Consider the following 223692-nt stretch of genomic DNA (forward strand, 5'->3'; position numbering starts at 1 on the left):
ACGCTTACACCAAGAAGCTCATGCGGGCGACGCCACGCCCGGGCATCACCTTGAAGGACCTGCTGCCGGAGGGGGAGGCGGATGAGACGGCCGGCGCGACAGCGCCGCAGGCGGCGCCCCCCTCGCCGGCGGCGGAACCCCTCACCCCCGGCCCCTCTCCCGCAAGGGGAGAGGGGAGCAAGGTCGCGCCGGCGACACAGGGCAGCGCCCTTGCCGGCGAACCCCTCCTCAAGGTGGAGAACTTGCTCAAGGAATATCCCCGCCAGGGCGCGCCGATCGCGTTCCTCGCCGGCCTCACCGGCAAGAAGGCCCCGGCCGAGGACACCATCTTCAAGGCGGTGGACGGCATCTCGTTCGAGATCCGGCGCGGCGAGAGCGTCGGCCTCGTGGGCGAATCGGGCTGCGGCAAGTCCACCACCTCGTCCATGGTGATGCGCCTGCTCGATCCCACGGCGGGCAGGATCACTTTCGACGGGCAGGAAATTTCCGCTATCCCCGCCAAGGACTTCGCCGGCCACCCGCTGCGCCGGCGCATCCAGATGGTGTTCCAGGACCCGACCGAGAGCCTCAACCCGCGCTACACCGCCGCCCGCGCCATCGCCGACCCGCTGATCCGCATGGGCAAAGTGGGCGGCGGCGCACAGCTGCGCGCCGAGGTGGAGCAGCTTGCTTGCATGGCCGGCCTGCCGCTGAACCTGCTGGATCGCTTCCCGCACCAGCTCTCGGGCGGGCAGAAGGCGCGCGTCGGCATCGCCCGCGCCATCGCGCTGAAGCCCGACCTCGTGATCCTCGACGAGCCCACCGCGGCGCTCGACGTGTCGGTGCAGGCGGTGGTGCTGAACCTGCTCGACGAGCTCAAGCACACGCTCGGCATGAGCTATCTCTTCGTCTCCCACGATCTGCACGTGGTGGGGCTCCTGTGCGACCGCGTCATCGTCATGCGCCAGGGCCGGATCGTCGAGGAGGGCGGCGCGCAGGCGATACTCGAACGCCCGAAGGACGCCTATACACGGGAGCTGATCGCCGCCATTCCCCATCCGCCCGTGTGAGCCGCCCATGACCATCGATCTGTCCGAGGACATGCCCTTGCCCAAGGCGCCCGACGCGGCGCTGGCGCAGATGCTCGACGGCGCGCTCGCTGCCCACGGCATCCGCCCCGAGCCCCACTGGCGCGCCGAGGCGCTGATGCACCTGCGCGCCATCGCCGATGCGGCGCACCTCGTCTATTCCCTCGACCTCGGCGACGCCGCCGAGCCGGCGCCGGTCTACCGGCCATGAGCACCGTCGGGGACGTGCCCTTCGACCTCGCCACCGCCGATGCCGCGTCGATCGCCGCGGCGGTGCAGTCCGGCACGGCGAGCGCCCGCGCGGTGACCGAGGCCTGCCTCGCCCGCATCGCCGCGCTCGACGGCGCCGTGAACGCCTTCACCGACGTGACCGCCGCCCGCGCCCGCGCCACCGCCGATGGGCTCGACGCCCGCCGGGCGAAGGGCGAGGCGCTCGGCCCGCTCGCGGGCGTGCCGTTCGCGGTCAAGAACCTGTTCGACATCGAAGGCCTGCCGACCCGCGCCGGCTCGAAGATCAACCGCGACCGGCCCGCCGCCGTGGCGGACGCCACGCTCATCCGCCTCTTGGAGGGGCAGGGCGCGGTGCTCGTCGGCGGGCTCAACATGGGCGAATACGCCTATGACTTCACCGGCGAGAACCTCCATGACGGCGCCTCGCGCAACCCGCACGCGCTCGACCACATGTCGGGCGGCTCCTCCGGCGGCTCGGGCGCGGCGGTGGCGGCGGGCTTCGTGCCGCTGGCGCTCGGCTCCGACACCAACGGCTCGATCCGCGTGCCCTCGGCGCTGTGCGGCACCTTCGGGCTGAAGCCCACTTTTGGCCGGCTCTCGCGCGCCGGCAGCTTTCCCTTCGTGTCGAGCTTCGACCATCTGGGTCCGTTCGCCCGCACGGTGGAGGATCTGGCGCTGGCCTATGACGCCATGCAGACGCCGGACCCGGCGGACCCCATGCAGGCGCCGCGCCCGTTCGAGCCCACGCTCGAGGCGCTCGGGGCCGGCGCCGGGGATTTGAGGATCGCGGTGGCGGACGGCTATTTCCGCGCCCGCGGCCTGCCCGAGGCGTTCGCCGCCGTGGACAAGGCGGCGGCGGCGCTGGGCGTCACCCGGCGGATCGAGGTGCCCGACGCCGCCCGCGCCCGCGCCGCGGCCTATGTGACCACCGCCGCGGAGGGGGCGAGCCTTCACCTGCGCCGGCTCGCCGCGCGCCCCGCGGATTTCGACCCGGCGGTGCGCGACCGGCTGCTCGCCGGGCTCGCCATTCCCGCCGCCTGGGTGGATGCCGCCCAGCGATTCCGGCGCCGGTTCCGCGAGGAGATGCTGGCGCTGTTTGCCACCTGCGACGTGATCCTCGCCCCGGCAACCCCGTGCCGGGCGCCGAAGATCGGCCAGAAGACGTTCGTGCTCGATGGCGAGACGCTGCTGGTGCGCCCGAACCTCGGGCTCTACACCCAGCCCCTCTCGTTCATCGGCCTGCCGGTGGCGGCGGTGCCGGTCTGGCTCGACGGGGGCCTGCCCTTGGGGGTGCAGGTGATCGCCCCGCCGTGGCGGGAGGACCTCGCCTTGCGGGTCGCCAAGGCGCTTCAGGATACCGGCGCCGCCGCGGCCAGGGTGGCGGCGCTGTGAGGCAGAAGAACGTGGCGGAGGAAAACGTGGCGGAAACGATCGCGGCGGCGAATGACGGGGGCGGGGCCGGAGCGGCGCAGGCCGGCATGGAGATCGACCTTCCCGAAGTGAAGGCGGAGGTGGCGGCGGCCTTCGCCGGCTACGAGGCGGCTTTGATCGCCAACGACCTGGAAGCCCTCGACGGATTCTTCCGGGCCGACGGGCGCACCATCCGCTTCGGCGCCGGGGAGAATCTCTACGGCATCGAGGAGATCCGCGCGTTCCGGCTGGGGCGCAGTCCCGTGGGCCTCGCACGCACGCTCTCGCACACCGTCATCACCACCTTCGGGCGCGACTTCGCGGTCGCCTCCACCTTGTTCAAGCGCGTGGGCGACGGCGGACGCGTCGGCCGCCAGCAGCAGACCTGGGTGCGCTTTCCCGAGGGCTGGCGCGTGGTGGCCGCACACGTCTCGGTGCTGTCGGCGGGTATGCCCTGAGGGTGATTGCGGACTTTCGCGATGTCACAGAATCCCGGTAACCTTTTGATCCATGAGCCTCGCATCGACCACCGCCCCGCATGAGGGCGCCTCGGCCCCGCGCCGCAGGCGCGGCGCCCGGCGCGCGGTGACGCGCACCGAGGAACTGCGCCTGCAGATCGCCGACGACATCGTGCGCGGACGCCTGGCCCCCGGCACGGCGCTCGAAGAGGTGGACATCGCCAAGCGCTACGGCGTCTCCCGCACCCCGGTGCGCGAGGCGATCCGCGACCTTGCCGCCTCGGGCCTGGTGGAGGCGCGGCCCCATCGCAGCGCGCTGGTCGCCCAGCCCTCGCTCGACCGGCTGCGCGGCATGTTCGACGTGATGGCGGAGCTGGAGGCGCTGTGCGCCGGCCTGTGCGCGGTCCACATGACGCCGACCGAGCGCGCCCATTTGCAGGCGATCCATGCCGAGCTCGCCGACCTCACCCGGCGCGGCGACCAGGCCGGCTACACGGTGCTGAACGAGCGCTTCCACACCACGCTCTATGCCGGCGCCCACAACGACTATCTCACCGAGCTGACGCTGGCCACGCGGGCGCGCCTGCAGCCGTTCCGGCGCGCCCAGTTCCGCAATCTCGGCCGCCTGGCGCTCTCCTACACCGAGCACGACCGGGTGGTGAGCGCCATCCTGCGCGGCGACAAGGCCGAGGCCGCGGCCGCCATGCGCGCCCACATCAACACCGTGGAAGTGGCCTACGAGCGCTACGCCGAGACCGTGTGAGCGGCCCCGGCCCGGCTCACACCAGCGTCGCGCCGCCGTCGACGAAGATGGTCTGTCCGGTGCCGTAGGTCTGGCGCATGGCATAGAGATAGGCCTGCGCGACCTCCTCCGCCTCGCCCACATGGCCCGCAGGCAAGGCGGCGGCGGTGGTGCTGTAGAGCGCCGCCCGATCGGCGTCGGGCATCGCGTCCCACAATGCCGTGCGCACCACGCCGGGCGAGACGATGTTGACGCGCACCGGCGCGAGCTCCACCGCCAGCGCGCGCGTCAGCGCCTCCATGGCCGAGCAGATGCTGGCCGCCACCGACCATCCGGCCCGCGGCCGCACGCCGGCAATGCCGGAGGTGAAGACGATGGACCCGCCAGCGGCGATGCGCGGCGCCGCGTGCTTGGCCGCCGCATAGGCGCCGAAATAGCGCAGCGCGAAGAAGCCGCGCGCCGCGTCGAGACCGGTCTCGCCGATCGGGCCGAGCTTGAGGCTCTCGCCGGCGGTGTAGACCAGATGGTCGAGCGGGCCGAGCGCGGCGAAGAAGGCCGCGACCGCCGCCTCGTCGGTGAGGTCCAGGGCCGCGCCCGCGCAGCCCGCCGGCAGTTCCTTCCGCGCGGCGTCGACGCGGGCGCGCCGGCTCGATGCGATGGTGACGCGCGCGCCCTGGGCGGCCGCCGCCTTGGCCGTGGCGAGGCCGATGCCCGAGCTGCCGCCGAGAACGACCACATGCTTGTTCCGAAGGTCCATGACACTGCTCCCTGATGGCTGGTGAAGGCAGTGTCCCTTGCCCGTCGGCATGCATTCAACGCATCTTTGTCCGATCTAAAATGATGGAAAATCATCATGGATAGGCGTCTGCTCAGCGGGATCGGCGTCCTCGTGGCGGTGGTGGAAGCCGGCAATTTCGTCCGCGCCGGCGCGGCCTTGGGGCTCACCGCCTCGGGCGTGAGCCGGGCGGTGGCGCGGCTGGAGGCGCGGCTCGGCGTGCGCCTGTTCGAGCGCACGCCCCGCGCCGTGGCGCTGACCGACGAGGGCCGGCGCTTCCATGCCCAGGTCGCGCCGCTGCTCGCGGCCATGGACGAGGCTGCGAGCGAGGCCGGCGCGGCGCGGGGCACCGTGCGCGGCCGTCTGCGGGTGAATCTGGACCCCTGGTTCTCACGCCTCGTCCTCGCGCCCCGCCTTCCCGCCTTCCTGGCCGCCCATCCGGCGCTGGAGATCGAGCTGATGGTGCGCGACCGGCTCGGCGACCTGGTGGGGGAGGGGGTCGACGTGGCGGTGCGATTCGGCGAGCCGGAGGAATCCGGCCTGATCGTGCGCAAGGTGCTGGAGACCCGGATCGTCACCTGCGCCGCGCCGGCCTATCTCGACCGACGGGGCCGGCCGCGTCATCCGCGCGAGCTCGCGGGCCACGAGTGCCTGATGTTCCGCGATTCGGCCACGGGCCGGCCGTTCCCCTGGGAGTTTCACCGCGCCGGCGAGGTGTTCGTCGCCAAGGCGTCCGGGCGGCTCCAGGTGAACGACGCGGCGAGCGCGGTTGCCGCCGCCATCGCCGGCCAGGGCCTGTTCCAGCCCATGGTGATCGGGATGGAGGAGATTTTCGCCGCTGGCGCGCTCGAGCAGGTGCTCGCCGATTGGGCGGAGGAGCGGTTCCCGCTCTATGCCTATTATCCCTCGCGGCACCAGCCGCCGGCCAAGGTGCGCGCCTTCCTGGACTTCCTGGTGGCGAGCATCGCCGAGGGCGGGCACGGTGTGTCGTGAAGGCCGGGCCGCCCCCGCGCCGGTCCCAGCCTGTGGATGATGGTGAAGATCTGGGGTCGTCGCCCGGGCCGTGATCAGCCCGTCACAAGGCCGCGAACGGGTGCAAAGCCAACGCCGTTAGGGGTTTGTTAAAGACCCGGGGTGCACCATATGTAGTGGGTAACGGGTCAAGCGCCCCCCAGATCAAGGCGAAACAGTGTTTGACGGAAGACCGAGACTCGCACTAGCGTTCTCCCCCTGAGCGACGGGCATTCCCGTGCGGCCGAAGGCCGGATGTGGGCGCCTCGTTCTTCCGAACACTGCGGTCCTTGTCCCGGGACGGCGCGCTGCGCCGTACCCGTAGCCTCGTCACGGCTGCCACATTCACTTGCTAGATTGTTCGGCCCGCCGAGGCCGACCCAAGGAGCACCGGTCATGCGCGTCGAACGCCGCTACACGCAAGAGGGTCGTTCCCCCTATGCGGACATTCCGTTCCGCGACACCGTGAGCGAGATCCGCAACCCCGACGGCTCGGTGGTCTTCCGCCAGGAGGGTATCGAGGTGCCCGCGCAATTCTCGCAGGTGGCCTCCGACATCCTCGCCCAGAAGTATTTCCGCAAGGCCGGCGTGCCGGCGCGCCTCAAGAAGGTGGAGGAGAATTCCGTTCCCTCCTTCCTCTGGCGCTCGGTGCCGGACGAGGCGGCGCTCGCCGCGCTGCCCGAGAAGGAGCGCGTGGTCGGCGAGACCTCGGCCAAGCAGGTGTTCGACCGGCTCGCCGGCACCTGGACCTATTGGGGCTGGAAGGGCGGCTATTTCGACACCGAGGCCGACGCCCAGGCGTTCTTCGACGAGCACCGCTACATGCTCGCCATGCAGATGGCCGCGCCCAACTCGCCGCAATGGTTCAACACCGGCCTCCACTGGGCCTACGGCATCGACGGGCCGGGCCAGGGCCATTTCTACGTGGACTACCAGACCGGCGAATTGACCGCCTCGACCTCGGCCTACGAGCACCCGCAGCCGCACGCCTGCTTCATCCAGTCGGTCAGCGACGACCTCGTGAACGAGGGCGGCATCATGGACCTGTGGGTGCGCGAGGCGCGCCTGTTCAAGTACGGCTCGGGCACCGGCTCGAACTTCTCCGCGCTGCGCGGCGAGGGCGAGAAGCTGTCCGGCGGCGGCCGCTCAAGCGGCCTCATGAGCTTCCTGAAGATCGGCGACCGCGCGGCGGGCGCCATCAAGTCGGGCGGCACCACGCGCCGCGCCGCCAAGATGGTGGTGGTGGACGCCGACCATCCCGACATCGAGACCTATGTGGACTGGAAGGTGATCGAGGAGCAGAAGGTCTCCGCCCTCGTCACCGGCTCCAGGCTCAACGCCAAGCACCTCAAGGCCATCATGAAGGCCTGCGTGAACTGCGAGGGCGAGGGCGATGCCTGCTTCGATCCCGAGAAGAACCCGGCGCTGAAGCGCGAGATCAAGGCGGCGCGCAAGTTCGCCATCGCCGATGCCGCCATCCGCCGCGTGATCCAATATGCCCGCCAGGGCTACAAGGACATCGACGTCGCCATCTACGACACCGACTGGGACGGCGAGGCCTACATCACGGTCGCGGGCCAGAACTCCAACAATTCCGTGCGCGTCACCGACGATTTTTTGCGCGCGGTGGAAGCGGATGCGGACTGGAGCCTCATCCGCCGCACCGACGGCAAGGTGGCGAAGACCATCAAGGCGCGCGAGCTGTGGGAGAAGATCGGCGCCGCCGCCTGGCACTGCGCCGACCCCGGCATCCAGTTCCACACCACGGTGAACGACTGGCACACCTGCCCGGCGGGCGGCGAGATCCGCGCCTCCAATCCGTGCTCGGAATACATGTTCCTGGACGACACGGCGTGCAACCTCGCCTCGCTGAACCTGCTCCAGTTCAGGGACGCCGACCGTCAATTCGACGTCGCCAGCTACGAGCACGCGGTGCGGCTTTGGACCGTGGTGCTGGAAGTCTCGGTGCTGATGGCGCAGTTCCCCTCGCGCCGCATCGCCGAACTGTCCTACGAGTACCGCACGCTCGGCCTCGGCTACGCCAATATCGGCGGGCTGCTGATGTCGTCCGGCATCCCCTATGACTCGCCGCAGGGCCGCGCCATCTGCGGCGCGCTCTCGGCCATCATGACCGGCGTGTGCTACGCTACCTCCGCCGAGATGGCCAAGGAGCTGGGGCCTTTCCCGGCCCACGGCGCCAATGCCGAGACCATGCTCAAGGTGATCCGCAACCACCGCCGCGCCGCCCACGGCCATGCGGACGGCTACGAGGCGCTCTCGGTCGCCCCGGTGCCGCTCGACCATGCCTCCTGCCCGGACGCCCGCCTGGTTTCCGCCGCCACCGCGGCGTGGGACAAGGCGCTGGCGCTCGGCGAGCGGCACGGCTTCCGCAACGCCCAGGTCTCGGTGATCGCCCCCACCGGCACCATCGGCCTCGTCATGGACTGCGACACCACCGGCATCGAGCCCGACTTCGCGCTGGTGAAGTTCAAGAAGCTGGCCGGCGGCGGCTACTTCAAGATCATCAACCGGGCGGTGCCCGAGGCGCTGCGCGCGCTCGGCTACGGGGAAGCCGAGATCGCCGAGATCGAGGCCTATGCGGTGGGCCACGGCTCGCTCGCCCAGGCCCCCGGCATCAACCACACCACCCTGCGTGCCCGCGGCTTCGACGATCAGGCGATCGCCAAGGCCGAGACGGCGGTGAAGAGCGCCTTCGACATCAAGTTCGCGTTCAACCGCTGGACCTTCGGCGAGGAGTTCCTGGCCTCGGCGCTCAAGGTGCCGGCCGAGGAACTGGCGAACCCGAAGTTCGACCTGCTCACCTTCCTCGGCTTCTCGAAGGCGGAGATCGACGCCGCCAACGTCCACATCTGCGGCGCCATGACCCTCGAGGGCGCGCCCCACCTGAAGCGTGAGCACCTGCCGGTGTTCGACTGCGCCTCGCCCTGCGGGCGCATCGGCAAGCGCTACCTCTCGGTGGAGAGCCACATCCACATGATGGCGGCGGCGCAGCCCTTCATCTCGGGCGCCATCTCCAAGACCATCAACATGCCCAACGAGGCGAGCGTCGACGACTGCAAGCAGGCCTATCTGCTGTCCTGGCGCCTGGCGCTGAAGGCCAATGCGCTCTATCGCGACGGCTCCAAGCTCTCCCAGCCGCTCAACGCCCAATTGGTGGCGGACGACGAGGACGAGGACGACCAAATCGAGGCGCTGGTGGCCCAGCCCAATGCGGCGCGCGCCGCCACCGTCACCGAGAAGATCGTCGAGCGGGTGGTGGAGCGCATCATCGAGCACCGGGTGCGCGAGCGCGAGAAGTTGCCCGACCGCCGCAAGGGCTACACCCAGAAGGCGGTGGTGGGCGGCCACAAGGTGTATCTGCGCACCGGCGAGTACGATGACGGCCGCCTCGGCGAGATCTTCATCGACATGCACAAGGAAGGCGCGGCGCTCCGCTCGCTGCTCAACAACTTCGCCATCGCCATCTCGCTGGGCCTCCAGTACGGCGTGCCGCTGGAGGAGTATGTGGACGCCTTCACCTTCACCCGCTTCGAGCCGGCGGGCCCGGTGCAGGGCAACGACACCATCAAGTACGCCACCTCCATGCTGGACTATGTGTTCCGCGAGCTGGCGGTGAGCTATCTCGGCCGCAGCGACCTCGGCCATGTGGACCTGGCCGAGACCGGCTTCGACGCCCTCGGCAAGGGCGTGGACGAGGGCAAGGCGCCCGCCAGCCAGGCCTCGCGTGTGGTCTCCAAGGGCCTGGTGCGCGGCAAGAGCGTGAGCCTGCTGGCGGCCCAGCCGGCGCCCGGCGAGCCGCGCGCCGCGGGTGACAACGTGACCCTGCTGCGCGCCTTGCGCACCGACGGGGCGACGGCGCTGAAGGCGGAGAGCGCCCACCTCCTCGACCCCGTCCCCGAGCCGGAGGAGATCGAGGCCGCGGTGGAGAGCCTGATGGAGAAGCAGCTCCCCTGGTCCGCCTCCGCCCGCAAGGACGAGGCGCGCGCCGAGGCCCGCGCCAAGGGCTATGAGGGCGAGGCGTGCCCGGAATGCATGAACTTCACCCTCGTGCGCAACGGCACCTGCCTGAAATGCGATACCTGCGGCGGCACCACCGGCTGCAGCTGAGCACATGCCGCCCCGAGCTTTGCTCGGGGCGGCAATAACCCTTGGAGAACAAAACGAGATACAACTACAGAAAGAAAAAAGCGCTGGAGCAATTGCTCCAGCGCTTCTACCCACGAAGTTGTGCCGTGGCACTTGTGGGGGCGAACGTAAGCCGAGGCATTACGTCTTCCTAGCACTTAGACCGTATTGATTCTGGCTTAGAGCGTCCAGCGGAAACCATGGTCCTTGCTCGAAAGTTATAAGCTATGGCAAAGAACGAAACTACGTCAAAGTCCGTTGCCTCAAAGGCGTCGCAAATTCTCCGCGACCCGAAGTCGACGAAGGCAGAAAAGTCAGTAGCTGCCTCCGCGCTGACGCAGACGCCCAACAAGAAGGGAAAATGACAGACAAAATGTCTGTTGTTAATGTCTCTGCCGCAAAACGCGGATGCCCAGGGGCGACCCTGGGCATCTGCTTTTAGATGCTGTCGCAATTGATCAGCCGTTCGTCGTGCTGGTAAGTATGTTCTAATGAAGGTACTCCGCGAGGAAAGCCGTCATGGTCGCTTTGAAGCTCGCCAAGGTGGGAGACTCGGTCGGGGCCATCATCCCGAAAGAGGTGCTCCAGCGTCTGAACGTGGGCGAGGGCGACACGCTCTATCTCACCGAGACGCCGGACGGCTATCGGCTTACGACCTGCGATCCCGAGTTCGAGGAGCAGATGGTGGCCGCCCGCCGCGTCATGGCGCGCCGCCGTCGCGCGCTTCAGGTGCTGGCGCAGTCGTAGCGCGCTTGCGCTTTCTCTCCCGGCCCGGCCATCCTCCGCTCGACCGCTCCGAGCCAAGGCGCCCCGTGCTCACCCTCTATTCCTACCCCTCCTTGTTCGGCGTCGCCGACAACAACGGCTACGGACTGAAGGTCTATGCCTTCCTGAAGCTCGCCGGCGTGCCGTTCCGCCACGAGCATCTGTTCGACGCCGCGCAGGCGCCGCGCGCGCAGCTGCCTTATGCCACCGACGACGGCGAGACGATCGGCGACAGCGAGGCCATCATCGCTCATGCCACGCGCGCATATGGCGTGACGCTGGACGACGCCCGCACGCCGGCCCAGCGCGACATGGCGCTCATGATCTTGCGGCTGCTCGACGACCTCTATTGGGTCATGTCCTATTCGCGCTGGAAGGACGAGGCCTTCTGGCCTCTGTTCGCCGCCGCGCTGAAGCGCGAGCACCCGCGCCTGACCGACGCGGACCTCCTCGCCGCCAAGGAGTTCAACGCCAAGCGCTACCATTTCCAGGGCATCGGCCGCTACGATCCGCCGGACGCCTATGCCCGCGGGCTGAAGGATCTCGGCGTGCTGGCGAACCTCGTGCCGGCCGAGGGCTTCGTGTTCGGCCCGACGCCCACCAGCACCGACGCCGCCATCTACGGCTTCATCGCCAACATCTTCTTCTACGCCATCGAGACGCCGCTGAAGGCGTTCGTGGACGCGAACGGGAACCTGGTGCGCCACGTCACCGACATCCACGCCCGCGTCCAAGGCGGCTGAGCGCGCGCGCGGCGAACGGCGGGCGCCGCGCCCGCCCCGTCCCGCTCAGGCGGCCTTGAGCGCCATCCCGTCGGCGAACGACATCTCCTTGTAGTCGGATGGCGAATCGTACTTCAGCCCGATCTCGGCCAGCGCGTCGAGCTTGGCGGCGGTGTCGAACTTCTTCAGCTTCATCTTGTCCACGTAGAAGGTGTCGATCAGCTCGTTATAGACCGAGGTGTCGTCGAGGAAGATCACGTGCACCTTCACTTCGCCGAAGCGCACGATCATCCGGTTGCCGCGCGGCAGATCGGACACGTAGATGAAATAGTTGCCGGCCCCGTCGAGCGCCGCCCCGAAGGTCTCCACCAGCTTGGGCAGGGTCTCGAGCCGGGCGATGGAGCCGGCCAGGAAGCCGATCGCCGGCTTGCCGCTCTCGCAGACCGAGAACACCTCCTTCAGCACGGTCTCGGCATCGTCATAGGCGATCTCGCCGCGAAACCCGAAGCGGCCGGGCACGTGGGTGTCGGCATTGAGGGCGGGCTTCAGCAGCCGGCCCTCCGCGTCGAGCTTGGCGAACGGCGTGTCTGCGACAACGGTCATGGATCATGTCCTTGTTTGAATGGGGCGTGTCGGCCGGGAAATGGCCGTGCCTGCCCGGCGCGCGCCGGCGCCGGGACGTCGCGTCGGCGTGCCTTTTCTGTCTGAAGGGGAAAGCGGTGCAGCGCCGGGCGTCTCAATCGCCGGTGATCATCACCTCGGGCACCGCGTTCGGGTCCTCGATGTCCATGCCGTCCTCGTCGGCGAGGTCGACGCCGGAAAGGCAGATGTCGCCGTCGTCGATGATCAGCGGGATCGCCGTCAGCGCCTTGCCCTGGCAGGGGCCGATGAAGCAGTGGCCGGTGTCGAGGTCGAACTGGGCGTGGTGCCTGCCGCAGGTCAGGAAGTTGCCTTCCTCGTCCAGGAATTCGCCGGGCACGGTGTCCAGGCGCTCGCCTTCGTGCGGGCAGGCATTCTCGAAGCCGTAGAAATGGTTGCCCTTGCGGGTGACGATGATGGGCCAGCGCACGATGGCGCCGGCCGCGTCCCGCCTCGCGAGCACGAAGCCGCGCGCGCCGCCGTCATCCACCTCGTAGGTGGCGCAGATGGCGAAGATGTCGGTCATGGCCTGTGCCTTTCGAGACATGCGGGCGGCTCCCGGCGCGGGGCGGCGGCGCTCCGCATCGAAGCTTCGGAACACCAAGCAAGTCCCGCGCCACGCCGATTGTCGGGTTTGCGCCACCGGCTCGCCGCCGGTGCCGGCCCACGCCCGTCGCGCGCGCCCGATCGCGCGCCGATGCCGCCCATCCTCCGGTATGGAGCCTACCCCTCCGGGTATAGTCGGCGCGTCCTTTGGATGAATACGGGGCGTGCAAACGGGAAATACTTGCCGGGTCGCGCCGCCATGCTGCCGGAACCAGGACGGCGCGCGCCCGGCGCGTGCCCCGCAGAAGGAGACGCACCATGGACCAGCTTTCCCGCCGCTCGCTGCTGGCGCTCGGCGCCGCCGGCAGCGTGCTCGCCGCCGCGCAGGCGCAGGCCGCCTCCTTCGGCAATCCGGACGCGCCGCCCCAGGGCGCGATCAATTCCACCCCCGGCGCGCTCTCCGAGCCCGGACCGCGCAGCCCGGCGCTCCAGGACCAGCTGCCCTCGTTCCAGAATCCCCCGGCGACCGATGTGGGCAACTCGCCCCTGCTCTGGTCGTCCTTCAACATCATGCCGAAGCGGGTGCAGGGCGGCGGCTGGGCGCGCCAGATGACGGCGGCGGAATTCCCCGCCTCGCGCGCGGTCTCGGGAGTGAACATGCGCCTCGGCCCGGGTGGCATCCGCGAGCTGCACTGGCACCTCGCCGGCGAATGGGCGCTGATGACCAACGGGCGCTGCCGCATCACCATGCTCGATGCCGAGGGGCGGGCCTATGTGGAGGACGTGGGCGCGGGCGACCTGTGGTTCATCCCGCCCGGCTTTCCCCATTCGCTCCAGGGGCTCGGCCCGGACGGCTGCGAGTTCCTGATCGTGTTCGACGACGCCTTCCAGTCGGAGTTCAACACCTTGCTCGTCACCGACTGGCTCGCCCACACGCCGCCGCAGGTGCTGGGCCAGAATTTCGGCGTGCCGCCGGAGGCGTTCGCGCGCATCCCCCTGCAGGACCTCTGGATCTTCCAGGGCAAGGAGCCCGGCCCGCTCGCGGCCGACCGGGCGGCGGTGGCCTCGGGCGGCACCGTGCCTGAGCCCTTCACCTTCCCGCTGACCGCGACCAAGCCGGTGAAGGAGACCGCCGCCGGCCGCATCCAGCTCGCCGACAGCCGCACCTTCAAGGTGTCGACCACCATCGCCGCCGCCATCGAAACCATCAAGCCGGGCGGCCTCAGGCAGATGCACTGGCACCCCAATGCGGACGAATGGCAGTACTGGATCAAGGGCCGGGGTCGCATGACCGTGTTCGATGCCGGCCCGCGCGCCGAGACCATCGATTTCCAGGCCGGCGACGTCGCGGTGGTGCCGCGCAGCCAGGGTCATTACATCCAGAATACCGGAAGCGAGGAGGTGCAGGTTCTCGCCATCTTCAAGACCGCCCAATACCAGGAGGTCGACCTGTCCGACTGGCTCACCCACGCGCCGCCGGAACTGGTGGCCCAGCACTTCAACATCGATCCGGCGCTGATCGCGCGCTTCCCCGACACGCCGCTCGGCATCCAGCCGGGCTGAGCGGCTGCGCGCGCGCCTCAGGCGCCCTTGAAGGCGGGCGCGCGCTTTTCGAAGAACGCCTTCTGGCCCTCGGCGAAGTCGTCCGAGGTGAACAGCAGGCCCTGGCCGTCGGCTTCGGCGCGCAGGAAGGCGTCGAGCGAGGCGGGATGGCGCGCCAGCATGGATTTGGCGAGGCCGAAGGCGCGCGTCGGCCCGCTTGCGATCTCCGCGGCGCGCGCCAGCGCCACCTCGAGCGCCGTGCCCGCCGGGCAGGCGATGTCGGCAAGCCCCGCCGCGGCCGCCTGGACGCCCGAGAAGGTCTCGCCCAGGAACACCAGCCGGCGCGTCGGGGCCGGCCCCATGCGCCAGGGCAGGGTCCACAGCGCGCCCATGTCGGGCATCAGGCCGATGCGGCCAAAGGCGCTGAGGAATTGCGCGGTCTCGGCGGCGACGACGATGTCGCAGGCCGCCGCCAAACCGAGGCCGGCGCCGGCCGCGTGGCCCTCCACCGCCGCCACCACCACCTTCGGTCCGCCCACCAGCAGGCGGGTGATGCGCTGGAGCCGCTCCACCCGGTCGCGGCTGGCGATTCCGGCGCCCGGCTGCATGATCGCGATGTCGCCGCCGGCGCAGAAGGTGCCGCCGGCACCGGCGAGCACAATCGCGCGCACCGCGCCATCCTCCATGCCCGCGGCGAGGCCGTCGTGCAGCGCCTCGCGCAGGCCGAGCGAGAGCGCGTTGCGCCGCTTGGGATCGTTGAGGGTGAGGAGCAGGACGGCGCCGCGCCGCTCGGCGCGCACCAGGTCTTCGGTCGTCGTCATAGGCGCACCACGGCCTTTCCGAGCTGCTGGCGGGCGGCGATGCGGCCGAGCACGCCGGGCACCGCCTGAAGGCCCTCCACGATGGTGAGCGGCCCGTCGAGGGCGCCTGCGGCGATCGCCGACAGCACCCGATCCGCCGATCTAGCAAGCACTTGCGGCTTCTGCCAGCGATAATAGCCGAGCACCATGCCGAGCACCGCCCGGTTCTTCACCAGCAGCCGGTTGGCGGCGAAGCTCGGCACCGCGCCGCCGGCAAAGCCGATCACCACGTAGCGCCCGTCCCAGTCGAGCAGGTTTGCGGCCGCCTCGGCGAAGGCGCCGCCCACCGGGTCGACGATCACGTTCGCGTCGCGCTCGCCGTTGAGGGCGCGGAAGCGCTCGCGGAACCCCTCGCCATAGGTCAGCGCCGCATCCGCGCCGGCCGCCAGCGCCACCGCGTTGCGCTCCTCTGCGCTGGTGGCGGCGATCACGCGGGCGCCCATGCGGCGGGCGAGCTGGACCGCGCAGATGCCGACCCCGCCGGCCGCCCCGCTTACCAGCACGCTTTCGCCGGCTTCCAGGTGGGCGCGCTCGGCGAGCGCGAGGTCGGCGGTGAGCGCGACCGAGAGCAGGCCCGCGGTGCGCACCGGATCGCAGCCCTCCGGCAGAACGAAGGTCTCGCTCACGCTCGCGGCGACGAAGGGGGCATGGCCGCCGTCATAGACCAAGGCCGCGACGCTCTGGCCGACGGCGAAGCCGGTCACGCCCGGCCCGAGGGCGGCGATGCGGCCCGCCACCTCCATGCCGGGCGAGAACGGGGTCTCGTGCTTGTTCTGATGGGCGTTGCGCACCATCAGCACGTCCACATAGGAGATGCCCGCGGCCTCCACCGCGATCAGCACCTGGCCGGCCTTGGGGGCGGGCACCGGGGCGGGCGCGAGCGCGAGGCCGGAGGGCTCGCCGTGGGCGGCGCAGACCAGCGCCTCCATGGTTTCGAGCGTGCTCATGGGGCGGCCTTTCCAGCGGCGGGGACGATGACGGCGTCGAGCGCCACCGCGCCCCGGCCTTCGGGGAAGACGAGGAACGGGTTGACGTCGATGCTCTCGATCCGGTCCGCGTTGGCGGCGGCGAAGCGCGCGAGCGCGACCAGCGCCGTGGCGAGCGCCTCCTTGTCGGCGGGCGGGGCGCCGCGCACGCCGTCGAGCAAAGCGGCGCCGCGGATCTCGCCGATCATGGCGCGCGCCTCCTTGAGGTCGAACGGCGCGCGGCGCAGCGCCACGTCGCCCATCACCTCCACCAGCACGCCGCCGAGGCCGAACATCACCATCGGCCCGAACACCGGGTCCACGGTGGCGCCGAGGATGGTCTCGACGCCGCCCTTCGGCATCATGGGGGCGACCAGGAGGCCGTCGATGCGCGCCTCCGGCGCCGCGGCGCGGGCGCGCTCCAGCACCGCCGCGCCCGCCACCTGCACCGCCTCGGCGGTGGCAAGGTTGAGGGCGACGCCGCCAATGTCCGACTTGTGGAGGATGTCGGGCGACAGGATCTTCACCACCACGGGAAAGCCGATCGCGGCGGCGACGCGGGCGGCCTCCTCGGGCGTCTTCGCGACGCGGGTGCCCGGCCCCGGCAGGCCGGCGGCCTCGAGCAGGCCGAGCGCCTGGTGCTCGTTGAGGGCGCGCGCCGGGATGTCGGCGGGCGCGCCAGGCGGGCCGGCCGGGGCGGGGGCGTCGGCGAGGCGGGCGGTGATCCGCGCCATGCGGGCGGCGGTGGCGACCGCCGTGTCGGGCGCGGTGAAGACCAGGCATCCCGCCGCCTCGTAGGCGTGCTGCACCGCCGGCGGGGTCGCGCCCGAAATGGCGATGTAGGCGTCGGGATGATGCGCCCGCACGCTCTCCCACACCTTCTGAATGCGGAACCCGCTCTCCTCGCGGTGCCCGGCGCCGGCATTGAAGCCGACGATGGAGCCGAAATCGTGCTCGGCCAGCACCACCTCCACCATCTTCTCGAAGCCGGCGAGGTCGCCCAGCATCTGCCCGGTGACGTCCACCGGGTTGCGGGCGCCGGCGAACGGCACGATCTGACGGATGCGCGCCTGCGCCGCCGCGCTCAGGGGCACCGGATCGAGCCCGCCCGAGGCCGCCTCGTCTGCCATCATCACGCCGACGCCGCCGGAGACGGTGACCAGGGCGACGGCATTGTTGCGGGGCGGGCGGCCGACGGCATAAGCGTAGCCGAGGTCGAACCATTCGGCGATGCTCGAGGCGCGGTAGGCGCCGCATTGGGCGATCACCGCGTCATAGACCGCGTCGGCCCCCGCGAGCGAGGCGGTGTGCGAGGCAGCGGCCTCGGCGCCGACGGCGGTGCGGCCCACCTTGAGGACGATGACCGGCTTGCCGGCGGCGCGCGCCATTTCCAGCGCCTGGACCAGGCGCGCGCCGTTCCGCGCGCCCTCCATATAGACCAGGATGACGCGGGTCGCCGCGTCCTGGGCCAGATAGGCGATGCCGTCCGCCACCTCCACGTCGGCCTCGTTGCCGGTGGTGATCCACTTGCTGAAGGACAGGCCGCGGTCCTGGGCGAGGTTCGCCACATAGCCGCCGAACGCGCCCGACTGGCTGACGAGGCCGACCGCGCCGCCGGGCGCGAAGCGCGGCTTGAAGAACGGGCAGAAGCTCGCCACCAGGCCGGCATCGATGTTGGCGACGCCGAGCGCATTGGGGCCGAGGATGCGCAGGCCGCGGGCGCGGGCGAGCGCGGCGAGCGCCTGCTGCGCGGCGCGGCCCTCCTCGCTCACCTCGGCAAAGCCGGAGGAGAACACCACGGCCGCCCGCGCGCCCTTGTCGGCGCAGCGGGCGAGCGCGTCGAGCACGCCCGCCGCCGGGATCGCCACCACGGCGAGGTCGATGGAGCCGGGGATCGCGTCGATGTCGGGCACCGCCTGGTAGCCGAACACGTCGTCGGCCTTGGGGTTGACCGGGTACACCGTGCCCGGGAAGGCGTATTCGCGCAGCATCGCCACCGGCACCGCGCCGATCTTGCCGGGCACGGTGGAGGCGCCGACGATGGCCACCGAGCGCGGCTCCAGGAGCGGCTTCAGCGAGGAGGTGTCGATGGACGGGGCGGCGGGCCGGACGGGGAGGGGCTCGGCCGACGCGGCGGCTCGCGGAAGGGACATGCCTCGACCTCGGGCGTTGGGGATTTGGCGTTTGGGTTCTTCGGGCGGGCGCCCGATCATTCGTGTTTGGGCGCCGGCGGGCAAGCTGTCGCAGGGGCCTGGTCGCATTTAATACATATGAATTAAATTGGCCTGTCAAGGCGCGGCGCGGCGCGACAGGGCGCGGCTGCATTTCCCTCGTCGGGCAGGGTGAAGGGCGGGCGCGCGCGTTCTCGGGCGGGTCGCCTCAATTGCCCGGGCGGGTTCGTCCGTCGACGCCGCGGGGGCCGGCGGCCGTGCGCTTGGCGCTGTCCAAGGTGCCGTCGGGCGCCAGCGCCTCGATGATGCGCAAGGTGGCCTCGCCGGTGCGCGAGAGCTTGGCGATGATCGCCCGCAGGCTCTTGAATTCCTTGGCCGTGAGCGGCTCGAACAGGGTGTCGTTGGCGGGGCACTGCACCAGGATCAGCTCGGCCAGCAGCCGCTCCGCTTCCGGGGTCGCCGCCAGCACCACGCGGCGCCGGTCGTCGGGATTGGTGGTCTTCTCCACCAAGCCTGCCGCCACCAGCTTGTTCACCTCGATGGTCACGAACGCGCCGGACAGATGCAGGTGCTCGGCCAGCTGGTTGACACCCAGCTCCGGGGCCTCGCGGCTCAGCCGGGTGATGGAGCTGAGGATGGTGTACTGGGTGCCCGACAGGCCGATCAGCCCGCCGAGGCGGTTGCGCACCTCGACGATGGCCGAGGCGAACGCCAGCATGTCGTGCACCAGGCCGCGGAACTCGGTGTCGGAGCCATCCGCCAGCAGCGAGGGGCGGGAGGCGGTGAGCGGCAGGCCCGGCGGCTGCGGCGGCGCGGGCGCCGCCGGCGGCCGGGGCGGGCGGGCGTCGGTGGGCAGCGGCATGGGCGGCAGCGCCGCCGAGGCCAGGGTGCGCGGCCGCGCGGGCGCCGTGCCGGGGGGCGCCGTGCTCTCGGGCTCTGTCCCCTGCGGCTCCGGCCCGTCGGCCGGCACGGAGTTGGGCAATTTGGGCGGCATGAACTCGGCTCCGTCCGCGGCGTGGTGATTCGGAGGTCCGACTGGCGCGCCCGCCTCGGACCGGGGGCCGAAGGGTCGCGCGGACCCCTGATCCCCGCTCCAAGTCGCAGGCCGAAGAACGCGTCCTCCGATCCGCTCCGCATCCGCGAGCCGATCGGCGCGTGCTCCGGCGCGCCGGAAACGGCCACCGCCCCGTCCTGTCATAAGGAAAGGTCCGGCTTGACGTCCATTGAATTCCGAAATATCTTTGTCACAAAGCTAATTTCGAATGCCTACCATGAAACGCCAAATCGCCGACGAAATCGATCCTTCCTTCGACCCATTGGCATTGCGCCGGGTGCTCGGCCGGTTCGCCACTGGAGTCGCCGTGGTGACCGCCGAGGGCGGGCCGGCCGGGCAAGAGGCCATGGTCGGCATGACCATGAGCTCCTTCAACTCGGTGTCGCTCGACCCGCCGCTGGTGCTGTTCTCGGTGGCGCGCTCGGCCCTGTCGCTGCCCGCCCTGCGCGCCGCGCCGGGCTACGGCATCTCGATCCTGGGCCGCCACCAGGAACATCTGTCCAACCGCTTCGCCCGTCCGCTCGCGGACAAGTGGGCCGGGGTGGAGGTGCGGCGCGGCGAGAGCCGGGTGCCGCTCATCGAGGGGGCGCTCGCCCACCTCGAATGCGCCCCCTACGCCTGTCACGAGGGGGGCGACCACGAGGTGTTCATCGCCCGCGTGCTGCGTTTTTACGCCGCCGAAGGCGGCGACCCGCTCATCTTCTTCGGCGGCCGCTACCACGCCCTCGCTTCCGGCGAGGCCGAGCGCGGCCGGCCGTCCCACGCTTGCTAGGGACAACGCCCATGATCAAGACCGGTGCCGAGCACATCGCCAGCCTCAAGGACGGGCGCCAGATCTTCCTCGACGGGGAGATCGTCAAGGACGCCACCGCCCACCCCGCCTTCCGCCGCTCCGTGGCCTCGGTGGGGCAGATGTTCGACTTCCACAGCGCCCCGGAGAACCGGGAGCTGATGACGTTCGAGACCGACACCGGCACCCGGGCGAACCGGATCTGGCAGCTGCCCACCTCGTATGAGGAGCTGGTGACGCGCCGGAAGGGCCTGGAGGCCTGGACCGAGCTGCATGCCGGCTTCCTCGGCCGCGCCCCGGATCACGTCGCCTCCTGCATTGCCGGCATGTATATGGGCCTGCCGGCCTTCGAGGCCTATGATCCGGCCCGCGCCAAGGCGCTCGCGGACTATTACCGCTACGCCCGCGACAACGACCTTTACCTCACCTACGTCATCATCAACCCGCAGGCGGACCGCTCCAAGAGCGCGGCGCAGCAGAAGGACCCGTTCCTCTCCGCCGCCATCGTCGACCGCGACGCGGAAGGCATCACGGTGCGCGGCGCCAAGATGCTGGCCACCGGCGGCATCATGGCGAACGAGGTGTTCGTCACCTGCATCCAGCCGCTGCAGCCCGGCGACGAGGCGCATGCGCTCTCCTTCGCCATCCCCATGAACACCAAGGGTCTGAAGATCCTCTCGCGCAAGTCCTACGAGGCGGGCGCGCCGTCGGTGTTCGACAATCCGCTGTCGAGCCGCTTCGACGAGAACGACGCGGTGCTCTATTTCGACGACGTGAAGGTGCCGTGGGACCGGGTGTTCATCGTCGACAGCATCGACATGACCGCCAAGCAGTTCCACGCCACCCCGGCGCACGTCTACCAGAACTACCAGGCGCAGATCCGCCTCAAGGTGAAGATCAAGTTCCTGCTCGCCATCGCGCGGCGCACCTGCGAGATCAACGGCACCACCAACTTCCCCCAGGTGCGCGAGACCTTGGGCCAGCTCGCCGCCGAGGCGGCCATGGTGGACGCCTTTGTCGCCGCCATGGAGGCGAAGGGGTCCATGGTCGGGCCCTATTTCATCCCCGACCGGCACACCCTGTACGCCGCGCAGACGCTGGCCCAGCAGCTCTATCCGCGCTTCATCACGGCGCTGCGGGACCTTGCCGGCGGCGGCATGATCATGCTGCCGTCCTCGGTGCACGACTATGAGAACGCCGAGCTCGCCGGCCTGATCGAGAAGACCCAGCAGTCGCCCGCGGCGAACGCCGAGGAGAAGGTGAAGTTCTACAAGCTCGCCTGGGACGCGGTGGGCTCCGAGTTCGCCTCGCGCCACGCCCAGTACGAGATGTTCTATGCCGGCGCGAGCTTCGTGGTGAAGGGCCATTCCTTCCGCACCTATGATTGGGACGGCGCAGGGGCGCTGCTCGACCGCATGCTCGGCTCCTACGCGCTCGCCGACGAGATCGGCGTGTCGCAAAGCCCGGCGCGCGCCGCCGAGTAAGAGACGATGGCACACCGGCGATGGGATGAAGCCGGCCGCCAAATGTGAAACCGCCGTCATCCCCCGGCTTGTCCGGGGGATCCACGTCAGGCCGGGATGGCGCTCGACTTCGCCGGCCGCCGGGCGAATGGAGGGGTGGATGCCCCGGACGAGCCGGGGCATGACGGGCGAAGGACGGAGCCAGGCTGCTCCGTAGAGTTCAGGACAATTCTAAGACTGCCCTCAGAGAGGACCACGACCAGATGGCCATCAACAAGCTGCACGACGAGTTCCGCGCGGTCGACTTCAGCACCGGATGGGAGGTTCCCCCCGGCTATCCCGAGGGCATCAAGCAGAAGATCCTCTCCGGCGCCCTCGACGAGGTGAACAAGACCGGCTCGCGCACCCGCATCCTCAAGTTCGATCCCGGCGTGTGGACCACCAAGCCGTTCGTGCACGAATATTGGGAAGAGGTGTTCCTGTTCTCCGGCGACCTCACGGTCGGCAACGACGAGAACGGCAATGGCGGCGAGGCGTTCAAGCCCTACACTTATGCGGTGCGCCCGCCGGGCGTCTATCACGGCCCGTTTAAGTCCGAGACCGGCGCCATGATGATCGAGATCCACTATTTCGATCCGGCCTGACCGCTCGCCTGCCGCCGCTTCTCCTCCTTCAGCCCGTCCGGACCTCCGGGCGGGCGCAGCCGTTCCGGGTCCCATGGCGCCCTCATCCTCCCCTCTGCCGCCCCGTCCCACTTTGGCTGAGCTCGCCGCCGCCCTCGCGGCGGGGCGCGTGAGCGCGCGTGCGCTCACCGAGGCCTGCCTCGCGCGCATCGACGACCCGCAGGGGGAGGGGGCGCGCGCCTTTGCCTTGGTGGATCGGGAAGGAGCCCTGAAGGCGGCGGACGCGCAGGACGCTCTGCGCCAAGCGGGCGCCGCGCCCTCGGCCTTCGCCGGCATACCCATCGGCGTGAAGGACCTGTTCGATATCAGGGGCCAGGTGACGACCGCCGGCTCCAGGGTGCTCGCCGGCAATGCGCTGGCGGAGGCGGACGCGATCGCGGTGGCGCGGCTGCGCCGGGCCGGGTTTGTCGTCATCGGCCGCAACACCATGACCGAGTTCGCCTATTCCGGCCTCGGCATGAACCCGCACACGGGCGACCCGCGGGCGCCGTTCGAGCGCGCGGTCGGCCGGGTCTCCGGCGGCTCCACCTCCGGCGGGGCGGTGGCGGTGGCGGACGGGATGGCCCACGCGGCGCTCGGCACCGACACCGGCGGCTCGTGCCGCATCCCGGCGGCCTTCTGCGGCCTCACCGGCTACAAGCCCACGGCCGACCGCATCCCGAAGGACGGCGCCTTCCCGCTCTCCGGCACGCTCGATTCCATCGGCTCCATCGCCCGCTCGGTCGGCTGCTGCGCGGCGCTCGACGCCATCCTCGCCGGCGCGGAGCCGGACGCCCTCGCGCCGCGCCCGGTGGCGGGGCTGCGGCTTCTGGTGCCCCAGACCGTGGCCTTCGACGAGATCGAGGATGCCGTTGCCGAAGCCTTCGAGGAAGCCTTGGCGCGCCTCGCCGCGGCCGGCGCGCACGTCGTCCGGGCGCCGTTCCCCGAATTCGGCGAGATCGCCGGCCTGAACGCCAAAGGCGGCTTCACGGCGGCGGAGAGCTTCGCGGTGCACCGCGCGCTACTGGCGGAGAAGGAAGCCGAATACGACCCGCGCGTGTCGGTGCGCATCAAGCGCGGCGCCGGGCAGAGCGCGGCGGACTATCTCGACCTCGTCGCCGGCCGGCGCGACCTCGTTGCGCGGGCGCGGGCGCGGCTTGCGCCCTTCGACGCTCTGGCCCTGCCGACCACGCCGATCCTGCCGCCCAGGATCGCCGACCTCGCCACCGACGAAGCCGCCTATGGCCGTGTGAACCTGCTGGCGCTGCGCAACCCGACCCTCATCAACATGATCGACGGCTGCGCCATCTCCCTGCCGCTGGCGGGCCAAGGCGGCGCCCCGGTGGGGCTGATGCTGGCCGGTGCGCCGGGCGCGGACGCGGCGCTGCTCGCGCGCGCCGCCGGCGTCGAGGCTTTGCTGGCGGGCTGAGCCTCACACCGGGAACAGGTTCCGCCGCACGCCCGTCATGTGGCGCAGCATCGCCTCCCGGGCGGCCGCCTGGTCGTGGTCGCGGAGCGCCTCGAACACATCGCGGTGCTCCACCAAAACGTCCGCCTTGCGGCCCGGCGCGTCGAGATTGCGGCGCAGCTTCAGCGCGCGCCATTCGCCGCTGGCCCTGAGCCCGCAGATGAGATCATAGGCGGCGATCAGCAGGCCGTTGTGGGTGGCCGCGGCGATGGCCGCGTGAAAGCCGTGGTCGGCGGCCTCGAAGGCGTCCACGTCGCCCGCCGCGGCGCACTTGCCCAGCCAGCCCTCGATCTGCTGCAGGTCGGCCGGCGTCGCATTGGCCACCGCCACCGCGGCCAGTTGCGGCTCCATGACGATGCGCGCCTCCAACAGCTGATGCAGGCTGACGCCGGTGAGCAGCGCCGCGGCGCCGACGCGCTCCGCCACATAGGTGCCGGAGCCCACCTTGCGCGTGACGTGGCCCTCCACCTCCAGCGCCGCCAATTCCTTGCGCACGGCGGCGCGGGACAGGCCGAGCCGTGCCGCGAGCGCGCGCTCGGTGGGCAGCTTCGCGCCCTTGGGCAGCGTGCCGTCGGAGATCGCGGCGAGGACGAGGTCCCGGATCGGGGTCGATCCGCGGGAGCGATGGAGGGCGTCGAGCATTTGGGCGACCATTTTCCGCCGAGTGCCGCAACCTATCCAGGAGAAAGATATGGCGCAAGCGGCTTGACAATTGGTCCGGCAGGAGGGTTCGATTGGGCGATCAAAATGGCATTTTGTCCAAAAATGGTCGCCCAATAGCCCGAGGAGATGTTCATGAGGCTCGCCACCTTCCGCCCGCCCGGCGCAGACGGGGCACCTGCGGAAGTCAGCTGGGGCATCGTCCTCGGCGAGGCCGTGGTGGACGTGCCGCGCGCCACCGCCGGCGGGCCGGATGTGGACCGGTTCGCCCCCACGCTGAAGGGGCAGATCGCCCGCTTCGGCACCGACACGTCCGCGCTTGCCGATCTTGCCGCGGCGCTCCTGCGTGATCCGGGTCTCGCGCCCGAGGCGCGGCATCGGCTCGATGCGGTCGCCGTGCTGCCGCCGCTGCCCGATCCCGGCAAGGTCATCTGCGTCGGCAAGAACAATCGCACCCACTTGGAAGAGTTGAAGCGCAACCAGCTCATCACCGAGATGCCGGACGAGCCCACCGGCTTCGTGAAGCTCAATGCCTGCCTCACCGGCCAGGACGCCGAGGTGGAGCGCCCCGAGGGCATCGTCGAGTTCGACTACGAGCCGGAACTCGCCTTCGTCATCGCCCGCCGCGCTTACAAGGTGAGCCGGGAGGAGGCGATGGGCTACGTGTTCGCCGTCAGCCTCCTCAACGACCTCACCGCGCGCGAGGTCCAGCGGCGCGAGGTGCGCTCCGGCACCCGCTTCTGGACCGCCAAGAACATGCCCGGCTTCGGGCCGTTCGGCCCCTTCCTGGTGACGCTCGACGAGAGCGGCGATCCGGCCGACATGTGGATCAGCTGCGCGGTCAACGGGCGCGAGCGGCTGCGCTTCCACACCGGCGACCAGATCTTCCAGATCCCCGACATCATCGCCCACTTCTCGCGCCACGTGGTGCTGGAGCCGGGCGACGTCTTCACCACCGGCTCGCCGCACGGCGTCGCGGTCGGCCAGCCCAATGCCAGCGCGCTGTACCTGCGCCCCGGCGACCGCGTGGAGGTCGCCGCCGAAGGGCTCATGACGCTGCGCACGTCCATCGTGTGAGCCCGCGCCCCGATTTTTTAAGAATTCGAGCATCGAGGAGAAGAAGATGGCCAGCAAGATCACCCGCGGAAACCCGAAGAACCTCGCCAATGTGCGGTCCACCATCTACCACCATTATATTCGCATCGACAATCCGCAGTCCCTCATCTTCCTGTCGGGCCAGCTGTCGCGCGACGCCGAGGGCAAGCTGGTGGGGCCGGGGGACATGGCGGAGCAGACCCGCCAGGCGATCCGCAACATGGACCTCATCATGCGCGAGGCCGGCGGCACGCTCGAGGATATCGTCTCCCTCGTGGTCTACACGACCGACATCCGCCAGTTCAAAGAAATCGTCGCCGCGCGGATGGAATTCTTTAAGGACAAGCTGCCGACGAGCACCATCGTCGAGGTCAATCATTTGGCCGATCCCGGTCTCCTGATCGAGTTTCAGGCCACCGCCGTGCTGTGAGTGCTTCCAAAAAGAAGGGGAACGATAAGATGATACCGAACCGACGATCCGCATTGGCCCTGGCCTGCGCCGGGGCTCTGCTCGCGCCGCTCGCGGCGCCCGCCGGCGCGGCGGACTATCCGACCCAGACGGTGACCGTGGTGGTGCCGTTCGCGCCCGGCGGCGGCACCGACCTGCTCGGCCGGCTGATCGCCCAGGACCTGCAGAAGCGCCTCGGCCAGACCTTCGTGGTGGAGAACCGGCCCGGCGCCGCCGGCACCACGGGCGCCGCCGCCGTCAGCCGCTCGGCGCCCGACGGCTACCGCCTGCTGATGGCGGCCACCGGGGCGCTGGCGCCGTCCCCCACGGCCGCCTCCGCCTCCTACGACGTGAAGGCGCAATTCTCGCCCATCGCGCTGGCCGCGGCGCCGCCGTACCTGCTGGTGGTGAACGCCGATTTCCCGGCGAATTCGGTGAAGGAGCTGATCGCGCTCGCCAAAGGCAAGCCGGAGAGCGTCGCCTTCGCCTCCTCCGGCGCCGGGGCGGCGTCCCATCTCGCCGCGCTGCTGTTCGAGGCCAAGACCGGCACCAAGCTGCTGCATGTGCCCTATAAGGGCGTGGGGCCGGCCATCACCGACGTGGTGAGCGGGCAGGTGGCGGCCATGTTCGCGCCGCCGCCGGCCGCGCTGCCGCACGTCAAGGCGGGCCGCCTCAAGGTGCTCGGCGTCACCTCCGCCGCGCGCTCGGAGCTGTTCCCGGATTATCCCACCGTGGCCGAGGCGGGGGTGCCGGACTATGAGGCGGTCGGCTGGTTCGGCCTGTTCGGCCCGGCCGGCATGGATCCGGCCATCGTCGGCCGCCTCAACAAAGAGGTGATCGCTTTGCTCGGCACGCCGGAGATGAAGACCCAGCTCGCCAATATGGGGGCGGTGCCCAACACCATGTCGCCGGCGGCGTTCGCCAGCTTCATCGACCAGGACACCACCAAGTGGACGCAGCTGATGCGCGCCGCCGGCATCGAGCAGAAATAGCTCTCGCTCCCCGGCCGAGCGACGGCGAAGCCGGAGCGCCGAGCCGGGGTCCGGCGCAAGGCTCCCGCGCAGCGGGCAAGACCCGAGGGCGGTTGGTTTTACAAGCGCCTTCGGCGATCTCTTGCGCTGGGCCCCGGCTCTCCTTCCACGGCGCTGCGCGCCGTTGCAGTCGGCCGGGGCGCGAGGGCTGTTCCCCGGCCAAGCGATAGCGAAGCCGGAGCGCCGATCCGGGGTCCGGCGCAGGACTCCCGCGCCGCGGGCCGCTCGCCCTCTGCGCCGCAGACGCACCCCGCCACCACCACATCCGGTGCCGTTGACTCCCATCCGGAAAGCGCTTTTCATAAGAACAAAAGAGGAACATGAAATGACAGCGCAGCCCGAAGGGGCGTTCGCGCCGCGGCGGAGCCTTGCCGCGGCGACGGGCGTCGCCGTCCTTGCGTCACCACCGGAGCCGGCCGGCCGCGCGCCTGTCCGGATGCGGCCGGAAGGCGCGCGGGCGGAGGGGGCGTCTTCCCCCGCCGCCGCTTTGCCCGCGCCGGCAGCGGCGGGGGGTGGTGCCCCGCACCGCCGGGAGGACCCCGCGCCCGCCGCCCTCGCGGCCCTGCGCGGCCTGTGCGGCAGCCCGGCGGCGGCGCCGGCGCGGCGCCACCTGCTCGGCGCGCCCTTGGATGCGGCGCTGGGCGGCGGCCTGCCGCGCGGCGCGCTGCACGAGATGTTCTGCGGCGCGCCCGGCGCCCACGGCGCCATGCTCGGCTTTGCCGCCGCCCTCGCCGCCGGCCTGGGCGGGCCGGTGGTGTGGGTGCGCCAGGACATGAGCGTGCGCGAAGGCGGGCGCCTTTATGCGCCGGGCTGCGCCGAGCTCGGGCTCGACCCGGCTTTTCTGGTGCTGGTGGAGGCGGCGGACGCGGCAAGCGTGCTGCGCGCCGCCGAGGACGCGCTGCGCCATGCCGGTCCGGCGCTGGTGATCGCCGAGCCCTGGGGCACGGCGCGCGTCCTCGACCTCACCGCCACCCGCCGGCTGGCGCTGCGCGCCGGCGAGCGCGGGGCGCTCGCTCTGCTGCTGCGGCCGGGGGCGGAGCCCGAGCCCTCGGCGGCGGTGACACGCTGGCAGGTGGCGCCGGCCGGCGCGCTCTGTCCGCTGCCGTTCGGCCTCGGCCCGCCGGCCTTCGCCTTGGAACTGGTGCGCAGCCGCCTCGGACCTACCGGACGCTGGATTGTGGAGTGGAACGCTCATGCCCGACGCTTCAACCCCGCGGCGCCCGGCGCGGCGGCTTTTGGCCGTGTTCCTGCCGCGCCTTTCCACCGACCGGCTGGCGATGGCGGCACGCCGGCGCGGCGCGCGGCTTCCTGACGCGCCGGTGGTGGTGGTGCGCCAGATCGCCAACGCGCCGCGCCTCGTGGCCATGGACGCGGCGGCCGAGCGGCTCGGTCTGACGCTCGGCCTGCCGCTCGCCGACGCCCGCGCCCGCGTGCCCCGGCTCGCGGTGGCGCAGGAGGACCCGGCGGCGGACGCGGCGCTGCTCGCGGCGCTCGCCTCCTGGTGCGAGCGCTGGACCCCCTTCGCCGCCCTCTCGGGCGAGGGCGGCCTGATGCTGGACATCACCGGCTGCGCCCATCTGTTCGGCGGCGAGGCGGCGATGCGGGAGGACGTCACCGGCCGCCTCGGCGCCCTGGGCCTCGCCGCCGCCGGCGCCGTGGCGGCGACGCCGCGCGCCGCGCGCACGCTCGCCCGCTGGCGCCCCGGCGCGGCGCCGGCGGCGGGGGAGGCGCAGGCGCTGACCGACCCGCTTCCGGTCGCTGCCCTCGAATTGCCGGAGGCGGCGACGCGCGCCCTCATGGGCCTCGGCCTCGCGACGCTGGGCGCGGTGCGGGCCCAGCCGCGCGCCGCGCTCGCCGCCCGCTTCGGGGCGGAAGTGACGGACCGGCTCGACGAGCTGGCGGAGCGCCTCGATCCCCCCATCTCACCGCTCCGGCCGGTGCCGCTCACCTTGGCGGAGCGGCGCTTCCCCGAGCCCATGGCCGACAGGGAGACCGCCCTCAAGGTGCTCGGCGACCTTTCGCGCGAGCTGTGCGCGCTGCTGGAGAAGCAGGGCCGCGGCGCGCGCCGCCTGGAGGCCGCCTTCTTCCGCAGCGACGGCGCGGTGCGCCGCATTCCCGCCGCCACCGCCCGGCCGGTGCGCGATCCCGCCCGCTTGGCCGGCCTGTTCCGCGAGAAGCTCGCCGCGCTCGCCGATCCGCTCGACCCCGGCTTCGGCTTCGACGTGCTGCGCCTCTCGCTGCTCGCCAGCGACCCGCTCGAGGCGCGGCAGCAGGCCTTCGCCGGCGCGGCGGCGGGGGAAGGGGACGCGCAACGGGACGCGGAAATGGAGGCGGAGGTGGACGCGCTGGTGGACCTGCTCTCCGCCCGCCTCGGGGCGCACCGGGTGATGCGCTTTGGCGCCCACGACACCCACATTCCCGAGGCCGCCGCCCGCCCCCGACCGGCGCTCGCCGAACCGGCCGCAGGCGGGATGGCGGCGCCGGACTGGCCCGCGCCCTTGCCGCCGCTGCTGCCGGCGCGCCGCCCGCTCGCTTTGTTCGAGCGGCCCGAGCCGGTGGAGGCGCTGGCCGAGGTGCCGGACGGCCCGCCTTTGCGCTTCCGCTGGCGCCGCGCGCTGCACGAGGTGGCGCGCGCCGAGGGGCCGGAGCGCATCGCCCCCGAATGGTGGCAGGCGGAGGCGGGGCTGACGCGCGACTATTTCCGCGTCGAGGACCAGGAGGGCCGGCGCTTCTGGCTCTATCGCGAGGGCACCTACGGACGCGAGACCGCGCGCCCGCGCTGGTTCCTGCACGGTCTGTTCGCATGAGCACGGCGCGCGCCGGCGCCGGGGCGGGGCCGCTTTATGCGGAGCTTGCCGCCGCCTCGCATTTCTCCTTCCTGCGCGGCGCCTCGGCCCCCGCCGATCTGGTGGCGACGGCGCTGGCGCTCGGCCATTGCGGCCTCGGCATCGCCGACCGCAATTCGGTGGCCGGCGTGGTGCGCGCCTTCGCGGCGCTGCGCGCCTTGCGCGAGGGCACGGTGCCGGTGCGCCCGGTGCGCCACGGCTCCGCGCCCGGCGAGATGGAGGCCGAGCCGGCACTGCCCGAAGGCCCGTCCCACGCCGAGCTGTGCCGGCGGGCGCAGGGCTTCAAGCTCGCCGTGGGCGCCCGCCTCGTCTTTGCCGACGGCACGCCGGACATCCTCGCTTATCCCAAGCATCGCGAAGGCTGGGGGGCGCTGTGCCGGCTGCTCACCACGGGCAACCGGCGGGCGGAGAAGGGCGAATGCCGCCTCTATCTGGAGGACCTCCTCGCCGCCGCGCCGGGCCTGCTGCTGGCGGTGCTGCCGGAGCGCGACCTTTCCCCTTTGGCCGACCTCCTGCCGCGCCTCGCCGAGGCGGCGCCCGGCGCGCTCTGGCTCGGCGCCGCCTTGCACCTTCAGGGCGACGACCGGCGCCGCCTCGCGGCGCTGCAGGCGGCCGCCGACGCCGCCCGCGTGCCGCTGCTGGCGCTCAACGACGTGCTCTACGCGACGCCTGAGGAGCGCGATTTGCAGGACGTGGTCACCTGCGTGCGCGAAGGTGCGCCCATCGCCGCCGCCGGCCGGCGGCTCGCGGCCAATGCCGAGCGCCATCTGAAGTCCGCCGCCGAGATGGCGCGCCTGTTCCGCGACGCGCCGCAGGCGCTCGGGGAGAGCGGACGGCTGCTGGCGCGGGTGGACTTCTGCCTCAGCGAGCTGAAATACGATTATCCCGACGAGCCGGTGCCTGCGGGCTGGGCGCCCCAGGATTGGCTCGCCGAGGAGGCGCGGCGCGGCGCGCGGCGGCGCTATCCGAAAGGCGTGCCGGACAAGGTCGCGCGGCTCATCGCGGCCGAGCTGGCGCTCATCGCCAAGCTCGATTATGCCCGCTATTTCCTCACCATCCTCGACATCGTGCGGTTCGCGCAGGACGCCGGCATCCTGTGCCAGGGGCGGGGATCGGCGGCCAATTCCGCGGTCTGCTTCGTGCTCGGCATCACCGCCGTGGACCCGGCGGAGAACGACGTCTTGTTCGCCCGCTTCATCTCCGAGGAGCGGCGCGAGCCGCCCGACATCGACGTCGACTTCGAGCATGAGCGGCGCGAGGAGGTGATCCAGTACATCTACGGCAAATACGGCCGCCACCGCGCCGGCATCGCCGCCACTGTGATCAGCTATCGTCCGCGCAGCGCCATCCGCGACGTGGGCAAGGCGCTCGGCCTCACCGAGGACATCACGGCGCGCATCGCCTCCACCCAATGGGGCAGCTATGGCGAGGCTATCCCCGACGCCCACATCGTCCAGGCCGGGCTCGATCCTTCCAACCCCATGATCCGCCGGGCGGTCGCCTTCGCCACGCGGCTGCTCGGCGCGCCGCGCCACCTCTCCCAGCACGTGGGCGGCTTCATCCTCACCCACGGCCGGCTCGACGAACTGGTGCCGATCGGCAATGCCGCCATGGCGGACCGCACCTTCATCGAGTGGGACAAGGATGACATCGACACCCTCGGTCTGCTCAAGGTGGACGTGCTGGCGCTCGGCATGCTCACCTGCATCCGCAAGGCGTTCGACCTGCTGAAGGAGCATGAGGGCCGCGCCGTCGGCCTCGCCGATCTGCCCCGGGAGGACCGGCAGGTCTACGACATGCTGTGCCGGGGCGATTCCATCGGCGTGTTCCAGGTGGAGAGCCGGGCGCAGATGAACATGCTGCCGCGCCTGAAGCCGCGCACCTTCTACGACCTCGTGATCCAGGTGGCGATCGTGCGGCCCGGGCCGATCCAGGGCGACATGGTGCATCCCTATCTGCGGCGCCGCTCGGGCAAGGAGAAGGTGGAGTTTCCCTCGCCCGCCCCGGAGCACGGGCCCAAGGACGAGCTCCATCAGGTGCTGCACAAGACGCTGGGCGTGCCGCTGTTCCAGGAGCAGGCCATGCGGCTTGCCATGGTGGCGGCGCGCTTTTCCGACGTGGAGGCGAACGCGCTCCGGCGCGCCATGGCCACCTTCCGCAACCTCGGCACCATCCACGCCTTCGAGGGCCTGATGGTGGGGCGCATGGTGGCGCGCGGCTACACCGAGGACTTCGCGCGGCGCTGCTTCGAGCAGATCAAGGGCTTCGGCAGCTACGGCTTTCCGGAGAGCCACGCCGCCTCGTTCGCCAAGCTGGTCTACGTCTCCGCCTTCATCAAGTGCCACCACCCGGCGGTGTTCGCCTGCGCGCTGCTCAACAGCCAGCCCATGGGCTTCTACGCCCCGGCGCAGATCGTGCGCGACGCGCGCGAGCATGGGGTCGCGGTGCGGCCCATCGACGTGTCCCACAGCCAATGGGACAACACGCTGGAGCGTGGGCCGGACGGCGCGCTCGCGCTGCGCCTCGGCCTGCGCCAGATCGACGGCTTCCAGGCGGCATGGGCTGAGCGCATCGTCGCCGCGCGGGCGGCGGGGGAGGGGATCTGCCTTCCCTCGGGCGTTTCCCCGCCCCGCGAGGACGAAGGGCTTGGCGCGACGCCGGGGAATTCCCCTCCCCCTTGTGGGGAAGGGCAGGGGTGGGGGTGTCGCGACGTTCGCGAACCGCGCCGCGCTGCGCCCCGGTTGGCGCGCGGCCCCCACCCTTTGCGCGACCCCCACCCCCTCGCCCCTCCCCACAGGGGGGAGGGGAGCCGCACTGCGCCCGAGCGTGGTGCCTCTGGGGCGGCGGAGGCGGGACCCGTGGAGCATCAGGCGGCGCCCCGCGACGGACCCGCGCGCCTGGAGCGGCTCGCCCGCCGCGCGGCGCTGCCGGCCCGCGCGCTGGCCCTGCTCGCCGAGGCGGACGCCTTCCGCGCGCTGGGCCTCGACCGGCGTGCCGCTTCCTGGGTGGTGCGCGGCCTGCCGGACGACGATCCGCTGCCGCTGTTCGCGGCCGCGGACGCGCGCGAGACCGGCGCGGAGGCGCAGGCCACGCTGCCCGAAATGTCGCTGGGCGAGCACGTGGTGGAGGATTATCGCAGCGCCCGCCTGTCGCTGAAGGCCCATCCCATGGCGCTGCTGCGCGCGGTCTATGATCGGGAGAAGCTGCTCACCTGCGCCGCGGTGGCGGCGCGGCGCGACGGCGCGCTCGCGCGCACGGCCGGCGTGGTGCTGGTGCGCCAGCGGCCGGGCAATGGCAAGGCGATCTTCATCACCCTCGAGGACGAGACGGGGATCGCCAACGTGGTGCTGTGGGCGCGCACCTTCGAGCGTTTCCGCCGCGAGGTGATGGGCGCGCGGCTGCTGCTGGTGGAAGGCCTGGTGCAGAAGAGCGAGGAAGGGGTGGTGCACCTCATGGCGCGCCGTCTCACGGACCGCAGCGCCGACCTCGCCGGTCTCGGCGCGGCGCCCCCGCCGGCGATCGAGACCGCCCGGGCGGACGAGGCGCGCCGCCCCCAGCTCCCCCGCGCCCGCCACCCGCGCGCGGCGCGCATCCTGCCGAAATCGCGCGATTTTCATTAGAGCGCGATCGGGCCGCAGGGAACCGCGCCGCGGTCCCCATGGTCGGGCGGACCGCCTCCACCTGGTTGAACAGAGACGGGTTCGCTCCTGACACCGGATCGCCCAAGCGATTCGGTATCGGGCGATCCGTCTTTCGGGAGGGCAATGCGGCGCTGCCGGTGGGCAGGATCCCGCCACTGGCCTTCGGGCGTACGACGGATGAGCCTTCCGGGCAAGCCGGAGGCGGCGGCAGGAAGGGGGCGCCGCCGCCAGGCTCAGGCGGCGCTGTCGGTGCGGGTGCCGGGCAGGCGCTTGTCGAGATAGGTGCCCACCACCTCCATGAGCTCGTCGGTCTTGCCGTCGAAGAAGTGGTTGGCGCCCGGCACGACCTGCTGCTCGATGACGATGCCCTTCTGGGTCTTCAGCTTCTCCACCAGGGTCGCAACCGCCGAGGTGGGCACCACCGCGTCCTTGTCGCCGTGCACGAACAGGCCGGAGGACGGGCAGGGGGCGAGGAAGGAGAAGTCATAGAGGTTCGCCGGCGCGGCCACCGAGATGAAGCCCTCCACCTCCGGCCGGCGCATGAGCAGCTGCATGCCGATCCAGGCGCCGAAGGAGAAGCCGGCGATCCAGCAGGCGCGGGCGTCCGGGTTCACCGACTGCGCCCAGTCGAGGGCGGCGGCGGCGTCCGAGAGCTCGCCTTGGCCGTGGTCGAACGAGCCCTGCGAGCGGCCCACCCCCCGGAAGTTGAAGCGCAGCACCGAGAAGCCGCGGTTCACGAACTGGTAATAGAGGTTGTAGACCACCGGATTGTTCATGGTGCCGCCGAACTGCGGGTGCGGATGCAGCACCACGGCGATCGGCGCATTGCGGCTCTTGGCGGGCTGATAGCGGCCTTCGAGCCGCCCCTTCTCACCGGGGAAGATCACTTCAGGCATGGGTCTGGGCAACCTCTTGATGGCGGCGCGCGCATGCGGGTTGGGAAGCAGGGCGGCCCGGCGCCGGGGCGCCCATCGGCGGAGATCGCCGAACTTGCCCCAAGGGCAAGCGGGCACAAGCGTCATGGGGCACGGATCGCTCTCCCCGCGATGAACCAAGTGGGCGCGCCCGCCGAAAGTCACGTCCGACGCCGTTCCGAGGCTTGACGGCATGGCGGTAATGACTTGACTTAGGGAACGACGCGCCTTAACAATTTAGAATAATTCTAATCTATTCCCGCCGGCTGCGCAAACCGAAGGGCGCTGCAATGCGGGAACGGGTGGAGTTTGACCTATGACCGAGATCGCCGGCAATTGCAACCCTCGGCGCCGCCCCGCGCTTGGGGCGCGACGGTTGCCGCGATGAGCGCGGACCTCGCCGGCGCGGCGCGCGCCTATCTCGATCACAATGCCTCGAGCCCGCTGCGGCCGGAGGCCCGCGCGGCCATCGTCGCGGCGCTGGACGCGGGCGGCAATGCTTCGTCCGTGCATGCGGACGGGCGCGGCGCGCGGGCGCGGGTCGAGACCGCGCGCGGTCAGGTGGCGGCGCTGGTGGGCGCGCTGGGGCGGCAGGTGACCTTCACTTCCGGCGCCACGGAGGCGCTCGCCGGCGTGCTGCATCCGAAGGTGGAAGTGGCGGGCCGCGCGATGGTCTGCGACGTGCTGCTGGCGAGCGCGGTCGAGCACCCGGCGGTGCTGCGCGGCCATCGCTTCCCCGCCGGCGCGCTGGAGATGATTGCGGTGGACCAAGACGGGCGCATCGATCTGTCCGCGCTCGATGCGGCGCTGGCGCGCCATGCGGGCGCCGGGCGCCGCGCCATGGTGGCGCTCATGGCGGCCAACAACGAGACCGGCGTTCTGCAGCCGGTGGCCGAGGCGGCGCGCGCCGTCCACGCTCATGACGGCGTCCTGGTGTGCGACGCGGTGCAGGTGGCCGGCCGCATCGCGTTTCCCATAAATGCCCTGGCGGTGGATTTCCTGTGCCTGTCGGCGCACAAGCTGGGCGGACCCCAGGGCATCGGCGCGCTGGTCGCCGGCCATCCGGACAGCCGCATCACCCCGCTCATGACCGGCGGCGGGCAGGAGCGCGGCCAGCGCGGCGGCACCGAGGCGGTCGGCCTCATCGCCGGCTTCGGCGCGGCGGCGGCGGCGGCGCGCCACGGCTATGAGAACGCCGCCGAGCGCGAGCGCCTCGCCGGCCTGCGTGACCGGTTGGAGGCCGAGATCCGCGCCCGCATCCCCGGCGCGGTGGTGATCGGCTCCGGCGCGGCGCGGATTCCGAACACGAGCCTTATTGCTTTTTCCGGCGTGAGGGCCGAAACCCTGGTGATCGCCCTCGACCTTTCCTACGTAAGCGTCAGTGCCGGATCGGCCTGCGCCTCGGGGAAGGTGGGCGCATCCCACGTTTTGACCGCCATGGGCGTCGACGGGGACCTGGCGTCCGGAACTGTGCGCCTGTCCCTCGGCTGGTCGTCCACGGCAGCGGACGTGGCGCGCGCCGTGGCGGCCCTTGAGAAGGCCGTGTCGCAAGCGCGCGGTCGCCCGGTGCGGGCCGCGTGAAGCGAGACCGCCGGCATTGGGGCCGGGAGGACGAGAATCTCCGCCTTTCAGGGGCGGACGGAAATCGCCGCCCCTCAGGGCGGATCGGGACTTGACCCGCGGGCCTTGACCCCGCGCGGGAGAGGAGAAGAGACGATGCCTGCCGTTCAGGAGACCGTCGAGCGCGTGCGCGCGATCGACGTGGACCAGTACAAGTACGGGTTCACCACCGACATCGAGTCCGACATGGCCCCCAAGGGCCTCGACGAGGACACGGTCCGCTTCATCTCGGCCAAGAAGAACGAGCCGGAATGGATGCTGGAATGGCGCCTCGACGCCTTCCGGCGCTGGCTTACCATGCGCGAGCCCACGTGGGCGCGGGTGAGCTATCCGAAGATCGACTTCCAGGACCTCTATTACTACGCCGCGCCCAAGGCCAAGGCGGGGCCGAAGTCGATCGACGACATCGACCCGGAGATCCTGAAGACCTACGAGAAGCTCGGCATCCCGCTGCGCGAGCGCGACGCGCTGCTCGGCATCGAGAGCTCCGGCGGCTCCAGGGTGGCGGTGGACGCGGTGTTCGATTCGGTGTCGGTCGCCACCACCTTCAAGGCCGAGCTCGCCAAGGCGGGGGTGATCTTCTGCGCCATCTCGGAGGCGATCCGCGAGCATCCCGAGCTGGTGAAGCAGTATCTCGGCTCGGTGGTGCCGGTGTCCGACAATTTCTACGCCACGCTGAACAGCGCGGTGTTCTCGGACGGCTCGTTCGTCTACATCCCCAAGGGCGTGCGCTGCCCGATGGAGCTGTCCACCTATTTCCGCATCAACGAGCGCAACACCGGCCAGTTCGAGCGCACCCTCATCATCGCCGAAGAAGGCGCCTATGTGAGCTATCTCGAAGGCTGCACCGCGCCCCAGCGCGACGAGAACCAGCTGCATGCCGCGGTGGTGGAGCTGGTCGCGCTCAAGGATGCCGAGATCAAGTATTCCACGGTCCAGAACTGGTATCCCGGCGACGCCCAGGGCAAGGGCGGCATCTACAATTTCGTCACCAAGCGTGGCGACTGCCGGGGCGACAATTCCAAGATCTCCTGGACCCAAGTCGAGACCGGCTCGGCCATCACCTGGAAGTATCCGAGCTGCATCCTGCGCGGCGACAATTCCCAGGGCGAGTTCTATTCCATCGCCATCTCGAACGGCCACCAGCAGGTGGATTCCGGCACCAAGATGATCCATCTCGGCAAGAACACGTCGAGCCGCATCATCTCCAAGGGCATCGCCGCCGGCCATTCGGAGAACACCTATCGCGGCCTCGTCTCCGCCCACCGCCGGGCGACCAATGCGCGCAACTTCACCAACTGCGATTCGCTGCTGATCGGCGACACGTGCGGCGCGCACACGGTGCCCTACATCGAGGCCAACAATTCCTCGGCCAAGTTCGAGCACGAGGCCACCACCTCGAAGATCTCCGACGACCAGAAGTTCTACTGCCTCCAGCGCGGCCTGTCCGAGGAGGAGGCGGTGGCGCTGATCGTCAACGGCTTCGTCAAGGACGTGCTCCAGCAACTGCCCATGGAGTTCGCCGTGGAGGCGCAGAAGCTCATCGCCGTGAGCCTGGAGGGGAGCGTCGGCTGACGCGCGCCCGCTCCTGCCGCGCTCCTCGTTCCGCGACCGCGCAGCGCCCTGAGGGCGCGCCCGCACGACTTCCGAAGGACAACAGTCTCATGCTCGACATTCGCAACCTGCACGCCTCGATCGACGACCGCGAGATCCTCAAGGGCCTCGACCTCACTTTGAACGCGGGCGAGGTGCACGCCATCATGGGGCCGAACGGCTCCGGCAAGTCCACGCTCTCTTATGTGCTCGCCGGCAAGGACGATTACGAGGTCACCGCGGGCACCGCGACTCTCGACGGCGCGGACCTGCTCGCCATGGCCCCCGACGCACGGGCGGCCGCTGGCCTGTTCCTCGCCTTCCAGTATCCGATCGAGATCCCCGGCGTCGCCAACATGACGTTCCTGCGCACGGCGCTGAACGCCCAGCGCAAGGCGCGCGGCGAGGCCGAGATCTCCACCCCCGATTTCCTGCGCCTCGTGAAGGCGAAGGCCTCCGACCTCGGGATCTCCCAGGAGATGCTCCGGCGCGGCGTGAACGTGGGGTTCTCCGGCGGCGAGAAGAAGCGCAACGAGATCCTCCAGATGTCGGTGCTGGAGCCCAAGCTGTGCATCCTGGACGAGACCGATTCCGGGCTCGACATCGACGCGCTCAAGATCGTCGCCCAGGGCGTGAACGCGCTGCGCAGCCCGCACCGCGCCATGCTGGTCATCACCCACTACCAGCGCCTGCTGGACCACATCGTTCCGGACGTGGTGCACGTGATGCACCAGGGCCGCATCGTGCGCTCGGGCGGCAAGGAGCTGGCGCTGGAATTGGAAGCCTCGGGCTACGCCGCCTACGGCGACGCGGCGTGAGGGCGGGCGAGATGAGCATCGATTTTCGCAATCCGCGCACCGCGGGCGAGGAGGCTCTCGCCAAGGCGGTTGAGGCGCGCCTTGCCGCCGAGCCCATTTCGGGCCGCGTGGGTGAGCTGCGCCGCGCCGCCGCCGCTGCCTTCGCCGAACACGGCCTTCCCACCCGCCGGGTGGAGGAGTGGAAATATACCGATTTGCGCGCCGCGGTGCGCGAGGCGGCGCCGCTTGCCGGCGCGGTCACCGCGTCGGCCGAGGCCGAGGCCGGCCTGCGCGCCATCGCCTTCCCTGGCGCCGAGCGCGTGCTGTTCGTGAACGGCGCCTACGGGCGCGGCGCCTCCCCTCTCGGCAAGCTGCCGGCCGGGGTCTCCGCCGTGCCGCTCGCGGCCGCGCTCGCCTCCGGCAGCCCGCTGCTGGAGCGCATCGGCGCGCTCGCGCCGCAACGCTACGACGCGGCGCTGGCGCTCAACACCGCCATGCTGCGCGAGGGGCTGGTGATCCACGTCGCCGCCGGCGCCAAGGTGGAGACGCCGATCCACATCGCCCACGTCTTCACGGCGGACGCGCCGCTCGCCACCTTCACCCGCACCCTGGTGGTGGTGGAGGAGGGGGCGCAGGTGGCGATCATCGAGAGCCACCAGGGCCCCGCCGGCGTCGCCTATCAGGCCAATGCGGCGAGCGAGTTCTACATCGGCGACGGCGCCCATGTGGACCTCGTCCGGGTGCAGGCGGAGGGCGACGGGGCGCTCCATCTCGGCACGCTGGTGGTGGACATGGGCCGGGAGGTGGCCTTCCACGCCTTTCAGCTCGCCACCGGCGCCGCCACCGCCCGCCTCAGCCTCCATGGCCGCTTCTCCGGCGCCGGCAGCCATGCGGGCATCCGCGGCGTGAACCTGCTCACCGGCCGCCAGCACGGCGACGTGACCATGGTGATGGACCACGCGGTGCCCCATTGCGAGAGCCGCGAACTGTTCAAGACCGTGCTCAAGGACGAGAGCCACGGCGTGTTCCAGGGCAAGATCATCGTCCGCCCGGACGCCCAGAAGACCGACGGGCGCATGATGAGCCAGGCGCTGCTGCTGGGCGAATTCGCCCAGATGGACAACAAGCCGGAGCTGGAGATTTTCGCCGACGACGTGCAGTGCGGCCACGGCGCCACAGCCGGCGCGCTCGACGACGATCTCCTGTTCTACCTGCTCGCCCGCGGCATCCCGCCCGCGGAGGCGCAGGCGCTGCTGGTGCAGGCCTTCGTCGGCGAGGCGGTGGAATATGTGGAGCAGGAGGACCTGCGCGAGGCGCTCATGGCGCAGATCGTCGCGCGGCTCGGCGGGGCGCCCTGAGGCGCTCCCGGTGCTTAGCCCCTCTCCCTGGTGGGGAGAGGGCCAGGGTGAGGGGCCGGAGCGCGCTTCGCGCCTCACCCTCACCCTCTCGCGGGCGGAGAGGGAGCCCGGCCGGCTCCCGGCCGCTCGGGCGCCGCTCCCGCAGGCGGGAGACGGCAGTGACGACGCCATGGGCTGAACGAGGAACATCCGATGACCGCCACCCGCCTTGCCTCTCTTCCCGCCGCCGGCGGATACGACGTCGCGGCGGTGCGCGCGGACTTCCCCGCCCTCGCGATGCAGGTGAACGGCCATCCGCTCACCTATCTCGACAACGCCGCCTCGGCGCAGAAGCCGCGCCAGGTGCTCGAGCGCATGACCCGCGCCTATGAGAGCGAATATTCCAACGTCCATCGCGGCCTGCACTATCTCGCCAACGCCGCGACCGAGGCCTTCGAGCACGCGCGCGAGACCGCGCGCGCCTTTCTCAATGCCGGGTCGGTGGACGAGATCATCTTCACCCGCTCGGGCACCGGCTCGATCAATCTGGTGGCCAACTCGCTCGGCCAGTCGATCGAGGCGGGCGACGAGATCGTGCTCTCCATCATGGAGCACCATTCCAACATCGTGCCCTGGCATTTCCTGCGCGAGCGCAAGGGCGCGGTCATCAAGTGGGTGCCGCTGAAGGAGGACGACAGCTTCGACCTCGACGCCTTCAAGGCGCTGCTGAGCGAGCGCACCAAGATCGTCGCCGTCACCCACATGTCCAACGTGCTGGGCACGGTGACGCCGGTGAAGGAGATCGTTGAGGCGGCCCACGCGGTCGGCGCCAAGGTGCTGGTGGACGGCTGCCAGGCCATCGTCCACATGCCGGTGGACGTGCGCGAGCTCAACGTCGACTTCTACGCCGTCACCGGCCACAAGCTCTACGGCCCCACCGGCATCGGCCTGCTCTACGGCAAGCACCATCTGCTGGCGCAGATGCCGCCTTATGAGGGCGGCGGCGAGATGATCCGCGAGGTGACCGAGGATTTCGTCACCTACGGCGTCCCGCCACACAGATTTGAGGCTGGAACCCCTCCAATCGTCCAGGCCATCGGCCTCGGCGCGGCCATGGACTATGTCAGCGCCATCGGCCGCGCGGCGATCGCCGCGCACGAGCACGACCTTGCGCTCTATGCCCAGGAACGGCTGGGGGCGCTCAATTCCGTGCGCATCATCGGGCGCGCGCCCGGCAAGGGCGCCATCGTCTCGTTCGAGATGAAGGGCGCGCATCCGCACGACGTCGCCACGGTCCTCGACCGCTGGGGCGTCGCCGTGCGCGCGGGAACCCATTGCGCTCAGCCGCTTTTGGCACGATATGGTGCCACGGCCACCTGCCGCGCGTCGTTTGCCCTCTACAACACGCGCGCCGAGGTGGACCGGCTTGCCGACGCCCTCGTGAAGGCGCAGGATTTGTTTGCATGAGCGATACCACAACCGATACGGCGCATATGCCGCTGATCTCCGGCGCCCTGCCGGACGCGGAGATCTCCCGCCTGACCGACGAGATCGTCGGCGCGCTGAAGAGCGTCTACGATCCCGAGATCCCGGTGGACATTTACGAGCTCGGCCTGATCTACAAGGTCGACATCGCCGACGACCGCACGGTCGCGGTGGAGATGACCCTCACCACCCCCAACTGCCCCGCCGCCGCCGAGCTTCCCGGCATGGTGGAGAGCGCGGTGGCGGCGGTGCCCGGCGTCGCCGATGTGAAGGTGGACATCACCTTCGATCCCCCCTGGGACCAGGGCCGCATGTCGGAAGAGGCGCGCGCCACCCTCAATCTGTGGTGACGGGCGCGTGGTGAGGGAGGGTTCGCCGCCCGGCTCCGCAGCCCCGCCGCTCGGCGGGGTGCTGGAGACCGGCCTTTATGTGGCGGATCTGGCCCGCGCCGCCGCCTTCTACGAGGGCGTCCTCGGCCTTGCGCCCATGCTGGCGGATGAACGCTTCATCGCCTATCCCGTCGGCGCCACGGTGCTGCTGCTGTTCAAGCGCGGCAGCACCGCCGAGACCATAAAGATGCCGTTCGGCACCATCCCGCCCCATGACGGCGCGGGGCGGCTGCACTTCGCCTTCGCCGCGGCGGAAGCCGACCTGCCGCGATGGCGCGCCCATCTGGCGGCGCACGACGTCGCCATCGAGGGCGAGGCGCGCTGGCCCAAGGGCGGCTCGAGCCTTTATTTCCGCGACCCGGACGGCAACCTCGCCGAGATCGCCAGCCCCGGCCTCTGGGCCAATTACTGATCGGCCGCGGGACCCTTGCGCGACGCGGCCCGACCCTTGCGCGGCCCTGCCGGGCCGGAGCGGGATCTGTCCGGCGCGGGCTTTGCCGGCGCGGGCTTTGCCGGGGTGGGCTTGGCGGGGGCGGGCTGCGGCTCCAGTTCCTCGCGCACCTGACCGTGGGCGCGCAGCGCGAACAGCGCCGCGCCGCCGATCACGTTGCCGATCAGCAGCGGCAGCAGGAGCCGCACGGCGCCGTCCAGGATGCCCAGCTCGCCGCGCAATTGGAGGTAGAACACCTCCACCGAGCCGGAAATCACGTGCGACAGATCGAGCGCCGCGATCATGGCGGTGAGCAGCGCGATGATCCAGATGCGCGCCGCCTCGGCCGAGGGCAGGAGCCAGACCACGGTCGCCACCAGCCAGCCGGCGACGATGCCGCGCACGCAGGCATCGGTTGCGGTGAACGCCGCCACATGATGCGCCACCGCGGCGATGCCCGCCATCTGCGCCGGCGGCAGCACCCCGTGGCTGGCGAGCGCGAGGGCGAACAGGAAGGTGCCGACGAGATTGGCCGCGAGCACGGTGGCCCACAGCCGCATCAGCGCCGCGAGCGCCTGGCGCGAGGGCTCCGCCAGCACCGGAAGCACGGCGGTGAGCGTGATCTCGGTGAACAGCTGGTAGCGGCCGAGGATCACGATCAGGAAGCCCACCGCATAGCCGAGGCTGGCGAGCAGGCCGCGCCAGGGCGCCTCGGGCAGGGCGGCGTGGAGGGTGCCCTGGGCGACCACCGAAAAGCCGATGGAGAGCCCGGCGGTGAGCCCCGACCACCACAGGCTGGGGATCGGCCGGGCCAGTTCCTCCACCCCCTCGCGGCGGATCACCTCATGGACCGCGAGCGGGCGCAGCGGCGCATGCTCCTCCACCGCCAGCTTCTCCTCGGCGGAGAGGTCCTCCGGCGCCGCCTCGGCGAGGCCGAGTTCCGCTTTCTGCTGCCGCGCCATGGGGGCCTCCGGTGCCGGGCCGCTCCGGCCCCTCAGGCTTGAACGCTGCAAGGCGGGGACGGGTTGCATCCGGGGGCGGGTCGACGTCAGGCCGCCTCGTCCACGGCGACGCAGGCGAGGCAAATCGCATCCACGTGCCGGTGATCGGTGCCGCAGCATCCGCCGAGGATGGTGATCTGCGGCAGGCGCCGGCGCAGGGTGCGGTAGAGCTGGCCGAGCTCGGCCGGATCCCCCGCGTCGAGGTCGGCGGCCGCGTCGAGCTCCGCGTGGCTGCGGCGCGAGGCATTGGCGCGCAGGCCCCGCAGCCGTGCCGTCCACGAGGCGCCCTCCTCCAGCACGTGGGCGAAATGGGTGGGGTGGGCACAATTGACGAGGTAATAGGCCGGCGCTCCGCCGGTCTCGGCATCGGTCTGAAGGATCGCCTCCTTCAGCCTCTGGCCGGAGGGCAGGCGGCCGTCCGTCTCCAGGGTGAATGAGATGGCGCAGGGCAGGCCCTCATCCTTCGCCGCGCCGGCAATGCCGATGGCTTCCTCCACGTGGGTCAGGGTGTAGGCGGACACCATGTCGGCGCCGGCTTCGGCGTGGATGGCGATCTGCCAGGCGTGGTAGGCGCGCGCCTGCGCCGCGCTCATGCGCGGACGAGCTGAACGAGGACCCGCTCCATGGCCTGCTGGTGGCGCTCAAGCTGTTCGCGGAAATGACGGCGAGCCTGCCCGAGGTGCATCCCGGCTGTCTCGCCGCCTCCTTCTGCTACCAGGATCAGCTGTTCAGCCGCGAGATCCGCGAGCTGAACGCCGAATCCATGCTGGAGTGGCGCCGCCGGTTCCAGGCGCGGTTCGAGGCCATCGCCAGGCTCTATCCGCCGCGCGAGGAGGTGGACCTCGCCGCGCTCGCCGACGCCATGGCGACCGTGGTGGAAGGTGGCCTCATCCTCGGCCGCGCGCTGCGCGACGGCTCGATCCTGCCGCGCCAGGTGCTCCAGTTCCGCACCCTGGTGCGCCTCGCCTTCGCGCCGGGCCGAGCGGCGGCCCGATCAGGGGGGCGCGGGAGCGGCGGCTGGGTCCGCGGCGGCGGACAGCCTGCGCGCGAGCCTCGCGAAGTCGTCGGGCGGCACCGGTCGGCTCCACAGATAGCCCTGGCCGAGCGCGCAGCCATTTTCCCGCAGAAAGTCGCGCTGCGCTTCGTTCTCCACGCCTTCGGCGAGGATGGTGAGGTTGAGCGCCCGGCCAATGGCGATCACCGCCCGCACGATCTCCCCGTCCACCGCCGAATGCGGAAGGTCGCGCACGAAGCTCTTGTCGACCTTCAGCTTTCCGATCGGGAATCGCTTGAGATAGGAGAGCGAGGAATATCCGGTGCCGAAATCGTCCACCGCCACCTTCACGCCCATGGCGGAGAGTGCGTTGAGCTTCGATTCAGCTTCTGCCGCCCGGTCGATGAGCAGGCTCTCGGTGATCTCGACCTCCAGCCGCTCCGGCGCGAGGCCGCTCTCGCGCAAGATCTCGGCGTAGCGTGCGCAAAGGTCCGGCTGGTTGAACTGGCGCGGCGAGAGGTTCACCGAGATCATCGCGCAGGTGATGCCCTCGGCATCCCACTCAACCACTTGCCGGCAGGCGCGCTGGGCGACGTACTCGCCGAGCGCCACGATCAGCCCGGTCTCCTCGGCCAGGGGAATGAACTGGTCCGGCATGACGAGTCCGCGGGGGCTGTTCCAGCGCACCAGCGCCTCGGCGCCGCTCAGGCGGCCGGTGGACAGCTCCATGATGGGCTGGAAATAGACCGTCAGCTCCTCGCGGGCGAGGGCACGCCGCAGCTCGCCGACCATGCCGACCCGGGCCTTGGCCGTCGCCGTCATGGCGCCGGTATAGAAGGCATAGGTGCCGCGGCCGTTGGCCTTGGCCTGGAACAGGGCCGACCCGGCGTGCTGGAGCAGCAGGCGGCCGCTCGGGTCGTCGTCGGGATAGAGCGCGATGCCCACGCTGGCGCCCAGATAGAGTTCGTCGCCGCCCGGCTCGACGAACGGATCCGCGAAGGCGTCGATGATGCGCATGGCTTCGGCGGCGGCGTCCTCCGAGCCCTTGACGTTCTCCAGCAGGACCACGAACTCGTCGCCGCCGTAGCGGCCGATCGTGGCCTCCGCCGAGAGGCGCGAGCGCAGCCGCTGCCCCACCGCCTGGAGCATGGCGTCGCCGGCGACCAGGCCGAGGCTCTCGTTGACCGTCTTGAAGTTGTCGAGGTCGATGAACAGCACGGCGCAGCGCGCCTTGGAGCGGCTCACCGCATGCTCGATAAGCGAGAACAGCAGCGAGCGGTTGGGGAGCCCGGTGAGCACGTCATAGTGGGTGAGGCGGTCGAGCTCGGACTGGGAGCGCCGCGCCTGAGTGATGTCGTGGAACACGCCCACGTAGCTCGGCGCCTCCTCGCCGGTGCCCGGGACCGTGCTGACGATGAGGTGCTGGAGAAACGCCTCGCCGTCCTTGCGGCGGTTCCATATCTCGCCGCGCCAGGAGCCGGAGGCGCGCAGCTCCTCCCACATCTGGCGGAAGAAGTTGCGGTCGTGGCGGCCCGACTGGAGCACCCTCATGCTCTTGCCGACCACGTCCGCCTCGTCATAGCCGGTGATCTCCGTGAAGGCGGGGTTGGCGGCCGTGATGTGGCCGTCGGCATCGGTGACGACGATGCCCTCGTCGGTGCCGGAGAACACGGCCGCCGCGAGGCGGATGCGGCGCTCGGTCTGCCGCCGGTCGGTGACGTCCTCGGTCAGCCCGACCATGCGCACCGCCTCGCCGGACGGCGTCCGGATGGCAAATCCGCGCGCGACGAAGTCGTGATAGGAGCCGTCCTCGTGCCGCATGCGGTATTCGGTGTCGAAGATCGGGCGGTTCCCGGCGAGCACCTCCAGCCAGGCCGCGGCCACGCGGCGCGCGTCGTCCGGGTGCACCCGGTCGCGCCAGAGGGCGCGGATGTCCACCGGCGTGTCCGGGGCGAGGCCCAGCATGTCTCTCCAGCGTTGCGAGACGTAGGTGCGGCCGGTGACGAGGTCGAGGTCCCACACGCCTTGGCTGGTGGCGCGAACCGCGAGCTCGAAGCGTTCCTCGCTGACCTCCAGCGCCTGCCGGGCGGCGCGGCGTTCGGAGGCGTCCTGCGTCACGACGATGAGGTAGCTCGGCGCGCCCGTCTCGTCGCGCGCCAGCGAGGTGGTGCAGTCGAGCCAGATCTCCGAGCCGTCCTTGCGACGGAACCGCTTCTCGCTCTGCTTTATGTCCGAGCGGCGCCCTGCGCCCAGGTCCGCGATCAGCGCCCTGTCGGCGGCGGCATCCTCGGGCTGGGTGACGATGGCGAAGGCCTGGCCCACGATCTCGTCGGTGGTATAGCCCACGAAGGCCCGGGCGGTCTGGTTCGCGCGCACGATCACGCCGTCGAGGTTGAGATGGACCATGCCGACCGCCGCCTGCTCGAAGGTGGCGCGGAAGCGCTCCTCGGCGGAGGCGAGGGCGCGCGCCTGGTCCACCTCCCGAAGCGCCGCCTTGAGCTTCTGCCGCTCCGCGAACAGCAGGCCGATGGCGACCGCCACCACCATGATCGCCGCCGTTGTCAGGCTCGCGGACAGCATCAGGCCGCGCGCGCCCCCGAGCACGTCCTGCTGCCGCATGGTGGCGATGAAGACGCTGTGCCAATTGGGGATCAACTGCGTCACCGCGAGCACCTTCTCCCCCGAGGCGCCGGTCACGGTGGCGACGCTCGGAGTGGCGCCGGCGGACTGCGCCAGCGCGGCGAGGTCGGGCGGCAGGGGCGATGTCAGCAGCGGCGCCCAGTTGGTGCCGACGGGTGAGCCGAAGTACCAGACCCCGTTGGCCTCCTTGCGCGCCAGGAACGATTCCGACGCCGCGCCCACCGCCACGGGGCGCGTCAGATAGGGGTAGAGGAACCTGCCGGGGTTCATCTCCAGGTAAAGGAACGCCCGCTTTTGGCCGGCGCCGGCCCCGCGCGCCCGCACCGGGACCAGATAGCCGTAACGGTCCCGATCGCGGTCACGGACGACGACCATGATCTCGTCGCTGCCGCTGTCGCGCGCGATGAGTTCCCTGACCCGCTCCCGCGGCGGCCAGTCGTCGCCCTCGCGCAGCAGGCGTTGGGCGTCGGTGCTCCACAGCTCGACCGCGCTGAAGCCGAGCGCGAGCGCGGAATCCCTCAGCGCGGAGCGCCGATCCGCCTGCTCCGGCCCGTCGCCGTGCTCCAGCATGCTGGCGACGATGTCGCGCACGAAGGCGCTGTCCACCAGCACCTGCGCGGAGGCAAGGCTTTCCTTCCGATGTCGGCTGATCGCCTCGATCTGCAGGTCCATGATGGCTTGGAGGTCCGCCTCGCGCTCCCGCACCAGGGCGCGCGAGGCGGAATTGAATACCAGCGCGCCGACGATCAGCGTCGGCGCGACGACCGCGAGGATGATCGCGGTCGTGGGCAAGAGCCGGAACGAGGCGGCGCGCGGCACCTCGGCGCGGGCCATGGCGGCAACGCGCGCCAGCGCCATGGCGAGCAGCGCCGTGGTGATGGCGACGAAACCGATGCCCTTGAAGGTGGAGAAGGCGGCGAGCTCGTCGCGCCCGCCGAACCTTTCGATCAGCCAGTCGGACAGGTATACCCAGGCGAGCGCGCCCGTCGCGTAGGCAACCGTCACGCGGATGATGAAGGCCTGGGGCGTCACGGGGCGCCCGTCAGTTGGACGGTGTCGATGGCATGGTGTGTCGCGGCCCGTTCCAACGGGAGTCGCGTCCTTTCGAATCAGGGTCCGGCGGACAGTTGGCACCGATTAAGGTAAACGCGAACTTGATCGCGTCGGTCCTGTTCGCGGCGGTGGGATCGGGCAGCCGCCGGATCAGCGCCATCGGACGCCTTGTGGAAGGGCGTCGCCTCATCCATTTAAAGGATGATATGGTTTTCCGGCTTTGATCGGAACCGTTGGAGGTTTGCCGAATGAGCTCTGCTCCGAGCGTGCGCACTGCGCGGGCACGTCCGCCGGTGATGCGCATCACCGACGCCGCGGCTGCGCGCATCCGCCAGATCATGGACCGCGCCCGCGAGCCCGTCGCCGCGGTGCGGGTGGGCGTGAAGAATGGCGGCTGCGCCGGGATGTCCTACACCCTCGACTATGCCGGCGAGATCGCCCCGGGCGACGAAGTGGTGGAGGACAAGGGGGTGAAGGTCATCGTCGATCCCAAGGCTGTGCTGTTCCTGCTCGGCACCGAGATGGACTTCAAGGCCGACAAGATGGCGGCCCAGTTCGTGTTCAACAACCCGAACCAGACCTCGGCGTGCGGCTGCGGAGAATCGGTCGCCATCACGCCGGCCGCCTCGCGCGACATGGATGCGGCCGCCTCCTGACGCACTCTGCCGCAGCGCGGCATCACCAGGTTTTGAACCACCGGCTCTGCCGGCGAGGCCGAGATGTGCCCGCCGGGATACGGTTGTCCCGCACCGGATCCGGACCGGATGCGGCGGGGCTTGCGGGAAGCGTGCGCCGCGGGCGCCGCGCCGTGGTTGCACTGCACGGTAAATTATTACTCTGTCGCATTGATCGGTCCGGTGCCTCCGCTATGGTTCAGCGGATTCGCGCCGCCATGCCTCGGCGTGGCGGCCGGGTCGGCGGACGTGGCGAAACCGGTAGACGCACGAGACTTAAAATCTTGCGCCGCAAGGCATGCGGGTTCGACTCCCGCCGTCCGCACCAATACAAAAACTGTTTAATATCAAATAAATACAGTGGGTATAGAAGTCATTCGGGGAAGGATTTGGGGAACAGTTCGGGGACGAATCCCGAAGGCATCGTTGATGCCAAGACCCTGGTGCTGCTCTCTTTTAATAACAACACGTTATTGTTGTAAAATTAATTGAAATCGGTGGTGATCTGGTTCAAGGGGTAGCCGTGCCATTGAATTCACTTCGCAAGTGAATTTCTATCAAGGGCTATTACATTCAAGGCCTGTTCATCCATTCCTGCCAATGTTTGATCTGAATTTACAAATGAATGGTCGCAGGCATTTGATAAATTGTTCAATTTTTCAAGTAAAAATCGATGTTTATCAACAATTTCAATTGACAAATTTCTGGAATTATCTAGTGCAGCTCCAATGCAATACGGCAAATCCGCCTCGTATCGAAGTCCCGCGCGACTATGCTGCCGGCGAATAGCTGGGGTCCACATCGCTCGCTCCAAGATGGCCTGAACAACCCCTTGGAATCGCAAGTGCCCCAGCTGCTCAACCCTTTCGGAACGAGCTCTTAGACAAAGGTAAAGTGGTCTGCGGTCAGGACCTGAGCATCCACCCCGAGCAAAATAATTTGCGAACCATCCTCATAAGTAATCTTAGCTCCAAGCCAGCCGTTGGACACGGCGCCGGAGTTCGTGAGGTCCCCGTAGCTCGCAAAGGCGCGCGCATCCAGCGCGATCTTGTCGGACGCTCCGGGCAACACGTCGAATCCAAAGACGAAATCGCGCCCGTCGCCCGGAAGGAATACGATCGTATCGCTTCCTTTTCCGCCGAAGACAAGATCGTTGCCCGCATTCCCGGCCAGGTGATCATTGCCGCGTCCGCCGAAGATCCTGTCCCGCCCCGCTCCACCGCGGATGTCGTCCGCTTCGGCGGTGCCCCGCAGGAAGTCAGTCAACCCGGTTCCCTCGATGAGGTTGGGGGCTGGAGGCGCGACGATGATTGTCGCGGTCGCAGAACCGCTGTCCGCCACGCCGTCATTGGCCTTGTAAATGAAGCCGTCGCTGCCGGAATAGCCGGCCTCGGGCGTGTAGGTGAAGGAGCCGTCGGAATTGAGCACCAGCGAGCCGTGCGCCGGGCCGGAGACGAGCTCGGCGGTGAGCGCGTCGCCATCGGCGTCCGTGTCGTTGGCGAGGAGGCCGGGGGCGGTGATGGTGAGCGCAGCGCCCTGGTTGGTGGCGTAGGCGTCATTGCTGGAGACGGGCGCGGCGTTGGGCAGCGGGGTGACGGTCAGCGCGACGGGGGTGGAGGGGCTGAGCGCCGTTCCGTCATTGGCCTTGTAGGCGAAGCTGTCGGCGCCCGAGAAGCCGGCCTCGGGCGTGTAGGTGAAGGAGCCGTCGGAATTGAGCACCAGCGTGCCGTGCGCCGGGCCGGAGACGAGCTCGGCGGTGAGCGCGTCGCCGTCGGCGTCCGTGTCGTTGGCGAGGAGGCCGGGGGCGGTGATGGTGAGCGCAGCGCCCTGGTTGGTGGCGTAGGCGTCATTGCTGGAGACGGGCGCGGCATTGGGCAGCGGGGTAACGGTCAGCGCGACGGGGGTGGAGGGGCTGAGCGCCGTTCCGTCATTGGCCTTGTAGGCGAAGCTGTCGGCGCCCGAGAAGCCGGCCTCGGGCGTGTAGGTGAAGGAGCCGTCGGAATTGAGCACCAGCGTGCCGTGCGCCGGGCCGGAGACGAGCTCGGCGGTGAGCGCGTCGCCATCGGCGTCCGTGTCGTTGGCGAGGAGGCCGGGGGCGGTGATGGTCAGCGCAGCGCCCTGGTTGGTGGCGTAGGCGTCATTGCTGGAGACGGGCGCGGCATTGGGCAGCGGGGTAACGGTCAGCGCGACGGGGGTGGAGGGGCTGAGCGCCGTTCCGTCATTGGCCTTGTAGGCGAAGCTGTCGGCGCCCGAGAAGCCGGCCTCGGGCGTGTAGGTGAAGGAGCCGTCGGAATTGAGCACCAGCGTGCCGTGCGCCGGGCCGGAGACGAGCTCGGCGGTGAGCGCGTCGCCATCGGCGTCCGTGTCGTTGGCGAGGAGGCCGGGGGCGGTGATGGTGAGCGCAGCGCCCTGGTTGGTGGCGTAGCTGTCGTCCGCGGCGACGGGGGCGGCATTGGGCGGCGGGGCGTCCGCGCTCCAGGTCTTGCCATAGATGTCCGCATCGCTGTCCAGGAATGTCCCCGACTGCCACACCACCACGTAGCCGGCGCCGAACGCCGCCGCCGCCTGTGTGGTCTGAGAACCGTCGGTCGTGGAATTGACGAGAGTCTCGCCGCCGTCGCGCGTGCCGTCGGCATGATAACGCTGGGCGAAGATGCCGGACGCGCTGCCGTCGTTACCGCTGTCGTCGGTCCAGGTGACCACATAGCCGCCATCGGCGAGGGCGGTCACCTGCGAGACGGCCTGATAGCCATGCGACGTGGTGTTCACCCGGCTCGCATCACCGACCGGAGCGCCGTCGGCGCCATAGCGTTGCGCATAGACATCGAGGTAGGGGTCGCGCTCGAAATCGCCGCTCGTCCAGGTGACGACATAGCCACCGTCAGCAAGCCCCGCGACCGAAGGCGCAAACTGGAAGCCCGTGGTGACGGTGTTGACCGGCGTCTCGCCGCCGACGGGGCTGCCATCGGCGGCGTAGCGCTGGGCGTAGACGTCCCGCGCATTGTCGGTGGCGTCGCTTTCCCAGGCCACCACATAGCCGCCGTCGGCGAGCCCGGTCACGGAGGAGTTCTGCTGCGAGCCGGACGTGGTGGAATTCACCAGCGTCTCGCCGCCGACGGGCGTGCCGTCGGCCGCGTAGCGCTGGGACCAGACCGCCGAGCCGTAGCCGCCCCCCTCAGTGTCCTCGTCGTTGGACGTCCAGGTGACCATGTAGCCGCCATCGGCTAGTGCCGCGATCGCCGGGTCCTGCTGTATGCCGTCCACGGAGGTGTTGACGAATGCCCTTTCGCCCATGGGCGTGCCGTCGGCCGCGTAGCGCCGGATCCAGATGTCTTCTAGGAAGCCTGAATCACCTTGGTGGGCCCGGCGCTCCCACACGACGGCGTAGCCGCCATCGGCTAGACCGGCGACCCTGGGTGCTCCAAGCTCGTCAACGGCGTCGACCGCAATCTCGTCGCCCGCCGGCGTGCCGTCGGGGGCGTAGCGCTGGAGATAGATGGACTGGTCGCCAGCGACGCCAGAGGTCGGGTAATTGCGCCATGCGACCACATATCCGCCATCGGCAAGGGACGCGACGGAGGCCTCCATCTGATGGACCGTCGTCGTCGTGTTGACCCGGAACTCGGTGCCTTCCAAATAGTCAGTCACGGTCGATCCTCCAGCCCACGGCCAAGCCTTGGTCTTCAGCCCCGGAGTTCTTCACTCCGGCGAGATTTGCGATACGTGCCGGTACGAAAGTGCGGTATTGCCGCCCAGGAGGCGGAGGCAGAGGCAGAGGCGGCGCATGCGCAAGCTTCAGGCACGACACCTTCCCACCTCTGCCTTGGTCCTTGCTCCGCTATGCCTGTCTTCAGGGTTTCAAGATTAACGGATACGCTTGGTCATGTCCTCCACCATTTGGTGGATGCCGGCGATCTCGGCGCGCCCTATCATAGATTTCTAAGGTGCTGGGACGGGTTGGGTGGCTCGCCTCGCCGGCTGCCGCGAAGGGGCACGGCTCCCGCCCGCACCTGGTCCGTCACATTGCGGGCAGGGCTCCTATGGGTTGGAACGATCCGGGCGGTCGACGGGAGGCTTCAGCGGCCTGGGGCCCTGCGGCGCCGATCTCCCGTCTCGTCCCGGCCGCGCGCCTCGCCAGCCTTGCTCCCCTCATCGTCGGCATCGGCGGCTTCACCGTCCTCATCAACCTTTTGGCGCTCACCGGTGCGATCTACATGCTTCAGGTCTATGACCGGGTGCTGCCGTCCCACTCCCTCCCCACGCTCGTGGTCCTCTCCGCCCTCGTGGCGTTCCTGTTCGCCGTGCAGGGGCTCCTCGACGCCACGCGCGCCCGGCTTCTGGTGCGCCTGGGAACATCGGTGGAGGAGCGCCTCGCTCCCCCCTTGTTCACCTCCGAGCTGGCGCACGGCGTCCGCGTCGGCGAGCCCGGCGCCCTGCCGTCATCCTTGCGCGACCTTGCCGAGGTCCGCGCCTTCCTTTCGAGCCTGGCGCCGACCGTTCTGTTCGATGCGCCCTTCGTGCCGCTTTATGTGGGCCTGTGCTTCCTGCTCCATCCTCTGCTCGGCGCCACGGCGCTCGGAGGCGCGATGCTGACCGTCGTCCTCGCCCGGATCGGAGAGGTCCGCTCCAGGGCCCGCGTCAAGGCCCTCGGGGCCGATGCGCACATGCGCGCCCGGTTCCTCGAAAGCGCCGCACGCATGGCGGAGGCGGCGCGGGCGCTCGGCATGACCTCGGCTCTGGCTGCTCGCCTTGCGGCAATCGATGAAAGGTGCCGGCACGGCCATGAGGGCCTCGGGGTCTCCACCGCTAACCTCGCCGCCCTGTCGCGGACGTTCCGGCTGCTGCTGCAATCGGCCATGCTCGGCGTCGGCGCCTGGCTGGTGATCGAGGGCGCGGTGACCGGCGGCGTGATGATTGCCGGCTCCGTGCTCATGGCCCGCGCGCTCGCCCCGGTGGAACTGGCCGCCGTCCATTGGAAGGGCTTCCTGAGCGTGCGCGAGGCGTGGCGGCGCCTTGCCGCCCGCCGGAGGGCAGCAGAGGCGGCGCACAGCGTTGCCCTTTCGCTTCCGGAGCCATGCGAGAGCCTCGCGGTCAATCATGTGTCGGTGGTCGCGCCTGGTGGCCGCCGGGTGATCCTGCGCGATGTCTGCCTCGCCCTCTCCGCCGGCGACGCCGTGGCTCTGATGGGCCCCTCGGGCTCCGGCAAGACCTCCCTCATCCGTGCCCTTGCGGGGATCTGGCCCGCGGCGGGCGGGGAAGTGAGCCTCGACGGCGCGCGGCTCGATCAATGGGAGCCGGACCGGCTCGGCCGTTTCATCGGCTATCTGCCCCAGGAGGTGCAGCTCCTCGACGGTACGGTCGCGGACAATATCGCGCGCTTCGATCCGCACCAAACGGCCGAAGCGGTGATCGCCGCGGCGAAAGCAGCGGACGCGCACGAGCTCATCCTGCGCCTTCCCGCAGGCTATGACACCGCCATCGGTGAAGGCGGGCACCTGCTCTCAGCCGGGCAGCGTCAACGCGTGGCCCTGGCGAGGGCGCTCTACGGGGCGCCATTCCTCATCATCCTAGACGAGCCCAACGCGCACCTCGATGCGGAAGGCGAGGCCGCGCTGCTGCGCGCCATCGAGGGGGCCCGCGCGCGCCGGGCGATCGTCGCCGTGGCGGCCCACCGGCCTGGTGTTCTCCGGGCCGTGAGCCATGTGGCCATCCTGCGCGAAGGACGGCTTGAGGCCTTCGGGCCCTGTGCGGTTGCGGCGCCGCCTCTCCGTGGCGACCATGACGACGGGCACCCTGCCAACCTCGTCCCCATGGCCGGGCTGCAGGCATGAGGGACCGCGCCCGTCCGCCCCCATCCCGCACGCTGCGGCGCGCGTGGCGCGATCTCGCCTTCGGCGGCGCCATCGCGGCGCTGCTCGTCCTGGGCGGCGGCGCCTGGGCGGCCCTCACCCCGCTCGCCGGGGCCGTCATCGCGCCGGGACGCCTGACCTTGCAGGGCAGCGTGAAAAGCATCCAGCCGCCGCTGGGGGGCGTGGTGGCCGAGATCGCGGTGCGCGAGGGCGAGAAGGTGGAGGCGGGCGCGCTGCTCTTGCGCCTCGACGACACGATCGCACGCGCCAACCTCGCCATCGTCGCCCAGGAGATCGACGAACTGGAGGCGCGCGCGGCAAGGCTCAAGGTGGAGAGCGGGCTTTCCGAGACGCTGCACATGCCGTCCGCCGTGGCCACGCGCGCCGTCCGTGAGCCCGCACTGGAGGACATCTGGTCCGGCGAGCGCCGCCTGCACATGGCCCGGACCGAAGCCCGCGACGGGCAGAAGGCCCAGCTCGCCGAGCAGACGGCGCAGTTGCGTGAGCAGATCAAGGGGCTGGATCTCCAGGCCACCGCCAAGGCCCAGGAGATCGACCTCATCCGTATTGAGCAGGACGGGATGGAGCAGCTGGCGGCGAAGAACCTCGTCTCGCTTAGCCGCGCCACAGCAGTCCGGCGGGAGGTGGCGCGCATTTCCGGCGAACTGGGTCAGCTGAGCGCGAACATCGCCGCCGCCCGCGGCAAGATCGCCGAAATTGCCATCCAGATCCTGTCCGTGGACCAGGAGGCGCGCAGCGATGCCGCCAAGGAGCTGCGCGAGGTGGAGGCCAAGCTTGCGGAGCTGCGCGAACGCAAGGTCGCCGCGCTCGACCAGCTCCGGCGCGTGGAGATCAAGGCGCCGGTCTCCGGCGTGATCCATGAGCTGGCGGTGCACACCTTGAACGGATACGTGGCGGCGGGCGACACGGTCCTGAAGATCGTGCCGCAGGACGACGTGCTGGTGGTCGCGGCCCAGGTGGATCCCACCGACGTGGACCAGATCCGCCGCGGGCAGGCGGCGCGGCTCAGATTCAGCGCCTTCCAGCAGGAAACGACGCCGGAGATCTCGGGGACGGTGTCCCGCGTCTCGGCGGATGTCACGACGGATCAACGTCGCGGCATCGCCTATTACGACGTGGAAATCGTTCCCGACCCGGACGGCCTGAAGGCGCTTGGAGATGCGGCGCTCGTCGCCGGAATGCCGGTGGAGGCCTATCTCGCCACCGGCGAGCGCACGCCTTTATCCTATTTGCTGAAGCCGCTCGACGACCAGCTCCGGCGGGCGTTCCGGGGAGGATGAGCGCGGCCGGTTCCGGGTTTCGGGCTCGGTGCCAGATCGGGCGTCAGCTCGGACGCCGTCCGACGGCCGATTGGCCGGTCACGAGGCGCGGGGGGGTCGCCGCGACCAAGGCCGAGGAACGCGCCGGCCCCATTCCGGCGCGGCCGAACGAGGGAGCTGACCGAAGATGGATTCGCAGATTTCCGCCGCGCGGCTCTCGGGGTTGATCGGCATGATCTATGACTGCGTCATCGCCCCGGAAAAATGGAGCGCCGTCGTCGGCTCGGTCTGCCGCGAGTTCGGTTTCGCCGACGCGATCTTCAGCGTCGTGCCCCTACCCAGGGGAGAAGGCGCGTTGCAGTGCGTGGTCGGCATCGACCCGGACACGGTGGCGCGGATGATGAGCGCCGAGAAGCTGGAGCACGTCCTCGCTTTGTGGGGCGGCCCGGAGCGCATGCCTCACTACCCCATCGGCGAGCCGGTCATGCTGTCGCAGGCGACGGACCCAACCCAGTGGGACAGCAACCTCTATTATCTCGAATTCGGCAAGCCCAAGGCCCTGATCGATTCCGTCGTGATCCCCCTCGTGCGCGATCCGACCATGGTGGGAACCCTCGGCCTCAGCCGGTGCGCGGCCGCCGGCCCCATCGGCGAAAGCGAGATGGCGGGGTTGCGGCTCCTTGCCCCGCACATCCGCCGCGCGGTCAAAATCAGCAACCTGTTCCGGATGAAGGCGGTGGAGGTATCGACCTTCGCATCCACCATCGACGCCTTCTCGGTGGGCGTGGTGCTCGTGGGCGCGGATCTTTCGATCATACACGCCAATGCCAAGGCGGCGGCGATGCTCGCGGCCGAGGATCCGATCCTGTCGCGGGAGGGGCGGATCGCCATGCGCCATGAGGTGGCGAGCGGGGCGCTGAAGGCCGATCTCCGGCAGGCGGTCCAGGACGAGGCGCGGCTCGGGCAGAAAGGGATCGCCATTCCTGCGCGGCTTGGCAACGGAGCGCCTTGCGCGCTCCACGTGCTCCCGCTCCGGCGGGGAACGGTGCGCCCCGGCCTCGTGCGGCAAGGCGCGGCCGCGATCTTCATCGCCCCGGCCGCATCACCACCCCAGCTGCCCACCGATGCCCTGGCGCTGCTTTATGACCTCACGCCCGCGGAGGCGCGCATCTTCGAGCTCGTCTGCCAAGGATCCGCCCCGGCGGAGATCGCCCAACGGCTGGGTATCGCGACGAGTACCGCGAAGACCCACCTCCTCAAGGTTTTCGAGAAGACCGGATGCCGGCGGCAGATGGAACTCGTGAAGCTCGCGGCCTCGCTCACCTTGCCGGTGTGAGCCCCCGGCCTCGGGGGCCGTGTCGGCAGCGGCGCGGGACCCTTCGCCAGAAGATCGTTTTTTACACAGAAGTTTACACACGACGCATTTCTTTGAACATAAAATATATAATATATCAATATCTTAGATGAATTTCGAAAGGACTTAAAATCTTGCGCCGCAAGGCGTGCGGGTTCGACTCCCGCCGTCCAGAACGCCTCGGGAGGCGCGCTCCCGATTGCGACCGCGGATCCGTGTGTCACCGCTGATCGGCGGCGAGGTAGCTCGTGAGGATGTCCACCACGATCGCCTTGCGCTTCGCCAGCCAGTCGGGGGCGGAGAAGTCGCGCTGGAACATGGTGCCGAGGGTGTGGCGGTTGGACACGTGGATGAAGCTGAGGCCGAGGATCGAGACATAGACGTTCTCGGCGTCGACATCCTTGTGGAACACCTTGGCCGCCTGGCCGCGCTTCAGGATGGTGCGCAGCGAGGAGAGCAGCGGCTGGGTCAGATGCGGGATGCTCTGCGAGCGGCGCGCGGTGCGCCCCATCATCAGGTTCTCATTCATGATCAGCCGCACGAAATGCGGGTCGCCGGCGAGGAAGTCGAACGTCAGCTCGATCAGCCGCTGCATGGCCGTCATGGGGTCGAGATCGTTCACGTCCAGCGTCTGCTCGCGCTCGCGGATGACCTTGTAGGAGGCCTCCAGCGCGGCGAGGTAGAGATCGTCCTTGTTGCCGAAATAGTGATAGATCATGCCCACGTTCACGTCCGCCGTGGCGCAGATGCGGTCGATGCGGCTGCCGCTGAAGCCGTGCGCGGAGAATTCCGCCATGGCCACCTCGAGGATGCGCTGGCGGGTCGCCACCGCGTTGCGCCGGCCGGGCGTGCGCGGCGCCGGCGCGGCGGCGGCCGGAGCCTCTCCCAAAGGCGGGGCGGCAGCCGGGCGATCGGCCGGCTTGCGCGGCGCCACCGATCGGGTCTTGGCGGCCGGCATGGTTGGGGCCGCCGGCTCGGCCTTGGCGGTGGGCTTGGCCGGGGCCTTCGCCGCAGCCTTCGCCGCGGCGTTGGCGCCCGCTTTGGCTCCGCGCTCGGGCTTGGTGGCGGTCATTTGCGCTCCGGTGGCGCCGGCACGCCGAAGCCGGCCCGCGCCGCAACATCCATGAGATCCATATCCTTGCCCCGCCGTGCCAGGATCGACAATCCCACCGGCGCGCCGTCCACCGTCCCGACCGGCAAGGTCAGCTGCGGCAGGCGGCCGAGGCCGGCCGCGCACAAGAGCCCCATGGCGCGGCGCCGGTAGTCGGTCTCCACCTCGCTCGACGCGGTGGTGCGCAGCGGCGCCGGGCCGGGCGTGGTGGGCATCACCACGAGGTCGCCCACGCCGATGCGCGCGGCAAGCTCGTCGGCGATCGCCTCGCCGCGCGCGCGGGCGGCCTCGGCCTCCCCCGCGCCGACCTGCGCGGCGGCAGCGAAGCGCTGGCCCACGCCCGCCCCGAACACCGGCTTCTCGGCCGCGATCCAGGCGCCGAGCGAGGTCCAGATCTCGTGCGCCTGGATCACGCGGAAGGTCTCGAGCCAGGCGTCGAGGCCGTCCAGGCCGTCCGGGCCGAGATCGGCGGAGGCGCGCGCCGCGAACCCCGAAGCGAGCCGCGCGACGGCGCCTTCCAGCACCGTGCGGGTGGCTTCGTCGCAGCGCGCGAAGGCGTCCTCGGCGATCACCAGGCGGGTGAAGCCGCCGCCGCGGGTCTCGCCCAGAAGCGCCGCGCCGACCCGCCGCAGCACCTCCGGATCGCGCGCGAACCAGCCCACGGTGTCGAAGCGCGGCGCGAAGCGCGCGACGCCGTGGAGCGGGATGCGCCCGTGGGTCGGGCGGATTCCGTAGAGCCCGCAATAGCTCGCCGGCACCCGCACGGAGCCGCCGCAATCGGTGCCGATGGCGAAGTCCACCACTCCGCCGGCCACCGCCACCGCCGAGCCGGACGAGGAGCCGCCGGGAATGCGGTCCTTCGCCCGCGGGTTGGTCGGGGTGCCGTAGTGGAGGTTCTCGCCGGCGATGGAGTAGCAGAGCTCGTCGGAGACGGTGCGCCCGACGAGGTCGGCGCCGGCCGCGAGCAGCCGGCTCACCGCCTGCGCCGTCTCGGCAGCGGGAGCGTGGGTGGCAAGCCACCGGGGATGGCCGAAGCCGGTGCCGCTGCCGGCCACGTCGAACACGTCCTTGATGGCGAAGGAAAGCCCGGAGAGCGGACCGCGCGCGGTCGCGGCAACGGCCACATGATTCTCCTGGCAGAATGCCCCGTAGGGATCGGCCGGAGGGCGGAAGTAGGTAAGGGAGCTCTCAGTCATCCTTGGCGCTCAGTGGGCCGGGCGGTGCAGGCTTGCCGCCGGGCGGGTCACGGTGCGGCGCCCGCGCTTGTAGGCGAACAGGACCGGCGCGAGCTCGGCCACCGCGGCCTCCGGCGTCTGGCAGTCCAGCACCACGAAGTCGGCGGCCTTGCCCACCTCCAGGCCGTAGTCGCGGGCATTGAGGAGGCGCGCCGAACGCTCGGTGATCATGCTGAAGCACTCGCGGATGTCGGCGGTGGCGCCGATATGGCAGATGTTGGCGTTGAGGTTCGCCATGCGGATCAGCGAGCAGTCGCCGAACGGGGTGAACGGGTTCAGCACATTGTTGGTGGAGAGCGAGCAGTTCACCCCGTGGTGCAGCAGCTTGTGGGTGTGGGTGACGCCGCGCGGCTGGTTCGCCGCGCTCTCCCGGCCCATCAGGAACAGGTCGGTGGAGGGCAGGACGGTGAGCGCAACGCCGGCGTCGCACATACACTGGGCGGCGGCCTTGAAACGCTCCGGGGTCGCCGCGGCGAGCTTGGTGACGTGGCCGATGGCGGTGCGTCCGCCCCAGCGGTACGTGTTCGCGAGTTCGCACACATAATCGAGGTCGAGTGTCTCGGCGGTCGGGCCGAAGTCGAGATGCATGTCGATGTCGGCGTCGAATTCGCGCGCCATCTCGAACACGCGGTCGATCTGGCCGTGCGGATCGGTGTCGGTGTAGGGGGCCGCGCCCACCACGCGGGCGCCGCGCTTCAGCGCCTCCACCATCAATTCGTCGGTGCCGGGATTGTTGAGCAGGCCCTCCTGCGGGAACACGCAGATCTCGATGTCGATGGCCCACTTGTATTCGTCGATCAGCGGCAGCACGCCTTCGAGGCCGCGCAGGCCGATGCCGGGGTCGACCTCCAATTGGGTGCGCATGCGGGTGGTGCCGTTGAGGATGCACTTTTCCAGCGTGCGCTTGCCGCGTTCATAGACGTCCTGCGGCGTGAACTTGGCCTTGGCCTTCGCCACCTCGCCGATCGCCTCGGCGAGATCGCCGCGCTGGGCGTGGCAGCGATCCAGGATGCAGGACTTGTCGAGGTGGATGTGGGTCTCGACGAAGCCGGGGGCGACGAGGCGGCCGCCCGCGTCCAGCACCTCGGCGTCGGCCATAAGGCTCGGCTCGATGGCGACGAAGCGCCCGCCCGCGATGCCGATGTCCACCTGCCGGCTTGGATCGTGGGGCAGGCGCGCGTGCTTGACGATCAGATCCATGGATCGGCGCTCCTCGCGGTGGCGAACGGCCGGCGCGCGGCCGAAGGGAGGGGAAGGGGGGTCCGGGTCACGGGTCGGGGCATGTCAGATGTCCAGCGGCATGCCGGGGACGGCGAGCACCGCCTGGCTCGCCGTCTCGATGGCGGCGACCTCGCCGGGACCGAAGGCGCGCGGCCCGCCGGCGAAATGGGCGGAGACCCAACCGAGCAGATAGTCGTCGGTGCCGATCAGCGGCGCCACCATCTGCGCCGTGGTGCCGAACTGGCGCACCAATGCCGAAGGCGGGGCGAGCGCCGGGTCGGCGAACACGTCGCCCTGGATCAGCGTGCGCCGGTTCGCCTCCACCCAGCGCACGGTGCGGGCGCGGCGGTGGTCCACCGAGCGGCTCTCCATCATGGAGGCGGCGCCGAGCGCGAGCACCTCGGCGCAGGGCACGTTGACGCTGAGCCCCAGCGCGGGAAAGTCCATGCGCACGGTGCAGCGCATGGCGCCGGTGCGATCCATGAGCGTGCCGAGAATGGGCTCGAACGCCGCCGCAAGGCTCCTCGCCGTCATGCCGTCTCTCCTTCCAGGGCGATCCGGCCCTGGGCGAGGCCGACGCAGAAATGCTTCACGAACGGCTCCAGCGCCGCCAGCGCCTCCCGCCGCGGACCGTTGGCGGCGAAGATCTCGCGTGCCCGGGCGTTGAGCCGGTCGCGCAAGGCGGGGTAGTCGATGGTGGTGAGGACGCCGTCCTCCACCACGACGCGCCCGCCGACCATCACCCGGCGCACGCTGCGGCCCTCCTCGGCGAACACCAGCTGGTAGAGCGGATCGTTCAGCGGCGTGAAGTTCACCGAGCCGAGGTCGAGGAAGATGAGGTCGGCCCCGAGGCCGACGCGGATGTCGCCGATCACCTCGGCCATCCCCAGCGCCTTGGCGCTGCCCCGGGTGGCCATGGCGAAGACGTCCGCCGGGGTGAGCCAGGCATCCGGATCGAACGAGGCGGTGCGCGAGAGGTAGCAGGCGAGCCGCATGGCCTCGAACAGGTTCTGGTGGTCGGAGCAGCTGCAGGCGTCCGAGCCGATGCCCACATTGACGCCGGCGGCGCGCATGGCCGGCACGTCGGCGATGCCGCTGCCGAGCCGGAAGTTGCTGGACGGATTGTGCGCCACCGAGGCGCCGCGCCGGCCGAGCAAAGCAAGGTCCGCTTCGTCGAGCCAGATGCCGTGGGCGGCGGTGAAGTCCGGCCCGAGGATGCCGAGCCGGTCCAGATGGGCGGTGAGGCTTTCGCCGTAGCGCGCCACGCCCGCCAGCGCCTGGATCTTCGATTCCGCCAGATGGGCGTGGATGCCGACGCCGTGCCGGTCGGCGCGCGCGCGGCAGCCGGTCCAGAAGGCGTCCGAACAATGCAGCGGGATGGTCGGCGCGAGCGCGGGGCGGACCCTGGCGCGGTCGTGGGGCCAGTCCTCCAGCATGCGCGTACAGGCGGCCAGCGCCGCCTCTCCGGTGGACAGGCGGATCGCCTCCACGGTCGGCCGCAGCGCCTCGGGGATCGCCGCCATCAGGCCGGGGATCGCCTGCCAGAAGGTGCGGTCCGCCATCATCGGCGCCACCACGGCGCGCATGCCAGCATCCGCATAGCCGGCGGCGGTGGCGTAGAGCCCTTCCGGCGTCGGCGCGGGCAGCTCCAGGACGAGGTCGTAGCAGGCGGTGCAGCCCTTCAGCAGCATCTCGGCGGCGCCCGCCTGGGCCAGCAGATGCCGGTCCGCAAAGGCCTGGCCGCCGCCGGTCCACGGGCCGTTGTGCAGATGCAGCTCCAGGGTCCACGAGCGCGACACGCCCTTGGCGATGGCGAGATGGCTGTGGGTGTGGGCGTTGATGAGGCCCGGCATCACCAGCCGGTCGGCGGCGTCCAACTCAGCGGCGTCGTCCGGAAAGGCGGCGCCGGGGGCGGCGATGTCGGCGATGCGGCCGTCGATGACGAGCAGGTCCGCCGCCCGCACCGCCCCCTCTGCGGGAAAGGCGACGAGGCCGCCGCGGATGGCGATCGGGCGCGCGCTCATGGTGCGGTGCCCTCCGCCGGCAGGACGATGCAGTCGGCGATCCTGAAGCCGAGCGTCACGTCCGCGCCCGGCGCGGGCAGGTCGCGGCCCACATTCTTCTCCAGGGACTGCACCAGCGTGCCGTCGCGCAGGCGCGACCAGATGCGCAGGTCCGCCCCCACCGGGTCGAGCCGCTCCACCACCGCCGCAAGGCGCGTGTCGGCCGGCGCATCCTGCGCCATGAGGGCAAGGCGCTCCGGGCGGATGCACAGAGTCACCGGCCCGTCCGCCATCGCGCCCGGCGCAACGGCGATGCCGCCGACCTTGGTCTCCACCACGCCGGCATCGGCCGCCCGGCGCGCGAGCCTTCCGGGAATCCAGTTGGCATGGCCGATGAAGTCGGCGGCGAACAGGGTTTGCGGGCGCTGGTAGAGCCCGACCGGCGTGTCGATCTGCTCGATGCGGCCCTTGTTCATGAGCACGATGCGGTCGGCAAGGCCCATCGCCTCCTCCTGGTCGTGGGTGACGATGATGGAGGTGCAGTGGAAGGTCGAGAGGATGGCGCGGATCTCGTGCCGAAGCTGGAGGCGCAGCTTGGCGTCGAGGTTCGACAGCGGCTCGTCCAGAAGCATGATGTCCGGACGCGTGACCAGCGCGCGCGCCAGCGCCACGCGCTGCTGCTGGCCGCCGGACAGCTCGGCGGGGCGCCGCGCCTCGATGCCGGGCAGGCGCACCTGCTCCAGCACGGTAGCGATGCGCGCGCCGATCTCCTTGCGTGGCACGCCGCGGTTCTTCATGCCGAAGGCGATGTTCTGCGCCACGCTCATGTGCGGGAACAGGGCATAGTCCTGGAACACGAGCCCCACATTGCGCTCGTAGGGCGCCTTGCGCGCGACGTCGGTGCCGGAAATGAAGATGCGGCCTTCGTCCGGCTGCTCGAAGCCGGCGATCATGCGCAGCGTCGTGGTCTTGCCGCAGCCGCTGGGGCCGAGCAAGGCGACGATCTCGCCGCGCGCCACCTCGAAGGTGGCGTTGTCCACCGCGGCCGTGGCGCCGAAGCGCTTGGTGACGTGCTGGAGATCGAGAACCGACTGGATCATCTCCCGTAGACTCCGCGTCCGGTAATGGCGTCGAGCCCCGCAAGGCGGTCCAGCAGCACGATGATGAGCACCGTCGCGACGATGAACATCACCGACAGCGCCGCGATGGTGAGGTCGAGATTGGCCCGCATCTGGGCGAGGATCGCCACCGGCAAAGTGAAGGTGAAGGCGTCGGTGAGGAACAGGCTCACCCCCACGTCGTCAAACGAGGTGACGAAGCCGAACACCGCGCCGGCGATGATGCCGGTGCGCGCCAAGGGCAGCGTCACCTGCCACAGCGCCCCCCAGGGCCCAGCGCCGAGGCTGAGCGCGGCCTCGTGATAGGAGGCGCGGATGCCCACCAGCGAGGCGGCGGTGGTGCGCATCACATAGGGAAAGGTGATGAGCACGTGGCCCATCAGCAGACGCGTCATGCCGTCGAGGATGCCGAGGCGGCTCGCGAACACCAGCACGCCGAAGCCCAGCACCACGTTCGGGATCACCAGCGGCGAGAGCAGCGCCGCCTGGATCAGGCCCTTGCCCTTGAAGCGCGCGTGGTGGAGGCCGATGGCGGCGAGCGCGCCGATCACGGTGGCGATCGCCGTCGCCCCGGTGGCGAGCAGCAGGCTGGTGACGAGGCCGTCGTGATAATAGCTGTCGGCGAGGAAGCGATCGTACCAGCGCAGCGAGAACTGTGTCGGCGGGAACGGCCCCACATAAGAACGCGCGTCGAACGACAGCACCACCGCCACCACCACCGGGATCACCGAGAAGGCGATGAACAGCGTGACGAGGGACCAATAGACGGTCTCGAACACGGCATCGGCGAGGCGCTTCATTTGCCCGCCTCCTGCCAGTGGCTGCGCACGAGGTGCAGCAGGCCGTAGAACAGCGCCACCGAGATCACCATCATCACCATGGAGAGCGCGGCGCCGCTCGGGAAATTGGCCACCTCCGAGAAGCGGAAATAGATCAGGTTCGAGACGAACACGATGAAGCCGCGGCCCACCAGCATGGGCACCACCAGATTGCTGATGCAGAAGGCATAGGCGATGATCGCGGCGGACAGGATGCCGGGCAGGCTCATGGCCACCGTGACCTGGAAAAAGGTCTTCCAGCGCGGCGCGCCGAGCGACATGGCGGCGTCCTCCAGGCGCGGATTGATGTTCTGCAGGGTGCCGATGAGCGTCAGCGCCACCAGCGGCAACGTGGAGTTCAGCAGCCCCAGGACCACCATCAGCTCCGCCCCGTCCGGGCTCGACGCGGTGACGCCGAAGATGCGGCTGAAGTCCGCGAGCGGGCCGTGCGGCCCGAAGGTCATGGCGATGGCGTAGACCCGCACGATGATGGACAAGAACAGCGTTCCCACCAGGCCGCCGACCAAAAGGCGGCGCATCACCGGCCCGGCGCGGCGGGCGATGAAATGGGCCACCGGAAAGCCCAGCACCAGGGCGAGGGCGGTGGCCAGGAGGCCGACCCGGAAGGTGTCGAGGAAGTAGCGCACATATTGCGGATCGGCGATCTGGGCGTAGTTCTGAAGCGTCAACGCACCGCTCTCGTCGCCGCCGACGCGGCCGCCGACGAACGGCTTCAAGCTCTCATGGGCCAGCAGGACGAGCGGGCCCAGCAGCAGCGGCGCCATGACGACGAGCGCTGGCCACAGGAGGGCCGCGCTCAAGGCCGGCCGTCGCATCGCCATGGTGCCCTCCCGCGCCGGTCAGCCCTTGCGCACCAGCGGAACGATCTCCCGCTCCCAGCGCGCGTTCCATTCGCTCATCACCGAGGAGAGATAGGCGAAGTCGGCGAAGTAGGCATACTTCGGCAGTTCCTCCGGGGTGTAGTACCAGTCGACCAGCATGGGATTGGTCTTGGCGGAGGGCTGGGTGGGGCCGGAGCCGAGGTTCATGTTGTAGAGCTCGTTCATCTTCGGCTCGGCGAAGAAGTTCGCGAACTCGAACGCCGCTTTCTGCGGCGAGCCCTTCAGCACGCAGAAACCCTCATTGTAGAGGAAGCCCTTGTTGTCGGGCATGCGGCTCTTGAGCTTCACGGGGAAGTTCTTGGCGGTGGCGAACCAGCCGCCATTGTTCCAGAAGCCCACCGAATAGCGGCCGGTGGCCATGGCGTTGATGTATTCGGAATTGGAGGTGCAGATCTCGCCGATCTGGCCCTTGGCGGCCAGTTCCTTGATGAAGTCCCAGCCGGGCTCGGCGTTCTTCTCGTTGCCGCCGCGCTGGATGGCGGCGCTGACGATCAGAAGGCCGGTGAGGTTGATCGGATAGGGCACGCAAAGCTTGCCCTTGAATTCCGGCTTCAAAAGGTCCTCGAGGGAGGAGAAGCCGCCCGGCAGCAGGTCCTCGCGATAGCCCCAGAAGGCGCCGGCGGTGCTGAGCGGCACCGTCATCTTCTCGCCCTTGGCATTCTTCTGGATGTACTGGTCGGGAATGGTCTTGAGATTGGTGACGATGCTCTCGTCGATGGGCAGCAGCCAGTCTTCGGCGATCATGGCGCGGAACACCGGGTCCCAGACTGACAGCACATTGTACTGGGTGCGCGGCCACACCGCCTTGATCTTGGCGACCACCGCCGCCGAGCCGCCGGCATGCAGCTCCCAGGCGATCTGGGTGTCGTTCGTCTTCTGGAACTCGGCGACGATCTGCTTCGACACCTCGATCCAGTTGGCGCCCCACTGCACCACCAGCAGCCGTTCTGCGGCCTGGGCCGGCGTCAGGAGGCCGAGGGTGGACAGGCCGGTGGCGGCAAGTCCCGTCCCGGCGAGGGCGGCGCGGGTAAAGTCTCTGCGGGTCAAGGACATGGCGGGTCTCCAGACGGTCTGGGAGGCGGGCGTCGGGGGGCGGGTGGGGTCACGCGTAAATTAAGTACTTACTTAGTTTTGCGCGACGGCGCGGCTCCGTAAAGCCGATAGATTGGCCAGCTCAAAACCCGCGAAACCATTGATATATAATGATTGCGCGGGTGCGATGCCGGATCCTTGGGCGCCTGGGCCCGGCCCCGTGCCCAATTTCTCTCCATCGCGCCGGATGGAGGGCGCTCAGGCCTCCGGCGCGGCGGGAGCCAAAGCGCGCAGCACGGCCTCGCCGGTGAGGCGGTTGTGGGCCTCCAGGCGCTCGGCGAGGTCGAGGCGGGCGCGGGCGCGGAAGGCCACCATGATGGCCTCGTGCTCGTCGAACGACTGGGCCACCCGCAGCGGGTTGACGTTGACCACGAACCTGAGCCGCAGAACGCGTTTCTGCAGATTGTCGTAAGTCTGCAGCAGCACAGGGTTTTGGGTCGCGGCGGCAAGCGCGTGGTGGAAGTCCTGGTTGAGCGCCGTATAGGTCGGCGGTTCGGGATGGGAGCGCAGGAGAGCGTGGATCTCCTCGAGCCGCGTCTGGTCGGCGGCGGTGGCGCGCAGGGCCGCGAGGAGGCCGATGCGGTGCTCGATCGCGCCTTTGAATTCAAACAGATGGCCGATATCGGCCGGGTCGACCGGGGCGACGATGGCGCCGCGGTTGGGGCGCAGCTCGACGAAGCCCTCGGCCGCCAGCACCTTCAGCGCCTCGCGCAGCGGGGTGCGCGAGACGGAAAACCTAAGGCACAGTTCCGCCTCGGGAATCTTGGCGCCGTAGGCGAGCTCGCCGTCGAGCAGCACGGCGCGCAGGCGCTCCACGATCTGCTCGTGAAGTGTCGTCTGTTCGCGCTGCGCTTCCGCGATCTCCTCCACGGTATCGCGCGCACGTTTCGCGCCGTTGGCCGACATTGTGCCCGGGTCTCCCGCTTCGCCCCTACTGCGCCGGCAAACCGGGCGCGGCGGCGTCCGCCGGCGCCGCGAACAGGGCGCCGTACCCGGCGAGCGCGGCGGTGGGCACGCCGAGCTCGGAAAGGCACCCCCAGAGCGTCGCCGACACCGAATCGTAGATCCTGACGCCGAGCCGGCGCTCCAGCTGCGCGCCCACCAGGGCGCCGCGCATATTGGTGCAGACGATGGCGATGGCGTCCGGCCGGGCGGTCGCCACGTCGCGGCACATGGCCTCGATCTCGGCCTCGGAGATCTCGGCGAACGAATAATTGTCGCCCAGCCCGCTGTGCCGCCCCGCGACCACGGTGATGCCGAGGCGGGCATAGTTTTCGACGATCTTGTCCTCGACGTCGGAAGTATAGGGCGTGACGAGGGCGAGCCGCTCGACCCCGTCCCGGCGGATCAGGGCGTTGATGGCGGCCATGGCGCTGGTCGCCCGGACCCCGGTGCGCGCCTCGATGGCGGCGCACAGCCGCGCGTCCCAGTCGAAGCCGAGCCAGCTCGCCGAGGTGCCGTTCCAGGCGATGAGGTCGACGCGCGCGTCGGCCAGCAGCGCGGCGGCGGCGAGGATGGCCTCCTGGCCGAACTGCTGGTTCGCCGCCTCGTCGAGGGCGATGCGGGTGACCCGGAAGCGGCCGAAATGGGCCGTCACCCGCGGAAACAGCGGCGCCAGAAGGTGCGCGGTGAAGGGCTCCAGCACGGTGTTGGACGAGGGGGTCAGCATGCCGATCCGGCAGGAGGGGAGGGGGAGATTTTGCATGCAGAAATGACCCGATCGAAGAAAACCAGCCTGCGCGCCCCGGCGGCGGCGAAACCGGCGACGCGGGAGTCGCTTTCTAGCTCTGCCCCGGCCCGCGACGTTCGTCAATCCGCAACACCCGTTGATAAGCAACGGCTGGTGCACAGGAAAGAGGCAGGGCCTGGCGTCCGGATCGGCACCGCCTCGGCGCCGCGCGCGGTTTCCTGCCTACAATTTGGTATTTAAGCAGGCACTTAGTTCGTGCAGACTTCCCAAAGAAAATGAATTCAAAAACAACCTTCCTGGAGCCTCCCCCATGCGCCTTCCGCTGTTGCTGACCACCGCGCTTTCCGCACTCCTCATTGCCGCGGCGCCGGCCGCGGCGCAGGCGCCCGCTCCGGCGGCCGGCCCCGAGAAGGTCTTCCGCTACGCCTACCGCGTGGATCCGGCCTCGCTGGACCCGCACGCGCTGGCGGAGACCTTCACCTTGTCCTGGCTCGGGCAGGTCTATGAGCCCCTCGTCGGCCGCGGCAAGAATCTGGAGCTGGTGCCGGCGCTCGCCACCAAGTGGGAGCAGATTTCGCCCACCGTCTGGCGCTTCCATTTGCGCCCGGGGGTCAAGTTCGCCGACGGCACGCCGTTCACCGCCGACGACGTGATCTTCTCGCTCGAGCGCGTGAAGAAGGACGGCTCGGACATGGCCTATACGGTCGCCTCGGTCACCGACGTCAAGAAGGTGGACGACCTCACCGTCGATCTGATCATGGCCAAGCCCAACCCGATCCTGCCGGTGCAGATCACCTCCACCTACATGATGAGCAAGGACTGGGCGCAGAAGAACGGCGCCACCGCGCCGGCGAGCGTGAAGGCCAAGGTGGAGAATTTCGCCTCCACCAATGCCAACGGCACCGGGGCGTTCAAGATCGACACCCGCCAGGCGGGCGTGCGCACCGTGCTGGTGCCCAACCCCAATTGGTGGGGCGACAAGACCTCGAACGTGACCAAGGTGATCTTCACCCCGATCCAGGCCGACGCCACCCGCGTCGCAGCCCTGCTCTCGGGCGAGGTGGACATGATCTATCCGGTGCCGCAGCAGGACGCCGCGCGCATCGACGGCTCGGGCTCCGCCAAGGTGCTGAAGGGCTCGGAACTGCGCACCATGTTCCTCAACATGGACCAGAAGCGCGACGAGCTGCACACCTCCGACGTGAAGGGCAAGAACCCCTTCAAGGACAAGCGCGTGCGCCAGGCGATCTACCAGGCGATCGACATGGAGGCGATCAAGGACCGCATCATGGGCGGCACCTCGCACGTGGCCGGCACCATGATCGCGCCCGGCATCAACGGCTATGACGCAAAGCTCGACAGCCGCACCGCGCCCTACGATCCCAAGGCCGCCAAGCAGCTATTGACGGACGCCGGCTATCCCGACGGCTTCGCCTTCACCATGGACTGCTCGAACGACCGCTACGTGAACGACGAGCGCATCTGCCAGGCCATCGTCGGCATGCTGGGGCGCATCGGCCTCAAGGTGAACCTCAACGCCCAGACCCGCAGCAAGTATTTCGAGAAGGTGCTGGCCCGCGACACCTCGTTCGCCATGCTCGGCTGGCAGCCCTTGAGCTATGATGCCCACTCGACCCTCCAGGACACCATGAACACGCCGGAGGGCAAGGTCGGCACCTACAATATCGGCAATTATTCGAACCCGAAGATCGACGCGCTGACGCAGCAGATCGAGGTCGAGGTGGACCCTGCCAAGCGCAACGCGCTGATCTTCGAGGCCATGACGCTGAGCAAGGACGACTACAGCCACATCCCCCTGCACCAGGCGGGCCTCGCCTGGGGCGTGCGCAAGGGGGTCAATGCGGTGCTGCGCTCCGACGACAGCCTGGAACTGAAGTGGGTGACGCTGGACTGAGCGAGACGGGCTTGCAGGGCGGTCCCCCTCCGCTTGCCACCCTCCCCCCTGTGGGGGAGGGCAGGGTGGGGGCCGCGGCCCTTCCGGCCTTGCTCCGGCATGTGGCCCTGCGGCGGCGCCACCCCCCACCCCCTCGCCCCGCCCCACGAGGGGGAGGGGGCGCGATGCGGCCGAGGGCGGCACCCTCGCCGCAGGAGGGCGGGCAGGGCGCGCCCGGCCTGGAAGAGAGAGCGTGACATGAGCCTTTACCCTTACCAAGCGGCCCCCCTCCGCTTGCCACCCTCCCCCCTTGTGGGGGAGGGCAAAGTGGGGGGTGTCGGGACCTCTCGGACATGGCGCGAGAGCGCCGCCCGGCGGCGGCGTCACCCCCACCCCCTCACCCCTCCCCGCAAGGGGGAGGGGCGGCGCGGCGCGGCCCCCTTCCGCTTGCCACTCTCCCCCCTTGTGGGGGAGGGCAGGGTGGGGGGTGTCGGGACCTCTCCCGCCTTGCTCCGGCATGTCGCCCGGCGGCGGCGCGACCCCCACCCCCTCGCCCCTCCCCACAAGGGGGAGGGGAGGCGCGATGCGGCCGAGGGTGGCACCCTCGCCGCAGGAGAGCGGGCAGGGCGCGCCCGGCCTGGAAGAGAGACCGTGACATGAGCCTTTACCCCTACCAGGCGGTCCCCCTCCGCTTGCCACCCTCCCCCCTTGTGGGGGAGGGCAGGGTGGGGGGTGTCACGGCGTCTCCGGCCTTGCTCCGGTATGCCGCCCGGCGGCGGCGCGACCCCCACCCCCTCGCCCCTCCCCGCAAGGGGGAGGGGAGGCGCGGCGCGATCGAACGCCGTCGCCAAGCCACAGGGGCCGCCGCATGAGCTTTCTCCTTGGCCGGCTGGGACAGACCGTCCTCGTGCTGCTGGTCGCCACCTTCGTCGCCTTCTCGCTGTTCCGCTATGTGGGCGATCCGGTGAACAACATGGTGGGGCAGGCGGCGAGCGTCGCCGACCGCGAGGCGGTGCGCCAGGCGCTCGGGCTCGACGACCCCATGGTGGTGCAGTTCGCCCGCTTCGTGGCGAACGCGGTCCAGGGCGATTTCGGCATCTCCTACCGCTTCGGCCAGAAGGTCTCGGCGCTGATCGCCGAGCGCTTCCCGGCGACGCTGGAGCTCTCGCTCATCTCCATGGTCATCGCCACCGGCCTCGGCGTGCCGCTCGGCGTGTGGACCGCCCTGAACCGCGGCAGCTGGCTGTCCCAGGTGCTGCTCGCGGTCTCGCTGATCGGCGTGGCGCTGCCCACCTTCCTGATCGGCATCGCGCTGATCCTGATCTTCTCGGTCTGGCTCGGCTGGCTGCCCTCGTTCGGGCGCGGCGAGGTGGTGGGGCTCGGCTGGTGGACCACCGGCCTGCTCACGGTCAGCGGCATCAAGGCCCTCATCCTGCCCAGCGTGACGCTCGGGGTGTTCCAGCTGGCGCTCATCATGCGGCTTGCCCGCGCCGAGATGCTGGAGGTGATGCGCACCGACTTCATCCGCTTCGCCAAGGCGCGGGGCTTGAAGCCGCGCGCCATCGAATATCGCCACGCGCTGCGCAACACCCTGCTGCCGGTGGTCACCATCGTCGGGCTGCAGTTCGGCAACGTGTTCGCCTTCTCGATCATCGTCGAGACCGTGTTCCAGTGGCCCGGCCTCGGCCTCCTGGTGATCCAGGCGATCCAGTTCGCCGACGTGCCGCTGCTCGCCGCCTATCTGGTGCTGATCGCCCTGTGCTTCGCCATCATCAACCTCGCGGTGGATCTTGCTTACGTCGCCATCGACCCGCGCGTGCGCGCCGGCCGGGCGGCGGGGAGGGCGATTTGAGCGCCGCCGGCATCCGCGCGGCGGTCTCGTCCTGGTGGGACGGCGACCTCCTCTACCGCTTGCGCCGCTCGCCGGTGGCCATGCTCTCGCTCGTCGTCGGCGTGCTGCTGTTCGCCGTGGCGCTGGGGGCGGACGCGATCGCCCCCTATGACGCCTTCGACCCCGCCGCCGCCAACGTGGTGGACGCCCGCCTGCCGCCCGGCAGCGTCGGCCTCTATGGCGACACCTATGTGCTCGGCACCGACCCGCAGGGCCGCGACATGCTCTCGGCCATGATCTACGGCCTGCGCACCTCGCTCCTCGTGGGGCTCGCGAGCGTCGCTCTGGCGGCGGTCGCCGGCGTGCTGCTGGGGCTGGCGGCGGGCTATTTCGGCGGCGTGCTCGACGCGGTGATCATGCGCATCGCCGACGTGCAGCTGTCCTTTCCCGCCATCCTCATCGCCCTGCTCATCGACGGGGTGACGCGCACCGCCCTGCCGCGCGAGGTGCACGACGCGCTCGCGATGCCGATCCTCGTCTTCGCCATCGCCGCCTCGTTCTGGGTGCAATATGCCCGCACGGTGCGCGGCCTGGTGCTGGTGGAGCGCAGCCGGGAATACGTGCTGGCGGCGCGGGTGATCGGCGTCGACACGGGGCGCATCCTGTTCACCCACATCCTGCCCAACGTGCTCGGGCCGGTGCTGGTGATCGCCACCATCAATCTCGCGCTCGCCATCCTCACCGAGGCGACCTTGTCCTTCCTCGGCGTCGGCCTGCCCTCCACCCAGCCCTCGCTCGGCTCGCTGGTGCGCATCGGCAACGAGTTCGTGTTCTCCGGCGACTGGTGGATCAGCGCCGCGCCGGGCGCGCTTCTGGTGCTGCTGTCCCTGTCGGTGAACATCTTCGGCGACTGGCTGCGCGACGCGCTCAATCCGAGGCTCGCCCAATGAGCGCGCTTCTGGAGGTGCGCGGCCTTTCGGTCGAGATCGTCGCCCGCCGGCGGCGGCTCACCGCCATCGCCGACGTCTCGTTCGAGATCGCGGCGGGCGAGATCCTCGGCGTGGTGGGGGAATCGGGCGCCGGCAAGTCGGTCACCGGCACCGCCGTGCTGGGGCTGCTGGAGCCGCCGGCCCGGCAGGCGGCGGGCGAGATCGTGTTTGCCGGCCGGCGCATCGACACGCTCGGCGCCGAGGCCATGCGGGCGCTGCGCGGCAAAGAGATCGCCGCCGTGTTCCAGGACCCGCTGACCAGCCTCGACCCGCTGATGACCATCGGCGCCCAGCTCGCCGAGACCATGCTCACCCATCTGCCGATCACGCGGAGCGAGGCGCAGGCGCGGGCCGAGCGGCTGCTCGCCGAGGTCGGCATCCCGGCGCCGCGCGAGCGCCTTTCCGCCTATCCGCACGAGCTGTCCGGCGGCATGCGCCAGCGCGTGGTGCTGGCGCTCGCCTTCTGCTGCGAACCGCGGCTGATCATCGCCGACGAGCCCACCACCGCGCTCGACGTGTCGATCCAGGCGCAGATCCTCGACCTCCTGCGCCGCATGTGCCGCGAGCGCGGCACCGCGGTGATGCTGGTGACCCACGACATGGGGGTGATCGCCGAGGTCGCCGACCGGGTGGCGGTGATGTATGCCGGCCGCGTGGTGGAGATCGGCCCCACCCGCGCGCTGATCGAAGCGGCCGGCCATCCCTATACGCGCGGGCTGATGGCCTCGATCCCCTCCATGCGCCGGCGCACGGCGGAACTGATGCAGATCCCCGGCGCGATGCCGCGCCCGGATGCGCCGGTCGCGGGCTGCGCCTTCCATCCGCGCTGCGCGCGCGCCTTCGACCGCTGCGCCGTGGAGCGTCCCGGCAGCTTCCAGGCCGGGGCCTCGCGCGTCGCCTGCTGGCTTGCCGACCCGGCGCTCGCGGGGGCAGGCGCATGAGCGCCGCCGACGTCATCCTCTCGGTGGACCAGCTGACGGTGCGCTTCGACGCCTCGCCGCCGCTCCTGAAGCGCCTTGTCACCGGCGCGCCCCGGCGCACCGTGCATGCGGTGGAGGCGGTGGACTTCGAGGTCGCGCGCGGCTCCACCTTCGCCCTGGTGGGGGAATCGGGCTGCGGCAAGTCCACCATCGCCCGCACCATCGCCGGCATCCAGGCGGCGACCACGGGCAGCGTCTCCTTCATGGGGGTGAACGTGGCCGGCTTCCGGACCCGCCGCGGCGCGCTGCCCTACCGGCGCAACCTGCAGATGATCTTCCAGGACCCCTATGCCAGCCTCAACCCGCGCTGGCGCGTCGGGCGCATCGTCGCCGAGCCGATCCTCACCCATCGTTTGATGGCGCGCGGGCCGGCGCTCGATGCGCGCATCGCAGAATTGCTGGAGACCGTCGGCCTCTCGCCCAAGGACGCGGCCAAGTATCCGCACCAATTCTCCGGCGGCCAGCGCCAGCGCATCTCCATCGCCCGCGCGCTCGCCTCCAACCCCGCCTTCGTGGTGTGCGACGAGCCGACCTCGGCGCTCGACGTCTCGGTGCAGGCGCAGATCCTCAATCTGATGAGGAAGCTCCAGCGCGAATTGGGGCTGACCTTCCTGCTGATCTCCCACAACCTCGCCGTGGTGGCGCACATGGCGGACCGCCTCGGCGTCATGTATCTCGGCCGCCTGGTGGAGCAGGGGGATGCGGGGCAGATCCTGGAGCGCCCGCTCCATCCATATACCCGCGCGCTGCTCGACACCGTGCCCGATCCGCACGCGCCGCGCCGGGGGCGCGCGCGGCTTTCGGGCGAGGTGCCGAGCCCGCTCGCCCCGCCCTCCGGCTGCGCCTTCCATCCGCGCTGCCCGCTCGCCGATGCGCGCTGCGCCGCCGAGCGGCCGCAGCCGATCCGCGTCGCGGCCGTCTCCGTCGCCTGCCACGCGGTGGAGGAGGGGCGCATCGACGCGCCGACCAGACGATCGATCAACGAGAAGAGTGGAGACGCCGCGTGAAGACCACCATCGTCAATTGCCATGCCTTGCTCGGGGAGGCCGCCACCCCGGCCCCCGGTCCGGTGGACATCGAGATCGACGGCCGGCGGATCGCCGAGATCCGCCCGGCGGGCGCCCGCGCGCCCGAGGGGACGGTGATCGACGGGCGCGAATTGCTGGTCGCCGCCGGCCTGATCAACGGCCACCACCACAGCCACGAGGGCTTCTACAAGGGCCGCAAGGACAACCTGCCGCTCGAGCTGTGGATGAACTATGTGCGGCCGCTGAAGCCGATCGATTTCACCCCGCGCGACATCTATCTGCGCACCATGATCGGCGCCATCGAGGCGGTGCGGAGCGGCACCACCACCATCTGCGACGACACCAACCAGAGCCCGCGCATCCGCCCCGAGCACGTGGAGCAGGTGTTCCAGGCCTATGACGACATCGGCATCCGCGCGAACGTGGGCATCACCTTGTTCGACAAGCCGTTCTTCCGCGCCGTGCCGTTCGTGGACGAGGAATTCCCGAAGGATCTGCTGGCCGAGCTCGACGGCACGCCCATGTATTCCGGCGCCGAGCTGCTGGACTTCGCGACCGGCCTCGCCCGCACGCGCCATCCTTCCACCAACCGCGTCGCCTACATGGCCGCGCCCTCGGCGCCGCAGCGCTGCAGCGAAGACTTCCTGCTGGCGGTGCGCCGCATGGCGGACGAGTTCGACCTGCCGCTGATGATCCACGTGCAGGAAACCCGCATGCAGGTGGTCACGGGCCAGTTGTTCTACGGCTCGACCATGATCGAGTATCTGGAGCGCATCGGCTTCATGAAGCCGAAGACCGCCTTCATCCACGGCATCTGGCTGAACCCGCGCGAGATCGACATCCTGGCGCGCACCGGCGTCACCATCCAGCACAACCCGCCCTCGAACCTGAAGGTCGGCTCGGGCCTTGCCCCCGTGCGCGCGCTGCTCAAAGCAGGCGTGAACGTGAGCATGGGCACCGACGGCTGCGGCTCCATCGAGGGCACGGACATGCAGAACGCGCTCTATCTCTCGGCGCTGCTGCAGAAGCTGCGCGGCGAGCACACCGAATGGGTGGGGGCGCAGGAGGCGTTCTACGCCGCCACCATGGGCGGCGCCCGCGCGCTCGGAAGGGACCAGGAATTGGGCGCGGTGGAGGCGGGCCGCATCGCCGACCTCGTGGGCTACCGGCTCGACTCCATCCCCTTCACGCCGCTCAACAATCCGCTGCAGCAGCTGGTCTATTCCGCGTCCCGCGCGGAGGTCGACCTGGTGATGGTGGACGGCGCCGTGATCGAACAGGCCGGCAAGCTCACCCGCATCGATGAGGCCGCCATCCTCGAGGAGATCCGCGCGGCGCATGCGCGGATCGCGCCGCAGCTCGCCGCCTCGGAACGGGACGTGGAGCGCATCTCGCCGCACTATGAGCGCATCTTCCGCCGCTGCCAGTGCATGGAGATCGCGCCCGACACCTTCCCCGCCCGCCTCAGCCACTGAGATGGCGGCGCCGTGCCTGCCGCGTGCGCCCCTCCCCCTTGTGGGGAGGGGCAGGGGAGGGGGTGTCCGGACCGCCTGCGGACTTCAGGCAAGGCTTCCCGATGGTGCGCGACCCCCACCCCCTCGCCCCTCCCCACAAGGGGGAGGGGAGCGCGCCGATAGCCCGAGGCGGGGCGCCCGCCTGAGCACGCCGGCGCGCGCGCCCGTCTTCACCCGAAACCGCACCCTTCCAGGAGCCAATCCCCCATGACCCGTCCGGCTGATTTCCACGCGCGCGCCATCGACGTGCTGCACGACGTCAACGAGGCCGCCTGGCGCGAGAGCGACCCGGAGGAGGGCGTGCGCCACTTCACCACCGCGACCCGCGCGCTCCTCGGCGACCCCGATGCGCCGATGAAGCCCGGCGCGCTGAAGCCGGGGGAGACGCAGTTCATCGTCTCGGCCTGCTTCTTCATTGCCCCGAGCCGCGACCACATGATCGTGTTCGCGGACAATTTCGGCCTCGGCCGTGCCCGCATCTCGGTCACCGACAGCCGGCCGGGCCACACGGTGCAGACCAAGCAGGCGGCGGTGGTGAAGAACACCGACGAGGACGCGATCTTCCGCCAGATCATCAAGACCGGAAGGGTCGGCTGCTCGGTCTACGTGCCGGTGATGTGGGCCGGCGAGGTGGTGGGCATGTTCAACACCGCGTCCCAGGCGCGCTACATGTTCGACGAGACCGACATGAAGGTGCAGAAGCTGTTCGCCGCCTGCGCGGTGGCGGTGTGGATGGGCCGCGGCGGCCCCGACAAGGTGGCGCAGGTGGCCGCCGAGCTCGGCCCCTGGCCGGGGTGAGCGGCGCTCGGGCGGGCCTGCCGGCCGTGCGCGCCCATGCTTGCGCTTGACCGGGCATCCCCCGCTTGCCAGGCGCCGGCCGACCGGAACGCTCTCATCCGCCGTTCGGACGCGCCCCGTTGGCGTGCGCTTCGCTCGGCCCGTGCTCGATCCAGGCGCCGAGCGCCGGGGAGAGGCCGGTGGCGGCCTTGGGGCCGGGGCGGGCGAAGCGGCCCGCGGTGGCCGGGCGTGGCTTCAGGCGCGCGAGCACCTGCGCCTGGCCCACGGCGGCGCTGAGCGGGTCGACGAGCGGCACCGGCACCCTGTCCGCCACCCGCTGGGCAAGGCCGGTGAGCGGCGCGCCGGCGAGGATCACCGCATCCGCTTTGTCCTCGGCGACCGCGCGGCGGGTCATCTCCACCAGCTCGGCCTCCAGTTCGTGCTGCACGTCGGACACCGAGCGGAAGCCCACCTCCGGCACGCGGATGGAGGCGCAGCGCGCCTGCATCCCGCTGAGCGCCACCGCGTCCTCGTACCAGGGGGTCAGCGCCGGCGAGAAGGTGACGATGGAAAAGCGCGGCCCCAGCATGCAGGCGGTGAGCATGGCCGCTTCCGCCATGGCGACGATCGGCAGATCGAACAGTTCGCGCGCGGCGATCAGGCCGGGATCGCCGAACGCGGCGATCACCACCGCGTCCATGCCGTCCTGGTGGGCGGCGATCATCTCGAGCGTGATGGCGCCCGCCACCACCGCCTCGGCGCGGCTGGCGATGTAAGGCAGGCCCTGGGTGGCCGTGAGCGCGAGCAATTCCACGTCCGGCGCCAGCATGGGCCGGGCGGTCGCCACCATGCGCTGGGTCATGTCGGCCGACGTGTTGGGATTGATGAGGAGGATGCGCATTCCCGTCAGCTCCCGCGCGCGCGCCGCCAGAGCGCGGCGATGGCCGCCTCGGCGTCGCGCCGGATCTCGCCTTCGTTGACCTTGGTGGGGGCGCCGGCCTCCACCACCACCTCGCCGTCCACCGCCACCAGCTCCACGTCGCGCCCGTGCGCCACATGGACCAGGTTGCCGAGCGCGTTGGTGCGCGGGGTGAGATGGGCGCGGCGGAAGTCGAAGGCGACGAAATCCGCTTTCTTGCCGGGCGCGATGGAGCCGATCTCGGCCTCCAGCCCCATGGCGCGGGCGCCGGCCAGGGTCGCCATCTCGAACACGGTCGAAGGCTGCCACTCGTCCGTCACGGCGCCCACCTGGATGCGGCCCGCCGCCAGCGCCCAGCGCATCGTCTCCACCATGTCGGCATGCATGTTGTCGGTGCCGAGCGTGAGCTTGGCACCCGCCGCGCGCAGCTTGTGGGTGGGGGCGATGGTGGCGCCGGTGGCGTTACCCTTGGCGATGTGCGCCACATGGATGCCGGCGCGGCCGATGCGGGCGATGTCGGTCTCGCTCACATGGATGCAGTGGGCCGCCAGCAGGCGGTCGTTGAGCAGGCCGAGCTCCTCCAGCAGTTCCGGGGGGCTCTTGCCGTCGCGCTCGCGGATGCGCGCCACCTCCACCTTGCTCTGGGAGAGGTGGGTGGTGATGCGCAGCCCGGTCTCTTCCGCCGCCCGGGCGATGCGTTTGAGGAACGGCGTCGAGCAGGTGTCGGGCGCGTGGGCGGCGAGCTGCACGCCGATGCGCCCGCCGCTCTTGCCCTCGTAGCGGGCGGCGAGCGCCAGAGCGTCGTTCAGCTTTTCCTCGCCGATGGCGTCCACATGCTCCCAGCGGCCCAGCGAGACGCCGGAGAAGTCCACGTCGTGGATGCGCCCGCACGACCATACCCGCAGCCCGATCTGCGCCATGGCCGGGGTCACCACGTCCGCATGGACGAAGGTGTCGTTGATCAAAGTGGAGCCGAACAGCAGCGCCTCCAGCGCCCCGAGGCGGGCGATGGCATAGGCCTCGTCCGGGGTCACCATGTGGCCTTGGGGGATGCCCGGCGTGTAGGCCGGCGCAAAGCCGAGATCCTCGGCCACGCCGCGCACCATGGCGAGGTTGGCGTGGGTGTGGATGTTGACGAAGCCGGGCGTCACCACCCGGCCCGGCAGGTGGATGCGCCGGCGCGCGGTGGGGGCGGGCATGTCGGCGCGGGCCTGTTCGATCAGCGCGAAGCGGCTGTCGCTCACGCCGAGCCAGGCGTCCTCGATCATCGGCCGCGCGGGATCGCCGGTGAGGACGGTGGCGCCGGTGACGAGGAGATCGAGGGCAGGGGCTTGAGACGTCTCGGTCATGGCGCTCACCGGTTCAGCACATGGGCGAGGAAGCGCCGGGTCTTCTCCTCGCGCGGGGCGGAGAACACCGCCGCGGGCGGGCCCTCCTCGACGATCTCGCCATCGGCCATGAAGATCAGGCGGTCGGCGACGCGGCGGGCGAAGCTCATCTCGTGGGTGACCACCACCATGGTCATGCCCTCGCGGGCGAGCTCGGCCATCACGTCCAGCACCTCGTGCACCAGTTCGGGGTCGAGCGCGGAGGTGGGCTCGTCGAACAGGATCAGGCGCGGCTCCATGGCGAGCGCGCGGGCGATGGCGACGCGCTGCTGCTGTCCCCCCGAGAGCTGCGAGGGGCGCTTGTCCATGTGGTCGGCAAGGCTCACGCGGGCGAGCTGGGCGGCGGCGCGCGCGGCCGCGTCCTTGCGCGGCAGGCCGAGCACCTGGCGCGGGCCGAGCGCGACATTCTCCAGCGCCGTGAGGTGGGGGAACAGGTTGAAGCGCTGGAACACGAAGCCGAACAGGCGGCGCTGGCGCGCGAGTTCGCCTTCGCCGAGCGGGCGCCAGCGCGGCGGCTCGCCCACATAGGCGCCGCCGATCGGCTCGCCGGACAATTCGATCGTGCCGCCGCTCGGCGTCTCCAGATGGTTGAGGCAGCGCAGCACCGTGGTCTTGCCGGAGCCGGACGGCCCGATCAGCACCAAAGTTTGCCCCGCCATGAGGTCGAACGAGATGCCCTTGAGGATCTCGCGCTCGCCGAACGACTTGCGCAGCCCGCGCACGGCGAGGAGCGGCCGTTCGCGGCGCGGCTCGGCGGAAGGGGGTGCCATCGTCGTGGTGGTGTCGCCTGGGCGCATGGGCATCACCAGGCCGGCAGCCGGCGCTCGATCACCCGCGAGATCCAGGAGAGGACGCTGATGATGGCATAGTAATAGATGGCGAGCAGGGCGAAGATCTCCACCGGTGCGAAGTGGGAGGCGATGATCGCCTGGCCCGAGCGGGTCAGCTCGTAGACCGAGATCACCGACAAAAGCGAGGTGTTCTTGAGCAGCGTGATGACGTCGTTGGTGAGCGCCGGCATCATCGGCCGGATCGACTGGGGCAGCAGCACGTAGATGAGGATCTTGCCGCGCGTCATGCCGATGGATTTCGCCGCCTCGGTCTGGCCCTTCTCCACCGAGCCCACGGTGCCGCGCACCACCTCGGCCACATAGCCCGCGCAATTGAGCGAGAGGGCGATGATGCCGGCCCAGAACTCGCCGAAGCGCAGCCCCATGGCCGGCAGGCCGAAGAACACGATGAAGATCTGGATCAGAAGCGGCGTGCCGCGGATGAAGTCCACATAGCCGCGCACCAGCCAGCGCGCCCAGATCCAGCCGCCGAGCGAGACGAGGCCGAGGGCGACGCCGCCCGCAAGGCCCAGCACGCCGGCGATGGCGGCGATCTTCAGCGTCATCACCGTGCCCTCCGCGAGGAGGGGGATGGCCATCTCGACGACGGACCAGTCGATGCTCATGGGCAAGTCTTTCGGCGGCGTCCACGGGGCGGGCGGCCCGCCCCGCGCGCGGGGTCAGGAGAAGGTCGGCACCTTGTCGGCAAGCTGCATGCGCACGCCGAACCACTTCTCCTGCAGCTTGTAGATGGCGCCGCTCTCCTTGAGGGCGGTGATGCGCTGATCGAGGAAGGCGATGAGGTCGGTGTCCTCCTTGCGGGTGCCGATGCCGGCCCAGTTGCGCGGGCCGATGTCGCGCACGATGGCGTACTTGCCGGGCGCGTCCTTCACCACCTGGGTGAGGGTGGCGAGCGTGTTGATGACCCCGTCTACCGAGCCCTGGGCCAGCGCCAGATAGGCGGCGGGGTGGTCGTCATAGGTCTTGACCTGGGAAAAGCCCTTGCCGGTGGCGGCCTTCAGCTTCTCGTCGAGGCCGGTCTTCATGGTGTCGCCGGCCGAGCCGAGCTTGACGCCCAGCACCTTGCCGGACATGCCCGACAGGTCCTTGATCGTGCCGGCGTCCGCGGCGCGCACCAGCATCTCCTGGGTCGCCTCGGTATAGGGGATGGAATAGCCCACCTTGGCGACCCGCTCCTTGGTGTAGGTGAGCGAGGTCATGATGACGTCGAAATTGCCCGCATAGAGCGCCGGGATCACGCCGGCCCAGGCGGTGTCCACCATCTCCACCTTCACGCCGAGCGGGGCGAAGATTTCCTTCGCGAGATCCACGTCGTAGCCGACGATGGCGCTGCCCTCGCGGAAGGTGAAGGGGCGGTAGGCGGCCTCGACGCCGATGCGCACCACGCCGCGCTTCTTGATGTCCTCGATGGTCAGCGGGGCGGCCTCGGCGCGGCCGGACAGCTGGGTCAGCAGCGCGGGGGCCGCGGCCGCGGCGGCGAGCGCGGAGACCGAGAGCGCCAGGAAGCGGCGGCGGGAGGCGAACGGCGCGGCGCTCGCGCGGTCGCAGAGGCGGTCGGACGGACGGTGGGGCATGGCGGTTTCTCTCTGGTTCAGAAGGGCTTGGAGACGCGGACGAACCGGATAAAATTGCATTCCATCTGATTTATAATAATATATGCAATGAGTTAATGATAAAATGCTAGGGCCGGTGCCGCTGAATGATTGGGCAGAGGATGGTGCATAAGCAGGCAGTGGGGCCCGCCCGCCGGCGCCGCGCGCCGTCGGCGGCCCTGGCGGCGCCCCGGTATCTTGTTGGCCGCAATCGGGAAGTCGGCGCCGGATGGGGCGTGACGCGGGTTGCAGGCGCGCCGCCGGAGCGGGCCGCCGCTGCCGACAATCTGCGCATCATGGCGCGCCGGGCCGGGCGCAAAGCGCGGGCGGCGTCAAACCGGGGCGGGGGCCCCCTCGGCCGGCGCATCGAGGATGCCGGCCGCCTCCAGCACCGCGCACACGGTCTCGCCGGTGCGGATCAGGTGGCGGCGCCAGACGCGCCGCGCCGCCTCCGCGTCGCGCGCGTGCAGCGCCGCCATCAGCGCCGTGTGCTCGCGCACCGATTCCTCCCAGCGCAGCGGGTCGATGATCGCCATGTAGCGGCCGCGCCGGGCGCGCAGCATGAGGCTTGCATGGGTGGCGATCAGGATCGGGTTGTCGCAGGCCCGCACCACCCCATCGTGGATCAGGGTGTTGAGCTCGAAATAGGGGTCCTTCTCCTGGCGCTCGTAATGGCCGCACATGCGCGCATGCAGCGCGTCGAGCCGCGCCAGCTCCTCCTCGCTCATGCGCCGGGCGGCGAGCTCGGCGGCGAGGCTCTCGAGGCCGGCGATCACCTCGAACAGGCGCGAGGCCTCGATCGGCGTGAACGACATGATGCGCGCCCCCTTGTTCTGGGAGATCTCCACCAGGCCTTCCGCCTCCAGCAGCTTCAGCGCCTCGCGCAACGGCGTGCGGGAGACGTCGAGGCTCTGGCACAGGCTGCGCTCGACGATGCGCCCGCCGGGTGGCAGCGCGCCGCGGATGATCATGTCGCGCAGCAGGTCCGCCACCTGCCGGGCGAAGGGGACGCGGCGCGAAAGCGGGGCGCTCTTCGCGGTCGCGCCCGCCGCCGGCGCGGCGGGAGCGGACGGCGTACGGGCGGCGCGCGCCGGTGCGCGCTTGCGTGCCGTTGCCGTCTTCGCCGTCGTCCCGTCCATGGCGCCTGTTCCGTCCGTTCGCCGATTCGCCCCGACCGCGATATCTAGCAAATCATTGTCCAACACCATGAAAGAGTTGCCCATGCCCGAGCGTCCGTCCGCCTTCGACCTGGTCATCCGCCACGGCCGCATCGCCACCGCCGCCGACGTGTTCTCCTGCGACATCGGCATCAAGGACGGGCGCATCGCCGCGCTGGGGGAGGACCTCGCCGGCATCGAGGAGATCGACGCCGCCGGCAAATGGGTGCTGCCCGGCGGCATCGACAGCCATGTCCACATCTCCCAGCCCTCGGGCGAGGGCATCGTCATGGCCGACGACTTCGCCTCCGCCACCCGCGCGGCGGCGCTGGGCGGCAACACCACGATCCTGCCGTTCTGCATGCAGGAGAGCGGCGCCAGCCTGAGGAGCGCGGTGAACGCCTACCACGCCAAGGCCGAGGGCGAATGCTATGTGGACGTCTCGTTCCACCTCATCGTCACCGATCCGAGCGAGAGCGTGCTCGGCCAGGAGCTGCCGGCGCTGGTGGCGGACGGCTACCCCTCCTTCAAGGTGTTCATGACCTATGAGGGCCTGGCGCTGACCGACCGGCAGATCCTCGACGTGATGGAGGTGGCGCGGCAGACCCGGGCGCTGGTGATGGTGCATGCGGAGAATTACGACATCATCCGCTTCCTCACCGAGCGGCTGGAGCGGGACGGGCGCACCGCGCCGCGCTACCACGCCACCTCGCGCCCCATCATCGCCGAGCGCGAGGCCACCTCCCGCGCCATCTCGCTGGCCGAGCTCTCCGACGTGCCGCTGATGGTGGTGCACGTCTCCAACCGCGAGGCCATGGAGGAGATCCGCCGCGCCCAGGTCAAGGGCTTGAAGGTGCTGGCCGAGACCTGCCCGCAATATCTGGTGCTCACCGCCGCCGACCTCGACGGCCTCAACATGGAGGGGGCGAAATATGTCTGCTCGCCGCCGCCGCGCGACATCGCCAGCCAGGAGGCGTGCTGGGAGGGGCTCCAGCAGGGCGTGTTCCAGGTGTTCTCCTCGGACCACTGCCCGTTCCGCTATGACGACCCCCAGGGCAAGCTGACCCCCAAGGGCCGCACCAGCTTCCGCTGGGTGCCGAACGGCATTCCCGGGGTCGGCGCGCGCCTGCCCCTCCTGTTCTCGGAAGGGGTGGTGAAGGGGCGCATCGACATCAACCGCTTCGTCGCCGTGACCGCCACCAACCACGCCAAGATCTATGGCCTCTATCCGAACAAGGGCACGATCGCGGTCGGCGCGGACGCGGACATCGCCATCTGGGATCCCGAGCTCACCCGCACCATGACCCACGCTTTGATCCAGGACGGGGCGGACTACACGCCCTATGAGGGGAAGAAGGTCACCGGCTGGCCGGTGCTCACCATGGTGCGGGGCAAGGTGGTGGCGCGCGATGGGGCCTTGACCGGCGCCAAGGGCCATGGCCGCCACGTGGCGCGCCGGCTCTGAGGCGCGCCGGCGGGCGCATGGGGAAAGAGCGGGCCAAGGCGCAAGACCGTGCCGGGTGGCGCAGCGACGATGCGCCGGCTTCGCCGAATGCGGGGCTCCGGGAGACCGCCGTCATGCCGCGCCCTGCTTTGCCGCGCTTCGCCCTTTCCCGCTGCGCCGGGATCCTGGTCGCGCTCGCCGCCCCGATCTCGGCCGCCGCGGCCCGCGCGCCCGCCGACCTCGATGCCTGCGCCCATCTGGAAAATGAAGTGTCGGTGGCGGGCGCGGCGCTCATCGCCACCTCGCCCTCGACCTTCGACCGCTTCGTGGCGGATTCGCGCTATTGCGACATGCGCTCCGGGCTCACGCCCGCTTGGGTGCGGGCGCGCGATAACCCGCAATGCTTCGTGGGCTACACCTGCCGGACGCAGGACCCCTAGAGCGTCATCCGATCGGGCCGAAGCGATCTGATCGGACGACGCGGCGCCAAGGGAGCCGGAAGAAGGGGACCGGGGCGCGCGCGGACGGCGCCGGCCGGGATCGGATGTCAGGCTTGCGGCCGCTCGCGCCGGCCTTGTCGGACGGGGGCTGACGGAGCGCGGACCGCACCGCCCCGGTTCAGTGGGCCGGGGGCTGCTGCGCGTCGGGCGGCGCCACCTGGGTGGAGCTCAGCATCTTCGACTGGACCAGCTCCGCCACCTCGAGCATCTCGCTGCTCCAGGCGAGCGCCGACTGCTGGATGAAGGCGGCCTCCTTGGTGAAGGCGTTCGCCATGTTCTCCTCCCTGGAAAGCTCGGAGAACAGCTGCACCTGATCCTGCATCTGCCGGCCGGCAAATCGCTGGATGTGGGACGCGACCTCGACCGGGCAGTCGAAGAAGCAGTTCTTCCAGAACGCCATGGGCCATGCCATGGGCGGGGTGCCGGTGCTCCAGGCCCGGTTGAGGCCCTGGAAAATCGCCGAATCGTTCATCTGAGCTTCTCCCATCATGCCGCCGCGATTGCGTCGACGGCCCGACGACCACCCCGCCGGTAAAATCCCATCTGCCGGGCCTCGGGGCCTTGCGCCACGTCAATCCACGGCCCACTAAATCACCTTAGACCGCCGAGCCGTCGGCGGGACGTCGCCCGGCGGACGGCAGGCTTGAACGGTGCTGTCGCCCCATCAGCCATGAAACGCCCGGCGCCGGAATCTGTTCCGCACCTTTTGAGGGAGACGCCACAATGACCGAACTGCCCCCCGGCTTCCGCCAGATCCGGCTGGAGCTCGCGCGCGAGAAGGGCCACCCCGAGGGGGCGCGCAACTTCGGCTACAGTTTCGTGGCGCCGCTGGACGAGCGCGGCCACATCGAGCCCGGGCTCTGGGCCAAGCACCGCGACGCCTGCCGGGTGCTGCGCTTCCGCCCGGACGAGCCGGACGAGAGCGGCCACCTGGTGCGCCGCCCCGGCGGCAGCTGGGCCTTCCGCTACGACATTCACGGCACCGACGACGACGAGGCGGGCTACCGCTTCGGCGAGGAAAAGTTCGAGGTGGGCGAATACGTCTCCATCCGCGAGGACGAGGACGAGACCCACACCTTCCGGGTGGTGTCGGTCGAGACCCTGCGCTAGCTCCCGCGCCGGCCCGCGATCGCCCGGTTGGCCGGCGCGGGCCGTTTCCGGCGAGACACTTTTGATCGCCATAGGGAATTTGTAAGGCTACGATACGAATCGGGACCGATTGGAACGGTTGGCTTGGACGCGACAGGCAGCAAGGATCGGTCCGCCCGTCATAGACCAGTGGGCGCCATGCACTTGGGATCCCGGGAGGAATTCGACCGGCTGGAAGGTCGCCTGATCGACCTGATCTATTCCGCATTGGTGCGCGACGAGGCATGGGCCGGCTTCCTGGCCGAGATCGCCAGATGCACGCCCAATGGCCAGAGCACCCTCTTTTTTCATGACCAGTTTTCCGCCGTCGGCGGCATCTCCCTGTCTCACGGCATCGACAGCGAGTTCAAGCGCCAGTACGTCCACTACGCGCCCAAGAACCTGTGGATGCAAAATCTCGACAGGCGGCCAATCGGGCTCGGGGTTCGCTCGGAATACATGGCGCCATTTGAGGCGGTCGAGCGATCCGAATATTATAACGAGCTCCTGAAGCCGTTCGGGATCAGCGGCGGCATCGGAATTACGCTGCAGCGAACCGGATCGCTGAATTTCATGCTGAGCATCATTGGTGCACGGCAGGACGATGCGGAGCGGCAGCACGGCGCAGACATGCTGACCCGGCTCGCGCCGCACCTGGATCGGGTCTTCAGGATCTACCGCCAGGCCCAGGAGGGATCGTCGCTGGCGGCCGTGGGGGAGGCGCTGGCCTGCCAAGAGACGGGCCTGATAAGGGTCGGACCCGGCAAGAAAATCCAATGGCTCAACGAGGTCGCGCGGGTCCTGCTGGACAGCGGCGAGGGCCCCCGTCGCGACGCGGCCGACCGGCTGCAATTGAGGGACGACGCCCTCGACGCCAGGCTCGGCGAGATGCTCCAGCCGGGCGCCCCCCGCGACGCGGGCTCGAGGACGTTCACCTCGGCCATTTCCCGGGCTGGCGCCGCCCCGTCGCTGCAGGTGACGCTGGCCAATTCCGGACAGAGCCTCGTCGAGCGCTTTTTCGCCGGCCCCACGGTGATCGTGCTGCTGCGCACGGCGGCGCGCCGCGGCGCGTTCTCGTCGGATCTGCTGGCATCGCGTTTCGATCTGACGCGGCGCGAACGGGAGGTCGCCATGGCGCTCGCCGCGGGCCATTCGCTGCAGGAGATCGCTGAAAAGCTCAGCATTTCCTACGAGACCGCGCGCGCGTACCTGAAGCAGATCTTTGCGAAGACCGGAACCCGGCGCCAGGGAGAATTGCTCACCAAACTCTACCGCACCGCCGGCGATGGAGGATGACCCGCCTGGCGCGGCGGGCGCATCGGGATGGCCCCCCGCCAGCCCGGCCGGCGGGGGCCCTGTTCATCAGTAGCTCTTATAGTCCGCGGTGCCCTTGGACAGCGCGAACTCCTCCTCGGGGGAGAGCACCAGCTTGTGGCGCCCGAACGCCGCGAAATAGACGATGCCCACCGCGAACCACGCCGCCACCCCGAGCACGCCGTTGCGGTAGACCGGATCGGAGAGCTGGTAGGCGATGGTGACGAGGGCGATGGCGATGGTCAGCACCGCCCCCGGGATGCCGAAGGGGCTGCGGTAGGGCCGCGCGATGTGCGGCATGTTCTTGCGCATCAGGATGAAGGACAGGGCCTGCATGACATAGGACAGCATGGCGCCGAACACCGCCATGTTGAGCAGCGTGCCGCCGATCACCGCGGCGCCCGCCTCGGCCCCGAGCGCGAACCAGATGGCGAGCATGAGGGCGAGGCCCACCAGCGCCCCGGCCACCATGGCGACGTGCGGCGTCTTGCGCCCGCCATGGGTCACCGAGAGGCCGCGCGGGAAGTAGCCGGCGCGCGAAAGCGAGTAGATCTGCCGCCCCTGGGCGTAGATGATGGTGTGGAACGAGGCGATCAGGCCGACCACCGCGACGCCGGCCAGGAGCTTGGCGAGCCCGTCGCCATAGATCGCCTTGAAGCCGTCGAGCAGCGGTTCGAGCGAGGTGGACAGGCCGAACGATCCGTTGGCGACCGAGGCGTTCAGCCACACGATCATGAAGGCGGAGACGATCAGCGTCGCCATGCCGGCCATGATGCCCTTCGGCATGTCGGCCTTGGGATCGACCGATTCTTCCGCCGCCAGCGGCAATTGCTCGATGGCGAGGAACAGCCACACGGCGAACGGCAGGGCCGCGAGCGCGCCGCCGATGCCGAACGGCAGGAAGGGGCCGCCGCCATTGGGCAGCTCCACCGCCGCGCCGTCCGGGCCGACGCCGATATTGAGCGCCCAGCGCGAGAAGTCCGCCACCGGCAGCGCGCTGACCCAGAAGGCGACGAGGCAGGCGAGCGCGGCGAGCGTGACCACCAGCGTCACCCGGAAGGAGAGTTCGACGCCGACCACGTTCAGCCCGACGAAGATGGCGTAGCCGAAGATCCAGTAGACCGGCTGGAACGCCGTGGGCGTGCCGAAGATCGAGCCGAGATACGAGCCGATGAAGGACACCACCACCGCCGGGGTGATGACGTACTCCACGTTCTCGCACAGGCCGGTGACGAAGCCGCCCCACGGCCCCATGGTGGTGCGGGCGAACGAATAGGCCGCCCCCGTGTGCGGCAAGGCCGGCGACATCTCGGCGATGGAGAAGGTCAGCCCGAGATACATGACGGCGATGATGATCGCGGCAATGAACATGCCGCCCCAGCCGCCCGAGGCGATGCCCAGATTCCAGCCCGAGAAATGCCCGGAGATCACCGCCCCCACGCCGAGCGCCCACAGCGACCAGACCCGGGCATGGCGCTTCAGCGCCCGCTGCTCGAAATAGGCGACGTCGACGCTCGTATAGGTCACGCCCGCATGCTTGCCGTCCGCCATGACACCAGCCCTTCCATAACGGCACCGCACCATGTTCGATGCATACGCTGAAGGAAGGCAAAAGGCATGCCTCTTCAGTAATTCACCTTACGTCATAGAAGCGCGGCCGGCGGCCGTCCGGCCACCAGCAAAAGATCGCTCTCGTCCTTCAGGTCGACGCCCGTGAGGCCGCGCCTCAGCGCCGCCTTGAGGTGCCAGGCGAGCTTGAAGGCGGCGAGCTCATAGGAGAGCCCTTCGGGCCGCACGTTGGAGATGCAGTTGCGCTCGGCGTCCGAGCGGCCGGGGCGCGGCGCGAAGGTGAGATAGAGGCCGAGGCTGTCGGGGGAGGACAGGCCCGGCCGCTCGCCCACCAGCAGCAGGCAGGCGCGCGCATTCAGCAGCGCGCTTACCTCGTCGCCCAGCGCCACCCGCGCCTGAGAGGCGACGGCGACTGGCGCGAGGCTCCAGCCCTCGTGGGCGATCCAGGGCTTCAGCGCCGCCAAGAACGGCACCGTGTGGGCATGGATGGCGGCGGACGAAAGCCCGTCCGCCACCACGATGGCGAGATCGGCGGGCGGTGCGTCCAGCGCGGCGAGCCGCTCCCGGCTCTCCGCGGCGAGGCTGCGGCCGAGGTCCGGCCGGCGCAGATAGGCGTCGCGGCCGGGCGCGGCGCTCGCCACCCGCACGGTGTCGAAGCCGAGGCCGCGCACGTGCGCCTCCACCGCCTCCGCGTCGAACGGGGTATGCACCGCGTCGCGCGCCTTGGCGTGGGCGAGGGCGAAGCGCAGCACCTCGGACGTCGGCAGGCTCGCGCCGGTGCGCCCCAGCGCGATGCGCGCCGGGGTATGGCGGGCGAGGGAAAGCCAGGGATCGCGCGCGGTCACGCCGCCTGCTCCTTGACCAGGCCGAGCAGCGGATGGCCGGCATCGGCCGGCAGAAGGCGCCCGTCCGCCCCGGTGATGCCCATCTTCTCGAGCCAGGCCTCGAACTCGGGCGCGCGCTTCAGGCCCAGCACCTCGCGCACATAGAGCGCATCGTGGAACGAGGTGGACTGATAGTTCAGCATCACGTCGTCGGCGCCGGGAATGCCCATCACGTAAGTGACGCCGGCCGCGCCCAGGAGCGTGAGCAGCGTGTCCATGTCGTCCTGGTCGGCCTCGGCGTGGTTGGTGTAGCAGACGTCGACCCCGAGCGGCACGCCGAGCAGCTTGCCGCAGAAGTGGTCCTCCAGCCCGGCACGGATGATCTGCTTGCCGTCATAGAGATATTCCGGGCCGATGAAGCCGACGACGGTGTTCACCAGCAGCGGCTCGAACACCCGCGCGACGCCGTAGGCGCGCGCCTCCAGCGTCTGCTGGTCGACCCCGTGATGGGCGCCGGCGGAGAGCGCGGAGCCCTGGCCGGTCTCGAAATACATGGCGTTCTGCCCCACCGTGCCGCGCTTCAGCGCCCGCGCCGCGTCGGTGCCCTCTTGCAGCACCGCGAGGTCGACGCCGAACGAGCGGTTGGCGCCCTCGGTGCCGGCGATGGACTGGAACACCAGGTCCACCGGCGCGCCGCGGTTCATCAGCTCGATCGCGCTCGTCACATGGGTGAGCACGCAGCTCTGGGTGGGGATGTCGAAGCGCCGGATCACCTCGTCCATGAGCCGCAGGAGCCGGTCGATCACCGGCAGGCTGTCGGAGGCGGGGTTGATGCCGATCACCGCGTCGCCGCAGCCATAGAGCAGGCCGTCGAGGATCACGGCGGAGATGCCGGCGGCATCGTCGGTGGGGTGGTTCGGCTGGAGGCGCACCGCCATGGTGCCGGGCAGGCCGATGGTGTTGCGGAAGCGCGTGACCACCCGGCACTTGCGCGCGGCGAGGATCAGATCCTGGTTGCGCATGATCTTGGAGACCGCCGCCGCCATCTCCGGCGTCAGCCCCGGCGCGAGGCGCGCGAGCGCGTCGGGGGTTGCCGCATCGGACAGCAGGAAGTCGCGGAAATCGCCCACGGTGAGGGCGCTCACGGGGGCGAAGGCGGCGCCATCGTGGCGGTCGAGGATGAGGCGGGTCACCTCGTCCGTCTCGTAGGGAACGAGCGCCTCGCTGAGAAAGCGCGTCAGCGGCACCTCGGCGAGGCACATCTTGGCGGCGACGTTCTCCTCCGCGCTCGCGGCGGCGATGCCCGCCAGCATGTCGCCGGAGCGCGGCGGCGTCGCCTTGGCCATCACCTCCTTCAAGTCGGCGAACACGTAGGATGTCGCGCCGACCCGGTGGACGAAGGCCATGGCTGTGCTCCCTGCTGCTGCGGACCCGACGCGTCGCCCCCGCTCGAGGCGATGCAACAAGCGTGCCCCAGATGAGGCGCGGGCGCCACCGGCTCCGCCGGGGCGCCGGCATTCATTGCCGGTTCAGGTGCCGGTCCCTATCCACCGCCGCCACGGCGCCGCCCCCCGGCGTCCGCGCAGTACCTCGCGGCCTGCGCCATGCGGGGCGGCGGCGGCGCGCGCCATGCGGGGTGGCGGCGCTCCGTCCGCGCGCCGGGCCGCGCCTTGCGCTGGATGCGCAGGAGGGCAATGCGAACCGCGATCGGTCCGCCCCGGCATCGCCTCGCGGCGCCGCCGGGCCGCGGACCGGCGCCCCCATTCCAACGGAGTGATCTCTTCATGGCCATCATGCCAAGACCCCGCCGGTCCCGCGCCGGCTTCCGCGCCGCCGCTTTAGTGCTGGCGCTCCTCGCCGCCGGACCGGCCGTGGCCGAGAGCAAGCTGGAGCGCGGCAAGTATCTCGCCACCATCATGGACTGCACCGGCTGCCACACGCCGGGCGCCCTCATCGGCAAGCCCGAGATGGCGCGCTATCTGGGCGGGGCGGACGTGGGCTTCCAGGTGCCGACGGTGGGCATCTTCTATCCGCCCAACCTCACGCCGGACCGGGAGACCGGCCTCGGCCAATGGAGCGAGCAGGAGATCATCGACGCGGTGCGCAAGGGCGTGCGGCCGGACGGGCGCATGCTGGCGCCGATGATGCCCTATCCCTCCTACGGCGCGATGTCCGACGCGGACGCCGCAGCCCTCGCCGCCTATCTGAAGAGCCTGCCGCCGGTGAGCCACAAGGCGCCGGGACCGGTCGGCCCCGCGGAGAAGGCGCCGGCGCCCTATCTGACGCTGGTGGTGCCGCACTAGGCCGGGGCGGCGGGCGCGCGCGCAACCGGCCCGCGGGGGCGTGGCCGCGCGCCTTCACACCACCTTCAGCTCGCGCATCGGCGTGTTGCCAGCGAGGCGGTCGAAGCCGAGCGGCGCAAGGTCGAGGCTGAGATAGCGCCCGTGCGCGATCAGCTCGGCGAGCCCCCGCCCGATGGCCGGCGACTGCTGCAGCCCGTGGCCGGAGAAGCCGTTGGCGAGCAGGAAGCCGTCGAGCCCCGCGACCGCGCCGACGAAGGCGTTCTGGTCGAACGCGTTCATGTCGTAGTGCCCGGCCCAGGCGCGGCCCTGGCGGAGGCGCTCGAAGGCGGGAATGCGCGCGGCGAGGCGCGGCCACACCGTGTCCTCGAAGAAGGCGTGATCCACCTCGAAGTCGCCGCTGTCGGGGTCGTCCTCGGGCGGCGGCGCGCAGCCGCACAGGAAACCGCGCCCCTCGGGGCGCACATAGACGCCGCTCGGGTCGATCATCAGCGGCAGGCCCGGCGGCGGGTCTTCGGCCGTGAAGGTGAAGATCATCCGCTTCTTCATGTGGACCGGAATGTCGATGCCGGCGGAGGCCGCGAGCGCGCGCCCGCCGGCCCCCGCGGCGTTCACCACCGTGCCGGCGGCGACAAATGTGCCGTCTTCCAGCCGCACGCCGGTGACGCGCCCGCCGGCGCTCTCCACCGCCAGGGCGCGGCCGGCGCGGTAGTCGACGCCGAGGCTGCGGGCCTTGCGGCGCAGCGCCATGAACAGGCTCCAGCCGTCGAACCAGCCTTCGCCCGAGAGGCCGAGGCAGCCGGCGGCGATGCCCGAGCCGTCGAGCCAGGGAAAGCGCGCCGCGAGCGCCTCCGGCTCCAGGAAGGCGATGTCCGCGCCGTGGGCCCGCTGCACGCGGTGCCCGGCTTCGAGCGCCGCGCGCCCTTCTGCGCTGGCGAGGAACAGGTATCCGCCCTCGTGAAGGGAGAGCGCGGGCCGGTCGCCGTCCACCGCCAGCAGGTCCGGCGCGGCGCGCAGGAAACGGATGCCGAACAGCGAGATCTGCACGTTGATGGCGCTGGAATATTGCTGGCGGATGGAGGCCGCCGACAGCGCCGAGGCGGCGCGCGCATAGCTCGGGTCCTGCTCCAGCACCAGGACCCGGCCGCCAAAGGCGGGATCGGCGGCGAGATGGTAGGCGACCGAGGAGCCGGTCGCCGCCCCGCCGATGATCACCACGTCATAGGCCGTCTTCATGGCGCGCTCCCTGCCTGCGTCAACCGGCGGCCAGGGACGTGAGGAGCGCGAGCACGGCGTCGGTGTCCGCGCCGAGGCGCGGGCTGGCGCGTCCCGCCACCTGCCGCGCGCCGTCGATGACGATCGGGCTCGCCAGCGCGGGCAGGGTGCCGCCGCCCGCCTCGGGCAGGTCCACCTTCAGGCCGCGATGGATCACCTGCGGATCCGCGAACACCTGGGGGATGGTGTTGATGGGGCCGGCCGGCACGCCTTCCTTCTCCAGGGCGGCGAGCAGCGGGTCGCGGGCGCAGCGGATCACCAGGCCGGCCAGCAGCGGCACCAGATCGGCCCGGTTGGCGACGCGCAGGGCGTTGCCGGCGAAGCGCGGGTCGTGGGCGAGCTCGGGCGCGCCGAGCACGGCGCAGAAGCGGGCGAACTGGCCGTCATTGCCCACCGCGACGATGAGGTGGCCGTCGGCGCAGGTGAACACCTGGTAGGGCACGATGTTGGGATGGGCGTTGCCCATGCGGGTCGGCGCCTTGCCGGAGGCGAGATAGTTCATCGCCTGGTTGGCGAGCACGCTGACCTGCGTGTCCAGCAGCGCCATGTCCACATGGCCGCCGGTGCCGGTCTCCTCGCGCCGGCGCAAGGCGGCGAGGATGCCGACGGTGGCGTAGAGGCCGGTGAAGATGTCGGCGAACGCCACCCCCATCTTCTGCGGCTCGCCGTCCGGCGCGCCGGTCAGCTCCATGATGCCGCCCATGCCCTGGATCAGGAAATCGTAGCCGGCGCGCGGCGCATAGGGGCCGTCCTGGCCGAAGCCGGTGACCGAGCAATAGACGAGGCGCGGATTGACCGCCTGCAGACTCTCATGATCGAGGCCGTATTTCCGCAGCCCGCCGACCTTGAAGTTCTCGATCAGCACGTCGCACTCGGCCGCCAGCGCGCGGATGGTCGCCTGGCCCTCTTCGGTCTCGAAGTCGACGGCGATGGACCTCTTGCCCCGATTGGTGGCGTGGAAATAGGCGGCGCCCAAAGGCGCGCCATCGGCGCCGGTGAAGAAGGGCGGGCCCCAGGTGCGGGTGTCGTCGCCGCCGCCTGGCCGCTCGACCTTGATCACCTCCGCGCCGAGATCGGCCAATAGCTGGCCCGCCCAGGGGCCGGCGAGGATGCGCGCGAGCTCGAGGACACGGAGGCCGGCGAGGGGAGGGGACATGGACGGGTCCTTCTGGCGCAGCGCGGGCGCCGCGTCGCGGCGAAGCGGTTGGACCCGCAGACCTAAAGCAAATCGCGCGCCGGACGGAAGGGCAAAATCGCCGCGCGCGCGTGCGGCGCGCCTCCCTCCCCATAAAGGCTCACCCCTCCCCCTTGCGGGGAGGGGCAGGGGTGGGGTGTCCGGAACGCTTCCGCACGCGGGCGGCTCGGCCCCCAAAGGCCGGTGCGGACCCCCACCCGCTCACCCCGCCCCGCAAGGGGGGAGGGGAGCCCGCCGGGCGATCGGAGCGAACTCTTGGTCGCGCAGGCAGGGGTGACGCTACATGGGGGAGGGCTCGGTCGGTGCTGTCCGATGCTGCTCCGGACCGGCCGGCCTCGTGCCAGAGGACAAGCGATCGCCCGAGGCCGCAATTGGGGTGATCCGCCCGCGCCGGCGCGCGCGCGAAGCGGGGCGGCTTGCGGGCGGCGGCAAAGAATGGCATGGACCACCCTCGCTCCGGCCACGGCGGTTCTTTCGGCATGACGTTCGCTTCGATCGAGTTTCTCTTCTATTTCTTTCCGCTCTTCCTGGTATCCTACTTCTCCGCGAAGACGATCACGACGCGGAACTATATCTTTCTTGCCTTTTCTCTGGTCTTCTATGCGGCCGGCTACACCCCGCACATCGCCGTCCTCGCCGTCTCGGTGGTGGTGAACTTCTTCCTCGCCCGCGCCATCGACCGGCGGGAGGACAGGGCGCGCCGGACCATGCTGATCGCCGGCGTGACGTTCAACCTGGCGCTGCTCGGGGTGTTCAAATATACCGGCTTCCTGGTCCAGAACCTGAACCTGGTGCTGGAGCCCGCCGGCCTGTCGCTGCCCGTGCCGGCCATCGGCCTGCCGCTCGGCATCTCGTTTTATTCTTTCCACGCCATCTCCTACCTCGCGGACATCTTCAAGAAGAAGGTGCGCGCCAATGGCGATCCGGCGCAGTTCGCGCTTTATATGTGCATGTTCCCGCAGCTCGTGGCGGGCCCCATCGTGCGCTACAACACGGTGGCGCGGCAGCTCGCCAAGCGGCGCACCACCTGGGGCCGCTTCTCCGCCGGAACCCGGCTGTTCGCCATCGGGCTCGCCTGGAAGGTGCTGATCGCGGACGAGCTGGCGCGGCTCGTGGACGGCATCTTCGACACCACCACCAGCCCCACCTTCGTGGAGGCCTGGCTCGGCGTCTTCAGCTACACGCTGCAGCTTTATTACGACTTCGCCGGCTACTCCACCATGGCGGTGGGGCTCGGCGTGATGGTCGGCTTCGTGCTGCCGCGCAATTTCCGCGTGCCGCTGACCTCGAAGAGCATCACCGAATTCTGGCGCCGCTGGCACATGAGCCTGTCCGCCTTCCTGCGCGATTATCTCTACATCCCCCTCGGCGGCAGCCGGAAGGGCGAGACGCGCACCTACATCAATCTCTGGATCGTCTTCCTTCTGTGCGGCCTGTGGCACGGGGCGAGCTGGAACTTCGTCCTGTGGGGCGGCTATCACGGCATGTTCCTGGCGCTGGAGCGGGCCTGGCTGGGCCGGGTCCTGGAGCGCCTGCCGGGCGGCCTCGCCCAGCTCTATGCCATGCTGGTGCTGATGGTGGGCTGGTGCCTGTTCCGCACCAATTCCATGCCGGAGGCGCTGGAGATGGCGCAGGGCCTGATCGGTCTCAACGGCTTCTACCGTCCCTCCATGGCGCTCGGCTTCGGCCTCACCCCGCTCGCCATCGGCGCCATGGTGGTGGGCTCGCTCATCGGCTTCTGGCAGTGGCCGCGCTGGAAGATCCTGTCGGGGGAGGGGCGCCTCGCTTTGGTCACCGATTATGCCTTCATCGGCCTGCTGCTGGTGTTCTGCTCCATCTGGCTCGGCGGGGCGTCGGCCACGCCGTTCCTCTATTACCGGTTCTGAGCCATGCCATTGCTCTCGCGCCACCGCCGCCACATGGGCGTCATGGTCGCCGGCATCTTCGCGCTGCTGCTGGCCTCGAACCTCGTGCCCGATCCGCTCGGCCGCTTCACCTGGCGCACGCCGCTGCGCGCCGAATGGGGCTTCAGCGAGAAGGCGCAGGTGGCGATGCGCAATCTCGGCGAGTTCATGCAGGACAATTTCGGCTTCCGCGCCAGCCTGCCGGTGCTGCGCCGGGAGATCCGCGCGGCGCTCGCCTCGCCCGACACGCGGCCGATCTATGCCGGCCGCACGGGCCAGCTGTTCTGGGGCCGCGAGAACGCGCCCGAGCAGTCCGCCGGCGCGCTTGTGCGGGTCGATCAGGTGCGGCGCTTCGTCGAGATGATCGGCGAGATGAACGCCGTCCTCACCAAGCGCGGCGCGCGGCTCGTGGTGGCGCTGCCGCCCAACGCCCAGTCGGTGGAGCTCGAGGCCCTGCCCGCATGGCACGACGACCTCGCTTATACCCGCACCGAATACGGCCTCGCGCTCGACGGCATGCGGGCGCTCGGCGTCACTGCGGTGGACCTGCGCGCGGCGCTGCGGCGCACCCCCGCTCCGCGCTATCTGCTCACCGACACCCACTGGAACTTCCGCTCCTCGCTCACCGCCTTCAACGCGGCGGTGGAGGCGGCCGGCCATCCCGAATGGATGCTCGATCCCGCGACCATGATCGGCACGGCCCGCCCGGTGCCGCCCGGCGACCTGCTGCGCAGCATGCGCATGCCGCCGCAGATCCAGGACATGAACTTCCTGCTGCGCGTGCCGCTGCGCAAGTTCGGCCCCGACCCCCGCCTGCCGCACCACAACGTGTTTCCCGCCTTCGCCTCGCGCGTCACCCGGTTCGGCGGCGACGGACCGCGCGTGCTGATCGTCGGCGACAGCTACAGCGCTCTGGTCTGGCCGCGCATGTTCCTGAATTCCAACGTGAGCGAGGTCGGCTGGATGCACGCCTCGCGCTACGTGCTCGGCTCCTGCGACTTCGATTTCGACAATCTCGACCGGTTCAAGCCCGACCTCGTCATCTATGCCCGCGGCGAGCGCTTCTTCACCTGCGGCCCCAACGACTGGCCGCGCAACCTGCCGCGCCCCGGCCCGGCGCTGCGCGCGGCGGTCGCCGCCGCGGTGACCGCCGCCCCGTGACGCCGGGGCACAAGCGGGGCGTCCGTAAGGTGATGCCCACGGGCCGCGCGCGGGCGTAAGCTGCGCGCAAAGAGGCGGGGAGCGGCAGGGGCAGCGCGGTGGCGGACACATTCCTCAAGGACGCGATGGTCTATCTCATCGCCGCCGGCGTCCTGGTGCCGCTGTTCCACCGGGCGCGCATCGGCGCGGTGGTGGGCTTCATCGCCATCGGCGTGCTGCTCGGGCCGCACGGCCTCGGCCGCCTCGCCGAGGAGGTGCCGCTGGTGCGCATCCTCACCATATCGCGCCCGGAGCGGGTCGCCCCCTTCGGCGAGCTCGGCGTGGTGTTCCTGCTGTTCCTGCTAGGGCTCGACTTCTCCGCCGCGCGCCTGTGGGCGCTACGCCGGGAGGTGTTCGGCGCCGGCGCGCTCCAGGTGGCGCTGTGCGCCGCCCCGCTCGCCGGGCTGCTGCTTCTGCCGTTCGCCGATCCGGGCCTCGCGCTGGTGGTCGGCCTGTCCTTGGCGCTCTCCTCCACCGCGGTGGTCACCCAGCTTTTGATCGCCGAGCATCGCTCGCTCACCCCGTTCGGGCAATTGGTGATCGCGGTGCTGCTGTTCCAGGACCTCATGGTGGTGCCGATCCTGCTGGCGGTGGACCTGCTCGGCCCGCAAGGCGGCGACGTGACCGCGCTCGCACTCTCCGCGCTCGGCAAGGCGGCGGCGGCGGTGGTGGTGATCCTGCTCGCCGGGCGCTTCCTGCTCGCGCCTCTGGTGGCGCTCGCCGGCAGCACCGGCCTGCGCGACCTCATCATGGCCATCACCCTGGTGGTGGTGGTGGGCGCCGCCGGCCTCACCCACGCCGCTGGGCTCTCGGCGGCGCTCGGCGCCTTCCTCGCCGGCATGCTGCTCTCGGAGACCACCTACCGCCACCAGATCGAGCTCGACCTCGAACCGTTCAAGGGCCTGCTCATCGGCGTGTTCTTCGTCACCGTGGGCATGAGCGTCGACCTCGCCGGCGTGCTGCCCCACGGGTGGCTGGTGCTGCAGATGGTGGTGGCGGTGGTGGTGCTCAAGGCGGCCTTCACCTACGCCGCCATGCGCCTCATGGGCGCCGGGCGGCCGGCGGCGGCGGAGGCCTCGATCCTGCTCGCCCAGGCCGGCGAGTTCGCGCTGGTGGTGCTCGGCCTGCTCGCCGCGCGGCGGCTGGTGGGGCCGGCCGAGATGAGCGCGCTCGTCACCGCGGTGGTCATCACGCTCGCGCTGACGCCGCTCCTCGCCCGCCTCGGCCGCCGGCTCGGCGCGCGGCTGCAGCGCGCCGAGGCTGCCGCCCTCGAGGCCCCCGCCGACGCCGCGGAGCTTGCCGGCCACGTGGTGATCGGCGGCTTCGGCAGGGTCGGGCGCACGGTGGCGGCGATCCTGGCGCGCGAGAACCTGCCCTTCGTCGCGGTGGATGCCGACCCGGTGCGCGCGGCCTTGGAGCGCCGGCGCGGCCATCCGGTCTATTTCGGCGACGCCGGGCGGCCCGATCTGCTGGCCCGGCTCGGCGGCGACCAGGCCAGCGCCTTCGTCGTCACCCTCGACGCGGCGGGTGCCGCCGAAGGCATGGTGCGGGCGGTGCGCGCGCGCTGGCCGAAGGCGGTGGTGGTGGCCCGCGCCCGCGATGCCGCCCATGCGCGCCGGCTCTGCGCGCTCGGCGTTTCCGGCGTCATCCCCGAGACCGTGGAGGCGAGCCTGCAGCTCGCCGGGCGCCTTCTGGAGGCGCTCGGCCTGCCGGAGGAGGTGGTGAGCGCGCGCATCGCCGAGGCGCGCGAGGCCGAGCGCGCCAAGCTCGCCGGCGAGGACCCCGCGGAGGGCCGGTGACCGGCGCGCGGACGGCTGCCTTCGCCTTCCATACCGGCAATTAACCCGGCTGTGGCCAATAAGCGGAATGAGCTTTTCACCCCGGGAGGGCCGTGATGGACCGCAGAACCATGCGCCGGCGGGTGTTCGACCTGCTCGAGCGCGACGTGCCCGGAGATCATCTGGCCGACGCGGTCCATTTCGGCCTGATCGCGGTGGTGGTGCTCAGCGTCGCCATCGCCGTGCTCGGCACGGTGCCGTCCTTGGGATTGCGCGACGGGTGGATCTTCGACGCCATCGAGCACGCCTGCCTGGCGGTGTTCACGGTGGAATACGTCGCGCGGCTGTGGGTCGCCCCCGAGCACCCGCTGCGGCGCGGCCTGCCGGCCTTCAGGGCGCGCCTCGCTTACGCCGTCACGCCCTTCGCCGTGATCGACCTGCTCGCCATCGTGCCGCTCGCGAGCTCGCTGTTCGCGGGCTACGATCTGCACGGCCTCCTGGTGCTGCGGCTGCTGCGCTTCCTGAAGCTCGCCCGCTACTCGTCCGGCTTCAACGCGCTGTTCCTCGCCATCCGGCGCGAGCGCTACGCGCTGTTCTCGTGCCTCCTGATCCTGGCGTCCGGGGTGCTGACGGCGGCGACGCTGCTCTATCTCGTGGAGCGCGACGTGCAGCCCGAGCAGCTCGGCTCGATCCCCGCCGCCATGTGGTGGGCCATCACCACTCTGACCACGGTGGGCTATGGCGACGTGGTGCCGGTGACCGCGCTCGGGCGGGTGATCGGCGGGCTCACCATGGTGACCGGGCTGGTGATGCTGGCGCTGCCCATCGCCATCATCGCCAGCTCGTTCTCGGAGGTGATCGCCCAGCACAATTTCGTCGTCACCCTCTCCATGGTCTCGCGCCTCGCCCCGTTCACCGACCTCGACGCCAAGGCGCTCGGCGCGCTGATGCCGGTGCTGCACTCGCGCAGCTTCGACCGCGGCCACCTGGTGGTGCGCAAGGGCGAGAAGACCGGCCACCTCTATGTGGTGATCGAGGGCCAGGTGGACGTGGAGCATGCCGACGGGGTGGAGCGGCTCGGGCCGGGCGGGGTGTTCGGCGTCGCCGCCGGCGCGGCGATGGAGCACATGGTGGTGCGCGCCGTCACCAAGGCCAAGGTGCTGGTGATCGAGGAGAATGAGCTGCACACCTTGATGGCGCGGCACCCGGTGGTGGTGGCGCGGCTCTCCGGCATGGTGTTCCCGAAGGCCGGCGGATGACGCCGGAGGCGGGGGAGGCGCTGCGATGGAATTTGGAGCGGGAGTGGCGCGGATCACCCGAGCGGTGCCGACACCCCCACCCCTGCCCCTCCCCCTCCCCCCAGGGGGAAGGGGGCGCCGGGCGCCGATGGCGCGCAGGCAAGGTCGATGAAGCGCGCCACTTGGATTTGCACGGTGGGACACATGAATTTTCACCGGGCAAGGCGCCCTCTCAGAGGCTGTTGAAGCGGCCGTAAGGGGCCTCTTAGAGCCTAGCAGGGGCGGCCGCGCCTGGTCCACCCAAGGCGGCGCCCCAACCTCCCGACACGATCAGCTCGGCCGCCGTCAGCGGTTTGCGCCCGGCGCCCCTGAGAGAATAGCTGGTGTCGACCGGTTCGATCGCGAAGCGGGCGAAGATCTCGCGCACCTCGGGAACGTCGTTGATCGACAGCAGGAACCGGCCGCGCAGCTGGGCGAGCGCCTCGGCGAGACGCTCGAAGTCGGCGCGGTCGAAGACGGGTCCGTAATAGCCCTCCGAGCCCCAATAGGGCGGGTCGAGATAGAACAGCGCGCCCGGCCGGTCGTAGCGCCCCAGGAAGGTGGCCCAGGGCAGGCATTCGATCACGACACCGGCCAGGCGCTCGTGCAGCTCCTCCAGGAGTGGAGCGAGCCGGGTGATGTTGAACGCGCCGGCGGTGCGCGAATCCACTCCGAAGGTGCGCCCCACCACCTTGCCGCCCCAGGCCGTGCGCTGCAGGTAGGCAAAGCGTGCCGCACGCTCCAAATCGGTGAGGGTGGACGGGTCGGTGACGGCCAGGCGCTCGAACTCGGCCCGCGAGGTGAGCTGAAAGCGCAGCATCTCCAGGAAGGCCACATAGTGGCGCTGCAGGACCCGGAAGAAGGTGACGACGTCCCGGTTGATGTCGTTGATCACCTCGACCTTTGGCGCCTGGCGGCGCCGCAGGAAGACGCCGCCCATGCCCACGAACGGCTCAGCATAGAGGTCGTGGGGGATCTGGTCGAGCCGCTCGATGACGCGTCCCGCGAGGCGCCGCTTGCCGCCCACGTAGCCTGCGAACGGCGTGGTCGGCCGAACCGGTTGAAAAGCATGATCTGTCACTGGTGCCCGTCCTGCGATTCAGACAGCCTCCACCGGCCGCCTAGTGCGGTGGGGCGGGGAAGCGTCGATCGTTGTCTGGCGCTTTGCGGGGAACCTTGGCCGGAGACCCGCGGTCGGAGCCTCATTCGCTCCGATCACCGCCTCCCGGCTTTCGTCGTCGTGGACCGTCGGGCAGAACTCGGCTATAAGCGGCGCCGTTGGGGGTGGGATGTCCCGCCCCACGGAACGGGAGATCCCGACCATGGCCAGCGCCATCACCTCGAACGTCACCCCCCTCAAGATCCGCCAGGCGGCCCGCAAGGCTCGGCCGGCCGCGGCGCGTCCCACGGCGCGGCTGCGCCGACAGCACGGGGCGGCCGCCGGCACCGCCGCGGTCACCCTCGTCCTGGTGGCGCTCTCGCTCTCCCATCTCGCCCACGGCATCGGCCTCGTCACGGGGGCCGGCGCCTGGGAGCGGTGGGCCATGGCGATCGGCATCGACCTCGGGTTCGTCGCCCTGGAGATGAGCCAGCTGTGCGCCGCCACCGAGGCGGTGCGCCGCTCGGTGGCCCGCTATGCGGCGCCGGCGATCGTCGGCACCCTCGCCATCTCGGCCGGGCTCAACGCCCTCGCCTTCGCGGCCGCGGCGCCCGCCGGCACGCTGGCGGTCTACGCGGCCGCCGGCCTCGGGATCGTGGTTCCGGCCATGATCTACGCGCTCTCGCGCATCACCTTCGCCCTCGCCACCCAGGGCGCACGGGCCTGAAACCCCGGGGCGCCCCGCGCGGGCGCCCCGCCACTGGAGCCGACCATGTCCGACCGCCTCATCACCCGCATCGGCCGCGCCCTCTACGGCGACCAGTGGAAGGGGCCGACCGCCCGCGAGCTGGAGGTGCAGAAAGGGACGGTGGACGACTGGGACCGCGGGCGCATGGAGCCCCTCGCCAAGCACTATGTGCGCCTCCTGGCCATCGCCGAGGCGCGCCTGGCGCTCCTGCAGCGCGTGGTGGCCGAGCTGCGCGCCCACGTCAGTGGATCTCCACGGGCATGAGGCCGCCCGTGGCGAGCAGCGGGAGGCCGAGCGGGCTGGTGTCGCGGCAGATGCCGCTCACGACAGGATTCTGGCCGAGCGCATGGCCGATGCTGACCCCGCTCGACGGCACGGTGGGCACCGTGAGCACGATCTCGTTGCCCACGATCGCCGTCGCGGCGATCGCTTGGGCCGCGCCGGAGTAGTCTGCCACGAGACCCGTCAGCGCGGCGCCGGCCGTGTCCGCCCCGCTGCCGACGAGCCCGAAACCGCCCTCGGTGGCGACCGTGAGCCTGATCTCGTTGCCACCCGCGATGGCTGTTGCTCCGATGATCTGCGGCCCCTTGCCCGACCACGTGGCGCCGCTGCGGAAATAGCGGCGCGCCTGCAGCAGCCGGTCGGCGAGCGAGTCATTGCCGGCCGCGTCGTAGTGCGCGGTGTCGCGTAGGCCGAGATCGATCGCCGACACGAGGTACACGTTGGGGTCGTCGGCGACGATGAGTTCCGCGGCCCTTACGTTGTCGGCATTGCCGCCGCCGGGGTACAGATTGCGGCCCGTCTGGACGATGATGATGGGGAGGTTGGGCCGCCCCGCCAACGCCCGGATCTCGGCGAAGATCGCCCGGATATAGGCGACGCAGGCGGCTTTCGAGGTACCGGGCCCGTACTCGGCCTCCCCCTGGTTCCAGATGGCCATAGTCGCTTCCGCGGCCACCTGCGGCTGTAGGAACCCGTGGATCGGGTCGATGAAGCTCGCCCACGAGGAGCCACCGACCTGCCATGACGCCAGGGTGGTGGCGCCGATCGCGAAGCCGAGGAGGCCCATCGGGAGCGTGCCGCTCTCGGCCTCCGCCGTCCGGAAGAACCGCGCCGCGCCAGCGCCGACGAGGCCGCCGTTCCAGCCCAGGTTGGGCGTCGAATACTGCCGCTGCGGCTGGTCGGAGATGACCTTCGCGAAAGGCCGGTCGGTGGCGGGGATCGCGTCCGTCCAGTACAGGGCGAGCCCATTGCTCTGCCCGACGACGAGGATGTTCTCGATCGAGACGGCGAAGCGGCGCTTGAGCACCAGCCAGGGGTTGCCCGCCTGCCAGATCTCGATGCGATAGACGCCGGCCGGCAGGCTGACGGAGCCGGCGAAGGTCGATGTGGGGGTCGGGTCGACCGTGATTTCCGATTCGACGATGGCCTTGGTGCGGTCGTTGATGATGCGCGCCTTGACCGCACCTGCACGCGGGATCGCCGGCCCGCCGATGGACAGTGTCCGATGCGTCAGCCCCTCCGGGAGACTGTAATGACGGTCCAGTTGCGGCTCGGAGAGCGCAAATCCGGCCGGCCCGATGGGGCCGGCGGTGACGTATTGCAGGGCGCAGAGGCCGCCCCGCAGCACGAAGCCACAGCGCCCTGCCCTGGTGATCTTGGCGGGGTCGGCGTCGACCACCTGGCCCAGCAGACGGCCGTCGCGGTAGGCGGTCAAGACCGCGTTGCCGTCCGCGTTGATCGTCCGCGTCAGGGCCAGCTCGATCGTCTCGCCCACCGTGAGGTAACAGCCCTTGTCGAAGGTCGACAATATCAGGAGGATCACAGCGCTGGACGCGGTCGACCGACGCGAGATTGAAAACGCCCCGCTGTGCGGGTACCAGCTCAACTCGTACATCTGGTAGTCGGTCGGGCTCGCCCCGAGGACGACGCGCTGGTCCAAAGACCCCATGGCCGTGAGGCGCACGCGCGCGCGCACCTCGCAATCCGCGCTCGGCTGGTCCGCCCCCTCGCAATAGGCCGCATAGCCGGTGCTCGACTGCACCCCCATCTGGGTCGCCGCCTGGACGGTGATGGTGTTGGTCCACGTCGCCGGCTGAAACCGGGCCATAGAAGGCCCCACCTCCGGCGTATAGGCCGAGAGCAGCGTGTCGCTCGCGATCCCGGTGAGCGAAGCGATGAGCGTCGCCTCGTAGGGCGGCGGCGCGGGTGGCGCACCGCCGCGCACCGCGAGCCCCGAGACGTGGACACCCACCGAGAGCATGACTACATCGCCCCGTAGAGCACGAGCGTGGACGTCGTCTCGGTGGGCTGGCCCGAGATCCCGTGCGCCGCGGCCTTGACGATGGCGGTGGCGCAGAGCGGCAGGACCGCGCCGGCGTCGCGCGTGTAGGGCAGCACGGTGCCGGCCTCGTCCTCGAGCAGCACCGTGCCGCCGGTCTGGAACATGAGGTAGCGCCAGCGCGGGCGCAACGCGTCGCCGGGCACGCCGAGGGTGAGCGGGATGCGGTCGCCGGCCGGCCAGACCAGGTCCGGCTGGAGCAGCACCGCGTGCAGGATGCCCGGGTCGCTCGGCCCCGGCTCGTGACCTCTCCAGCTCATGCGTCGTCTCCTTCTTCCGGAGCGACCGGCGCGTCGGGCCACCCCGGATCGACGTCGATCGCCTCCAGGGTGGTGATGATGCCGTCGGCGATGGCATTCACGACGGTCGCCTCGGCGGCGAAGCAGGCCTGGACGTGCGCGCCCACCGCCACGGCCGCGGCCCGCAATTCGGCCTCGGTCAGCACGACGTAGCCGTGCCAGCTCTTCCAGGTCAGGCCCGGCCCGCCGGACTGGTCGAGGAAGGCGAGAGCCGTGACCATGCGCGCCTGGCTCTCCAGGTCGGTCGCATAAGTGATGCCTGCCACCATCACGCCTGCCGCCTCGGCCTTGAGCCGCCGCAGGCGCGCGTGCTCGCGCAGCTCCGCCTCGGTGGGGGGCGCGGGCTCGGGCGCAGGCGCGGGCTTCAAGACCTGCCATTTCTTACCCGTCCACATGGCGCGCTCGCCCTCCGCCAGCTTCGGCGGGGCCTTCTCGGTGCACCCGGCCGGCAGGTGCCACACGCCGGGCTCCATGGGGCTCTCACGCGCCAACGCTTCGCCCACATAGACCCCATCGGGGTCGCATTGGTAGACGGTCTTGGTGGTGCTCATGGGAGGCCTCTCAATACCAAATTATGGGCAAGTAGGCCCGGTTGCGGGGACGGGTCTCGCTACCGCCGGCGGCGCCTGAGGTGCCAGCGAGTGCCGCCGTCATGGTGCGTGCTGCCGCGGTGCTCAGGGCCGCCTGCGAGATCGGCTCGTATATGGCGTGCGCGTGGCTCCGGAAATCATCGGCCTGCTCGGTCCCGAAGCCGCGGCCCGGGTCGTATCCGCGGCCATTGTCCCAGCCGCGATCGAATAGGCCGCGATCGTCGGGGATGTTGAAGGTATTGACCCCGTCGCCGGCGCCCCATGTGGTACCGATGGCCGCAAACAGCTTGCCAAAGACGGTGCGGGAGACCGCCGCGCCGTTGCGCTCGAAGGCGCCGGGGGGCGGCGTGGGGCTGGTCCAGAGATCCGGCATGCCCGGCCGCTTGCGCCCCCCGTTGACGTGGATGAACCGCACGCCGTCATAGACCAGCATCGCCATCTCTCCGGCGAGCAGCTCGCCGGGCGCGAGCGCCGCGCCGAAGCGATGCCAGATGGCCTTGGCCCCGAGGCCGCTGACGTCGATGGTGGGAGACGAGGTGTTGTCCGCGGTCACGCGGACCATCAGCGCGAGGCCCTCGGAATAGGCCGTCACGGAGGGCGTCGGCCAGACGGCGACCGAGTTGGCGGTGCCGGCGGCCACCGCATAGATCAGATCACGGCGCGATCGAGGCGCGGCCAGCAACTCGAACGAAACCCCGTTGTGCACGATCAGGACATGATCGCCGGCCCGCAGGTCGCCCGCCGCCAGATGCAGCCCAGAGCGGTGGACATATCCAGCACCCAGTCCGGAGACGGCCATGGTCGTGGGGCCGGTGTTATCCGCGGCGACACGGACCTGGAACATCTGCCCCGCAAAGTGGGCCGGGACCGACGGGTAGGGGTGTATGACCATGGCATTGGCCGCGCCGACGTCGTACCCCAGGACCGTCTCGCACCGCCAGCGACTGCCATCGAGCAGCCGGAAGGCGGCACCGTCATAGACGAGCTGGACAGCCTCTCCGCCGCGCAGGTCACCGGGTGCCAGCTCGTTCCCGTCGCGATAGCTGATGGCCTTGGCGCCCAGGCCGGAGACGTCGATGGTGGCGGCGCCGGTATTGGTGCTCGCCACCTGCACCATCAGCATCAGGCCCGCATAGTAGGACAGCACCGCCGGCGACGGGGTCGCCGTGAGCGCGTTGGCGGTGCCGCCCGCGAGGGCATAGACCACCTCGCGCCGGGGCCGCGCGCCACTGACGAGCCGGAATGATGGGCCGGCCGTGTAGACGATCAGCGCCATCTCGCCCTGGACCAACTCGCCCCCCACGAGGGGCTGGAGCTGGCGATTCAAGATCTGCACGGGTCCGAGCCCGTTGACGTTGAGCGTCGCCGGCCCGGTGTTGGTGGGCTGGCTGATATGGACCATGAACATCTGGCCGTCCACCAGCTCGACCGCCGGCGACGGGTTGATCGTCAGCGCGTTGGCAGTGCCTGCCGCCCACTCGTAGATGATCTCAGTCCGCGGCGGGCGGGGCGTCGCCAGCTGCCACAAAGCGCCGTCGTACAGCAGCAGCGCCACCTGCCCCGCCACTAGGTCGCCGCCGCGCAGGGCCGACCCATCGGGCCGCTTGATCGCCAGCGCGCCGAGCGAGTTGCAGTTGATGGTTGCGGCGGCGGTGTTGGTGACGGCCACCATCACCTCCACTGCGAGGCCGGCGGAGAGGCCGGTGAGCGGCGGATCGAAGTCCGCCACAAGGGCATTGGCCCCGCCCGTCGCCGCCACATACGGGAGCAGCGGCAGGCCGGAGCCGGCCGAGGTGAGCAGCGGCAGCATCTGCCAATAGGTGCCGTCATAGGTCAGCTGCACCAGGCCCGCCGCGGGCAGCTGGCCGGCGGTGAGCTGGGCGAGGTCGCGGCGGCGGATCTCCGCAGCGCCGAGGGCGTTGAGATTGAGCGTCGCCGGACCGGTGTTGGTGGTCGCGATCTGCAGCAGCACGGTCAGGCCGGCCGTCAGTGCCGGCGGGGCGATGGGCAGCGCGGCGGTGAGCGCGTCGGCGGTGCCGCCGGCGACCGCATACTGCCAGCCAGCTTCCTGGATCGCCTTGCGCAGGACCTGAAACACCTGATCGCGCTCGGCGTCGGTCGGGACGAGGCCGCCCGCCTCAATGACGGTGAGCAGCTCCTCTTGCACTCCGTTGGCCCATGGCGCCTTGACCTGAGTGCCCCGGAGGCCGGCGCCCGTGTCGCGACCCCGAAAGCCGCGCTTTCCCCCGCCGAGGTCGATCCAGTCGGCGCCCGAGATGCGATCCATAATCACTCCTCCTCATCGACGGGCAGGTACGTGAAGACGACGGAAGTGTGAGCGGGCGCGGCCCGCATGATGTCGCACTCCACGTCGGATGGCTGGAAGTCGTAGAGGCGATCGTCCATCGCGCTCTCGTCGACGCGGAAATCGTCCCAGGTGCCCAAGGGGATCAGGACGCGCCAGATGAACTGCTCGGGTGGCTCCACCAGTTCGTCGTCCATGCACAGCACGCCGGCCTGGCTGGGATGCACCTCCTCGATCGTGATGGCGACGCCGCGCGCGGCCGCAAGATCGATGAAGTATTGCGGCGACTGGCCGCCCCGCGCCGTCCAGCGCTGGTGCGCCAGCTGCTGGCGCTGCGGCAGCGAGAGGGTGGCAAGGTCGCGCCCGCACGGGTCCGGACCCAGCACGCGCTCGAAGTCCTCAAGGCAGGCGACCGCGCTGCGCGGGTCCACCTCGTCCATCATCGCCTCGGCGCTCGCCTCCAGGTCGGCGAGCAGGCCGGCGAGCGGCTCCAGCACCGCGGCGAGCAGCGTGTCGGGGCTGCGGCTCCACATCATGCCGGGCGGCAGGAGCGAGAGCGCCTCGCGGTGGATCTCGGCGGCGCTGCGGCTCATGGGGCCACCTCGAACACGATGTCGCCGGCGATCGGCAGCTGCACCTGCGTCGGCACCACGTCGCCGGCGGGCGCGCTGATCGCGTGGCTGTACTCGCCGGAGGCGGAGGAGACCGCCTCCGACAGGCGGGAGAACTTGACCCGCCCGCCGATCGACCCCTCGCGGGCGAAGAAGGTGACGATGGCGGCCGACACGGCCTGGCGCACGCGCACCTCGTCCGGGTCCAGCGCGAGGGTGACGTCCACCTCCAGCAGCTCGGCGGCGATCACCACCACCTCGGCGGTCACCGGGCGCACCGTCTCCAGGTGCGCGGCGATCGCCTCCAGCTCGGCCTCGGTGGGCGCGCGCGGCGCGGCGGCCGAGCCCATGGCCACCACCACGCCCACCGTGCCCTCCCCCACCCAGGTGGGCAGGCAACGGACGTGCGACGCGGCAAACGCGTCCTGGACCCAGACGGGATAGTCGGCCTCGGCGCCGCCATGGGCGGGCGAGCGGATCTTGGCGATGACGCGCGAGCGCAGGGACGTGTCCGTCTCCTCGCTCGCGCCGCCGGCGAGGCCGGAGGCATCCGCCACCGCCTCCTGCGGGTCGAGCCCGCCGATCGGCGTGCGGAAGGACAGGCGGGTGCCGGAGGCGGCGTTGCCGTCCGGCCCGGCCGCGAGCGCCCGCACGGTCACGGTGGCGACGCCGGCGGCCACGGTGGCGCCGGCGGTCACCTCGTAGAGCTGGCTCCCGGCGCCGACCAGCACCGCGCCCTCCGGCACGATGGTTCCGTTGACGCCGGCGACCGCCGCATAGCCGATGGCGCGCGTCGCCGGCCGGCGAGTGATGCCCCAGATGGACGCGTGCCGGGCGAGCTGCTCGCCCTCGGCGGTGTCGGGGAAATACTGGTCGCCCCACCAGCGCAGATGCAGGTGCGCCTCGTAGAGCATCATCACCATGACGCGGATGAGCGCCGCCATGAGACCGCGCGGCGAGCGCACGGCGCGGGCGATGGCGGCCGGCTCGGCATCCGGTCGCGCCTTGCGCACCGCGGCCTCCATGAGCGCCTCGGCGCGGCGCGTCAGTTCGGCGGGTGTGGGGAGCGGGAACGGCATGTCAGGCGACCGTCCGCGACAGGGTGACGGCGCGCCCGTCCACCACCACCTTGAGGCCGAGCACGGACTTGCGCACCCAGGCGACGTCGATCTCGGCCGGCGCGCCGGTCTCCGGCTCCACCCAGGCGAAGGCTTCCTTGGTCCACTCGGCCGCCATGAGCTGGGTCAGCTCGCTCTCTTTCGCGCGCTCCAGCAGCCAGAGGCGCGAGCCGATGAGGCGCCCCTGCGCATCGAGCGCGTCGCCCGCCCAGCCGCGGCGGGCGGAGAAGGCGTTGGGCGCCGGCGTGCCGGCGGGCAGCTCGTCGTCGGGGCGGGCGCGGCGGTCGGAGCCGAATGAGATGAGCATGGGGGTGGCCGGCGTCTCGTCGAGCGCCAGGTCGCCGTCCTCGCCCAGCGCGAGATCCGCGCGCCGGCGATCGGCGTCGAAGACGAGGGCGATGTCCAGCCAGTCGGCCAAGGCGGTGCTCCTTTGGTGCCCATGATCTCGCGCGCGCGAATCTCGGATCATGCCCCCGAGGCGGGGGCATGAGGGCTAGACGTCCGGCGCCGGCTCGGCCGGCACGATGACGATGGCGGCCGAGGCGCGCGGGCCGGCCGAGGTGGCGGCGAGGTAGTGGCCGCCGGCGGCGATCTTCGCGACGCCGGCGGTGGCGGCGAACTTCTCGCCCGATTCCATCCGCCCTCTCACGAAGCTCTCGGCGATCTCCACGGCGCCGACGCCCGGCACGCGCGCGGTGACCGCCTTGCTGGAGACGATGTCGATCGAGCCGTCCGCCTTGACGTGCACGCGGCTCCCGTCCAGCCCGTAGAGCGCCACCTCGCCGGGCGCGAGCTTGCCCATGCGGGAAGACGGCGCGCCCACCGGCAGCGCCACCACGTCGCCCGCGTCGCCGCCCACCGCCAGCAGCAGCACCAGGCCGCCGGCGGGCGCGTTGGAGGCGAAGCCGTAGGGCTGGGCAACCTCGATCCGGGTGAGCTTGGCGCCGTGCCGGCCGGTCACGTCCACCACCTGGGTCTCGGCGGTGTCGTCCGTCTTGCCGACGACGCCGCGGGTGATGAGCCCGCGCAGGGCATAGGCCAGCTCGCGAATGCTCATAGGTTCTGCGCCGTCTTGTCGAGGGGCTTGGAGGCCGCCTTGTGGTCCTGGGTCCGCGAGCCTTCCGGCTCCACGTCGAACGCCTCGGGGCCGGTCAGGCGCAGGCGCGTGACCGCGCCGAAGTCGCCGTACTCCATCGCCACCCCGGCGATCAGAAGGACGCGGTGCACCTGCTGGAAATCGTCCCGCACCAGGGCCAGCTCGTTGGGGCGCCAGCCATAGCCGCGCACGGCGTGCTCGATCTTGATCGCCGCCGCCCGGGCGGTGCGCATCATCCAGTCCGCCTGGTCCTGCGCCGCCTTGGCCGTGAGCTGCGTCGCCGCCGGCGCCACCAGGGGGCGATAGCGCGTCACCTGGTCGTCGGTGGCGGTGGCGGCGATGGTCACGCCCGCCAGCTCGTGCTCGGCCACACTGGCGCCGCCTCCCTCGCCGCCGCCGGTGAGCGGCGCAGCGGTCGCGTCCAGCTTCACGGCCTTGCGACGTCGGCCGCCGGCGCGCTCGGCCTGGGCGACGACGTGGTAGGCCGAGAACCGCTCGCGCCAGCTGAAGCAGCCGCCGCTCTCGATCACGTTGCCGCCGGGATAGATCAGGTCCGCCGGCGCGCGGCCCTTGCCGCCCCTTGTGAGCACCAAAGCGCCGAGCCCGTCCGACACCAGCAGCACCTGGCGCTGGCGCGCGCCCTTCTCGATCGCCGCCAGCGCCGTCTCACCGGGCTCGATCACCAGGCGCTCGATTGGGTCGCCGAGATCCACGTCCACGCGCACCGCGAGGCCGAAGGGCTTGACGATCGCCGCGGCGATCTTGTCGAGCGTCTGGTCGCGGAACTCCCACGGCCCCTCCACCGTGGCCGCGCAGTCGATCAGGTCGCAGGTCTTGTCCCGGCCGGAGACGGTGACGCCCGCCTGGCCGTCGGCCGAGCGCGGCGCGATCTCATCCACCCAGCCCTTGAGCACCACCTGGCCATCCACCGAGAGCGAGGCCTCCAGCCCTTCGGTGACGAGGGCGCGGGCATCCATGAGGTCCGCCCAGGGAAAGCTGGCGTGGCGGGACGGGTCGCGCAGCTCCAGGTCGAACGAGGCGGAGATCTCCGACAGATCGCGCACCAGCCCGGCGCGCGTCCATGTGGCATAGGTCTGCCCGCCCATGGTGATGGACCAGCGGTCGGTGGCGGGCGCGATCACAGCAGCACCTCCAGCGGCTCGGGCGGCACCGCGCCCGGGCAGCGCAGGCGGTTGCGGGCGACGATGTCGTCCAGCATGCCGACCACCTGCGCCGGATCCTCGCCGGCGAGGCCGTGGGCGATCAGCCAGGCCGAGACGGTGCCGGCCGGCGTCACCAGGCGCACCGCCGGCAGGCGTCCGATCACCTCGTTGAGGTCGCGGGCGAGCGCGCCGCGCAGGTCCGCCAGCGCGCCCCACACCGGCGCCGCCTCGGCCGCGAGGTCCGCCGCCACAGTGGCTGCATCGTCGCCCGCCAGCTCCAGCGCGGCGTCCAGCTGCGCGTGCCAGGCGGTTGCCGCCTGGCGGCTCTCATAGGCGATGTCGGCCGCCACCCGCACCGCCTGGGCGAGCGCGGCGAGCCGGGCGCAGAGGCGTGCGGCGGCCGCCGGCGCGCCGAGCGCGTCGACCGCGCGCATGGCGCCGGCGATGTCGAGCAGCAGCTGGGCGCCCGCGGCCGGGGCCAGCGCGGCGGCGGCCTCGACGGCATCGCCGCCCGGGCCGATGGCCGCGCGGGTGCCGCCGAGCGCCGCCTCGGCGACGGGCGTCGAGAGGCCGGTAAGAGACGCGGCGATGGCGGCCGCCGCCTCGGTGCCGGAGCCGGCCGCTAGCGCCGTCTCGAGAGCGGCCTGGCTCTCCTCGAGCGCGGGCTCGAGCACGGCGGCCGCCGGCGCGCCGGCGCAGGCGGTGGCCACCACCGCGCCGATCGCCGCCGAGGTGGCCACCGCCGCCGACCAGGTGGAGACGGCGATGGTGGGGCCGCCCATGGCGCGCCAGCCGAAGGTGGCGGCCACCGAGACGAGCGCGCTGGCGGCGGAGAGCAGGCCGCCGAGCGTCGAGCCGCCGAAGGGCGATGCCGTCTCGGCGCGCAGGAAGGTGACGTCGAAGCGCACCAGGCGCAGCTCGCCGTCGCTGAAGGAGATCTGCGCCCCGTCCTCGGGCACCACCACCTGCATCTCGCCGAGCCAGGGGTGCAGCAGCGTGCCCGGACCGGCAGTGCGGAAGGCAGCCTGGAGCGCCAGGGCGCGGGTCACATAGTCGTCGCCGAGGATGAGGCCGCGCACCGTGACGCGCCCGTCCGACGCGCCGAAGTCGTCCAGCGCCGGCGCGTCGAGGCCCGGGAACCAGGTGAGCAGCACGCGCCGGCCAACCGCGACCGAGATGTCCGGGACGTGGAAGGTCACGCCCCGGAAGGCGCCGGGCTTGAGTCCCGGCAGGAGGTCGGCGGCGGTGCTCCATATGCTCATGGTCTACGGCCGCGCGAGGACTGGGCCGCGGTCCTGCACCAGCGGCACGTCGGTGGACTGGCTCTGGACGCGCGCCTGCGTCCCAGGCTCCGCGCGCACGATGATCTCCCCGCCCACCTTGGTGGTGGCGGCCGAGGCCGGCGGGCTCCAGGCGCCGCTCGCGCCGGCGGCGGGCGCCCCGTCGGGCGGGCTCCAGGCGCCGCTGGCGCCGCCGCTGGCGGGCGCGGGGGCGGGCGCGCCGTCGCCGAGCATCCGGCCCGCCCAGTCGGGCAGGCGGACCTCGGGCAGGCGGATCTCGGGCAGGCTCGGCACATGGTCCGCGAGCCAGTCGATCAGGCCCTGCCAGGCGCGCTTGAGCCCGTCGATCGCCGCGCCGAGGGGGCCCCGCAGCCAGTCCGGCACGATGATCTCCGGCAGGCTGGGCGCATGCGCGCCGAGCCAGTCGGTCAGGCCCTGCCAGGCGCCGCGGACGGCGCCGAGCGCCGCGCTGAGGGCGCCGCCGGTCCAGCCGTCGATCCAGGCGACGAAGCCGGTCCAGGCCACCTTGTGCAGGTCCCACACCGCGACGCCGATGCCGCCGAGCCCGGCGAAGATGGCGCGCACCCCGTCCGCCGCGCGGGCGGAATCGAGGGTGAAGATGCCCGCCACCCACTGGACGAAGCCGAAGAAGACCGCCTTGATCCCCTCCCAGAGGCGCCGGAACATGGGGCCGAGCGTGCCCCAGTTGGCATAGATGATGTAGGCGAGCGCCGCGAGGCCGAGCGTGATCGCGCCCACGGGACCGAGCAGGGCGGTGGCGGCCGCGGAGAGGATGCCGAACCCGGCCGACAGGATCGCGAACACCGGCGCCAGCAGGCCGAGGGCGGCGGCGAGCGCCAGGAAGCCGCCCACGCCGAGCAGCACGTAGTCAATGACGCCCGGCCATTCAGCGTCGAAGGCGCGCATCCACTCCAGCGCCCCCTTCAGGGCACCGGTGACGAAACGAAGCACGGGCTCGAAGGCGTCGCCGACTCTCCGGCTGACCTGCTCGCTGATCTCCGCGAGTTCCTTCAGGGCGCTGTCCAGGCCGGAGAGCTGGGTTTCCGAGTCTCGGCTGATGATGGAGGTGTCGGCGGCCTCGATCGTCTTCTTGAACTGCAGATAGTCCTTCGTGAAGAGGCGCATGGCCGTGATGAAGTCGAGCGCCTGCATGTCGCCGAACAGCTTGCCGACCTTTGAGCCGGCCAGCGTTTGCTCGATACGTTCCTTCACCGCGGCGGCGGCCTCCGCATCGGTGGCGCCGGCCCCTTTTGCCCGGTTGAAGATCGCTTCGATCTCCTTCTGCGGCACCTTGGTGAGCTGCATCAGCTTCTGGATCACCGCCTCGATCGGGTTGATCCCTCTGGCAATGGCGTCGGCCCGAACGCCGGGCAGGTCAACGCCCGCATTCTTGAAATTCTCGATAGTCTCCGGCCGGTTCAGAGCCGCCAGGAAGTTCCTCATATTGTTGGCGGCTGTGGTCGGATCAGCGGTCGCCTGCATTGCCACCTGGAGCGCGGCGCCGAGGGTGGCGACTGCCTCTCCGCCCTTGACTCCCAGGTTGGCCATCTGCCCGGCCAGCGCCGGCAGCTCCTTCGCCATGTTCTTGAACTCGAAGCTGCCGAGCTTGCCCGCGACGACGAGCTTGGCCAGGGACACCTCCATGTCCTTAGCCGCGATCGCCAACGGCCCGACCAGTGCCTTCGCGGTCGCCGCCGTATCCAGAGGGTTCGCGCTCGCCGCCTTGGAGACACGCGCGATGGCCGGCATGATCTTCGCAACGAGATCATCGTTGACGCCGCCCGCCACAAGGGCAGCCCTGGCGTCCACCAGGGCGCTGGAGGCGATGCCCGTCTTGAGGGCGAGCTGCTCCATGTCGCGGCCGACGGCGCGGATCATGCGCTGTGCGTCGGCGCCGAACAGGCCCGCCGTCACGGCCATGTCGCGCAGTTTCTGGTCGTAGGCCGCCGCGCTTTGCAGCGGCACGGCGAAGGAGATGGCCGCGACCGCCGCGCCGAGGATGCCGATCCGCTGGCCGAGCTGCGCTAGGCCCGCGAACTTGCGCTGCAACACCGAGAGCGGGCCGGTGATCCGGTCCACCAGGCGCACCAGAATGGAGACGTCGAGCGTCTTGCCGGCCATCTACTTCGCCTCCGAAACCTTGCGCTGGAAAGCCATGGCGGCGTTCCACCACCACCTGGCCCCGACATCGTCGAGGCCCTCGATCTCGGCGAGGGCGAAGCCGGTGTTGGCCGCGATACCGGCCAGTATCAGCCCTGGTTCGTCCGGCCAGCTCCGAAAAAAGACTCCACCACCTTGCTCGCATCGGCGATGTCGGCCGCGTCCATGCGGTCGAACACGGCGTTCATCACCGCCTCGCGGGTGCGCGACGAGCGGGCCAGCAGAAGCGCGGGCTGGCTCTCCTTCGACGCGCTCTGCAGGGCGCGGATGTCTGCCCCCGTCAGGCGATGGAAGGTCAGCTCGGCATAGCTCTCGGTGCGCGTGGCGCCGGTGCTGGACCGGACGGTGAGCGCAACCGGGAACCGCAGCGGTAGGGTCACGGTGCCGTCCCCGTTGCGCACCGCCCGGGCGGGCAGGCCGCCGACGAGATCCTGTTCCTCGTCGACGACGAGGCCGGGATCGTCGTCGACGACCACCGCGGCCGGCGCCGTGGCGGCGGCGCCGGCCTTGGTCTCGTCGAGGTCGATGGTGATGGCGGGCTGGCTCGGCTTGCTCACGACATGATCTCCTCGTAGCGGCCGGCGGCCCATTTCAGCTCGATCTTGCCGCCCTCTCCGCCGGTGATCTCCGGCGGCCCGTCCATGAGGAAGGCGTTCGGAAACACATAGGTGTGGCCGGTGTCGCAGATCACCTGCAGCTCGCCCTCGGCCTCGTCATAGAGCGAGGCGTAGGACCGGCCGCGCTCCAGCACGGTGGTGGCGGTGATCTCGGAGCCCACGAACTCCTGCGCGCGCCCCACCATCCGGCCGTAGGTGACCGCCGTGTTCTTGATGCCGCCGAGGCGCAGCTTGGCGCCCTTCTCGGTCGGGATCTGGATGCCCCGCCAGAGGATGTCGATGATGCCGAGCACCTGGCTCATGTGTCGCTCCTGTCAGCCCGCGCCCGTCAGACCTGGAATTCCAGGCTCGCCGCGAGCACCATGAGGTTGCCGATGATGCGCACCTGCTGGCGCGCGTTGAGGCGGTTGCGGTCGGAGGCGTCGCGCTCGAATGCGCTCTGGCGCACCGTGTCCTTGGCGCCTTCGATCCAGCCCAGCTCCTCGTAGAGCCGGCAGCGCGCGGCCCACGAGCCGAGCATGCGCTTGGGCATCACCACCACGCCGGACGTGTCCGCCTCGGCCGCGACCGAGCCGTCGTCCGCCAGCTTGTGGCGCGGATACATGAGCGTGACGTAGGAGGCCCAGTCCCAGCGCAGGCGGCTCATGGTCTTGGGCACCATGATGTCCAGCCAGGCGCGGTCCGGCACGCCGAGGGACGAGATCTTGTAGGTGGTCACCACGCGGTCGATGACGACGGTGCCGTCCGCCGCGCAGTTGAGGGTGGTGACGCCGCCCTTGAGCAGGAGATCCTGCTCGGTGTCGGTGAACTGGTCGGCCGCCGCCGGCGCTTCCACGTCGGGCAGCACCAGGCCGCGCAGCTGGCGGGCCGGGTCGTTGGCCAGCTGGAATTCGGCGACGCCGGCCAGGCTCGCCGCGATTTCCCACGGCGCCGAGGGCGCGCCCTTGAGGCCGACGCCGGTGATGTGCGGCGAGTTGGTGAGCCCGCCCTTGGTGGTGAGCGCGCCGAAGGTGCCGGCGTGGCCCACATAAGCGTGGCCGTCCTTGTTCGCGCCGGCGACGTAGCGCCCGGCGAGGTCGGCCGCGAGCGCGGACAGGGTGGTCGCGTCGTCCCACGGAACCACGATGCCCGAGAACCGCTCGGCCGCGATGGCGTCGAGCACGTCCTGGATGTCCGGATTGTTGGCGCCGGCCGACATGGCGGCGACCGTCACGGTGATGCCGGCCGGCACGGTGTCGTCGACGCGGCGGGCCACCTTGAGCTGGATGGCGTTGCCCGTCTCGCCCTTGTTGCGGGCGGTGACGGTGGTGACGGCGAGCGCGGCGGCGGCGGTGACCGGAAGCTCCGGGATGGCGTTGATCGCGGCGGCCGCGGCGGTCGCCATCTGCGCGGCGGTCATGCCGGCGGTGATGGCGAGCGGGATGCGCACCCTGCCCACATAGAGCGCGAGCGGGCCGGCGCCCGCGCCGGCGAAGGTGAAGGAGCCGGTGGCGGCGACGCCCGTCTCGTCGTCGGCGACGCCGATCGCATAGACGTCCGTGGTCTTGTTTGCAGCCTTGAAGGCCTCGACCATCTGGGCGCCGATGCTGCCGGCGCCGAACAGCGCCCGGCCCTGGTCGGCCCGCGTGATCCGGTGGAGCGCCAGCGCCGCGGCGGTGCCGGCGGCGAGCTTGGGGCAAACCAGCAGCGCGCGCGCGGGGTACGGGATCGCGCCCACGCGGTCATAGTTGGGCTTCACCTCGACCAGGGTGCCGGGCTTGAGCCAGTCGTAGGGGATCTCGTCGAAAGAGATGGTCATGCGTCAGCTCCTGCGCCGGCGGGTGGGCTTGTCGGTTGTCGTGGGGTCCTCGGCGGCCTTGGCGGGCGCGTCGCCCATCTGGTCGCCCACCTGGTCGCCGGCCTCATCGCCGGCGGCGGCGGGCGGCGCGCTCTCGGGCTCGGCCTCGGCCGGCGGATCGGCGGGCACCAGGTCGCCGTCCTTGAGGCGGCGGCGCACATACTGGTCGGGCTCGACCCAGGCGCCCGAGGCGGGCCAGGTGCCGCCGTCCGGCAGCGGCACGTTCAGGCCCTCGGCGACGGAAAGGTAGATCTTGCCGTTCATGGCGCGGGGGCTCCCGGCAGCTGGAGGGTGTCGGTGGCCGTCGGCGCGCCCTCGATCGCGGGAGCGGCCTCCCAGTCGGATACGAGCTTGGTGAAGGGGGGCGCGGCGGCGGGCTCGCCGAGGTCGGGGGCGAGCATCGTCATGCACTGCAGCTCGACGGCGCCGATCGCGACGGTGAGGTCGCCGTAGCCATCCGCATAGGCCTGCGCCGCGCGGGTGACATGAAGCGACCCGAAGCCTTCGAGCGTGCGGCCGTGGAGCGCGCCGGCGGCGGTGGCGAGCGCGGGATAGAGGCCGGGGCCGAGCCGGTCGCCGAAGAGGCGCGGCCCGATCCCGCCGGCATTCTTGACCGCGATCGTCAGCATCAGTTCGTGGACGCCTTTGAGCCGGCGCCCGGCTGCCTGGTCGATGCGGAACTCGCGCCAGGCGACGCCGATCCAGGCCGTGGTGCGCAGCAGCCGCTGGAACTCGCCGAGCGAAAGCGGGGCCGGGACGGCGTCGATCTGCCAGCGCGCGACCGGAAACCACGGGCGCAGCAGCGGCTCGATCGCCAGATGGATATCGGAGATGGGGTCGGCCATCACAGCCCCCCGTCCGCGCGGGTGACGAACGCCGGCGGCCGGTCGCTCACGCGGGCGCCCGAGCCGGCGGAGACCGGCACCAGGCCCTCAAGCGAGGCGGTGCCGGCGCCCAGCCCCTGAAGCCACTCCCGCACCTCTTTGCGCGCCAGGCGCATCTGCTCCGAGGGCTCGCGGTCGCCGCCATGGGCGAGGTCGTAGCGGGCGAGGACGCAGGCGGCGCGCACCAGGCTCTCGGGCGCCGGGGTGACTGGCACCGCGTAGCGGATGCGCAGATAGGAATCGATCTGGAGCGAGGCGTCCTGCAGCGCCTGGGCAATGCGCGCCTCCGGCATGGGCTCGTCCGCGGCCGGCAGCGAGCCGTCGGCAACCGACAGGCGCAGCATCTCCAGCGCGCCGAAGCGGGACACCATGTCGTCGACGGTCGCGTAGCTCACGAGCGCTCCTTGGTGGCGTGCTTGGCCGCCCAGAAGACGGCCTCCTCGACCTTGGTGGCGGCGAGCGACAGCTCGCGGCTCACCCCGATGGACCGAAGGAGGGCGAGGAAAGCCTCGCCCTGCCGGGTGATGTCGCGCAGCTGGATCGCGACGTCCGTGCGCAGGTGGGGCGGCTCGGGCGCCTGGTCCGCCATCACTTCGCCTTCGGCTTAGCGGGCGCTTTCGCGGGCGCCTTGGCCGGAGCCTTCGGGGGCTTGGCTGGTGCGGAGGCGGGAGGCTTGTCCGCCTCCGCACCACGCTCGGCGCCGGGGCCGTCCAGCCCGGGCCGCGCGTCGGAAAGGTCGGGCGAGGAAGCGGCAGGCTGCACCACCGCTCCTTCGCCCTGGCCACCTTCGCCGGCGACGTCGAGGGACGTGGGCACAACGCGGCCCCCCTCGTCGATGCCGGCCGCAGCGCCGGAGCTTTCGCTTTGGCGTTCGGTGGCCGCGCTGGTCGGGGCATCGGCGTCCGCCGGCAGCGCCCCCTCGGTATTGTGCGGGGCGGCGGGCTGTGCCCCACCCGAAGCCGGAGCCTCGGGACCGCCACCGGCGCTGGAGGCCTCGCGAGCCGTGCCAGACCGCCCCTGGGTATTCCATCCGTGCCGCTCGAAGATCTCGCGGGCGATGCGCTCAAACTCGGCCTTGGAGAGACCCTTGCCGACAGCGTCGATCACCGCGTCCGCGAGATCCTCGATCATCGCCTCAGCCGCTTGGCGGGGAAACATTTCGGCGGGCGGGAAGTGGCCGGTCATGGCAGCCGCGGCGGACAGCACGTCGGAGGCGGCCGAGATCGCGTCGACCGCCTCGACGGTGAACGCCGGATCGGCGCGCAGCTGCTCCACCTGCTCCGCCGTGAAGGCATCGGCCGGCCACACCTTGACCTTGTCGTGAGCGACCCCCGCGCGGCGATGGCCTGGCCGCGCGCAGGTGACCTTGAGGAACGACATGGACGCCTCCCTCAAAGCCAGGGGCAGATCAGCAGCTCGGCCGAGCCCTTGTGAATGTTGGTGGCGCCGGCGGCGTCGTTCTCGGCCAGCAGGATTTTCTTGGCCTGGCTGGCCAGCGTCTGCGGGACGATCAGGAGGCGCGGGACGATGCCGAGCGGACGGCCATAGTCGCCCTTCATGTTGCCGAGCGCAGCGCTGGCATTGGCATAGTTCGTGGCGTCGAGGGTCTGCTTGGAACCCCAGGCCATCTGCCAGAAGCCGAAGCCCACATTGTAGCGGCCGTCGACACCATAGGTGTACTGGTCGCGCATGAAGACGCCCGGATCGGTCTCCTTGTCCAGGGAGATGAACTTCCAGCGCTTGCGGATCTGCAGGATGAGCGGCTTCAGGACACGCCTGTCGTCGACCAGGAACCACGGCGTTCCGGCGCCGCCGTCGGTGTTGACGACGGAGACTTCCTGGCCCGCCTCGTTGAGCACGGGGTGGTCGGTGTCGAAGAAGAACTGGCCGTCATAGCAGGGGGTGGAGAAGCCCGCCTTCAGCAGCGCCCAGACCGAGGTGTCGTACTCGGCGCCGACGCTCTCGCCCATGTGCCGGAACATCGGCGCGTAGATGCCGATGTTGTCGTCTTCGATGTTGTCGCGCGCCACGCCAATGGTCAGCTCGAACTTGCGGTTCTTGATGCGGTAGCCGCTGGTCGAGAGGTTCTGGATCTGGCGGTCGCCGAGCCACTCGCGCATCCGGGGGAAGCTGCCGAGCCAGCCATACTCGTTTTCGCCCGTGGTCGAGGGGACCTCGGTGGCGATGCGGCCCCACTGGCTCGCGGCAGCGCCGGAGAGCCCGTCGTTGTAGGCGGTGTTGAAGGAGGTGTTCAGGCTGCGCAGCGAGGCGGCATTGATTTCCATGGGGCGAGGCTCCGATCAGAACTCGATCCACACGCCGAGATCATCCACGTCGCGGATGATGCCGGCGGGCGAGCGGGTGTTGGTGCCGTTGGTCTTCGCGACCGTCTGGTCGTCGACCACGTAGGCGGTGGCGCCGATGTCGGCGCGGGTGATGAGGTCGCCATCGGCCGAGTTGCCGAACCGGAAGCAGCCGCGCTCGTACTCGACGCTCTCGGCGCCGGCGACGCCGGACGACACCACCCGGCGCTTCACGCGGCCCAGCCCCTTTAGGGTGGTGGCGGTGGCGCCGGGCGTGCCGCGACCGTTGGCGTCGACGCACAGGAGCGACCCGGCGAAGAACGTCTTGCTCGCGGCGGTGGGGATGACGAAGTCGCGGGCGATCCGCTCCTTGGTGTCGCGGTCCTTGATGAGAGCGGCCATCAGAGCGCCTCCGTCTCGGTCTTGCGGGTCTCCGCGAACTTCTTCGGGTCCTGCCCCATCAGCTCGCAGACCTGGTGGTCGGTGTCGGTGAGCACCGCGCCGGCCTGGCCCTCGGGCGGGACGGTGCGGCGGGTGCCGTGCATGTGGAGCACCGGCATGGCGGCGATCTCCTGCTCGACCGCCTTCGGCTCCTTCATGTGCCGGGCGATGTAATGGTCGCGCATGGGCTTGAGGCCGACCTTGCCGGAGGTGATCGCGGCGTCGATGAAGGCGGTGGCCTCCTTGCGCGCGGTCTCGGTTTGCAGCGTCTCCAGGCTGGTCTGCAGCTCGATCACGGTGCGGCGCAGCTGGGCGTCGCCGCTGGTGGAGTTGCGCAGATGCGTCTCGATCTGCGTCGCGGTGGCCTTGGCCCAGTCGATGCCGGCGGCCTCCAGGCCCTTCTTGACGGCGTCGAGTTTGGGGGCGTCGCCCTGGCGCGCCTGCAGCTCGGTCGTCACCTGCTCGGCGGTGGCGCCGGCGGCGAGGCCGAGGGCGGTGCCGAGCGCAGTCACCTGCGCCTGGTGGGTGGCGAGGTCGGTCTTCTGCTTGCCGATGGCGGCGAGGATCGCCGCCTCGGAAGCGTCGGCGGCAAGGCCGAGGGCCTCCCGCAGCTTGGTCAGATCCATGGGATCGTGGCTCCGGTTGTGCAGTGTGGTGAGGGCGAGGTTGGGATCGTTGACCAGGCTGGCGCGGGCGATGCCGATCACGCGGCCGGTGTCCTTCTCGACGCGGATCGCCGGGGAGATGCCGCGATAGGCCTGGTCGGCCATGAGCTGGCGGCCGGCGGTGGTCCACTCGACGCGGCCCCAGATGCCGTCGGCCCGCTGCTCCAGCTGGACGATCCAGCCGCGCGCCGGCGAGGGGCGGCCGTCGGGGGCCGCCTTGTCGATCGCGTGGTTCTCGTCGATCGCCAGCTTGTCGCCTGCGGCGAGGTCGGCCAGCACGGCCTGGGCATCGAGCACGTACGGTCCGCGGCCGTCGCGGCCGCGGAACGTGCCGGCGGGCACCAGGTGCAGCCATTCGGGCACGCTGGAACCGCTGAAAGCTGAGAAGAGGACGACGTCGCGAGGCATGACCGCGACAGTGCCCGGCGGCAGCGCCGCGCATCATGCCCCCAGGGCGGGGGCATGACCTCGGGAGGGTCCGATGATCGGGATCGCGAGCGGCGGGCCAGGAGGCGCGAATCCGCCCCTTAGGGCTACACCGGCCGCCGCCTCCCCCTCAAGGGCCGCCGGTGGCCTCTTATGGCCTCTTATTCGGCTCTCAGACCTGGCCGGAGACTCGGTAGGGGCCGACCGCGCGGTCGATCGCGTCGTCGAGCGTCTCGAAGATCACGCGCTCGTCGTCGGGGCCGATGCCGAGATAGGGGCGCGCGGGGATGGTGACGCTCTGGGCGTGCGCCATGCCGGTGGCGAGGCGGAACACCAGGCGCTCGGCCCGCACGGGGCGGATGGTGGCGCCGAACTGGTGGACGGCGGCATAGATCTTGTTGGTGCCGATCTCCACGCTCTCGTGCCCGGCGCGATAGGTGATGGAACCCATGAGCCCGCCGCGCATGGCGCTCTCGCGCAGGATGCCGGCGCCGCGCTTCATGCTCTCGTAGGCCGGCAGCAGCGGCGCCCAGGCCTGGCCCTGCGGATCGCGCGCCCGCTCGAAGCGGGTGTGCGCCTCCTCCACCAGGCCGACGCCGATCGCCCGCATGACGGGCGTCGTATCGGTCATGAGGAGGCGGAGCTTCTTGAAGGCGAGCTGGGCGGCGTGGTCGACGACGCGGGTCTGAAGGGTGACGCCGCTCACGCCACGTTGTCCCGCGCCTTTCGCTCGGCGGCCTCATGCTCGGCCGTGACGAGGATCTCGCCGCCGGTGTCGCTCCACACCGCGGCGAGCCGGCTGCCCCGGCGGGCGATATCACGCTCGACACGCTCGCGACGGCTCACGGTCGCACGCAAGTCGTCGTCGCTGAAGGTGGCGTAGAATGCTCGCGAGCTGGCACGCATCGCCTCATCGCCCCCGTCCATATCGACGAGGCGCTCAATCGAGCTTTGGCGATCGGCGGCGTCCACCACGGATAGGCTCCACAACCAAGCGATTGCCGGTGCGCTCGATCACACGGAAGGGCGCTCCCGGTCGTATGAGAAACTCGTACTCCTCCAGATGTAGATGAGGAACACCGTTGACATACGCACCGCCAGTGTAGCCCTTTGGCAGCCGAACCTCAACGACGATGCCCTGAGGCCCCGCGAAGCCTGCCGCGATGCTCTGATCCACCGAAGTGCTCATGAAGCCCGGGTCAGCGATCTGGTCGCCAACTTTGGCCCCGTCCCACGGCGAGCCCGGCTTGACGCCCCTATGGACAACGACCGCGCGCTTGGTGCGCGCGCGGTCGAGCGCGCGGGTCAGCGCTCTGATGCGGGACATGTACGTGGGATAGTCGACAATGCCCCGGAGATGCTGGTTGAGGACTTCGTAGCCGGAGCCCTTGTAGCTCGCGAGTACGGTGCGTTCGACGTCGGTGAGCTGCCGCGCCCAGGCCGAGAAGTCGTCGTGCAGCGTGGCGTCGGCCGCCCTCAGCTCCCGCTCGCTGCGCACGGCGAGAGTGTCCCCGGCCGCCCCCGGCGGGACCGGCGGAGTCGGCGGCGGGGTCGGCGGCGGCGGGGGTGCTGGCGCCGGCTTAGGAGGTGATTCTGGAACCTTCGGCCCGGTCGGGACCTTGGCCCATTTCGGCGGCAGGAATTCGAGCGCGGACGTGTCCGGCAGACCGGCAGGCTTGGGTTTGGCAGGCGGCTTGGGCTTCGCCGGCGGCTTGGGTTTCGCCGGGGATTTGGGCTTGGCCGATTTCGGCGCCTTGACCGCCTTCGGCTCCGGTGCAGGGGGCGGCGCGCTGCCCTTCGCCGTCAGCGTGGCGTTCGCCGGGATCTGCGGCGCCTTGCCCGTCCACTCCCGGCCGACATTGTAGTCGAAGCCGGGGTCGATCCCCTCCGGCACCTCGTAGACCTCGCCGGTCTTCTTGTTGGTGTACTCCTTCCGCTTCAGCGGCGGCGCGGTGTCCGGCCCGCTCTTGCCCTGCCGCGCCAGGCCGCGCGCCGAGAGCGGGCGCGTGCGGCAGCCGCAGCGCCAGCCGTTGGGCGGATAGTGCGTGTCCCACCACGGATCATCGGCGCGCAGCGTGATCCCGTCCCACGCCTTGTGCTGCAGGCGCGGGTGCAGCGCGCCCGAGTGGACGTACTGCCAATAGGGGAACTGGGCGAGGGTCTCCGGCTCGGTCTGCTGGGCGTAGCGGCCGGCGCTGTAGGCCATGCCGAGATTGGTCTCGTAGATCACCCGCGAGCGCCAGCCGGGCGCGCCGGTGTGATCCCAGCCGTGCTTGGCGACGATGGCGTCGAACTGCTTTCTGAAGTCCTGGAGCGTGGTGCCCTGCTCCAGCGCCTTGGCGACCTCGGCGCGGAAGTCGTCCACCAGGGCCTGCGTCGCGGCGCCGGCGACGGTGAACGACTTCACGTTGGCGCGGCCCCAGACGTCCGTGTAGTTCTCGGACGTGACGTTGGCCTTCGCCCGCAGATAGGCGATCGCCTCGTCGAACGGCAGGTCGATGGCGCTGAGAGTCGAGGCCATGGCGGCGGTCAGATCTCGTGCCGCAGCTCATCCACCAGCGCCGCCTGGCCGACCAGGTAGGCCAGCGCCAGGCCGCGCTGCATGGCCTCCGCATAGGCGGCAGGGTCCAGCTGCAGGCTGTGCAGCCTGTCCGCGATCTCCTTGATGCTGCCGGCCGTCTCGAAGATGTGGCGGATCTCGCCGGTCATGCCCGCCATGGCGCCGGAGGCGTCGGCGGCCAGGCGCACCGTGAGCGCGTCCACGTATTCGGGGTCCGGCGCGGAGGCGTGCAGCGAGAGCAGATGCCGCGTGAGCGCGGCCGCCGGCGGCCTGCCACCCTGGAGCGGCGGTCCGCCCGGCAGGCCCGGCAGGATCTGCGGCGCCGGCTCGGCCGGCTTCGGCCGCCCGCCGATCTTGCGCACCTCTTCGCCTTCGGCGGCCTCGGTGAGGCCGAGGCGGTCGAGGATCTGGCTCTCCTCCACCTCCAGGCCCAGCGGCCCGAGCTTGTCGATGGCGTTGACGATGTCGCCGATCGGCAGCTCGTCCGGCCGGCCGATGAGGAGCTTGGGGTACTTCTGCTGCGGCCCGAAGTTGAGCGCCACCATGAGGTGGACGAGCTGGGCATTGAGGGTGGCCGAGACGAGCCGCGCGTCAGCGCGCTCCAGGTCTTCCTGCACCAGGCGGTGCGTGCGCCCGGCCGCGTGGCTGCCCGGGCTCGCATCGGTGGTGGCGGTCTGGCCGAGCACCAGCTTGGAGATCTGCTTGTCGAGCCAGTCGGCGCGCTTTTCGTACAGCTCGCTCCCGTCGGCCGCATTCTTCAGCTCGATGAACTCGATCTTCATCGAATCCGGGATGATCGCCGCGCAGTCGCCGGCGATGTTGGCCACCGCCCGCCAGAGGATGTCCTTCTCGTGCTCGGCGGCGCTCGCGCCGTAGCGGCCGACGCGCACCGGCTGGCCGTAGTTCTGGACGAAGATCGCCCAGTCGCGCGCCGTGAACGCCTTGTACATCCAGGCCCAGCTGGCGACGCGCGCCAGGCCCGAGCGGATGGTGAGGCCGGACTTGGACTTGTGCCGGTGCACCAGGAACCGCTCGGGTGCGAGCGGTTCCTTGCCGATGCCCTCATAGAGCATCACTTCGTCGAGGCTGATCTCGTCGACCGTGAACCAGCGCTGGTCGCGCCAAGTGAGGGAGCGCGGCACGATGCGCGCGGGCGTCGGGTCCCAGGCGATCTCCAGGACGCTGAAGCCTTTCCCGATGGCGTCCAAGAGGTCGAAAAGAGCCGCGTCCAGCACGCCCTCGGCGAGCCACTCGCGCACCAGGTCGGCATGGGCGACGTGCTCCGGCGCGTCGCTCGCCGCCTCCACGGTCACCGGGATCTGCGACACCTGGCGCTTGCGGGTGCCGAGCACGGCCGCATAGTGCGCGTCGCGCTCCTCGATATCCTCGGCCAGTTCCATGTAGGCGAGGATGTCGCCCTCGGCCGCGGCCCGGTGGATGCGCGCCAGGCGCGACGGCGTGAGCCCGTCCGCCGGGTGGCCGGAGATGGGCGAGCGCACGCCGGTGAGCGTCGGCCCGGCCTTGGGCGGGCCGAACAGCTCGTCCATGTCGATGGGCTTGCCGGTGCTGGGATGGATGAGCTTGGACAGGCGGGCCATCAAAGGCCTCCTCGCATGCGGGGCAGGATGGAGCCGTGCCGCGCGGTGTCGTCGCGCGCCGGCCGCCAGAAGCCGTCCGCGCCCATGCCGGCGCCGGCGAGGCCCCCGGCGGTGCGAGGCACGGGCCGGTAGCCGTATTCCATGGGATTGGACGAGGCGTGAATGCCCAGGAACGCCGCCCAGGTGCGGTCCGCGTGGTCGTCGTCGCGCTCGGCCACGAAGCGGGGCGCGCCGGTGGCGGAGGCCACCTTGCGCAGCTTGTGGAGATCCGCGCGCAGGGCGACGTCGCCCTCGGTGATGCGCACGGTGCGGTCCTCGAACCGCTCTTTCCCGGCGGTGGCGAGGATGAGCTTGTTCGGCAGGGTGAACAGCACACCTTCGACGCGCGATCCCCAGCGTTCCTGGGCATCCTCCACCACCTTCTCGCCCATGCCGGTCTGGTCGATGCAGGCCCGGGCGACGCGATAGCGGACCATCACGTCGTCGAACGCTTCGTCCATCTGCTTGAAGGTGGCGCGCTTCTGCTCGATCCGCTCGCGCTCCCAGAGCACGTCGCCCACCAGCTCCCACACCCAGATGACGTGCAGATCCTGCCGCCGGCCGATGTCGCGGCCGACGAAGCACGGCCCGCCCTGGTAGAGCGAGGGGTCGCCGGCGCGCTCGTCTTCGCACGAGGAGATGAGATCGTAGGAGAGCCAGGCGCTCGCCTCGTCCAGATACTTCAGCTCGTATTCCTGTGCCCAGGCGTCGTCGTCGGCAATGCCGTCCCGCAACTCGTCGATGTTGCGCGGCAGGCCGTCGGCGACGGCCTGGTAGATGTCCACCACATGGCGCGACCAGGTGGTGTCCTCGGCGGTGTCCAGCTCATAGAATTTCCCGGACTTGCCGTTGGGCGTGGAGGTGACGCGCAGTTTCCAGCCAGCGGAGATGACGGGGAAGAGCGCCTTCCAGATCGTGCTCGAATCCTTGTGGAAGGCGAACTCGTCCAGGAACACGTTGGCGGAGAACCCGCGCGCCGTGTCGGGGTTGGCGGGCAAGGCCGTGATCTTGCTGCCATGCGGCAACGTCACCTCAAGGGCGCGGTAGCTGCCCTCGCTGCCTTTCCAGTCGAACTCCTGCGCCTCGAAGCCGAGCTGGTAGGCGGCGGCGTGCCGCTTGATGCCCTCGTTCATGGCTTCGGCGGCCTGGCGCTCGCCGCGGGACAGGATCACCCAGCGCTCACGCCGGCTCTGCACAGCCGCGGCGAAGCAGTCGTCGGTGATCTCCAGCGTGGTGGTGAAGGTCTTCCCGGTCTGGCGGGCGAACTTGCCCAGCTTGAAGCGGCTGCGGTCGGTGAACCACCGCCGCTGAAAGCCATGGAGCGGGACGGCCGGGGTCATCTGTCGAAGATCCCGTAGATGTCCTCGCGGATCTTTCGCAGCACCTCCGCACCGTCGATCTTGCCGCCCTCCTGTTCCACGGCATCGACAGCGGTCTCGACCGCCTTCACCAGCTGTGCCTTGGCCGCAGCCTCGATCTTCACCCGGCGGTCGGTGGACACCTTCTGCGCCGACACGGTGGCATGGAAGCCCCGCGCCAGCTCCAGCGCCTCCTTGGGCGAGCGGTCGGGATCGGCGAGCAGTTCGGCAATGAGCGTCTTGATGTACTCGCCCAGGATGACCGTGCTCTCATCCACGTCCTTCGCGTCGAACTCGCTGGCGACCCCATCGAACATGGCCCGCCGATCCTGCATCCGGCGCGCCGCCGCCGCTTTCGTCGCCGCCGCCCGATAGAAGGCGGAGCGAGAAACCGGCGTGACCCCCTTCGCCTCAAGGCGATCGTTGAATTCGAAGTGGATATCCGAGACCGTGCGCTTGCGCTGCGCCAGCTGCTGGCACGCCCAAAGCACGTCGTCCGCGGCTTCCTCCGGCAGGAGGTCCATGCTGTTGAGGCGGCCGCGCACGGTCATGTCACTCTCCCGGGCGGGAGGGGCGCTTGACGCCCTCGATCGCGATCTCGCGCGACAGGTGCCGGTGGCCGCGCTGGGTGAGCGTTGCGATCTTGACCGTCTTGGCGTCCACCACCGTGACGGCGCCGGCCTCGGCGAGGTAGTCCAGCTGCGCGTGCACCCACGGCCGTTCGCGCGGCACCATCCACTGCTCGCGCAGCTCGCGCACGATGAGGTTGCTGGAGAGGCTCTCGTTGGATTCCTCGGCCAGCATGCGCAGGATGATGAGCCGCGCCTCCTCCTGCAGATATTCCTCGCGGGTCTGGCTCATCGCGCCGCCTCCTCGAACATGCGCTCATGGACGCGGTTCGCCATCTGCGACACCGGCTTCAGCTTCTCGTCCATGAGTTCGACTTTCCCTTCGAGGCGCGCGATCGCCATTTCCAAGCGGTGGCTGGAATCCTTGTCGGGGACGTACTCGAGGCGGCTTTCCGCGCGCGTGATGCGCTCCTCCGCCCTATCGAGGCGATCTTCCAAATTGCCGACGTGGCCAGCGCTCGCCTTCTCTTCGAGCTTCGGCCCGAGGGCGGTGATCTTGCTGGACAGCTCCGTGATTTCCGTGCGGCGGGCCGTGCGGCCGTACATGATCCAGGGGGACAACAGGGCGAACACCGCGATGACGATGGGCGCCCACAGCCGAAGGTCTTCCATACTCACCGTCTCCGCCGCTCGAATCTCTCCTGGCACCCGATGCACCGCGTCGCGCTGGGCAGCGCTGCCCGGCGGGCAGGCGAGATGGGCGCGCCGCACGCCTCGCAATCGTCCGTGCCGGGCACCTCCACCTGCGCCCGCACATGAGCGATGGCCGCGCCGCGATGGCGCTCGTCGATGCTCTGCGCCAGGTCCGCCTCGTCGCTCATCGCCACTCGGTCCGCAGCTGCTCGTACCAGGCCACGAAGCGCCGGCCGCAGCGGCCGAGCGCGGCGCCGATGCGGCGATCGTCGCCCCACAGCTTTTCGGCCTCGCCGTCGCTGATGGCGCGCTCGGGGATCTCGACGCCCTGCATATGGAGGCAGGCGACGATCTCCGCCGGCGCCGGCGGCAGCTCGGGCTCGGGTGGGCGGGGAGGCTCAACGGACGCTGCGCAGGCGGCGAGCAGCAGCAGCGTCGAGGCAAGCGCCATTGCGCAAAGGCGTCGCACGGACGGTCTCCTGATTTTGCTTGTCCGCCTTGGCGTCGGCCGCGGCACGCGCGGCGTCGGCCTCGGCGAGGCGATTGATGGTGTCGAGGCGGCCTTTGAGCGTGTCGCGCTCGGCGGTGACGGCGGCCAGGTCCTTGCGCAGCTGCGCGGCCTGGCACAGGGCGGCCTCGGCGGCGGCGCCCTGGACATAGCCGTAGCCGCCGGCGGCGAGGCCGACGACGAGCGCCAGCACCAGCGCGCCGGGATCTGTGAGCGCGGCGAGGATCGCCTTAAACATGGCGGCCCTCGATCCGGTCGGCGATGCGCCGCTTGACGATGGCGCCGTACTGGTGCCAGACCGCGGCGCCGGCAACGAGGGCGACGATCCACCAGGCCGAGCCCACCCAGGCGAGCACGTCGCGCGCGGCGGTCACGATGGGCCGCAGCTGCTGCACCTGGTCGAGCACGGACTGCGCGCCGTCGAGCGCGCCGGATTTCTCGGCGCCGCCGGCGAGGCCGAGGAAGCCGAGGATCTTCGCCCACAGCCGGCCCCTGTCGGCGGCCGCCACGGTCTGCGATCCGGCGGCGCGCAGATCCTCGGCCGTGGTGGCGGCGCGCGCCGGCGAGGGCTCCGGCTTTGTGGCCACCGCGAGCGCATCGCGCGTGGCATCGTCATAGTCGCCGGTGACCGGAAGCCCTTCGTGCATCTGGAAGGCGGAGATGGCGCCGGTGGTCAGCCGGCCCCATCGCCCGTCGACGTCGCCCACCTGGGGATAGCCCAAGGTGACCAGCTGCTGCTGGATCGCCTCGATCTCGAACTTGGTCAGATCCTCATGGCGCGGACGCACGTAGGTCCCGTCCACCATCATCGCGATCTGGCGCTGCCAGCGCCGGTGCGCGGCTTCCATCTTGGCGTCATAAGCGTTCTCGGCAAAACCGGGGCCGTTATAGACCCGGGCGAAGCCCGCCCAGTCGCCGCGCGCCAGCTCGTCCCGCAGGCCCTTCTTGTTGACCTCGGCGAGCATCATGTCGATCTGCGCCGCGATGCCGCCGTCGGTCATCTGCGCCACCATGTGGGTGGCGTCGAGATAGCCTAACTCCTCGGCCAGGAATCCCATGGTCTGGCCGAGGCCCCAGCTGCAGGCGCGGTTCGCGCACTCGGTGTCGATCGCCCGGGCCCGGGCGATCAGCGCCAGGCGCGCGGCGGACGTGCCCTGGTCCTTGTACTGGGTGCTTCGCGACCATTTGGCGATCGCGAGCCCGGCCTTCTTCGCCGCCTTCAGGGCGGCTGGCGCGCGCTCGGCCAGCTCGCGGTGGAAGACGTGGCGCTCGAACAGCAGGCGCGGCGTGCGGCCGTCCGTCTCCAGCGGCTCGCCCGCGCTCTCCACCTCCACCACGGCGAGCAGCGCCGCCGGCGGTAGCTCCTCGCGCTCGGCCGCGGCGATGACCAGGTCGACGATCCTGCCCTTGAGCGCCATGTCACCGCGTCCCCATGTGCACGATGGTGCTCACGAGCACCACGAGGATGAGGGCGGCGACGAGTTGGTCCCAGCCGCGGCAGTCGAATGCGACCAGGCCGAGACCGAGCAACAGGACGATGATTCCGAGGAGATGCACCGCCCGCCGCCTCATCTTGGATGAGGCCCAAGCATGGGGCCATGACCCTATGCGGGGTCATGCCCCCAACGCGGGGGCATGAGGCGTCAGCGGTCGAAGAGGTCGAACTGGCTGGCCGTCAGCTCATAGTCCGACAGGATGGTCCAGACCTTGTTCTGGCTGATCTGGAGTGCGTGCGCGATCTCTGCATAAGAGCGCCCCTGCGCCTTGTAGACAAGGGTGCGCCATTTGCGCGCGACGGGGACCTTCAGATATTCGCCGGCGGCGACGGCGGCGAGCGCCTCGGCCGCCTCGCGCCCGACGATCCGCACCAGCTCGCCATCCTCCTGCACCGTGCGCGGCACGTACAGCCGCGCCGCTGCCCGCGCCTCCACGAGCGCGAGCGTCGCCTCCGGCCCGATCAGGGCCACCAGGCGCGCCACCTCGGCGGTCGGCGGGGGCAGCGGCGTCGTCATGGGGCCGGCGCCGGCACGTAGTGGCAGGAATAGACGATGGAGGTGTGGACGAGGCCTTCCCGGCGCCGCCAGACGAAGCGGGCCGAGAAGCTGCCATCTCGCCGCTGCCAAAGGCGCGGCGCGCCCAAGGTCATGCCGAGATCCGTGCAGCGCTGGTGATGCCCGGCAAGCTGAGGGTCCAGTTCCAGCAGCCGTGCGAAATCCACGACGACGGAGGTGCGGGTGCGGCGGCGGGCCATCACGTTTCCTCGGACAGATTGAGGGTGAGCTGGCCGCTCGCTGCGGCCTTCCGGCGGTCGCGCTCCGCGGCGATCTCGGCGCGCAGCTGCGCGTGCAGAGCGCGCCTGAGGTCCGCCAGCGCCGGGCGGGCGTCGCGGTGGGCGCGCTGGGCGCGTGCCACCTTGGCCCGGAGCTGGTGGACGCGGCGGGACATGGCTCATCGCTTTTCCCGCCGCGCCAGCGCCTTCCGGAGCCGGCGGCCGAGGTCGGCGGAAAGCTGGTCGAGGCCGGGCTCGTCGAGGGTGGCGAGCGTGGCGCGGGCTGCCGTCTCGTGCTCGCCCAGTTCGGCGAGCCTGCGCGCCTGGGCGCCGATCACGGCCAGCTTGCGCCAGCGCGGGAGACTGTAGCCCCACCGCTTGAGCCGCTCGGCGGGCACGTCCCAGGTGACGCCGCCGGCCTCGCGCGAGATCCAGCTCTTGAGCGCCTCTATGGCCTTCTTGGCGTCGGCGCCGTCGCGCACCCAGTTGAGGTGGTCGACGCCGGTCTGGCGCGCCACGAACGCCACCAGCGCCCGGTCCGTGCGGTCGCCCACGACGCCGAGATTGTAGCCCGCCAGCCAGAGCGCCCGGCAGACGGCCGCGTAGGGGCCTTCCAGGCGCTGCGCGCCCTCCGCCGCAGGCTTCGCCGGCGCCGGCTCCGAACGGCCGCCGGCGAGGCCCTTGAGCCGCTCCATGACGCGCCAGGCCTCCGCAGAGGACAGGCCCTTGGCCGAGCGATTTCCGGTCTCGGCCTGGAGCACGTCGCGGTAGCTGCCGTCGTCGAGCGCCAGGCGCGCCTTGAGCGCGTGGATGGCGCCGATCTGCTTCGACGAGGCGGGGGCGGCGGCGATCATGCGATGCCTCCCTTGCGCTCGGTCGCCTCGATCCGGACGCGCTCCCAGGAATCGTGGATGGCGCGCGCCAGGTGCCGCCGGATGAGCCACCACTTCCGCGCCCGCTTCGACGCGATCGCCACGCCGGTGGCCTCGGCCTTCGTGCACTCCCGCTCGTAGCGCGCCAGGAGCAGGCGCTCCCGGCGACGCGCGATCCGATAGGCGCGCCGCGCCGCTGCCGATCCGAGGCGCCAGCACTTGCCGCAGATGATCTTCGTCGGCCCCTCGTACTTCGAGGCATCGGCGGTACGCCGGCAGAACGGCACCGCGCAGGGGATGCGGCCCTCAGCCATGGTGTCGCTCCGCCGACAGGATCGCCGCGCGAGCCTCCGCCTCCAGCCGCGTCAGGTCATCGGCGACGGACAAGCCCATGCGCTGGCGCGCCTCCACCCGTTCCACCGAGCGCAGCACGGTGGAGTGCGCCCGTCCGCCGAAGGCCGCGCCAATCTCCTCCCAGGAGCGGCCGACGACGCGGCGCGTCACTGCCATCGCCACCTGGCGGGGCAAGGTGTACTTGCCGATCTTGGTGCGGGAGGCGAGCGCGCGGGCGTTGAGCCCGTAATGCGCCGCCACCACCTCCTGCACGATCCGGATGCGCCGCGCGATGAGGCCGCCCGGCGGTGGCGGAACGGGCTCGGCCGGCCGCCGCGGCGGCCGGGGCGGGAGCGGCGGGAGCGGCGGCGCGGGCACCGGAACCTCGGGGTCCGGAGCCCGCAGGGCTAGGCCTTGGCGGGTCATGGCCGCGGCTCCGCCGTGAGCCGCTTTGCCACCTGGTCGCGGAAGGCGATCAATGCGTCCAGCGCCTGGTCGTCGTTATCGGCCTCGGGAATGCCGGGCACGAGCAGGGTTTCGCCGTCATAGGCATGCCGGGCGAGCACCTCGACCACCTCATAGAGGCGCTCGTGGCTGGGATCGTCGGCAATGTGGAGGACGCCGGCGGGCATGCGGTTGCCGAAGCCGATCACGCCCCTCCGATCGGCGAAAGCGAAGCGATGCGGTTGCCCGCTGCGGCGCGCGCGCGTCATTGCACCCTCCCAGTCATTTCAACCGAGGACGGCTTGCCCGGCCGCAGGTGCAGGTCGCCGGACTCGAGTCCGGCTTTGAGGATGTCGAAGAGGCGGTCCGCGGCGTCGCTGTCCGCGGTCAGCATGGTGAGGCGCACGGTGACGCCGTCTTCCAGGATCTCCAGCTCCGAGCCGGCGAGGATGGTGATGTTGGGCATCTCCACCTCCCTCAGGCCGAAGCCAGGTCGATGGTGATGGCGATCCAGCGCCCGCGCGGATGGTCCCGCTTGTAGAAGCGCACATACTCCCGGCTGCCGATCACCCGGATCGCATCGCCGAGCGCCTCCATGGCCTGCGGCCAGGGCTCGCGCTTGATGTCGAGGCGCCGCAGCTGGAACAAAGCGGCACGGTTGATGCGTCCCTCTTTGTCGACCTGGAAGGCATGCTGGACGAGGGCGAGCAGCTCGGGCTCGGCCCCGCCCGACCAGCTGGCGATGCACTCGTCCACCAGCCCCTTCGCCACCTGCAGCTCGGGGCCGAAGGAAAGCTGGTCCTGCACCGCGACGACCACCTTGTGGCAGCCGTCATAGCTGGTGAGGGTCACATTGCCCTTTGCCCCTCCTCGCTTGCCGCCGTACTTCTCGCCGAGAAGCTCGATGAAGGCCTCCACGTCGTCGAAGGTATGCCCGCGGAACCGGGTGATCATCGCGCTCAGGTGTTCTGCGTGGTCGATGATCTTGCGGACAGTGTCGTCTTCGAGCCTGTGCTCCGCCTTCACCTGACTCTCGGGCACGAGGCGGCCCTGGGTGTCGCGGAAGAACCGCTCATCGCCCACGGCGACGATGCCGTAGGGAGCGGCGGTGGTGGTCTCAGCCTGCGTTTCCATCGGTCTTCTCCTGGTCTTCGAGGGTGGCGTAGCCGCAGGCGATGAGCGCCTCGTCGAGGCGGGTGCGGCCCGTCTCGACGGCGGTGTCTGCGGCGTCCAGTTGCGGGAGATCGGCGGGCGAGATCCGGCGGGTGGTCCAGTCGAGCGCCGCGTCTTGTGCGACTCGGAATTCGGCCGCCAGTTGCGCCACCTGGTCGAGCGCCGCGAGCGCGCGGGCCATGGCGATGGTCTGGTCGACCGACACCGCCACCGCGAGGCTGGCGGCGCGGGTGTGGAGCACCGGCTTGGCGTTGGTCTCCACCGATCGCGGCGGCGAGAGCGAGCTTTCCGCCGGCGCTGCGGCGATCCGCCGGGCGAGCGCCACCGAGGCGGCGAGGGCGTCGGGGGCGATCATGCGCGCGCCTCCGCCTTGAGGCGGCGCACGCGGCTCGCCGCCACCTCCTCGCCCATCTCGGCCGCGAAATCGCGGTAGTCGTCCCGCAGGTCCCGCGGCACCCATCGCGGGATGCGCACGCGGGAATAGGCACGGGATGCCTCAATGCCCTTCTCACGGCCGCGCGCCATCCGCAGATGGACCGGGGCAATCGCGATCCTGGCCTCGCGGCAGATCCGGCGCACCGAGTGCCGGCTCAAGCCGGCCTCGGTCGCCATCTCGGTCACGCACGCATTGGCGGCGGCGAGGCGCCGCAGCAGGGCGATGGCTTCGGAGCGGTCCATCATGCCCGCCCCCCATCGCCTTCGGCCGGCCGGCCGGGCAGCGGCAGCAGCACCACGTTCGTGCCGGGGACCGGCGCCGCCACCGCGACCGCACGCGCCTCCATCACGTCGAGATCCGCGGCAACGGCCTCCATCTCGGCGAGTTGGCGCTCGGCCTCCTCCAGCACGAGCGCGCGGTGCACGAGGCAGTCGAGCCCGCGCACGAGATTGTCGACCGCCTCGGCGGTGAGGGTGATGCCGGTGTGCTGGTGGGCGCCGTAGGAGTCCCTCAGGTCGGCCAGCATTCGGGAGAGGTTGATCTTCATGGCCGCCTCCCTCACGCCGCGTCGTCGAGCGGCAGGCTGGAGAGCTGCGCCCAGGCTTGCTTGATGTGGCGGCAGGCGAGCGGCTCGCCGGCGCCGTTCGCGATCATGGACGCGTAGCGGATCGCCTTGGTCATGCCGCGCAGGGCGCCCGGCTTGCGGGCGATCACCTTGAGGAGCTTGCCCTCGTCGCTCTCGCCGTCGATGCCCCACGCCAGGATCAAGGCGCAGATGTCCTTGGGGCGGGACTGCGACTGCACGGTGCGCGCGCCGACCCGCGAATAGAGCTGGGCGAACTGGGCGGTGCGTGCGTCGCCCTGCAGGCGGGCGAACACGCTCTCATTGCCCGCCACCACGACGCCGCACTTGGCCTTGTCGTGGATGGTGCGCAGTTGATCGAGCGCCTTGCTGTCCAGGTGCTGCGCCTCGTCGATCACCAGCAGCGCCGAGGCGCCGCGCAGCCGCGCGACGATCGCGCCGGAGATCATGTTGCTGCGCCGCTCCGCGATGCCCATCTCGGTCGCGATCGCGGTGAGCATGTTGTTCGGCGAGCTGTGGCAGGGCTCGCCGGTCACGATCGTGACGTTACTGGCGCGGCGCTGATACTCCTCGATCGTCGTGGTCTTGCCGACACCGGCGCCGCCGACGATCACGCCGAAATCAGGCGTCGCCTGGGAAAACGCCAGCGTCTCCATGAAGGAGGCGGCGGTGGAGGTCATCACGAAGCCCGGCGCCGCCGGCAGCACCGCGAGGGTGCGCGCGCGCTCGCGGCGGGTCTCCAGCCACCGGGTCACCTTCACGGCGATCTTGGCGCTGTCGCCGGCATACTTGTTGGTCATCCACGGGGTGAAGGTGCCGTAGGCGATATCGGCCTGGCGCGCGATCTCGGTCTGCGCAATGCCTTCCTCGGCGATGATCCGGCGCACCTCGGCGCGGGTGGTTTCGATCGCCTCGGGGGAGAGCGTTTCGGATGTGACGGCGTTCATGCTATGGTCCTCTTGCTTGTGCTTGCTGATGTGGACGGCGCGGGGGGATCACTCCTCCGCGCCGTCTGCTTTTCGGTGCTCGAAGATGTGAGCGACGCCCGGCAGCATCCGGACGCCCCGGCCGAACTCGGCGAGCGTGGCCTCCTGGTCTGTCTGGTCCGCGGGCTGGACCTTCAGCGCCGCATTGCCAGCGACGCCGAAGACGGGACGCACCACCTTCGCCTCGGGCGGCTCGGGCGGTGTGATCTGCGGGAGCATGGCCGCCACGTCCTCGGGGCGAAGACGGCGCTCGGCGTGGGCCATCATCTTCGCGCCGCGCAGGAAGTCGCCCCGCGCGCGGGCATGGGCGCGGCCCGCTTGGGTGTCGAAAAATCCCACCGCCTCGATGCAGGGCGCGAAGGCGAGATAGGCGCCGTCCGGCCGGTAGACGTGCACGCCGGTGTGCAGCGCGTCCGGATCGAACCGGGCCACAACCTTGCGGCCCATCTGGTCCACCAGCGCCTCGCACCAGTAGCGGTTGCCGTAGAGGTGGACCGCGCCGTCCGGCTTGCGCGCCGTCGCCAGCTCCGAAGCGAGCAGCCATTTGCGCTGCTGCTCGGACGTCGCCTGGCGGATGGGCGACACCTGGTAGGAGGCGGCGAACGCCTGCGCGAAGGACAGCTTGCCGGCGCAGGCGCCGGTGCGGCGGCCGAGGCGGGCATTGTGCTCGGCGATGCCCTCCGCCACGACGGCCAGGAAGGTCTCCAGCGGCACGGCCTTGGAGCCGTAGTTCTCCGGCTTGTTCGCGATGGTGTTGCCGGTCCACGCGCCCGCCAGGCGCACGTCCTTCGCGATGTTCGAGCAGAAGTCCCTGAACGCGCGCTCGATCGGCTTGGACTGGCCGCTATAGGGCGTCGTCCAGTGCACCTCGCACCCGAGATCCGGGAAGATGCCGGCCGGGTCCTCGTCCTTCACCTTGAAGCGATAGCGCGTGCCCGTGCCGCCGGTGAGCCACTTGCTGGCGAAGTTGCGGCCGTTGTCGAGGACGACGTGGTCGGGGATGCCATAGGTCTCCACCAGGTCGCCGAACGCGAGCCGTACCGCCTCCTTGTTTTCCGAGCGGTCCACCCGCCAGCTCAGAATGAGGCCGGAGAACAGGTCCTGGAACACGGTCATGCATGGCCGCGTCGCCTCGTTCGAGCCGGGGAAGAGCACGAACACGTCCCACTTGTGGCCGTCCGCATTCACGGCCTCCAGCGCATGGAGCGCCGTGCGGTCGCGCTGCTGGGCCGGATAGAGGCGCTTGAGAGCCTCCGGCCCCTGCCGGAAATAGACCGTGGTCGCCCGGTCGAGCTTGGCAAGGCGCCGCTCCAGCGTCTTGCGCGAGGGGATGGTCCAGCCGCGCTCGGCTGCCATGCGCTCCAGGGCGCGATAGCACTGCGCCGCGGTGGGCTGCTCCTGGCGCAGATAGAGGCCCTTGAAGGCCTCCCACGCCTCGGCGTCGCACGCGGCCTCCACCTGCCGCCCCGCATGGTGCGGGGCCAGGAAGGCGAGCCAATCGCTCCTGGCGATGCCGTGCACCTCGGCGGCCCAATTGTAGAGCGTGCGCCGGGTGAGCCGCAGCTGGCCGGCCACCATCATCACCGCGAGATCTCGATCGGTGCCCGCGTCGCAAAGCGACTGCACCGCCTGCAGCGCCTCCAGCTTGGCGCGCGCGGCGGCCTTCTTCGATTCAGTCAGGCCGTCGAACCAGCGCCACCGCTCCTCGCGGGAGAGCTGCTGCTTCGCCGCGGCCCGCTCATCCCGCGTGGGCGCCGGCGCCGCCTTCATCACCAAAGCGGAGCGCGCCGCCAGCGGCAGCACGTCGATGCGATATTCGTAGCCGCCGCCGCGGGCGGCGCGCTTGCGCCACACACCGTTCGGGTCGGCTGGAAATTCGGGGCGCGTGCGCCAGCGTCCGCGGTCGGCCATCATCTGGATCGCGCGATCCGTCGAGGGCAGGCCGGGCAGGCCAAGGGCAGCCAAGGCGGCGGGGGACCACCACTCCTGCATCACAGGACACCGTTGCGTTTGAGGTCTCGCCGGCGCGCGTCGATCTCGCGGTCCAGCTCGGCGCGGGCCTCCATGGCCTCCGCCATTTCGATCGCGGGCAGGTACTTCCGCTCGATCACCGCCCAGTCGAACATGGCGGCGATCAGCTCCAGGAGCCGGCGGTCCTGGGTCACGTGCAGCAGCGCCACGAAGCGCACGACGTTGATGATGTGCTCGCCCCGCGCCTCGGAGGCGTAGGCGTTGAGCATCGCCTCTGACACCTGCTCGTCGAGGTACTCGCTCATCAGCCGCGCCGTGTCGGAGCGGCTGCGGCCGGAGGCCTTGAGCGCCTGGCTCACGCCCTTGGAGATGGTCACCGCCAGGCTCGCGCCCCGCACCGTCGCCGCGTCGAACGCCGCCACCGGCTGGCTCGGCCGCCAGTCGGAGAGCAGATCGAGCTGGTCGCGGTGGGGGCGTGTCCGGCGGCGGCCCATCTCAGGCGCCTCCGTCGAATCGGGGAGAGGCCGAGCCTACCGGCGGCAATCCGGTCACGGGCTCGGCCCCTCTCGCGTCACCCTCTGCCGACCGGATTGTCACACCGGGAGGGGTCTGCGACCGAATGGGCATGGAGATCGCGGCGGGCAGCGCCCGCCAGTCGTCGTCGGAGGCGCTCGGGCTGGTGTCCTGGAGCGCCGAGGCAAGGACGCGGGCAAGGTCTTCGTCGGCGAATTCCTTGGCTTCGTCCCGAAAGAACGAGACCATCGGGCAGGCGATCAGCTTGCCGTCCGATGTCTGAAGGTGGATTCCGCCTGTGAAGTAGACGCATCCGGCCGGCGCGCGCGTGCTGCGCCGGCAGACGAGCCAGGTGGTGCTTGATGCGGTGCGGGCGGCCACGTTCACCAGCCCCCCCCGAGCGCCAGGCCGGCGACGACGCCGATGAGGAGGCCGAAGGCGCAGCCGCTGATCGCGGAGAGGACGAGCGCGACCGCCACGTAGGAGCGGTCTTCCCTGGCGCGGTCCTCGCTCATGACTGCACCACGAGCAGCTTGAGGATGACGACCAGGATGCCCGAGAGCATCACGCCGGCGACGCCGCCGAGGACCATGAGGCAGCCGTGGCGCGCCTCGGCGAGGCGGCGGTTGGCGTGGTGGATGGGGTGGAGGGTCATGCGGGGACGGTCCTTTCCGCCAGCGCGCCCTGGGCGACGAGCTGGTCGATGAACCGGCGGCGCACGCCTTTCGGCGCGCGATCCCAGGCGGTCAGGAGAGCTTTGAGGGCGGCCTCGTCGGGCGTCGGCGCCGCCGGGCGCGTGCCGCGCACGATCGCGGCGGCGGCGGCCACATTGCGCGGGCGGTCCTCGGCCTCCTCGTCGAGGAGGAGCGAGACCGCCTGGCGCTGGACCTCTGGCGGCAGCTTCACGAGCGCGTCCAGCTCGGAGCCCGTGTCGGCGATGGCGGTGCCCGCGAGCATCGCCCGCACGTCCGGGGCGATCTTCGCCCGCGCGATCACCCGCTGCAGGGTGCGCTCGGAATAGCCGAGGCGCTCCTGCAGCTCGGCCGTGAAGCGGGGCATCAAGTCGCCAAAAATGGCGGCTTGATCGGACCTGCGGTCTCCGCCGTGTTTGGCGGCGGGATTGAGCTTCTCGTAGAGGCGCTTTTTCTCGGCGATGAACACCGCGCGATCCAGCTCGGTCAGCTCGGCGCGGTAGAGGTTTTCGTTGATCTCGCGCAGCTTTGCCTTGTCATCGTCGAGGTCGAGAATGTCGGCCTCGATCTCCTCCCAGCCCAGCTGCTGCGCCGCCAGGAGCCGGTGCCCGCCGGTGACCAGCACGAACCGGCCCTTCTTGCGCCGGTCGGGGCGGATCTCGATCGGGCTCTTCTGGCCCTCTTCCTTCATGCCCGCCGCGATCAGGAGCGCGCGGGCCGGGTCCACCGGCCGCAGGCGGTCTTCGGCGTCGATCAGGGCAATGCGAACCTTCTGGCTCATGTCTAGACGGCCTCGGCGTTTTGACGGTGACGTTCGGGGGAGCGGGCGCTAGGTTTCTGGCGTCGGCCGGCGAGGGGTCTCCCGCGGCGGTCGTACCTGGTGGGCCAGATGTCCTGGGGCCGATGTTCGAGATGGGTCGCGATGATCCGCTCGATCGCCGGCCAGGGGCGGCGAAGCGCCCACGAGAAGCTCGACGGCTCGTAGCCGGACTTGCGCGCGAGCGCAGACAGCGTCGTTCCGGTCATTCGGACCGCCGCCTTGATCTGCTCGCGATGCCAGTCCTGCGGGACGCTCAACATCCACCTCGGCAGCTGCGGCCTCGGTCGAATCTGCCGGGGCCGAAAAGTCAGGAAGCTGACACAAGAGAATACGAAATTTCAGCTTTTCTCAAGCCCGAATTTCGCTTCGGAGTTTGGAATGTGAGCTTTAAGGCTGAATGATCGCTAAGTAACTGCGAAATATTGGTTTATTCGAAGATCGAAATGCGAAATATCGACCTCAGCCGAATTTCGGAGTTCCGGCCATGAACCCCGAAGCCAAAGGGTTGCCAGCCGACGTACGCTCCCGACTTCGGCAAGCCGTGCACGAGGCGGGCGGAAACGCGGTCGTGGCGGAGCGCGCTGGTGTGGCGCTGTCGACGCTCAATGGGGCGCTCGGGGGCAAGAACATGCCAGGCGCTGGCGCTGTCGCCGCCATTGCGAAGGCCACGGGCCGTTCGCTCGACTGGATTTTTGAGGGCGACGCCGTCGAATCGGCTTCCGCGCCCGATCGGGTCGCGGTCGAACCGCTTCACGACGAATCCGGCGAGGCCGGCGCGCTCGAAGCCGGCGGCAGACTCGGCGGTCCGCCGCCGGACAGCGAGTTGATGGGCCGGGTGGTGGACACCATCATGCGGGTGGCAAAGGCCTGCGGCGTCTCGATTCCGCCGGTGGACCTCGGCCGCCAGGCCATGGAGCGCTATGCCGAGCTGATGGCCGCCAGCTCCGACCCGGCGGAGCGCCTCGCCATGCTCAAGCTGATGGCCGTCCAGATAAGGGCCGAGTTGACCGTGCCCCGCACGACCGCCGACACCACGACCAGGAAAGATTCGGCATGATGGTTGTAGAGGGGGCGATTCTCGCACTGGTTGATGATGCAACCGGAAACGGTATTCTGTTAAGTCTAAGCTTGTGCCTCAGGGGGCTCCTATGCGTCTGATTGCGCTCATTTTTTCGTGTTTCCTCGCGTGCATCGCACTCGCTGCAATGCAACCTGCGGCGGCGCACGAGGCCGACGAGCACATGCTTTCGATGTGTGTCCTTCATCCCAAGCTGGTCGATTGCGAGGCGAAGAAGACGGCCTTCCGAAACGCCTACGTCAAAGCGTTTCGCGGCGACCTTGAGGCCCAGCGCGTGGTTGCGTACACGCTTTGGCGGGGGTCGGATGTGGTGGTGACGGGGGATGGGATCGCCGCGTGCAAGTGGTACATGACCATGATCGCGCTGGGATCGCCGAAGCTCCAGGAGATGGACTTCGCCAACATGCGCACCGCATGCTCGCTTCTTCGGCCGGACCAGGTCGAGGTTGCCCGCAACCAGGCGCGCGCGCTCGGCCACCGCATCATCGCCAAGGATAAGATCGACACGACCGTCTACGTCTACAAGCCGGACCCCAAGCTGGACGGGACGGCGCAGCCATTAGGGACGCCGTTCTAAGAGGCCCCTTTGCCCCACCTAAGAGCCTCTTGCGCCGACGCCGTCCGCCGGGCCGCCCTATGCAAGATCAAGTGTCCCGCGCCGCCGTTTTGCGCCATCCTGCGCGACACGCTCCCGCCGCCGCCGAAGCGCCCGCCAATGCCGGCAAACCCCGATGATCTCACGCCGAATCCCACCCGGTCCCGGCAAATCCCGCCAAATCCCGGATGTGCAAGATCATGTGTCTTCATTCAGTCGAACGAACGACGCCGCCGGCAGGGCCGGCGGCGTCGTCTCTCGATCAGGCCGTGGCCTCGAGCGGCCGTCGCCGCTTCCCCCGCCTCAGGCCGCCATGGCCTTGGTGAGGTTCTCCGACACCTTGTCCAGGAAGCCGGCGGTGGAGAGCCACTTCTGGTCGGCGCCGACCAGGAGCGCCAGGTCCTTGGTCATGAAGCCGGCCTCCACCGTGTCCACGCACACCTTCTCCAGCGTCGCCGCGAACTTCGCCAGCGCGGCATTGTCGTCGAGCTTGGCGCGGTGGGACAGGCCGCGGGTCCAGGCGAAGATCGAGGCGATGGAGTTGGTGGAGGTCTCCTTGCCCTTCTGGTGCTCGCGATAATGGCGCGTGACGGTGCCGTGGGCGGCCTCGGCCTCCACGGTCTTGCCGTCCGGCGTCATCAGCACCGAGGTCATCAGGCCGAGCGAGCCGAAGCCCTGGGCCACGATGTCGGACTGCACGTCGCCGTCATAGTTCTTGCAGGCCCACACATAGCCGCCCGACCACTTGAGCGCGGAGGCCACCATGTCGTCGATCAGGCGGTGCTCGTAGGTGATGCCCAGCTTGTCGAACTCGGCCTTGAACTCGGCCTCGAACACCTCCTGGAAGATGTCCTTGAAGCGCCCGTCATAGGCCTTCAGGATGGTGTTCTTGGTGGAAAGGTAGACCGGATACTTGCGGATCAGGCCGTAATTCAGCGAGGCGCGGGCGAAGTCGCGGATGGACTCATCCAGGTTGTACATGGAGAGCGCGACGCCGGCGCCGGGGAACTTGTAGACTTCCTTCTCGATCTTGGTGCCGTCCTCGCCGACGAAGGAGATGGAGAGCGTGCCCTTGCCCGGCACCTTGAAGTCGGTGGCGCGGTACTGGTCGCCGAAGGCATGGCGGCCGACCACGATCGGCTGGGTCCAGCCCGGCACCAAGCGCGGCACGTTCTTGCAGATGATCGGCTCGCGGAAGATCACGCCGCCGAGGATGTTGCGGATGGTGCCGTTGGGCGACTTCCACATCTCCTTCAGCTTGAATTCCTCGACGCGCGCCTCGTCCGGGGTGATGGTGGCGCACTTCACGCCCACGCCGTGCTTCTTGATCGCCTCGGCGGCGGCGATGGTGACCTTGTCGTCGGTGGCGTCGCGGTTCTCGATCGAGAGGTCGTAATATTCGAGGTCGATGTCGAGATAGGGATGGATCAGCTTGTCCTTGATGGACTGCCAGATGATCCGGGTCATCTCGTCGCCGTCGAGTTCGACGACCGGATTTGCCACCTTGATCTTCGCCATGGGACGGCCTTTCGCGCGTGCTCTGAGAGCCTTGGGGAAACGGGGGGACGACAGACGGCGCGGGTGTCGCGCCGGCAATCCTCCGGCGCCGCCGCTATAGCACCGCCACGGTGCGCTGCAAAAGCGCCAAACGGCGCCATACCGCCCCGTCTTTGGCATGAGAGGGGGCCGCGTGCCTCCGGCGCAGCCGGAGCCCCCGTTCCCCGACCCCGCGGCGGCGCAGCCGGCGCCGTTCCCCGGCCCAGCGACGGCGCAGCCGGAGCGCCGAGCCGGGGCCCAGGGGAGGCCCCGGCGCAGCCGGCAATGCCTCTTGGCGCGCCGCCTGCGGCGGATAAAGCCCGCCTTCGGCGAACTCTTGCGCTGGGCCCCGGCTCTCCGTCCACGGCGCTGCGCGCCGTTCCCGTCGGCCGGGGCGCGAGGGGGGGCCCGACCCCGCGGCGGCGCAGCCGGCGCCGTTCCCCGGCCCAGCGACGGCGCAGCCGGAGCGCCGAGCCGGGGCCCAGGGGAGGCCCCGGCGCGGCCGGCAATGCCCCTTGGCGCGCCGCCTGCGGCGGATAAAGCCCGCCTTCGGCGAACTCTTGCGCTGGGTCCCGGCTCTCCGTCCACGGCGCTGCGCGCCGTTCCCGTCGGCCGGGACGCGAGGGAGGTTTCCCAACCCCGCGACGGCGCAGCCGGAACGCCGAGCCGGGGCCCAGCGCAAGGCTCCGGCAGAGCCGGCAATCCCCATCCGCCGGCCCCCGCGTCCACCGTCCCCCTATGCCGGCTCTCGACTTTCCCCCGCCCGGCGTGCGAGAGAGCGCGCGGGAAGGAAAACGATGCCAGGTTCCGGGACCGACAGCACCAAGCCCTGGACCGCCGGCGGGCCGCTGGTGATCCTGGTGGAGCCCCAACTGGGCGAGAATATCGGCTCGGCGGCGCGGGCCATGGGCAATTTCGGCCTGTCGCGGCTGCGCATCGTCAATCCGCGCGAGGGCTGGCCGAACGAGAAGGCGCGCATCTTCTGCGCCGGGGCCGACCGCATCCTGGACGCCGCCGAACTCTACCCCGACCTGCGCGCGGCGCTCGCCGGCGTCAATTTCGCCTTCGCGGCGACCGCGCGCGAGCGCGGCATGGCCAAGAGCGTGGTCGGCGCCGACGCCGCCGTCGCCGAGGCGCGCCAGCGTCTCGCCGCCGGCGGGGAGGTGGCGCTGGTGTTCGGGCGCGAGCGCACCGGCCTTTATACCGAGGAGGTGTCCTTGTGCGACGCCATCCTGACGCTCCCGGTGAACCCGGCCTTCGCCTCGCTGAACCTTGCCACCTGCGTCGCGGTCACGGGCTATGAATGGGCGAAGGCGCAGAGCGCGGGCGCGCTGCCCTTCGCCGCGCCGGAGCGCTCGCCGCTCGCCGAGAAGGCGGACCTGTTCGCCTTCTTCGACCATCTGGAGGGGGCGCTGGAGGCGGCGGGCTTCTTCCGCTCGCCCGAGAAGCAGCCCTCGACCACGCGCAACATCCGCAACATCTTCCACCGGCTCGGCCTGACCAAGCAGGATCTCGCCACCCTCCACGGTGCGGTGGCGGCGCTGGTGGAGGGCCGGGAGGGGCGGGAGGCCCGCAAGGCGCAGAACAATGCGCGGGCGGCGGCGAAGAAGGCGACGGGAGGCGGCGAGGGCGGCGGCGCCTGAGGCCGCACCGCCGGGCCGGCCGCCCGGCCCCTCAGGCCAGATGCCGGCGCACGAACGCCCCCATCTCCGCGAGCGCGGCGCGGCCGTCCGCGAGGCGCGCGTGCCAGATCGGCCAGGCATGGATCATATTTGGCCACACGGAGAGCACCGCCCGCCCGTCGGCGATCGCCAGGCGGCGGGCAAGGCGCACCGCGTCGTCCAGCAGCGTCTCGGCGGTGCCCACCTGGATCAGCGCCGGCGGCAGGCCGGCAAGATCACCATAGAGCGGCGACACCCGCGGGTCGTCGGGCCGCGTGCCGCCGGCGAGATAGGCGTCGGCCAGCTCCTGCAGATAGCCGCGGTGGATCAGCGGGTCGGCCGCATCCTTCTCGGCGATGCTGGCGCCGGTGATGGCGAGGTCGGTCCAGGGCGAGACCAGCCACAGGCAGGCGGGCAGGGGGCGGCCCTCGGCCTTCAGCGCCAGGCAGAGCGCGAGCGTGAGCCCGCCGCCGGCGCTGTCGCCGCCCACCACCACCTCGCCCGCGCCATAGCCTTCCGCGGCGAGGACATCCCAGGCGGCGCGGGCGTCCTCCAGGGCGGCGGGGAAGGGGTGCTCGGGGGCGCGGCGGTAGTCGACGGCGAGCGTGCGCACGCCGGCGGCGCGGCCGGCGCCGGTGACCATGGTGCGGTGGCTCTTCAGCGAGCCGGAGAGATAGCCGCCGCCGTGGAAGAACAGCAGCGCCTTGCGCGCGTCGCTGCCCGGCGCCAGCGACCATTCCCCCGGCACGCCGGCGATGTCGGCCTGCGTCAGGGCGATGTCGGCGGGGATGGGATCGATGGAGGTGATGGCCTCCATGCGCGCGCGCCGCTCCTTGAGGCTCATGGGACGCGGGCTTGCGGCGATGAGCGCGCGCAAGGCGTCGATCTCGTGCGTATCCTGGTGCTGCGACACGGCGTTTCCTCCGCCGGCAGGCACACGCGCGCCGCGGCGCGCGTGTGCCTGCCGGTTCGCCGGACTGTGCCCGAGCCGCCCGCCGCGCGATAGCGGAGGCGCGGAGGGATTTCGCGGCTGGCCGGCGCCGGTTCGGGGGCGGGCTTGGCCGAGCTGGAGCCAAGCCCGAAGCCGAGCCTGAAGCCAAGCCGCCGCAGGCCGCGCTTGGGCCATCGGCGCCGGCGGGCGCTGGCGCCGCGCGGGCGCCGTCCACAGGGTCAGCATCGATGACGCTTTTTTGTACATCTCCCCTTTCAATTGGGGACGGGGGTTGCTACATACGCCTCGCCGACCGGCCGCTTCGCCGGCTTAAAGGTCGTTGACGCGGGGTGGAGCAGCCCGGTAGCTCGTCAGGCTCATAACCTGAAGGTCGTAGGTTCAAATCCTACCCCCGCAACCAAATTTCCCAATAAAATCAAAGCTTGAAGTGGAAGGGGTCCCCGCCCGGGACCCCCTAACACAACCTTGGCGCGGAATTTGGCACACCCGTTCAGGTTGTGAGAGCCCTTCCCCAAGAGGGAAAGGCCTTGGCAAACCAGGATATTCCACCCTCGAAAACCGTTTCGTGCGCTGGCGGGCCGCCGGGGTTTGGGACGGTGTGCGGCGAGCCATGGCTCCGGCACATCGCGCCAGGGCGCCCCGGTGCGGCGCCCCGGTGCGGCGCCCTGGCGCGATTCCCGCGGGCGCCTTCGCGCTCGGCTCCCATTTTGCCTTCGATGGGCTTCACATTCGGTTCGTGCGCCTGTTCCAGGCCTCCAAGCCGGCGGGCTTGGCCAAAATCGACTGCATTCAAGCCCTCGCCTTTCCCGTTGGCAGGTATCTGTTGCGAGTCACGGCGCACATTCAGAGGTCCGAGCCGGATGTCGATGGAAGAGCCAAGCGCCCTTTTGGCCCTGCTCGGGGGTTAAGATGCATTGTTTCATGTCTCCTCGTGCGTCCAACGGTTTGGGCGCGCGATGCGCGTGGCGCAGGAGCTTGCTGGCTTCCGTGGCCGGCCTCGTCCTCATCTCGTTGCCGGCCACGACCCCCGCCCTTGCCCTATCGGCGCGGCCGCCGACAAATGACGGCTTTGGCGGATCCGGAGGCGGCGGGGCGACAGGCGGCGGCTCTTCCCCGCTCGGGACTGGCGGCTCCGGCGCCGATGGCGTTGACCCCGGTGATGGCGGCGGCGGTGGCGGCGCGCCGGGAGGCCAAGGTGGCGCCGGCGCAAACGATTCCACCGGCGCGGGCGGTGGTGCGGGTGGCGCGGGCGGCAGCACGGCTGCGGCCCGCGGTGCCGATGGCGGCAACAGCACGACGCCGATGGCCGGCGGCGGCGGCGGCGGTGGCGGCGCCAACGGCTTCACCGGATCGCTCACCGACCTGGGCACAGGAGTGCTCTTGGGCGGAGCGGGCGGAACGGGCGGAATGGGCGCGAATGGCGGCGGGGGCGGCGGGGGCGGCTTCGGCGCCGTCATCACCGGCATCTCCGGCGTCAATGCCACGATCCCCAACGCTGAGATCGTGGGGGGAGGTGGGGGCGTAGGTGGCTTCGGCGCGAAGATCAGCGGCGGTGACGCCGGCAATGGGGGCGGCGGGCTTTTCCTGCAAGGGTTGAGCGGCTCCAATCAGATCACCATCTCCTCCGCCATCACCGGCGGTCGCGGCGGAACCGGCGGCACGGGCTACGGGAGCACCTCTGAATCGCATGCAGGGCACGGAGGTGACGGCGGGGTCGGCCTGACGCTCAACAGCGTGACCGGCGACACCCTCATCATCCTCTCCGAGGTGGTCGCAGGCGGCAACGGCGGCGCAGGAGGAACCATCGGCGGTGCCGGCGGCACAAGCAGCACTGGCGATGGCGGCGATGGCGGCGACGGCGTCGCGGTCTTCAACAATACGGGCTCCGTCACCCTTCTCGTCCAGAAGGAGGTCTATGGAGGTAACGGCGGGGTCTCGGGTACAGTTTTCAATGGGGTTCCCACTCAAGACCTCACCATAGGCGCGCCTGGATCGGGCGGCGTCGGCATTTCGGGCGCGAACATCGCGGTGATCCTGGCGGGGTCGGACGCCTCCGTGAGCGGCGGCCTGAGCGGCGACGGCACGACGCGGGCGGACGCCATCGCCTTCACCGGCGGCGTCAACAGCCTGGAGCTGCAAGCGTCCAGTGGCGGCGTCCTTCCCACCATCACCGGAGCGATCTCCCACGCCGGCACGGACGACACCCTGAAGCTCGGCGGGACCAACAACGCCACCTTCCAGGTCAGTGGCCTCGATGCCGGTGGCCAATATAACGGCTTCGGCACCGTCCAGAAGACCGGCACGTCCACCTGGACGCTCAGCGGCGCCACCACCGGGACGGTGACCTGGGACATCCATGCGGGCACCCTCTCGGTATCCGCCGACGAGGCCTTCGGCGACGCCGCCAACAGGCTCATCTTCTCGGGCGGCACCTTGGCGACCACCGCCAGCTTCGCCAGCGCGCGAGCGGTGGACCTGCAATCTTCGGCCACCATCGATACCGCGGCCGCGACCACGCTCAGCCTGTCGGGGGTGATTTCCGGCAATGGCAAGCTGACGAAGAAGAATTCCGGCACGCTGATCCTGACTGGCGCCAACACCTATACGGGCGGCACGGCCATCAACGGCGGCACCCTGCAAGTGTCTTCCGACGCCAATCTGGGCGATGCCTCCGGCGGCCTGTTCATGTCTGGCGGCACCCTGGCGACGACACAAAGTTTCACCAGCGCCCGCAATGTCACCTTCATGGGCGCTGGTGGCGGGTTCTTCAACACGGCGGCCGGCACCACCTTGACCTTGACGGGCCAGGTCACGGGAACGTCCCCTTCGAGCCCGCTCACCAAGCTGGGCGACGGCACGCTGGAGCTGACCGGCACGAACTCTTCCATTCGCGGCGGCCTGACGGTGGATGGAGGCACGCTCGCCATCGCCAATGGCGGCTCGATGACAAGCGGCACGAGCATTATCGGCAACAGCGTCGGCTCGTCCGGCACCGTGACGGTGGCCGGGCAAGGCTCGAGCTGGGCGACCACGTCCTCGCGCATAACCGTCGGCGGCTCCGGGACCGGCTCGCTTGCCATCTCGGATGGCGGCCAGGTCTCAGGATCATCTGTCACTGTCGGGCAGAATTCCGGCTCGACGGGCACGGTGACAGTGACCGGGGCAGATTCGCTGTGGACTGTCTATGGCGGCATCACCGTAGGCAGCCAGGGAACCGGCACGGTCACCATCGCAGACGGCGGCACCGTGACGACGACGGCGTCCGTTTCTCTCACTGCCGCCAGCACCTCGGTCGGGACCTTGAACCTTGACGGGACCGATGGCGCACGCGGGACGCTGGCGACCAGCCGGGTCTTGCGGCAATCAGGATCAGCGGCGACGCTGAATTTCGACGGCGGCGTGCTGAGGGCGACCGCCAACCAGGCGGACTTCTTGTCGGGCTTCGCCGCGGGCGAGATCCAGATCCAGGATGGCGGCGCCTTCATCGACACCAACGGCTATAATGTCGGCATCGCCACCGGCCTCGCGGGCACGGGCGGCTTGTCCAAGCAGGGCGACGGCACCCTGACGCTTTCGGGCGTCAGCACTTATGCCGGTGCCACGACCATCAGCGCCGGCACCCTCGCCCTCGTCGGCATGGGCAGCATCGCTGCGTCGAGCGGGGTGGCCGTGAATGGCACCCTGGACATTTCGGGCACCACCGCCGGCGCGCAGATCCAAAACCTTTCCGGCTCCAGCCCGTCCGGCGTCGTGGCTCTGGGCAGCCAGACCCTCTCCGTGGAGGAAACCGCCAACACGCTGTACGCCGGCACGTTCACCGGCACCGGGGACCTGACCAAGGCTGGCGCGGGCACGCTCACCCTCACCGCTGACAACAGCGCCTTCACTGGCACCACCTCGGTCCTGTCGGGCATGCTGACCGTGAGCTCGGAAAACGGCACCACGGCCGGGTTGCTGGGTGGAGACATCAACGTGGCCACCGGCGCGACGCTGCAGGTGGAAGGCGGCACCGTCACCGGGCAGGTCACGGTGGGTGATGGCGGCCTGCTGGATGGCAACGGCACCGTCGGAGCCCTGGAGGTGAATTCGGGTGGCGTCGTGGCGCCCGGAAATTCGCCCGGCACCATCGTCGTGAACGGGCCGGTCTCCTTCAATGCCGGCTCGGTCTACCGGGTGGACGTGACCCCCGCCGGCGCGCATGACCTCATCACCGCCACGGGGGCGGTGACCATCTCCAGCGACGCCGCCGTCAACGTGGTGGCCGCGCCCGGCGTCTATGCGCCGGAAAGCACCTACGCCATCCTCACCACTGCGGCGACGGTGTCCGGAACGTTCGGGTCCGTCACGTCGGACTACGCCTTCCTCACCCCCACCCTCAGCTACGACACCCAGAACGTCTTCCTGACGCTCGACTATAACGGGGTGAGCTTCACCGCCCTGGCCCACACGCCGAACGAGAGGAGCACCGCCGCGCAGGCGCAGGCGCTGGGCAGCGGGAACCCGGTGTACGACGCCATCCTTCAGCTACCGCAGGACGCGGTCGCCGGGGCGTTCGATGCCCTGTCGGGCGAGATCTATGCCTCCGCCGACACGGTGATCCAGCAGCAATCGGTCTATGTGCGCGACGCAGTGGGCGCGCGGCTGCGCCAGTCCGTGACGGCGCCCGCCGCGCAGCCGCTGGCTTACGCCACCAAGGGCCCGGCCACGGCCAAGCTCGGGGAGGGCCTCACCCCCACCTTGTGGGCGCAGGGCTATGGCGGCTGGGGCAACACCTTCGGCGACGGCAATGCCGCCTCGCTCTCCAACACCATCGGCGGCTTCCTCATCGGCGCCGACGTGGCGGTCATGGACAATGCCCGGGCCGGCGTGTTCGGTGGCTACAGCCGCTCCACCTTCGACGTGGATGCCCGGTCCTCGTCCGGCTCCATGGACAATTACGACGTGGGCATCTACGCCGGCGCCCGGTTCGGCGCCGTCGCGGCCCGCGGTGGCCTCGCATATGCGTGGCACGATGTGTCGGTCGACCGGAACGTGGTCTTCCCCGGCTTCTCGGATGCCGTCAGCGGAGGCTATACCAACGGCAGCCTCCAGGTGTTCGGCGAGCTCGGCTATAACCTGACCATTGGCGCATTCGACATCGAGCCGTTCGCCGGATTGGCCTATCTCAACATTGAAGGGGCTTCTTTCCGGGAGACGGGCGGGGCGGCGGCTCGCGACGCGAGCCTCAGCGCGATGAACACCACCTACACCACGCTGGGCGTGCGGGCCGCCACCTCGGTGGATGTCTTCGGGCATCAGCTGACGCCGAGCGTGACGCTGGGCTGGCAGCATGCCTTCGGCGACACGACGCCCGCCGCCCTCATGTCGTTCGTCGGCGGCACGCTTCCGCTCCAGGTGTCGGGCGTGCCCATTGCGGAGGATGCGTTCCTGGTGGAGGCTGGGCTCGGTTATGCCCTGTCCAATGTCGCGCAGTTCTCCATCAATTATAGAGGCCAGGTCGCCACCACCGCGGCTCAGAACGCCTTCACCGCCCAGTTCTCGATGAAGTTCTGAGGGCGGACGGCTTCCGGTCCGGGGATGCATTGGCCGCTCCGGACCACCTTGGCCTGCGAAACGGGAGCTTCTCGCGCGGGTCCCGTGAAATGAGGCCAAGTGAACCGCCCCGGCTGCACCAGGGCGCCGCGATGAGCGGGCCGTCGCTCGTGAAGGGCCTGCTCCAGCGCATCCAGCACGAAGCTGGCATGCGCGGTCCTGCTCACCCGCCAGCCGACGATGCGGCGGGAATTGGCGTCGATCACGACGGCCACGTAGACGAAGCCTGCCCAGGCGCTGACATAGGTGAAATCGGACAGCCAGAGCCGGTTCGGCGCCGGAGCATGGAACACCCGGTTCACACGGTCGAGCGGGCACGGGGCCGACTTGTCCGAGATGGTCGTGCGGACCGGCTTGCCGCGGATCACACCGGCGAGGCCCATGCCCTGCATCAGCCGTTCGACGGCGCAGCGCGCCACGTCGAACCCCTCGCGCATCATCTGTCGCCAGACCTTGCGCGCTCCATGGACCTCGAAGTTCTCGGCGAAGACGAGCTCGATCTCGGGCCGCAACGCCGCATCCCGCCTTGACCGTGCCGAGCACTTCGACGGATCAAGCCGTTGGGCAACATGCGCATGGTAGGTCGATGGGGCGATCGGCGGCACCTTGCAGATCGGCTCGACCCCATACGCATCGCGATGATCATCGATGAACGCGATCATGTCTTCGACCGGCGGTCGAGTTCCGCCAGGGCGAAATATGCGGAGGCCTTGCGCGCGATCTCGTTCGCCTGCCGCAACTCGCGGTTCTCGCGCTCGAGCGCCTTCAGCTTCGCCGCCATATCCGTCGGCAGGCCGGCCCGTCTGCCGGCATCGACCTCGGCCTTCTTCAGCCCCTCGTTCAACGCGTGCGCCGAGCAGCCGATCTTCGCCGCAATCGAGACAATCGCCTGCCAGCGCGACGGATGCTCGGCCTCGTGATCCAGCACCAGCCGCACGGCCCGCTCACCCACCTCAGGCGAAAACGTGTTCGTCGTCTTGCCCGTCATAGCCCCATCCTCTCAGGAGTTGGGGCCTCCGGAAAAGCCGGGGCGGTTCACTCAGGAAAAACCAGAAGCCGCGCTTACGTATGGTTTGCATCGCCGCAGACATGGGGTAAATCTGGGCATTGCTTGGGGTCCGCTGCACGGATCGTCCCCTGGTTTGCCTCTTATCGTTATCGGGCGCGGCACCGGCTATGGTACGCGCTCATGCTTGGAATTGAACCCTGCCTCGCCAGCCTCATACGCGGCCGCCGGAGCCTGCGGATGCCCACTACGCGCAGGATCATGTCCCGCGATCGGGGCCGTTGCCGGCCTTCGCCGGCGGCGCCCTGATCGGCGTGCTCGGCGGGCTCATCGGGCTTGGGGGCGCGGAATTCCGACTGCCGCTGCTTATCGGCCCGTTTCGCTTCCGGGCTCTCGAGGCGGTCATCCTGAACAAGGCCATGAGCCTAGTCGTCGTCGCCAGCGCGCTTCCGTTCCGGGCGGCGACAGTGCCCTACGCGACGATTGCCGCGAACTGGCCGATCATCCTCAATCTGTTGGCGGGCAGCCTCATTGGCGCTTGGTTCGGTGCCGGCTGGGCCACCCGTTTGAGCTCGCGAGCCCTCTATCGGATCCTGGCGGCGCTGCTGCTTCTGATCGCCGGAGCCCTTCTTTTCGGGCATGGATCGACCGCGGCTTCTGCGCTTCTTGCTGGACCCTGGCTGATCGTCGCCGGCGTCATTGCGGGATTCGCTATCGGTGTGGTCGCCTCGCTCATGGGAGTGGCCGGCGGCGAGCTACTGATCCCGACGCTGGTGCTTCTCTTCGGGGCGGATATCAAGCTCGCAGGCAGCCTTTCTCTTGCGGTGAGTTTGCCCACCATGATCGTCGGGTTCACTCGCTACAGCCGTGACAGCGCCTTCTCCACCCTTGTGCGGAACAAGGTGTTTGTCGCCACGATGGCGGTGGGCTCCATCGTTGGCGCCTTCATCGGCGGCCGTCTCCTCGGCCTCGTCCCCGACCAGTTCTTGCTTCCGGTCCTAGCGCTGATCCTGATCGTCTCGTCGGTGAAGGTGTGGCGACACGGATAAGCCGACCCTCGGCCAGCCAGGACGCCGGCCGAGAGTCCGCATCGTCACGCAGGATATTCCTTCGACTTAAAGGTTAGATGCCTCACGCCTTCGGGAGCGTCGGCGATCTTGCGGACATTGCCCCACGTCTGCTTGTAGTTTGGGATGATGTCCTCATTGACCCCGGCGGACACCACATTGCCCTGCACGCCGGTCGGAAATCCGAACAGCATGAAGGTTTCCTTCCGCTTCGCCGTGGGGGTCGGATAGGCCATGGCCTGTGTCGACCCGTTTTCATTGTAGACTTCAACAAGATCGCCGCTCTTGAGGCCGAGCTCGCCCATGTCCTGGGGATTCATCTCGATGAAGGGGTAGGGCCAGCGGTCCATCACCAGCTCGTTCTCCACGTCTAGATAGGCGCTCTGCCAGACGAGGTTTGCCCGCCCGTTGTTGATGAGGAAGGCGAACTTGTCCTTCTCCGCCTGCTTGCCCGGCGCCTGGAGCCCGCGCCATCTCGTTTCCGCGAACACCGCCTTGCCGTCCGGCTTGTTGAATTTGCCGTCCGCGAACAAACGCTTGGTGCCCACGATCTTGCCGTCCGTATAGGCCGTGGCTGGCTCCTGGAAACCGTTCGTGCCCATCGCCCGCAAGCGGTCGTAGGTGACGTGTTCCCCGCCCTTCTCGTTCTTGGCGTAGCCGTCCATGAAGGCGTCTTCCTCGCGCTTCCAGTCGAAGCCCTTGAACTTGTCGGCGGCCTCCGACTTGCCCGCGGCGCGCAGCACCCGTTCCATGTGGTTGGCGATGCGCGCGGCGATGAGGCAGTCGGGCATGGCCTGGCCCGGCGGGTCCATGTAGCGCTCGGTGAGACGCATGCGGCGCTCGCCGTTCATGGAGGTGAGGTTCATCTCGCCGGAGGTGGCGGCGGGTAGCATCACATGGGCGGCTTCGCCGATCAGGGTCGGTACGATGTCCACGTCGACGCTGAACAGCCCGCCTTTGCGGATGGCCCCCATGATGGCGGCCACCATGGCGTCTCGGTCCCCATAGGGCACGCTCGCCATGGCGTCTTTTACGAGATCGGTCCGCATCTTGTAGGCGCGCTTGAAGGCCATCGCGTTGAGGGTGGTCTTGTAGTGATCGCAGCCCCAGATGTGGTGGACGGCGCCCTTGCCCTCGATGAGCAGCTTGTCCACATAGGCGGCCGGCCGGCCGACGAACGCATCAGACGGGCGGCAATAGCCCTCCTGGTGGCCGCCCATGCGCACGCAGCCGCCGCCCGGTCGGCCGACATTGCCGGTGGCGAGGGCGAAATTCACCAGCGCCTGGTTGGTTCGGTAATTATCGTTGCCCCAAATGAGCCCCTTCTCGTAGGCGAACATGGCGCGTCGGCGCGCCCCGCCGGCCTTGGGCTCTGCGATCCAGGTCGCGGCCTTGACGATGTCCGCCTCGCTGAGGCCAGTGGCGCGGGCAGCCTCCGCCACACTCACCTTGTTGGCGGCGAGCGCCTTGTCGAAGTCCTTGGTGGAGGCGGCGATGAACGCCTTGTCGATCCAGCCCTTCTCCGCCGCGTAGGTGAGCCAGGCGTTGAACAGGATCAGGTCGGTGCCGGAATTGAGAGCCAGATGGAGCACGTTCTCCTTGCCCGCCTCCACCTCGCAGGCATTCACCGTGACGGTGCGGCGGGGATCGACGATGACGATCCGCGCCTTCGCCACCGCCTCGTTGCCGAACTCGGCCTTTTTCTTGTCGAGCGAGCTTCCCCGCAGATTAGGGACCCAATGGTTCAAGAAATAGTTGGTCTGGGTTTCCAACGCATTGGTGCCCACCGCCACGAGGGTGTCGGCGAGTTCGGCGTCCTCGTAGCAATTGTTGAGCTCGCCCACCCCCATGTCGCGGGATCCATGGACTTCCGAATTATAGGCCGGGCGGTTGTGGATGCGGATGTTCTTGATCTTCATCGCACCGAAATAGAGCTTTCCGGTGCCCCAGGTATTTTCGTAGCCGCCACCCGCGCCGCCGTGATCGAAGGCGGACACGAAGACTCCGTCCTCACCCTGCTCGGCGATCACCGCGGCGGTCACGCGTGCGACGAGATCGAGGGCGTCGTCCCAGCTCGTGGGCTGCAGCTGGCCGTAGCGCCAGACCTGAGGATCAGTGAGGCGCTGGAGCTGGGTGTTGCGCTGGCGCGAATAGCTCATCTCGGCGATCCGCGCGCCCCGTACGGAGCCGAGGCCCGAATTCACCACGCAGGCCTTGTCGGGCTTGATGACGATGTGCACGTCCCGCCCGTTCTGCTTGACGATGTTGTACATGGACGGCGCATACCAGGCGGCGGTCTCCGCCGGCTGCTGCTTCGAGAGATCGACACCGAAGGCATTGGCGGAAGGCGCTGTGCCGCCCTCGTACCGCGCATCCCAGCTATAGGCCTTGTAGCCGCAGCCGACGATGCAATAGTGGCAGACGACGTTGTGGACGGTCGCATTGGCGGGAATGATGGGCAATTGGCCGATCTGGCGCTTGTAAGCCATGGTGTCCTCCCTCAGAGCACGTTGGAGAGGCGGCCGTAGAGCAGCTCATCCACGCCTTCGGCATAGATGTCGCCCTTCGCGTCCACACGCAGCGCGTATTGCGGCAGGTTCTGCGTCGCCTGGCCCCAGATCTGCTGGCCGCCTTTCTCGCAATCGAAGCGGGAATAATGGCCGGGGCAGTTCAGTGTCTTGTCCGTCGTGCTGTAAGAAAGGGGAAATCCCTTGTGCGGGCAGACGGTGGTGAAGCCGACGATGTCGCCGTCGGGTCCGGCGCCTCCGGCCACGCGTGTCCCGAGCTTCAGAAGGACGCCGGGCGCGTCGTCATCGGGATAGGCCACGTCCAGCGGCTCATTAACTTTCAGGTCCTTCACATTGGCGAGGCGGTTCGCCGGATATCTCACCAGGGCGACCGCAGGTGCAGCCTTGGCTTGGCCCGGCAGAACGGTGACGACGGCGGCGCCCGCGGTCGCAAGGCCGGCGCCGGTCAGGAAGCTGCGGCGGCCGGCATCGACGAGGCTGGGACATCTCTTCATGGAAGCTCCTCCCAGAGCGTATTGGTCCTTTCGGACGCAAGACGTCTTGCAGAAGCTGCGCCATGCGGAGCTGAGCGGAAAATTCAATGATTTAACGAGTGAACCGAGACGAGCACGTTCGCCGTTCCGAACATGCTGCGGTGCCGTGTGTCCGGAAATCCGAACGCGCCGTCAGCCCTCGCCGCCGAGGCCAAGGCGGCGCATCTTTTCCCACAGGGTGGTGCGCCCAACGCCGAGGAGCCGGGCGGCGGCGGAGAGTTCGCCCGCGGTCGCGGACAGCGCCCGTAGGATGTGACGCTTCTCCGCTTCCTGGCGCGCGGACTCCAGCGAGCCGATGCGCGCACCTTTGGCCGCACCTTCGTCCATGAGCTCGGGAAAGAGATCCCCCGGCATCAGCCAGGGGCCCAGGGCGAGAGCGACGGCACGCTCCATCCGGTTGCGCAGTTCCCGCACATTCCCGGGCCAAGGATGCTGCAGGGCGGCTTCCTCAGCGAGGGCACTGATCCCTTTCAGGTTGGTCTCGGTGCCAGCGCTGTATTCCGTAAAGAAGCGCTCCATGAGCCAGGGGATGTCATCGGGGCGCTCCCGTAGAGACGGCAGGCGAATGCTGACCGCGTTGATGCGGTAAAGGAGATCCTCGCGGAATTGTCGTTCGACAACTCGCAGCGCCAGATCGGCGTTGGTGGCCGTCACGATACGGCCGCCGAAGGCGATCTCGCGCTCACCGCCGATCCTCTGGAACGTCTTGCTCTCGATCAACCGCAGGAGTTTCGCCTGCAATTCCGGGCGCAATTCCCCGATCTCGTCGAGAAACAGCGTGCCGTCGCCAGCGCGCTCCACATAGCCGAGGTGACGCTGCGCGGCGCCGGTGAAGGCGCCTCGCTCGTGGCCGAACAACTCGCTTTCCATGAGGTCGGCGGGAATGGCGGCGCAATTGACCGCCATAAACGGCGCGGCCGCGTGCCGCGATCGCGCATGGATGAAGCGGGCGGCCACATCCTTACCTGTCCCTGTCTCCCCCGTGATGAGCAGATTGGAGGACAGGCGCGCCACCCGGCACAGCAGCACCTCCACCTGCCGGATGGCGGGAGAGACGCCCAGCGTGCCACCTTCCGTGGTTCTATGCGGCATCAGCAGATCGGTGAGCCGCGCCAGGAAGTCATCCACCTCGAAGGGCTTGGTGACGTAGTCCGCCGCGCCGGATCGCATCAGGCGCACCGCCTGGTCGATGTCGCCATGGCCGGTCACGAACAGGAAAGGCGGCGTCTGAGGCACGTGCGCCGCCTCCCGGAACACGGCCTCCCCATCGAGGTCCGGAAGGCGGATGTCGCATACGATGGCCTCGAAGCGGAACTTCCGGATATCCGCCACCGCCTCACGGCCGGTCCGCCACCAATGCACAGTCATTCCTTCCAGGCCGAGCCGTTGGGCGAGGCTCTCGCCCATGATGGGATCGTCCTCTACGAGGCCGATGACGGGAGGCTCATGCGACATGGGCCAGCTCCATTGGGGTGATGAGAGGGAAAAGAAGACGGATCCGCGTTCCCCCGGTTTCAGGCCGTTCGACCTCGGCCGAGGCACCGAGGTCGTCCAGGATGCGCCGGGTGGTCCACAAGCCGAGGCCGCCGCCCCAGGGCGGGCCACCCGTTTCCCCACCGGCCACAAGAAGGCGTCCCGCAGGCTCCGGCAGACCGCTGCCGTGATCCGACACGACCACATGCAAAGCGGTCGGACCGAGCAATGCGTCCACCGCCACTTCGCTTCCCGGTGGGGCGGCGGAGACCGCATTCAGCAGCAGGTTCAGCACGGCCTGGCGCACCGGGGTGCTGGGCAGAGGAAGCGACGCGTCGGCGGGGCCGGAGAACCTCAGATCGACGCCCTTCCGGCGCGCCGCGGGGGCCACCAGAAGCCGCAGGTCCTCGAAATCGGCCATGGCGAGCGGCCGAGGCGCATGGTCCGGCCGATACAAGGCGAGGGTGGTGCGTACCACGTCGCGGATGCCGACGAGACCGCGCTCCAGAAGGCCGAGGGACGATTTTCGCACCGCCGCCTGGTGTCCATGGGTCTTCAGCGTCGCCAGCGCATTGAAGAGGCCGCCCAGCGGGTTGTTAATTTCGTGGGCGAGCGCAGAGGTGAGCCGCCCGAGGCTGCCGAGCCGATGCTCGTCCGCCAATTGCCGGGCCAGGTCCTCTCGCTCGTACATGGACCGCACCAGCGCATTATAGGCCGCGAACAGGCGGGCGAACTCCGCGCCGTTGCGCGCGACCGCCTCCGGGGGCACCAGCGTCGCCCGCCCTTCGCTCGCAGCGCCCAGATAACGGGAGAGCGTGCGCACCGGCTCCATCATGCGGGCGACGAGCAGCCAGCCGGTCACGGCGAGCAGCAGCGTGACCATCCCGTTCGTGGCCACGAGCGCGAGGACGACGTCGCGTCGCTCCATGGCAAGATGGCTGGTGTCGAAGGTGGCGTGGATGATTCCGACGATGCGTCCAGGATAGGAAAGCACGTGCGTCGCGGTGGCGGATCGGGCGCCCGCCTCGAAGCTGAAATCCCGGCCGGCGCCGAGCGGAGCGAGATCAGACGGGAGGCGCACCCCGATGGGGAAGCGGCGGGGATCGGACGCCGCGATGACGAGGCCCTCCGCGTCGGTGATCACGGCGCTCAACGGATGCAGGCTCTTGTTGAGGTCCTGTGCCCGCATGATGGCGTCATAAACTTCCCAGACATCGTCTCTCAGGATCGCGGGTGCGACCGCGGAGGAGAGGCTGTCCAGATAGGTCTGCGCCAAGGCGCGCAACTGGCGCTCCTGCGTCTCCCCCAGCCGGCTCAGCACACGCTCGGAGAGTGCCAGCCCCACCAGCACCATGAGCGCCGCAACCGCCAGGGGCACCTTGAGGGTGACGGGCCACCGGCGGGGGTCAAGGCGCGCGATCATGGGCGTCACCCGGTGCCTGCAACGAGCGCCGCCTTTGCGGCGATGGGGTCGAAGAGGCTCGCCTCCTGCGGCACGAACCCGTCGAGCCGCAGCATGGCAAGCACCGCCTTGCCGTCCTCATCCTCGTTCATGCGCGAAAACGCCTCTGTCAGCGCAGCGAGCGCCTGCGGGTCTGGCGGATGGCGCGGAGCCGCGATGGGCGGGAAGCCAAGCCATTCGGACCGGCGCAGGATGGCGACGCGCGACATCAGCTCCGGCTCGATTTCCCGCATCACCTCCAGGACGTAGCCGTCCACGGAACCGGATTGGGCGAGGCCCGAGGCGACGGCACGGATCACGTTGCGATGGCCGTAGGTGAAGAAGGTGCGGGCGAAGAAGGACGGCGGCTTCAGGCCGTGCTCCACAAGAAGCGCGCGGGTGACGAGGAAACCGGAATTGGAATCGGGATCCGAGAAGGCGTGGATATCGCCCTTGAGATCCTGGAAGTCCCGTGCGTCACGGTCCCGGTCGACGATGAGGCAGGACTGATAGAGCGGCTGCCCGCGCCACAGCGGAACCGCGACCAGCTGGAGCGCGTCGCGATGGGCGACGAACGGATAGCCGCAGATCCAGGCGGCATCGAGCTGACCCGAGACCAGCAGCGCGGTGATCTCCTGGTAGGTCCGCCGGCTGACGAGTTCGACCGGGAAGCCGGTGGCCCGCCGCAGGTAAATCTGAAGCCGGCCGAGCAGTTCGAGGTCGGAGGTCAGGAAGACGGGGGTCAGGCCGAAACGGATGATGCCGGCCGAGGCGCGCGCCAACAGGGGCACGAGCGTCGCGCCGACCATGGAAGCAGCGGCAGCAAGGACCGCCCTGCGGTCGATGCGCGAACCGGCGCCCATTTGCTAGGGCCTCCCGCTTTGTAATTCTTCTTAAATCGAAGAATAGCGCGGATGGCCTGGAAGGCAAACGGGCATGCGTGTCGGCGTGAGAAACGACGTTTTGGCAGTTCCCCCGCCAGGATGGTTGTTCTTCTGCCGCGGAATCGATTGGCGGCGCGATGGCCACTTTCAAAGAACCCGCGCGGAATCGCGGCCGAAGCCGGTAGCCCGCGCGGGCGTCGGACCTGTCTGTCAGGCCAGTGTTTCGATCGCCAGCGCGATGCCCTGGCCGCCGCCGATGCAGAGGGTAACGATGCCACGCTTGAGGCCGTCGCGCCGCATCGAATGGATGAGCCGCGTGGTCAGGATCGCCCCGCTCGCGCCGATGGGATGGCCATGGGCGATGGCCCCGCCTTCCACATTGACGATCTCTTCGGCAAGGCCGAGCTCGCGGGTGACGGCGAGGGCGATCGCCGCGAAGGCCTCGTTGATTTCCACCCGCTCAACGTCCGCGATCGTCCAGCCCGCACGCCCCAGCGCCTGGCGTACCGCCGGCACCGGGCCGATGCCGAACATGCCCGGCTCCACCGCGCCGACGCCGAAGGCGACGAGCCGCGCCAGCGGCTCAAGGCCGTTCGCCGCGGCGAAATCGCGGTCGGCGAGGATCATCGCCGCGGCGCCGGTATTGAGACCGGGGGCGTTTCCGGCGGTGATGGTGCCGTCCTTGCGGAAGGCCGGCTTCAGCTTGGCGAGGGATTCGATCGTAGTGTCCGGCCGATTGTGCTCGTCGCGAGCGAATATCTCCGGCCCCTTGCGGCCCTTGATTTCGACACCGACGATCTCGGCATCGAATTTTCCGGCGGCCTGCGCCTGGGAAAAGCGCTGTTGAGAGCGCGCCGCCCAACGGTCCTGATCCTCGCGGGAGACGCCATACTTCGTCACGAGATCTTCGGTGTGCCAACCGGAATGGGCGCCCGAGAAGGCGTCGTTCAAGCCATCGCGCAACATGGAATCGTAGATCTGCGCATCGCCCATGCGATAGCCCCAGCGCCCGCCGCTCATGAGATAGGGCGCGGCATCCATGTTCTCCATGCCGCCGGCGATCGCCGCATCGGCGAAGCCCAGCCAGATCTCCTGGGCGACCGAGGCAAGGGCCTGGGCGCCGGAGCCGCAGACCCGGTTCACAGTCATGGCCGGCACCTCCACCGGTACGCCGCCATGGACAGCCGCCTGGCGGGCAGGGTTCATCTTGTTGCCGGCCTGGACCACGTTGCCCATGATGAGGCTCGACAGCTTGGCTGCATCGAGGCCGGAGCGACGGAGCGTCTCGCGCACGACGGTCGCACCCAGCTCGGTCGCGGGGACAGCCTTCAAAGCGCCGTTGTAAGTGCCGATCGCCGTGCGCACCGGCGTGCAGATGACCGCGTCTCGTTTCGTCATGGACTTGGCCTTTCATGGATAACGACAGATCGCCTTCGCGCGGGTAAGCGCAGAGCCTTGATGCGCCTCATGCCTTCCTTCGGATCGTCCCGTCCAATCGGGTCGCTTCCGCCACGGTGTTCGAAATCGTGCCGTACTTGCGGACGTTGGTGTGGAGCAAAGCCAGGCGCTGCTCCGTCTCGTCGGTATCGATGATCAGTTCGTAATCGACCGAGACGATCTTCGGCGGCGCGTCCTGCCGAACGGCGTGAAGCGCGACCTCCACCCCGCGCAGCTCGAAATTGAGCATCGGGGTCACCCGCTCGATGCCCTTGATCATGCAAGCGGCGATGGCGGCGAGAAACAGTTCCGCCGGGTTGAACGCATCGGCGCGCCCGCCAATGTCGGTGTCGAGGGTGATCTCGGCCTCCTTGGTGCGGGCGAGGCTGCCGTGAGCATCAATGCGCGACGCGCTAACCCTATATTCCAGCATGGCGGCGCTCAGGCGGCGAGCCAGCGGGCGACATCGTCCGGCTTTGGAAGACCGCCCGCATGCACCACCTTGCCGTCGATGACGATGCCGGGGGTCGAGGCGATGCCGTAACCGGCGATCGCCGCATAATCGGTGACCTTTTCCACCGTGACGTCGAGCCCGAGCTTGGCCGCCGCGTCCCGCACCATCTGCGCCGTTGCCTCGCAGCGGGCGCAGCCGGGGCCGAGCACCTTCACGTCTTTCATGGCCTTTTTCCCTTCTTGCTTCAGGAAAACAGCGCGTTGAACAGGAAGCCCACGGCGAGATGCCGGTGGCCACCACGCCGATGAACACGGCGATCAGCTTCAGGCTCAGGACTTTGCGCAGGATGATCATTTCCGGCAGCGACAAGGCGATCACCGCCATCATGAAGGCGAGCACTGTGCCCAGCGCCGGGCTCCACCGGCAGGCGGGCCACCAGCCATTGGGAGAACGGCGCGAGCTGGGCATAGACCACGAACCACAGGGCGATCGCGGCGAGCGTTGCCGCCCCCCAGGCCAGAGGCGAGGTCGCCCGCGGCGGCTTGCGCTCGGTCAATGACAGCTCGGCGCTCATGCGGCTCTCCTGTTCAACGACACGTCCAGGCTGGCGAGGACAGCATCGACGACGGCGGCCTGCGCGGCCGGCAATTCGGGATTGCGACGGTAGCGCACCCATTGGGCGTCCCGCCGGTCCACCACCACGCCGGCCTGCTTGAGCACCGCCATATGGCGCGACATGCGGGACTGGGTGACACCGAGGACGCGCACGAGCTCGCACACGCAATGCTCGCGCCCATCCCACAGGAGGCGGACCGCCGCGAGGCGGGTGGGCTCGGCCAGGGCCGACAGAAAGGTAAGGGCAGTCTCCATGGCCCCTACTTACGCTCATGCGCATATGCGTGCAAACGCATTATATTAGCTTGTCACTGGGAACGCGTGCTTCTCGAAATCGGGGGAGAGTTGAACCCTCACCCTCACCCTTACCCTCGACCTCGACACGGATATCTATGCCGTGGCTCGAAACAGCAATTTGAGATGGTTGCGTGCCCCCGCGACCAAATTTTCCAGTGAACGTGCCGAGGGCGATCCGCGTGGGTCGCCCTTTTTGCGTTTCCGGGTTGCGGTTCCGGGGCCGGCGCCGCCGGGCGCGCGGCGCCGCGCTCAGGCTTCCAGCACCAGATCCTCGATCGGAATGGCCTGGCAGGTGAGGCAGCACGCCGGATCGTCGGGCTCGCGCCCGTGCAGATGGGCGACCTTGCCCGACACGATCCTGACCGCGCAGCTCTCGCACTGCCCGACCCGGCAGCCGCTCGGCAGCGCGATGCCGAGCTTCTCCCCGAAAGCGAGCAGAGGCCCCTCGGCGGCGCTCCACAGCTCGGGCCGGCGCTGGCTGGCGGCGAACGTGACCGTGCAGCGCCGCCCGTCGTCGAGGCCGACGACCGCGGGTGAGGCGAACACCTCGCGGAAGATGTCGAACGCCGGCACCCCGCGGGCGACGAGGCCGCGGGCGATGGGCTCCATCATGGCCTCGCTCGCGCACATATAGATGCGCGGCCGGCGGGCGATGAGCGCGTCGCGCACGAGGTCGGCGGTGATGTCGTCCGCGCTGTCAAAATCGCGGCCCGGCACGTCCTCCGGCAGCGGCCGCCGGTAGTGATCGAACACCTTGAGACCGGGCAGCCGGCGCCGGTGCGCGGCGATGGACGCCTTGAAGGCGTGGGTGCGGCTGTTCGCGTTGGCGTAGAACAAGGTGATGTCGAGCGGATCGCCGTCGCCAAGGCTGTCCAGCAAAGCGATGAAGGGCGTGATGCCGATGCCCGCCGCCACCAGGACCAGAGGCTGGGGCGCGGCACGCGGGACGACGAAGCTGCCCGAGGGCGCCCGCAGCTCGACCCGGTCGCCGGGCCGGGTTCGCCGGTGCAGATGGCCGGACATACGCCCCTCGACCAGCGCGCCATCCGCCGTGCGGCTCTCCAAATGGCGCACGCAGATGCTGTAATGGTCCCGCGCCGCGCGCGTCGCCGGGCCGGTGAGCGAATAGGCGCGCGCGACCGGCGCGCCGTCGATGTCGAGCCGGATCTCCACATGCTGTCCGGGCCGGAAGTCCGGCAGCAGGCCGCCGTCTTCGGCGGCGAAGACGAAGCTCCTGGCGCCCTCGGCTTCCGGGCGGACCGCCACCACGCGGAACGGCCGCCAGCCCGGCCAGCGTCTCTGGCGCTCCGGGGTCAGCGGATCGCGGCCGATGTCGCAGCGAAAGCTGCGCATGGGCGTGGCGCCGCTGACCGGGTCGGCGCGCGCGGCCGAGATCAGATCGTTGAAGTTGCTTCCCGACCCGTCGCCGATGGCGAGTTCCAGGCGGTCCAGCTCGGGGCAGGCCTGCCACCATCCGAACTCGCCCACCACCACGTCGTCCGAAAGGCCGGGGGTGAGCTTGGCGAGGAAGCGCGCGGCGCCCACGGGGGTCGCCACCCGGACCCAATCGCCGTCCTGGATGCCGCGCGCTGCGGCCAAGGCCGGGCTGAGCTCCGCCACCGGATCGGGCGCGCGCCTGCGCAGCGAGACCAATGCGCGGTGCTGGCTGTGGCAGTAATAGCCGTTCTTGGCCGAGGTCAGGATCAGCGGGAAGGTGTTTTCCTCCGCACGCCCGGACCGCGCGTCGGCCGGAGCGGCGAGGAAGGCGGCGAGCGCGGGCTGGCCATGGCGCAGCAGCAGCTCGGAATAGATCTCGACGCGCCGGCTCTCGGTGTCGAAGCCGCGGATGCGATCGGGCGCGTCGTGGTGCGGGCGGGCATATTTGCGCTCCCGGCTGTCGATCTCGCACCGCACGCCCTCCGGCTGGCGCCGCAGGCGGTCGACCGACAGGCCGAGCGGCTCCAGCATGTGGTTCCAACCCGCTTCCAGGCTGCCGCCGAAGAATTGGTCCCCCATGCCGAGGCGTCCGGCGAGGTCGAAGACGATCTCGCAGTCCGAGCGGCTTTCCCCGCGCGGGGACACCATCCGCGGCCGGAACTGCACCAGGGAGGCCGCCGCGTCGTTGATCTCGAAGCCGAAGCGCAGGCCCTCGTGCTCCCAGGGACTGTTCACGGGCAGGAAGATGTCCGCGTAGCGCGCCGACGGCGTCTCGAACAGGTCGCAATGGACGTGGAAGTCGAGCGCCGCGAGCGCCTCGGCCGCCATCGCGCAATCGGCCTGGCTGACCAGGAGGTTGGTGCCGAAGGCCACCATGGCCCGCACCTTGTAGGGCGCACCGTCGAGGATGGCGCGATAGGTGTCGCGCGCGGTGACCCAGCCCATGGCCGGCGGCCCGATCGGGCGGTCCTGGTAGCCGAGCGCCTTGTCCCGGATGGCGGGCAGCTTGTCGAGCGCATTGACCGGCCGGCAGAAGGGGCCGCGCCGGACCCGGTTGGCGCCGATGCGGTCGAAGCTTCCGGTCAGCGCGTAGAGGGTCGCGACCGCCCGCTCGGTCTGGGTGGCGTTGGCATGCTGGCCGATGCCGGTCCAGGCATGGTAGGCGACGCGCCGGCCCGCCTGCAGCAGGTCGGCGGCCGCGGCGAGCCGGTCGGGCGGCACGCCGGTGATCGCTTCGACCCGCGCCGGATCGAAGCTTGAACAGGCCTCGCGCAGGTGTTGGAAGGCGGGCGCGCAGACCACGGTGCGGCTTTCGCCGTCGGCGGCGAGGCTCACCTCCACCGTGCCTTCCATCCTGAGATCGGCCGCCGCCGGGGCGGCCATCGCCGTCTCGCCGTCATAGGGCTGCGGCGCGCCGGCGCCGAGGCTCCACACCACATAGCGGTTGGCGGCGGCGCCGGGCCAGACCTCCTGCTCGCGCAGGAAATGCCCGGTGTCGGCGCGCACCAGGAACGGCGCGTTGGTCCAGGCGCGCAGGAACGGCTCGTCGGCGCGCCCCGCGTCCAGCAGCAGCCGCATCAGGCCGAGCGCCAGCGCCGCGTCGGTGCCGGGGCGCACCGGCAGCCAGACGTCGGCCTGGCGCGCCAGCGCGGTGGGACGCGGATCAATGACGAGGAGCCTTGCCCCCCGCGCCCGGCCGCGCGCGATCGCGTCCGCCTGGGCGAGCCAGGTGTTGGCCGGGTTGTGGCCCCACAGCATGATGGTGTCGGCGTTCTCGTAGTCCGCCGTGGGGATGCCGCAGCCGAACGTGAAGGCGTGCGCGACGTCCTTGTGCCAGTTGCAGATTTCCGTGGCGTAGCAAATGTTCGGGCTGCCGAAGGTACGCACGAAGCGCTCGATCCAGTCGATGCTGTCGGACAAGGGCGTGCCGCTCGGCGTGGTCACCGCGAAGGCGACCGCCTGCGCTCCGTGCGCCGCCTTCACCGCCCCCAGCCGCGCGGCCACCTCCGAGAGCGCCTCCTCCCAGGAGATGCGGCGCCAGCCGGGGTCGGCGGCGCCCTTCGGATTGGTCCGGCGCATGGGATGGAGCACGCGGTGCGGGCTGTGAACGAGCTCCGGCGCCGCCCGCCCCTTCATGCACATGGCCTTGCCGGTCGGATGCGCCGGGTTGGGACGGGCCGCGATGAAGCGGTCGCCGTCGATCTCGTTGAGCGTGCCACACCGGGAGCGGCACAAGGTGCAGTAGCCCGGAATGATCACGCCCATCTTCCTCCTCCATTTTCGTCCGCCGCATCAAGCGCGGATCGGATCGCGCCCTAGCCCGCGGTGGCGATGCGGATCAGCGGCGCGGCGTCGTCGCGCCGGCGCGCCCCGGGATCGCCGGCCCCGGCGAGCAGGGCCGCCGCGGTGAGGTCCTCGAGCGCGGTGCCCACCGACTTGAACAGGGTGATCTCGTCGTCGGTGCGGCGCCCGCCGCACGTTCCGGCGGCCAGATCGTGCAGGTCGCCGCAGACCCGGTCCGCGCTCCACACGCCGGCCGCGATGGGCTGGAGCAGGTCGCCCGCCTCCGCCAGCGCCCCGGCACGGGTGTCGACGAAGACCCGGGCGCGCAGCACCGCCGCGTCGTCGCATTCGCGCATCCGCGGCGTGAACGCGCCCACCAGATCGAGGTGGGTGCCATCCCGCAGGTCGCGCCCGTGGACCAGCGGCGCCTGCGCGGTGGTGGCGCAGCTGACGATGTCCGCCTCGGCCAAGGCCGCCGGCAGATCGGCGACCGGCGCCGCCGCGAACCCCTGCTCCCGCAGGCGGCCGGCGAGCGCGGCGGCGCGCTCCGCGCTGCGGCCCCAGACCAGCACCTTCTCGATCGGCCGCACCGCGCGGTGCGCCTCGGGCAGATAATGGGCGACATGGCCGGTGCCGACCACCAGCAGCGTCCGGCTGGCGGGCCGCGAGAGATAGCGCGAGGCGAGCGCCGAGGCGGCGGCGGTGCGCCGGTTGGTCAACGCCTCGCCGTCGACCAGAGCGGTCGGCTGGCCGGTGCGCCCGTCGAGCAGGACATAGAGCGAGGAGACCGCGCCGAGGCCCCGCTCGGCATTGCGCGGGAACACCGAGACCAGCTTGACGCCCAGCGTCGCGCCGCGGTCCCAAGCCGGCATGGTCAGAAGGTGCCCCGGGGTGTCCGCGGTTCCCACGTCGTAGGTCTGGCGCACCGGCATGGGCTCGCCGGCGCGCCGGAAGGCGGCATCGAGCGCGTCGATCAGCGAAGGATAATCGAGCCCCGCCTCGACCTCCTGTGCCGTGAAATGGCGCAGCATGTTCACGATCTTCAGACTCCCGTCATTTCAGCGCGGTGATGCCGGTGCACGCCCAGAGGATCTCCGCGTCCTCCGCGCTCAGCGAGATGATGGCGTGGCCCATATTGCTGTCGAAATAGGTGCTGTCGCCTTCCGCGAGCTCGACCGGCTCGTAGAATTCGGTGAACAGCTTGATCCGGCCGGACAGGACGCAGACGAACTCCTCGCCCTGGTGGCGCACCCAGCCGGAAAAATCGTCCAGGCTGCGCGCCGTTATGCGCGCCTTGAACGGCAGGATCGCCTTCTTCGAGAGGTCGGTGGCCAGGACCTCGTAGCGATAGGTCTCGGTCGGATGGATCTTGCCCTCGCCGCGGCGCGTCACGCTGCGGCGTCCGAAGGGGGCGTTCTGCCGGCGGGCGTCGAACAATTCGACGATGTCGAGCTCGGTGCCGCGCGTGATCCGCTGCAGCACGTCGTAGGTGGGCGACATCTGCCCGTTCTCGATCTTGGACAAGGTCGAGCGCGCCACCCCGGTGCGCTGACTGACGTCCTCGAGGGTCCAGCCATTGTCGAGGCGCATGCGCTTCAGCCGCTGGCCGAGATCGACGGAGGTGTCGGGAGCCGGCGGCTCCGGCTGCGAGAAGCGGGCCGGCAGCGCGCCCGCCAAAGTGGAGACCGCTTCGCCGCTTTCGGCCTCGAATATGCTTTTCTTTGCCACCCATGGCCTCCCGTCGGGATCGGGCGGCGGCCTCCCGCCGCCCGCCGAATTTCACTTCTTGACCAGCGTACATTCGCTCTTGGCGAGCGGAAGGAAAGCCTGATCGCCGGGAACCGTGGCGATGATGTTGTAATAATCCCACGGCCCCTTGGACTCGCTCGGCTTCTTCACCTGAACCAGCAGCATGTCGTGCACCATGCGGCCATCCTCGCGCACCTTGCCGTTCTTGGCGAAGAAGTCGTTGACCGGCAATTCCCGCATCTTGGCCGAGACCGCCTTGGCCTCGTCGGTGCCGGCCGCCTCGATCGCCTTGAGGTAATGCAGGATGGAGGAGTAGACGCCGGCCTGCAGCGCGGTCGGCATGGCCTTGCGCTGCTCGAAGAAGCGCTTGGCGAAGGCGCGGGTCTCCTCGTTCTGGTCCCAGTAGAAGCCCTCGATGAAGGAGATGCCCTGGGCGGTCTGGAGGCCGAGCGCGTGCACGTCCGAGATGAACATCACCGGCGCGGTGAGGATCTGCCCGCCCGCGGTGATGCCGAACTCGCCGGCCTGCTTGATCGCCGTCGTCATGTCCTTGCCGGCGGTCGCCAGCACGATGACCTTGGCCTTCGAGGCCTGGGCCGGCAGCAGGAAGGCGGACAGGTCGTTGGCGCCGAACGGATGGCGGATCGAGCCGACCACCTTGCCGCCATTGGCCTTGATGGCCTCGGTGGCGATCTTCTCCAGCGAATGGCCGAAGGCGAAGTCGGCGGTGACGATGAAGAAGGTGTCGTTGCCCTTGTCGATCAGCGCCTTGATGGGGCCGATGGCGTTGGAATAATTGTCGTACACCCACTGCACGCCGGTCGGCGAGCACTGCTTGCCGGTGAGGTCGGTGGTGCCGGGCGAGGAGAACAGCGCCACCCGGTCGCTCTCGCGCGTCAGCTGCTGGATCGCCAGCGCGATGGCGGAGTTGGTGACGTCCGAGATGGCGTCCACCTGCTCGTTCTCGATCCAGCGGCGGGCGATGCCGACGCCGACGTCGGCCTTGTGCAGGTGGTCGGCGCCGATGATCTCGATCGGCTTGCCGAGCACCTTGCCGCCGAAGTCGGCGGCCGCCATCTGGGCGGCGGCGAGGGAGCCGGGCCCGTTCATGTCGGCCCACTGGCCGGACATGTCGGTCAGGACGCCGATCTTGACCTTGTCGTTGCTGATTTGGGCCAGAGCCGGCAGGCTCGCGGCCAGCGTGCCGGCGCAGAGCGCCGCCGCGAGCCCTCGCGCCAAAGTGGAAGCTGTCTTACGCATCGGTGTTCCCCTCGTGTTGGGGCCGCAGCGCGGCCCGGACTGAAAAGGACGCCGGCCGGCCGGCGCGCCGGCGGGCGAAGGCGATGAGCTCGCCGACGATGCCGCGCCGGAACGCCAGCACGCACAGCACGAAGATCGCGCCGTGGATGACGATCACCCACTGGCCGAGCGAGGCGAGGTAGTTCTGCATCGCCACCACGACGAAGGCGCCGACCACCGGGCCGAACAGCGTGCCGACCCCGCCGAGGAAGGTCATCAGCAGCACCTCGCCAGACATGGACCAGTGCACGTCGGAGAGCGTCACGATCTGGCTGGTGATCGCCTTGGTGGACCCCGCGAGCCCCGCCAGCGCCGCCGAGAGCGTGAAGGCGACGAGCTTGTAGCGCGCGGTGTCGAGGCCGAGCGACTGGGCGCGCGGCTCGTGGTCGCTGAGGCCCTTCAGCACCAGGCCGAAGGGCGAGCCGACGAGGCGCAGGATCAGGAAGAAGCCGCCAAGGAAGATCGCCAGCACGAAGCCGTAGAGATTGGCCGGCTGGCCAAGGTCGATCAGGCCGAACAGGTGGCCGCGCGGCACGCCCTGCAGGCCGTCCTCGCCGCCGGTGAACGGCGCCTGGAGGGCGACGAAGTAGATCATCTGCGCGAACGCCAGCGTCACCATCGCGAAATAGATGCCGCTGCGGCGGATGGCGAGCCAGCCGGAGGCGACGCCGAGCAGCGCGGCGACCGCGGTGCCGGCGAGCACCGCGAGCTCGGGCGTGAGGCCCCAGACCTTGGCGGCGTGGCCGCAGACATAGCCCGCCGTGCCGAGGAACATGGAGTGGCCGAAGGAGACGAGCTTGCCGTAGCCGGCGATCAGGTTGAAGGCGCAGGCGAACAGAGCGAACAGCATGGCCTTCATCATGAAGCCGGGATAGATCGCGAGCGGCGCCGCAGCGAACGCGAGCGCCATGACGGCGAAGGCGATCATCTGCGTGCGCGGGCGCGCGCCGGCGCTCTCGAGCATCTCCTGGTGCGCGGCGCGCGCCGGCTCGGGCTTGGAGCCGAACAGCCCGGCCGGGCGCAGCAGCAGCACCACGGCCATCAGCACGAACACGATGGTGCTCGACAGTTCGGGATAGAACGCCTTGGTCAGCCCCTCGATCAGCCCGACCAGGAAGCCGGTGACGATCGAGCCCATGATCGAGCCCATGCCGCCGATCACCACCACGGCGAAGACGACGATGATGAGGTCGACGCCCATGGTTGGCCCGACCTGGTAGATCGGCGCGGCGAGCACGCCGGCGAGCGCGGCGAGGCCGACGCCGGCGCCATAGGTGAGCATGATCATGCGCGGCACGCGGATGCCGAAGGTCTGCACCAGCATCGGATTCTCGGTGGCCGCGCGCAGATAGGCGCCGAGCCTGGTGCGCTCGATCACGTACCAGGTGGCAAGGCACACGGCGAGCGAGGCGACGATGACCCAGGCGCGGTAGTTCGGCAGGAACATGAAGCCGAGCTGCTGGCCGCCGGTGAGCTCGAACGGGATCTGGTAGGGCTGGCCGGAGGAGCCGAAGGCGTTGGTGAACACGCCCTGGAAGATCAGCGCCAGGCCGAAGGTCAGCAGCATGCCGTAGAGATGGTCGAGCTTATACAGCCGCCGCAGCAGGAAGCGCTCGATGAGGATGCCGCTCGCGCCGACGATAAGCGGCGCCAGAAGCAGCGCCCACCAGTAGCTGATGCCGGCATAGGTCAGCAGCAGCCAGGCGGTCATGGCACCGAGCATGTATTGCGCGCCATGGGCGAAGTTGACGATGTTCATCATGCCGAAGATCACCGCCAGCCCGAGGCTCAGCATGGCGTAGAACGCGCCGTTGATGAGGCCGAGCAGCAGCTGGCCGTACAAGACGGCAGAGGGAACGCCGAAAATCATGATCATCGCGCGCGGGCCTTCCCGTCACAGTCCGAGGTAAGTCTTCAGCGTGTCCAGCCGGGCATCGAGCTCCCGGCCGGGGATCTCGTCGACGACGCGGCCGAGCTCGACGATGTAGTGGCGGTCGGCAAGGCCGGAGGCGAAGGCGACGTTCTGCTCCACCAGCAGGATGGTGAAGCCGAGCGCCTTGAGGGTCTCGATGGTGCGGCCGATCTGCTGGATGATGACCGGCGCCAGCCCCTCGGTCGGCTCGTCGAGCAAAAGGATGCGCGCGCCGGTGTGCAGGATGCGCCCGAGCGCCAGCATCTGCTGCTCGCCGCCGGACAGCTTGGTGCCCTGGCTGTCGAAGCGCTCCTTCAGATTGGGGAACAGCGCCAGGATCTGATCGATCGTCATGCCTCCCTTGGCGAGGCGCGGCGGCAGCAGCAGATTCTCGCGCACGCTCAGGCTGGAGAAGATGCCGCGCTCCTCGGGGCAGAAGGCGATGCCCTTGCGGGCGATCTCGTAGGGCGGGGCGGCGATGATCTCGGCCGCGCCGACCCGGATCGAGCCCGCGCGCCGCTCCACCAGGCCCATGATCGCCTTCAGCGTGGTGGTCTTGCCGGCGCCGTTGCGCCCGAGCAGCGTCACCACCTCGCCGGCGCCGATGTTGAAATCCATGCCGTGCAGCACCTGGGAATCGCCGTACCAGGCTTCGAGCCGGCCGACCGCGAGGGCCTCAGCCATGGGCGCGCGCCCCGCCGGCCTGGCCGGTATAGGCCGCCATCACGTCGGGCCGGGCGGAGACCTCCTGGTAGGTGCCTTCCGCCAGGATCTCGCCGCGGACCATCACGGTGATCCGCTCGGCCAGTTCCGCCACCACCTTCATGTTGTGCTCCACCAGCAGCACTGTGCGCCCGGCGCCGGCGGCGCGGATCAGCGCGGTGATGCGGCCGATGTCCTCCCGCCCAAGGCCGGCCATGGGTTCGTCCAGCAGCAGGATCCGGGGTTCGAGCGCGAGCGTGGTGGCAAGCTCCAGCACCCGCTTGCGGCCGTAGGAGAGGTTGCCGGCAAGCGTGTCGGCGTCGTCCAGCAGGCCGAACGCGCGCAGCTGCGCGTCGGCGCGCGCGGCGACCTCGGGGTGGCGCGAGACGCGGCCGAGCAGGCTCCAGGCGATGCCCGCGTGCCGCAGCAGAGCGAGCTCCAGGTTCTGGCGCACGCTCAGGCTGGCGAACACCGCGGAAATCTGGAACGAGCGGACCACGCCGCGCTTGGCCATCTCCGGCATGGCGATGGGGGTGATGTCCTCGCCGTCGAGGAGGATCGCGCCGGAGGAGGGCGCCAGATACTTGGTGAGCAGGTTGAAAAGCGTGGTCTTGCCGGCGCCGTTCGGGCCGATGACCGCCTGGATGCTGCCGCGGGCGAGGCGGAAATCCACATTCCTGACGGCGAAGAAGCCGCCGAACTCCCGGCTCAGCCCCTTCGCTTCCAGCGCGCAATCCACCGTGTCCATCGCCGACACCCGTTGTTCCATGCGCGAATCCTGCGGATGAAATTTCCAATCGTCAACTTTATTTCCTATCAGCGTCGCTGAAAAAACTGGCGCGCTTTGCTCAGAAAATGGGCTCGGCCCCGGCGCGCCGCGCCGGCCGACGCCGCGCCCTGCCGGCACCTGTCGGCATCTGCGGGTGCCGGGCGGCACGGGCCGTCGAGGCGCCGCGGCGCGCGGTGTCCGGCCCGCCGAGGCCCGTCAGCTGAGGGCCATCAGGCTCGCATTGCCGCCGGCCGCCGTGGTGTTGATGGAGGTGGAGACCTCCTCGATCAGCCAGTCCAGGCAATAGGCGCCGGGGTCCTCCAGGAGGTCGTCGGTCGCCGCCGCCTGGACCAGCGCCAGCGGGCCGCCAAGGTCGGCGAGGCGCCGGTTGGCGGCGCGCACGCGCTCCGCATCGCCCTCGATGAGCGCGCCCGCGAGCGGGCCCGCGGCCTCCCAGTCCGAGGTCCAGGAAAGGCGGCCGGCGACGGCGGCGGGAACGCCGGCCAGCGTGTCCCGCAGCCCGGCGGGCGCGTCGATCACCGCCGCGTTTCCGGTCGCGAGGATGGCGGCCAGCTGGCGGTGGAGCCCATGCGCGGTGAGCGGCACGGCGAGGATGCGGCCCCGCGGCCGCAGGCCATAGAGGTTCAGCTCGCCCACCGGGCCGGCCAGCTCGCGCTCCAGCCCGAGCGCCGAGCGGCCGGCAATGGCTCTGGCCGCGGCGGCATCGTCGGAGAGCCCGCTCGCCTCGAGCCATTGGACGAGATCAGCCAGCGCCGGATCGTCCTGTGGCGCGGCAGGCCGCGCCGGCGCGGGCGCGCGCCGCACCAGGCGGCCGAGATAGAGCGGGCCGCCCGCCTTCGGGCCGGTTCCCGAAAGCCCGCGCCCGCCGAACGGCTGGACCCCCACGACCGCGCCGATCATGTTGCGGTTGACGTAGAGGTTCCCGGCCATCACGCGCCGCGACACATGAGCGATGGTCTCGTCGAGCCGCGTGTGCAGGCCGAAGGTGAGGCCGTATCCGGTGGCGTTGATGTCGTCGATCAGCCGGTCGAGGTCCGCGCGCCGATAGCGGATCACGTGGAGCACCGGGCCGAACACCTCGCGCTTCAGCTCGGACAGCGTCTCGATCTCGATGATGGTCGGCGCGACAAAGGTGCCCTTCCAGGTGCCCGCGGGCAGCTCCAGCTGCACCACCTTGCGCCCGAGGCCGCGCATGCGTTCGATGTGCTGGTCGATCTCGTCCTTCGCCTGCCGGGTGATCACCGGGCCGACGTCGACGCTCAGCCGGTCGGTGCGGCCGATGGACACTTCGTTCAGCGCGCCGACGAGCATTGCGAGGGTGCGCTCGGCCACCTCCTCCTGCAGGCACAGCACGCGCAGCGCCGAGCAGCGCTGGCCGGCGCTGTCGAACGCGGAGGCGATGACGTCGGCGACCACCTGCTCGGGCAGCGCCGAGGAATCGACGATCATGGCGTTCTGCCCGCCGGTCTCGGCGATCAGCGGGATCGGCCTTCCGTCCGCCGACAGCCGCTGGGCGAGCTGGGCCTGGATGCCGCGGGCGACGCCCGTGGAGCCGGTGAACAGCACGCCGGCGGTCTCGGCGGCGCCGACCAGCGCCGCGCCGAGGCTGCCGCCGCCGGGGGTGAACTGGAGCGCGCCGCGCGGAATGCCGGCCTCGTGCAGGATCTTCACGCTCTCGCAGGCGATGATCGGCGTCACGCCCGCCGGCTTCGCCATCACCGCATTGCCGGCGACCAGCGCGGCCGCCACCTGGCCGGTGAAGATCGCCAGCGGAAAGTTCCACGGGCTGATGCACACCACCGGTCCGAGCGGGACCTGCGCGGGCCCTAAGGTCTTGCGCGCCTCGCTGGCATAATAGCGCAGGAAGTCGGCCGCCTCGCGCACCTCGCCCAGGGCATTGGCCGCGGATTTTCCCGCCTCGCGCATGAGCAGGCCCATCAGCGTCTCGGCGCGGGCCTCGACGAGGTCGGCGGCGCGCTCCAGGCGCGCCGCCCGCTCGGCCGGGGCGACGGCGGCCCATGCCTTGGCGCCCTGAAGAGCGAGACGGGCGACCTGCGCCGCGTCCTCCGCCGTCAGTTCGCTCACCTGCCCGACGGTGTCGCCTTGGTCCGCCGGGTTCAGGATCGGCCGCGGGGCCGACGGAAACCCGGCCGCGGGCGAAAAGCCGTCGGCGAGCAGGGGGGCCGCATGCCATGCCACGTCGGCGGTCGCGGCGAGGTCGCGCGACAGCGCGGCGAGCGTGTCCTCGTTGGTCAGATCCAGGCCCTTGGAGTTGACCCGGTCGGCGCCAAAGAGATGGCGGGGCAGGGCGATCTTCTCGTGCGGCAGGCCGATCGCGGGCATCGCCGCGACGATGTCGACCGGGTCCGCCACGAGCTGATCGACCTTCACCTTCGGATCGGTGATGCGGTTCACGAAGGACGAGTTCGCGCCGTTCTCCAGCAGGCGGCGCACCAGATAAGCGAGCAGCGTCTCGTGCGAGCCCACCGGCGCATAGATGCGGCACGGGCGATCGAGGCGCTCCTTGCCCACCACCTCCTCGTAGAGCGGCTCGCCCATTCCGTGGAGGCATTGAAACTCGTATTGGCCGATTTCGAAGTCCGGGCCGGCCAGGTGGTAGATCGTCGCCAGCGTCTGGGCATTGTGGGTGGCGAATTGCGGGAAGACCGCGTCGGTCGCCGCCAGAAGCTTGCGGGCGCAGGCGATGTAGGCGACGTCGGAGTGGACCTTGCGGGTGTAGACCGGAAAGCCGGCGAGGCCGTCGATCTGCGCGCGCTTGATCTCGGCGTCCCAATAGGCGCCCTTGACGAGGCGCACCATGATGCGCCGGCCGGAGCGGCGGGCAAGATCGATGATGTGGTCGATCACCAGGGGGCAGCGCTTGCCGTAGGCCTGGACCACGAAGCCGAGCCCGCTCCAGCCTTCGAGCCGCGCGTCCAGGGCGAGTTCCTCGAGCAGATCGAGCGAGAGCTCCAGCCGGTCCTGCTCCTCGGCGTCGATGTTGAGGCCGATGTCGTAGTGCCGGGCGAGCAGCGCCAGCGCGCGCAGCCGCGCCAGCAGCTCGGACATGACGCGCGCCGCCTGCGCCCGGCCGTAGCGCGGGTGAAGCGCCGACAGCTTGATGGAGATGCCGGGACCCTCATAGACCCCGCGCCCGTTCGCGGCCGTGCCGATGGCATGGATCGCGCGCTCGTAGTCGCGGTGGTAGCGATCGGCATCGGCGGCGGTCATAGCCGCCTCGCCGAGCACGTCGTAGGAATAGCGGAAGCCGCGCGCTTCCATCGGGCGGGCGCGCTCGAGCGCCGCCGCGATGGTCTCGCCGGTGACGAACTGCGCGCCCATCAGGCCGATCGCCAGGTCGACGCCGCGCCGGATGGCGGGCGCCCCGCAGCGGGCGATCAGCCGGGTGAGGGCCGCCGAGAGGCCGCGCGCCTCGCCCGCGGAGGTCAGCCTGCCGGCGACGAACAGGCCCCAGGTCGCGGCATTGACGAACACCGAGCGGCCGCCGCCGAGATGGGACATCCAGTCGCCGGTCGCGATCTTGTCGCGGATCAGCGCGTCGCGGGTGGCGGCGTCGGGAATGCGCAGCAGCGCTTCGGCGAGGCACATGAGGGCCACCCCCTCCCGGCTGGAGAGCGAATATTCCCGCACCAGGCCCTCGACGCATCCGCCCTGGGGCTTGGCGCGCAGCGCCTCGACCAGGAAGCGGGCGGTGCCGGCGACCGCGCTCTTCATGGCGGGGGCGAGCCGCGCGGCCGCGACCAGCGGCGGAACGCAGGTCTCCTCCGGGCGCAGGCCGGCGGCGGTGATGGCCTGGCGCAGCGCACTCTGCGGCCGGACCGGCGGCGCGAACTGCGCGAACGGCCGCGACGGCTTCGAGTCCGCGGCGGCCCGGTTGATGGCGGTGGTGTCGAGCATCGCGGCTCCCCTTGAAAAGCCAGGCCCTGAAACGCGGCGACGCCGCGGCCGGACGAGAGCCGCGTCCCGCTTCGGGAGCCGTCTGAGTGATCTCAGAATAGCATTTGAGGGCTGCGCGTTCAGACCTGAATACACCGCAGCAAAGGGCATTACGACCAAATATGTCGACAAAAATGTGCGAAAGATAGAGAATATGGGAGAGTTATGGGAAATTCGACTAACGACGCAGGGCGCCGCGCACGGCGCCAGGACGGGGGCACCGCGGCATCGCTTGGTCCGGCCTGATCTTCAGCCGGCGTCGTCCGCTTCCGATCCCGAGAGGAGCGCGCATTGTGACCAAGGATGGCTTCGATCGCAGTCCGATCGACGAGTTCGATCGCAAGATCCTGGACGTGCTGGTGGAGGATGGCCGCGTGTCGATCACCGACCTCGCCGAGCGGGTCGGTCTGTCGAAGACGCCGTGCCTCGCCCGCTTCAGGAAGCTGATCAGCGCCGGCTATATCGAAGGCTTCAAGGCGATCCTCAACCCGGCGAAGATCGAGCTCGACCACGTCGCGTTCACCGAGGTGAAGCTCACCCAGACCGACGAGAAGGCGCTCTCCGAATTCAACGCCGCGGTGAAGAAGATCAAGGAAGTCGAGGAGTGCCACATGATCGCGGGCCGGTTCGACTACCTGCTGAAGGTGCGCACGCGCGACATTCGCCGCTACCGGCTGATCCTCGGCGAGAGCATTTCCGGCCTGCCTTACGTCGCCAGCACGTCCACCAACGTGGCGATGGAGACGGTCAAGGAATCGGGCAACAGCTTCGGCAGGGCCCGGTCCTGACGCTCACGGCCGCCTGAGGCTCACGGCGCCGCCACGCCCGGGGCGTTGGCATTGCGCGCGCCTTCCCGTCCGGGGCGGCGGATGCGGCCCGACGGGTCGGCGAGGCTGAGCAGATAGGAGCCCGCCTCCTCGATGTCGGCGACGATCTCCGCCTCGGCGCCGGCGCCGTCCTTCACGCGGATCGCGTCGAGCGCCGCCTGGTGGTGGTCGGTGCCCTTCAGCGACACCACGTATTCTGGCACGACGAAGGACAGGATCGGCCCGCACCGGAGCCAGAGATTCTCGATCATCTCGAGCAGGATGGGGATGCCGGCGAGGGCGTAGATGCCAAAATGGAAGCGCCGGTGGATGTCGAGATAGGTGTCCAGCTGGCGCTGCGCGATCATCCGCCGCATGTCGGCGAGCAGCCCCTCGAGCGCCACCACGTCCGCCGCGGCGGCCTTCGCCGCGGCCTCCCGCGTGGCGCGTCCTTCGAGCTCGGTGCGCACCACCATGAGGTCCGTCAGCGCGCTCGACCGCAGATCCGGCACCAAAGCGGAATTGCGCGGCCCCTGGTCGAGCACCCCCTGGGCGACGAGCCGGGACACGGCATCGCGCACCGGCGTGATCGAGGTGCCGAAGGTTTCCGCCAGCTGCCGCAGCACCAGCGCGCTGCCTGGCTCGAAGCGGCCCGCGAGCAAAGCTTCGCGGAGCTGGCCGTGGGCGCGGTCCCACAGCGGCTCGCGGGCGATCCGGGAGAGAGACTGGTCGGCCAGATTCACGTGCACCTCCGTCGGACCGAGCGGATCATCGCAGAAGGGCGTTGACAAGCCCAGTGCATGTTGTTTGTTATAACAAATAACACAAACGGGAGAAGCGCCATGTTCGTCCGTCTCGCCTCGGCCGCTGCGGCCACACTGGTTCTCGCGGCCGCGCCCGCGGCGGCCCAGGACAAGTTCCCCTCGCGCGAAGTGCGGCTCGTCGTGCCGTGGAACGCCGGCGGCTCCAACGACATCGCGGCGCGCAAGCTGGCGCCGATCCTGGCCGAGAACGGCGTCAACATCATCGTCGACAACGTGCCCGGCGGCACCGGCACCATCGGCATGGGCCGCGTCGCCAGCGCCGCCCCCGACGGCTACACGCTCGGCATGGGCACCTCCTCCACCCTGTCCATGATCGCCCAGGGCAAGACGCCGCTGCGCAACGATCAGTTCACCGGCATCGCCCGGATCTCCAGCGATCCTTTGATGCTGCTGGTGAACACCGACGGGCCGAAGGACATCGACGCCTTCGTGGCGAAGATGAAGGCGAACCCCGGCAAGGTCACCATCGGCACGCCGGGCAGCTACAACATCAACCACATCTTCGCGACCATGACCGCCAAGGCGGCGGGCGTCGACTATGTGAACGTGCCCTATCCGGGCGGCGCCAAGGTGATCGTCGACCTCGCCGGCGGCCAGGTGGACGCGGGCGTGCTGAAGCCGTCGGAGAGCATCAGCCAGATCAAGGCCGGCCAGGTGAAGCCCATCGCGGTGTTCGCCAACGAGCGGCTCAACGTCTTCCCCGACGTGCCGACCATGAAGGAGAAGGGCTTCGACGTGTTCCCCTACGGCCCGGTGGTGCAGATGGCCTATGTGGTGGGCCCGGCGAACCTGCCCCCCGCGGTGCGCAAGACCCTGGTCGAGGCCTTCCGCAAGTCGATCCAGGACCCGCGCTTCAAGGCGTTCGCGGCCGAGAATGGGGTTCTGGTGGACGACCTGACCGGCGACGCGCTGGATAAGGAAGTCAACGACGTGCAGAAGTCCCTCAACGCGGTCGCCACCCAGGTCTTCAAGGGCAAGGACTGATCCGGCCCGACCGGTTCGGGGCCGGCCGCGGGCCGGCCCGTCGGGCCAATGCCATTTCCCTGTCCGTTGCGAACAGAAAGAGCGCGTCGTGAGCGTCATCAAGTCCGTCAAGGCCCACGTGATGTCCTCCCCCGTGGAGAAGCCCTTCACCTCCTCGCGGGGCTGGCTCTACAAGACGCGTGGCACCTGCCTCGTGGAGATCGAGACCGCCGACGGCATCGTCGGCTGGGGCGAGTGCTACGGCCCCTCGGCCGTCGCCAAGGCCTTCGTCGAGACCCAGTTCGGCCCCCGCATCGTCGGGCGCGACCCGTTCGACGTGGAGGTGATCTGGGAGGACCTCTACAACCGCATCAAGGACTATGGCAGCAAGGGCATGTCCATCGCCGCCATCAGCGGCATCGACATCGCCTTGTGGGACATCGTCGGCAAGTCCTGCGGCAAGCCGGTGCACAAGCTTCTTGGCGGCGCCTTCCGCACCGAGGTCGACTGCTACGCCACCGGCCTTTATTTCATCGACTTCGACCGCCTGGTGGAGGAGGCGGTGGAGGAGGCCGTGGGCTATGTCGAGGAGGGCTTCAAGGCCGTCAAGATGAAGATCGGCCTCGGCAACATCCACAAGGACTACGAGCGGGTGAAGGCGGTGCGCGAGGCGGTCGGCCCCAACATCCGCCTGATGGTGGACGCCAACCACGCCTTCTCGGTGCCGGTCGCCATCCGCCTCGGCCGCAAGCTCGAAGAGCTGGACATCGAGTGGTTCGAGGAGCCCATTTCGCCGGAGGACATCGACGGCTACGTGGAGGTCTCCCGCGCCCTCGACATGGCGGTGGCGGGCGGGGAGAACGAGTTCACCCGCTGGGGCTTCCGCGACGCCATCGTGCGCAAGGCCATGGACATCGTGCAGCCGGACGTGTGCGCCGCCGGCGGCCTGTCGGAATGCAAGAAGATCGCGACGCTCGCCTCCACCCACGGCGTCGAGTGCGTGCCCCACGCCTGGGGCTCGGCGGTGGGGATCGCCGCCACTTTGCACTTCCTCGGCTCGCTCGCCGACCAGCCGCCGAGCCTGTTCCCGTTCGAGCCGCTCTTGGAATTCGAGCAGTGCGAGAATCCGTTCCGCGACCACCTCGCGAAGGAGCCGATCGTGCAGGAGCGCGGCCGGGTGAAGATCCCCACCGGTCCCGGCCTCGGCATCGAGATCGATCGCGCGGTCATCGACCGCTACAAGGTGGGCTGAGGCCATGCGCTTCGTCACCTTCTTGAAGGACGGAACGGCGCGCGCCGGCGTGCTCCTGGGCGACGGCGCGGGCGCGGACGATCAGGTCTGCGACCTCGCCCATCCCGCCATGGCGGACGCCCTCGCGGGCCGTGCGCCGGACGTGGCGGCGCTGGTGAAGGCCGGCCTCGCCGAGGCCGCCGCCGCCATCGCCCGGCACGGCCTTGCGCCGCCGGCGCGCCTCGCCCTCGGCGAGGTGGAGCTTCTCGCCCCCTTCGTGCCGGAACGCATCTTCGCGCTCGCCTACAATTATCGCGACGCCCTGGAGGAGCGCGGCATGGCGCCGCCGGCCGCGCCGGTACTGTTCATGAAGCAGCCCTCCACCGTGGTCGGGCCGGGCGCGCCGATCCTGCTGCCGCCGGACATCGGCGGCTGCACCTACGAGGTGGAGATCGCCGCCGTCATCGGCCGGCCGGCCCGCGGGGTCAGCCGCGAGGACGCGCTGGCGCATGTGTGCGCCTATGCGGTGTTCAACGACATCAGCGCCAGCGAATTGATCAAGCGCGACGGCGGCTTTGCCCGCGGCAAGAACCTGCCCACCTTCGGCCCGCTCGGCCCGTTCCTCGCCACCGCCGACGAGATCGGCGATCCCCACCGCCTCGCCTTGAGCCTGGAGGTGGACGGCGTGCGGCTTCAGGAGGGGGTGTCCTCGAACCTCGTGTTCGACGTGGCGGACCTCGTCTCGCGCCTGTCGCAGGACCATGCGCTCGCGCCCGGCGACGTGATCGCCACCGGCACCCCGGCCGGCGTCGCCGGCATGCGCACGCCGCCGGCCTGGCTGAGGCCCGGCTCGGTGGTGCGCGCCAGCGTCGAGGGCCTCGGCACCCTTCCCAACCCGATCACGCAAGGCGACCCCTATGGCCAGTGACGCAAGGCCGGTGGTGTTCGCCACCAACGCGCTCCACCCGGACGGCGCGGCGCTGCTCGCGCCCCATGCCCGGGTGGTGGTGGGCGCGGACACCTCCGACGACACGCTGCGCGCCGGGGTGCGCGAAGCCGACGCGGTGATCGTGCGCGCCAAGCTGCCCGCGGGCGTGTTCGCGGGCGCCGCGCGCCTCAAGGGCGTGGTGCGGCACGGCGTGGGGCTGGACTTCATCCCCGTCGCCGAGGCCACCGCCCTTGGCATCCCGGTGGCCAACCTGCCGGGCAGCAACACCCAGACGGTGGCCGAATATGTCTTCGCCGCATTGTTCGCGCTGCGCCGGCCGCTGGCCCGCATGGACGCCCGCCTGCGGGCGGACGGCTGGAACCCGGCGCGCGGCCTCGCGGACGGCACGCAGGAGATCGCCGCCACCACGCTCGGCATCGTCGGCCTCGGCGCCATCGGCCAGCGCGTCGCCGCCATCGCCGCCGCCGGCTTCGGCATGCGCGTGCTCGGCGCCTCGCGCTCGGGAAAGGCGCCCGAAGGCGTGACGCCGGTCAGCCTCGACGAGCTGTTCGCGCAGGCCGACGCCGTCGTCATCGCCTGCCCGCTGACGCCGGAAACCACCGGCCTCGTCTCCGCCGGCCTCATCGCCCGCATGAAGCCGGATGCGGTGCTGGTGAACCCGGCCCGCGGCCCCATCGTCGACACCGCCGCGCTGATCGCGGCGCTGAAGGCGGGCCGCATCGCCGGCGCCGCGACCGACGTCTACGACGTCCATCCGGTGCCGCCCGACAGCCCGCTCTTCGCCTTGCCGAACCTCATCATGACGCCCCACGGCGCCGGCATCACCGCCACCTCCATGCGGGCCATGAGCATCGGCGCCGCGCAGGAGGTGCTGCGCATGTTGAACGGCGAGGCGCCGAAAAACCTCGTCAATCCTGCCTACCGCCAGCCCGCCGCCTGAGCGGCGCTTCCAAGACCGAGAGCCCCATGCGCATCGCTTCCATCAGAGCCGTCCCGATCTCGTTCCGTGTGCCCGAGGGCAAGAAGGTCACCCTCGGGATCGGCCGCGCGGTCAAGCGCGACGCGGTGCTGGTGCGGGTGGAGACGGACGCGGGCGTGGTGGGCTGGGGCGAGGCCCATCACGGCCGCTGCCCCGGCGCGGTGGCAAAGCTGATCGACACCACTTTGTCCGAGCTGGTGCTCGGCATGGATGCGCTCGACGTGGTGGGCGTGTGGCAGAAGGTCTACCGCATGCAGCTGGCGAGCCACGGCATGGGCGCCGCCGCCGCCATGGCGCTGAGCGGGCTCGACATCGCCTTGTGGGACATCCGCGGCAAGGCGATGGGCCAGCCGGTCCACCGCCTGCTCGGCGGCGCGCCGAAGCCGATCAAGGCCTATGCCGGCGGCATCTCGCTCGGCTGGCAGGACCCCAAGGGGCTCGCCGAGGAGGCGCAGAGCTATGTGGCGCAGGGCTACACGGCGCTGAAGCTGCGCGGCGGCGACGCCCCCGCCCGCGACATCGCCCGCATGGAGGCGGTGCGCGCCGCCGTGGGGCCGGAGGTGGACATCCTGGTGGACGGCAACACCGGCTGCACCCCCGACCATGCCCGGCGGGTGATGCCGGCCTACGAGGCGGCGAACGTGGGCTGGTTCGAGGAGCCGTTCCCGCCGCAGGACTATCGCAGCTATCAGGATCTCGCCAAGCTCGGCCGGGTGCCGCTGGCGGCGGGCGAGAACCATTACACCCGCTTCGAGTTCACCCGCCTGATCGCGGATGGCGCGGTCGCCTTCGTGCAGCCGGATCTCTCCAAGGCGGGCGGCATCACCGAATGCCACCGCATCGCGGTGCTCGCCTCCGCCTGGAAGCTGTCGGTGAACCCGCACACCTCCGCCACCGGCATCAACATGGTGGCGACCCTGCACCTCATGTGCGCGGTGGACAATCCGGGCTATTTCGAGGGCGACGTGGCGCACCACAACCCGTTCCGGGACGAGGTCTGCGGCTTGCCCTACCACCTGTCGCCCGACGGCACGGTGACCTGCCGCGAGGGGCCGGGGCTCGGCATCGAGGTGGACGAGGCGTTCCTTGCCGCCCACCCGCTGATCGAGGGCCCCTGCTACGTGTGAGCCCGTGGGGACGGGCGGCCCTCGGCGCCGGCCGCCGCGGCGTGAAGCCGGCCGAGAGCCCATTGCCGGTGCGGCCCTCGCCTTCGCAGACACTTTGATCGCCCTTCCTCCCCTAGGGCAGGCGCCGATCGGCTCGCGCCGCAAGCTGATCGGGCGACGCGTTCGCTCTCCTCGATCGAGCGGGCATGTCACCGATCCAATGGATTCGATCGGGCCGGATCGCGCCCGAGGCCGGACGCCTTCGGCGTCCATTGTTGATCCCCTCCGACGGCGCGCGCTTTTGCTTGGCCGAGGTCGACTTCGGTCGAACTGTATTTTATCTGTTCTCGGAATTGGCGCTTGCCTCCATGCGTTCGTATGCGCTAAATCCCGCTGATTCCATTGCACTGAATTATGGCGCCTCTCCGATGGCCAAGCCGAAATCGAGCAAGAAGCGCACAGGGCGTCGGCTTCTCGACCTCGATCGTCATGTCCCCTATTTCTTCACGAATATTTCCAGCCGCCTGTCGCGGGGGGCATCCCAAACCTATCTGAAGTACTTCGGCGTCGGGATTACCGAGTGGCGCGTCATCGCCGTCCTGGCGCTTATGCCCGACATCAGCGCCAACCAGATCTGCGCGGCGGTTGGCCTCGACAAGGCCGCCGTCAGCCGGAGCCTGCAGACGCTCGAACGCCGCGGCCTCGTGGCGATGACCGACGACCCGCTGGACAACCGCTCCCGCAGCCTGGCGCTCACCGCGGCGGGCGACGACCTGCACGACCGCATCATCGACGTGGCGCTGGAGCGCGAGACGCGGCTCCTGTCGTGCCTGACGACGGACGAGGTCGAGGGCCTGGTCCTGGCGCTGCGCAAGATCCGGTCCCAGATTCCGCTCGTGAACGCCTATGATCCGAAGCTCGCGCCGTTCGAGCCGCAGGTCGATGCCGCCGCGCGCGTGGAGCGGCGCAAGCGCGGGTGAGGGCGGCGGCCGCGTCATGCCGGGGAACCGCCGGGGGGCGCCGACGGTGACGATCGACGCGGGCGGCCATCGCTCAGACCTGGGTGTGCGGCAGCGCGACCCTGAGCCCGTCGAGCTCCGGCGTGAGCGTCACCTGGCAGCTCAGGCGGCTGGTGGGACGGCGCTCCGACGCGGTGGACTCGAGCATCTCGTGCTCCACCGCGTTGACGGGGGGAACCAGGTGCGCGAACGGCGCATCGAGATAGACGTGGCAGGTGGCGCACATGGCCGATCCGCCGCATTCCGCGAGGATGCCCTCGACGCCGGCGGCGACCGCGGCCTGCATCAGGGTGGCGCCGGCCGGCGCGTCGATGCTCTGTTCGCGACCGTCGCAATAAAGGAAGATGATCCGCACGAATTGGCCTCCCGCTCAGCTTCCGAGCCGCAACGGCAGGCGCACGAAGCTGCGCAGCGTGTTGTGGATCAGCGCGGTGGGCGGGCCGGCGAGGGCGATCCGCTCGAACCGGCGCGCGAGCGCGGCGAGCACCGCCTCCACCTCCATGCGGGCGATCATCTGGCCGACGCAGCCGTGGATGCCGAAGCCGAAGCCCACATGGCCGAGCGTCTTGCGCTTCACATCGAAGCGGTCGGGGTCCTCCCACTGGCGCGGATCGCGGTTGGCGGCGCCGATCAGCACCAGGACCTTGGCCTCGGCGGGCAGGACCGTTCCCTCCAGCTCCACCTCGCGGGTGGTGGTGCGGAAGAACGCCTGGAACGGCGATTCGAAGCGCAGCACCTCCTCGAAGGCGGCGCGCGCCAAGGCCGGATCGGCGCGCACGCGCGCCCACTGGTCGGGATTGCGGGCGAAGCAGTAGAGCGCGTTGGCGATGCCGGCCGCGGTGGTGTCGACGCCGGCGGAGAGAAAGGAGCGCACGATCAGCGCGGCCTCGCGCGCGCTCACCGCGCCCTCGTCGGCCGCGGCGTAGATCTGGGCGCCGAGGCCGGACGGCGTGAGCACGTCGCGCTGGCAGGCGCGCTCGATCCAGGGGACCACCTGCGCCGCATGGGCCATGGCGCGCTCGAACCGCTCGTTGCGCGGGCCCATGGCGTTGAACACCATGTTGCCATAGGCGAGCAGGTGGCGGCGGCCCTCCGCGGGGACCCCGACCGCGTCGGCGAAGACCTTGAGCGGGAAGGCCTCGGCGAGCAGCGGCACGGCGTCGAAATCGGCGCCGTCGGGCAGCGCCGCGACCAGTTCCTCGGCCGCGCTCTCGAAGCTGGATTTGAGGCCCCGCAGCGAGGCCGGGGAGAGCGCGCGGCCGATGACCGCGCGGTTGCGCGTGTGGTCCGGCGGGTCGGTCTCCAGCAGCAGGCTGGGCGTGCGCCAGGGCGTTTCGACCTTGAAATTCGCGAGGCCGACGCCGGCGCCCGAGCAGAAGGTCTCCCAGTCCCCGAGCACCGCCTTCACCGGGGCGGCGCGGGCGACCGCGAACACCTGCCATTGCGCGAGCCAGACCACCGGCCCCGCGTCGCGCAGCTGCTGGTGGAACGGGTAGGGGTCGCCCAGATAGGCGTCCGAGAACGGATCGATGTCGGATGTGGCGGGCGCGCCACGGGGGGCTTCCAACATGGCGGTTCTTCCCAGCTTGCGCCGCAGGCCGGCCGCGCGCGCGGCCGAAGGGCGGTTCTTGTTCTGTCGCCGCGCACGGCGGCGTCTTTGCGATTTTGTTGCCATATCAACGTTGCGACGTCAACTATATCGCCGGCGCGGGCGCCGGCGCGCCGAGCGTGACCTTGTTGATCTGGCAGCGGACGTCAGCCCCGACACCACGGGGATGCAAGGACCGCCGGGCTGCGGAAACAGCGTGGCCGTCCGGCCGTCCCGCAGAGCGGCGATGTCCGCCAGCTGGTGCCTCGGCTCCACCCCGGGCCTGGCGATCGCCAGGCGGGGCGAATTGGCCAGCGCACCCATCCCGCCGCGCCGCCGCATGATCGGAGCCTTCGCCTTTGGGGGATCGGCTGAACGGACGGGCGATCTTGAACATTCATCCGCGAACTCCGCTCGGCCCGCTTGGACTCGAAATTGACTTAGGCCCTGCGCCGCCCAAATGGGCGTAAGAATGCGGGCTCTTGAGCAGCGCTGCCCGCGGACATCAGGATCCAGGGTTGGGCGCAAAAATCATAAATTCAAATAATGTATATGTATGATGTAGATCAGTTAGATAGATGGGCGTGTGGCTGCGCGGCAGGCTGGGGGCCGATGCCCGCTTCCCGCAAGTCTGCCGCGATCATGTCGATCAGCTTGCGCGCGGCCAGGCTGAATGGGCGCCCCGGGCTCCGGGCGCAGACGATCTGGCGCGTGATCCGCGGCCCGAAGATGGGTTGGACGTGGAGCGTGCCGTCGCGCAGGCTCGGCAGGATGGCGAGGGGCGGCAGCATGGAGACATAGCCGGTCGTCCGCTTCAGGAAGGCCTGGATCGTGTACAGGGCGTCGATCTCGATGCGCGGGACGAGCTTGATCCCGGCGGTCTCGGCCGCGACATCGATCACGTTGCGCAATCCCTGGGGCCGCGGCGGAATGACGAGCTGCATCGCCGCCGCATCCTTGAACCTGACGGGTCCCGACGGCCGGTGCCCGCTTTGCGGCGCGACCAGCATGAGGTCTTCGTCGAGCAGGTGTTCGACTTCCAGGTCCTGAAGCCCGGGCATCTTGTTGACGATGATGACGTCCACCGCGCCCGATCGCAGCCACTCGGTGAGCGTGGTCGAGTAGCCCTCGACCACGGAGACCTCGACGTCGGCGTGCTGGCTCGTGAAGCGCGCCAGCGAAATGTCCAGCGTGCTGGCGGTCAGGGATGGGATCACGCCGATGGCCACGCGCCCGGACACGATGCCGGTGCGGTTCACCATCTGCTCGTAGGCCTCGGCGAAATCGCGCACGATGGGCTTGTAGAGCCGATGCAGGAGCTGGCCCGCGGGGGTGGGGATGATGCCCTTGGGGCTGCGGTCGAACAGCTTGTCGCCGAGCTCCTGCTCAAGTTTGGCAAGCTGGGTGCTCAGGGCCGGCTGGACGATGTTCAGGCGGCGCGCGGCGCGAGTGACCGAGCCCTCCTCATAGAGGCAGAGGAAATACTGGATCTGACGAAGGTCCACGACTGCTTCCATAGCCATCACAGATGCATCGTATAATTCAACATTATTATCTGCGATGGAATGCGCTTGCTAACCTGAAGCCCGATCAAGCTAGAAAAATAATACGGGAGGTAAGGACGTGACACTGACTGCCGGCACAGTTGCGACCGCAATCATCCTGGCCTGCACGACCGGGGTCCTGGCCCAAAGCGCGAAGGGAAGCGCGCCGCCCGACGTGGTGAAGATCGGCATCAACGGCGTGGTCAGCGATGCGCCCTTCTTCATCGCCGAGACCAAGGGGTTTTTCGGCGAGGCGGGCATCAAGGTCGAGTTCATCGCGTTCGACGCCGGACCGAAGATGATCGCGCCCCTCGGCGCGGGCCAAATCGACGTTGCCGGCGGCGCGTCTTCCGCCGGTCTCTTCAACGCCGTCGGCCGCGGCATCAACATCCAGATCGTCGCCGACCGGGGCTCGACCCCGCCCGGCCACGAATATGTTCCGATCATCGTGCGCAAGGACCTCGTCGACAGCGGCAGGGTGAAGACCTATGCCGATCTGAAGGGCCTGAAGGTCGCGGAGGCGGGGCAGGGCGGGGCGCAGTCCTCGCTGCTCAACGAAGCGCTGAAGAGCGCCGGCCTATCCTTCGGCGACGTGGAGCACGTCTATATCAGCTACCCTCAGCAGGTGTCCGCCCTCGCCAACAAGGCGGTGGATGCGGCGGTCACGGCGGAGCCGTCCGCGTCCCAGGCGGTGTTGGGCGGGCACGCCGTCCGCATGATCGACTCGAAGGTGTATCCCAACCAGCAGGTCGCCGTTCTTCTCTACGGCGGCGACTTCATCGCGAAGCGTCCCGACGTGGCGGCGCGCTTCATGGTCGCCTACCTCAAGGGCGCGCGCATCTACAATGATGCGCTCAAGGACGGGCACTTCGCGGGCCCCGCTGGGGATGAGGTGATCGCCATCCTGATCGCGAACACCAAGATCAAGGACAAGGCGCTCTACCAGGCCATCGTGCCCAGCGGCATCAATCCCGACGGCGCAATCAACGAGGACAGCCTCAGGAAGGACGTGGCCTTCTACCAGTCTCAGAAGTACTTGGAATCGCGAGTGGATGTCTCAAAGGTCGTGAACTTGACCTTCCGCGATCAGGCGCTCAAGGCGCTTGGCCCCTACAGGCCGTCGAACTGAGCCGGCGACGAGGCCCAAGACCTTCGGCCATAGGAGAACCGCGAGCAAAGCCGCGGGTTTCATGATCGGCAGACCTGGCGGATCTTGGCACCGGATCGCGCGCGCGGCCCGCTCAGACGAAGGAGATGGCTTCCGCTTCCTCAAAGATGCGGCGCAGGTCCTTCAGGCCGTCCTCCAGCTGCGCGAGGCTCGCCGCCGCGCCGAGGCACACGCGCACCCCCTGGGTCGTCGGGTCGTTGGGCCGCAGGCTGCCGGGCGGGGCGAGCGTGATCCCGCGCTGGCCCGCCTGGGCGATCAGCGCCGGCAAGGTGCGCCCCATGGGCAGCGGCAGCCACAGATGAAAGCCGGGCGGCGCCGGGATCTCCGGCAGCAGCCCCGCCAGCAGCCGGCGGGCGATCTTGTTGCGCAGCGCCGCCTGCTCCTGCTTGAGGGCCGCCTGATTGGCGAGGCCGCCGGTGTGGATCAGGCGGGCGACCACCTCGGCCATCAGCGGCACCGCCATCCATCCGCTCGCCCTGAGGCCGTTGATGCAGCGGTCGCGGAAGCTGTCGGGGGCGATCATGGCGCCGATGCGCAGGCCGGGCGCGAGGCACTTGGCGAAGCTCACGACGTAGAAGGCGCGCTCCGGCACCAGCGCGGCGAGCGGCACGACCGGCGTCGGCATCAGGAAGGCATAGGCGTCGTCCTCGACCACATAGGCGTCGTGGCGGCGGACGATCTCGGCGATCTGCGCGCGCCGCTCGGCCGGCAGCACCGTCCCGGTGGGGGTCTGCAGCGTCGGCATGCAGTACAGCACCCGCGCGCCGGTCTCGGTGAACGCCTTGTCGAGGGCGGCGGGCAGGAGCCCCTCCCGGTCCATGGCGACGCCATGCAGGCGGTAGCCCATCTGGGTGGCGAGCGAGAGCGTGCCGGAATAGGTGAGGGCCTCGGTGAGCACCGTGTCGCCGCGCGACGCCACCATGGTCATGGCGATGGAGAGCGCGTGCTGGGCGCCGTGGGTGATGAAGATCTGGTCGGGCTCCGCCTCCATGCCGTGGGCGCCGAGCCAGAGCGCCACCGCCTCCCGGTGGTCGCGCCGTCCCTGGTGCGGCAGATAGCTCAGCAGCCGGTCCATGTCGGCCTCGGCGGCGATCTCGGCCACCACCGCCGCGATCAGGTCCGCCTCGCCGGTGGCGGGCGGCACGTTGAGGGCGAGGTTCACCCCCTGGACCTCGGCGCGCTGCGGCTGGCGCCGGCGCTGGACGAACGTGCCCCGTCCCACCTCGCCGGAGATCAGGCCGCGCTGCTCGGCCTCGGCATAGGCCTTCGAGACGGTGCCGACGCTGAGGCCCAGCCGCTCGGCCAGATCCCGCTGGGGCAGAAGCCGCGCCCCCGGCTTGACCCGCCCCGCCGCGATGTCGGCCTCGAGCAGGTCGACGATGGCGAGGTAGCGCGGGCCCGGCCCGAGGGGAAGTGAGGGAAGCCAATCGGACATGGTCAACCTGACGAGGACAGGACTCGAATAGTACAATTTGAAAATTGAAGCAATGCGATTTGACGGGCGTCCCCTTTTTTGGCTCCTGTTGCGGTGCAACGCTGAAAGGCACCGGCACCGGACGCGCGCCGCCCTGCGAAAAACGTCAGGCACACCATGGCGATGCCGCATTGCATCATAAAATATGGGTCAAAATCTCAGAATGAGTTAGCTCAATAATTGACTCCCGTGCATTTGTCTCTGTATCGTTTCCCCAATTGGCGCGTCAGAAGCCATCAAGGGAGGCTCCGATGATCTATGAGATCCGCGTGTACGAGGCCGCCGACGGCAAGGCCGAGGCGATGCGCCAGCGGTTCAAGGATGAAGTGGTGCCGCGCCTTCCGGGCCATGGCATCGACCTTCTGGGCGTGTTCGTCGCGCCCGAGGAGGATGGGCGCCTCACCTATCTCACCCGCTTCGAGAGCGAGCAGGCCCGCGTCGCCGCCTGGGCCTCCTTCGGCGCCGACGCCGGCTGGAAGGCGGTGAAGGCGGCGAGCGAGGCCGGCGGGCCGCTCTTGAAGACCCAGACGGTTTCGGTCCTGTCGCCCGCCGTCGCGGGCCTGCTGCTGGGCTGAGCCCGGCGGCGCCCCCGTGCTCCGCGACCTGTCCGCGAACGAGGACATTTCCGCATGAAACCGGCCCCTTTCGCCTATGTTCGGCCCGGCTCCGTGGCTGAAGCCTGCGCGGTGCTCGCCGCGAGCCCGGATGCGCGGGTGGTGGCCGGCGGGCAGACGCTGGTGCCCATGCTCGCCATGCGCCTCGCGCGCCCGACGGTCCTGGTGGACATCCTGCGCCTGCCGGCGCTCGCCGGCATCGTCGAGGAGGATGGCGCGCTGGTGATCGGCGCCACCACACGCCAGGTGGACGCCGAGCGCTCGGCCCTGGTGGCGAGCCGGCTGCCGCTGCTCGCCGCCGCCTTGCCGTGGGTCGGCCATCCGCCGACGCGCAACCGCGGCACCGTGGGCGGCTCGCTCGCCAATGCCGACCCCTCCGCCGAGATCCCGCTGGTGGCCGTCACCCTCGAAGCCGAGATCGTCACCGAGGACGAAGGCGGCCGGTCCGAGATGCCGGCCGACGACTTCTTCATCGGCCCCATGCTCACCGCCGCCCCGGAGGCCGGCCTCCTGACCCACGTGCGCTTCCCGATCTGGGACGAGCCGCGCGTCGGCGTCGGCTTCCACGAGGTGAGCGCGCGGCGCTCGGACTTCGCCTTCGTCTCCGCCGCCGCGCAGGTGGCGCTCGACCCGGACGGGCGGTGCACCCGCATCGCGCTCGGCATCGGCGGCGTGGGCGACCGCCCGGTGAGGCTCGACGTCGCCGGCCTCGTCGGCGCGCGCCTCGACGGCGATCGGGTGGCGCAGGCGGTGGAGGCCGCCGCCGCGGCGCTGGAGCCCACCTCCGATCTTCACGCCAGCGCCGCCTATCGCCGCCGCGTCGCCGTCCTGCTCGGCGCCCGGGCGATCGGCGACGCTCTGGCGGACGCACAGGAAAAAGGAGCCGGCCGATGAAGGTCGCATTGCAGGTCAATGGGGCGGTAAGCGAGGTGGACGTCGAGCCGCGCAAGACGCTGCTCGACACGCTGCGCGAGGAGCTTCGCCTCACCGGCGCCCATGCCGGCTGCGAGCACGGCGTGTGCGGCGCCTGCACGGTGCTGGTGGATGGCGCCCCCGTGCGCTCCTGCCTCATGTTCGCGGTGCAGGCGGACGGGCTCGACATCACCACCATCGAGGGGCTCGCGCCCGCCGCGGGCGAGCTCAGCGTGCTGCAGGATTCCTTCTGCGAGACCCACGGCCTGCAGTGCGGCTTCTGCACGCCGGGCATGATCCTGGCCTCGCATGCGCTGCTCGAGGCCAACCCCGAACCCACCCGCGCCGACATCGTCGAGGCGATTTCCGGCAACATCTGCCGCTGCACCGGCTACGGCCAGATCGTCGAGGCGGTGGAGCTTGCGGCCGAGCGCCTGCGCCAGGCGAACGCACCGCGCGCCCTGGCCGGAGGCCGCCCATGAACGCCGGGGCCGCCCCCTTCCGCTTCGTCTCCGCCAACCGAAGGGTGCGCGAGGACCGCCGCTTCGTGGCCGGGCACGGGCGCTATGTGGCCGACATCGCCCTCGACGGCATGGTGCACGTGGCGATCCTCGGCGCCCAGCATCCCGCCGCCCGGATCCTCGCCATCGACCCGTCGGCGGCGCTCGCCCTGCCGGGCGTCCACTATGTGCTCACCGGCGAGGAGCTGGCGGGGGCGACCGACCCGCTCATGAACGGCCTCGACACGCCCAACGTGCGCCGCTTCCCGCTCGCGGTCGGGCAGACGCGCTATGCCGGCGAATGGGTCGCCGCCGTGGTCGCCGACAGCCGCGCCCTGGCCGAGGACGCCTGCGAGAAGGTGAGGGTGAGCTACGAGCGCCTGCCGTATCTCACCCATGCGGAGGAGGCGCTCGACCCGTCGAGCCCGCCGGTTCACCCCGCGCACGGCTCCAACGTGCTGCTCGACAAGCCGTTCGTGTGGGGCGAGGTGGACCGGCATTTCGCCGAGAGCCCGCGCCGGCTTTCCTTCCGCGTCACCTGGGGCCGCAATTCGACGGTGCCGATCGAGACCTTCGGCGTCGTCGCCTCCTGGGATCCCTGGGCCGAGATGCTGGACGTGTGGGCCTCGATCCAGATGCCCAAATATCCCGACCAGATCGCCCGCGCGCTGCGCATCCCGGCCAACAATGTGCGCGTCCACCACGACGTGGACGTGGGCGGCAGCTACGGCGTCAAGCGCGGCATCAAGCACACGGTGCTGGCGGCGCACCTCGCGCGCCGGCTGGGGCGCCCGGTGCGGCTCCTGGAGGACCGGCTGGAGAACATGCGCGGCGGCGACGCGCACGGTCCCGAGCGCATCTTCGACGTGGACGTGGCGTTCGACGACGCCGGCATCGTGCGCTCCATGAAGCTGCGGGCGCTGGACAATGCCGGGGCCTATGCGGGCCGCGCGCCGTTCCAGCTCGGCAAGCCCATCGGCGCCATCGTCGGCCCCTACAAGATCGAGAGCGTCGCCTACCGCGCGCAGTCGGTCACCACCAACAAGGCGGTGCAGGAGGCGGTGCGCGGCTTCGGCCAGTCGCCCACCAACTATGCCATCGAGACCGCCCTCGACCAGGTGGCGCGGGCCTGCGGCCTCGACCGCATCGAGGTGCGCCGGCGCAACTTCATCCGCAAGGAGGAATTCCCCTATCTGATCCCGAGCGGCACCCGCTACGACAGCGGCGACTACCACACGGTGGTCGACAAGGTGCTGGCGCACGTGGACTACGCCGCCCTGCTCGCCGAGCGCGACCGGCTGCGCGCCGACGGGATGCTCGCCGGCATCGGCATCGCCGCGTGCCTGGAGCCGAGCGGCGGCAATTCCGCCTTCGAGCCGCTGCTCAACGAGAAGAACCAGACCACCACCTGGATGGAATCGGTGCGCATCAACGTGGACGGGACCGGCTGCGTCGCCGTCACCATCCACACCACCTCATCGGGGCAGGGGCACGAGACGCTGGCCGCCACCGTGGTGGCGGAGGTGCTGGAGATCGACCCAGACCTGATCCGCGTCGTGCGGCCGGATTCGCTCGCCTGCTTGCCCTCCAACACGCCGGTGGGCAGCCGCATGGCGATCATGATGGGCGGCGCCTGCTTCCACGCGGCGCAGAAGCTGAAGGCGAAGCTGCTGCGCATCGGCGCCCACAATCTGGGCCTCGCCCCGGAGGCGGCGCGCTACCACGGCGGCAGCGTCGGCGCCGAGGCCGGCGGCAAGGCGCTCGACTGGGCCGCGCTGGTGAACATCGCCCACCGCAACTTCCACCTCCTGCCGCCCGACACCGAGCCGGGCCTGGGGACCACCCACGTGATGCAGGTGCCCACCGGCACCAGCCTGCCGAAGGACGGGCGGGTGCAGATGTATCCCTGCCATTCGTTCGAGTTCCACCTGGTGCTGGTGGCGCTCGACCCGGTGCTCGGCAAGCCGGAGATCCGCCGCTACGTGATCGGCCACGACTGCGGCACGGTGATCAATCCCCACATCGTCAAGGGCATGACGCTCGGCGGCATCGCCCACGGCCTCGGCGCCGCGCTGCTGGAGGAGTTCGTCTACGACGAGGAGGGCCAGATGCTCACCCAGAGCTTCATGGACTACCTGCTGCCGTCCTCCCACGAGGTGCCGAAGGTGGAGATCGTCCACCATTGCACGCCCTCGCCCTTCACCGTGTTCGGCCAGAAGGGGTCGGGCGAGAGCGGCTATCTCGGCGCCCCGGCGGCCATCTCCGGCGCCCTGAACGACGCCGTCGCCGACCTCGGCCTCTTCTTCGACAAGCTGCCCATCCGCATTTCCGCCATCAGCGACGCCGTCGCCGCCGCCCGTGTCCGTTCCAGCGAAGAGACGACCTCATGATCATCGATTGCCATGCCCATCTCGTGCCGCCGAGCCTGCTGGACGCCATCCGGGCCGATGCCGGGAAGTTCCCCTCCGTGCGCCTGATCGAGGACGGCGCGAGCCTCGGCTTCGCGTTCGCCGGCGGCAAGCCCACCCGGCCGGTTTCCAAGCCGCTGAGCGACATCCCCGCGCGGCTGAAGTGGATGGACGAGCAGAAGATCGAGCGCCAGATCGTGGGCGGCTGGCTCGACATGTTCGGCAACGAGCTGCCGGCGGAGGAGGGCGCCGCCTGGGCGCGGCTCGCCAACGCGCACCTCGCCGCCGCCGCCAAGGCCGAGCCGCGCTTCATCCCGCTCGCCAGCGTGCCCCTGCAGGACGGCGCGCGCGCCGCCGAGGTGCTGCGCGAGGCCCATGCCGCCGGCTTCCGCGGCGCCATGATCGGCACCCAGCCCAAGGGCAAGGGCGGGGTGCTCGACGATCCAACGCTGACGCCGTTCTGGGAGGCCGCCGACGAACTCGGCGCGGCGGTGTTCATCCATCCGGTGTTCGAGAGCGGCGACGACCGGGTGCACGATTACGGCATGGCCAATGCGGTGGGGCGCATCACCGACACGCTGATCGCCCTCTCGCGGCTGATCTATGCCGGCCACGTGACGCGCTATTCCAAGGCCAAGATCGTCGCCGGCATCGGCGGCGCGGCCTTGCCCTACATCGTCGGCCGGCTGCGCCGGAACTACGCGCTCGACAAGTCGCTGGGCGATCCCGACGCCGCGCTCGCCGCGCTCTATTACGACACCATCGTCCAGGACCCGCGCACGCTGCGCTACCTCGCCGACATGGTCGGCGCGGCGCGCATCATGATGGGCTCGGACATGCCGTTCCCCATCGGCGACCTGGCGCCGCTGCGGATCGTCGAGGAGACGCCGTTCTCCGACGCCGAGCGCGCCTCCATCAATGGCGGGCTGGCCCAGCGCCTGTTCGGCCTGTGAGGCGGAGGCCGCGATGAAGATCGACCTCGAAGGCTCCGAGACCATCGCCACCGATCCCGAGCGCCTGTGGCAGGCGCTCAACGATCCGGCGGTGCTCACGCGCTGCATTCCCGGCTGCAAGACCATGACCGAGACCGGGCCGGACGCCTACACGGTGGAGATGCAGCTGCGCGTGGCGGCGGTCGGCGGCTCGTTCGAAGGCGAGATCGCGCTCAGCGACAAGACCCCGCCGAGGACCTGCCACATCAGCGTGTCGGGTTCCGGCTCGCTCGGCCACGGCTCCGGCACGGCGCGCTTCGAGATCACGCCGACGGAGGGCGGCTCGCTGCTCGTCTACAAGGGGGCGGGGGAGGTGGGCGGCCTCGTGGCGGGGGTCGGCCAGCGCATCCTCGGCAGCGTCTCAAAGCATCTCGTCGGCCGGTTCTTCACGGCCTTGCGCAAGGAGTTCGAGGGCGGCGCCGCCCTCGGCGCAGCGGAGTAGGCCCATGGAAGCGTCGATCCCAGAGGTGCGCCACGTGGAAGCCGAGCCGGGCGTGCGGCTCGCCGTCCGCATCGATGGCGCCGCGGGCACCGAAGGCGTGCCCACGGTGGTGTTCAGCAATTCGCTCGCCGCCGACATGGGCATGTGGGACGAGGTTGCGGCGCGGCTCGCGCCCCACGCGCGGCTGGTGCGCTACGACACGCGCGGCCACGGCCGCTCCGATGCGCCTGCCGGCCCCTACAGCCTGGCGCTGCTGGCGGCGGACCTCGCGGCGGTGATGGACGCTGCGGGGATCCACCGGGCGGTGATCTGCGGCCTGTCGCTCGGCGCCTTCACCGGCATGCGGCTTGCCATCGACGCGCCGGAGCGGGTCGCCGGCCTGGTGCTCGCCAACACCGCGGCAAGCTTTCCCCCCGCCGCCATGTGGCGCGACCGCGCGCGCGCGGCGCGCGCCGATGGCCTTGCCCCGCTGGTGGCGCCGACGCTGGAGCGCTGGTTCACCCCCGCGTTCCGCGCCGCAAGGCCCGAGCGGGTCGCGCAGATCGGCGCGGCGATCGGCGCCGTCTCCGGCGAGGGCTATGCCAGCTGCTGCGAGGTGCTCGCGTCCGAAGACATTCTCGCGGAGCTCGGCGCCGTCGCCTGCCCGACGCGGGTGATCGTCGGCCGCCACGATCCCTCCACCCCGCCGGCGCGCGGGGAGGAGATCGCCGCCGCCATTGCCGGGGCGGATGTCTGCGCGGTCGAGGGGGCGCACCTCTCGGCGGTGGAGGCGGGCGACGCGTTCGCGGACGCCGTCCTCGATCTGCTGCGGCGCGCCGGGCCGGGCCGGACACGGAACAAGACGCAAGAAACAGAACCGAAGGAGGAACGCCCATGAAGACCGTGGTCGCCACCAAAGCCGCCGCCGCCCTCGCCGCCTTCATGGCGGCGGCGGTGCCCACCGCCCACGCCCAGACCCTGGAGAAGCTCTCGATCGTGGTGTTCGGGCCCCCCTCGCTGGGCGCCTTCCTGCCGCCGGTGATCAAGGCGCAGAAATACGACGAGAAGCACGGCCTCGACCTCACCTTCGCCGAGCGCACGCCGGACGCCTACACCGCCCAGTTCAATTCGGGCGAGTACAAGGTGGGCGGCAGCGCGGCGCTGCTCACCGTGGGGCTCGCCGACCTGCGCGGCGTGAAGGTCACCTATCTGTTCAACCTGTTCGATTTCTGGGGCGGGGTGGTGACCTCGCGGCCGGACGTCAAGACCCTGAAGGACCTCGAGGGCAAGGACCTCGCCGCCGCCAAGGGCACGACCAATTTTGTGATGTTCGACTGGCTGGCGCGCCGCCAGGGGGTCGACACCTCCAAGATCTCGGTGGTCAACACCGCGACCCCGGGCCTCGTGGGCTACGCGCTGGCCGACCGGGCGAGCGCGGTGCAGCTGTGGGAGCCGGCCTACACCACCTTGCTGTCGAAGAAGCCGTCGATCCAGACCCTCGACCTGAAGATCATCGACAGCTGGAAGGCGTTCGCCAAGTCCACCAGCATTCCCTATCTCGGCGTGGCGGCCCATTCCGACTGGGTGGCGCAGAACCAGGCGATGGTTCCCAAGCTCTATGCCGCCTACAAGGACGCCGCCGCCTGGGTTCAGGCCAATCCCGACGCGGCCGCCAAGCTGATCGCGCCGCGCGGCACGCCCGAGGACCAGGCGGCGCTCGCCCAGCTGATCCGCGCCAACGACCGGCTCGGCCTGAACGTGGTCTGGGCCTCCGACGTCAAGAAGGAGATCAACGCCGTCTACGAGGCCGGCCGCAGCATCGCCTTCCTGCCCGGCGCGCCTTCGTCGGCGACCATTTTCGAGGGAGGCAAGCGGTGAACGTTCGCACGCCGGCGGCGCAGGCGTCGTCTTTGGCGGTCGTCTCGGTCATCGGCGGGGCGGTGCGCATGGCCGCGCCGTTCGCGCTGCTGATCGCGCTGTGGCAGATCGCGGCGCAGTTCTTCCCGCCCTATCTGTTCCCCTCGCTGGTGGACGTGTTCTGGCGCTGCATCGAGATATTCACCCACTGGAGCCAGTTCGCGAACGTGCTCGCCACGGTGTGGCGCATCCTCGCCGGGCTCGCGGGGGCGTTCGCGATCGGCGCCCTGCTGGCGGTGCTGATGGCGCGCTCGCAGGCGGTGGACCGCTTCCTGTCGCCGATCCTTGCTTTCTTCCAGGGCATCCCGGCGCTGTCCTGGGTGGTGTTCGCCATCATCTGGTTCCACGGCATCGAGTTCCGCATCTTCTTCATCATGGTGCTCACCACGCTGCCGGCCTTCACCTTCCAGGTGCTCGGCGCCCTGCGGGCGATGTCGAAGGACCTCACCGAGATGGTGATGAGCTTCCGGCCCTCGCGCGTGCAGCTGTTCAGCACCATGATCGTGCCGGCGATCCTGCCGGACATCTTCACCGCCTGGAAGGTCAATCTCGGCAACGCCTCGCGCGTGGTGGTGGTGGCCGAGCTGGTGGGCGCCACCGGCGGCGTCGGCTACGAGCTGCTGCAGCAGCAGCAGCTGTTCGACATGGCCGGCGCGCTCGCCTGGACGCTGCAGCTCGTGTTCTTCGTCCTCCTGGTCCAGAACGCGATCACCCTCCTGGAAACCCTGCTCTTCAGCTATCGGGCCGTTTCGGAGCGCACCCTATGACCGCCGCCGCCGATCCCTTCACCCACGACGCCGGCGCGGCTTCGGTGGAGATCCGCTTCGATCACGTCAGCAAGACCTTCGGCCGCCACGGCAGCGGCGAGCTGTTCCGCGCGGTGGACGATCTGAACCTCGAGATCCGCGCCGGCGAGCTGGTGGCGATCCTCGGCAAGACCGGCTGCGGCAAGTCCACCATGTTCAACATGATCGCCGGCCTGCTGGAGCCGAGCGAGGGGCAGGTGGTGGTGTCCGGCCACGACCCGTTCCGCCAGTTCGACTGGTTCCGCGGCAAGATCGCCATCGTGTTCCAGAACGACCGGCTGCTGCCCTGGCGCACGGCGATCGAGAACGTGGCGCTCGGCCTGGAGATGCTCGGCATCTCCAAGGCCGAGCGGTTCGCCACGGCGCAGCACTGGCTCACCAAGCTCGGCCTCGGCGGCCACGAGAACGACTATCCGCACGCGCTCTCGGGCGGCATGCGCCAGCGCGTCTCGATCGCCCGGGCGTTCGCCACCAACGCCAACATCCTGTTGTGCGACGAGCCGTTCTCGGCGCTCGACGAGATGACCGCGAACCGTCTGCGCGAGGAGTTCGCCCGCCTGGTGCGCGAGAACGGCAAGACGGCGGTGTTCATCACCCATTCCATCAACGAGGCGCTGCAGATCGGCGATCGGATCGTGGTGCTGCTGCGCCCCGCCAAGATCGCCTATGACGTGAAGCTCGAGCGGGATGCCAGCGTCGCCGCGAACGACCTGGTGCGCGCGCGGATCCGTCAGGTCCTCGCGGTCTGAACCCCGGCGGACGCCGCCGGACCGGCGCGCCGGGCGCTCCTTACGGCCCGCTCTCCGCAGCGGGCTGGGGCTGCGGCCAGTGGGCCTCGCTCATGGCGAGGAAGGCGTCGAGCACCGGGGTGCGGCGGCCGTAGGCGAGGGCGAGCTCGTAGGTCACCGGCGAGCCCTTGCCGGTCAGCGGGCAGAACACCACGCCCTTGCGCTCGACGGTGGCGCTCGATTTGGTCACCAGCGCGACCCCCATGCCGCCGGCCACCAGGGAGATGATGGTGTCCATCTGCTGCGCCTCCTGCATGATCAGCGGGGCGAAGCCTGCCGCCGAGCACGCCTCGCGGATGCTGCGGTGCAGGCCCGGGCCTTCGCGCGGGGGAATGCACACCCATGCCTCCTGCTTCAGCTGCGAGAGCGCCACCTGGCCGAGGCCGCACAGCCGGTGGCCCTCCGGCAAAGCCGCGATCATCTCGCTCTTCGTCAGCGGCCGGATGGTGAGGCCGTCGGCGGCCTCGACCGGGGGGATGACGAAGCCGACGTCCGCTTCGTCCTGGTTGAGGCTGCGCACCTGCTGCGCCGTCATCTGCTCGCGCAGTTGCAGCTCCACGTCGGGGTAGGCCTCGCGGAAGCGGCGCAGGAACGGCGGCAGGATGTCCCGCGCCGCGCTCGGCACGAAGCTGACCCGCAGCGAGCCCCTCAGGCCGTTGGCGGCGCGCCGCGCCGCCTGCACCGCGCGCTCGGCCTGCTGCACCGTGCGGCGCGCCTCCACGAGGAACACCTCCCCCGCCTGGGTGAGGCAGGTGATGCGGTTGGTGCGCTCGATGAGCGGCGCGCCCACCTCCTCCTCGATGCGCTGGATCGCCGTGGTCAGCGGCGGCTGGGCCATGTGCAGGCGCTCCGCCGCGCGCCGGAAGCTGAGCTCCTCGGCGACCGCGATGAACTGCCGGAACTGTCTCAGGTCCATCCGTGATCCACCCAGGATATCACGCCTTCAGAAAACTAATATTAGACATATTACAATTCGGGTTCAATCATCCAGATTGTGATGATGCAAGGTTTTGTACGCCGCAATTGCCCCTGACGGCCCTCGACGCCGCAATGCAGCATAAGAATTGGCAGGTGGAAACGTCATGAATGAGTACAGCGCAGGGAAGGTCGACGATTATGCGGACGGCGACCGGAAGGTCGTCCTCTGCGGTGAAGCCGAAGTCGGCGTCTTTCGAATTGCAGGCGAATTCTACGCCTGGCACAACCGGTGCGCCCATCGCGCCGGTCCGGTCTGCCAAGGCCGCATCATGAAGCGCGTGCTGGAGCCCGTCGACGGAGACGGGCAGGTGCGTGCCCAGGCCTACGACGAGGGCGAAGACCACATCATCTGCCCCTGGCACGGCTACGAATTCAGCATCCGCACCGGCAAGCATCCCGGCAATGAGCGCGTGCGGCTGCGCAAGGCCGAGCTCATCGTGCGAGACGGAGAGATCTATGTCCGCGCCTGAAGACGACCGCCGCAACGACGCCTATGCCTGGATCGACGCCGTCGCGCCCAAGCTGCTCGCCTCGTCCCGCGAACTGGTGGAGACCGGCGCCGCCGCCCGCATCTCCGACGAGGCGGTGGCGCAGATCCTGACCGCCGCCGTGCGGCTCTATGTGGCGAAGTCCGACGGCGAGGAGCGCACCTTCTCGCCCATCTTCGGCACGCGCGATTCCGAGCTCACCCCCACCGAGCTGCTGTCGGCGGTGTCCGAGATGCTGCGCGCGCTTCATCTCGGCCCGGTGGAGCTGGCGCTCTGGTATCGCCGCCGCCCCGACGAACACATCTCCTAAGGTGGCCCCGCCCATGAACGTCCAAGGCAAGTTCGGCCCCAATTATGCGGCCACCCAGCAGATCGATGTCTATACCGACACCCGCGAAGTGCTCGCCCACGCCAAGCGCAACGCGCGCCTGCGCGGCCTGCAGGACTGGTTCGTGGTCGACATCGACGCCCACCACGTGGAAACCGTGTCCTGGAAGGAAGTGGTCCAGTACATCGAGGATCCGGTGATCCGCGACAACGCCATGCGCTACCAGGCGGAGCGCATCGGCGGCCCGCCTTACGGCCTGAACGGCGACCTCGGCCTGCGCTACCAGTCGGTGGGCGGGCGCATCCCGCACCAGGACGACCAGCGCGAGAAGGTGGCGGAGACCGACGTGCACCGCGACGTGGTGCTCACCCGCCGCGCCATGGACTCGCTCGGCGTGGACAATATGGTGGTGTTCCCGACCCCCATGCTGTTCCTCGGCATGCATCCGCAGCCCGAGATGGAGGTGTGGCTGGGCCGCGCCTACAACCGCTGGATAGCCGACCGGATCCTTTCCGGCGACGACCGCATCAAGACCCTCGTCTATCTGCCCTTCAACACCCCGCAGGAGGCCGAGCGGGCGGTGGAGGAGTTCGGCGACCACAAGGGCGTGATCGGCTTCTGCGTCACCAGCACCCGCACCAAGCCGGTGCACCACAACGACTATATGCGCCTCTACCGGATGATCGAGGAGCGCGGCAAGCCGCTCGCCTTCCATGCCGGCTACCACTGGCAGGACCCTTCGCTCGCCACCGTGAACCGGTTCCTGGGGATGCACTCTCTGGGGTTCGTGTGGTGCAACATGATCCACATGACCAACTGGATCCTCAACGGCCTGCCGGAGCGCTTCCCCAAGCTCAACACGCTGTGGGTGGAGAGCGGTCTTGCCTGGGTGCCGTTCCTGATGCAGCGGCTGGACGACCAGTATCTGATGCGCCAGTCCGAGGCCCCGCAGCTCAAGCGGATGCCGTCCGAATACATGCGCGACACCTGCTACTACACCACCCAGCCGATGGAGACGACGCATCCCAAAGCGCTGGAAAACACCTTCGAGATGATCAATGCCAAGACGCAATTGCTCTTCTCGTCCGATTGGCCTCATTTCGACTTCGATCTGCCGCAGATGATCTGCGATCTTCCGTTCATCGACGAGCAGGCGAAGAAGAACATCCTCGGCCTCAATGCCGCGCGGCTCTTCAACCTCGATCCGACGCCGCGGAAAAATCTGTTCGCCTGACATCGCCCGGCAAGGGCCAAGAGCGGCCGCAAGCCGCCTGACCCCGAGCCTGCTCCGCGCCCGGCCACCGCCGGCGCGGCGTCGGCCGACACCTGCAAGAGAGGGAGGAAACCTAATGGAGCGGAGAACACTGCTCGGCGCCTTGGCCGTGCTGGCCTGCGCGCTGGCGCCGGCGGCCGCGGTGAAGGCGCAATCATTTCCCGACCGGCCCATTCGCCTGATCGTCCCCTACGCCCCCGGCGGCGCGATGGACGGCACCGCCCGCCTGCTGGCCCAGCAACTGCAGGAAAGCATGAAGCAGACGGTGGTGGTGGAGAACAAGCCGGGCGCCTCGGGCATGATCGGCGTCGACTATATGCGCCGGTCCGAACCGGACGGCTACACGATCCTGATCGACACCATGGCGATCGGCGTCAACCCGACGCTCAACAACGCCAAATACGATCCCATCGCCGACTTCACGCCCATTTCCCAGGTGATGGCCATGCCCTACGCGCTGGCCGTCAATCCCAATTCCGGGATCAAGACGCTCGGTGAGCTGGTCGACAAGCTGAAGGCCAATCCGGGCAAGCTCAATTCCGCCACCTCCGGCACCGGCAGCCAGCTCGCCACCGCCGCCTTCCGCAAGGAGAGCGGGACCAAGTTCGAGATCATCCCGTATCCGGGCGGCGGCCCCGGCATCCTCTCGGTGATGGCGGGGGATTGCGAGATGGTCATCATGGACATGGCCAACATCGCGCCGTTCATCACCTCCGGAAAGCTCACCGGCCTCGTGGTCTCGACGCCGACGCGCTCGGCGGTGACGCCCGACGTGCCCTCCGCCCCCGAGATGGGCCTGCCCGGCTTCGAGGTCAGCGCCTGGTTCGGCATCTTCGGCCCCAAGGGCATCCCCGCGGACCGGCTGACCTTCCTCAACGCCGAGATCCGCAAGGCGCTGAAGACCGAGGCGATGCTCAAGTTCTTCAAGGCGTCGGGCTCGGTGCCCTCGACCATGGACGCGCCCCAGTTCGCCGCCTTCTACCGCAAGGAGGTGGATCGCTGGCGGGCGGTGATCCTCGAGAACAACCTGCAGGCCAAGAAGTAGGCGGTCCGGCGCGGGCGGGAGGGGCGGCGGGGTCTGCGCCCGCCGCCGTCCGCCTTCGCCGGGCCCGCGCCGGCGCGGCGGATCAAGGAACGCAATCATGTATCGGGATGTCCTGCTCCACATCGGCGGGGAATGGCGCGGCGCGCGCGCGGGACGCACGTTCGACGTCCTCAACCCGGCGACCGAGGACGCGATCGGCACCTGCGCCTTCGCCGACACCGCCGATCTCGACGACGCCCTCGCCGCCGCCGCGCACGGCTTCGCCGCCTGGCGCCGGCAGAGCGCCCACGCCCGCGCGGGCGTGCTCCTGAAGGCCGCCGAGCTGCTGCGGGCGCGCGCCGAGGACGTGGCGCGGCTGATGGTGCTGGAGCAGGGCAAGCCTTTGGCCGAGGCGCGCATCGAGGTCCACTTGTCGGCGGACGTGATCCAGTGGTTCGCCGGCGAGGCGGCGCGCATCTATGGCCGGGTCATCCCGGCGCGGGCCGACCATGTGCGCCAGCTCTCCCTGCGCGAGCCGGTGGGCGTGGTCGCCGCCTTCACGCCCTGGAACTTCCCGGTGAGCCAGGCAACGCGCAAGAGCGCGGCGGCGCTGGCGGCGGGGTGCGCGGTGATCCTCAAGGGGCCGGAGGAGGCGCCGGCCTCCTGCGCCGAACTGGTGCGCGCCTTCGCCGATGCCGGCCTGCCCGCGGGCGCGCTGAACCTGGTCTACGGGCACCCGCCGGACATATCGGGCTATCTGGTGCCCCATCCGCTGGTGCGGAAGATCTCGTTCACGGGATCGACCGTTGTCGGCAAGCAGCTCGCCGCCTTGGCGGGCGCGCACATGAAGCGCGCCACCATGGAGCTCGGCGGCCATGCCCCGGCGATCGTGTGCGCGGACGCCGATCTCGACACCGCGGTGCGGGTGCTCGCCGCCGGCAAGTTCCGCAATGCCGGCCAGGTGTGCATCGCGCCGACCCGGTTCCTGGTGGAGCAGGCGGTCTACGCGCCGTTCGTGGCGCGCTTCGTCGCCGCCGCCGAGGCGCTCCGGCTCGGCAGCGGGCTCGATCCCGACACCACCATGGGCCCGCTCGCCAATCCGCGCCGGCTACAGGCCATGGAGGGGTTCCTCGATGATGCGCGCGACAAAGGCGGGCGCATCCTCACCGGCGGCGCGCGGCGGGAGAATCGCGGCTGGTTCTACGCCCCGACCGTGGTGAGCGATCTGCCGCCCGACGCCCGCCTGCTCAATGAGGAGCCGTTCGGGCCGGTGGCGCTGATCGCCCCGTTCGAGACCCTGGACGCGGCGATCGCCGAGGCCAACCGCCTGCCTTATGGACTCGCGGCCTATGCCTATACGCGCTCGCAGCGCGCCGCCGCGCGCCTCGGCGCCGAGATCGAGAGCGGCATGGTCTCCCTCAACCATCACGGCCTGGGCCTGCCCGAGACGCCGTTCGGAGGCGTCAAGGACAGCGGCTATGGCAGCGAGGGCGGCGCCGAAGGCATCGAGCCCTATCTGAACGTGAAGTTCGTCAGCCAGGCCGAAGCCTGAGGCAGGCCCGCCGCCGCCGTGCCTATTCCGCCGCGCGGCTGAGGCGCGCCTGCGCCGCCTGCCGCCCGGCGGTGCGCCCGCCGACGATGCATTCGGCGAGGTTGCCGCCGCTCATATAGATGTGGCCGAACAGGCTGCCGAGCTCGCCCGCCGCATAAAGGCCGGGGATCGGCGCGCCGAACGGGTCGAGCACCCTTTGCTGCACGTCGTGGCGCGGGCCGCCCTGGGTGTTGATCACCACCGGGCGCACGCGGCCGAAATAGAACGGCGGCTCGCCGATCGGCGCCATGGTCTCCGGCAGCCGGCCGAAGGCCGCGTCCCGGCCGTCGCGCACGCCGGCGTTCCAGGCCTCCACCGTTTCCTTGAGGGGCGCGGGCGGCACGCCCATCAGGCCGGCGAGTTCATCGAGGCTGTCCGCGCGGCGGAAGATGCCGGCGGCGATCTCCGCCGCGTTGTCGGCGCTCCAGCCGAGGTGCGGGTGCGGGTCGTTGTGGACGCGGCGCCCCAGCGGATACATGCGCCGGCCGGCCTCGTCGAAGATCATGAAGGCGGGGTCGCGCGGGAAGCCCTGCCGCTTGGGGTCGAAGGCATCGAACGGGCGCACGCCGGTGTCGCCGGGATAGGGCGGATATTCGTCCATGAAGCGCCGCCCGGTCTGGTCGACGAGGATCCAGGCAAGACGCGGCAGCGCCTTCTCGGAGGCCTTGCCGGGCACCGGCTCGGTGCCGAGCGTCGCGGCGCCGAGCGAGCCTGCGCCGGTCGCGGCCGGCGTCCACATGGGCACCGCCTTCAGATAGAGCCCGAACGGATAGTCCGGGTCCGGATGCACGAGGCCGTAGGGCCCGTGATAGTGCCACATGTGCCAGAGGTCGGCGCCCACCGCCTGGGCCATGCGGATGCCGTCGCCGGTATTGCCGCGGAACGAGCCGGTGAGCACCGCGCCCTTCTGGAAATACTGGCGCTGCATCTCGCCGTCCGCCTCGAATCCGCCGCAGGCGAGGATCACCCCGCCATAAGCGCGGATGGCGAAGGGCCGGCCCGCGCGCTCGGCGAGAAGGCCGATCACCGCGCCGTCGGCGTCGGTGACGAGCCGGCGCGCGGGCGTCTCCATCATCACGCAAATGCCCCGGGCCGCCACGTTGTCGGCGAGCACCTTGAACAGGCGGGTGCCGTTCTTCACCGCGCCGGCTTCGGGAAAGCAGGGCGCGGCCTCCAGCGCCGGCACCTCCTCCACCTCGCAATAAGCGAGCGCCTCGTGGCCGGGCAGGGGATAATTGCCGAGCGCCGGGGTCACCCGCACCCGCGCACCGTCGACGGCGGCGAGGCCGCGCAGATAGGTCTCGGCCTCCACCATGCCGTCGGCGAGCGCGGCCAGCAGGTCGCCCGGCGTGCGGCCGCCGCAGGTGGCTTCAAGGTAAGCGAGCGCCGCGTCGCGGTCCCCGCTGACGCGGATGCCGCCGGCGGAGACGATGGAGAGGCCGCCGGGGAAGGCCATCTTCTCGATCAGCACCACGCGCGCGCTCTGGTCGGCGGCCTCGACGGCGGCGACCGCGCCGGCGGCGCCGAAGCCCACCACCAGAACGTCGGTTTCCAGGTCCCAGGATTGGGGTCGGGACTGCCTCATGGCGTCGGCCTCACGGATCGATGCGGTGCTTGAAGGCGGGCGCGCGGGTCCCGCGCGTGCGGGCGAGCACGTCGAGGATCACGCCGCGGGTCTCGGCGGGAGCGATCACGTCGTCGATGAGCGCCATCTCTGCGGCGAGATAAGCGGAAGCCTGGGCCTCTGCGCTCGCCAGCAGCTCGCGGCGGCGCGCGGCCGGGTCGGCCGCCTTGGCGATCTCCTTGCCGTAGGTGAGCTCGACGCCCGCCGCCGGGCCCATCACGTCGAACTGGGCGGTGGGCCAGGCGACGATGGAGTCCGGTCCCATCACCCGCCCGCCCATGGCGAGATAGGCAAGGCCCACCGCCTTGCGCAGCACCACGGTGGCCTTGGGCACGCTCGCGCCGATCACCGTGTTGAGGAAGCGCGAGGCGAGCGCCACCATGCGCTGGTTCTCGATCTCCGGCCCGACCATGAAGCCGGGGCAGTCCACCAGGAACACCAAAGGAATGTGGAAGGCGTCGCAGGTGTCGACGAACTTGCGCGCCTTCTGAATCGCCTTCTCGTCGAGCGCGCCCGCCATCTTCATGGGATTGTTGGCGAGGATGCCGACGCTGTCGCCGCCCATGCGGGCGAAGGCGGTGATGAGGCTCGGCCCGTAGGTCGGCCGGTAGGGAAACAGCTCGCCGCCGTCGACGATGAGGCGCACCAGCTCCTCCATGTCGTAGGCGCGGCGGTGGTTGTCGGAGACCATCTGCGTGAGGCGCAGCGCGCCCTCCTCGCAATCGCATGCCGCCGGGCGCGGCATGACCGAGGGGGGCAGCTCGTCGCAATGGGCGGGCAGGAAGGAGAGGAACAGGCGGATCGCGGCGAGCGCGTCCTCTTCGCTCTCCGCCAGAAGGTCGGCCTGGCCGGTTCCGGTGGCGCTCTTCAGCGCGCCGCCAATGTCCTCGGCCGAGACCTCCTTGCCGATGCCCACCTTGACCACCGGCGGGCCGGACATGCCCATGAAGCCGGCGCCGGACACGATGGTCACGAAGTCGGACTGGAGCGCGGTGAAGGAGGGGCCGCCGAAGCAGGCGCCCATCACCGCCGCCACCTGGGGCACCCGGCCGGACAGGAGATAATGCTCCTTGAAGCGGGCGCCGAGCCCGGCGGCGATGGCGCCGTTATTCTCCTGAAAGCGGCCGGCGCCGGCCTCCATCAAGGCGATGAAGGGGCGCTTGTGGCGCAGCGCGAGATCGCGCACCCGCTGGCTCTTCAGCTCGGCGACGCGGCCGCGCGTGCCGGCGATCACCGAAGCATCCTCCGAGGCCACATAGACCTCGCGGCCCTCGATGGTGCCCCAGCCGGCCACCAGGCCGTCGGCCGGCGTGCGCGCCTTCAGCCCCGCATGCTGGCTCTTGGCGAGCAGGCCGATCTCGCGGAACGAGCCGGGGTCGAGCAGCACGTCGAGCCGCTCGCGCGCCGAGAGCTTCTTGGCGGCGTGCAGCTTGGCGATGGCCGCCGGCCCGCCCATGGCGCGGGCTTGGAGGCGGCGCGCCTCCAGGTCCTTCAGCGTGTCCTCATCCATGAAGGGCGGCTTTCCTCTTCCCGTCGCTCTGGCGTTTCACCCGGCATCCCGGCTCGGCGGCTGGCCGCCAGGGATTGATTGTGTCGGATTGTGCCTTCATATCCCAATTCATTTAGAGCATATTGTCACGGTCGCGTCTCGATTGTTGTCACGGGCCGCGGCGCAGCTTCCAAACCAGGCGGGAAACGGTCGATGGCGCAGCATGCGGTGGTGTCCAGCGTGACGGGATTGGTGTTTCAGGTGGTGCTCGCGCCCGGGGCGGCGGTGGCCGCGGGCGAGGTGATTCTCGTCGTCGAATCCATGAAGATGGAGATCCCCGTGGCCGCGCCCTGCGCCGGCCGGCTGGCGCAGGTCCTGGTGGCGGAGGGGGCGAGCGTGGACGAGGGCCAGCAGGTCGCGCTCATCGAGGCCTGAGGCGCCTCAGGCGCGCTGGCTCACGGGCAGATGGCGGTAGTCGCCCTCGAAATAGAGCAGGGGGCTGCCGCTCTCGCGCCGGCGCATGGCCACCACCCGGCCGACGACGATGTCGTGGGTGCCGGAGGCGAACTGGTCGGCCACCTCGCAGTCGAAGTTGATCATCGCCTCGTCGAGCGCCGGCGAGCCGGTGGCGAGGCTCGACCAGCGGCAGGCGGAGAACCGCTCGAGCGGGTCGCGGGCGAGGAATTCCCGCGCGAACGGCATCTGCTCGGCGGCCAGCACGTTGACGCAGAACACGCCGGCCTCCAGCAGGATGCGGTGGGTGCGCGCGCTCCGGTTGAGGCAGACGAGCAGCGTCGGCGGGCCGGCGCTGACCGAGCACACCGCGGTGGCGATGAGGCCGGCGGGGCGCCCCGCTTCCAGCGTCGAGACCACGTTCACCGCCGCCGCGAGCCCGCGCATGCCGCGCTTGAACTCGTCCTCGGACACGGGCTCCAGGGTGGGCATGGAACGGTTCCTCCCGGCTGCATTGGACCGCGGGGGTACAATCCCGCGGTCCCGCCAAATTTGCCTTGATCCAGGGTAACGTTCAAGCCAGAATGTGACTATAAAAATAGATACATTGAGGGCCGCGCAAAATTCTGCGCCGCCCCAAGGGCAGGAAGCCGGATGGATTTTCAGCTGACCGATCGGCAGACCGAACTCATGGAGGTCGCGAAGGAGGCGTATGCGCGCAAGCTCGCCCCGCTCGCCGCCGACCCGAGCGTCGCGGGCGTGCGCAAGCTGCGCGCGACGATGGCGCAGCAGGGGCTGCTCGGGCTCAATCTGCCGCCCGAGCATGGCGGCCTCGGATTGCCGCTCATGGACACGCTGCTGGTGATCCAGACGCTCCAGGCCTGCGCGCCCATCGTCGGCGGCCTCGCCCACCGCACCTCCACCGGCGCGATCGGCGCCGTCGCCGAATATGGCACCGACGAACAGCGCGCGCGCTTCGTCGCGCCGGTCTGCCGCGGCGAGATCGGCATCTCCATCGGCATCACCGAGCCGGAGGCGGGCTCCGCCGCCACCGCCATGAAGACCCGCGCCCGCATCGAGGGCGAGGAGGTGGTGCTGAACGGCTCCAAGCAGTTCGTGAGCTTCGTCAACGTCAACGAATTCACGCTGGTCTATTGCCGCTTCGGCACTTCGGGCAAGGCGTCCGACATCGGCGCCGTCATCGTGCCGCACGATGCCCCCGGCTTCCGCCATTCGAGCGGCACCCTGAACATGGCCGACGAGCTGCTGTTCGAGCTCTATTTCGACGATTGCCGCGTGCCGAAGCAGAACGTGCTGCTGGACGGCGGCGCCTTTGGCAAGCTCATCAGCGTCTACAATGCCGAGCGCCTCGGCTCCATGGCGCGGATGCTGGGCTCGGCCCGCGCCGCCTATGAGTATGCGCTGGCCTATTCCAAGGAGCGGCGGCAGTTCGGCCGCGAGATCTGCGATTTCCAGGGCATCCAGTGGATGCTCGCCGACATGCGCGTGAAGCTCGATGCGGCGCACCTGCTCGTCATGCGCGCGGCGTCCACCGCGCAGGCCACCGGCCTGCCGGCGCCGCTGGAGACCTCGATCGCCAAGGTGTTCACCGCCAAGGCGGCCAAGGAGATCTGCGACGACGCGATCCAGATCCTGGGCGCCAATGGCTACACCAAGGAATACCCGCTCGCCCACCGCTATGCCGAGGTGCGCGGCGGCTCGATCTATGGCGGCACCATGCAGATCCACAAGAACATGATCGCGGCCGCCATCCTCGGCCGCGAGATCAGCCAGTGGAAGAAGGGCTGAGCCGCGGGGAGGCCGCCATGACCGTGGAAATCGACCGCGCGCTGATCGGCCAGGTGAGCGCGCCTTATGTGGTGGAGATCGAGAAGGGCGCGGTGCGGCGCTTCGCCGACGCCATCGGCGATCCCAACCCGGTGTACCGCGACCTCGCGGCGGCACGGGCGCAGGGCTTTGCCGGCATTGTCGCGCCGCCGACCTTTCCCGCCAGCTTCCTCGCCCCCGAGGAGCCCGAATGGACGCGCCATCTCGACCGGCGGCGGGTGCTCGCGGGCGAGCAGAGCTTTCATTACGCGCGGCCGATCCTGGTGGGCGACGTCCTCACCTGCCGCATCGCCTTCGTCGGCGTCGAGGACAAGCTGGCCCGCTCCGGCGCCATGGAGCTGCTGACCCAGGAGGTCCGCGGTACCGATGCGGCGGGGACGCTCGTCTACCGGCACCGCCGCGTCACCGTCTACCGCGCCGCCCCGGCGGGTTGAGCCATGGCCGCCATCGCCCCCGGGGCGCCCACCACCGCGCAAGCGCTCGTGCGCGCCCTCGCCGATCCGCAATCCGCCTGGCCGCGGCGCGCCTGGGCGCTGCTCGACGTGCGCGAGCACGGCGCCTATGAGCGCGGCCACATGCCGGGCGCCACCGCGCTGCCGCGCCGGCGGCTCGAATTCCGCCTGCCCGAGCTGGTGCCGGACCGCGCGACGCCGGTGCTGGTCTATGACGACGGCGCGGGGGACGAGCGCGCGGCGCGCGCCGCCGCCGATCTGCACCGCTTCGGCTATGCCGGCGCCCGCGCCCTCGAAGGCGGGCTCGGCGCGTGGTTGGCCGCGGGCGGCGTGCCGGCGCAGGGCGTCAACGTGCCTTGCAAGGCGTTCGGCGAGCGCGTGCTGGCCGAGGACGGCGTGCGCCATCTCGATGCCGAGACGCTGCTTGCCCGCCGCGAAGCGGGCGAGCCCATCGCCGTGTGCGACGTGCGCACGGCGGAGGAGTTCGCCGCCGCCCACCTGCCCGGCGCCCGCTCCGCGCCCGGATTCGAGCTGGCGCTTTGCCTGCGCGACCTCGAGGCCGCGCACGCCGCCGTGGTGGTGAACTGCGCCGGGCGCACCCGCTCCATCATCGGCGCGGCGACGCTGGCGCGCCTCGGCGCCCGCTCCGTGTTCGCGCTGGAGAACGGCACCATGGGCTGGCGCCTTTCGGGGCGGGCGCTGGAGACCGATGCCGCCGCGGACGCGCTTCTCGCCTCCCCGGAGAGCCGCGCCGCGGCCTCCGGCCGGGCGGCCGCGCTCGCCGCCGCCGCCGGCGTGGAGCCGCTGGCGCCGGACGAAGCCGCGGCGGCGATGCTGACCGCGCCCGGCGGGGTGCGGGTCCTCGACGTGCGCGCGGCGGCGGACTTCGAGGCCGGCCACATTGCCGGCGCCGCCTTCGCCCCCGGCGGCCAGGCGGTGCAGCGGGCGGACGATTTCATCGCCGTTCCCGGCGCGCCGGTTTTGTTCGTGGACGACGGCGACGCGCGGGCGCTGCTCGCCGCTTATTGGTTCCGGCGCATGGGCTTTCCCCGCGTTCATGTGCTCGCCGGCGGCATGCCGGCCTGGCGCGGGTCGGGCCGGATGGTGGAGACGGGACGGCCCAAGGCCCATCCCCTGGGGCTGGCGCAGGCCCGCGCCGCCGCCGCCTTCGTGGACGCGGCGACGCTCGCCGCGCGTCTCGGCGCGCCGTCCGGCGAAGGGCCGCTGCTGCTCGACGTGGGGTCGAGCCGCGACTTGAAGGCCGGCCATATCGCCGGGGCGGTCTGGGTGCCGCGCGGATCGCTGGAGGCGCGCGTCGGCGCGCTGGCGCCGCTCGACAGGCCGGTGGTGCTGGCCTCGCGCGAGGAGGCGCAGTCGGTGCTCGCCGCGCGCACGCTCGCCGCCATGGGCTTGCGGCAGGTCGAGGTGCTGGCCGGCGGCACCGCCGCCTGGCACGCCGCCGGCTTGCCGCTGGCGCAGGGGCTTCCGGACGGGGCGAGCGAGGCGGACGTGGTGGAGCCGCCCTATCGGCGCGGGCTCGCCGGCATGCGCGCCTATCTCGACTGGGAGATCGCCCTCCATGGGCCAGATGCCCCCGGCGAGGCCTGAGGCATGAGCCGCGGGCCGATCCACCCCACGGCGCGGGGGCGACGCGCCCTAGACCACCGCCATGCGTGGCTGCGGGCGTTCGCGCGCGAGCCGGGTCAGGATCTCGATGCCCTTGGCGAGCACGCTCGGCTTCTGCGCCGGATTGACCGAGATGCGGAAGGCGCGCGGCGGCGGCGCGCCGCCGATGGTGAAATTGTCCGAGGGCACCACCGAGACGCCTTCGCGCTGGGCCGCCTCGCAGAATTCGGCGGCGCCCCAGTGGCGCGGCAAATGCAGCCACTGGAAGAAGGCGGCCGGATGGCTGGAGACCTGCCAGCCGGTGAGCAGATTGAGCGCCGCCGCGTGGCGCGCGCGCAGCTCGGCGAGATTGTGGCCGGCGATGGCGTCGGCGGTGCCGTCGGCGATCATGGCGGCGGCGATCTCGAACGGCAGCGGCGCGTTGGCCAGCATCAAAGCGTGGAGCGTGTGGACCAGCCGCTCAAGCAGTGCCGGCGGGCTCGCCACGAAGGCGACGCGCAGCGCCGGCGTGACGCTCTTGCCGAACGAGCTGATGTAGATGGTGCGCTCGGGGGCGAAATGGGCGATCGGCGGCGGCCGGTCGGTCATGCCGCTGATGGCGGCGTCGTCCTCGATCAGGATCAGGTCCAATCGTCGGGCGATCTCGGCGATGCGCTGCCGGCGCTTCTCGGACATCGTCGCCGCGGTCGGGTTGTGCACCGTGGGCTGGAGGTAGAGGCAGCGCCCGCCCGCGGTGGCGACGGCCTCCTCCAGCGCCTCCGGAACGATGCCTTCGCCGTCGAGCGCGACCGGCGCCATGCGGCGCCCGAGCAAGGCGCCGATGGAATTGACGCCGGAATAGGTCACCGCCTCGCTCAGCAGCGTGTCGCCCGGACCGACGATGGCGGCCAGCGCCACCAGCAGCGCCTGCTGGCCGCCGCCGCAAGCGATCACGCGGTCGGGGGTCACCTGGAGGCCGGAGCGGCGGATCCACTGGGCGCCGGCGGTGCGGTGGGTCAGGAAGCCCTCGGCCGGGGGATATTTGTGCACCGGCATGAGCGCCGCGCGGGCGGTCGCCTGCGCCATGGCCTGGGCCAGCGCCTCGGACAAGCCGGCGACCGGCGAGCGGTAGCAGGCAAAATCGATGGTGCCGGGAATGCGCTCCGGCAGATAGTTGGGCATCGGCGAATCGACGCCGCGGCACACGAAGGTGCCGCGCCCGACCTCGCCGGAGACCAGCTGGCGCTTCTTCATGATGTTGTAGGCGCGCCCGACCGTGCCGACGGTGACGCCGAGCTGCTCGGCGAGGTCGCGCTGGGGCGGCAGCTGGGCGCCGAGCGGCAGCTCGCCATTGTCGATCGCCTCGGCGATGGCGCCCGCCAGAGCGAGGTAACGGGGGCCTTCGAATCGGGAGATGTCGGGCTTCCACGCCTCTGCCCGAGCCACGTCAGTCATGGCCGTCCTGCCCTTTGGTCTGCGATCAATCTGCGGGCCAATGTAACTCAATTGACGGCTACATTGATACAGGGATGTTCCATTGCCCGGAACCTGCGTCGGCGCGACGCGGCGCCGGCTGGACGGTATTGCGGCGCCGTCCTGATGCCGCGCCTCCGGCCCGGGCGCCGCCAGCCGCCGGATCGACCAGACACACGGCGCTCCGCCGCCTGCGGGGGGCAAGACCGCCAGGAGGGAAGGCAACGACCATGAGCAATCCGTTTCGCGACGCCACCTATGCGCAGGCTTTGGCGATGCTGGAGGCGCGCCACGGCGCGGCCGACGCGCTGGTGTTCCGCGACCGGCGCTTCTCCTTCGCGGATCTGCGCCGGGAAGCCGACGCCGCCTCCCGGCGCCTCGCCACGCTCGGGCTCAAAGCCGGCGACAAGGTGGCGATCCTGATGCCCAACCGGCCCGAATTCGTCTTTGCCTGGCTCGGCGCGGCGCAGATGGGCCTGGTCTGCGTGATGCTGAACACCCGGCTCAGGCGCGACGAGATCGCCTACCAGCTCGGCCAGTCCGACTGCCGGGCGGTGATCGTGGCCGATGCCGGCGACGGGCCGGACTTCCTCGCCGCCCTCGCCGCGCTGTGCCCGCGGCTGCGCGCGGGCCCGCCCGGCGCGCTGTCGAGCCCGGCGCTGCCGATGCTGGATTTCGTCGTGATATGCGAGGACACCGGGCGCGGCTATGGCGGCGCGATCACCTGGGATGCGCTCGCCGCGCGCGATGCCCCCATGCCGGACCTGGCGCACGATCCCGCGGCGCCGGCCATCATCTCCTACAGCTCGGGCACCACCGCTCTGCCCAAGGGCGCCATGATCTCCCATTGCCTGTGGCGCAAGGCCTGGGACATCGGCATCCGCGTCGACCTGAGCGAGGCGGACTGCCTCTATCTGGCCATTCCCCTGTTCGGCTCCATGGCCACCATGAACGGCATCGCGCCCTATTGGGTGCGCGGCGCCAAGGTGGTGCTGGGCGAGCAGTTCGACGCCGGCGCCTGCCTCGCCGCCATCGCCCGGGAGAAGGTCACGGGCATGCACGTGCTGCCGCCGATCCTGCGCCAGTTGCTCGCCCATCCGGATTTCGCGCGCACCGACACCTCCTCGCTGCGCCTCGCCTTCACCCTGAGCATCGATCCCGACATCCTCGCCGAGGTGGAGGACCGCCTCGGCGTGCCCGGCACCATCACCGGCTACGGCATGACGGAGACCACCACCGTGGTCACCCGCAACCGCTGGGACGACCCGCGCGAGGTGCGCCACGCCACCCAGGGCTGGCCGCTGCCCGACCTCGAAGTGGCGATCGTCGATCCGGCGACGCTGGCGCCGCTGCCGGCCGGCGCGCCGGGCGAGATCTGGGTGCGCGGCTATTCCATCATGCTCGGCTATTATAAGAAGCCGGAGGAGACCGCGCGCGCCATCACCAAGGACGGCTGGCTGCGCACCGGCGACTGGGGGCGGCAGGACGAGAGCGGGCGCGTGACGCTGCTCGGCCGGCTCGGCGACACCTACAAGTCGCGCGGCTTCAACGTCGCGCCGGCCGAGGTGGAATATGTCCTCCAACGGCATCCGGCGGTGGATGTGTGCGCCATCGTCGGCGTCCCGGACGCGCGCCATGGCGAGGCGGGAATCGCCTTCGTGGTGCCGGCGGGGGAAGGCGGACCGGCGGCGGCCGAGGACGACCTCCTCGCGTATCTCAGGCCGCTGATCGCCTCCTACAAGATGCCCGCGCGGGTGTTCTTCATCGATGCTTTGCCGCTCACCTCGGGCACCGGCAAGGTGCAGAAGTTCAAGCTGCGGGAGGAGGCGCTCGTCCGCCTCGGCGCCGCGCCGGCCGATCCGGCCGCCGCCCCATGAGGGGGCGCGGGGGAGGGACGGCCACGGGTCGCCCCGGGTCCGATGAAATTGTTACCATCATTACAGAACAATATTTCCATATTGGACTTTTTGAAGGTGACAATATCCGGGTGGCGTGCTGAGATCGAGGCAATCAAGAGCGTGGCGTTCCGCGCGGAGGCCGCGTTCGGCCCGCAAGCGGCGCCCGGAGGGAGATGCGCGATGGGGGAGAGGCGGTTCTCTGGACGCCGGGTGATCGTCACCGGCGCCGCGCGCGGCATCGGCCGGGCGACGGCGGATCGCTTCGCCGAGGACGGCGCCGCGGTGGCGGTGGTCGATCTCGACGCGGGCGCCGCGCAGGCCGCGGCCGAGGCGATCGCCGCTGCGCACGGCACCATGGCGGTGGGCATCGCCTGCGACGTCAGCGTGCGCGATCAGGTGGAGGCCATGGTCGCGGAGGTGGCGCGTCGCCTCGGCGGCGTGGACGTGCTGGTGAACAATGCCGGCGTCACCCGCGACAACCTGATCCACAAGATGGAGGACGAGGACTGGGACCTCGTCATGAACGTGCACCTGCGCGGCGCCTTCCTATGCAGCCGCGCCGCCCAGCGCCACATGGTGGAACAGCGCTACGGCAAGATCGTCAACATCTCCTCCACCTCCGCCCTCGGCAATCGGGGCCAGGTGAACTACTCCACCGCCAAGGCCGGCCTCCAGGGTTTCACCCGCTCGCTCGCCTTGGAGCTCGGGCGCTTCAACATCAACGTCAATGCCGTCGCGCCCGGCTTCATCGACACCGAGATGACGCAGCTCACCGCGCGCCGGCTCGGCCACGAGCCGGAGGCCTACCGGCAGATGCGCGCCAAGACCATCGCCATCGGCCGGGTCGGGGTGCCGCGCGACGTCGCCAACCTGGTCTGCTTCCTGAGCTCCGACGAGGCGGGGTTCGTGAGCGGGCAGGTGGTCTATGCCAGCGGCGGTCCCGAGACCCGGCGCGGCTGAGGCGCGCGCGACCGCGCCACGACCACAACCGAGACCACAACCAAGACGCAAGAAGAAGGAGTGGAGGAAGCGATGATCGATCCCGTCGAGGCGCTGGAGCGCGCGGACATCAAGGAGCTCGAGGCCCTCGCCATCGGCGAGTTCCGCCCGCGCGGCGCCATCTATGACCGCGCGTGCGAGATGCCGCGCGAGAACATCGAGGCGCTGTTCGCCCGCGGCTGGCTCACCACCACTCTGCCCAAGGAGATGGGCGGCAAGGGCTCGAACCTCACCACGGACGATCCCTCCACCTATCTGCAGGCGCTGCGCGTGATCGCGCGCGGCTGCAGCTCCACCGCCCATTGCTACCAGGTGCAGAACCACACCGCCTGGGCGGTGAACGACCTCGGCACGCCGGAGCAGCGGGAGCGCTTCGTCAAGCCCATGTTCGCGCGCCCGACGCTGACCGGCTTCGTCGGCTCGGAAGCCAAGCGCAAGCACATGTACATGATGAACACCTCCGCCAAGCGGGTGGACGGCGGCTTCATCCTGAACGGCGAGAAGAACTACGCCACAAACGGGCCGATGATGAGCTTCGCCATCATCTTCGCGGCCATCGAGGGCGTGAACAACTATCTCGACAACCACCAGATGCTCATCATCGAGCCCGACATGGACGGGGTGACCATCGACAACGACTGGTACCGGCCCAACGGCATGCGGGCGGCGTCGAGCCCGATCATCACCCTCGACAACGTGTTCATCCCCGACAGCCACGTGCTGGGCGAGCCCGGCGCCTATCCGCGCGGGCGCTGGCAGGGGCGGTTCCATCTCGGCTTCACCGCCAACTATCTCGGCACCACCGAGGGCATGTACGAATGGTGCCGCCAGTATCTGATTGATCGCGGCCGCGGCAAGGCCGAGCTGATCCAGATGCGCATGGGCGAGATGCGCATCGCCCTCGACGCGGCGGCCTCCCTGTTCCACGACGCCATCCGCGCCTTCAAGACCCGCTCGGTGGTGGAGGCGGAATTGCTCTCCATGAGCGCCAAGTCCACCGCCGCCCACGTGGCGTTCGAGCTCTCGCACAAGCTGATCCACGCCGTCGGCTCCACGGCGCTGTTCGACGAATACCCGCTCAGCCGCTATCTGCGCGACCTCGAGACCCACGTGCTTCATGCGGGCCACGACCGCACGGCGCAGATCGTCGGCCAGGCGGTGCTGAACGAGACCTTCGATTCCACCCTCCAGCGCTGAGCGATGCGGGAGACGGCGATGGATGGCGGCCGCCGGCGGGTGTTCGCGGATGTGGCGGTGGGCGAGTGGTACGAGCTTTCGAGCGCGCCCATCACCACCCGCCAGCTGGTGATGTATGCGGGCGCCTCGGGCGACTTCAACCGCATCCATTACGACCAGGCCTATGCGGCGGAGGCCGGCCTCGGCGGCGTGATCGCCCATGGGATGCTGACCATGGGCATCGCCGCGCGCTGCGCCTGCGAGTTCGGCGGCGCCGGCGCGTTCGTGCGGGACATTTCGGGCCGCTTTCTCACCCCGGTGCGCCCCGGGGAGGTGGTGCGGATGCGCGCGCAGGTGCTCGCCAAGGCGGTGCGCGAGAGCAAAGGCTGCTGCGACATCGCCATCAATGGCGACGTGGACGGGCGTCAGGTGTTCCAGGGCGCCGCCACGGTGGCGTTCGCCCACTGAGGCGGCCCGCCTCACTCACCTGCTCGGAAGGGTCGGTATGAAGAGCGTCCTGATCGCGAACCGTGGCGAGATTGCCTGCCGCATCGCCCAAGCCTGCAGGGGGCTCGGCCTGCGCAGCATCGCGGTGTTCTCCGACGCGGACGCGGACGGGCTCCACGTGGCGCTCGCCGACGCGGCGGTGCGGATCGGCCCGGCGCCCGCGCGCGCCAGCTATCTCGACGCCGACGCCGTGATCGAGGCGGCGCGCGCGAGCGGCGCGCAGGCGATCCATCCCGGCTACGGCTTCCTGTCGGAGAATGCCGGCTTTGCCCGCAAGGTGCGCGAGGCGGGCCTGGTCTTCGTCGGGCCGGCGGCCGAGATCATCGCCGAGATGGGCGACAAGGGCCGCGCCCGCGCCCGCGCCCAGGGGGCGCAGGTGCCGGTGCTGCCCGGCTCCGGCCGCCTTCCCGAAAGCGAGGATGCCGATCTCGTCGCGCGCGCCCTCGAGGTGGGGCTGCCGCTCCTGGTCAAGGCCACCGGCGGCGGCGGCGGCATCGGCATGCGCCGCCTCGATGCGGCCTCAGATGTGCCCGGCGCGGTCGCCCGCGTGCGCGAGCAGGCGCTGCGCAGCTTCGGCGACGCCGGCGTCTATCTTGAGCATTTCGTCGCCGCCGCGCGGCATGTGGAGGTGCAGGTGTTCGGCACCGGGCCGGGCCGGGTGGTCGCCTTTCCCGAGCGCGACTGCTCGGTGCAGCGGCGGTTCCAGAAGGTGGTCGAGGAAAGCCCCGCCGCCGGCCTGCCGCCGGGCCTGTCGGATGCGCTGCGCGCGGCGGCGGCGCGCCTTGCCGCGCAGGTCGGCTATCTCGGCGCCGGCACCGTCGAGTTCATCGTCGATGCGCGAAGCGGGCGCTTCTATTTTCTGGAGATGAACACCCGCATCCAGGTGGAGCACCCGGTGACCGAGATGGTGACCGGGCTCGATCTGGTGGCGCTCCAGCTGCGGCTGGCGGCGGGCGAAGACCTGAGCGCCGCCGTCCCCGACGCGCCGCGCGCCCAGGGCCACGCCATCGAGGCGCGGCTTTATGCCGAGGTGCCGGCGCGCGGCTTCCTGCCGAGCCCCGGCCGCCTCACGCAGCTCGCGCTTCCCAAGCCGGAGCCGCATCTGCGCGTGGATGCCGGGGTGCGCGCCGGCGATCACATCACCCCCTTCTACGACCCCATGATCGCCAAGGTCATCGCCTGGGGCGCCGACCGCGCGCGCGCGCGCGCGCGCCTGGCCGATGCGCTCGCGCGGACCTGTGTCGATGGCGTGGGGTGCAATCTGGATTTCCTGCGTGCCGTGCTCGACCACGGGGAATTTCGCGCCGGGGCTGCGACCACCGACTTCGTTGCCCGTTGCGGGCCAGAACTCGTTGGCGCCGGGGCGCCCGCGCGCGCGGGGGCGGAGGCCTGAGGCACAGAGCGGACCGGCCGGGCGCAGGCGATCGGCGAATTAATACCATCAGGGAAAGTATCAATATGGCGTAATTGTATTGATATGAATCATGGCTTCGCTATATTTCGGATCAACGAAGATGCGCCCGGCACGGCTGGCGCACGCGGGAGGGGCCGATGGAAATGGCACGCAGGATCTTGGATCCTATCGCGAACCTGCTGATGCTCGTGGCCGGGATCAGCATCGTCCTGATGATGATCGTCGTGGTCGCCGATGCGGGGGCGCGCGGGCTGTTCAACGGCACCGTCGCCGGCAGCCAGGAGTTCACCGCCAACTATTTCATGGTGGCCGTCACGTTCCTGCCGCTCGCCTGCGTGCAGCGGGCCAAGGGGCACGTGATCATCGAGCTGTTCACCGGCTGGCTGCCGGCGCGCATCGTCGCCGGGTTCGACGCGGTGGTCTATGGCGCCTGCGCGGCGGCCGCGCTCGTGTTCTGCTACGCCACCTATTTTAAGGCCCTCGCCATGACGCGGGCGGACGAATACGCCGTCGGCACGATCATCGTCACGATTTGGCCGTCGCGCTGGCTGGTGGTCGCCGGCGCATTCGTGCTCGCGCTCTATCTGCTGCTCAACGCGGCGCAGGAGACCTACGCCGCCATCACCGGAAAATCCGTCGCCGGCGCGGTCCAGGGCAACGCCCACGCGATCGACGTCGACTGACGTCCGCCGAAGACCGAACAGCCCATCCGCGAGACGGCCCCAGAGGCGGCCCAGAGGCGCACCCATGTCATCGATCTCCGTCGGTATCCTTGCGATTGCGGTCCTGCTGCTGATGCTGGCGGTGCGTGTGCCCATCGCCTTCGCTCTGGCCAGCGTCTCGGTGGTGGGCATGCTCGTCATCCGCGGCCCGGCGGCCGCGCTCAGCGTGCTCGCGGAGCAGCCGTACAATTTCATCGCCCATTGGTCGCTCTCGGCGGTGCCCATGTTCATCCTCATGGGCACGGTGGCCTATCACGGCGGCCTGACGCAGAGCCTCTACCGGGCGGCGCGATTGTGGCTCAGCGCCCTGCCGGGCGGGCTCGCGGTGGCGAGCACGGCGGCCTGCGCCATGTTCGCCGCCGCCTCGGGATCGAGCGTCGCCACGGCCTCCGCCATGGGCCGCATCGCCATCCCGGAGATGCTGCGCTACCGCTACGATCCGGGCCTCGCCACCGGCGCGGTGGCGGCGGCGGGCACGCTCGGCTCGCTGATCCCGCCGAGCATCCTGATGGTGCTCTACGCCATCTTCGCCGAGGTCTCGGTGAGCCAGGCGCTGGTGGCGGGCATCCTGCCCGGCATCCTTTCGGCGATCCTGTTCATGATCATGATCGCCACCCGCTGCAAATTGAATCCGGCGCTCGCCCCGCCGGTGGAAGGCGGCGTGACCTGGCGCGAGCGCTGGACCGTTCTGGCCGACGTGTGGCCGCTGCCGGTGCTGATCCTGGCGGTGATCGGCTCCATGTATGTGGGCGTCTTCACCGCCACCGAGGCGGCGGCGGGCGGGGCGCTGATGACCTTCATCATCGTCGCGGTGCGCGGCGCGCTGAGCTGGCGCGTGATCAAGGAATCGGTGGTGGAATCGGTCAATTCCACCGCCACCATCCTGTTCATCGCCTTGGGCGGCTTCCTTCTGTCGCGCTTCATGGCGGTGTCGGGCCTGCCGGCCTACGTGGCGCACGTGGTGGACGGCATGGAGCTGCACTGGCTCACCATCATCATCGGCGCGTCGGTGGTCTACATCATCCTCGGCATGTTCCTGGATTCCATCGGCATCATGCTGCTCACCCTGCCGATCATGCTGCCGGTGCTGGAGGCCGCCCGCCTCGACCTGATCTGGTTCGGGGTGCTGGTGATCAAGTATCTGGAGATCGGCCTTGTGACGCCGCCCGTCGGGCTGAACGTGTTCGTCATCAAGAGCGTGGTCGG

General features: G+C 70.1%; 209 protein-coding genes, 2 tRNA genes, 4 pseudogenes and 1 other annotated feature (2 of these 216 running past the window's edge). Of the genes and pseudogenes, 90 read left to right on the plus strand and 125 right to left on the minus strand.

Features of this window, described 5'->3' with window-relative positions; all coding sequences use genetic code 11:
• The 5 genes from ABLE88_RS16175 to ABLE88_RS16195 form a co-directional block, all read left to right on the plus strand.
• A protein-coding gene (locus ABLE88_RS16175) for a dipeptide ABC transporter ATP-binding protein (protein ID WP_510182908.1) crosses the window boundary here: on the plus strand, positions 1-1049 show its 3' portion. 799 nt of this gene lie to the left of the window's left edge; only the last 1049 of its 1848 coding nucleotides appear in the window; its start codon lies off the left edge, out of view; its stop codon occupies positions 1047-1049.
• A gap of 7 nt (positions 1050-1056) precedes the next feature.
• Complete coding sequence (locus tag ABLE88_RS16180) at positions 1057-1278, plus strand: AtzG-like protein (RefSeq protein ID WP_348832725.1); 222 nt, start codon at positions 1057-1059, stop codon at positions 1276-1278.
• Positions 1275-2690 (plus strand): AtzE family amidohydrolase, encoded by a 1416-nt coding sequence (locus tag ABLE88_RS16185; protein WP_348832726.1) that lies wholly within the window; start codon positions 1275-1277, stop codon positions 2688-2690. Before ABLE88_RS16180 ends, ABLE88_RS16185 begins: the two co-directional genes overlap by 4 nt.
• An 86-nt stretch (positions 2691-2776) precedes the next feature.
• Positions 2777-3166, plus strand: a complete 390-nt coding sequence (hpxZ, locus tag ABLE88_RS16190) for an oxalurate catabolism protein HpxZ (protein ID WP_348832963.1) — start codon at positions 2777-2779, stop codon at positions 3164-3166.
• 52 nt (positions 3167-3218) lie between these two features.
• Positions 3219-3929 (plus strand): GntR family transcriptional regulator, encoded by a 711-nt coding sequence (locus ABLE88_RS16195; protein ID WP_348832727.1) that lies wholly within the window; start codon positions 3219-3221, stop codon positions 3927-3929.
• A 16-nt stretch (positions 3930-3945) separates the two neighbouring features.
• Here ABLE88_RS16195 and ABLE88_RS16200 read toward each other — a convergent pair whose 3' ends face one another.
• On the minus strand, positions 3946-4665 hold the full coding sequence (locus tag ABLE88_RS16200) for an SDR family oxidoreductase (protein WP_348832728.1): 720 nt from the start codon (positions 4663-4665) through the stop codon (positions 3946-3948).
• Between the two features lie 93 nt (positions 4666-4758).
• On the opposite strand from ABLE88_RS16200, the gene ABLE88_RS16205 reads away from it, so the two are divergent.
• From ABLE88_RS16205 to ABLE88_RS16220, 4 genes are all read left to right on the plus strand, one after another.
• Complete coding sequence (locus tag ABLE88_RS16205; RefSeq protein ID WP_348832964.1) at positions 4759-5676, plus strand: LysR family transcriptional regulator; 918 nt, start codon at positions 4759-4761, stop codon at positions 5674-5676.
• A 414-nt stretch (positions 5677-6090) separates the two neighbouring features.
• Positions 6091-9822 carry a vitamin B12-dependent ribonucleotide reductase gene (locus tag ABLE88_RS16210; RefSeq protein WP_348832729.1) on the plus strand — a complete coding sequence of 1244 codons (3732 nt, stop codon included), beginning with the start codon at positions 6091-6093 and terminating at the stop codon, positions 9820-9822.
• A 537-nt stretch (positions 9823-10359) separates the two neighbouring features.
• The gene (locus ABLE88_RS16215; RefSeq protein ID WP_348832730.1) at positions 10360-10587 is read left to right on the plus strand and encodes an AbrB/MazE/SpoVT family DNA-binding domain-containing protein; all 228 of its coding nucleotides are present in this window, start codon (positions 10360-10362) and stop codon (positions 10585-10587) included.
• A 65-nt stretch (positions 10588-10652) separates the two neighbouring features.
• A complete protein-coding gene (locus tag ABLE88_RS16220; RefSeq protein WP_348832731.1) occupies positions 10653-11348 on the plus strand; it encodes a glutathione S-transferase C-terminal domain-containing protein in 696 nt (231 codons plus the stop codon).
• Positions 11349-11393: 45 nt separating this feature from the next.
• On the opposite strand, the gene ABLE88_RS16225 is transcribed toward ABLE88_RS16220, so the two are convergent.
• Complete coding sequence (locus ABLE88_RS16225) at positions 11394-11930, minus strand: hypothetical protein (RefSeq protein WP_348832732.1); 537 nt, start codon at positions 11928-11930, stop codon at positions 11394-11396.
• Positions 11931-12063: 133 nt separating this feature from the next.
• Positions 12064-12492 (minus strand): Rieske (2Fe-2S) protein, encoded by a 429-nt coding sequence (locus tag ABLE88_RS16230; protein WP_348832733.1) that lies wholly within the window; start codon positions 12490-12492, stop codon positions 12064-12066.
• A gap of 338 nt (positions 12493-12830) precedes the next feature.
• On the opposite strand from ABLE88_RS16230, the gene ABLE88_RS16235 reads away from it, so the two are divergent.
• Entirely contained in the window at positions 12831-14075 is a 1245-nt protein-coding gene (locus ABLE88_RS16235) for a cupin domain-containing protein (RefSeq protein WP_348832734.1), read from the plus strand.
• A gap of 17 nt (positions 14076-14092) precedes the next feature.
• On the opposite strand, the gene ABLE88_RS16240 is transcribed toward ABLE88_RS16235, so the two are convergent.
• From ABLE88_RS16240 to ABLE88_RS16255, 4 genes are all read right to left on the minus strand, one after another.
• Entirely contained in the window at positions 14093-14875 is a 783-nt protein-coding gene (locus ABLE88_RS16240) for an enoyl-CoA hydratase/isomerase family protein (protein ID WP_348832735.1), read from the minus strand.
• On the minus strand, positions 14872-15861 hold the full coding sequence (locus tag ABLE88_RS16245; protein WP_348832736.1) for an NADPH:quinone oxidoreductase family protein: 990 nt from the start codon (positions 15859-15861) through the stop codon (positions 14872-14874). Before ABLE88_RS16245 ends, ABLE88_RS16240 begins: the two co-directional genes overlap by 4 nt.
• A complete protein-coding gene (locus tag ABLE88_RS16250) occupies positions 15858-18032 on the minus strand; it encodes an acetate--CoA ligase family protein (protein ID WP_348832737.1) in 2175 nt (724 codons plus the stop codon). The genes ABLE88_RS16245 and ABLE88_RS16250 overlap by 4 nt, the downstream gene beginning before the upstream one ends.
• Positions 18033-18258: 226 nt before the next feature.
• Entirely contained in the window at positions 18259-19044 is a 786-nt protein-coding gene (locus ABLE88_RS16255) for a MarR family winged helix-turn-helix transcriptional regulator (RefSeq protein ID WP_348832738.1), read from the minus strand.
• A gap of 277 nt (positions 19045-19321) precedes the next feature.
• Between ABLE88_RS16255 and ABLE88_RS16260 the strand changes: the two genes are divergently transcribed.
• From ABLE88_RS16260 to ABLE88_RS16275, 4 genes are all read left to right on the plus strand, one after another.
• Positions 19322-19876 carry a flavin reductase family protein gene (locus ABLE88_RS16260; RefSeq protein WP_348832739.1) on the plus strand — a complete coding sequence of 185 codons (555 nt, stop codon included), beginning with the start codon at positions 19322-19324 and terminating at the stop codon, positions 19874-19876.
• Between the two features lie 11 nt (positions 19877-19887).
• Complete coding sequence (locus ABLE88_RS16265; RefSeq protein ID WP_348832740.1) at positions 19888-21378, plus strand: 4-hydroxyphenylacetate 3-hydroxylase family protein; 1491 nt, start codon at positions 19888-19890, stop codon at positions 21376-21378.
• 242 nt (positions 21379-21620) lie between these two features.
• Positions 21621-22001 carry a cupin domain-containing protein gene (locus ABLE88_RS16270; protein WP_121624936.1) on the plus strand — a complete coding sequence of 127 codons (381 nt, stop codon included), beginning with the start codon at positions 21621-21623 and terminating at the stop codon, positions 21999-22001.
• A gap of 94 nt (positions 22002-22095) precedes the next feature.
• On the plus strand, positions 22096-23448 hold the full coding sequence (locus ABLE88_RS16275; protein WP_348832965.1) for an amidase: 1353 nt from the start codon (positions 22096-22098) through the stop codon (positions 23446-23448).
• Between the two features lie 3 nt (positions 23449-23451).
• Here ABLE88_RS16275 and ABLE88_RS16280 read toward each other — a convergent pair whose 3' ends face one another.
• Positions 23452-24129, minus strand: coding sequence for a FadR/GntR family transcriptional regulator (locus tag ABLE88_RS16280; RefSeq protein WP_348832741.1), 678 nt, complete (start codon positions 24127-24129; stop codon positions 23452-23454).
• A 153-nt stretch (positions 24130-24282) separates the two neighbouring features.
• Here ABLE88_RS16280 and ABLE88_RS16285 point away from each other — a divergent pair, with 153 nt between their 5' ends.
• The 6 genes from ABLE88_RS16285 (at position 24283) to ABLE88_RS16310 (ending at position 33187) form a co-directional block, all read left to right on the plus strand.
• Positions 24283-25224: a fumarylacetoacetate hydrolase family protein gene (locus tag ABLE88_RS16285; RefSeq protein ID WP_348832742.1), complete on the plus strand. Its 942-nt coding sequence runs from the start codon at positions 24283-24285 to the stop codon at positions 25222-25224.
• Between the two features lie 46 nt (positions 25225-25270).
• Positions 25271-25672, plus strand: coding sequence for a RidA family protein (locus tag ABLE88_RS16290; protein ID WP_348832743.1), 402 nt, complete (start codon positions 25271-25273; stop codon positions 25670-25672).
• Between the two features lie 53 nt (positions 25673-25725).
• Positions 25726-26682: a Bug family tripartite tricarboxylate transporter substrate binding protein gene (locus ABLE88_RS16295; protein ID WP_348832744.1), complete on the plus strand. Its 957-nt coding sequence runs from the start codon at positions 25726-25728 to the stop codon at positions 26680-26682.
• A gap of 364 nt (positions 26683-27046) precedes the next feature.
• Positions 27047-28033 carry an ImuA family protein gene (locus ABLE88_RS16300; protein WP_348832745.1) on the plus strand — a complete coding sequence of 329 codons (987 nt, stop codon included), beginning with the start codon at positions 27047-27049 and terminating at the stop codon, positions 28031-28033.
• The gene (locus ABLE88_RS16305) at positions 27915-29528 is read left to right on the plus strand and encodes a DinB/UmuC family translesion DNA polymerase (protein WP_348832746.1); all 1614 of its coding nucleotides are present in this window, start codon (positions 27915-27917) and stop codon (positions 29526-29528) included. Before ABLE88_RS16300 ends, ABLE88_RS16305 begins: the two co-directional genes overlap by 119 nt.
• Entirely contained in the window at positions 29525-33187 is a 3663-nt protein-coding gene (locus tag ABLE88_RS16310) for an error-prone DNA polymerase (protein WP_348832747.1), read from the plus strand. Before ABLE88_RS16305 ends, ABLE88_RS16310 begins: the two co-directional genes overlap by 4 nt.
• 254 nt (positions 33188-33441) lie before the next feature.
• Here ABLE88_RS16310 and ABLE88_RS16315 read toward each other — a convergent pair whose 3' ends face one another.
• Positions 33442-34104, minus strand: a complete 663-nt coding sequence (locus ABLE88_RS16315; protein ID WP_348832748.1) for an alpha/beta hydrolase — start codon at positions 34102-34104, stop codon at positions 33442-33444.
• Positions 34105-34506: 402 nt separating this feature from the next.
• Here ABLE88_RS16315 and ABLE88_RS16320 point away from each other — a divergent pair, with 402 nt between their 5' ends.
• The 7 genes from ABLE88_RS16320 to ABLE88_RS16350 all read left to right on the plus strand — a co-directional run bounded on the left by ABLE88_RS16320 (position 34507) and on the right by ABLE88_RS16350 (position 41755).
• Positions 34507-35703, plus strand: coding sequence for a cysteine desulfurase family protein (locus ABLE88_RS16320; protein ID WP_348832749.1), 1197 nt, complete (start codon positions 34507-34509; stop codon positions 35701-35703).
• Between the two features lie 135 nt (positions 35704-35838).
• Complete coding sequence (gene sufB, locus ABLE88_RS16325; RefSeq protein ID WP_348832750.1) at positions 35839-37317, plus strand: Fe-S cluster assembly protein SufB; 1479 nt, start codon at positions 35839-35841, stop codon at positions 37315-37317.
• An 89-nt stretch (positions 37318-37406) separates the two neighbouring features.
• Positions 37407-38153: a Fe-S cluster assembly ATPase SufC gene (gene sufC, locus ABLE88_RS16330; protein ID WP_348832751.1), complete on the plus strand. Its 747-nt coding sequence runs from the start codon at positions 37407-37409 to the stop codon at positions 38151-38153.
• Positions 38154-38164: 11 nt separating this feature from the next.
• Positions 38165-39490 (plus strand): Fe-S cluster assembly protein SufD, encoded by a 1326-nt coding sequence (sufD, locus tag ABLE88_RS16335; RefSeq protein ID WP_348832752.1) that lies wholly within the window; start codon positions 38165-38167, stop codon positions 39488-39490.
• Between the two features lie 192 nt (positions 39491-39682).
• Positions 39683-40936 (plus strand): cysteine desulfurase, encoded by a 1254-nt coding sequence (locus ABLE88_RS16340; protein WP_348832753.1) that lies wholly within the window; start codon positions 39683-39685, stop codon positions 40934-40936.
• The gene (locus ABLE88_RS16345; RefSeq protein WP_348832754.1) at positions 40933-41304 is read left to right on the plus strand and encodes an SUF system Fe-S cluster assembly protein; all 372 of its coding nucleotides are present in this window, start codon (positions 40933-40935) and stop codon (positions 41302-41304) included. The genes ABLE88_RS16340 and ABLE88_RS16345 overlap by 4 nt, the downstream gene beginning before the upstream one ends.
• Before the next feature lie 10 nt (positions 41305-41314).
• Positions 41315-41755, plus strand: a complete 441-nt coding sequence (locus tag ABLE88_RS16350; protein ID WP_348832755.1) for a VOC family protein — start codon at positions 41315-41317, stop codon at positions 41753-41755.
• Here ABLE88_RS16350 and ABLE88_RS16355 read toward each other — a convergent pair.
• The 3 genes and pseudogenes from ABLE88_RS16355 to ABLE88_RS16365 all read right to left on the minus strand — a co-directional run bounded on the left by ABLE88_RS16355 (position 41749) and on the right by ABLE88_RS16365 (position 47440).
• Positions 41749-42735 (minus strand): formate/nitrite transporter family protein, encoded by a 987-nt coding sequence (locus ABLE88_RS16355; protein WP_348832756.1) that lies wholly within the window; start codon positions 42733-42735, stop codon positions 41749-41751. The two genes, ABLE88_RS16350 and ABLE88_RS16355, sit on opposite strands and share 7 nt — an antisense overlap.
• 86 nt (positions 42736-42821) lie before the next feature.
• Positions 42822-43367 (minus strand): annotated as a pseudogene (locus ABLE88_RS16360) (homocysteine S-methyltransferase family protein); the annotation flags it as partial.
• Between the two features lie 401 nt (positions 43368-43768).
• Positions 43769-47440: a sensor domain-containing protein gene (locus tag ABLE88_RS16365; RefSeq protein WP_348832758.1), complete on the minus strand. Its 3672-nt coding sequence runs from the start codon at positions 47438-47440 to the stop codon at positions 43769-43771.
• A gap of 269 nt (positions 47441-47709) precedes the next feature.
• Between ABLE88_RS16365 and ABLE88_RS16370 the strand changes: the two genes are divergently transcribed.
• Both ABLE88_RS16370 and ABLE88_RS16375 read left to right on the plus strand, forming a co-directional pair.
• Entirely contained in the window at positions 47710-48117 is a 408-nt protein-coding gene (locus tag ABLE88_RS16370; protein WP_348832759.1) for a HesB/IscA family protein, read from the plus strand.
• A gap of 261 nt (positions 48118-48378) precedes the next feature.
• A tRNA-Leu gene (locus ABLE88_RS16375) sits at positions 48379-48463 on the plus strand.
• Positions 48464-48670: 207 nt separating this feature from the next.
• Here ABLE88_RS16375 and ABLE88_RS16380 read toward each other — a convergent pair.
• Together ABLE88_RS16380 and ABLE88_RS16385 are read right to left on the minus strand one after the other, a co-directional pair.
• Entirely contained in the window at positions 48671-48937 is a 267-nt protein-coding gene (locus ABLE88_RS16380; protein WP_348832760.1) for a hypothetical protein, read from the minus strand.
• 77 nt (positions 48938-49014) lie between these two features.
• A complete protein-coding gene (locus ABLE88_RS16385; RefSeq protein ID WP_348832761.1) occupies positions 49015-51783 on the minus strand; it encodes a cadherin-like domain-containing protein in 2769 nt (922 codons plus the stop codon).
• A gap of 392 nt (positions 51784-52175) precedes the next feature.
• Here ABLE88_RS16385 and ABLE88_RS16390 point away from each other — a divergent pair, with 392 nt between their 5' ends.
• From ABLE88_RS16390 to ABLE88_RS16400, 3 genes are all read left to right on the plus strand, one after another.
• Positions 52176-53966, plus strand: a complete 1791-nt coding sequence (locus ABLE88_RS16390) for a type I secretion system permease/ATPase (RefSeq protein WP_348832762.1) — start codon at positions 52176-52178, stop codon at positions 53964-53966.
• Positions 53963-55285: an HlyD family type I secretion periplasmic adaptor subunit gene (locus ABLE88_RS16395; protein WP_348832763.1), complete on the plus strand. Its 1323-nt coding sequence runs from the start codon at positions 53963-53965 to the stop codon at positions 55283-55285. The genes ABLE88_RS16390 and ABLE88_RS16395 overlap by 4 nt, the downstream gene beginning before the upstream one ends.
• 211 nt (positions 55286-55496) lie before the next feature.
• On the plus strand, positions 55497-56600 hold the full coding sequence (locus ABLE88_RS16400) for a helix-turn-helix transcriptional regulator (RefSeq protein WP_348832966.1): 1104 nt from the start codon (positions 55497-55499) through the stop codon (positions 56598-56600).
• A gap of 238 nt (positions 56601-56838) precedes the next feature.
• Here ABLE88_RS16400 and ABLE88_RS16405 read toward each other — a convergent pair whose 3' ends face one another.
• The 11 genes from ABLE88_RS16405 to ABLE88_RS16455 form a co-directional block, all read right to left on the minus strand.
• Positions 56839-57690: a TetR family transcriptional regulator gene (locus ABLE88_RS16405; protein WP_348832764.1), complete on the minus strand. Its 852-nt coding sequence runs from the start codon at positions 57688-57690 to the stop codon at positions 56839-56841.
• Positions 57687-58925, minus strand: a complete 1239-nt coding sequence (locus tag ABLE88_RS16410; protein ID WP_348832765.1) for an amidase — start codon at positions 58923-58925, stop codon at positions 57687-57689. Before ABLE88_RS16410 ends, ABLE88_RS16405 begins: the two co-directional genes overlap by 4 nt.
• A 9-nt stretch (positions 58926-58934) precedes the next feature.
• The gene (locus tag ABLE88_RS16415) at positions 58935-60164 is read right to left on the minus strand and encodes an amidohydrolase family protein (RefSeq protein ID WP_348832766.1); all 1230 of its coding nucleotides are present in this window, start codon (positions 60162-60164) and stop codon (positions 58935-58937) included.
• An 84-nt stretch (positions 60165-60248) separates the two neighbouring features.
• On the minus strand, positions 60249-60719 hold the full coding sequence (locus ABLE88_RS16420) for a GAF domain-containing protein (protein WP_348832767.1): 471 nt from the start codon (positions 60717-60719) through the stop codon (positions 60249-60251).
• Entirely contained in the window at positions 60716-62209 is a 1494-nt protein-coding gene (locus tag ABLE88_RS16425; protein WP_348832768.1) for an amidohydrolase family protein, read from the minus strand. Before ABLE88_RS16425 ends, ABLE88_RS16420 begins: the two co-directional genes overlap by 4 nt.
• Positions 62206-63288 (minus strand): ABC transporter ATP-binding protein, encoded by a 1083-nt coding sequence (locus ABLE88_RS16430; protein ID WP_348832769.1) that lies wholly within the window; start codon positions 63286-63288, stop codon positions 62206-62208. Before ABLE88_RS16430 ends, ABLE88_RS16425 begins: the two co-directional genes overlap by 4 nt.
• Complete coding sequence (locus ABLE88_RS16435) at positions 63285-64106, minus strand: ABC transporter permease (RefSeq protein WP_348832770.1); 822 nt, start codon at positions 64104-64106, stop codon at positions 63285-63287. Before ABLE88_RS16435 ends, ABLE88_RS16430 begins: the two co-directional genes overlap by 4 nt.
• Entirely contained in the window at positions 64103-64966 is an 864-nt protein-coding gene (locus tag ABLE88_RS16440) for an ABC transporter permease (protein WP_348832771.1), read from the minus strand. The genes ABLE88_RS16435 and ABLE88_RS16440 overlap by 4 nt, the downstream gene beginning before the upstream one ends.
• Positions 64967-64984: 18 nt before the next feature.
• Entirely contained in the window at positions 64985-66079 is a 1095-nt protein-coding gene (locus ABLE88_RS16445) for an extracellular solute-binding protein (RefSeq protein WP_348832772.1), read from the minus strand.
• Between the two features lie 237 nt (positions 66080-66316).
• The gene (locus ABLE88_RS16450) at positions 66317-67024 is read right to left on the minus strand and encodes a GntR family transcriptional regulator (protein ID WP_348832773.1); all 708 of its coding nucleotides are present in this window, start codon (positions 67022-67024) and stop codon (positions 66317-66319) included.
• 25 nt (positions 67025-67049) lie between these two features.
• Positions 67050-67823 (minus strand): maleate cis-trans isomerase family protein, encoded by a 774-nt coding sequence (locus ABLE88_RS16455; protein ID WP_348832774.1) that lies wholly within the window; start codon positions 67821-67823, stop codon positions 67050-67052.
• 295 nt (positions 67824-68118) lie between these two features.
• Between ABLE88_RS16455 and ABLE88_RS16460 the strand changes: the two genes are divergently transcribed.
• The 7 genes from ABLE88_RS16460 to ABLE88_RS16490 all read left to right on the plus strand — a co-directional run bounded on the left by ABLE88_RS16460 (position 68119) and on the right by ABLE88_RS16490 (position 76842).
• Positions 68119-69723 (plus strand): ABC transporter substrate-binding protein, encoded by a 1605-nt coding sequence (locus ABLE88_RS16460; RefSeq protein WP_348832775.1) that lies wholly within the window; start codon positions 68119-68121, stop codon positions 69721-69723.
• Positions 69724-70570: 847 nt separating this feature from the next.
• The gene (locus tag ABLE88_RS16465) at positions 70571-71554 is read left to right on the plus strand and encodes an ABC transporter permease (protein ID WP_348832776.1); all 984 of its coding nucleotides are present in this window, start codon (positions 70571-70573) and stop codon (positions 71552-71554) included.
• Positions 71551-72483 (plus strand): ABC transporter permease, encoded by a 933-nt coding sequence (locus ABLE88_RS16470; protein ID WP_348832777.1) that lies wholly within the window; start codon positions 71551-71553, stop codon positions 72481-72483. The genes ABLE88_RS16465 and ABLE88_RS16470 overlap by 4 nt, the downstream gene beginning before the upstream one ends.
• The gene (locus ABLE88_RS16475) at positions 72480-73463 is read left to right on the plus strand and encodes an ABC transporter ATP-binding protein (protein ID WP_348832778.1); all 984 of its coding nucleotides are present in this window, start codon (positions 72480-72482) and stop codon (positions 73461-73463) included. Before ABLE88_RS16470 ends, ABLE88_RS16475 begins: the two co-directional genes overlap by 4 nt.
• On the plus strand, positions 73460-74509 hold the full coding sequence (locus tag ABLE88_RS16480; protein ID WP_348832779.1) for an ABC transporter ATP-binding protein: 1050 nt from the start codon (positions 73460-73462) through the stop codon (positions 74507-74509). Before ABLE88_RS16475 ends, ABLE88_RS16480 begins: the two co-directional genes overlap by 4 nt.
• A complete protein-coding gene (locus ABLE88_RS16485; RefSeq protein WP_348832780.1) occupies positions 74506-76005 on the plus strand; it encodes an amidohydrolase family protein in 1500 nt (499 codons plus the stop codon). Before ABLE88_RS16480 ends, ABLE88_RS16485 begins: the two co-directional genes overlap by 4 nt.
• A 246-nt stretch (positions 76006-76251) precedes the next feature.
• A complete protein-coding gene (locus ABLE88_RS16490; protein WP_348832781.1) occupies positions 76252-76842 on the plus strand; it encodes a GAF domain-containing protein in 591 nt (196 codons plus the stop codon).
• Between the two features lie 94 nt (positions 76843-76936).
• On the opposite strand, the gene ABLE88_RS16495 is transcribed toward ABLE88_RS16490, so the two are convergent.
• The 6 genes from ABLE88_RS16495 to ABLE88_RS16520 form a co-directional block, all read right to left on the minus strand.
• Positions 76937-77722: an aspartate/glutamate racemase family protein gene (locus ABLE88_RS16495; protein WP_348832782.1), complete on the minus strand. Its 786-nt coding sequence runs from the start codon at positions 77720-77722 to the stop codon at positions 76937-76939.
• 5 nt (positions 77723-77727) lie between these two features.
• Positions 77728-79089, minus strand: a complete 1362-nt coding sequence (locus ABLE88_RS16500; protein WP_348832783.1) for an amidohydrolase family protein — start codon at positions 79087-79089, stop codon at positions 77728-77730.
• A 5-nt stretch (positions 79090-79094) separates the two neighbouring features.
• Complete coding sequence (locus ABLE88_RS16505) at positions 79095-79925, minus strand: amino acid ABC transporter ATP-binding protein (RefSeq protein WP_510182909.1); 831 nt, start codon at positions 79923-79925, stop codon at positions 79095-79097.
• Between the two features lie 5 nt (positions 79926-79930).
• On the minus strand, positions 79931-80584 hold the full coding sequence (locus ABLE88_RS16510) for an amino acid ABC transporter permease (RefSeq protein ID WP_348832784.1): 654 nt from the start codon (positions 80582-80584) through the stop codon (positions 79931-79933).
• A 54-nt stretch (positions 80585-80638) separates the two neighbouring features.
• Complete coding sequence (locus ABLE88_RS16515; RefSeq protein ID WP_348832785.1) at positions 80639-81553, minus strand: transporter substrate-binding domain-containing protein; 915 nt, start codon at positions 81551-81553, stop codon at positions 80639-80641.
• A gap of 350 nt (positions 81554-81903) precedes the next feature.
• Positions 81904-82710, minus strand: a complete 807-nt coding sequence (locus ABLE88_RS16520; protein WP_348832786.1) for a GntR family transcriptional regulator — start codon at positions 82708-82710, stop codon at positions 81904-81906.
• An 82-nt stretch (positions 82711-82792) separates the two neighbouring features.
• Here ABLE88_RS16520 and hydA point away from each other — a divergent pair, with 82 nt between their 5' ends.
• Positions 82793-84193 (plus strand): dihydropyrimidinase, encoded by a 1401-nt coding sequence (gene hydA / locus ABLE88_RS16525; RefSeq protein WP_348832787.1) that lies wholly within the window; start codon positions 82793-82795, stop codon positions 84191-84193.
• A 113-nt stretch (positions 84194-84306) separates the two neighbouring features.
• The gene (locus ABLE88_RS16530; RefSeq protein ID WP_348832788.1) at positions 84307-84612 is read left to right on the plus strand and encodes a hypothetical protein; all 306 of its coding nucleotides are present in this window, start codon (positions 84307-84309) and stop codon (positions 84610-84612) included.
• A gap of 178 nt (positions 84613-84790) precedes the next feature.
• On the opposite strand, the gene ABLE88_RS16535 is transcribed toward ABLE88_RS16530, so the two are convergent.
• The gene (locus tag ABLE88_RS16535; protein WP_348832789.1) at positions 84791-85144 is read right to left on the minus strand and encodes a hypothetical protein; all 354 of its coding nucleotides are present in this window, start codon (positions 85142-85144) and stop codon (positions 84791-84793) included.
• A gap of 251 nt (positions 85145-85395) precedes the next feature.
• Between ABLE88_RS16535 and ABLE88_RS16540 the strand changes: the two genes are divergently transcribed.
• Both ABLE88_RS16540 and ABLE88_RS16545 read left to right on the plus strand, forming a co-directional pair.
• Positions 85396-85782 carry a hypothetical protein gene (locus ABLE88_RS16540; protein WP_348832790.1) on the plus strand — a complete coding sequence of 129 codons (387 nt, stop codon included), beginning with the start codon at positions 85396-85398 and terminating at the stop codon, positions 85780-85782.
• Between the two features lie 123 nt (positions 85783-85905).
• Positions 85906-87096 (plus strand): helix-turn-helix transcriptional regulator, encoded by a 1191-nt coding sequence (locus ABLE88_RS16545; protein ID WP_348832791.1) that lies wholly within the window; start codon positions 85906-85908, stop codon positions 87094-87096.
• Between the two features lie 66 nt (positions 87097-87162).
• On the opposite strand, the gene ABLE88_RS16550 is transcribed toward ABLE88_RS16545, so the two are convergent.
• The 3 genes from ABLE88_RS16550 to ABLE88_RS16560 form a co-directional block, all read right to left on the minus strand.
• A complete protein-coding gene (locus tag ABLE88_RS16550; RefSeq protein ID WP_348832792.1) occupies positions 87163-88665 on the minus strand; it encodes an amino acid permease in 1503 nt (500 codons plus the stop codon).
• A gap of 92 nt (positions 88666-88757) precedes the next feature.
• Positions 88758-89528, minus strand: a complete 771-nt coding sequence (gene eutC / locus ABLE88_RS16555) for an ethanolamine ammonia-lyase subunit EutC (protein WP_348832793.1) — start codon at positions 89526-89528, stop codon at positions 88758-88760.
• Positions 89525-90913: an ethanolamine ammonia-lyase subunit EutB gene (locus tag ABLE88_RS16560; protein ID WP_348832794.1), complete on the minus strand. Its 1389-nt coding sequence runs from the start codon at positions 90911-90913 to the stop codon at positions 89525-89527. The genes eutC and ABLE88_RS16560 overlap by 4 nt, the downstream gene beginning before the upstream one ends.
• A 378-nt stretch (positions 90914-91291) precedes the next feature.
• Here ABLE88_RS16560 and ABLE88_RS16565 point away from each other — a divergent pair, with 378 nt between their 5' ends.
• Complete coding sequence (locus ABLE88_RS16565) at positions 91292-91810, plus strand: c-type cytochrome (protein ID WP_348832795.1); 519 nt, start codon at positions 91292-91294, stop codon at positions 91808-91810.
• A 54-nt stretch (positions 91811-91864) separates the two neighbouring features.
• Here ABLE88_RS16565 and ABLE88_RS16570 read toward each other — a convergent pair whose 3' ends face one another.
• Both ABLE88_RS16570 and ABLE88_RS16575 read right to left on the minus strand, forming a co-directional pair.
• Positions 91865-93043, minus strand: a complete 1179-nt coding sequence (locus ABLE88_RS16570; RefSeq protein ID WP_348832796.1) for an NAD(P)/FAD-dependent oxidoreductase — start codon at positions 93041-93043, stop codon at positions 91865-91867.
• 19 nt (positions 93044-93062) lie between these two features.
• Positions 93063-94238: a CaiB/BaiF CoA transferase family protein gene (locus tag ABLE88_RS16575; RefSeq protein ID WP_348832797.1), complete on the minus strand. Its 1176-nt coding sequence runs from the start codon at positions 94236-94238 to the stop codon at positions 93063-93065.
• Positions 94239-94756: 518 nt separating this feature from the next.
• Here ABLE88_RS16575 and ABLE88_RS16580 point away from each other — a divergent pair.
• The 4 genes from ABLE88_RS16580 to ABLE88_RS16595 all read left to right on the plus strand — a co-directional run bounded on the left by ABLE88_RS16580 (position 94757) and on the right by ABLE88_RS16595 (position 100418).
• Entirely contained in the window at positions 94757-96163 is a 1407-nt protein-coding gene (locus ABLE88_RS16580; protein ID WP_348832798.1) for an MBOAT family O-acyltransferase, read from the plus strand.
• A 3-nt stretch (positions 96164-96166) separates the two neighbouring features.
• Positions 96167-97342, plus strand: a complete 1176-nt coding sequence (locus ABLE88_RS16585) for an alginate O-acetyltransferase AlgX-related protein (protein WP_348832799.1) — start codon at positions 96167-96169, stop codon at positions 97340-97342.
• 98 nt (positions 97343-97440) lie between these two features.
• Positions 97441-99180, plus strand: coding sequence for a cation:proton antiporter domain-containing protein (locus tag ABLE88_RS16590; protein ID WP_348832800.1), 1740 nt, complete (start codon positions 97441-97443; stop codon positions 99178-99180).
• A 95-nt stretch (positions 99181-99275) separates the two neighbouring features.
• Positions 99276-100418 carry a cyclic nucleotide-gated ion channel gene (locus tag ABLE88_RS16595; RefSeq protein WP_348832801.1) on the plus strand — a complete coding sequence of 381 codons (1143 nt, stop codon included), beginning with the start codon at positions 99276-99278 and terminating at the stop codon, positions 100416-100418.
• A gap of 244 nt (positions 100419-100662) precedes the next feature.
• Here ABLE88_RS16595 and ABLE88_RS16600 read toward each other — a convergent pair whose 3' ends face one another.
• The gene (locus tag ABLE88_RS16600; protein ID WP_348832802.1) at positions 100663-101517 is read right to left on the minus strand and encodes a DNA adenine methylase; all 855 of its coding nucleotides are present in this window, start codon (positions 101515-101517) and stop codon (positions 100663-100665) included.
• Between the two features lie 241 nt (positions 101518-101758).
• On the opposite strand from ABLE88_RS16600, the gene ABLE88_RS16605 reads away from it, so the two are divergent.
• Together ABLE88_RS16605 and ABLE88_RS16610 are read left to right on the plus strand one after the other, a co-directional pair.
• A complete protein-coding gene (locus tag ABLE88_RS16605; protein WP_348832803.1) occupies positions 101759-102262 on the plus strand; it encodes a hypothetical protein in 504 nt (167 codons plus the stop codon).
• Between the two features lie 45 nt (positions 102263-102307).
• On the plus strand, positions 102308-102547 hold the full coding sequence (locus ABLE88_RS16610) for a hypothetical protein (RefSeq protein ID WP_348832804.1): 240 nt from the start codon (positions 102308-102310) through the stop codon (positions 102545-102547).
• Here ABLE88_RS16610 and ABLE88_RS16615 read toward each other — a convergent pair.
• The 55 genes from ABLE88_RS16615 to ABLE88_RS16885 all read right to left on the minus strand — a co-directional run bounded on the left by ABLE88_RS16615 (position 102525) and on the right by ABLE88_RS16885 (position 141114).
• Complete coding sequence (locus ABLE88_RS16615) at positions 102525-104546, minus strand: sialate O-acetylesterase (RefSeq protein WP_348832805.1); 2022 nt, start codon at positions 104544-104546, stop codon at positions 102525-102527. The two genes, ABLE88_RS16610 and ABLE88_RS16615, sit on opposite strands and share 23 nt — an antisense overlap.
• Before the next feature lie 2 nt (positions 104547-104548).
• Positions 104549-104884: a hypothetical protein gene (locus ABLE88_RS16620; protein WP_348832806.1), complete on the minus strand. Its 336-nt coding sequence runs from the start codon at positions 104882-104884 to the stop codon at positions 104549-104551.
• Complete coding sequence (locus ABLE88_RS16625; protein ID WP_348832807.1) at positions 104881-105474, minus strand: DUF4376 domain-containing protein; 594 nt, start codon at positions 105472-105474, stop codon at positions 104881-104883. The genes ABLE88_RS16620 and ABLE88_RS16625 overlap by 4 nt, the downstream gene beginning before the upstream one ends.
• Before the next feature lie 10 nt (positions 105475-105484).
• Complete coding sequence (locus ABLE88_RS16630) at positions 105485-107800, minus strand: tail fiber protein (protein ID WP_348832808.1); 2316 nt, start codon at positions 107798-107800, stop codon at positions 105485-105487.
• 2 nt (positions 107801-107802) lie between these two features.
• Complete coding sequence (locus ABLE88_RS16635) at positions 107803-108411, minus strand: YmfQ family protein (RefSeq protein ID WP_348832809.1); 609 nt, start codon at positions 108409-108411, stop codon at positions 107803-107805.
• The gene (locus tag ABLE88_RS16640) at positions 108408-109508 is read right to left on the minus strand and encodes a baseplate J/gp47 family protein (protein ID WP_348832810.1); all 1101 of its coding nucleotides are present in this window, start codon (positions 109506-109508) and stop codon (positions 108408-108410) included. Before ABLE88_RS16640 ends, ABLE88_RS16635 begins: the two co-directional genes overlap by 4 nt.
• 1 nt (position 109509) lies before the next feature.
• Entirely contained in the window at positions 109510-109965 is a 456-nt protein-coding gene (locus ABLE88_RS16645) for a phage GP46 family protein (RefSeq protein ID WP_348832811.1), read from the minus strand.
• Positions 109966-110040: 75 nt separating this feature from the next.
• Complete coding sequence (locus tag ABLE88_RS16650; protein ID WP_348832812.1) at positions 110041-110604, minus strand: phage baseplate assembly protein domain-containing protein; 564 nt, start codon at positions 110602-110604, stop codon at positions 110041-110043.
• Complete coding sequence (locus tag ABLE88_RS16655; protein WP_348832813.1) at positions 110601-111785, minus strand: phage baseplate assembly protein; 1185 nt, start codon at positions 111783-111785, stop codon at positions 110601-110603. The genes ABLE88_RS16650 and ABLE88_RS16655 overlap by 4 nt, the downstream gene beginning before the upstream one ends.
• Entirely contained in the window at positions 111782-113068 is a 1287-nt protein-coding gene (locus tag ABLE88_RS16660; protein ID WP_348832814.1) for a DNA circularization N-terminal domain-containing protein, read from the minus strand. The genes ABLE88_RS16655 and ABLE88_RS16660 overlap by 4 nt, the downstream gene beginning before the upstream one ends.
• A 3-nt stretch (positions 113069-113071) precedes the next feature.
• Positions 113072-115228 (minus strand): phage tail tape measure protein, encoded by a 2157-nt coding sequence (locus ABLE88_RS16665; RefSeq protein WP_348832815.1) that lies wholly within the window; start codon positions 115226-115228, stop codon positions 113072-113074.
• A gap of 128 nt (positions 115229-115356) precedes the next feature.
• Positions 115357-115824: a phage tail assembly protein gene (locus ABLE88_RS16670; RefSeq protein ID WP_348832816.1), complete on the minus strand. Its 468-nt coding sequence runs from the start codon at positions 115822-115824 to the stop codon at positions 115357-115359.
• Entirely contained in the window at positions 115821-116186 is a 366-nt protein-coding gene (locus ABLE88_RS16675) for a phage tail tube protein (protein ID WP_348832817.1), read from the minus strand. Before ABLE88_RS16675 ends, ABLE88_RS16670 begins: the two co-directional genes overlap by 4 nt.
• 26 nt (positions 116187-116212) lie before the next feature.
• Positions 116213-117682, minus strand: a complete 1470-nt coding sequence (locus ABLE88_RS16680) for a phage tail sheath subtilisin-like domain-containing protein (protein ID WP_348832818.1) — start codon at positions 117680-117682, stop codon at positions 116213-116215.
• 3 nt (positions 117683-117685) lie between these two features.
• Positions 117686-117985, minus strand: coding sequence for a DUF2635 domain-containing protein (locus ABLE88_RS16685; protein WP_348832819.1), 300 nt, complete (start codon positions 117983-117985; stop codon positions 117686-117688).
• Entirely contained in the window at positions 117982-118566 is a 585-nt protein-coding gene (locus ABLE88_RS16690) for a hypothetical protein (RefSeq protein ID WP_348832820.1), read from the minus strand. The genes ABLE88_RS16685 and ABLE88_RS16690 overlap by 4 nt, the downstream gene beginning before the upstream one ends.
• Positions 118566-119000 carry a gp436 family protein gene (locus ABLE88_RS16695; RefSeq protein WP_348832821.1) on the minus strand — a complete coding sequence of 145 codons (435 nt, stop codon included), beginning with the start codon at positions 118998-119000 and terminating at the stop codon, positions 118566-118568. Before ABLE88_RS16695 ends, ABLE88_RS16690 begins: the two co-directional genes overlap by 1 nt.
• Positions 118997-119194, minus strand: a complete 198-nt coding sequence (locus ABLE88_RS16700; protein WP_348832822.1) for an Acb2/Tad1 domain-containing protein — start codon at positions 119192-119194, stop codon at positions 118997-118999. Before ABLE88_RS16700 ends, ABLE88_RS16695 begins: the two co-directional genes overlap by 4 nt.
• Positions 119194-119985, minus strand: coding sequence for an HI1506-related protein (locus ABLE88_RS16705; protein WP_348832823.1), 792 nt, complete (start codon positions 119983-119985; stop codon positions 119194-119196). The genes ABLE88_RS16700 and ABLE88_RS16705 overlap by 1 nt, the downstream gene beginning before the upstream one ends.
• Positions 119986-119996: 11 nt before the next feature.
• Positions 119997-120890 (minus strand): Mu-like prophage major head subunit gpT family protein, encoded by an 894-nt coding sequence (locus ABLE88_RS16710; protein WP_348832824.1) that lies wholly within the window; start codon positions 120888-120890, stop codon positions 119997-119999.
• A gap of 15 nt (positions 120891-120905) precedes the next feature.
• The gene (locus ABLE88_RS16715) at positions 120906-121310 is read right to left on the minus strand and encodes a hypothetical protein (protein ID WP_348832825.1); all 405 of its coding nucleotides are present in this window, start codon (positions 121308-121310) and stop codon (positions 120906-120908) included.
• Positions 121310-122377: a phage protease gene (locus ABLE88_RS16720; protein WP_348832826.1), complete on the minus strand. Its 1068-nt coding sequence runs from the start codon at positions 122375-122377 to the stop codon at positions 121310-121312. Before ABLE88_RS16720 ends, ABLE88_RS16715 begins: the two co-directional genes overlap by 1 nt.
• A gap of 235 nt (positions 122378-122612) precedes the next feature.
• A complete protein-coding gene (locus ABLE88_RS16725) occupies positions 122613-123146 on the minus strand; it encodes a phage virion morphogenesis protein (RefSeq protein WP_348832827.1) in 534 nt (177 codons plus the stop codon).
• A complete protein-coding gene (locus ABLE88_RS16730) occupies positions 123143-123415 on the minus strand; it encodes a hypothetical protein (protein ID WP_348832828.1) in 273 nt (90 codons plus the stop codon). Before ABLE88_RS16730 ends, ABLE88_RS16725 begins: the two co-directional genes overlap by 4 nt.
• Positions 123381-124961 (minus strand): phage minor head protein, encoded by a 1581-nt coding sequence (locus tag ABLE88_RS16735; RefSeq protein ID WP_348832829.1) that lies wholly within the window; start codon positions 124959-124961, stop codon positions 123381-123383. Before ABLE88_RS16735 ends, ABLE88_RS16730 begins: the two co-directional genes overlap by 35 nt.
• 8 nt (positions 124962-124969) lie before the next feature.
• Positions 124970-126598: a DUF935 domain-containing protein gene (locus ABLE88_RS16740; protein WP_348832830.1), complete on the minus strand. Its 1629-nt coding sequence runs from the start codon at positions 126596-126598 to the stop codon at positions 124970-124972.
• Complete coding sequence (locus ABLE88_RS16745; RefSeq protein WP_348832831.1) at positions 126598-127977, minus strand: terminase large subunit domain-containing protein; 1380 nt, start codon at positions 127975-127977, stop codon at positions 126598-126600. The genes ABLE88_RS16740 and ABLE88_RS16745 overlap by 1 nt, the downstream gene beginning before the upstream one ends.
• Complete coding sequence (locus ABLE88_RS16750) at positions 127974-128546, minus strand: phage protein Gp27 family protein (RefSeq protein WP_348832832.1); 573 nt, start codon at positions 128544-128546, stop codon at positions 127974-127976. Before ABLE88_RS16750 ends, ABLE88_RS16745 begins: the two co-directional genes overlap by 4 nt.
• A gap of 1 nt (position 128547) precedes the next feature.
• The gene (locus ABLE88_RS16755; RefSeq protein ID WP_348832833.1) at positions 128548-128856 is read right to left on the minus strand and encodes a VpaChn25_0724 family phage protein; all 309 of its coding nucleotides are present in this window, start codon (positions 128854-128856) and stop codon (positions 128548-128550) included.
• Positions 128853-129335: a DUF2730 family protein gene (locus ABLE88_RS16760; RefSeq protein WP_348832971.1), complete on the minus strand. Its 483-nt coding sequence runs from the start codon at positions 129333-129335 to the stop codon at positions 128853-128855. Before ABLE88_RS16760 ends, ABLE88_RS16755 begins: the two co-directional genes overlap by 4 nt.
• Complete coding sequence (locus ABLE88_RS16765; RefSeq protein ID WP_348832834.1) at positions 129239-129445, minus strand: TraR/DksA C4-type zinc finger protein; 207 nt, start codon at positions 129443-129445, stop codon at positions 129239-129241. Before ABLE88_RS16765 ends, ABLE88_RS16760 begins: the two co-directional genes overlap by 97 nt.
• Positions 129442-129708 carry a hypothetical protein gene (locus tag ABLE88_RS16770; protein WP_348832835.1) on the minus strand — a complete coding sequence of 89 codons (267 nt, stop codon included), beginning with the start codon at positions 129706-129708 and terminating at the stop codon, positions 129442-129444. The genes ABLE88_RS16765 and ABLE88_RS16770 overlap by 4 nt, the downstream gene beginning before the upstream one ends.
• Entirely contained in the window at positions 129656-130003 is a 348-nt protein-coding gene (locus tag ABLE88_RS16775; RefSeq protein WP_348832836.1) for a hypothetical protein, read from the minus strand. The genes ABLE88_RS16770 and ABLE88_RS16775 overlap by 53 nt, the downstream gene beginning before the upstream one ends.
• Positions 129996-131183, minus strand: coding sequence for an N-acetylmuramidase domain-containing protein (locus ABLE88_RS16780; RefSeq protein WP_348832837.1), 1188 nt, complete (start codon positions 131181-131183; stop codon positions 129996-129998). Before ABLE88_RS16780 ends, ABLE88_RS16775 begins: the two co-directional genes overlap by 8 nt.
• 1 nt (position 131184) lies before the next feature.
• Positions 131185-131322 carry a hypothetical protein gene (locus ABLE88_RS16785; RefSeq protein WP_348832838.1) on the minus strand — a complete coding sequence of 46 codons (138 nt, stop codon included), beginning with the start codon at positions 131320-131322 and terminating at the stop codon, positions 131185-131187.
• Positions 131323-131408: 86 nt separating this feature from the next.
• Entirely contained in the window at positions 131409-131777 is a 369-nt protein-coding gene (locus ABLE88_RS16790; RefSeq protein ID WP_348832839.1) for a helix-turn-helix domain-containing protein, read from the minus strand.
• Positions 131774-132016, minus strand: coding sequence for a hypothetical protein (locus ABLE88_RS16795; protein ID WP_348832840.1), 243 nt, complete (start codon positions 132014-132016; stop codon positions 131774-131776). The genes ABLE88_RS16790 and ABLE88_RS16795 overlap by 4 nt, the downstream gene beginning before the upstream one ends.
• Entirely contained in the window at positions 132016-132210 is a 195-nt protein-coding gene (locus ABLE88_RS16800; protein WP_348832841.1) for a hypothetical protein, read from the minus strand. Before ABLE88_RS16800 ends, ABLE88_RS16795 begins: the two co-directional genes overlap by 1 nt.
• 3 nt (positions 132211-132213) lie before the next feature.
• The gene (locus ABLE88_RS16805) at positions 132214-132888 is read right to left on the minus strand and encodes a regulatory protein GemA (RefSeq protein WP_348832842.1); all 675 of its coding nucleotides are present in this window, start codon (positions 132886-132888) and stop codon (positions 132214-132216) included.
• The gene (locus ABLE88_RS16810; protein WP_348832843.1) at positions 132885-133220 is read right to left on the minus strand and encodes a hypothetical protein; all 336 of its coding nucleotides are present in this window, start codon (positions 133218-133220) and stop codon (positions 132885-132887) included. The genes ABLE88_RS16805 and ABLE88_RS16810 overlap by 4 nt, the downstream gene beginning before the upstream one ends.
• Positions 133213-133665, minus strand: coding sequence for a helix-turn-helix domain-containing protein (locus ABLE88_RS16815; RefSeq protein WP_348832844.1), 453 nt, complete (start codon positions 133663-133665; stop codon positions 133213-133215). Before ABLE88_RS16815 ends, ABLE88_RS16810 begins: the two co-directional genes overlap by 8 nt.
• On the minus strand, positions 133662-133952 hold the full coding sequence (locus tag ABLE88_RS16820; RefSeq protein ID WP_348832845.1) for a hypothetical protein: 291 nt from the start codon (positions 133950-133952) through the stop codon (positions 133662-133664). Before ABLE88_RS16820 ends, ABLE88_RS16815 begins: the two co-directional genes overlap by 4 nt.
• Positions 133949-134149 carry a hypothetical protein gene (locus ABLE88_RS16825; RefSeq protein ID WP_348832846.1) on the minus strand — a complete coding sequence of 67 codons (201 nt, stop codon included), beginning with the start codon at positions 134147-134149 and terminating at the stop codon, positions 133949-133951. Before ABLE88_RS16825 ends, ABLE88_RS16820 begins: the two co-directional genes overlap by 4 nt.
• A gap of 11 nt (positions 134150-134160) precedes the next feature.
• Positions 134161-134817, minus strand: coding sequence for a DUF3164 family protein (locus ABLE88_RS16830; RefSeq protein ID WP_348832847.1), 657 nt, complete (start codon positions 134815-134817; stop codon positions 134161-134163).
• Entirely contained in the window at positions 134801-135211 is a 411-nt protein-coding gene (locus tag ABLE88_RS16835; protein ID WP_348832848.1) for a hypothetical protein, read from the minus strand. Before ABLE88_RS16835 ends, ABLE88_RS16830 begins: the two co-directional genes overlap by 17 nt.
• Complete coding sequence (locus ABLE88_RS16840) at positions 135208-135537, minus strand: hypothetical protein (protein ID WP_348832849.1); 330 nt, start codon at positions 135535-135537, stop codon at positions 135208-135210. Before ABLE88_RS16840 ends, ABLE88_RS16835 begins: the two co-directional genes overlap by 4 nt.
• Positions 135534-135839, minus strand: coding sequence for a hypothetical protein (locus ABLE88_RS16845; protein WP_348832850.1), 306 nt, complete (start codon positions 135837-135839; stop codon positions 135534-135536). The genes ABLE88_RS16840 and ABLE88_RS16845 overlap by 4 nt, the downstream gene beginning before the upstream one ends.
• An 11-nt stretch (positions 135840-135850) precedes the next feature.
• On the minus strand, positions 135851-136822 hold the full coding sequence (locus tag ABLE88_RS16850; RefSeq protein WP_348832851.1) for an AAA family ATPase: 972 nt from the start codon (positions 136820-136822) through the stop codon (positions 135851-135853).
• A 48-nt stretch (positions 136823-136870) separates the two neighbouring features.
• Positions 136871-138853: a transposase domain-containing protein gene (locus ABLE88_RS16855; RefSeq protein ID WP_348832852.1), complete on the minus strand. Its 1983-nt coding sequence runs from the start codon at positions 138851-138853 to the stop codon at positions 136871-136873.
• On the minus strand, positions 138853-139326 hold the full coding sequence (locus ABLE88_RS16860; RefSeq protein WP_348832853.1) for a DNA transposition protein: 474 nt from the start codon (positions 139324-139326) through the stop codon (positions 138853-138855). The genes ABLE88_RS16855 and ABLE88_RS16860 overlap by 1 nt, the downstream gene beginning before the upstream one ends.
• 1 nt (position 139327) lies before the next feature.
• Positions 139328-139732: a hypothetical protein gene (locus tag ABLE88_RS16865; RefSeq protein WP_348832854.1), complete on the minus strand. Its 405-nt coding sequence runs from the start codon at positions 139730-139732 to the stop codon at positions 139328-139330.
• Positions 139729-139860: a hypothetical protein gene (locus ABLE88_RS16870; protein ID WP_348832855.1), complete on the minus strand. Its 132-nt coding sequence runs from the start codon at positions 139858-139860 to the stop codon at positions 139729-139731. The genes ABLE88_RS16865 and ABLE88_RS16870 overlap by 4 nt, the downstream gene beginning before the upstream one ends.
• Positions 139857-140000, minus strand: coding sequence for a hypothetical protein (locus ABLE88_RS16875; protein ID WP_348832856.1), 144 nt, complete (start codon positions 139998-140000; stop codon positions 139857-139859). Before ABLE88_RS16875 ends, ABLE88_RS16870 begins: the two co-directional genes overlap by 4 nt.
• Entirely contained in the window at positions 139997-140818 is an 822-nt protein-coding gene (locus ABLE88_RS16880) for a ParB N-terminal domain-containing protein (RefSeq protein ID WP_348832857.1), read from the minus strand. Before ABLE88_RS16880 ends, ABLE88_RS16875 begins: the two co-directional genes overlap by 4 nt.
• 2 nt (positions 140819-140820) lie before the next feature.
• Positions 140821-141114, minus strand: coding sequence for a helix-turn-helix domain-containing protein (locus tag ABLE88_RS16885; protein ID WP_348832858.1), 294 nt, complete (start codon positions 141112-141114; stop codon positions 140821-140823).
• 227 nt (positions 141115-141341) lie between these two features.
• Between ABLE88_RS16885 and ABLE88_RS16890 the strand changes: the two genes are divergently transcribed.
• The gene (locus ABLE88_RS16890; protein WP_348832859.1) at positions 141342-141914 is read left to right on the plus strand and encodes a hypothetical protein; all 573 of its coding nucleotides are present in this window, start codon (positions 141342-141344) and stop codon (positions 141912-141914) included.
• 91 nt (positions 141915-142005) lie between these two features.
• Positions 142006-142512 (plus strand): hypothetical protein, encoded by a 507-nt coding sequence (locus ABLE88_RS16895; protein WP_348832860.1) that lies wholly within the window; start codon positions 142006-142008, stop codon positions 142510-142512.
• A 321-nt stretch (positions 142513-142833) separates the two neighbouring features.
• Here ABLE88_RS16895 and ABLE88_RS16900 read toward each other — a convergent pair whose 3' ends face one another.
• Positions 142834-144048 carry an NADP-dependent isocitrate dehydrogenase gene (locus ABLE88_RS16900; protein ID WP_348832861.1) on the minus strand — a complete coding sequence of 405 codons (1215 nt, stop codon included), beginning with the start codon at positions 144046-144048 and terminating at the stop codon, positions 142834-142836.
• 815 nt (positions 144049-144863) lie between these two features.
• Here ABLE88_RS16900 and ABLE88_RS16905 point away from each other — a divergent pair.
• Complete coding sequence (locus ABLE88_RS16905; protein WP_348832862.1) at positions 144864-145709, plus strand: RNA methyltransferase; 846 nt, start codon at positions 144864-144866, stop codon at positions 145707-145709.
• Positions 145710-145740: 31 nt separating this feature from the next.
• Here the strand turns inward: ABLE88_RS16905 and ABLE88_RS16910 are convergent, their stop codons facing one another.
• Complete coding sequence (locus ABLE88_RS16910) at positions 145741-146571, minus strand: alpha/beta hydrolase (RefSeq protein ID WP_348832968.1); 831 nt, start codon at positions 146569-146571, stop codon at positions 145741-145743.
• Positions 146572-147002: 431 nt separating this feature from the next.
• Here ABLE88_RS16910 and ABLE88_RS16915 point away from each other — a divergent pair.
• Positions 147003-147079 (plus strand) — tRNA-Met (locus tag ABLE88_RS16915).
• A 587-nt stretch (positions 147080-147666) separates the two neighbouring features.
• Complete coding sequence (locus ABLE88_RS16920; RefSeq protein WP_348832863.1) at positions 147667-152232, plus strand: autotransporter domain-containing protein; 4566 nt, start codon at positions 147667-147669, stop codon at positions 152230-152232.
• Positions 152233-152348: 116 nt separating this feature from the next.
• Here ABLE88_RS16920 and ABLE88_RS16925 read toward each other — a convergent pair.
• A pseudogene (locus ABLE88_RS16925) lies at positions 152349-153259 on the minus strand (IS3 family transposase); the annotation flags it as partial.
• Positions 152859-152975, minus strand: a sequence feature (AL1L pseudoknot). It overlaps the preceding pseudogene by 117 nt.
• A gap of 299 nt (positions 153260-153558) precedes the next feature.
• Between ABLE88_RS16925 and ABLE88_RS16930 the strand changes: the two are divergent.
• On the plus strand, positions 153559-154326 hold the full coding sequence (locus tag ABLE88_RS16930) for a sulfite exporter TauE/SafE family protein (protein ID WP_348832864.1): 768 nt from the start codon (positions 153559-153561) through the stop codon (positions 154324-154326).
• Positions 154327-154370: 44 nt separating this feature from the next.
• Here the strand turns inward: ABLE88_RS16930 and ABLE88_RS16935 are convergent, their stop codons facing one another.
• From ABLE88_RS16935 to putA, 19 genes and pseudogenes are all read right to left on the minus strand, one after another.
• Entirely contained in the window at positions 154371-156833 is a 2463-nt protein-coding gene (locus tag ABLE88_RS16935) for an arsenate reductase (azurin) large subunit (protein ID WP_348832865.1), read from the minus strand.
• Positions 156834-156844: 11 nt separating this feature from the next.
• Entirely contained in the window at positions 156845-157366 is a 522-nt protein-coding gene (locus tag ABLE88_RS16940; protein WP_348832866.1) for an arsenate reductase (azurin) small subunit, read from the minus strand.
• A gap of 171 nt (positions 157367-157537) precedes the next feature.
• Positions 157538-158860, minus strand: a complete 1323-nt coding sequence (locus ABLE88_RS16945) for a sigma-54-dependent transcriptional regulator (protein WP_348832867.1) — start codon at positions 158858-158860, stop codon at positions 157538-157540.
• Entirely contained in the window at positions 158850-160301 is a 1452-nt protein-coding gene (locus tag ABLE88_RS16950) for an ATP-binding protein (RefSeq protein ID WP_348832868.1), read from the minus strand. The genes ABLE88_RS16945 and ABLE88_RS16950 overlap by 11 nt, the downstream gene beginning before the upstream one ends.
• Positions 160302-160306: 5 nt before the next feature.
• Positions 160307-161182, minus strand: a complete 876-nt coding sequence (locus ABLE88_RS16955) for a substrate-binding domain-containing protein (protein ID WP_348832869.1) — start codon at positions 161180-161182, stop codon at positions 160307-160309.
• A gap of 231 nt (positions 161183-161413) precedes the next feature.
• Positions 161414-162601 (minus strand): thiolase family protein, encoded by a 1188-nt coding sequence (locus tag ABLE88_RS16960; protein WP_348832870.1) that lies wholly within the window; start codon positions 162599-162601, stop codon positions 161414-161416.
• 67 nt (positions 162602-162668) lie between these two features.
• The gene (locus ABLE88_RS16965) at positions 162669-163073 is read right to left on the minus strand and encodes an OsmC family protein (protein ID WP_348832871.1); all 405 of its coding nucleotides are present in this window, start codon (positions 163071-163073) and stop codon (positions 162669-162671) included.
• A gap of 8 nt (positions 163074-163081) precedes the next feature.
• On the minus strand, positions 163082-163318 hold the full coding sequence (locus ABLE88_RS16970) for a thioredoxin family protein (protein WP_348829416.1): 237 nt from the start codon (positions 163316-163318) through the stop codon (positions 163082-163084).
• 20 nt (positions 163319-163338) lie between these two features.
• Positions 163339-163505, minus strand: a pseudogene (locus ABLE88_RS23835) (permease); the annotation flags it as partial.
• Between the two features lie 159 nt (positions 163506-163664).
• Positions 163665-163964: an ArsR/SmtB family transcription factor gene (locus ABLE88_RS16980; RefSeq protein WP_348832873.1), complete on the minus strand. Its 300-nt coding sequence runs from the start codon at positions 163962-163964 to the stop codon at positions 163665-163667.
• Between the two features lie 291 nt (positions 163965-164255).
• Positions 164256-167708, minus strand: a complete 3453-nt coding sequence (locus ABLE88_RS16985) for a molybdopterin-dependent oxidoreductase (RefSeq protein WP_348832874.1) — start codon at positions 167706-167708, stop codon at positions 164256-164258.
• 50 nt (positions 167709-167758) lie between these two features.
• Complete coding sequence (gene lhpI, locus ABLE88_RS16990) at positions 167759-168757, minus strand: bifunctional Delta(1)-pyrroline-2-carboxylate/Delta(1)-piperideine-2-carboxylate reductase (protein ID WP_348832969.1); 999 nt, start codon at positions 168755-168757, stop codon at positions 167759-167761.
• A 22-nt stretch (positions 168758-168779) separates the two neighbouring features.
• Positions 168780-169454, minus strand: coding sequence for a helix-turn-helix domain-containing protein (locus ABLE88_RS16995; RefSeq protein WP_348832875.1), 675 nt, complete (start codon positions 169452-169454; stop codon positions 168780-168782).
• Positions 169455-169505: 51 nt separating this feature from the next.
• Entirely contained in the window at positions 169506-170735 is a 1230-nt protein-coding gene (locus ABLE88_RS17000; protein WP_348832876.1) for an ABC transporter substrate-binding protein, read from the minus strand.
• Positions 170728-171738: a branched-chain amino acid ABC transporter permease gene (locus ABLE88_RS17005; RefSeq protein ID WP_348832970.1), complete on the minus strand. Its 1011-nt coding sequence runs from the start codon at positions 171736-171738 to the stop codon at positions 170728-170730. The genes ABLE88_RS17000 and ABLE88_RS17005 overlap by 8 nt, the downstream gene beginning before the upstream one ends.
• A gap of 36 nt (positions 171739-171774) precedes the next feature.
• Positions 171775-172650: pseudogene (locus ABLE88_RS17010) on the minus strand (branched-chain amino acid ABC transporter permease); the annotation flags it as partial.
• Between the two features lie 18 nt (positions 172651-172668).
• Positions 172669-173370: an ABC transporter ATP-binding protein gene (locus ABLE88_RS17015; protein ID WP_348832877.1), complete on the minus strand. Its 702-nt coding sequence runs from the start codon at positions 173368-173370 to the stop codon at positions 172669-172671.
• A complete protein-coding gene (locus ABLE88_RS17020) occupies positions 173363-174157 on the minus strand; it encodes an ABC transporter ATP-binding protein (RefSeq protein ID WP_348832878.1) in 795 nt (264 codons plus the stop codon). Before ABLE88_RS17020 ends, ABLE88_RS17015 begins: the two co-directional genes overlap by 8 nt.
• A gap of 216 nt (positions 174158-174373) precedes the next feature.
• Complete coding sequence (gene putA / locus ABLE88_RS17025; protein WP_348832879.1) at positions 174374-178096, minus strand: trifunctional transcriptional regulator/proline dehydrogenase/L-glutamate gamma-semialdehyde dehydrogenase; 3723 nt, start codon at positions 178094-178096, stop codon at positions 174374-174376.
• 332 nt (positions 178097-178428) lie between these two features.
• Here putA and ABLE88_RS17030 point away from each other — a divergent pair, with 332 nt between their 5' ends.
• Entirely contained in the window at positions 178429-178923 is a 495-nt protein-coding gene (locus tag ABLE88_RS17030) for an Lrp/AsnC family transcriptional regulator (RefSeq protein ID WP_348832880.1), read from the plus strand.
• Between the two features lie 20 nt (positions 178924-178943).
• Here the strand turns inward: ABLE88_RS17030 and ABLE88_RS17035 are convergent, their stop codons facing one another.
• A complete protein-coding gene (locus ABLE88_RS17035; protein WP_348832881.1) occupies positions 178944-179684 on the minus strand; it encodes a GntR family transcriptional regulator in 741 nt (246 codons plus the stop codon).
• 99 nt (positions 179685-179783) lie between these two features.
• On the opposite strand from ABLE88_RS17035, the gene ABLE88_RS17040 reads away from it, so the two are divergent.
• From ABLE88_RS17040 to ABLE88_RS17065, 6 genes are all read left to right on the plus strand, one after another.
• Positions 179784-180749 (plus strand): Bug family tripartite tricarboxylate transporter substrate binding protein, encoded by a 966-nt coding sequence (locus ABLE88_RS17040; protein ID WP_348832882.1) that lies wholly within the window; start codon positions 179784-179786, stop codon positions 180747-180749.
• 88 nt (positions 180750-180837) lie between these two features.
• Complete coding sequence (locus ABLE88_RS17045; protein ID WP_348832883.1) at positions 180838-181980, plus strand: mandelate racemase/muconate lactonizing enzyme family protein; 1143 nt, start codon at positions 180838-180840, stop codon at positions 181978-181980.
• A gap of 4 nt (positions 181981-181984) precedes the next feature.
• A complete protein-coding gene (locus ABLE88_RS17050) occupies positions 181985-182887 on the plus strand; it encodes a fumarylacetoacetate hydrolase family protein (RefSeq protein ID WP_348832884.1) in 903 nt (300 codons plus the stop codon).
• Positions 182877-183848, plus strand: a complete 972-nt coding sequence (locus ABLE88_RS17055; RefSeq protein WP_348832885.1) for a hydroxyacid dehydrogenase — start codon at positions 182877-182879, stop codon at positions 183846-183848. The genes ABLE88_RS17050 and ABLE88_RS17055 overlap by 11 nt, the downstream gene beginning before the upstream one ends.
• Positions 183849-183874: 26 nt before the next feature.
• Positions 183875-185014 (plus strand): mandelate racemase/muconate lactonizing enzyme family protein, encoded by a 1140-nt coding sequence (locus tag ABLE88_RS17060; RefSeq protein WP_348832886.1) that lies wholly within the window; start codon positions 183875-183877, stop codon positions 185012-185014.
• Positions 185015-185199: 185 nt separating this feature from the next.
• Positions 185200-185973, plus strand: a complete 774-nt coding sequence (locus ABLE88_RS17065; protein ID WP_348832887.1) for a MarR family winged helix-turn-helix transcriptional regulator — start codon at positions 185200-185202, stop codon at positions 185971-185973.
• 73 nt (positions 185974-186046) lie between these two features.
• Here the strand turns inward: ABLE88_RS17065 and ABLE88_RS17070 are convergent, their stop codons facing one another.
• From ABLE88_RS17070 to ABLE88_RS17080, 3 genes are all read right to left on the minus strand, one after another.
• Entirely contained in the window at positions 186047-186367 is a 321-nt protein-coding gene (locus ABLE88_RS17070; RefSeq protein ID WP_348832888.1) for a 2Fe-2S iron-sulfur cluster-binding protein, read from the minus strand.
• A gap of 15 nt (positions 186368-186382) precedes the next feature.
• A complete protein-coding gene (locus tag ABLE88_RS17075; protein ID WP_348832889.1) occupies positions 186383-187582 on the minus strand; it encodes a cytochrome P450 in 1200 nt (399 codons plus the stop codon).
• Between the two features lie 584 nt (positions 187583-188166).
• On the minus strand, positions 188167-189105 hold the full coding sequence (locus ABLE88_RS17080) for a LysR family transcriptional regulator (RefSeq protein ID WP_348832890.1): 939 nt from the start codon (positions 189103-189105) through the stop codon (positions 188167-188169).
• A gap of 118 nt (positions 189106-189223) precedes the next feature.
• On the opposite strand from ABLE88_RS17080, the gene ABLE88_RS17085 reads away from it, so the two are divergent.
• Positions 189224-190273, plus strand: a complete 1050-nt coding sequence (locus tag ABLE88_RS17085; protein ID WP_348832891.1) for an ABC transporter substrate-binding protein — start codon at positions 189224-189226, stop codon at positions 190271-190273.
• 112 nt (positions 190274-190385) lie between these two features.
• Here the strand turns inward: ABLE88_RS17085 and ABLE88_RS17090 are convergent, their stop codons facing one another.
• Positions 190386-191747 (minus strand): aminotransferase-like domain-containing protein, encoded by a 1362-nt coding sequence (locus ABLE88_RS17090; protein WP_348832892.1) that lies wholly within the window; start codon positions 191745-191747, stop codon positions 190386-190388.
• 290 nt (positions 191748-192037) lie between these two features.
• Here ABLE88_RS17090 and ABLE88_RS17095 point away from each other — a divergent pair, with 290 nt between their 5' ends.
• Genes ABLE88_RS17095 through ABLE88_RS17140 form a run of 10 tightly spaced genes read left to right on the plus strand, consistent with a single transcriptional unit; the run spans position 192038 to position 201105 of the window.
• On the plus strand, positions 192038-192361 hold the full coding sequence (locus ABLE88_RS17095; protein WP_348832893.1) for an NIPSNAP family protein: 324 nt from the start codon (positions 192038-192040) through the stop codon (positions 192359-192361).
• 54 nt (positions 192362-192415) lie between these two features.
• The gene (locus tag ABLE88_RS17100) at positions 192416-193294 is read left to right on the plus strand and encodes an FAD binding domain-containing protein (protein WP_348832894.1); all 879 of its coding nucleotides are present in this window, start codon (positions 192416-192418) and stop codon (positions 193292-193294) included.
• The gene (locus ABLE88_RS17105) at positions 193291-193794 is read left to right on the plus strand and encodes a (2Fe-2S)-binding protein (RefSeq protein ID WP_348832895.1); all 504 of its coding nucleotides are present in this window, start codon (positions 193291-193293) and stop codon (positions 193792-193794) included. The genes ABLE88_RS17100 and ABLE88_RS17105 overlap by 4 nt, the downstream gene beginning before the upstream one ends.
• Positions 193791-196202, plus strand: coding sequence for a xanthine dehydrogenase family protein molybdopterin-binding subunit (locus tag ABLE88_RS17110; RefSeq protein ID WP_348832896.1), 2412 nt, complete (start codon positions 193791-193793; stop codon positions 196200-196202). Before ABLE88_RS17105 ends, ABLE88_RS17110 begins: the two co-directional genes overlap by 4 nt.
• Positions 196199-197173: an amidohydrolase family protein gene (locus ABLE88_RS17115; protein WP_348832897.1), complete on the plus strand. Its 975-nt coding sequence runs from the start codon at positions 196199-196201 to the stop codon at positions 197171-197173. The genes ABLE88_RS17110 and ABLE88_RS17115 overlap by 4 nt, the downstream gene beginning before the upstream one ends.
• Positions 197174-197186: 13 nt before the next feature.
• A complete protein-coding gene (locus ABLE88_RS17120) occupies positions 197187-197654 on the plus strand; it encodes an SRPBCC family protein (protein WP_348832898.1) in 468 nt (155 codons plus the stop codon).
• A gap of 4 nt (positions 197655-197658) precedes the next feature.
• A complete protein-coding gene (gene pcaD, locus ABLE88_RS17125; protein WP_348832899.1) occupies positions 197659-198531 on the plus strand; it encodes a 3-oxoadipate enol-lactonase in 873 nt (290 codons plus the stop codon).
• Complete coding sequence (locus ABLE88_RS17130) at positions 198528-199511, plus strand: ABC transporter substrate-binding protein (RefSeq protein ID WP_348832900.1); 984 nt, start codon at positions 198528-198530, stop codon at positions 199509-199511. Before pcaD ends, ABLE88_RS17130 begins: the two co-directional genes overlap by 4 nt.
• Positions 199508-200317 (plus strand): ABC transporter permease, encoded by an 810-nt coding sequence (locus ABLE88_RS17135; RefSeq protein ID WP_348832901.1) that lies wholly within the window; start codon positions 199508-199510, stop codon positions 200315-200317. Before ABLE88_RS17130 ends, ABLE88_RS17135 begins: the two co-directional genes overlap by 4 nt.
• Positions 200314-201105: an ABC transporter ATP-binding protein gene (locus tag ABLE88_RS17140; RefSeq protein ID WP_348832902.1), complete on the plus strand. Its 792-nt coding sequence runs from the start codon at positions 200314-200316 to the stop codon at positions 201103-201105. Before ABLE88_RS17135 ends, ABLE88_RS17140 begins: the two co-directional genes overlap by 4 nt.
• A 40-nt stretch (positions 201106-201145) precedes the next feature.
• Here the strand turns inward: ABLE88_RS17140 and ABLE88_RS17145 are convergent, their stop codons facing one another.
• Entirely contained in the window at positions 201146-202060 is a 915-nt protein-coding gene (locus ABLE88_RS17145) for a LysR family transcriptional regulator (RefSeq protein WP_348832903.1), read from the minus strand.
• 166 nt (positions 202061-202226) lie between these two features.
• Between ABLE88_RS17145 and ABLE88_RS17150 the strand changes: the two genes are divergently transcribed.
• From ABLE88_RS17150 to ABLE88_RS17170, 5 genes are all read left to right on the plus strand, one after another.
• Positions 202227-202592, plus strand: coding sequence for a Rieske (2Fe-2S) protein (locus tag ABLE88_RS17150; protein WP_348832904.1), 366 nt, complete (start codon positions 202227-202229; stop codon positions 202590-202592).
• Positions 202579-202920 carry a hypothetical protein gene (locus tag ABLE88_RS17155; RefSeq protein WP_348832905.1) on the plus strand — a complete coding sequence of 114 codons (342 nt, stop codon included), beginning with the start codon at positions 202579-202581 and terminating at the stop codon, positions 202918-202920. The genes ABLE88_RS17150 and ABLE88_RS17155 overlap by 14 nt, the downstream gene beginning before the upstream one ends.
• Positions 202921-202933: 13 nt before the next feature.
• Positions 202934-204172 carry an amidohydrolase family protein gene (locus tag ABLE88_RS17160; protein WP_348832906.1) on the plus strand — a complete coding sequence of 413 codons (1239 nt, stop codon included), beginning with the start codon at positions 202934-202936 and terminating at the stop codon, positions 204170-204172.
• Between the two features lie 115 nt (positions 204173-204287).
• The gene (locus tag ABLE88_RS17165) at positions 204288-205256 is read left to right on the plus strand and encodes a Bug family tripartite tricarboxylate transporter substrate binding protein (protein ID WP_348832907.1); all 969 of its coding nucleotides are present in this window, start codon (positions 204288-204290) and stop codon (positions 205254-205256) included.
• 97 nt (positions 205257-205353) lie between these two features.
• Entirely contained in the window at positions 205354-206787 is a 1434-nt protein-coding gene (locus tag ABLE88_RS17170; RefSeq protein ID WP_348832908.1) for an NAD-dependent succinate-semialdehyde dehydrogenase, read from the plus strand.
• Between the two features lie 22 nt (positions 206788-206809).
• Here ABLE88_RS17170 and ABLE88_RS17175 read toward each other — a convergent pair whose 3' ends face one another.
• Positions 206810-208411 carry an FAD-dependent oxidoreductase gene (locus tag ABLE88_RS17175; RefSeq protein ID WP_348832909.1) on the minus strand — a complete coding sequence of 534 codons (1602 nt, stop codon included), beginning with the start codon at positions 208409-208411 and terminating at the stop codon, positions 206810-206812.
• Positions 208412-208421: 10 nt separating this feature from the next.
• Positions 208422-209960 (minus strand): acyl-CoA carboxylase subunit beta, encoded by a 1539-nt coding sequence (locus tag ABLE88_RS17180; protein ID WP_348832910.1) that lies wholly within the window; start codon positions 209958-209960, stop codon positions 208422-208424.
• Positions 209961-210152: 192 nt separating this feature from the next.
• Between ABLE88_RS17180 and ABLE88_RS17185 the strand changes: the two genes are divergently transcribed.
• On the plus strand, positions 210153-210374 hold the full coding sequence (locus ABLE88_RS17185; RefSeq protein WP_348832911.1) for an acyl-CoA carboxylase biotin carboxyl carrier protein subunit: 222 nt from the start codon (positions 210153-210155) through the stop codon (positions 210372-210374).
• A 6-nt stretch (positions 210375-210380) separates the two neighbouring features.
• Here ABLE88_RS17185 and ABLE88_RS17190 read toward each other — a convergent pair whose 3' ends face one another.
• On the minus strand, positions 210381-210884 hold the full coding sequence (locus tag ABLE88_RS17190; RefSeq protein ID WP_348832912.1) for a flavin reductase: 504 nt from the start codon (positions 210882-210884) through the stop codon (positions 210381-210383).
• Positions 210885-211046: 162 nt separating this feature from the next.
• On the opposite strand from ABLE88_RS17190, the gene ABLE88_RS17195 reads away from it, so the two are divergent.
• Genes ABLE88_RS17195 through ABLE88_RS17205 form a run of 3 tightly spaced genes read left to right on the plus strand, consistent with a single transcriptional unit; the run spans position 211047 to position 214300 of the window.
• Positions 211047-212201, plus strand: a complete 1155-nt coding sequence (locus ABLE88_RS17195) for an acyl-CoA dehydrogenase family protein (protein WP_348832913.1) — start codon at positions 211047-211049, stop codon at positions 212199-212201.
• 17 nt (positions 212202-212218) lie between these two features.
• Positions 212219-212674, plus strand: coding sequence for a MaoC family dehydratase N-terminal domain-containing protein (locus ABLE88_RS17200; RefSeq protein ID WP_348832914.1), 456 nt, complete (start codon positions 212219-212221; stop codon positions 212672-212674).
• A gap of 3 nt (positions 212675-212677) precedes the next feature.
• Positions 212678-214300, plus strand: coding sequence for a rhodanese-like domain-containing protein (locus ABLE88_RS17205; RefSeq protein ID WP_348832915.1), 1623 nt, complete (start codon positions 212678-212680; stop codon positions 214298-214300).
• 48 nt (positions 214301-214348) lie between these two features.
• On the opposite strand, the gene ABLE88_RS17210 is transcribed toward ABLE88_RS17205, so the two are convergent.
• Positions 214349-215752 carry an aminotransferase-like domain-containing protein gene (locus tag ABLE88_RS17210; RefSeq protein WP_348832916.1) on the minus strand — a complete coding sequence of 468 codons (1404 nt, stop codon included), beginning with the start codon at positions 215750-215752 and terminating at the stop codon, positions 214349-214351.
• A gap of 248 nt (positions 215753-216000) precedes the next feature.
• Between ABLE88_RS17210 and ABLE88_RS17215 the strand changes: the two genes are divergently transcribed.
• The 7 genes from ABLE88_RS17215 to ABLE88_RS17245 form a co-directional block, all read left to right on the plus strand.
• A complete protein-coding gene (locus ABLE88_RS17215; protein WP_348832917.1) occupies positions 216001-217647 on the plus strand; it encodes a class I adenylate-forming enzyme family protein in 1647 nt (548 codons plus the stop codon).
• 201 nt (positions 217648-217848) lie between these two features.
• A complete protein-coding gene (gene fabG, locus ABLE88_RS17220) occupies positions 217849-218628 on the plus strand; it encodes a 3-oxoacyl-ACP reductase FabG (protein WP_348832918.1) in 780 nt (259 codons plus the stop codon).
• A gap of 72 nt (positions 218629-218700) precedes the next feature.
• Positions 218701-219864: an acyl-CoA dehydrogenase family protein gene (locus ABLE88_RS17225; protein ID WP_348832919.1), complete on the plus strand. Its 1164-nt coding sequence runs from the start codon at positions 218701-218703 to the stop codon at positions 219862-219864.
• Between the two features lie 18 nt (positions 219865-219882).
• Positions 219883-220311: a MaoC family dehydratase gene (locus ABLE88_RS17230; RefSeq protein WP_348832920.1), complete on the plus strand. Its 429-nt coding sequence runs from the start codon at positions 219883-219885 to the stop codon at positions 220309-220311.
• 37 nt (positions 220312-220348) lie between these two features.
• Positions 220349-221743: an acetyl-CoA carboxylase biotin carboxylase subunit gene (locus tag ABLE88_RS17235; protein WP_348832921.1), complete on the plus strand. Its 1395-nt coding sequence runs from the start codon at positions 220349-220351 to the stop codon at positions 221741-221743.
• 179 nt (positions 221744-221922) lie between these two features.
• Complete coding sequence (locus ABLE88_RS17240) at positions 221923-222447, plus strand: TRAP transporter small permease (RefSeq protein WP_348832922.1); 525 nt, start codon at positions 221923-221925, stop codon at positions 222445-222447.
• A 64-nt stretch (positions 222448-222511) separates the two neighbouring features.
• Positions 222512-223692, plus strand: partial view of a TRAP transporter large permease gene (locus ABLE88_RS17245; protein ID WP_348832923.1) — the 5' portion only. The gene runs 127 nt beyond the window's last position; only the first 1181 of its 1308 coding nucleotides appear in the window; it begins with the start codon at positions 222512-222514; the stop codon falls past the right edge of the window.

This window comes from Xanthobacter luteus, from assembly GCF_040049235.1.
Classification (GTDB): domain Bacteria; phylum Pseudomonadota; class Alphaproteobacteria; order Rhizobiales; family Xanthobacteraceae; genus Xanthobacter.

Bases quoted from the DNA above. Each gene is read 5' to 3' on its own strand.
- ABLE88_RS16985 (WP_348832874.1), bottom strand. From the start codon at position 167,708: ATGGGCGTGATCATTCCGGGCTACTGCACCTTGTGCCGCTCCCGGTGT.
- ABLE88_RS16230 (WP_348832733.1), bottom strand. From the start codon at position 12,492: ATGACCGACATCTTCGCCATCTGCGCCACCTACGAGGTGGATGACGGC.
- ABLE88_RS16860 (WP_348832853.1), bottom strand. From the start codon at position 139,326: ATGGGCCGCCGCCGGACACGCCCCCACCGCGACCAGCTCGATCTGCTC.
- ABLE88_RS16610 (WP_348832804.1), top strand. From the start codon at position 102,308: ATGTCCGACCGCCTCATCACCCGCATCGGCCGCGCCCTCTACGGCGAC.
- ABLE88_RS16810 (WP_348832843.1), bottom strand. From the start codon at position 133,220: ATGGCTGAGGGCCGCATCCCCTGCGCGGTGCCGTTCTGCCGGCGTACC.
- ABLE88_RS17040 (WP_348832882.1), top strand. From the start codon at position 179,784: ATGTTCGTCCGTCTCGCCTCGGCCGCTGCGGCCACACTGGTTCTCGCG.
- ABLE88_RS17055 (WP_348832885.1), top strand. From the start codon at position 182,877: ATGGCCAGTGACGCAAGGCCGGTGGTGTTCGCCACCAACGCGCTCCAC.
- sufD (WP_348832752.1), top strand. From the start codon at position 38,165: ATGAGCATCGATTTTCGCAATCCGCGCACCGCGGGCGAGGAGGCTCTC.
- ABLE88_RS16825 (WP_348832846.1), bottom strand. From the start codon at position 134,149: ATGCCCAACATCACCATCCTCGCCGGCTCGGAGCTGGAGATCCTGGAA.
- ABLE88_RS17020 (WP_348832878.1), bottom strand. From the start codon at position 174,157: ATGGAACAACGGGTGTCGGCGATGGACACGGTGGATTGCGCGCTGGAA.
- ABLE88_RS16460 (WP_348832775.1), top strand. From the start codon at position 68,119: ATGCGCCTTCCGCTGTTGCTGACCACCGCGCTTTCCGCACTCCTCATT.
- ABLE88_RS16950 (WP_348832868.1), bottom strand. From the start codon at position 160,301: ATGATCGCGCGCCTTGACCCCCGCCGGTGGCCCGTCACCCTCAAGGTG.
- ABLE88_RS16650 (WP_348832812.1), bottom strand. From the start codon at position 110,604: ATGAGCATTCGCGAGCTGGCCTATGCCCTGCGCGGGCTCATCACCCGC.
- ABLE88_RS16240 (WP_348832735.1), bottom strand. From the start codon at position 14,875: ATGACGACGACCGAAGACCTGGTGCGCGCCGAGCGGCGCGGCGCCGTC.
- ABLE88_RS16395 (WP_348832763.1), top strand. From the start codon at position 53,963: ATGAGGGACCGCGCCCGTCCGCCCCCATCCCGCACGCTGCGGCGCGCG.
- ABLE88_RS17200 (WP_348832914.1), top strand. From the start codon at position 212,219: ATGACCGTGGAAATCGACCGCGCGCTGATCGGCCAGGTGAGCGCGCCT.
- ABLE88_RS17225 (WP_348832919.1), top strand. From the start codon at position 218,701: ATGATCGATCCCGTCGAGGCGCTGGAGCGCGCGGACATCAAGGAGCTC.
- ABLE88_RS17160 (WP_348832906.1), top strand. From the start codon at position 202,934: ATGAACGTCCAAGGCAAGTTCGGCCCCAATTATGCGGCCACCCAGCAG.
- ABLE88_RS16495 (WP_348832782.1), bottom strand. From the start codon at position 77,722: ATGCGCATCCTCCTCATCAATCCCAACACGTCGGCCGACATGACCCAG.
- ABLE88_RS16255 (WP_348832738.1), bottom strand. From the start codon at position 19,044: ATGCCGCCCAAATTGCCCAACTCCGTGCCGGCCGACGGGCCGGAGCCG.
- ABLE88_RS16845 (WP_348832850.1), bottom strand. From the start codon at position 135,839: ATGAAGATCAACCTCTCCCGAATGCTGGCCGACCTGAGGGACTCCTAC.
- ABLE88_RS16245 (WP_348832736.1), bottom strand. From the start codon at position 15,861: ATGAGCACGCTCGAAACCATGGAGGCGCTGGTCTGCGCCGCCCACGGC.
- ABLE88_RS16840 (WP_348832849.1), bottom strand. From the start codon at position 135,537: ATGATGGACCGCTCCGAAGCCATCGCCCTGCTGCGGCGCCTCGCCGCC.
- ABLE88_RS16215 (WP_348832730.1), top strand. From the start codon at position 10,360: ATGGTCGCTTTGAAGCTCGCCAAGGTGGGAGACTCGGTCGGGGCCATC.
- ABLE88_RS16640 (WP_348832810.1), bottom strand. From the start codon at position 109,508: ATGCCGTTCCCGCTCCCCACACCCGCCGAACTGACGCGCCGCGCCGAG.
- ABLE88_RS16905 (WP_348832862.1), top strand. From the start codon at position 144,864: ATGCCAGGTTCCGGGACCGACAGCACCAAGCCCTGGACCGCCGGCGGG.
- ABLE88_RS16815 (WP_348832844.1), bottom strand. From the start codon at position 133,665: ATGACCCGCCAAGGCCTAGCCCTGCGGGCTCCGGACCCCGAGGTTCCG.
- ABLE88_RS16550 (WP_348832792.1), bottom strand. From the start codon at position 88,665: ATGGCGGACGGCAAGCATGCGGGCGTGACCTATACGAGCGTCGACGTC.
- ABLE88_RS16435 (WP_348832770.1), bottom strand. From the start codon at position 64,106: ATGAAGCGCCTCGCCGATGCCGTGTTCGAGACCGTCTATTGGTCCCTC.
- ABLE88_RS16270 (WP_121624936.1), top strand. From the start codon at position 21,621: ATGGCCATCAACAAGCTGCACGACGAGTTCCGCGCGGTCGACTTCAGC.
- ABLE88_RS16945 (WP_348832867.1), bottom strand. From the start codon at position 158,860: ATGTCGCATGAGCCTCCCGTCATCGGCCTCGTAGAGGACGATCCCATC.
- ABLE88_RS16180 (WP_348832725.1), top strand. From the start codon at position 1,057: ATGACCATCGATCTGTCCGAGGACATGCCCTTGCCCAAGGCGCCCGAC.
- ABLE88_RS17050 (WP_348832884.1), top strand. From the start codon at position 181,985: ATGCGCTTCGTCACCTTCTTGAAGGACGGAACGGCGCGCGCCGGCGTG.
- ABLE88_RS16685 (WP_348832819.1), bottom strand. From the start codon at position 117,985: ATGAACGGCAAGATCTACCTTTCCGTCGCCGAGGGCCTGAACGTGCCG.
- ABLE88_RS16675 (WP_348832817.1), bottom strand. From the start codon at position 116,186: ATGAGCCAGGTGCTCGGCATCATCGACATCCTCTGGCGGGGCATCCAG.
- ABLE88_RS16980 (WP_348832873.1), bottom strand. From the start codon at position 163,964: ATGGAGACTGCCCTTACCTTTCTGTCGGCCCTGGCCGAGCCCACCCGC.
- ABLE88_RS16320 (WP_348832749.1), top strand. From the start codon at position 34,507: ATGAGCGCGGACCTCGCCGGCGCGGCGCGCGCCTATCTCGATCACAAT.
- ABLE88_RS17165 (WP_348832907.1), top strand. From the start codon at position 204,288: ATGGAGCGGAGAACACTGCTCGGCGCCTTGGCCGTGCTGGCCTGCGCG.
- ABLE88_RS17155 (WP_348832905.1), top strand. From the start codon at position 202,579: ATGTCCGCGCCTGAAGACGACCGCCGCAACGACGCCTATGCCTGGATC.
- ABLE88_RS17190 (WP_348832912.1), bottom strand. From the start codon at position 210,884: ATGCCCACCCTGGAGCCCGTGTCCGAGGACGAGTTCAAGCGCGGCATG.
- ABLE88_RS16775 (WP_348832836.1), bottom strand. From the start codon at position 130,003: ATGTTTAAGGCGATCCTCGCCGCGCTCACAGATCCCGGCGCGCTGGTG.
- lhpI (WP_348832969.1), bottom strand. From the start codon at position 168,757: ATGCTGCGCCATTTCACGGCACAGGAGGTCGAGGCGGGGCTCGATTAT.
- ABLE88_RS17170 (WP_348832908.1), top strand. From the start codon at position 205,354: ATGTATCGGGATGTCCTGCTCCACATCGGCGGGGAATGGCGCGGCGCG.
- ABLE88_RS16405 (WP_348832764.1), bottom strand. From the start codon at position 57,690: ATGACCGCCACCAAGCCCGAGCGCGGAGCCAAAGCGGGCGCCAACGCC.
- ABLE88_RS16800 (WP_348832841.1), bottom strand. From the start codon at position 132,210: ATGTCCCGCCGCGTCCACCAGCTCCGGGCCAAGGTGGCACGCGCCCAG.
- ABLE88_RS16740 (WP_348832830.1), bottom strand. From the start codon at position 126,598: ATGGCCCGCCTGTCCAAGCTCATCCATCCCAGCACCGGCAAGCCCATC.
- ABLE88_RS16265 (WP_348832740.1), top strand. From the start codon at position 19,888: ATGATCAAGACCGGTGCCGAGCACATCGCCAGCCTCAAGGACGGGCGC.
- ABLE88_RS16200 (WP_348832728.1), bottom strand. From the start codon at position 4,665: ATGGACCTTCGGAACAAGCATGTGGTCGTTCTCGGCGGCAGCTCGGGC.
- ABLE88_RS16595 (WP_348832801.1), top strand. From the start codon at position 99,276: ATGGACCGCAGAACCATGCGCCGGCGGGTGTTCGACCTGCTCGAGCGC.
- ABLE88_RS17140 (WP_348832902.1), top strand. From the start codon at position 200,314: ATGACCGCCGCCGCCGATCCCTTCACCCACGACGCCGGCGCGGCTTCG.
- ABLE88_RS16185 (WP_348832726.1), top strand. From the start codon at position 1,275: ATGAGCACCGTCGGGGACGTGCCCTTCGACCTCGCCACCGCCGATGCC.
- ABLE88_RS17150 (WP_348832904.1), top strand. From the start codon at position 202,227: ATGAATGAGTACAGCGCAGGGAAGGTCGACGATTATGCGGACGGCGAC.
- ABLE88_RS16970 (WP_348829416.1), bottom strand. From the start codon at position 163,318: ATGAAAGACGTGAAGGTGCTCGGCCCCGGCTGCGCCCGCTGCGAGGCA.
- ABLE88_RS17065 (WP_348832887.1), top strand. From the start codon at position 185,200: ATGTCACCGATCCAATGGATTCGATCGGGCCGGATCGCGCCCGAGGCC.
- ABLE88_RS16780 (WP_348832837.1), bottom strand. From the start codon at position 131,183: ATGGCGCTCAAGGGCAGGATCGTCGACCTGGTCATCGCCGCGGCCGAG.
- ABLE88_RS17230 (WP_348832920.1), top strand. From the start codon at position 219,883: ATGGATGGCGGCCGCCGGCGGGTGTTCGCGGATGTGGCGGTGGGCGAG.
- ABLE88_RS16510 (WP_348832784.1), bottom strand. From the start codon at position 80,584: ATGAGCATCGACTGGTCCGTCGTCGAGATGGCCATCCCCCTCCTCGCG.
- fabG (WP_348832918.1), top strand. From the start codon at position 217,849: ATGGGGGAGAGGCGGTTCTCTGGACGCCGGGTGATCGTCACCGGCGCC.
- ABLE88_RS16585 (WP_348832799.1), top strand. From the start codon at position 96,167: ATGCCATTGCTCTCGCGCCACCGCCGCCACATGGGCGTCATGGTCGCC.
- ABLE88_RS16315 (WP_348832748.1), bottom strand. From the start codon at position 34,104: ATGCCTGAAGTGATCTTCCCCGGTGAGAAGGGGCGGCTCGAAGGCCGC.
- ABLE88_RS16565 (WP_348832795.1), top strand. From the start codon at position 91,292: ATGGCCATCATGCCAAGACCCCGCCGGTCCCGCGCCGGCTTCCGCGCC.
- putA (WP_348832879.1), bottom strand. From the start codon at position 178,096: ATGCTCGACACCACCGCCATCAACCGGGCCGCCGCGGACTCGAAGCCG.
- ABLE88_RS16380 (WP_348832760.1), bottom strand. From the start codon at position 48,937: ATGTGGACCCCAGCTATTCGCCGGCAGCATAGTCGCGCGGGACTTCGA.
- sufC (WP_348832751.1), top strand. From the start codon at position 37,407: ATGCTCGACATTCGCAACCTGCACGCCTCGATCGACGACCGCGAGATC.
- ABLE88_RS16210 (WP_348832729.1), top strand. From the start codon at position 6,091: ATGCGCGTCGAACGCCGCTACACGCAAGAGGGTCGTTCCCCCTATGCG.
- ABLE88_RS16535 (WP_348832789.1), bottom strand. From the start codon at position 85,144: ATGAACGATTCGGCGATTTTCCAGGGCCTCAACCGGGCCTGGAGCACC.
- ABLE88_RS16305 (WP_348832746.1), top strand. From the start codon at position 27,915: ATGCCCGACGCTTCAACCCCGCGGCGCCCGGCGCGGCGGCTTTTGGCC.
- ABLE88_RS17210 (WP_348832916.1), bottom strand. From the start codon at position 215,752: ATGACTGACGTGGCTCGGGCAGAGGCGTGGAAGCCCGACATCTCCCGA.
- ABLE88_RS17110 (WP_348832896.1), top strand. From the start codon at position 193,791: ATGAACGCCGGGGCCGCCCCCTTCCGCTTCGTCTCCGCCAACCGAAGG.
- ABLE88_RS16805 (WP_348832842.1), bottom strand. From the start codon at position 132,888: ATGATCGCCGCCGCCCCCGCCTCGTCGAAGCAGATCGGCGCCATCCAC.
- ABLE88_RS16660 (WP_348832814.1), bottom strand. From the start codon at position 113,068: ATGAGCATATGGAGCACCGCCGCCGACCTCCTGCCGGGACTCAAGCCC.
- ABLE88_RS16870 (WP_348832855.1), bottom strand. From the start codon at position 139,860: ATGAGCGAGGACCGCGCCAGGGAAGACCGCTCCTACGTGGCGGTCGCG.
- ABLE88_RS16425 (WP_348832768.1), bottom strand. From the start codon at position 62,209: ATGAGCGCGCGCCCGATCGCCATCCGCGGCGGCCTCGTCGCCTTTCCC.
- ABLE88_RS16420 (WP_348832767.1), bottom strand. From the start codon at position 60,719: ATGACGGCGAGGAGCCTTGCGGCGGCGTTCGAGCCCATTCTCGGCACG.
- ABLE88_RS16250 (WP_348832737.1), bottom strand. From the start codon at position 18,032: ATGTCCCTTCCGCGAGCCGCCGCGTCGGCCGAGCCCCTCCCCGTCCGG.
- ABLE88_RS16450 (WP_348832773.1), bottom strand. From the start codon at position 67,024: ATGTCGGCCAACGGCGCGAAACGTGCGCGCGATACCGTGGAGGAGATC.
- ABLE88_RS16715 (WP_348832825.1), bottom strand. From the start codon at position 121,310: ATGGCCGCTCTCATCAAGGACCGCGACACCAAGGAGCGGATCGCCCGC.
- ABLE88_RS16890 (WP_348832859.1), top strand. From the start codon at position 141,342: ATGAACCCCGAAGCCAAAGGGTTGCCAGCCGACGTACGCTCCCGACTT.
- ABLE88_RS16700 (WP_348832822.1), bottom strand. From the start codon at position 119,194: ATGGCGGACCAGGCGCCCGAGCCGCCCCACCTGCGCACGGACGTCGCG.
- ABLE88_RS16440 (WP_348832771.1), bottom strand. From the start codon at position 64,966: ATGGCGATGCGACGGCCGGCCTTGAGCGCGGCCCTCCTGTGGCCAGCG.
- ABLE88_RS17130 (WP_348832900.1), top strand. From the start codon at position 198,528: ATGAAGACCGTGGTCGCCACCAAAGCCGCCGCCGCCCTCGCCGCCTTC.
- ABLE88_RS16475 (WP_348832778.1), top strand. From the start codon at position 72,480: ATGAGCGCGCTTCTGGAGGTGCGCGGCCTTTCGGTCGAGATCGTCGCC.
- ABLE88_RS16770 (WP_348832835.1), bottom strand. From the start codon at position 129,708: ATGGCGCTTGCCTCGACGCTGCTGCTGCTCGCCGCCTGCGCAGCGTCC.
- ABLE88_RS16530 (WP_348832788.1), top strand. From the start codon at position 84,307: ATGCCGCGCCCTGCTTTGCCGCGCTTCGCCCTTTCCCGCTGCGCCGGG.
- ABLE88_RS16570 (WP_348832796.1), bottom strand. From the start codon at position 93,043: ATGAAGACGGCCTATGACGTGGTGATCATCGGCGGGGCGGCGACCGGC.
- ABLE88_RS16960 (WP_348832870.1), bottom strand. From the start codon at position 162,601: ATGACGAAACGAGACGCGGTCATCTGCACGCCGGTGCGCACGGCGATC.
- ABLE88_RS16500 (WP_348832783.1), bottom strand. From the start codon at position 79,089: ATGACCGAGACGTCTCAAGCCCCTGCCCTCGATCTCCTCGTCACCGGC.
- ABLE88_RS16505 (WP_510182909.1), bottom strand. From the start codon at position 79,925: ATGCGCCCAGGCGACACCACCACGACGATGGCACCCCCTTCCGCCGAG.
- ABLE88_RS16855 (WP_348832852.1), bottom strand. From the start codon at position 138,853: ATGCAGGAGTGGTGGTCCCCCGCCGCCTTGGCTGCCCTTGGCCTGCCC.
- ABLE88_RS16965 (WP_348832871.1), bottom strand. From the start codon at position 163,073: ATGCTGGAATATAGGGTTAGCGCGTCGCGCATTGATGCTCACGGCAGC.
- ABLE88_RS16400 (WP_348832966.1), top strand. From the start codon at position 55,497: ATGATCTATGACTGCGTCATCGCCCCGGAAAAATGGAGCGCCGTCGTC.
- ABLE88_RS17105 (WP_348832895.1), top strand. From the start codon at position 193,291: ATGAAGGTCGCATTGCAGGTCAATGGGGCGGTAAGCGAGGTGGACGTC.
- ABLE88_RS16515 (WP_348832785.1), bottom strand. From the start codon at position 81,553: ATGCCCCACCGTCCGTCCGACCGCCTCTGCGACCGCGCGAGCGCCGCG.
- hpxZ (WP_348832963.1), top strand. From the start codon at position 2,777: ATGGAGATCGACCTTCCCGAAGTGAAGGCGGAGGTGGCGGCGGCCTTC.
- ABLE88_RS16705 (WP_348832823.1), bottom strand. From the start codon at position 119,985: ATGTCGTTCCTCAAGGTCACCTGCGCGCGGCCAGGCCATCGCCGCGCG.
- ABLE88_RS16745 (WP_348832831.1), bottom strand. From the start codon at position 127,977: ATGACCCCGGCCGTCCCGCTCCATGGCTTTCAGCGGCGGTGGTTCACC.
- ABLE88_RS16910 (WP_348832968.1), bottom strand. From the start codon at position 146,571: ATGAGCCTCAAGGAGCGGCGCGCGCGCATGGAGGCCATCACCTCCATC.
- ABLE88_RS16790 (WP_348832839.1), bottom strand. From the start codon at position 131,777: ATGACGACGCCGCTGCCCCCGCCGACCGCCGAGGTGGCGCGCCTGGTG.
- ABLE88_RS16680 (WP_348832818.1), bottom strand. From the start codon at position 117,682: ATGACCATCTCTTTCGACGAGATCCCCTACGACTGGCTCAAGCCCGGC.
- ABLE88_RS16755 (WP_348832833.1), bottom strand. From the start codon at position 128,856: ATGAGCCAGACCCGCGAGGAATATCTGCAGGAGGAGGCGCGGCTCATC.
- ABLE88_RS17180 (WP_348832910.1), bottom strand. From the start codon at position 209,960: ATGGATGAGGACACGCTGAAGGACCTGGAGGCGCGCCGCCTCCAAGCC.
- ABLE88_RS17005 (WP_348832970.1), bottom strand. From the start codon at position 171,738: ATGCTCGAGAGCGCCGGCGCGCGCCCGCGCACGCAGATGATCGCCTTC.
- ABLE88_RS16895 (WP_348832860.1), top strand. From the start codon at position 142,006: ATGCGTCTGATTGCGCTCATTTTTTCGTGTTTCCTCGCGTGCATCGCA.
- ABLE88_RS16195 (WP_348832727.1), top strand. From the start codon at position 3,219: ATGAGCCTCGCATCGACCACCGCCCCGCATGAGGGCGCCTCGGCCCCG.
- ABLE88_RS16635 (WP_348832809.1), bottom strand. From the start codon at position 108,411: ATGAGCCGCAGCGCCGCCGAGATCCACCGCGAGGCGCTCTCGCTCCTG.
- ABLE88_RS16795 (WP_348832840.1), bottom strand. From the start codon at position 132,016: ATGGCCCGCCGCCGCACCCGCACCTCCGTCGTCGTGGATTTCGCACGG.
- ABLE88_RS17175 (WP_348832909.1), bottom strand. From the start codon at position 208,411: ATGAGGCAGTCCCGACCCCAATCCTGGGACCTGGAAACCGACGTTCTG.
- ABLE88_RS16310 (WP_348832747.1), top strand. From the start codon at position 29,525: ATGAGCACGGCGCGCGCCGGCGCCGGGGCGGGGCCGCTTTATGCGGAG.
- ABLE88_RS16820 (WP_348832845.1), bottom strand. From the start codon at position 133,952: ATGACGCGCGCGCGCCGCAGCGGGCAACCGCATCGCTTCGCTTTCGCC.
- ABLE88_RS16300 (WP_348832745.1), top strand. From the start codon at position 27,047: ATGACAGCGCAGCCCGAAGGGGCGTTCGCGCCGCGGCGGAGCCTTGCC.
- ABLE88_RS16935 (WP_348832865.1), bottom strand. From the start codon at position 156,833: ATGGCTTACAAGCGCCAGATCGGCCAATTGCCCATCATTCCCGCCAAT.
- ABLE88_RS16750 (WP_348832832.1), bottom strand. From the start codon at position 128,546: ATGACCGTGCGCGGCCGCCTCAACAGCATGGACCTCCTGCCGGAGGAA.
- ABLE88_RS16285 (WP_348832742.1), top strand. From the start codon at position 24,283: ATGAGGCTCGCCACCTTCCGCCCGCCCGGCGCAGACGGGGCACCTGCG.
- sufB (WP_348832750.1), top strand. From the start codon at position 35,839: ATGCCTGCCGTTCAGGAGACCGTCGAGCGCGTGCGCGCGATCGACGTG.
- ABLE88_RS17195 (WP_348832913.1), top strand. From the start codon at position 211,047: ATGGATTTTCAGCTGACCGATCGGCAGACCGAACTCATGGAGGTCGCG.
- ABLE88_RS17060 (WP_348832886.1), top strand. From the start codon at position 183,875: ATGCGCATCGCTTCCATCAGAGCCGTCCCGATCTCGTTCCGTGTGCCC.
- ABLE88_RS16225 (WP_348832732.1), bottom strand. From the start codon at position 11,930: ATGACCGTTGTCGCAGACACGCCGTTCGCCAAGCTCGACGCGGAGGGC.
- ABLE88_RS16615 (WP_348832805.1), bottom strand. From the start codon at position 104,546: ATGCTCTCGGTGGGTGTCCACGTCTCGGGGCTCGCGGTGCGCGGCGGT.
- ABLE88_RS16690 (WP_348832820.1), bottom strand. From the start codon at position 118,566: ATGGCCGACCCCATCTCCGATATCCATCTGGCGATCGAGCCGCTGCTG.
- ABLE88_RS17185 (WP_348832911.1), top strand. From the start codon at position 210,153: ATGGCGCAGCATGCGGTGGTGTCCAGCGTGACGGGATTGGTGTTTCAG.
- ABLE88_RS17000 (WP_348832876.1), bottom strand. From the start codon at position 170,735: ATGCGTAAGACAGCTTCCACTTTGGCGCGAGGGCTCGCGGCGGCGCTC.
- ABLE88_RS16235 (WP_348832734.1), top strand. From the start codon at position 12,831: ATGGACCAGCTTTCCCGCCGCTCGCTGCTGGCGCTCGGCGCCGCCGGC.
- pcaD (WP_348832899.1), top strand. From the start codon at position 197,659: ATGGAAGCGTCGATCCCAGAGGTGCGCCACGTGGAAGCCGAGCCGGGC.
- ABLE88_RS16345 (WP_348832754.1), top strand. From the start codon at position 40,933: ATGAGCGATACCACAACCGATACGGCGCATATGCCGCTGATCTCCGGC.
- ABLE88_RS16665 (WP_348832815.1), bottom strand. From the start codon at position 115,228: ATGGCCGGCAAGACGCTCGACGTCTCCATTCTGGTGCGCCTGGTGGAC.
- ABLE88_RS16520 (WP_348832786.1), bottom strand. From the start codon at position 82,710: ATGGACGGGACGACGGCGAAGACGGCAACGGCACGCAAGCGCGCACCG.
- ABLE88_RS16290 (WP_348832743.1), top strand. From the start codon at position 25,271: ATGGCCAGCAAGATCACCCGCGGAAACCCGAAGAACCTCGCCAATGTG.
- hydA (WP_348832787.1), top strand. From the start codon at position 82,793: ATGCCCGAGCGTCCGTCCGCCTTCGACCTGGTCATCCGCCACGGCCGC.
- ABLE88_RS16575 (WP_348832797.1), bottom strand. From the start codon at position 94,238: ATGTCCCCTCCCCTCGCCGGCCTCCGTGTCCTCGAGCTCGCGCGCATC.
- ABLE88_RS16835 (WP_348832848.1), bottom strand. From the start codon at position 135,211: ATGATCGCCCCCGACGCCCTCGCCGCCTCGGTGGCGCTCGCCCGGCGG.
- ABLE88_RS16560 (WP_348832794.1), bottom strand. From the start codon at position 90,913: ATGGCCTTCGTCCACCGGGTCGGCGCGACATCCTACGTGTTCGCCGAC.
- ABLE88_RS16900 (WP_348832861.1), bottom strand. From the start codon at position 144,048: ATGGCGAAGATCAAGGTGGCAAATCCGGTCGTCGAACTCGACGGCGAC.
- ABLE88_RS16430 (WP_348832769.1), bottom strand. From the start codon at position 63,288: ATGATCCAGTCGGTTCTCGATCTCCAGCACGTCACCAAGCGCTTCGGC.
- ABLE88_RS16880 (WP_348832857.1), bottom strand. From the start codon at position 140,818: ATGAGCCAGAAGGTTCGCATTGCCCTGATCGACGCCGAAGACCGCCTG.
- ABLE88_RS17205 (WP_348832915.1), top strand. From the start codon at position 212,678: ATGGCCGCCATCGCCCCCGGGGCGCCCACCACCGCGCAAGCGCTCGTG.
- ABLE88_RS16605 (WP_348832803.1), top strand. From the start codon at position 101,759: ATGGCCAGCGCCATCACCTCGAACGTCACCCCCCTCAAGATCCGCCAG.
- ABLE88_RS16850 (WP_348832851.1), bottom strand. From the start codon at position 136,822: ATGAACGCCGTCACATCCGAAACGCTCTCCCCCGAGGCGATCGAAACC.
- ABLE88_RS16480 (WP_348832779.1), top strand. From the start codon at position 73,460: ATGAGCGCCGCCGACGTCATCCTCTCGGTGGACCAGCTGACGGTGCGC.
- ABLE88_RS16955 (WP_348832869.1), bottom strand. From the start codon at position 161,182: ATGGGCGCCGGTTCGCGCATCGACCGCAGGGCGGTCCTTGCTGCCGCT.
- ABLE88_RS16410 (WP_348832765.1), bottom strand. From the start codon at position 58,925: ATGACTGAGAGCTCCCTTACCTACTTCCGCCCTCCGGCCGATCCCTAC.
- ABLE88_RS16765 (WP_348832834.1), bottom strand. From the start codon at position 129,445: ATGAGCGACGAGGCGGACCTGGCGCAGAGCATCGACGAGCGCCATCGC.
- ABLE88_RS16445 (WP_348832772.1), bottom strand. From the start codon at position 66,079: ATGTCCTTGACCCGCAGAGACTTTACCCGCGCCGCCCTCGCCGGGACG.
- ABLE88_RS16370 (WP_348832759.1), top strand. From the start codon at position 47,710: ATGAGCTCTGCTCCGAGCGTGCGCACTGCGCGGGCACGTCCGCCGGTG.
- ABLE88_RS16940 (WP_348832866.1), bottom strand. From the start codon at position 157,366: ATGAAGAGATGTCCCAGCCTCGTCGATGCCGGCCGCCGCAGCTTCCTG.
- ABLE88_RS16415 (WP_348832766.1), bottom strand. From the start codon at position 60,164: ATGGATCTGATCGTCAAGCACGCGCGCCTGCCCCACGATCCAAGCCGG.
- ABLE88_RS16390 (WP_348832762.1), top strand. From the start codon at position 52,176: ATGGGTTGGAACGATCCGGGCGGTCGACGGGAGGCTTCAGCGGCCTGG.
- ABLE88_RS17090 (WP_348832892.1), bottom strand. From the start codon at position 191,747: ATGTCCGATTGGCTTCCCTCACTTCCCCTCGGGCCGGGCCCGCGCTAC.
- ABLE88_RS16540 (WP_348832790.1), top strand. From the start codon at position 85,396: ATGACCGAACTGCCCCCCGGCTTCCGCCAGATCCGGCTGGAGCTCGCG.
- ABLE88_RS17100 (WP_348832894.1), top strand. From the start codon at position 192,416: ATGAAACCGGCCCCTTTCGCCTATGTTCGGCCCGGCTCCGTGGCTGAA.
- ABLE88_RS16830 (WP_348832847.1), bottom strand. From the start codon at position 134,817: ATGGAAACGCAGGCTGAGACCACCACCGCCGCTCCCTACGGCATCGTC.
- ABLE88_RS16875 (WP_348832856.1), bottom strand. From the start codon at position 140,000: ATGACCCTCCACCCCATCCACCACGCCAACCGCCGCCTCGCCGAGGCG.
- ABLE88_RS16625 (WP_348832807.1), bottom strand. From the start codon at position 105,474: ATGAGCACCACCAAGACCGTCTACCAATGCGACCCCGATGGGGTCTAT.
- ABLE88_RS16280 (WP_348832741.1), bottom strand. From the start codon at position 24,129: ATGCTCGACGCCCTCCATCGCTCCCGCGGATCGACCCCGATCCGGGAC.
- ABLE88_RS17145 (WP_348832903.1), bottom strand. From the start codon at position 202,060: ATGGACCTGAGACAGTTCCGGCAGTTCATCGCGGTCGCCGAGGAGCTC.
- ABLE88_RS17115 (WP_348832897.1), top strand. From the start codon at position 196,199: ATGATCATCGATTGCCATGCCCATCTCGTGCCGCCGAGCCTGCTGGAC.
- ABLE88_RS17095 (WP_348832893.1), top strand. From the start codon at position 192,038: ATGATCTATGAGATCCGCGTGTACGAGGCCGCCGACGGCAAGGCCGAG.
- ABLE88_RS16735 (WP_348832829.1), bottom strand. From the start codon at position 124,961: ATGGCCTCGACTCTCAGCGCCATCGACCTGCCGTTCGACGAGGCGATC.
- ABLE88_RS16340 (WP_348832753.1), top strand. From the start codon at position 39,683: ATGACCGCCACCCGCCTTGCCTCTCTTCCCGCCGCCGGCGGATACGAC.
- ABLE88_RS16710 (WP_348832824.1), bottom strand. From the start codon at position 120,890: ATGGAAATCAATGCCGCCTCGCTGCGCAGCCTGAACACCTCCTTCAAC.
- ABLE88_RS16630 (WP_348832808.1), bottom strand. From the start codon at position 107,800: ATGGATCGCATCTCGGGCGCCGACTGGATCGACCTCGGCGGGGGAAAG.
- ABLE88_RS17120 (WP_348832898.1), top strand. From the start codon at position 197,187: ATGAAGATCGACCTCGAAGGCTCCGAGACCATCGCCACCGATCCCGAG.
- ABLE88_RS16490 (WP_348832781.1), top strand. From the start codon at position 76,252: ATGACCCGTCCGGCTGATTTCCACGCGCGCGCCATCGACGTGCTGCAC.
- ABLE88_RS16465 (WP_348832776.1), top strand. From the start codon at position 70,571: ATGAGCTTTCTCCTTGGCCGGCTGGGACAGACCGTCCTCGTGCTGCTG.
- ABLE88_RS16580 (WP_348832798.1), top strand. From the start codon at position 94,757: ATGACGTTCGCTTCGATCGAGTTTCTCTTCTATTTCTTTCCGCTCTTC.
- ABLE88_RS17235 (WP_348832921.1), top strand. From the start codon at position 220,349: ATGAAGAGCGTCCTGATCGCGAACCGTGGCGAGATTGCCTGCCGCATC.
- ABLE88_RS16260 (WP_348832739.1), top strand. From the start codon at position 19,322: ATGAAACGCCAAATCGCCGACGAAATCGATCCTTCCTTCGACCCATTG.
- ABLE88_RS17015 (WP_348832877.1), bottom strand. From the start codon at position 173,370: ATGGCTGAGGCCCTCGCGGTCGGCCGGCTCGAAGCCTGGTACGGCGAT.
- ABLE88_RS17075 (WP_348832889.1), bottom strand. From the start codon at position 187,582: ATGTTGGAAGCCCCCCGTGGCGCGCCCGCCACATCCGACATCGATCCG.
- ABLE88_RS16620 (WP_348832806.1), bottom strand. From the start codon at position 104,884: ATGAGCTGGAGAGGTCACGAGCCGGGGCCGAGCGACCCGGGCATCCTG.
- ABLE88_RS16355 (WP_348832756.1), bottom strand. From the start codon at position 42,735: ATGGCGCGGCAGCAGAAAGCGGAACTCGGCCTCGCCGAGGCGGCGCCG.
- ABLE88_RS16455 (WP_348832774.1), bottom strand. From the start codon at position 67,823: ATGCAAAATCTCCCCCTCCCCTCCTGCCGGATCGGCATGCTGACCCCC.
- ABLE88_RS17215 (WP_348832917.1), top strand. From the start codon at position 216,001: ATGAGCAATCCGTTTCGCGACGCCACCTATGCGCAGGCTTTGGCGATG.